Origin of the sequence: Streptomyces sp. NPDC093546, assembly GCF_044765045.1 — a bacterium.
In the GTDB taxonomy this organism is placed as follows: Bacteria; Actinomycetota; Actinomycetes; order Streptomycetales; family Streptomycetaceae; genus Streptomyces.
Genome location: NZ_JBIWJG010000016.1, coordinates 1 through 167,828 on the forward strand (window position 1 = coordinate 1; position 167,828 = coordinate 167,828).

Genomic DNA, 167,828 nt, shown 5'->3' on the forward strand with positions numbered 1-167,828 from the left:
ACGTGCAGGGCGTCCCGGTCCGGGTCGGCGTAGACGGCTACGCTCGCGATCCCGGCGTCCCGGCAGGCACGGGCGACACGGACAGCGATTTCGCCACGGTTGGCGATGAGCACCTTGCGCACGATGGCTCCCTCCTTGAAACAAGCTGAGTTTAGGGACTGCCGACACGGCCTTTCGACCCATCCCCACTAGTGAGCTTGCCCACACGGAGCGTGATCCGAGGCGTAGCCAGGGGGTGAAATCCCTTGTCGCACCACGTTACGCAGGGCGCCTTCACGGCACAGTAACCCTGGGGTGTGGTCAAGGTCTCTGTTCTGGCGTCCAGGGCGCTGTCCCGTTTCTTTGTGGACTCCCTACGAATGGGCGAATGATTCTTTGCGGTCGTGCCGGGACCCTTGTCCAAAGGTTTACCAGTCAGTAGCGTTCGCGTCGTCGTCCCTACCGGCCGTACTGCTGGTAACAGTCAGGGGGGTACTTGTGGTGACCCGCAGACCGATAGCCCTGGCGACCGGGGTCGCCCTGCTCGCCGAGGCGGCGGGCGTCCTGCTGGTCCACGTCGCGCTGACCGCGGTCCTCGGCAGCCAGCGGATGTCCCTCGCGGGCCTCGACCCGGACGCCATGATCGCCGGCACCTGGGCCATGGGCGGCGTCCTCGCCGCGTTCCTGGCCCTGTGCGGTGCCGTCCTTCTGATGCTGGCCCTCCGCGACCGCGCACCGGGCCGCGCGGCGCGCCTCCTGCTGATCTCCTGCGCGATCACGCACGGCGTGCTCGGCGCCGTGACGGCCGCCCTGGTGGGCTGGGGCGCGTTCGCCTTCATGATGGCGATGCTGGCGCTGGTGGTGGCGTCGCTGGTCCTCTACGGCCCCAAGGACGGCGCCCCCGAGGACAGCGCCCCGGAGGCCGCGGAGCCGGGCGCGGCCCCCGCCTGACCCCGGACGTGGTCGCGCTGATCAGCCTCGCCCGGATCAGCCGGCCGCTTCCCGCGCCCGCTCCCCGAACCGCGACGCGAGGTCCTTGACGAGGGCCGCGTCGAGGTCGCCCTCGCGGGCGCCGGTGGCCTCGACCCACAGCAGGGCCGTGCCCACCCGCACCTGGGCCACCGCGCCCGGTCCGCCCTCGTAGCCGTACGTGCCGAGAACGGCGTCGCCCCGGTCACCGGGGCCGCCGAGGTCCACCTTCCGCGCCGTGGGCCCGACCTTCGGGGCGTAGAGCCGCCAGAGCGTGTCGTACGCCGCTTCGGCGGCCTTCTCGCTCCCGTACGCGACCAGCCGGAAGTCGGCGCCGGCCTTCCCGTCCGCGCGGCGGAAGGTCGAGACGCCGTAGAAGCGCGCGTCGTCGCAGCCCTGGTTGCCGTTGGTGGGGCACGCCTCGCTCTTGTAGAGGTCGTTCATGGCGGTGGCGGTCGGCTCCAGGGTGGCCTTCCACCCCGGCATGGCCGCACCGTCCGGCAGCGCCGCCCGCGCCTGCTCCTCGGTGAGCGCGGGGGCCTGCTCCGGAGGCTTGCCGTCGCCGCCCCCGGACTTCGTCCCGCAGCCCGCGAGCAGCAGCACGGCCGCGCAGGCCGTCGCCCAGGCGCCGTACGCGCGCCTCACCGCCGCGGCTCCACCCACAGGTCCGTGATCTCGACGCCCAGCTGCCGCAGCAGCCTGCGCAGCAGCGGCAGGGACAGCCCGATGACGTTGCCCGGGTCGCCGTCGATGCCGTCGATGAACGGGGCCGAGCGGCCGTCGAGCGTGAAGGCGCCCGCCACATGGAGCGGTTCGCCGCTGGCGACGTACGCCGCGATCTCCTCGTCCGTCGGCTCGCCGAAGCGGACCAGCGTCGAGCCGGTCGCGGAGGCGTACCGCTTGGCCGCCGTGTCGTAGACGCAGTGGCCCGTCTGGAGCACGCCGACACGGCCGCGCATCGCCTTCCAGCGGGCGGTGGCCTCCTCGGCGTCGGCCGGCTTGCCGAGCGCCTGCTTGTCCAGCTCCAGGACCGAGTCGCAGCCGATGACGAGCGCGCCGCTCACCTCGGGGCGGGCGGCGACGTGGGCGGCCTTGGCCTCGGCGAGCGCGAGGGCGAGCTCGGCCGGGGTCGGGGCGGTGACCTTGTCCTCGTCGACGCCGCTGACGATCACCTCGGGGGCGAGTCCGGCCTGCCGCAGCAGGCCGAGGCGGGCGGGGGACGCGGACGCGAGGACCAGGCGGCGCTGAGCAGTCATGCCCGTCATCGTACGGAACGGATCAGTGGAGGGGCCGGTCAATGCAGGCCGGCGACGAACATGGCGACCACCATCGCCAGCGCCAGCAGGATCCCCGCGCGGCGCAGCATCGCCTGCATGTCGCGCATCTCTTTGGGGGGTTCGTTCTTCGGGTCGGACCAGAGCATGCCTTCGATCCTGAGGCCCACGGCCCGATGGCGCCTGAGTACGCGTACTCAAGCGCCACCGCCCTGACGAACTACGACCCGTAGGCAGGGTTACGTCGGCCAGTACGACCGCGCCCACGAGCGCGGCCCCGGCTGCGGCCGCCGCGTGCGGGCGATCCTGGCCGGGTCCGACCACTGCTCGGGGACGCGTGCCGCGCCGCCGGAGGCCGCCGAGGCCGTCGCGGCGGCGCGCGCCCGGACCACCGCCAGTGCGGCGGCCAGCTCCTCCGGCGTCGGGTTGCCCCGCAGCACCTTGATCATGGGGGCTCCTTACAGGGGGATGTTGCCGTGCTTCTTCGGAGGCAGGTTTTCCCGCTTCGTGCGCAGCTGACGCAGCCCGCGCACGATCTGCGCGCGCGTCTCGGACGGCATGACCACCGCGTCGATGTAGCCGCGCTCGGCCGCCGTGTATGGGTTGAGCAGGGCGTCCTCGTACTCCTGGATGAGCCGCGCCCGCGTCCCCTCCACGTCCTCCGCTTCGGCGATGGTGCGCCGGTGCAGGATGTTGACGGCGCCCTGCGCGCCCATCACCGCGATCTGCGCGGTCGGCCACGCCAGGTTCAGGTCGGCGCCCAGGTGCTTGGAGCCCATGACGTCGTACGCGCCGCCGAACGCCTTGCGCGTGATGACGGTGATCAGCGGCACGGTGGCCTCGGCGTACGCGTAGATCAGCTTGGCGCCGCGCCGGATGATGCCCTCGTGCTCCTGGCCGACACCCGGCAGGAAGCCCGGCACGTCGACGAAGGTCAGCACCGGGATGTTGAACGCGTCGCAGGTGCGGACGAACCGCGCCGCCTTCTCGCTCGCGTCGATGTCGAGGCACCCGGCGAACTGCATCGGCTGGTTGGCGACGATGCCGACCGGATAGCCCTCGACGCGCCCGAAGCCGGTGACGATGTTCGGCGCGAACAGCGCCTGCGTCTCCAGGAACTCGCCCTCGTCCAGGACGTGCTCGATCACCGTGTGGATGTCGTACGGCTGGTTGGCGCTGTCCGGGATGAGGGTGTCGAGCTCGCGGTCCTCGTCCGTCAGCTCCAGGTCCGCCTCCTCCGGGAAGGCGGGCGCCTCGGAGAGGTTGTTCGAAGGGAGGTAGGACAGGAGGGACTTGACGTACTCGATGGCGTCCTTCTCGTCCCCCGCCATGTGGTGCGCCACGCCCGAGGTGGCGTTGTGCGTCCGGGCGCCGCCCAGTTCCTCGAAGCCCACGTCCTCGCCCGTCACCGTCTTGATGACGTCCGGGCCGGTGATGAACATGTGCGAGGTCTGGTCCACCATCACCGTGAAGTCGGTGATCGCGGGGGAGTAGACGGCTCCGCCGGCGCAGGGGCCGACGACCAGGCTGATCTGCGGGATGACACCGGAGGCGTGGGTGTTGCGGCGGAAGATCTCGCCGTACATGCCGAGGGCCATGACGCCCTCCTGGATGCGGGCGCCGCCGGAGTCGTTGATGCCGATGACCGGGCAGCCGGTCTTCAGGGCGAAGTCCATCACCTTGATGATCTTCTGCCCGAAGACCTCGCCGAGGGCCCCGCCGAACACGGTGAAGTCCTGCGAGAAGACCGCCACCGGGCGCCCGTCGACCGTGCCGTACCCCGTGACGACGCCGTCGCCGTACGGACGGTTCTTCTCCAGGCCGAAGCTGGTGGAGCGGTGCCGGGCGAACTCGTCCAGCTCCACGAACGAGCCTTCGTCCAGCAGGAGGTCGATCCGCTCCCGGGCCGTCAGCTTGCCCTTCGCGTGCTGCTTCTCCACGGCGCGTTCGGAGCCCGCGTGCGTGGCCTCGTGAATACGGCGCTGGAGATCCGCGAGCTTGCCCGCGGTCGTATGAATGTCGATCTTCTCGGCCGGCTCGGACATCGGGATGCGGCTCCCTGACTGGTCACGGGTTCGTTGGCTACTGATCCGTAGCGTATCGGCGGCGATACCGTTCGGCAGTGCGGTGTTTGCCACACCTACGCTGGCTTGCATGACGTCCTCACAGTCCTCACATGGTCCCTCGCGAGGGCCCTCGAACCGCTGGTCGGACCTCGACCGGCCGCCCCTCAGCGCCCCCGCGCTGCGCCGCGCGCTGCTCCAGCCCGGCGGGCTGTGGACGTCCCTCGACGTCGTGGCCGCCACCGGCTCCACCAACTCCGACCTCGCGGCCCGCGCCGCGGAGCTGCCCGAGGGCGCCGTGCTCGTCGCCGAGGAGCAGACCTCCGGGCGCGGACGGCTCGACCGCGTCTGGTCCGCGCCCGCGCGCTCGGGCCTCTTCTTCTCCGTGCTGCTCAAGCCGCGGGTGCCGGTCGAGCGCCTCGCCTGGCTGCCGCTGCTGACCGGCGTGGCCGCCGCCACGGGCCTGGCCCGCGCGGCCGGCGTCGACATGTCGCTGAAGTGGCCCAACGACCTGCTGGTGAAGGTCCGGCGGGAGGACGGGGTGAAGGAGGAGCGCAAGACCGGCGGCATCCTCGCCGAGCGGGCCGGGGGGTCGGCGGACGACGGGATCGTCGTCGGGCTCGGCCTCAACGTCACGCTGCGCGCCGACGAGCTGCCCGTACCGACGGCCGGCTCCCTCGCCCTCGCGGACGCCGTCTCCACCGACCGCGACCCGCTGCTGCGCGCCGTCCTGCGCTCCCTGGAGCACTGGTACGGGCGGTGGACGGCGGCCGACGGCGACCCGGCCGCCTGCGGGCTCCAGGAGGCGTACGCGGCGGGCTGCGCGACCCTCGGGCGCACGGTCCGCGCGGAGCTGCCCGGCGACCGGGCGCTGACCGGCGAGGCGGTCGCGATCGACGGGGGCGGACGGCTCGTCGTGGAGCGCGCGGACGGTGGCGGCCGGGAGGCCGTGGGCGCGGGCGACATCGTCCATCTGCGCCCGGCGGACTGAACGCGCTCCCAAGACGCTCCCGCGAGGGGACGTGAGCCACGGCACACCTGCCGTATCGTTGAGGCGATCCAGCGACAGATCGGCAGGGCAGTGCGCAGGGAACGGGCAGGAGGCGGCCGGTGACCGTCGACGACGCGAATTCGCGCAGGTCCGGAGCCGGGTCGGGAGCCGGGTCGGAAACCGGGGCCGAGCCGGGCCCCGAGTCACGGTCCGAGCCGCGGTCCGAGTCACGGGCCGGGGCGGGGGCCGGCACCGGCGGAGCCGAGTACCCGACTCCCCACCACGTCGTCGACCACACGGCGGAGCCGACCGACGACCCGCTCGCCATCCGTCTGGAGCAGCTGATCCTCGGCGCCGAGCGCCGCTACACCCCCTTCCAGGCCGCCCGCACGGCGGGCGTCTCCATGGACCTGGCGTCCCGTTTCTGGCGGGCCATGGGCTTCGCCGACATCGGCCAGGCCAAGGCGCTGACCGAGGCGGACGTCCTGGCGCTGCGGCGGCTGGCCGGTCTCGTCGAGGCGGGGCTGCTGAGCGAGCCCATGGCGGTGCAGGTCGCCCGGTCCACCGGGCAGACCACGGCGCGGCTCGCCGAGTGGCAGATCGACTCCTTCCTGGAGGGCCTGACCGAGCCGCCCGAGCCCGGCATGACGCGTACGGAAGTGACGTATCCGCTGGTCGAGCTGTTGCTGCCGGAGCTCCAGGAGTTCCTGGTGTACGTGTGGCGGCGGCAGCTCGCGGCGGCGACCGGGCGCGTCGTGCAGGCCGCCGACGACGAGGAGATGGTCGACCGGCGCCTGGCGGTCGGCTTCGCGGACCTGGTCGGCTTCACGCGCCTGACGCGGCGGCTGGAGGAGGAGGAGCTCGGCGAGCTCGTCGAGGCCTTCGAGACGACCTGCGCCGACCTGGTGGCGGCGCACGGCGGGCGGCTGATCAAGACGCTCGGGGACGAGGTGCTCTACGCGGCGGACGACGCCGGTACGGCCGCCGAGATCGGGGTGCGGCTCATCGAGACCCTCGCGCACGACGAGACCATGCCGGCGCTGCGCGTGGGCATCGCCTTCGGCACGGTGACGACCCGGATGGGCGACGTCTTCGGTACGACGGTGAACCTCGCGAGCCGGCTCACCTCGATAGCTCCCAAGGACGCGGTGCTGGTCGACGGCGCACTGGCGGAGGAGCTGTCGCGCACGGGCGAGGCGCCGGTGTCGGAGGCGCAGGTCGCCGACGAGATCGCGCGCGCCGAGAAGGACGGCGAGACGCCCCCGTCGTACCGCTTCGCGCTGCAGCCCATGTGGCAGCGGCCGGTGCGCGGGCTCGGCGTGATCGAACCCTGGCTGCTGACGCGGCGGGAGCCTAAGATCCCCGGGTAGCGTCGCTAACGCTCGTTAACCGGGAGGGTGTCAGATATGTCCGAGGGTGTGTCCGAGGAGCGCTTCGGGGAGTTCGTCGCCGTACGCCGTCATGGGCAGGGTCATGTGGCCGAGCTCGTGCTCGACCGGCCCAAGGCCATGAACGCCGTCTCGTCGGAGATGGCGCGCTCCATCGGCGCGGCGTGCGACGCGCTGGCCGCCGACAGGTCGGTCCGCGTCACCGTGCTGACCTCCTCCAACGACAAGGCGTTCTGCGTCGGCGCCGACCTCAAGGAGCGCAACTCCTTCACGGACGCCGAGCTGGTGCGCCAGCGCCCCGTCGCGCGCGGCGCGTACACCGGCGTACTGGAACTGCCCATGCCGGCCATCGCCGCCGTGCACGGCTTCGCGCTGGGCGGCGGGTACGAGCTGGCGCTCGCCTGCGACGTCATCGTGGCCGACGGGACGGCGGTCGTCGGACTGCCCGAGGTGTCGGTGGGTGTGATCCCCGGCGGCGGCGGTACGCAGCTGCTGCCGCGCCGGGTCGGGGCCGCGCGGGCGGCCGAGCTGGTGTTCACGGCGCGGCGGCTGGAGGCGGAGGAGGCGGCTTCGCTGGGGCTCGTCGACCGCCTGGTGGAGGACGCGCGGACGGGCGCGCTGGAGCTGGCCGCGCGGATCGCCGCCAACTCGCCCGTCGGCCTGCGCGCCGCCAAGCGCGCCCTGCGGCTCGGGCAGGGGCTCGACCTGCGGGCGGGCCTCGAGGTCGAGGACGCGGCGTGGCGCTCGGTGGCCTTCTCGGGGGACCGCGCGGAGGGTGTCGCGGCCTTCAACGAGAAGCGCGCGCCGCAGTGGCCCGGCGAGTGACCGTCGGCCGCCCGTCGGTCGCCGGGGCCCGGGAGTGAAAAGTTCGGGGGCGTCCCTAAGCTTGAGGAATGGGTGAGGATGTCCGGCTACGGGCCGTAGTGGCGCTGGCGCAGTCGATGGCGGCGGCGCACACCCCGCGCGAATCGTGGCGGGCGGCGGCGCTGGGCGCGCGCGACGCGCTCGGTGGCACGTTCGCCGCGCTCTCGACGTGGGAACGGGACCTGGGCCGGCTGCGCGTGCTGGTGAACGCCGGGGACCGGGTCCAGGGCGAGGAGGAGTTCCCGGACTCCGAGACGTACCCGGTGTACCAGTTCTCCGAGATCACCGAGTTCCTGCACGAGCGCTGGGCCGGGGGCGGGGAGCCGAACGCCTGGGTCGAGACGGCCGAGGGCCCGGGCCCCGGGTCGCACGGCTACTGCGCGCAGAGAGTCGCGGCGCTGAGGCGGCGGGGGCGCGGCTGCTGCGTCGTCGCGCCGATCGTGCTGCACGGGCGCGCGTGGGGCGAGCTGTACGTGGCCCGGCCGGTCGGGGCGCCGGTCTTCGGATCGGAGGACGCCAAGTTCGCCACCGTACTGGCGTCGGTCGTGGCGGCCGGGATCGCGCAGACCGAGCGGCTGGAGGAGGTCCGCAAGCTGGCCTTCACCGACCCGCTGACCGGGCTGGCGAACCGGCGGGCGGTCGACATGAGGCTGGACGAGGCGGTGGAGCGCTCCCTGGCCGACGGGTCGGTGGTCTCGCTGGTGGTGTGCGACCTGAACGGCCTCAAGCGCGTCAACGACACGCACGGCCACGCGGTCGGCGACCGCCTGCTGGAGCGGTTCGGTTCGGTGCTGTCGTACTGCGGGGCGATGCTGCCGGGCGCGCTGGCCGCACGGCTGGGCGGCGACGAGTTCTGCCTGGTCTCGGTGGGCCCGGGGGCGGACGAGGTGGTCGCGGCCGCGGACGAGCTGTGCGTACGGGCCGGGGAGCTGGAGCTCGGCGAGGGCGTGGCGTGCGGGGTCGCGTCGACGGGCGATCCGATCGGCGAGGTGCGGTCGGCGCGGCGGCTGTTCCGGCTGGCGGACGCGGCGCAGTACCGCGCGAAGGCGGCGCGCTCCCTGAAGCCGGTGGTGGCGGGGCGCGACGGCGCGGTGATCGAGCTGGCGGACCACCCGCCGGCGGCGGCCCGGGACCGGCGCAGCTTCCGCGACGCGCCTCCGGCCGCCGGGGCGTAAGGAGCGCCGGGGAGGTGGGGTAGTGACACGTTGGGATTCAGTCCGTACGCTGCTGAATATGGATATGCACACAGTCGTGGTGGGGACGTCCGGAACCACCGCTCAGGACGTCATCGCCGTGGCCCGCGGCAACGCACGCGTCGAGCTGTCGCAGGAGGCCCTCGACGCACTGGCCGCGGCCCGCGAGATCGTCGACGCCCTCGCCGCCAAGCCCGAGCCCGTCTACGGCGTCTCGACCGGCTTCGGCGCCCTCGCGACCCGGCACATCAGCCCCGAGCTGCGCGCCCAGCTCCAGCGCAACATCGTGCGGTCGCACGCCGCCGGCATGGGCGCGCGCGTCGAGCGCGAGGTCGTGCGCGCGCTGATGTTCCTGCGGCTGAAGACCGTCGCCTCCGGGCACACCGGCGTCCGGCCCCAGGTCGCGCAGACCATGGCGGACGTGCTCAACGCCGGGATCACCCCGGTCGTGCACGAGTACGGCTCGCTCGGCTGCTCCGGCGACCTCGCCCCGCTCAGCCACTGCGCCCTCACCCTCATGGGCGAGGGCGACGCGGAGGGCCCCGACGGCGTGGTCCGCCCCGCCGGGGAGCTGCTCGCCGCGCACGGCATCGCGCCCGTCGAACTGCGCGAGAAGGAGGGCCTCGCCCTCCTCAACGGCACCGACGGCATGCTCGGCATGCTGGTCATGGCCCTCGCCGACCTGGACACGCTCTACAAGTCCGCCGACATCACCGCCGCGCTCTCGCTGGAGGCGCTGCTCGGCACAGAGAAGGTCCTCGCGCCCGAGCTGCACGCCATCCGCCCGCACCCGGGCCAGGGCGCCGCCGCCGCGAACATGCTCGCCGTCCTGAAGGGCTCCGGCCTCACGGGCCACTTCCAGCAGGACGAGGCCCCGCGCGTCCAGGACGCGTACTCCGTGCGCTGCGCGCCCCAGGTGGCCGGCGCGGGCCGCGACACCATGGCCCACGCCCGGCTCGTCGCCGAGCGCGAGCTCGCCTCGGCCGTCGACAACCCGGTCGTGCTGCCCGACGGCCGCGTGGAGTCCAACGGCAACTTCCACGGCGCGCCGGTCGCGTACGTCCTGGACTTCCTCGCCATCGCCGCCGCCGACCTCGGCTCCATCGCCGAGCGCCGCACGGACCGGCTGCTCGACAAGAACCGGTCGCACGGCCTGCCGCCGTTCCTCGCGGACGACGCGGGCGTCGACTCGGGCCTCATGATCGCGCAGTACACCCAGGCCGCCCTGGTCAGCGAGATGAAGCGGCTGGCCGTCCCGGCCTCGGCCGACTCCATCCCGTCCTCCGCCATGCAGGAGGACCACGTCTCCATGGGCTGGTCCGCCGCCCGCAAGCTGCGGACCGCCGTCGGCAACCTGAGCCGGATCATCGCGGTCGAGCTGTACGCCGCGACGCGCGCCATCGAGCTGCGCGAGGGGCTCACCCCGGCGCCCGCCTCCCGCGCCGCCATCGAGGCGCTGCGCGCGGCAGGCGTCCAGGGCCCCGGGCCGGATCGTTTCCTCGCCCCCGACCTGGAGGCCGCCGACGACTTCGTACGGGCGGGGCGGCTCGTCGAGGCCGTGGAGCGGGTCACGGGCCCGCTCGCCTGAGGTGTGTGTCCAGGGGCGCGCGCCGTCAGAGGGCGGTGTGCGCCCCTCGGCGTACCGCGAAGGCCACGAGCCCGGCGCCGAGGGTCAGGAACGCCGTGCCGCCGATCAGATACGGGGTGGTGTCCACGCTGCCGGTGTCGGCGAGTGCCAGCTCCTGCGGCTGCTGTTGCTGCTGCTCCTGCTGCTCCTGTTGCTGCTGATGCTGCGGCGGCGCGTCCTCAACGGTGGCGTTGGCCGAAGGGACGAACCACAGCGCGCAGAGCAGCGTCCCGGCGGCGGTGGCGGTCAGCAGCGGTCGACGTGCGACGGACACAGATTCAGATCCCCTTGCGGAACCGAGAATTGGTGGGTGCGCCGATGCTAATGAACACAGCGGGTCGCAGGAAAGTCGCGAGGGCGGGCAGCCTACGCTCCGTCATATGAACCCTTCTGAGACATCACGGTATGTGCGACTTCGGGTGGAACTGATGCTGGAGATCAGGGACACCCAGGAACTCACCGCTGCCGCCCTGGACCGCATCGACGCCGACGAATTCATGCCGGAAGACGAGCTGACGCACGCCCGCGCGGCCGTCCGCGAGGACGAAGCGGAAGCTCTCGCGTACCTCGTCGACCCCGACACGCTCCTTGGTGAGCTGCCCGGTGTCGAGCTCCTCCAGGCCTCCTGGACCAGCGAGCAGGTCGAGTACGACCCCGAGGTGGAGGAGTGGGACCTGGACGAGGAGGACGAGGACGACGACGAGGACGCCGACGAGGAGGAGCGGGCGTAGGGGCCGCCCCGCCGCCCGCCGGGGAGTGGCCGAATTCCGAGGCCCCGGATCACGCCTCCGGGGCCCGCACCTGCATCCTGGGAACCGGAACCGGTCCGCCGTGCGTCGGTCAGTGGTGTTCCCCACATACTTCGTGGATCCTTCGTGGATTTGGAACCGGACGGGTTGTTATGGGTGTTGTTGAAACAGTGGGCAGGGATTCGGCGACGATGGAGAAGCGTGTGATGACGGACAGCAAGCGGCGCAAGGGCCTCATGGCCGCGTCCGCCCTGCTCGGTGGCGTGCTGGTGCTCACGGGCTGCAACGACGGCGAGGCCAAGAGCAACGGCACCTCCGACGGCCCGTCGTCACAGGCCCAGGTCGACGAGGCGGCCGCCAAGGACGCCTCCAAGGCCCGAATAGTGATCTCCCCGAAGAACGGCGCGAACAACGCGGGCATCAACGACGACGCCAAGGTCACCGTCAGTGAGGGCACGCTCACCCAGGTCACCATGACCACGCAGGACGGCAAGAGCGTCAAGGGCGAGATGGCCGCCGACGGCACGAGCTGGAAGCCCACGGAGCAGCTGGAGCGGGCGACGACGTACAAGATCGCCGCCTCGGCGAAGGACTCCGAGGGCCGCGAGGCCCACGAGAACTCCTCCTTCACCACCGTCTCGCAGGCCAACAGCTTCATCGGCAACTTCACGCCCGAGAACGGCTCCACCGTCGGCGTCGGCATGCCGGTCTCGATCAACTTCAACAAGCCGATCACGGACAAGAAGGCCGTCCAGTCCGGCATCACCGTGTCGTCGAGCAGCGGCCAGGAGGTCGTCGGCCACTGGTTCAACTCCCAGCGCATCGACTTCCGGCCCGAGCAGTACTGGACCGCCGGCTCCACGGTCACGCTGAAGCTGAACCTCGACGGGGTCGAGGGCGCCGACGGCGTCTACGGCGTCCAGCAGAAGACGGTCACCTTCAAGGTCGGCCGCAGCCAGGTCTCGACCGTCGACGTCGCCGAGAAGACCATGAAGGTCGTCCGGGACGGCAAGACGATCAAGACGATCCCGATCTCCGCCGGCTCCCCGGAGAACCCGACCTACAACGGTCAGATGGTGATCTCCGAGAAGTTCAAGGAGACCCGGATGAACGGCGCCACCGTCGGTTTCACGGACGACGACGGCAAGGGCGAGTACGACATCAAGGACGTGCCGCACGCCATGCGGCTGTCCACGTCCGGCACCTTCATCCACGGCAACTACTGGGGTGCCGACTCGGTCTTCGGCAGCGTCAACACCAGCCACGGCTGCGTGGGCCTCAACGACGTCAAGGGCGCCGGCGACCCGGGCCAGCCCGGCGCGTGGTTCTTCGACAACTCGCTCGTCGGTGACGTCGTGATCGTCAAGAACTCCAAGGACAAGACGATCGCGCCGGACAACGGCCTCAACGGCTGGAACATGAGCTGGGCCGAGTGGAAGGCCGGCTCCGCCGTCTGACCCGTCCGTCCGGCCCTGAGCGACACGCACGACGAAGGCGGCGGCTCCCCTCACCGGGAGCCGCCGCCTTCGTCGTACCCGCCGCCAGGGCGGGTCTCAGCGTGCCGGCGCGACCTCGTCCACGCCCCAGTTCGCCAGCAGCCGCAGCGCGTCCGCCGACGCCGACCCCGGCTCCGCCGTGTACGTCACCAGGCTCAGGTCCTGGTCGCCCGGCAGTTTCAGCGTCTCGTACGACAGCGTCAGCTCGCCCACCAGCGGATGGTGCAGCCGCTTCACGCCGTGGCCCTTCTCCTGCACCGTGTGCGCGGCCCACAGCGCCCGGAACTCCCCGCTCTTCACCGACAGCTCGCCCACCAGCGCCGACAGCTTCGGATCGTCGGGGTAGCAGCCCGCGCACAGCCGCAGGACGCTGACCACCTCGGTGGCCTTCGACTCCCAGTCGACGTACAGGTCGCGCGCGTTCCGGTCGAGGAACACCAGCCGCGCCATGTTCCGCTCCTCGTCCGGCAGGGCGGCGAAGTCACCGAGGAGCGCGCGGGCCATCCGGTTCCAGCCGAGGATGTCGAGCCGCCGCCCCAGCAGGAACGCGGGCACGCCGTCCATCGCGTCCAGCAGGTGCCGCACCTCCGGCCGCACCCGCTGCGGGCGGGAGGCGGCCGTGCGCTTCTTCTTCGCCGTCGGCCCGGCCAGCCGCGTCAGATGCGCGTGCTCGGCGTCCGTCAGCCGCAGGGCGCGGGCGATGGCGTCCAGCACCTCCGTGGAGACGTTGGCGCCCTTCCCCTGCTCGATCGAGGTGTAGTACGCGACCGACACCCCAGCCAGCTGGGCCAGCTCCTCCCGGCGCAGGCCCGGCACCCGGCGCGCTCTGCCGAAGTCCGGCAGGCCGACGTCCTGTGGCTTCAGCCGGGCCCGTCGGGAGCGGAGGAACTCACTCAGTTCGGTGCGCTGGTCCATGACATCCCAGTATTCCCGTTCGTACGCGGGCGAGCCTGACCCCGCCAGTAGTAGGACCAGCGAACGTACGGAGAACAGGGGGCTGGGCCGATCGATCCCGGCCGGGCAAGATCATCTGCGTACCACCCCCATCAGGAGGAGAAACCGGCATGAACACCGTTGCCGCCTACGCAGCCCCCGCCGCCAACGCCCCGCTGGAGCGCACCACCGTGCCGCGCCGGCCGGTCGGCGAGCACGACGTGCTGATCGAGATCAAGTACGCGGGCATCTGCCACTCCGACATCCACCAGGCCCGCAACGGCTGGGGCGAGGGCATCTTCCCGATGGTTCCCGGCCACGAGATAGCCGGTGTCGTCACCGAGACCGGCTCGTCCGTGACGAAGTTCACGGTGGGGGACCGGGTCGGAGTGGGCTGCTTCGTCGACTCCTGCCGTACGTGCTCGTTCTGCGAGCAGGGCCTTGAGCAGTACTGCACGGGCGGCGGCTCCATCCCCACGTACAACGGCCTCGGCAGGGACGGCGAGCCGACCTACGGCGGCTACTCCACCCACATCGTCGTCGACGAGAACTACACCGTCCGCATCCCCGACAGCCTCCCGCTGGACGTCGCCGCGCCGCTGCTGTGCGCGGGCATCACCCTCTACTCGCCGCTCGTCCACTGGAAGGCCGGCCCCGGCAAGAAGGTGGCGATCGTGGGCCTCGGCGGCCTCGGCCACATGGGCGTGAAGATCGCGCACGCGCTGGGCGCCGAGGTGACCGTGCTCAGCCAGACGCTGCGCAAGCAGGAGGACGGCCTCAAGCTCGGCGCCGACCACTTCCACGCCACCAGCGACCCCGAGACCTTCCAGAAGCTGGCCGGCACCTTCGACCTGATCGTCTCCACGGTCTCGGCGCCGCTGGACTTCAGCGCCTACCTGAGCCTGCTCAAGACGGACGGCACCCTGGTGAACGTCGGCGCCCCGGAGGAGCCGGTGTCGCTCAACCTCTTCTCGCTGATCAACGCCCGCCGCACGCTGGCCGGTTCCATGATCGGCGGCATCGCCGAGACGCAGGAGATGCTGGACTTCTGCGCGGAGCACGGCCTCGGCTCGGAGATCGAGCTCATCCGCGCGGACCAGATCAACGAGGCGTACGAGCGTGTCCTGAAGAGCGACGTGCGCTACCGGTTCGTGATCGACGCCTCGACGATCTGAGGACAGCCCCTTTGAGGGGCCGATGACCTCCGGGGTAATCGACCCCGAGCGGACGCGGCGCGAGCATGGGGTCAGCCCGCTCACGAGGAGGACCCCATGGCCGCGTACGCCCTCGCCACCCTGAAGCCCCCCGCCGTGCTCCACGACGAGGTGCTGGACTACATGGAGCGCATCCAGTCCACCCTCGACCCCTTCGAGGGCCGCTTCCTGGTCCACGGGGCGCCCACCATGGAGGTGCGCGAGGGCCACTGGGACACCGCCCTGGTGATCGTCGGCTTCCCGTCCCTGGACCACGCGCGCCGCTGGTACGACTCGGACGCCTACCAGGCCCTCGTGCCGCTGCGCACCCGCCACATGGAGGGCGACATCATCCTGATCGACGGCGTCGCCCCCGGGTACGACCCGTCCGCGACCGCGGCGGCGATCCGCGCGGCTCAGTCGTCCGCGCCGGCCGCGGCCACGCCCACCGGGCAGGAGACGCCCGTGCCGCCGATGCCGCAGTAGCCGTTCGGGTTCTTGTCGAGGTACTGCTGGTGGTACGCCTCCGCCGGGTAGAAGGGGCGGTCGTCGGCGGGGAGGATCTCCGTGGTGATGGCGCCGTAGCCCGAGTCCTTCAGCACCTGCTGGTAGGCGTCCCGGGATGCGTCGGCCGCCGCCGCCTGGGCGGGGGAATGGGTGTAGAGCGCCGAGCGGTACTGGGTGCCCACGTCGTTGCCCTGGCGGAAGCCCTGGGTGGGGTCGTGGGACTCCCAGAAGAGCTTCAGCAGCGCGCTGTACGGGACGACGGACGGGTCGAAGACGACGCGGACCGCCTCCGTGTGGCCCGTCAGGCCCGAGCAGACCTCTTCGTACGACGGGTTCGGCGTGTAACCGCCCTGGTAGCCGACGAGGGTGGTCCACACGCCCTCCGTCTGCCAGAACTTCCGCTCGGCGCCCCAGAAGCAGCCCAGCCCGAAGTCCGCGACCTCCAGGCCGGCCGGGTAGGGGCCGAGGAGGGAGGTGCCGAGGACCGTGTGGCGGTCGGGGACGGTGAACTCCGGCTCCGGGCGGCCGGGCAGGGCCTGGTCCGGGGTCGGCAGGACGGGCGTGCGGCCGAAGAGCATGGTTCGGTCTCCTTGCGGGGCGGACGCGCCGGGCGCGCCGGACGCGGGTGACGGCACCGGAACAACGTTCCGGTGCCGTCGGGAATTCCGCGCGCCGCGCGGAACGCGGGTCAGCCGCTGGTCGCCGCCGCGGCGGCCACGCTCTCGTCGCGCAGGCGGCAGTACGCCGCCGCCGGGTCGTTCCGGTAGCGCCACGGCAGGGCGTCGACGTACCCGTCGACCAGCCGGAACTGCTCCACGGCGGCCTCGTCCCGGTCCTGGAGCGAGAGGTAGTACGCCAGCAGGTGACGGACCTCGGACAGGCGCGGGTGGCCGGGGTCGGCGGCGGCCGCGTCGGCGAGGGCGGCGTCAACCAGGGCGTGCATCTCCGGCGTACGGTCGCCCTCGGTCGTGTCCGACTCGTCGTGCTCGAAGTGCGCGATGAGCGGGAACGCCGTCATCAGGCTCCCCAACGGCGCCCCCGCGGCCGCCCGGGCCGCGAAGTCCCGCGCCAGCTCCTCCGAGCCCCGCCACTTGGCGCACCAGTACTGGAGCGCCGAGAAGTGGGCCTCGTAGTGGTGCGGCGCCCGCTCGCTGATCTCCCGCCACAGCCGGTCCATCTCGGCGTGCGGATAGCCGAGCCCGAGCGCGGTCCAGATCTCACCGACGTACGGCGCCGGGTCCCCCTCGGGCGCGAGGGCCGCCGCGCGGGCGTGCTCCTCGCGCGAGCGGGCCAGGATCCGGTGGAACCCCTCGAACTGCTCGGACGTGGTGTTCCGGGCCCGCTGGGAGCCGCGGACCCGCCAGGCCAGGAAGACCGTCGAGCGGGCCCGTACCAGTGCCGCGCCCGGGTCGTCGGGGTGCGCGGCCTCCCAGGCCAGCAGCCAGGCGTCGTCCTCGGCCGCCACATCGGCGAACTCCTCGCAGTACCGGGTGCGCCACTCCCAGTCCCGCGCCGCGGCCGTCCCGTCGAACAGGGCGGCGGCCGGCCTGAAGTCGCCGGCCTTCGCGGCGGCGAGCGCCGAGTCCAGCGGGGCCGGGCGCGGGGCGGAGAGCTCGGTGTTCTGCCGCTCGGGCGGCAGGAAGCCGAGCGCGGCGGCCTCGTCCGCCCGCTGCTCCTCGGAGCCGACGTAGCGCCAGCCCTCGCGCGCGCCCTGCACGACGGCCTTGAGGAAGTACCCGCCGATCGCCAGCACGCCGAGCGCGATCACGCCCAGGATGATCCAGATGACGGTCACCGCGCGGCCCCGTCCGTGAGGCCGTCCGTGAAGCCACCGGTGAGGCCGTACGAGAGCAGCGCGCGCAGCGGCGCGGTGTCGGGTACGTCGGCGACCGCCGCGTCGACGGCCGCGTCCAGGTCGGGCTCGGCCCCGTCGGGGCCCGGCGGCAGGTGGACGGTGGCGGGCTCGGTCCACGAGAACTCCCAGCGCAGCCGGGAGCGGGCGCTCAGCTCCGCCATCACCATGCTGGTGACCGACTTGTGGAGTGCGGGCCGGACGAACTCCCGGAAGACGCGCCCGTTCGCCGACGCCGCCTCCTCCGACAGCGGCAGCCGCTGGGCCAGCTGCCACAGCTGACCGTCGTCGATCACCTTCAGCAGCGCGGGCAGCGTCGGCGCTTCGCCGGTGTACGCGGCCAGCGCCCGGTGCAGCGGCGACTCGACCGAGCCCAGGCGGGCGCTCATGGCCCCGTCGAGCAGCTCCTCCCAGCTGCCGGCACGGCGGAACGCGCGCGCCTGCTCCGACAGCACCACGTCCTCCAGCGCGGTCAGCGTGCGGGCCGGGTCGGCGAGCAGGCCCGTCGCGGCGCCCTTGCCCTCGTCGATGCGGCCGTCCTGCGGGAGCGCCTCGATGGCGCGGACCCGGTCGGCGACCGATGGGTGCGAGTCGTACGGGGAGACCGGCTCGGTGGGCAGTTCGGCGCGCAGCCCGGCCAGTTCCAGCTCGCGGGCGGTCAGCAGGCGGCCGAAGCCGCCGAAGACCTCGCCGCGCGGCGGCAGCAGCCGCGCCGAGGTGCCCAGCGTGGCGTAGCACTCCATGTAGAAGGTGAACGCGGCGTCCAGCGAGGGCAGCTCGCGCAGCGCGGAGGCGGTCGCGTCGCGGCCGGCGATCCGGGCGGCCGCGGCGTCGGCGGCGTACTCCTGGAGGCGCGAGTCGTGCATCGTGGCGCGGAAGTACAGGTGCGCGTAGCCGGTGTAGATCCGGGCCATCGTGCGGTACGTGATGCCGGCGCTGCCCGTGTCGACCTCGCGGGTCTTGCGGCCCTTGGCCTCGGCCTTGGTGTTCCGCTTCTCCTGCCGGGCCCGCTCGCGGCCGGCGGTCTTCGCGGCGCGCTCCTCGAAGTGCGCGATGGTGCGGAACAGCTGGGTGCGGCCGCGCGCGGTGAGGGCGCCCAGCCGGGTGTCGTGGTTGACGTAGTGCCCCAGCTCATGGGCGAGGACCGCGCGCAACTGGGCTTCGCTGAGGCCCTGCATCAGCGGTACGCCCAGGTAGAGGTGGCGCGGCCCCGGCAGGAGGCCGAGGAACCGGGCGTTCTCGGTGACGGCGGCGTTGACGTCACCGGTGAGCAGGATCCGGGTGGGCGGCCGCGTGCCCACCTGGTCGGCGAGCTCGCGGACGGCGCGCCACAGCTCCGGTTCGTCGGACTCGGTGACGGCGAGGCCGCCCTGGCCGTCGTCCTTCGGCGTACGCAGCATGAACATGCCGCGTACGACCGGGATGGCCAGCAGCACGGACACCACGTACAGCTTGGTGGCGAGCCCGGAGGGCGCGTGCAGGTACAGCAGGTAGTCGATGACGGCGAGGACCGCCAGCAGAAGGACGCCGAGCAGAAAGAAGCCGGCGAGCAGAACGAGTGCGCGCAGCGCGCGCAGGGATGCGCCCATCGGGCAGAGCTCCCCCATTGAAAATGGACATGACGAAGAGGCGTGGGGGGAAGCGGAGTATCACCCGGCGGGGCCGCTGGGGGCAACCGAGATCCGTGGGGCTACTCTGACGCGATTCACTGCCACAGGGGGGCACACACCACATGCGCAACCTGCGTATTTCCCTGCGCGCGGCGGCCACCGCCGCGCTCACCGCGCTCGGCGTGCTGGCGACGGCCGTCCCGAGCGCGCACGCCGCGTCCGGGTACGACCGCTGCCCGCAGGGGAAGTTCTGCCTGTTCGACAAAGCCGACGGCACGGGCACGATGACCACGTACAGCGGCAGCGCGGCCACGCTCGGCACCTTCGACAACAAGGCGTCCGCGCTGCGCAACCGGACCGGGCTGTACGCCTGTATTTACAGCCAGCCGAGGTACGAGTACACCGACTCGGTCCACCACGTGGTGCTCTACGCGGGCAAGGGGAGCGAGGGCCACGAGCTCACCTACATCAGGGACGAGAACAGCTACCTCGACAACAACGTCAGCTCCTTCCGCCTCGCCCGTACCCAGCACGAGTGCGGCAGCGGCAAGGAGTACATGGAGTGGGCGGCGCCGACGGCCCCCGGTGGCGCGGCGAAGCCCGTCGGCGACTTCGACCGGGACGGCTCCACCGACCTCGTCTTCCGCTCGGTCGCCGGCAACCTGTGGTTGCTGCGCGGCTACACGGCCATGCGCATCGGCACCGGCTGGCAGTCCATGACCGCGCTCCTGCGCCACGGTGACCGCAACGGCGACGGCGCGGAGGACATCGTCGCCCGCGACACCGCCGGCGCGCTGTGGATGTACCCGGGCAACGGCACGTGCGGGCTCAAGCGGCGCGTCCAGATCGGCACCGGCTGGCAGTCGCTCAGGCACCTCACCGCCGTGGGCGACTTCAACGGTGACGGCAGCAAGGGCGACCTGATCTCCACGGACTCCACCGGCGTGCTGTGGCTGCACCCGGGCAAGGCGTCCGGCACCGTGGCCGCGCGCCAGAAGATCGGCTCCAGCGGCTGGCAGTCCATGACCGCGCTCGTCGGCGCCGGCGACATGGACGGCGACCGCCAAAACGACCTCGTCGCCCGCGACTCGACCGGCAACCTCTGGCTCTACCCGGGCCGCGGCACCGGCACCCTGGGCCCCCGCAAGCTGATCGGCACGGGCTGGAAGAAGTTCAGCCGCGTTTTCGCCGTCGGAGATGTCCAGGGGGACGGCACCAACGACCTCTACGCGCTGAACGATCCGCTGCTGGAGCTGTACGCCAACAACGGCACCGGCCGGCTGCGCAAGGACAGCGTCGACTACGACTGGGACGACCGCGAGACGGCTTTCTGACACCTTCCGCAGAAGCGGGGGTGGCCCGGCCGGGCCACCCCCGTTCCCATAACAACGGGCTCAGCGCGGCAGCGTCGCCGGGCTGCCGCCGTTCGCCTCGTAGCCCGCCACCGCCAGCGCCCGGAAGATCGCGTACTGCGCCGCCGGGTCCTCGCTCAGCGTCCACGGCAGGGCCCCCACGTGACCGTCCACGTGCACCAGCTGGTGCATCGCCTCCGACCAGCGCTCGGAACTCACCAGGAAGTGGATCAGCAGATGGCGCACGTGCGCCAGCATCGGGTCGTCCGGGCGGGCCGAGTGCACGGCGTACAAGGCGCCCTCCATGGCCTTGGAGACCACCTCGGTGCCGTAGAAGTCCCGCACCAGCGCCACCTCGGGGAGGTGCTCGAAGACCGCGAACAGCGGCAGCGCGGCCAGCAGCGAGCCGCGCGGGGCGCGGGCCGCCGCGGCGGTGGCGAACTGGTCCGCGTCCCGGCGGGAGCCGTGCCACTTCTCGCACCAGTAGTGCAGCGCCGCCAGGTGCGCCCCCATGTGGTGCGGCGCCCGGTCGATGATCTTCGCCCACACCTGGTCGAACTGCTCGTGGCTGTATCCGAGCCCGCGCGCGACGGCGAGCTCGATGATGTACGGCACCGGGTCGCCGGGCGCCAGCAGCGCCGCCTCGCCGCTCACCGTGCGCGCCTCTTCGAGGATGATCCGGAAGTCGTCCGTGCCGGCCGACGACGAACGCCACGCCTGCTGCACCAGGAACTCCGCGTGCACCGCCGCGCCGCCCGGGTCCTTCGGCTTCTCGGCCCGCCATGCCCGCAGCCACGCGCCCCCGGTGCCCGGCTGCTGCTGGAGCTCCAGCGCCGCCGCCCCCGCGAACGCCTGCACGCGCTGCCAGCGCACCTCGCCGTCCTTGTCCGTACCGGCCAGCAGCTGCGAGGCGGCCCGCCAGTCCTGCGTCCGCTGCACCACGTCCAGCACGTCGACCAGGTCCTGGTCGGGCCCCGGCATGCGTACGTCCAGCTCCTCCTGGCGCACGAAGCCGTACGCGCTCGGGTCGGCCGCGTCCGGCGCGCCCGGGTCGACCAGCCGGATGCCGCCGCGGCGGCGCGACAGGAACGACGCCAGGACCACGCCGATCAGACCGACCGCCAACAGGAACCAGAGAATCTCCATGCGCCCATTGTCGCGGACCCCACCGACAGTCCGGACCCGGCGGCGGCGTGGGCTCCGCTCCACCGCGGGCCCGACTACGCTCGGGGTGCATGAGCGACGAGCACACGCACCAGAGCTTCGAGACCCGCGCCATCCACGCGGGCAACACCGCTGACCCGCTGACCGGCGCGGTCGTCCCGCCCATCTACCAGGTCTCCACCTACAAGCAGGACGGTGTGGGCGGCCTGCGCGGCGGCTACGAGTACAGCCGCAGCGCCAACCCCACCCGTACCGCCCTGGAGGAGAACCTCGCGGCCCTGGAGGGCGGCCGCCGCGGCCTGGCCTTCGCCTCCGGTCTCGCGGCCGAGGACTGTCTGCTGCGCGCGCTCCTCGCTCCGGGCGACCACGTGGTCATCCCGAACGACGCGTACGGCGGCACCTTCCGCCTGTTCGCGAAGGTCGTGGCCCGGTGGGGCGTGGAGTGGTCCGTCGCCGACACCTCCGACCCGGCGGCGGTACGGGACGCGATCACCGACCGTACGAAGGCGATCTGGGTCGAGACGCCCTCGAACCCGCTGCTCGGCATCACCGACATCGCCGCCCTCGCGGACATCGCCCGCACGGCGGGCGTCAAGCTCGTCGTCGACAACACCTTCGCCAGCCCCTACCTCCAGCAGCCGCTCGCGCTCGGCGCGGACGTCGTCGTGCACTCGCTGACCAAGTACATGGGCGGCCACTCCGACGTCGTCGGCGGCGCCCTGGTGACCGCAGACGAGACGCTCGGCGAGGAGCTCGCGTACCACCAGAACGCCATGGGCGCGGTGGCCGGCCCCTTCGACTCGTGGATCGTGCTGCGCGGCATCAAGACCCTCGCCGTCCGGATGGACCGGCACAGCGCCAACGCCGCCCGCGTCGCCGAGATGCTGACCCGGCACCCGAAGGTGACGCAGGTGCTCTACCCCGGCCTGCCCGAGCACCCCGGCCACGAGGTCGCCGCCAAGCAGATGCGCGACTTCGGCGGCATGATCTCCTTCCGCGTTGCGGGCGGCGAGGAGGCGGCGGTCGAGGTCTGCAACCGTGCGAAGCTGTTCACGCTGGGCGAGTCCCTGGGCGGCGTCGAGTCGCTCATCGAGCACCCGGGCCGCATGACCCACGCGAGCGTGGCCGGTTCGCTGCTGGAGGTCCCGGGGGACCTGGTGCGGCTGTCGGTCGGCATCGAGAACGCCGACGACCTCCTGGCGGACCTGCGCCAGGCGCTCGGCTAGACCCGGAAGGCAGCGCCCTAGGGCTCCACGACCGACGCCCACACCGTGAACGCGGTCAGCGCGGCGCACAGCACCAGCCACGCCGTGCGCCGCAGCAGGCGGGCGCGGCGCAGCCTGCGGGTGCCGCGCTCGACCGCGCGGGCGGCGAGGTCGGCCGGGACCCGCGGGCGCGGCGGGGCCTGGAGCATCCGCCGGACCTCGGCCTCCTTCGCGGGGTCGATCACGGCGCCGTCACCGCCCGTCCGTCGCGGCGCCGCCGTCGCGGCGCCGTGCCCGTGCCCGCATCGCGCGGACCGCACGCGTACCAAGGGCCCGCACCCGCTCCACCGGCAGGCCCAGCAGGGCGGCCGTCCGCTCCTCGCCGATCCCCTCGTACAGGCACAGGACGAGGACGAGCCGCTCCCGAGGGGTCAGCGCGGACAGCAGGCCGTCCCGCGCGCGGGGGAAGCGCCATGCCGCGCGGGCGAACCGCTCCGTCAGCTCCTGGCGGGCGATGTCGTACGGGTCCTCGCCGCGCAGCCGGTCCCAGCGGGTGTACGTGGCGGCCAGCGCGGCGGTCAGGAGCTCCTGGGCGCGCGGGTTGCGGGCGGGCGGCTCGGCGGTCAGCAGCGTGGCGGCGTGCAGCAGCCGGCCGGCCGCGCCCGCCACGAACGCCTCGAACTCGCGGGCGCGGTGGGCCGGTGCTCGCCGTGCCGTCGCCCGCCGCCGCTGTCGCACGTCCTCATATGAGGCCGTGCGCACGGCCGGGTCAAGAGGCCGGGGAGGCTTCCGTCGCGCCCTCTTCCGGCGAGGCCGCCGCCGCGGGCGTCTCCGCGGGCGTCTCCACGGGCGGCAGTCCGGCCTGGCGGGCCGAGAGCGCCGAGTTGAACCGGGTGAGCAGCGTGCAGAACGACTCGCGCTCCTCCTCCGTCCAGCCCTCCGTCACCTGCGCCATCAGGTCGCGCCGCGAGGAGCGGACCTCCTCCAGCCGGGCCTGTCCGCGCGGCGACAGCTGGAGCACGACCGCCCGGCCGTCCTCCGGGTGCGAGGTGCGCTTGACCAGGCCGGTGTCCACCAGCGGCGCCACCTGGCGGGTGACGGTGGACGAGTCGATGCCCATCCCGGCCGCCAGCGCCTTCACGCCCATGGGGCCCTCCCGGTCGAGCCGGTTGAGCAGCAGGTACGCGGCCCGGTCCATCGAGTTGCGGAGCTGGCCGGTGCCGCCGAGGCGAGTCTGCTCCGCCCGCCGGGCGAAGACGGCCACCTCGTGCTGGAGGGCATCGAGGAGGCCTTGGTGAAGATCAGTCGTCATGTCCTGGGACGTGGGCATGGCTGCGGCTCTCTCGTGCGGTGGTGGTGGTTGGTGGGGGACAGAGTACGCGGACCCGCGCGAGTCCGTACCAGTGCTGCACAAACGTGATGAGCGGCGGCGCGGCGGGGCGTCAGCGCCCAGGTGAGCGGTGATGTGAGTGGTGGTGTGAGCTGCGAGACTGGCGGTCATGAGCTTCCGTACGCCACACCCCTCACACCCGCTCATCCTGGACGACATCCGCGGGGCGCAGAAGATGCTGTCGGGCGTGGCCCGGATGACCCCTCTGGAGGGCAGCCGGCACCTGTCGCAGCTGGTGGGGGCCCCGGTACACCTGAAGTGCGAGAACCTCCAGCGGACGGGCTCGTTCAAGCTGCGCGGCGCGTACGTGCGGATCGCCGGGCTGCGCCCGGAGGAGCGGGCGGCCGGGGTGGTCGCCGCGTCCGCCGGGAACCACGCGCAGGGCGTCGCCCTCGCCTCCTCCCTGCTGGGCGTGCGCTCCACGGTCTTCATGCCGGTCGGCGCTCCGCTGCCGAAGGTGGCGGCGACCCGGGAGTACGGCGCCGACGTCAGGCTGCACGGTCACGTGGTCGACGAGACGCTGGCCGCCGCGCAGGAGTACGCGCGGGCGACGGGCGCGGTGTTCATCCACCCCTTCGACCACCACGACATCATCGCCGGGCAGGGCACGGTCGGGCTGGAGATCCTGGAGCAGTGCCCGGAGGTGCGCACGATCCTCGTGGGCGTCGGCGGCGGCGGCCTGGTCGCGGGCATCGCGACGGCGGTCAAGGCGCTGCGCCCGGACGTGAAGGTGATCGGGGTGCAGGCGCAGGCCGCCGCCGCGTATCCGCCCTCGCTGCGGGCCGGCCGCCCGGTCGCCGTGGACACCGCGCCGACGATGGCCGACGGCATCAAGGTGGGCCGCCCCGGTGACGTGCCGTTCGCGATCGTGGACGAGCTCGTCGACGACGTCCGCACGGTCTCGGAGGACGCCCTGTCGTCGGCGCTGCTGCTGTGCCTGGAGCGGGCGAAGATGGTCGTGGAGCCGGCCGGGGCGAGCCCGGTGGCGGCGCTGCTGAGCGCGCCGGAGACCTTCCAGGGGCCGGTGGTCGCGGTGCTGTCGGGCGGGAACGTCGATCCGCTGGTGCTCCAGCGGATCCTGCGGCACGGCATGGCGGCGGCCGGTCGCTACCTGAGCCTGCGGCTGCGGCTGACGGACCGGCCGGGGGCGCTCGCGACGATGCTCGGGGTGCTGTCGGTGGTGGACGCCAACGTCCTCGACGTCGGGCACGTACGCACCGATCCCCGCCTCGGGCTCACGGAGGTGGAGGTGGAGCTGCACCTGGAGACCAAGGGGCCGGAGCACTGCGAGGAGGTGCGGGCGGCGCTGCGGGACGCGGGGTACGTGGTCATGGAGTGAGGGGCGGGGGCGCGCGGGCGCGCGAGGCGCCGTATATCGCGTGGGGTATCGCATATCGCGTTGGCTATCGCGAGTGCGGTCGGTGAAAAGGGTTGGGCAAACGCGATGTATCGCGTTAGGGTGAGCGGGTTGTCATGTTCGCCGAGCGCGACCACCTCGGCGTCCCTACGCTCGGGTAGTACGTGTTGATACGCCCGACCCACCACTCGCACCTGCCAACGGGAGAACCCACATGCCAGGCGCTATTCATGCCGAGGGTCTCGTGAAGACCTTCGGCGCCGTAAGGGCTCTGGACGGCGTGGACCTGGACGTCCCCGAGGGGACGGTCCTGGGGCTTCTCGGCCCCAACGGCGCCGGCAAGACCACCACCGTGCGCGTGCTCACCACGCTCCTGAGGCCCGACAGCGGCAGGGCGGTCGTCGCGGGCATCGACGTGCTCAAGCACCCCAACGAAGTCCGCCGCTCCATCGGCCTCTCCGGGCAGTTCGCGGCCGTCGACGAGTACCTCACCGGCCGCGAGAACCTCCAGATGGTCGGGCAGCTGTACCAGATGTCCGCCAAGGCGGCGAAGATACGCGCCGGTGAGCTGCTGGACCGGTTCAACCTCGCCGACGCCGCCGACCGCCCCGCGAAGACGTACTCCGGGGGCATGCGCCGCCGCCTCGACCTCGCCGCCGCCCTCGTCGTCTCCCCGCCCGTGATGTTCATGGACGAGCCGACGACCGGCCTCGACCCGCGCAACCGCCAGCAGCTGTGGGAGGTCATCAAGGAGCTCGTCGCCGGCGGCACGACGCTGCTGCTCACCACGCAGTACCTGGAGGAGGCCGACCACCTGGCCCACGACATCTGCGTCGTCGACCACGGCAAGGTCATCGCGCGCGGCACCTCCGACCAGCTCAAGGCGCGCACGGGCGGCGAGCGCGTCGAGGTCGTCGTCCACGGCCACGACGAGATCGCGCCGGCCCGCGAGGTGCTACGGGGCCTCGGCAAGGGCGAGGTCGCCGTCGAGGAGCACACCCGCAAGCTCACGGTGCCGGTCACCGGTGGCGCCAAGCTGCTCGCCGAGGTCATCCGCGAGCTGGACACGCACGGTGTCGAGATCGACGACATCGGCCTGCGCCGCCCCACCCTCGACGACGTGTTCATCTCGCTGACCGGCCACGCCGCCGAGCGCGGGGACGAGGACACCGAGGCCGCGAAGGAGGCCGTGAAGTGAGCACCCTCTCCGACGCCCCGAAGGTCCTGGTGCCCCGCCCGCGCGGGGGCATGGCTCAGTCGGTCGGCGACTCGCTGGTGGTCGCCAAGCGGAATTTGATCCGTATGTCCCGGATTCCCGAAATGGTTATTTTCGGGCTGATCCAGCCGATCATGTTCGTGGTGCTGTTCAGCTACGTCTTCGGCGGCTCCATGAACATCGGGAACACCACCTCGCCGGGCGTCTACCGCGAGTTCCTGATGGCCGGCATCTTCGCCCAGACCGTCACGTTCGCCACCGCGGGCGCCGGCGCGGGCATCGCCGACGACATGCACAAGGGCCTCATTGACCGGTTCCGGTCCCTGCCGATGGCCCGGGGGGCGGTGCTCACCGGCCGGACGCTCGCCGACCTCGTACAGACGGCGCTCACCGTCGTGGTCCTGGCGATCGTCGCGCTGCTCGTCGGCTGGCGGATCCACGAGGGCGTCGCCAAGGCGCTCGGCGCCTTCGCACTGCTGCTCTTCCTCGGGTACGCGTTCTCCTGGATCGGCGCCCTCATCGGCCTCTCCGTGCGGACGCCCGAGGCGGCCACCTCCGGCGGCCTGATCTGGCTCTTCCCCGTCACGTTCATCTCGAACGCGTTCGTGGACTCCAGCAAGATGACGCCCTGGCTGCGCCACATCGCGGAGTGGAACCCCTTCAGTGCCACCGTCCAGGCCTGCCGTGAGCTGTTCGGCAACCCGGGAGTCTCGGACTCCAGCGCCTGGCCCATGCAGCACCCGGTCTGGGCCTCGATCATCTGGTCGCTGATCATCATCGCCGTCTTCCGGACCCTGGCGGTGCGCAAGTACCGGTCGGCCGCCGCCTGAGGGCGCGGGCATACGAAAACAGGGCGTACGAAAAGGGGCCGGGCCGCGTCTCGCGCGGCCCGGCCCCTCGTGTCGATGAGCGCGGGCTCAGCCCTGGTACGGCTTGGCGTCGAGGATCTTGACGGACGCCTTCTTGCCGTTCGGGAGCTCGTACTGGGCGTCCTCGCCCACCTTCTTGCCGTTGACGCCCGTGCCGAGCGGCGACTGCGGGGAGTAGGTCTCGACGTCGGAGCTCGCGTACTCGCGGGAGGCGAGGAGGAAGGTCAGGGTGTCGTCCTCGTCGCCGTCGAACGCGATGGTGACCACCATGCCGGGCGCGACGACACCGCTCTCCGTGGGAGCCTCGCCGACCTTCGCGTGCTCCAGCAGCTGGGTCAGCTGGCGTACGCGCAGCTCCTGCTTGCCCTGCTCCTCCTTGGCCGCGTGGTACCCGCCGTTCTCGCGCAGGTCGCCCTCCTCGCGCGCAGCCGCGATCTTCGCGGCGATCTCGGTTCGCGCGGGACCAGACAGGTACTCCAGCTCGGCCTTGAGCTGGTTGTACGCCTCCTGGGTGAGCCAGGTGACGTTCTCGCTGGTCTGGGTCACAGGTGCTCCTCGTCGGTACTGGGATACAAAGCAACGCCCTACCCAGAAGCATTCTGCCTTCCTGGATGGGCGAAACCACGAGCCTAACAATTTCGTGGAGAAAGGGGGAGGACGAACGTCACTTATTTTGCGTCGTCGCAGGTCAGCGCAGAATCGGACAGGGCCGTTCCGGTTACTTCAGGCTACTCCGAGGTGCAGCCGAGCAACTGGGCGCTGGTCGCCTCCGCCGTCGTACGCACCGTGACGATCTCGTCGAGCCGCGTCGCGGCCCCGTCGAAGCGGACCTCCTTGCGGCCCACCTCGCCGCCGTCCTCGGCGAGCGCCCGCAGCGTGCAGTAGCCCCGGGCGTCCCGCTCCTTGCGGACCTCCAGATGGACCGCGACCCGGTCCTCCGAGGAGAGGTCGAACTTGATCACCTCGGCGCTGATCTTCTGGCCGGCGACGTAGTCGTACCCGAACCAGCCGACCACGGCGAGCAGCGCGGCACCCAGTACGGCGCCCAGGACCTTGAGCCCGCGGTCGGCGCGCTCGTCCGCCGAGCGGCCGTAACGGCCTTCGGGGAGCCCTTCCCGCACCGCGCTCATGATCGGTCCTCTCGTACGCCGGACGACGGAATTTTCCGTGCGCCGATTCCGTCACTATAGAAGCCGCCCCACGCCGACTATTCACCGAGGATCGAGTCTTGACCGAGCAGCTGCGACTGATGGCCGTTCACGCCCACCCCGACGACGAGTCGAGCAAGGGCGCGGCCACGATGGCCAAGTATGTGTCCGAGGGGGTGGACGTGCTGGTCGTCACGTGCACCGGTGGCGAGCGCGGCTCCATCCTCAACCCGAAGCTCCAGGGCGACACGTACATCGAGGAGAACATCCACGAGGTGCGCCGCAAGGAGATGGACGAGGCGCGCGAGATCCTCGGCGTCCGGCAGGAGTGGCTCGGCTTCGTCGACTCCGGCCTGCCCGAGGGCGACCCGCTGCCGCCGCTGCCGCAGGGCTGCTTCGCCCTGGAGGACGTCGACAAGGCGGCCGGCCGCCTGGTGAAGTCCATCCGCGCCTTCCGGCCGCAGGTCATCACGACGTACGACGAGAACGGCGGCTACCCGCACCCCGACCACATCATGACCCACAAGATCACGATGGTGGCCTTCGAGGGTGCGGCCGACGCCGAGAAGTACCCGGAGCAGGAGTTCGGCCCCGTCTGGCAGCCGCTGAAGGTCTACTACAACCAGGGCTTCAACCGGCCGCGCACGGTCGCGCTCCACGAGGCGCTCCTCGCCCGCGGCCTGGAGTCGCCGTACGGCGAGTGGCTGGAGCGCTGGAAGGAGTTCCAGCGCGCCGAGCGGACGCTGACCACGCACGTTCCGTGCGCCGACTTCTTCGAGACCCGCGACAAGGCGCTGATCGCCCACGCCACCCAGATCGACCCGGACGGCGGCTGGTTCCGCGTCCCGATGGAGATCCAGAAGGAGGTCTGGCCCACCGAGGACTACGAGCTCGCCAAGTCGCTCGTCGACACCTCCCTCCCCGAGGACGACCTCTTCGCGGGCATCCGGGACAATGCCTGACATGAGCGCACACCAGGCACTGACCCAGCTCGTCCCGATCGCCGCCCAGGAATTCGACAAGAACAAGGTCACCCCGGGCGTCCTCGGCTTCATCGTCTTCGCCGTCATGGCCGTGGCCGTGTGGATGCTGATGAAGTCGATGAACCGCCACATGGGCAAGGTCGACTTCGAGGAAGCCCCGGAGCCGGAGGCGGCGCCGAAGGGGAAGGCGCCCAAGGGCGCGGCGGCGGGGAACTAGCGGCGGGGCAACAGGGCCGTCGGCGCCCGCCGCTCAGCGCGCGTGCTCGGCGAGCGACAGCAGCAGGTGCGCGGACTCGGGGCGCAGGTGGTCGGAGTGGGCGCCCGCCGGGCCGTGGCCGTTCACGAACACGGACCCCGCGTCGACGCTGACGAACCAGTGGTCGAGGTCCCTCTTCGCGTACGGCTGGTCCGGCGGCAGCATCCGCACCTGGGACACCGGCTCCGGTGCGGTGCCGATGCCCTGGTTGCCGATGCCGCGCCGCTTCTCGGCGATCCGGTGCCACAGGCCGGTCGCCCAGTCGCGCTCCGCGTACGTCGCGACGACCGGGCCGCGCAGCGGCGCGGCGGCCAGCGCGGTGAAGGTGGTGGCGAAGGCGTCGCGGGGCGCGGCCATCTGGAACAACAGCATGCCGTCCACGGTGAACGGCCGGTCCGGCGGTCCGCTACGGGACCAGCCGAGGGTGGCGCCGGGCGCGCCCTCCGCGGCCCACTGCACCGCCTCGCAGAGGAACCGGCAGCCGAAGGAGTGGCCCACCAGGTGGAGGTACTGCCCGTCCCGGTTCGCCAGGACGGGGGCCGCCGCCGGGTCGGCGCGGTGCGCGTCCACGTATCCGAGCAGGTGCCCGATGACGCGGGCCGCGTGGGCGCCGTCCGCCGTGCTCATGGCATGGGCCCGGTCGCGCGTGGTGCGGTAGCCCGCCCGGGACGGCCAGCGGACCAGCACTGTCCAGGGGGCGAAGGCGGCTGCCAGCCGCGGGTAGGAGGCGGGGCGCTCCGCCAGCCGCTCCGCGACGAGGGCGCCCAGCCGCCGGGCGGCGTCGAGGGCCGACTCCGGTTTCGTACGCCAGCCGTGGACGTACACGAAGATGTCCGTGGCCCAGGCGGGCGGGGTGAGCTCGGCCGCGAAGTGGTCGTCGAGACGGTCGGCGGGTACGGGCCGGCCGCTGTCGAGCAGCCATCCGGTCTCGTCGAGATCGACGACCCGGAATGTGTTGTCGGGCGTCATACGGCGACCTCCTGGTCCTGACCCGCCGCGGAAATGTGGGCGCGCTCCAGACGCGCGTCCATGCCGCAGTGGAGCGCGTACGCGAAGCCGAGGGGGTTGCGGAACTCGTCGGCGAACCGGCGGGCGAGCGCGTGGACGATCTCGCCGGCCGTCTCGCCGCCACCGAGATAGCGGGGCAGGAAGGCGAGCGCGTACTCGGCGGCGAAGGGCTGCGGCATCGCGATCTGCGGCCCGAGTACGCCGCGTGCCCCGTGCTCGATCAGCGCCCGGCCGAGGAACGCCCGGTCGACGTCCCCCTCGGGCACCCCGGCATGGCAGGCGTTGAGCAGCACGAACGGCTGGAACGGGGTGCCGTCCCCGAAGCCCCTGCGCCGCTCCCGCACCAGCTGGGCGTCGATGGTGGAGGAGTCGCTGAGCCGGACGGCGAGGTAGGGCGCCTCGGCGCCGTTCGGCAGGAACGAGCCGTGGCACCAGAAGTACATCAGCTGGTCGGAGAGGTCCGGGTCCGACAGCGCGGCCACCAGCTCGCGGCGCGTCGTGCGCTCGACGAACGTCGTCCCGCAGGCGAGGAGCGACGCCACCTCCGCCGCCCGTGTGGCGGCCCTCCGGTCGATGCCGGTGTCGTGGTTGAGGCTCACCACCGGCAGGTGGGGAGGCTCGGGGCGGTGGCCGAGCCACGGATACGATCCACCGGTCTGCTCGATCTGGTGGCGGTAGCCGAGGAACCGGTCGAACAGCCCCGGTAAGCCGTCGCGCCGGTCCTCGTCGCGCCGGTCCTCCAGGTCGGACGGCAGCAGACTGAGCATCGGCCACGGAATGAACAGGTCCGAGTCGAAGCGGATCCGCAGCCTGTCGTCCGCCAGCGTGTGGACGAGGAACTCGCGGAAGAGCTCGACCTGGCGGCCGGTTCCGCCGAGCAGCGTGTGGTGCAGCAGGTCGCTTCCGGCGCAGGCCAGCTCCTCGACCGCCGCGTGGAGCTCGTCCTCCGGCTCCCCGCTCAGGTCCGTCAGCACGGCGTACGGCAGCTCGGGGCGGCCGGGCACCGGCCTCCCGTCGCCGGTGCCGGGCCGGAAGCCGACGAAGAGCTCCTGCCAGAGCCGCGCCAGCCGCGCGGCGGCCGCCCGTACCTCCCCGGGCTTCGCAGCCAGGTCGGCCTTGTGCTCGGTGCCCTTGAGCGCGGGCACACCCCGCCCGTAGAGCCGGGCCCTGATGCGGTCCTCGCCGCAGAGGTCGAAGCCGACGATGACGTCGGGGCCCTGGACCACCAGGTCCTGGACACGGGTGAAGTGGCGGCTCGGGTTCTGGACGATGCGGACGGGGAGCTCGGTGGCCACGCGCTCACAACCCCCGTACGTGTGCGGGGTCCGAGGCCGTCGCGGTAGGTCCGGACGCCGAGTCGGCGATGTCGATCTCGGTCTCCACCTGCTGGAGCACCGTCCCCGTGGACTCGTGCGCGATGGTGAAACGGATCCGGTGGATGCCCGGGCGGTGGGGGGTGAACCGGAACTCCGCCCCGTCGGACCCCTGGTGGGAAGGCCGCACCAGGCCCGTGGCCGGTTCGATGTCCCCACGGGTGAGGGGGGTGGCGACGGCGGTGAGCCAGGGCACGCGCCCGCGGCCGGCCGACGCCCACGGATGCAGGTCACCGGGGACGACCCGCAGCAGGATCGCCGTGCCGGTGGGGTTGTCGAGGAGCGTGAGGCGTACGTGGCAGTCGGTGGGGAGGCCGGATCCGGAGACCGTGCCGTCGCTCGGGGCGATCGTGTCGCGGGCCCGGCGGGGCAGGAGGTAGCGCGTACGGCTGGGCTCGTCGTGCCGGAGGCGCCAGTCGCCGATCAGGTTTTCGACGTCGTGGCGGGCCGGAATCCTCCGTGCCACGAGCTCTCGGAGGAACGCGAGTGGTTCTTCCCCGTCGCCCGAGGAGAGAGCGGTGCGTGCGTAGGCCGCCCAGAGCAGTCCGCTCTCGTCGCCCATGCTGAGAAACAGGTGCTCGGCGGTGGAGAACCGGGCCATGGCTTGTGTTTTCGCGCCGCCGCCCGCGTGGTCGAGGGCGTACAGCAGGCCCAACTCCAATGCGGTCCACGCGCTGCCGTGAGGACAGCCGATCTCCGTGAACAGTTGCTCAGCCTGGTGCAGGTGCACGCGGGCGGCGCCGTCCGGATCGGCCCAGCGAGCCAGCAGGCCGAGGTGGTGGAGCGTCCACGCCTCCCCCAACTTGTCCGGCAGCTTCTTGAAGAGGACGAGGGCCCGGAACAGTGCGGCCTGTGCCCTTGTGGTGAGCGGCATGTCCGCCAGGGCCAGGCCGATGTAGTGATGGGCCCACGCCTCACCACGGAGGTCCTCCACGGCCCTGTGGGCGGAGAGGGCGTCACGGAACGTCCTGTGGGCGTCGGCCGGCCGGCCGCTGAGCAGGAGGAGCCGCCCTTCCTGGGTGAGGAGCCGGCCCTGGCGATCGTCGTCGCGTTCCGTGGCCGTCGCCCGGGCGGATTCCAGTGCTGTCCGCGCGGCGTCGGCCCGGCCGAGCAGGAGCTGCAGTCGGGAAAGCTCGAGGAACCAGGAGTGCGAGGAGGTTGTGCTCCCGGACCGCGCCAGTGGGGTCAGCGCCTGGTGAGGGAATCCCTGGTCGATGAGGATGGATGCCCGAACGGTCAACAAGCGGCGCTCGTCGTCGCCGCTCGCGAGCCGGGCCCTGTCGACCGCCTCGAGTGCCCCGTACAAGTTCCCGGAGTGGTGTTCGAGCACAGCTTGCTCGCGGCTCGGCATGACATCGCGCAACAGCCGCCGGGCCACCGGGGTACAGCCGATCTCGAGGGCGGCGTCGGCACCGACCAGGAAGAGGCCTTTCCGTACCTCCGCAGGGAGCCGCCCGCCCCGCTCGGCGGTCCAGAGGAGCGCCACCAGCTGATCGTGGTCGGAGAGGCGGGCAGGAGGAGCGGTCGCCATCGAGGGGCGGGACACGACCCAGTCGAGGTACTCATCCACCAGTGCCTTCCGCCTGGGGGCGGGCGCGGCGGTGATCAGCCTCGACAGCTGGGACTCGTACGGTCGGATGACGGTGTTGGGCTGCGGCTTGTCCCGGCCCAACAGGTCGCTCACGCCTGTGGGGAGTGCGAAGGTGCCGGAGTGCGCCGGAGACAGGAGCCCGGCCCTCACCAGATGCTCCAGCAGTCGCAGCGTGGTCACCGGGGGTGCGGTCCCCTCCTTGCGGAGGAGCGCGGTCCAGGTCTCGGTGGAGAAGCGGGGCATGCCCGTTGATCCCACTCGGCCCAGGTCGCTCCGCACGACAGGGAGGAGCCGGGAGAGCGCCCAGCGCACGAGCGCCTCACCCGACTCGGGGAACGGCGGCCCCAGCCCCCCGGCGATCCGCACGTACAGCGGCAGCCCCCCGGTGCACCGCATCAACTCCGGCCCCACGTCGGCCGGCAGGCCCGCCAGGGACAGGCTGTCCGCCTGGCCGAGCGGCTCCACCTGGTGCGCGAGGATCCCGGGGGCCGCGTCCCAACCGCCTTCGCGGCACGTGAGGACGACGGAGACGGGCGTGCCCGTGAAAGCGGCGAGCAGCTCCCGGCCGGCGGCCGGTGTCGGCACGTCGTCCAGCACGACGAACGCCTGCCGCTCGGCGAAGTGCTCGGCGCACAGTCGCTGTACGGCGCCGAGCGCGGTCGCACCCGTCAGGTGCAGGATCTCCATGAACGCCCGCCGCGAGAGACCCAGCTGCCCCAGCAGCCGCACCAGCGTCACTTCCGGGTACCCGGACCAGGACTGGTGGTACACCGGCGCCCCCGTGGCGCGCGCAGCCTCCCTGGCGAGGTGGTACGCCAGCGCCGACTTGCCCACGTCCGGCTGCCCGTGCAGGACCACATGGTGTCCGGGCCGGGTCAGCACCTCGCGCAGCCGGGCCGCTTCCTCCGCGCGCCCGACGAAGGGCACCGGATCGTCCGGCAGGGGTAAGGGCCGCGGGTCCCTCACTCCGTCCCCCCTTCGCCAGAGCCGGGCACCGGATTCGAGCGTCCCAGTCGTGGTGGCCGCCGCGCAAGCGGTCAGCCCCGCGCGGTGTCCACCGGCACGCCCATCACCTCCCGCGCGTGCCGGTTCGGGGTGAGGCCCAGGGGCCACGGCTGCCAGGGGGACTCCAGGCGTATGCCCCGTTCCAGGACCAGCGACCAGGCCGTCAGGCAGTCCGACAGTTTGGGGTCGCGGGCCGGGTGCTTGGTGTCCAGCAGGTCGGACAGCTCCTGCTGGGCGACGACCGTGCCGACCTCCACGCCGCCGGGGGAGGCGTACGGCAGCAGCGTGCAGCGCAGGAAGCGGGCCCAGTCCGCGCCGCGGCGGTCGTCGTACGAGGCGAACAAGTCCGCCGCCTCGTCGCACAGGGCCAGCGCCTGCGGGGCGCGGCTGTTGCCCGCGTCGATGATGGCCAGTTCCAGGGAGGTCCACGCCTCGCCGTGGGGGACGCCGATGCGGCGGAAGTCCGCGCGGGCGTCCACCAGGAGCTGGCGGGCGAAGCCCGAGTTGCGGAGGTTGCCGGTCTGCGCGGCGCGCTGGTCGCGGGTGAGGCGGCCCGCGTGGTGGCGGGCGCAGGCCAGGCCGTACACGTCCCGCATCCGCGAGAACATCGCGCGCGCCCGCTCCAGATGCCGGACGGCCTCGTCGGTGTCGCCGTGCTCCTCCAGCGCCTGGCCCAGGTAGTAGAGGGTCCAGGCCTCGCCGCGTACGTCCTCGCTGTCACGGTGGCGTGCCAGCGCCGTGCGCAGCTGGTCCACCGCCGGGGCCGCGTCGCCGTCCACCAGCCGGGCCCGGCCCAGCTGGGTCAGCGCCCACGCCTCGCCCCGGTCGTCGTGCGTGCGGCCGTACAGGTCGAGGGCCGTGCGCAGGGCGGCTTCGGCGCGCTCCACGTCGCCCATCCGCAGGCGGACCTGGCCCAGTTGGAAGTCGGCCCACGCCTCACCGTGCAGCGACTCGTTCTCGCGGTGCAGCGCCAGGGAGGTGTCCAGCAGCCGCAGCGCCTCGGCGAGGTTCGCCCGGTCCCGCTCCACCGCCGCCAGCGCGTGCAAGGTCCACGCCCGGTCCGCCGCGAGCTCCGGCGCGGCCTGGAGCTCCAGCGCCTCGCGCAGCCGGGCCGCCGCCTCCGGGAGGTTGCCCTGGTGGTGCAGCGTGATGCCGAGCGAGCACAGCGCCAGCGCCGCGCCCGCGTCCTGCCGCGCCTCCTGGTACAGCGACACCACCGACGTCAGCGTCGTCCGCGCCGTGTCGAGCTCGCCGAGCTGGCGCGCCGCGATACCGGTGCGCCACCGCACCGACCGGACCAGCAGGCCCTGGTCGACCTCCTCCGTCAGCTGCTGGAGCTCGCCCAGCCGGTACAGGTCGCCGCGCAGCAGGCAGTAGTCGCACAGCGCGCCCAGCAGGTCCAGCACCGTCTGCCGGGAGACGCCCTCCGCCTGCCGCAGCGCCGCCGTGATGAACCCCGACTCGTCGTCCAGCCAGCGCAGCGCCGCGTCCAGCGACGCGAAGCCGTGCCCGTCGAAGCGGCCCCCGTGGCCGGCGCGCGTCGACATCTTGCCGTCCACCATGCGGATCACCGCGTCGGCCAGCTCCGCGTAGTGGCGGATCAGCCGCTCCTGCGCGGCCGCGATGTCCGCCGCGTCCTCCTCCTCGCGCAGCCGCGCAGCCGCGAACGCCCGCACCGCGTCGTGCAGCCGGAACCGGTCGCCCCGCACCTGGTCCAGCAGCCCCGCGTCCGCCAGCTCCCGGAGCCGCCCACGCGCCTCCGGCTCCTCCGCCTCCAGCAGCGCCGCGGCGGCCGCCGCCCCCAGGGAGGCGCGGCCCGCCAGCGCCAGGCGGCGCAGCAGCAGGCGCTGGTCGTGGGAGAGGTCGGTGGTGTAGCAGACCCTCAGGGCCCGCTCGACCGGGCCGCCCGGGCCGCCCGGGCCGCCCGGGTGCCGCTCCAGGAGCCGCGCCGCCTCCGCGGCCGGACGCGTGCCGAGCGCGGAACCCGCCACCCGCAGCGCCAGGGGGAGCCCGCCGCAGAGCTCCCGCAGCCGCTCCGTGGCCTCGGCGTCGTACGGGCCCGGCTCGGAGCCCTCGGCCGCCGCGCCCCGCAGCAACTCCTCGGTGCCCGCCTCGTCCAGGCCGCCCACCGGCAGGTGGCGCACCCACGCCGTTACGTCCTCGCCCAGGTCGAGGGGCTCACGCGCGGTCACCAGCACCAGGCCCTCGGACCGCTCCGGGATCAGCGTCCGCACCTGTGCGGGGTCGTGCGCGTCGTCCAGCACCACCGTGACCGGCAGCCCCGCCAGATGCTGGTGGTACAGCTCGGTCAGCCTGCGCACCTGCTGCTCCGCCGACGCCCGCTCGCGCGGCAGCAGCTGCTCGCGCGGCGCGCCCAGCCGGTTCAGCAGGTTCAGCAGCGCGTCCCGTGTCGCCAGCGGCGGCTCGTCGCCGCCCGCGCCGCGCAGGTCCACCAGGCACGCCCCGCGGAACAGGTCCCGCAGCCGGTGCGCCGCCCGTACGGCCAGCGCGGTGCGGCCCGCGCCCGGCTCGCCGTGCAGCACCACCACCGTCGGCCGGGTCTCCGTGGCCGCCCGCGCCGCGCGCACCCAGCGCTCGATCAGCTCCAGCTCGCCCCGCCGCCCCGCGAACGGCGCGTCCGGCTCCGGCAGCTGCCCGTACGACTGCTCCAGCGCGGCCCGCCGCCGGGCGATGGCGCTGCGGTCGAGCCCGCGCAGGGGCACCGCCTTCGGCTCCGGTTTCTCCAGCGCGGCCGCGGCCAGCATCCGCTGCTGGTCCAGGAACGGGCGGATGCCCCGGACCTCCAGCGCCGTCAGCCACTGCAGCCGCAGCTGCTCCGGGCCGCCCGGCTGCCCCAGCGCGCCCGCCCTGCGGTGCGCGGCCGGCCAGTGCCCCGCCGTCACCTTCAGCACCGTCGCCGCGGCCCCCGCCACCGCCACCACCGCGCCGGCGCCCAGCGCGGTGCCCGGCGCCGTGCCGAGCGCCAGGTCGGCCCCCACGGCCGCGGTCGCCGCCACCACCGTGACCAGCGCGGACGTGCTCACCGCCGGCCCCCGCAGCCGCGCCCCGAGAGTCAGCCGCCCCGCCTCCGCCTCCTCCAGGGCGTCCAGGGCCCGGACGTACGCCGCGTACTCCTCCGCCGCGCCCGCCGCCATCCCCTCCAGCGCGGCCCGCCCCCGCGCCAGCAGCACCGCGGCGTCGGCCCGCCCGCCCGAGCTCCGCACCTCCTCCTCCACGGCGCGCGCCAACAGCCGCTCCGCCTCGGCCCGATGGCCCTCCCGCAGCCCCGCCCCCTGCGCGTACGCGTCCCGCATGTACGTCCCCCTCCGCCGGCGTCCACGTCCCGTCAAGTGTCGGCCGTTCGGCTGATCGGCGCGAGGCCTGTGGACAACTTCGGGAGGGGACGGAGCTGTTGTTGGCTGCAGGTGATGACGATCGTGCCCATTGCAGGAGGTCTCAGGGCCGGACCCGCCCGTGGCCCTGGAGGAGCTGATCGGTCCGCTGCCCTTCCTGGAGCTCACGCTCATAGCCTCGCGCAGCACCGCTGCAGTCCAGGGGGAGGGGTTGTCGTGTGGAGGCTCACGGCCTTGCCGGATAGCTCGAACTCCGAAGCAGACGTCGACCATCTGTGCAGTGGGGAAGAGCGAAACTCGGGTGCCGAGCTGCCGCCGTCTGAGAGTATTGCCGCAGCCACGCCGACGGGCCGTTGGGGCGGCGTGCGCCGGACATGGTGTGAGCGAACGGAGCCCAGGTGTCGTTGGAGAGGTTCTCGCTGGAGAACTATCGCTGCTTCAAAGAGAAGCAGGAGGTGGAGCTCGGCAAGATCACCATCGTGCTGGGTCGTAACAATTCCGGCAAGAGCGCCGTCGTGCGAGCGCTCCCGCTGCTGTCCATCGGTATCCGCGGCGACTCCCCGTACCCTCTGGACCTGGATCTGATCCAGGGCTTCACCCCTTCGTTCACCGATCTGATCCACGGCTCGTCACCCCATGGGCATATTCGCCTGGGCGCATCGATCGGCATCGAGGGCGGCGAGGTAGTCAGTACCACCGCCGAGGTCCAGAACATCGCCAATCAGGGAACGCAGCTGGTTTCCTCGTTGGAGGTCTCCTGCGGGTCGGAGGTCGCGAACATCTCCTGGATCCGCGGCATAGACGCCTACTCTCCTGAGAAGCGCGCTTATCTTATCGACGGCCATGAGGGAAAAGTTGGTTTTCGCGGGCTGCTGCCGGATCCGGCCGACTGGCCGGACTCCGTCGGTGGTGTCAGCGGCGTCACTGGGCTCATTCGGGAAGGCTTCGACGAGATCCGGTATCTGGGTCCGTTCAGGAAGAGCCCGGAGCGTTTCTTCCGGTCTCCGGCCAAAACCCTGGGCAGCGTCGGCTATCGGGGCGAGAGGGCGCTCGGCATGCTCGCCGCGGACGAGGTGTACGGGCGCGGTCTGATCGGCCGTGAGGTGAACACCCTGCTGGAAAGCATCCTGCCCTGGTGGCGCCTCGAAGTCACCGACGTCGGCTCCGGGATGTACATCCCCAAGCTGCGTTCCCTGCGCGACCCCGATCTCGTCGTCCACATCGACGACGTCGGCACCGGTGTGGTCCAGTTCCTGCCGATAGTGATCCAGCGGGCCGCGGATCGCGCGGAACCGCCCGCCGGGCCGGTGATCGAGATCGTGGAGGAGCCCGAACTCCATCTCCACCCTTCGGCGCACGCCGCGATCGCCGATCTCTACGTCGACGCCGTGCAGGAGTCGCAGGTGCGCTTCCTGGTGGAGACGCACAGCGAGAACTTCCTCCTCAGGCTGCGCCGGCGGGTCGCGGAGCGGAAGCTGGCGCCGGAGGACGTGAAGATCTACTTCGTTGAGCAGGCCGAGGGGGCCGCCACCCTGCGGAAGATCGAGGTGGACGCTCTCGGCAACCTCGACTACTGGCCGCGGGGGGTCTTCGCGGAGGACTTCGAGGAGGCGCGCGCCCTCGCGGACGCGCAGGCGAATCGGATCGACGATGCGCGTTGAGATTCCTGTCGACCTGCTGAAGGGCCGTCAGGGCGACGAGAACGCGGAGCTCATATTGAAGCTGATCGCGTTCTTCAGGGAGGCGCGGCACGAGTGGGCTATCTCCCCGCGTGATGTGGACGCCGTCCATGCGTTCCTGGAGCGTCACCTCCCGGTCCTGGCGCAGAGCTACCTGCTGCTCGCGCAGAAGGCGAGCATGGCGCAGGTCTGGGCGCCGCACGAGGGGACCGCGGGCGTGGTCAGGGTGGCCAGCGAGACGCTCACGGCGGACATCCGTGACCTGGAGCGGCCGGCCGTGCTGGTCGTGGAGAACGCGATCTATGACTGGCAGATGATCGAGGCGCTCGCGCGACTGCTCGGCTGCGAGGACGTCATCGACGCTAAGGCGGGGAGTCGCCTCGGTGTGTACAACGGAGGTGGCAAGGACGGGGCGGCCCGGCACGCCGTCGACCAGGCCGCGCAGTTCTCCCGTACCAAGCGTGTGGTCCTCGTCATCGACAGCGACAGCTTCCACCCCAAGGACCGGACCGGCAATCACGAGAAGGCCGAAGCCGCGGCCCGCGAAGGCGTGAGTGCGCACGTCCTCAGCTTCCGGGAGATGGAGAACTACATTCCCAACCGGGTCCTGGCCCGGCAGCCGAATAGGACCGTCGGAATGTCCTCCATGGCAAAGCGCCTGGAGTCCCTCAAGGCCTTGTCGCCCGACCAGCGCGCCCATTTCGACATGAAGCATGGTTTCAAAGGGAAGCCGCAGAAGGGTGCCGACCAGAAGGGGCGCCACTCCAAGAAGGCGGGGACCACCTACGCCGTCCCGCCGCGCCACGGTGATCTGTACGACGAAGTAGCGGAGCATGATCTCATCACCCTCCAGGAGGGATTCGGAACGGACTTACCGAGTCTGTTCCTGCAAGAGGTAATGCGCGGCGGCATATCGGAGCGGGACCTGGACGGTCTGGGCCCTGGAGTGAAACAGGAATTGCGATCGATGTTCGAAACGATTCGGGGCGTGATCTGAGCATGGGAGATGCCGAGGCGGTCAAGGAAATCTCAGTGACGCCGGAGGTCCACTTCCTGGAACAGATCTTGGAGCGGATCGCGCAGGGTGAGCTGCGGGTGCCGAAGTTCCAGCGACCGTTCCTGTGGCGCCCCGAGCAGATGCTTCAGCTCTTCGACAGCATGGAGCGTGGCTACCCCATCGGAAGCCTGCTCATCTGGGAGACCACCATGCCGCTCGAAAGCCTCGACACCATCGGTGGGCGCCGCATTCCGCAGGCACCGGAGGGAGCGAAGGTCGCCTACGTCCTGGACGGTCATCAGCGGCTCTCGACGCTTTTCGGCGTCCTTCACCGCTCGGCCGACGCCCCGCGGTCCGAGCGCCAGGAGGACTGGATGTGGTGGGTCTACCGACCGCTCGTCCGAACGGAACACGACGGCGTGCGCTACCGCCACTGGAAGAGCGGCGAGGAGGTGCCCAGCGACTTCCTGCCCATGCGGTCCGTGCTGAGGACACTGGACTTCCTCGAATATGCGCGGAAGCTGTTCGATGTCTCCACTTCTAGGGAGGAGGCCGACCGCCTCACTAGGGAGAGTGAGCGCGTCGCGAAGCGGGTGAAGAACTACAAGGTCTCCGTGGTGCGCATGGAGGGCGGCACTCTCCAGCAGTCCATGGAGGTCTTCTCCAGGATCAACACCAGCGGTCAGAGGATGCGTTCAGACCAGATGGTCTCCGCACTGACCTACGGGACCATCGGCTCGGAGACGCTCAGCGACAAGATGGAGGAGATCAGGGGGCGGATCGCCGCTTCGGGCTTCGGCGAGATCCCGATCATGACGATCTTCCAGACCGTCCTCGCGCTGTCCGGCGAGGAGGACGTATATGGGGACACCTCCTGGGAGACGATGGCCCGCAAGGTCCAGGGTCAGCTCACGACCGCGGTGGAGGACACCGACCTGATCCTCCAGCAGGTGGTCGAGTTCCTGCGGGAGGAGGTCCGGGTCCCGCTGGCTCGCCTGGTTCCCTACAACATCCAGATCATGCTGCTCGCCGTCTTCTTCCACTTCTCCGACAAGGTCGAAGCGGAGCAGCGGGTCAAGCTCCGGCACTGGTTCTGGACCACGTCCCTGGCGGGCACCTTCGCCGGGTCCACCACCACCCAGGTCCGGAAATTCATCACGGAGATGAAGGCCTTCGCCCAGGGCAAGGGCGGGCTCAGCTACTCCGCTGAGCGGGCCCGCTCCTTCCCCGAACGCTTCGACCTGCGCAGCGCGCGCGTGCGCGCCTACCTCCTCTGGGATCTGCAGACGTTCCCGGACCGGAAGAACCTCGACGGCGGCACCGCCAACGTGCTGGAACAGCTGGCGACGGCGCACAGCGAGACCTATCGACACGTCATCACCCAGAGCGGGGTCCCCGGGGCTTCCAGTCCCGCCAACCGGATCGTCATGACGACGCCGCCGGGTGTGTCGATCCGGCAGGCGCTCATCAGGCTCGCGGAGGAGGGGCGGACTGACATCCTGGACTCGCACGGAGTCAGCCTCGCATCCATCGAGCACCTCAAGGCCGACGCGTTCACCGAGTTCATCCTCGCCCGGCAGCACGAACTGGCGGCGCGGGAGCGGCAGTTCATCGAGAGCCTGGGTATCAAGTCGGCCGACAAGGAGGTCGGCGAGGCCGACATCGACACCGAGTGAGGGGTAGCGAGTCCAGGCTTGTACAGCCTCGAAGGCGCAACGCGGCTTTCCTGCCCTGGAGCCAGCATGGCGTTCACCACATACTTGAGCCCTGCTTGAACCGACATGGCTGTGCGGGATGCCTCTCCATCGTCCCGCACGGCCAGGATCATCACACGACCTTCTACGCTCGACTCGTGAGAGTCGGCCCACCTTTCCGTGCCCTCCTGTATCGCCGTCGACGGTGACGTCAGCCCGTTAGCAGTGTTGATGAACTGCAACTGAATACCAGGACGTGGCTCGCTTTTTTGGGCGGCTGCCCTGTTGGCGCTACCGTCTGCCCACGTGTGCCCTTGAGTAGTTCTTGACCGGGTGCGGCTGAACGCTCGTGTGCGAGCTGGAGTCGCATCTGCACGTGGTGCATCTGGTCCGTAGCCGGAGAATGTCCTGATGAGTCTGCGAAAAAACACCCGTGAGGCGGGTGCGGATGGTCAAGCGTCGATAGCGGGCGGCTTCTCGGTGCCTTACAAGAGACCGAGATCGACCGTGATGGAGAAAGGTGCGGTGGCCTTCACCATGCCGGTGAACACCTCGCCGTCCCGGTAGGCCCTGGTAGCGGGATCCAGAACGTACGTGTAGACGATCGGGAGCCCGGTGGCGGCCTGCTCGACCCGCCAGTAGAAGGGAATGCCGGCCTTGGCGTACTGGTCCACCTTCACGATCCGGTCCGTGGTCTCCGAGCCGGGCGACACGACCTCGACGACCAGCAGTACGTGCTCGGGGCGGGTGGGTGTGAGGTCGATGGTCTCTGCCCGGTAGACGATGACGTCAGGGCGGCGGTTGGTGAGCGGAACGTCCTGCAGGCGGACGTCGAAGTCCGTGTCCGCGTTCCAGTCAGGGCCTGCAGCTGCGTCCAGGGCATTGGCCAGGATCCTCGCCAGCCGGTTGTGCCGTTTGGAGGCGCTCGGGCTCACGACGACCATCCCGTCCACGATCTCGATGCCGGCGCACTGCTCCTCGGACCAGGAGTCGTACTGCTCCGCGCTGATCTGCGAATGCATCCACGCGGGCGCCACCATCTCGGCGGTCATGGTGTACCTCCTTCGAGGAGCCTCGGCAGGTCCAGCGCTGCTGCGCCCAGCCTACTGTTCCGAGGTGCCAGGCCGCCCGCTCCGGAGGGAGGTGGAGTTGCCACCACGAGATGGACCAGGAGTGCAATTCGACCGAGCGAGGCGGGCGCGTGAGGGTCTCGCCGGTCGCGCCAGGCGCTGTGAGAGGCTGGATCGTATGAACCGGTTGGCTGGTATGACCTCGCCTTATCTGCTTCAGCACGCCGACAATCCGGTCGACTGGTGGCCGTGGGGACCCGAAGCGTTCGAGGAGGCGAAACGGCGCGATGTCCCCGTTCTGCTGTCGGTCGGATACTCTGCGTGTCATTGGTGTCACGTCATGGCGCACGAATCCTTCGAGGACGACGCCACCGCCGCGTACCTCAACGCGCACTTCGTGCCCGTCAAGGTCGACCGCGAGGAGCGGCCGGACGTCGACGCCGTGTACATGGAGGCCGTGCAGGCCGCCACCGGGCAGGGCGGCTGGCCCATGACGGTGTTCCTGACGCCCGACGCGGAGCCGTTCTACTTCGGTACGTACTTCCCGCCCGAGCCGCGGCACGGCATGCCGTCCTTCGTCCAGGTCCTCGAAGGCGTACGGGTCGCGTGGACGGACCGGCGCGAGGAGGTCGGGGAGGTCGCGGGGAACATCGTGCGCGAGCTGTCCGGGCGCTCGCTCGCGTTCGGCGGGGCCGGAGTGCCCGGTGAGCAGGAGCTGGCGCAGGCGCTGCTGGGGCTGACCCGGGACTACGACGCGCGGCACGGCGGGTTCGGCGGGGCGCCGAAGTTCCCGCCGTCCATGGTGGTCGAGTTCCTGCTGCGGCACCACGCGCGCACCGGGGCCGAGGGCGCGCTGGAGATGGCGGTCCACACGTGCGAGGCGATGGCGCGCGGCGGGATCTACGACCAGCTCGGCGGCGGCTTCGCCCGCTACTCGGTGGACCGCGAGTGGGTCGTGCCCCATTTCGAGAAGATGCTGTATGATAATGCACTTTTGTGCCGTGTGTACGCGCACCTGTGGCGGGCCACCGGCAGCGACCTGGCCCGCCGGGTGGCGCTGGAGACGGCCGACTTCATGGTGCGCGAACTGCGCACCACCGAGGGCGGCTTCGCCTCCGCGCTCGACGCCGACAGTGACGACGGCACCGGCAAGGTCGTCGAGGGCGCGTACTACGCGTGGACGCCCGAGCAGCTGCGTGAGGTGCTGGGCGAGGAGGACGCCGCCCACGCCGCGCGGTACTTCGGCGTCACCGAGGAGGGCACCTTCGAGCACGGCTCCTCCGTCCTGCAACTGCCGCAGGACGCGGGGCTCGACGACGCCGAGCGCGTCGCGCGCATCCGGCGGCGGCTGCTCGACGCGCGGGACCGGCGGTCCCGGCCCGGCCGGGACGACAAGATCGTCGCCGCCTGGAACGGCCTCGCGATCGCCGCGCTCGCCGAGACCGGCGCCTTCTTCGACCGGCCCGACCTCGTCGAGCGCGCCACGGAGGCCGCCGACCTGCTCGTACGGCTCCACATGGACAGCTCGGCGCGGCTCGCCCGCACCTCCAAGGACGGCCACGTGGGCGCCAACGCCGGCGTGCTGGAGGACTACGGCGACGTGGCGGAAGGATTCCTCGCCCTGGCCGCGGTCACCGGCGAGGGCGTGTGGCTGGAGTTCGCCGGGTTCCTGCTGGACATCGTGCTGGACCGCTTCACCGGCGAGGGCGGCGAGCTGTACGACACGGCCCACGACGCCGAGCGGCTCATCCGCCGCCCGCAGGACCCCACCGACAACGCCGCCCCGTCCGGCTGGACCGCCGCCGCCGGGGCCCTCCTCGCGTACGCCGCCCACACCGGTTCCGAGGCCCACCGGACCGCCGCCGAGCGGGCCCTCGGCGTGGTGAAGGCGCTCGGGCCGCGCGCGCCGCGCTTCATCGGCTGGGGGCTGGCCGTCGCCGAGGCGCTGCTCGACGGGCCGCGCGAGGTCGCGGTCGTCGGCGGGCCGGACGCGGAGGAGGCCCGTGCGCTGCACCGCGCGGCGCTGCTCGGGACCGCGCCGGGGGCCGTGGTGGCCTTCGGACGGCCGGGCGCCGGGGACGAGTTCCCGCTGCTCAGGGACCGGCCGCTGATCGACGGGCGGCCCGCCGCGTATGTGTGCCGGCACTTCGTCTGCGACGCGCCTACCACGGACGTGGCCGAACTCGAGCGGAAACTGTCCAACTGACCACGAAAATAATGTTTTTATCGGGATAGCCCCTGAGTGTCAGTCCCGGCCTCTATTCTCATGTGCACGAGGAGTTGAGGAGACTCCGCGCACGTTCTGGGGAGGGCGTGTGCGGATGTCGATCACGGGCGTCGACGGCCAGGGGGGTCCTGCCGCGATCCGCCCCGAAAAGCTGCTTTTCGATCCGGGGATCGACCACCGCCGCGGTGGCGCGCGCCGCTCCTGACCCGCGCGCCCGCGTCACCGCGGCAGGTCCGAGGGGGGACCTTCCGTGCTGCTATCGCTGTTCGTCGCTGCCGTTTCGCTGGCGCTGTTCTGGATGGCCGCGTTCACGCTCTGGTGGCAGATGCACGCCTGGCGTACGCCCGAGACGCTCGCCGCCACCCGATTCGCCCGACCGGACGGCCAACAGGGCCTGTCCTTCTCGCTGCTGCTGCCCGCCCGGCACGAACAGCTGGTCCTGGAGCACACCATCGACCGGCTCCGGGAGTCCAGCCACCGCGACTTCGAAATCATCGTGATAGTCGGCCACGACGATCCGCAGACCGCCGAGGTCGCCGAGCGGGCCGCCGCCCGCGACCCCGGGCGCGTACGCGTCGTGGTCGACACCCACGAGACCAAGAACAAACCCAAGGCGCTCAACACCGCCCTGCCGTACTGCCGGGGCGACGTCGTCGGCGTCTTCGACGCCGAGGACCAGGTCCACCCCGAGCTGCTCGCCCACGTGGACCACGCCTTCACCGCCACCGGCGCCGACGTCGTCCAGGGCGGCGTCCAGCTGATCAACTTCCACTCCAGCTGGTACTCCCTGCGCAACTGCCTGGAGTACTTCTTCTGGTTCCGCTCCCGCCTCCACCTCCACGCCGCCAAGGGCTTCATCCCGCTCGGCGGCAACACCGTCTTCGTCCGCACCGACGTGCTGCGCGAGGCGGGAGGCTGGGACCAGAACTGCCTCGCCGAGGACTGCGACCTGGGCGTACGCCTCTCCAGCACGGGCAAGAAGGTCGTCGTCGCGTACGACGCCGACATGGTCACCCGCGAGGAGACCCCCGGCACCCTCGTCAGCCTGCTCAAACAGCGCACCCGCTGGAACCAGGGCTTCCTCCAGGTCTACCGCAAGAAGGACTGGCGCGAACTGCCCACCCTCGGGCAGCGGATGCTCGCCCGCTACACCCTCATGACGCCGTTCATGCAGGCCTTCACCGGCGTCATCATCCCGCTCAACGCCGCGATCGCCCTCTTCCTCGACGTGCCCGTCGGGGTCGCCTTCATCACCTTCCTGCCGATGATCACCGCCCTGGTGACCTTCGTCTTCGAGATCGTCGGACTGCACGACTTCGGCCGCCAGTACGGCCTGCGCGTGCGGTTGGTCCACTACCTGAAGCTCATCGCCGGCGGCCCCTTCTACCAGCTGCTGCTGGCGGGCGCGGCCGTCCGCGCGGTCTGGCGCGAACAGCGCGGCCGCAACGAATGGGAGCTCACCAGCCACGTCGGCGCGCACCTCGTCCGGGAAGAGGCCACCCGATGACCGCGACCCTGCCCGCCGCGAGCCCCCCGGCCCCCGTGGCTCCCGAGGCCCCCGCGCCCCCGGCGCCGCGCCCCGACAAGAGACGGCTCGTCACCCGGCCCGTCGTCCGCTTCCGCAGCTCGCGCCCCGACCTGGTGCTGTGCGGTGTCCTGCTCGTCGCGATCCTGCTCGTCCAGGGCTGGAACATCCAGCAGTACCCCACCCTCAGCGACGACGAGGGCACCTACCTCGCCCAGGCCTGGGCCGTGCAGAACGGCCGCGGACTCGCCCACTACACCTACTGGTACGACCACCCGCCGCTCGGCTGGATGCAGATCGCCGCCCTCACCTGGATCCCGTCGCTCCTCGCCCCCGAGTCGATGACCGTCGCCTCCATGCGCTTCGCGATGCTGCTGGTCGCCGCCGCCTCCGCCGTGATGCTGTACGTGCTGGCGCGCCGCCTGTGGCTGCCGCGCTGGGCCGCCGGCCTCGCCATGGCGCTGTTCGGGCTGTCCCCGCTCTCCGTCGTCCTGCAGCGGGAGATCTTCCTCGACAACCTCGCCGTGATGTGGATGCTGCTGGCCTTCTGCCTCGCCGCCTCGCCCAGCCGCCACCTCTGGCACCACTTCGGGGCCGGGCTCGCCGCCGCCGTCGGCGTCCTCACCAAGGAGACGATGCTCGTCGTCCTGCCGGCGCTGCTGGTGACGATGTGGCGCCACAGCCACCGCGACACCCGCAAGTTCGCCGTCACCGGCGCCATCACGGCCTGCGTGCTGATCGGCCTCACCTACCCGCTCTTCGCGCTCCTCAAGGGCGAGCTGCTGCCCGGCGCCGGACACGTGTCGCTGTGGGAGGGCATCACGTACCAGATGAGCCGCCCCGGCTCCGGCTTCATCCTCACCGAGGGCACCGGCTCGCACGGCGTCCTGGAATCCTGGCTCTACTACGACCGGGTCCTGCCGCTCGGCGGCCTCGCCGGCGCCGCCCTGCTCCTGGCCACCATCCGCTGGTCGGTCACCGCGCGGGCGCTCGCCGGACCCGCGCTCGCGGTCGCCATCCTGGCGCTCGTCGCGATGCGCCCCTCCGGCTACCTGCCCGCCATGTACGTCATCCAGGCGCTGCCCTTCCTCGCCCTGGTGCTGGCCGGGGGAGCGGCGAGCATCGCCCACGCCGTCCTGCGCAAGGGCCGCCCGCTGCCGAAGCTGCTGCCCGTGCGCCGGACGGCCGCCGTCCTGCTCGCGGCCGCCGCCGCGGTGTACGTCGTCCCGCGCTGGTACGACGGCGACCGCACCGCCATGACCGCCGACGCCAACGCCCCCTACCGGGCGGCCGCCTCCTGGCTCGCCCGCGAGGTCCCCGACCCGGCGCGCACCCGCGTGCTGGTCGACGACGCGCTCTGGCTCGACCTGGTCCACACCGGGTACCAACCCGGGCTCGGTGCCATCTGGTTCTACAAGGCCGACCTCGACCCGGCGGTGACGAGGACCATGCCCGACGGCTGGCGGGACCTGGACTACGTCGTCGCCTCCCCGACCGTACGGCGCGACGCGCGTGACCTGCCCAACGTCAAGGCGGCGCTGGAGCATTCGACGCCGGTCGCCACCTTCGGCGAGGGCGAGGAACGGATCGAGATCCGGAAGATCGGCGACGACCGGAGCGCCGGGGCCCGGACCACCGAAGACCGGACCGAAGAGGCCCGGACCACCGGAGCGGAGGCCCCTTGACCATCCAGCCCACCGGCGCCGAGCGAGTCGCCCCGGTCACCGGGGACCTACCCCGGCCGGGAGCCCTCACCGGCGTCACCGTCGTCATCCCCACCTTCAACGAATCCGCCAACGTACGGGAGCTGCTGCGCCGCATCGCCGACGCCGTGCCCCACCGCGTCCCGTGCGAGGTCGTCTTCGTCGACGACTCCACCGACGACACCCCCGCCGTGATCGCCGACGCCGCGCGGGACTGCGCCTTCCCCGTCTCCGTCCTCCACCGCGACACCCCCGTGGGTGGCCTCGGCGGCGCCGTCGTCGAGGGCATCAAGGCCGCCACCGCCGAGTGGGTCGTCGTCATGGACGCCGACCTCCAGCACCCGCCCGCCCTCGTCCCCGAGCTCCTCGCCACCGGCGAGAAGGAGGACGCCGACCTGGTCGTCGCCAGCCGCTACCTGCCCGGCGGCAGCCGCGCCGGACTGGCCGGCGGCTACCGCGTCGCCGTCTCGCGCGGGGCCACCTGGCTCGCCAAGGGGCTGTTCCCGCGCGCCCTCGCCGGCATCAGCGACCCGATGAGCGGCTTCTTCGCCATCCGGCGCGGCGCGGTCACCGCGGACGCCCTCAAGCCCCTCGGCTACAAAATCCTGCTGGAGCTGGCCGTACGGTGCCGGCCGGCCGGCGTCGCCGAGGTGCCGTTCGTCTTCGAGGAGCGGTACGCCGGCGAGTCCAAGTCCACGGCGAAGGAAGGCCTGCGGTTCCTGCGCCACCTCGTCGAGCTGCGCACCGCCTCGCCGCTCGCGCGCATGGTCGCCTTCGGACTGATCGGCCTCACCGGCTTCGTACCGAACCTCGCCGCCCTGTACGTCCTGACCGGTGCCGCCGGGGTGCACTACCTCCCGGCCGAGATCCTCGCCAACCAGCTCGGCGTCGCCTGGAACTTCCTCCTCATCGAGGTGCTGCTCTTCCGCGACCGCCGCCACCACCGCCACTGGGCCGACCGCGTCGGCCGCTTCGCGCTCCTCGCCAACGCCGACCTCGTCCTGCGCATACCCCTGATCGCCCTGTTCGTCGGGCAGTTCCACCTGGCGGTGCTGCCCGCCACCGCCCTCGCGCTGCTGACCACCTTCGTCCTGCGGTTCGCGGGGACGGAGGCGCTGGTCTACCTTCCGCGCACCGCGCGCCGGGCCCGTACAGGAAGGAACGTCCGTTGACACCGACCCCTCGACGACGGCGCGGAGCGGCGCTGCTGGCCATCGGCGCCATGACCTCCGGCCTGCTCCTGGCCGCCCAGCCCCCGGCCGCCGCCGGGATCAACCTCATCAAGAACCCCGGCTTCGAGACCCCCGGCACCGGTCACGACGGCATGCCGTCCTGCTGGTCCAAGTCCGGCTGGGGGAACAACGACGTCACCTTCACCACGACCACGGACGCCCACACCGGCACCGGCGCCATGAAGGTGGAGCTGACCCGCCGCGTCGACGGCGACCACAAGGCCCTCATCACCGAGTCCGACGCCTGCGCCCCGCCCGTCGTCGCCGACCGGCAGTACGACCTGTCCCTCTGGTACAAGTCGACGACCCCCGACACGGCGATCACCCTCTTCCGGCATGACACGGACGCCGGCTGGCAGTACTGGACCGACCTCAAGACCCTTCCGATGGCGGGCGCGTACACCCGCGCCGAGGTGCGCACGCCCGCCGTGCCGCCGGGCACGGACCGCATCGCCTGGGGCGTCTCCGTCTTCGGCACCGGCAGCGTCACGACCGACGACTACGTGATGGAGGAGGTCGCGGCCCCCGCCCCCGACCCCGTCTGCACGGGCACCGCCGAGGAGTGCGCGAAGGGCAAGTGGGAGGTGCTGGGCGTCAAGAACCCGGTCCGCTCCATGCACTCGGTCGTGCTGCACAACAGCAAGGTGCTGCTGATCGCGGGCTCCGGCAACGACCCGGAGATGTTCAAGGCCGGCACCTTCACCTCCGCCGTCTACGACCCGGCCAACGGCTCCTTCAAGACCATCCCGACCCCCGTCGACATGTTCTGCGCCGGCCATGTGCAGCTGTCCGACGGCCGGGTGCTGGTCATGAGCGGCAACAAGGGCTATCCGTCCGCCGACGGAAAGATCGGCTACCAGGGCCTGAAGGACTCGTACGTCTTCGACCCGGCGACCGAGTCGTACATCAAGACGAACGACATGCACGACGGGCACTGGTACCCGTCGGCGACGATCCTGGGCAACGGCGACGTGATCTCCTTCGGCGGCCTGAAGGAGGACTCCACCGGCAATGTCACGGCGGAGAAGTTCTCCGCCGCGCAGAACAAGTGGCTGCCGGTCAACGAGGTCAAGCAGACCTGGTCGTACTGGGGCCTGTACCCGTCGATGATCCTCATGCAGGACGGCCGGTTGTTCTACTCCGGCAGCCACACCTTCGGCAACGGCACCCCCGGCACCGGCGCCTCCATCTACGACTACGACAAGAACACCATCACCGACGTGCCGGGCCTGCGGAACAAGGACGAGCGCGACGAGTCCGCCAGCGTGCTGCTGCCCCCGGCGCAGGACCAGCGGGTCCTGACCATCGGCGGCGGCAACAACGAGCGCAACCCCGCCGCCAACCGCCTCACCGACATCATCGACCTCAAGCAGCCCAACCCGGCCTACGTCGCCGGCCCGCCCATCCCGCAGGGCCTCGTCGACCAGGGCGCCGGCAAGCGCCCGCAGACCGGCGACGAGGGCAAGATGTACGTGTCGGCGGTGCTGCTGCCCGACGGCAAGGTCCTGGAGACCGGCGGCGCGCTGCACGACCGGGCCGACCCGGTGTACGAGGCGTCGCTTTTCGACCCGGCCACCGACACCTACCAGGCGGGCATGGCCGCCGACCCGGTCCCGCGCGGCTACCACTCCTCGGCGTTCCTGCTGCCCGACGGCCGGGTGATGGCGGTCGGCGACAACCCCGGCAACGGCTCGTACAACCACGACGTGTCGGTCTACACGCCGCCGTACCTGCTCAAGGGCCCGCGTCCGAAGATCACCTCGGTCATCGACAGCCGCTGGAACTACGGCGACACCCAGCGGATCACGGTCGACCGGCCGATCGCCAAGGCGGAGCTGATCCGCCCGGCCGCCGTCACCCACTCCTCCGACCCCAACCAGCGCTTCGTCGACCTGCCGCTGTCCGTCATCGACGACCGGACCGTCGACCTGAACGTCACCGGGAACCCGAACCTCGCCCCGCCCGGCTGGTACATGCTCTTCGCGGTCGACGCCAACGGCATCCCGTCCATCGCCCAGTGGGTGCACCTCGGCGGACCCGCGGCGATGGCGGCGGAGGCGGAGAAGTCGGCGCACGTCCACGACTTCGCCGGCGACCTCGCCGCCGCGCCGAAGGAGCCGCTGAAGAAGCGGGACGCCGCTCCGGTCAGCCCGCGGATCGCGGGGTGCGACCGGCACTACGGCTCGGCCGGGGTGTGCGTGCCGACGGCGTTCCCGGCGTCGGTGAAGGCGACGACGAAGGCCCGCTGCGACTGGCTGGCGGCGCACGACTACGGCCGCCTGAAGGTCAACGGCAAGGACGACCCGCTGCGGCTCGACCCGAACCGGGACGGCCTGGCCTGCGGAAAGGGGGACTCCGCTACAGCGAAGGGCCGCCGCTGAGCGTGTCGAACGCACGGTCGATGAGCGCGATCGGATCGTCCCGCTGATCGCGCTCCGCCCAGTGCAGCAGCACCTCGCGCAGAGCGCCCATGACGGCGGCGGTGAAGACCCGCACCTCGAGGTCGTCCGCCGCCCGCCCGGTGCGGTCGGCGAGAACACGGGACAGCAGCTGGGAGGTCTCGGCCATGGTCTCGGTCATCCGGGCGCGTACGGCCGGGACCTCCACCAGCAGCCGGGCGCGCTGCCGCACCTCGTCCGGCTCGTGCTCCAGGAGGTCGGCCGCGGCCCGCGTGATCACAGCACGGAGCGACCGCAGCGGCTCCTCGCCGGCGGGCCGGGCGCGCAGCGCCGCCTCGATGACCGGGTCGTACTCGTCCGTGAGGACGATGTCCTCCTTCGCCGGGAAGTACCGGACGACCGTGCTGGGCGAGACCTCCGCCGCCTGGGCGATCTGCTCGATGGTGGTCGCCTCGTACCCCCGCTCGGCGATCAGCCGGTAGGTGGCCCTTCTGATCGCGATGCGGGTCTTGAGCTTCTTGCGCTCCCGCAGGCCCAGGGGCTGGTGCGCGGCGAAGGGCGAGGTGCGGGCGGCCATGGAACTCATTGTTCCGGTCATTCTTCCGGCGTTACGCGTGCTGGTACGCCACCAGCGAGATCCCCACGTAGTGGGCGATGAACGCCGCCAGCGTGAGCGAGTGGAACACCTCGTGGAAGCCGAACCACCGCGGTGACGGGTTCGGCCGCTTGATGCCGTACACCACGCCGCCCGCGCTGTAGAGAAGGCCGCCGACGACCACCAGGACCAGCACGGCGACGCCGCCCTTGTGCAGGAAGTCCGGCAGGAAGAAGACGGCCGCCCAGCCCATCGCGATGTAGCACGGCGTGTACAGCCAGCGCGGGGCGCCGACCCAGAACACCCGGAACGCGATCCCCGCCACCGCAGCCGCCCAGATCGCCCACAGCAGCACCCGCCCGGTGGAGTCGGGGAGGAGGAGCAGCGTCAGCGGGGTATAGGTGCCCGCGATGATCAGGAAGATGTTGGCGTGGTCGAGCCGCCGCAGCACGGCGGTGGCGCGCGGACCCCAGTCGCCCCGGTGGTACAGCGCGCTCACACCGAACAGCGCGCACGCGGTCAGGGCGTACACGCCGCACGCGATCCGGCCGCGGGTGGAGTCCGCGAGCGCGGTCAGGACGATGCCCGCGATCAGGGCGGCGGGGAACATCCCGGCGTGCAGCCAGCCACGCAGCTTCGGCTTCAGCACGCTCTGTGTTATCTCGGTCACGTCGTCAGGCACCTCGGGCATGGCCGCTGCAGTCATGCCGGAATGCTACCGACGCCTCCGTAGGTGGGGTGTTGGAGACCGATGAGGGAGGTGTGGGGGTGCAATGAGTGGCAATGCTCACGTGAGAGGCCCTCTGGACATATGCGCACCGGACGCGGATGATCAGATGAGTGCGGTCGGCACCGGATGAGCGCCAGGAGATCAATGCCGTGAAGCATCCGGGTCGCAGCCCCCACGGGGCAGACAACCTCAAACCCCTCAACAAGGAGCAATCGTGGCGCGCGACAACGCGGCTCCCTCCACCGTCGTCCCCACCAACCACCGGGAACTGATCTCCTGGGTCGACGAGATCGCAGCAATCACGCAGCCGGACAACGTCGTCTGGTGCGACGGTTCCGAAGCCGAGTACGAGCGTCTGTGCGAAGAGCTCGTCGCCAAGGGCACCTTCCGCAAGCTGGACCCGACGCTGCGCCCGAACTCGTACTACGCCGCCTCCGACCCCTCCGACGTCGCCCGCGTCGAGGACCGCACCTTCATCTGCTCCGAGAAGGAGGAGGACGCGGGCCCCACGAACCACTGGAAGGCCCCCGCCGAGATGCGGGCCATCTTCACCGGGGACAAGGGAATCTTCCGCGGCTCCATGAAGGGCCGCACCATGTACGTGGTCCCCTTCTGCATGGGCCCGCTGGGGTCGCCGCTCTCCGCCATCGGCGTCGAGATCACCGACTCCGCGTACGTCGCCGTCTCCATGCGCACCATGACCCGCATGGGCCAGGCCGTCCTCGACGAGCTCGGCGACGACGGCTTCTTCGTCAAGGCCGTCCACACCCTCGGCGCCCCGCTCGCGGAGGGCGAGGAGGACGTGCCGTGGCCCTGCAACAGCACCAAGTACATCTCGCACTTCCCGGAGTCCCGCGAGATCTGGTCCTACGGCTCCGGCTACGGCGGCAACGCCCTGCTCGGCAAGAAGTGTTACGCCCTGCGCATCGCGTCCGTCATGGCCCGCGACGAGGGCTGGCTCGCCGAGCACATGCTGATCCTCAAACTCACGCCGCCGCAGGGCGAGGCGAAGTACGTCGCCGCGGCCTTCCCGTCCGCCTGCGGCAAGACCAACCTCGCGATGCTGGAGCCCACGATCTCCGGCTGGACCGTCGAGACGATCGGCGACGACATCGCGTGGATGCGGTTCGGCGAGGACGGCCAGCTGTACGCGATCAACCCCGAGGCGGGCTTCTTCGGTGTCGCGCCCGGCACCGGCGAGCACACCAACGCCAACGCGATGAAGACGCTGTGGGGCAACGCCGTCTTCACCAACGTCGCGCTCACCGACGACGGCGACGTGTGGTGGGAGGGCATGACCGAGGAGGCGCCCAAGCACCTCACGGACTGGAAGGGCAACGACTGGACGCCGGACTCCGACACCCCGGCCGCCCACCCCAACGCCCGCTTCACCGTGCCCGCCTCGCAGTGCCCGATCATCGCGCCCGAGTGGGAGGACCCGAAGGGCGTGCCGATCTCGGCGATCCTCTTCGGCGGCCGCCGCGCCACCGCGGTCCCGCTGGTGACCGAGTCCTTCGACTGGCAGCACGGTGTCTTCCTCGGTGCGAACGTCGCGAGCGAGAAGACCGCCGCCGCCGAGGGCAAGGTCGGCGAGCTGCGCCGCGACCCGTTCGCGATGCTGCCGTTCTGCGGCTACAACATGGGCGACTACATGGCCCACTGGATCAAGGTCGGCAAGAACGCGGACGCGTCCAAGCTGCCGAAGATCTACTACGTCAACTGGTTCCGCAAGAACGACGCGGGCAAGTTCGTCTGGCCCGGATTCGGCGAGAACAGCCGCGTGCTGAAGTGGATCGTGGAGCGCCTCGACGGCAAGGCCGAGGGCGTCGAGACCCCGATCGGCATCCTGCCGACGCGCGAGGCCCTCGACACCGACGGCCTGGAGCTGCCCGAGGAGGACCTCGACTTCCTGCTCAAGGTCGACACCGAGGTCTGGCGCGAGGAGGCCGCCCTCATCCCCGAGCACCTCAACACCTTCGGTGACCACACGCCGAAGGAGCTGTGGGACGAGTACCACTCGTTGGTCGCCCGCCTGGGCTGACCGCCGGAAAACCTCGTGGCGGGTCAGCCCGACATCCGCCCTGACCTGTGGGTTCACGAATGACCCGCCGCGACGCAATCGGCCCCCGGAGTCCCCTCAGGCTCCGGGGGCCGGGCGTTTTCCCGCCGAGGCAGGTTGGTACATGGGTGGCACCCGGCCCGCGCGCCTGAGACGGCCGCGGGCCGGGGCCGATCATGGGGCGCCGGTCAGAGGGCGGCGACCGGGCGGAGCTGCTCCAGCGCGGCGCTGTGCGCGTCCATGCGCTCGGCGGCGAGGATCGCGGCGGCCGTGTCGGCCCGGGAGGCGGCGACGACCAGGGCCCGGCCCGCGAGGGTGTGGGCGCGGCGGTGCAGGTCCGCCGGCTTCGCGCCGGTGAGGCCCGCGTGCCGGGCGGGCGGCGCGCCGCGCAGGCGTGCGACCTGCTGGGCGATGCGCTCGGCCGCCGCGTCCTCGCCGAGCTCGTCGGTGACGGCGAGCAGCGCGGCGAGGTGTCCGGCGAGCTGGATGTCCAGCTCCTCCTCGCGCGAGCGGTGCGGGATGCGGTCCTGGGTGTCGCCGGCCATCCGGTGGACCGACTTGGTGCGGATCGGTTCGTACATGGTGGACGGCCTCCTGCTCTTGGACAGGAGACCATCCTAGCTTGGATTCTGTCTAAAGTTGAGTTCGCCCTAAGTGCAGGGGTCAGGGCTGGCTGTAGCCGTCCAGGAAGTTCCCGATGCGCGTCACCGCGTCCGCCAGGTCCGTCGCGTTCGGCAGCGTCACGATCCGGAAGTGGTCCGGCTCGTGCCAGTTGAAGCCCGTCCCGTGCACCACCATGATCTTCTCGGCCCGCAGCAGGTCGAGCACCATCTGCCGGTCGTCCTTGATCGGGTAGACGTTCGGGTCCAGCCGCGGGAAGAGGTACAGCGCGCCCTTCGGCTTCACGCACGTCACGCCCGGGATCTGCATCAGCAGGTCGTACGCCACGTCCCGCTGCTCCAGCAGCCGGCCGCCCGGCTGCACCAGCGCCTCGATCGACTGCCGGCCCTGGAGCGCGGCGGCGATCGCGTGCTGCGCCGGCATGTTGGCGCACAGGCGCATGTTGGCGAGGATGGTGAGGCCCTCGATGTAGGAGGAGGCGTGCGCCTTCGGGCCGCACGCCGCCATCCAGCCGCTGCGGTAGCCGGCCACCCGGTAGTTCTTCGACATGCCGTTGAACGTCAGCACCAGCAGGTCGGGCGCGATCGCGGCGGTCGGGGTGTGCGTGGCGCCGTCGTAGAGGATCTTGTCGTAGATCTCGTCCGAGCAGACGACGAGGTTGTGGCGGCGGGCGATCTCGGTCAGGCCGCGCAGCATCTCGTCGTCGTACACCGCACCCGTGGGGTTGTTCGGGTTGATGACGACGAGCGCCTTGGTGCGGTCGGTGATCTTGCGCTCGATGTCGGCGAGGTCCGGCATCCAGTCGGACTGCTCGTCGCAGCGGTAGTGCACCGCCGTACCGCCGGCGAGGGAGACGGACGCCGTCCACAGCGGGTAGTCCGGCGCCGGTACGAGCACCTCGTCGCCGTCGTCGAGCAGCGCCTGCATCGACATCTGGATGAGCTCGGAGACGCCGTTGCCGATGTAGATGTCCTCGACCGAGAGGGGGATGCCCTTGGTCTCGTAGTGGCTCATCACGGCGCGCCGCGCGGAGAGGAGGCCCTTCGCGTCGCCGTAGCCGTGCGACTCGCCGAGGTTGCGGAGGATGTCCTCCAGGATCGCGGGCGGGCACTCGAACCCGAAGGCGGCGGGGTTGCCGGTGTTCAGCTTGAGGATCCGGTGACCTGCAGCCTCCAGCCGCATCGCCTCCTCGAGCACCGGACCGCGGATTTCGTAACAGACGTTGGCGAGCTTCGTGGACTGGATCACCTGCATAGCGCGAGCTTACGGCGGTGGCGGATGGGGCGCCTCGTGTTTTGTGCCACTCGGCGCCCGTCCCGGGCCGTCACTGCCGACGGATTCAGCGGATCCGGCGAGGTCGGCGGAGCGCCGATTCAGCGGACGAAGAGGCTCATGCCGTCGACGTCCTCCTCCCAGTCGTCCGCCTCGACGATCTCCTCGACCTCGCCCCTGCATCCGGGGAGCTCGTAGACGATCACGACGTCGTTCGTCAGGTTGTGCACGAGCGGCTCGATGGCCTCGAAGTCGTAGCAGCCGCTCGGGTTCGGCAGCGCGGTGCGGTCGACGTAGAGGGTGCCCTGGGCGCCGAAGGCGGCGGTGGCGCCGGAGACGGCGAGGGCCGCGGCGGCGGCCAGGGTGACACAGACGGTGGCGATGCGGCGCATGGCGCCTCCCTTGGGGTGAGGGGTGGACCACGTGGTTCACCACTCACGGTAGGTGCGCGGATGCGCTCCGCAACCGTGGCTGCTCCGAAGCGGGAGCCCTGCCGCCAGCACCTAGGCTGGCCGGTCATGTGGGACATGAGCGCGGTCGGGTACCGCCGACTGGGTGCGGCCGGGGCGGTCGCGGTGGCCGCGGGCGGCTGGGCGGCGGGATCGCTGCCCGCGCGCGACCCGTGGGGCCTGTGGGTGCCGCACGGCACCGCGACGACCGTGGCCGCCGCCGTCCTCGCGTACGCCGGACTCACCCTCCTGATCGCCGCCTGGTGGGGGTACGGGCGCGCCGCCCGCGAGGTGCCCGTACGCGAGACCCTGCGCACGCTGGGCTGGTGGGCCGGGCCGCTGCTGCTCGCACCGCCGCTCTACAGCGCCGACGTCTACAGCTACATCGCCCAGGGCGCGATGGTCCTCGAAGGGCACGACGTCTACGGCGCCGGGCCTTCGGTGCTCGACCCGGACGGCCTCGGCGGCGACGCGGCGGCGAGCGTCGGCGGGCACTGGACCGACACGCCGGCGCCGTACGGCCCGGTCTTCCTGGTGCTCGCCCAGGCGGTGGCCTGGGGGACCGGCGGGACGATCGTGCCGGCCGTCCTCGGCATGCGGCTGATCGCCGTCGGCGCGCTGGCGCTGACCGTGTGGGCGCTGCGGAGTCTCGCCCGCGACCGGGGCGGCAGCGAGAGCGCCGCCCTGTGGCTCGGGGCGCTCAACCCGCTCCTGCTGATCCACGTGGTGGGCGGCGTCCACAACGACGGCCTGATGATCGCCCTCATGCTGGCGGGCGTGGTGTGCGCCCTGCGCGGCCGCTGGATCCTCGGCAGCGCGCTCGTCGGCCTCGCCGCGATGGTCAAGTCACCGGCCGCCGTGGCCCTGCTCTTCATCGGCGTGATCGTCGCCCGCGCGGCGGCGGGCCCCCGCGCCCGGCGCCTCGCCGGCCTCGCCAAGGGCCTGCTGGCCCCCGGCCTGGTCGCCGCGGCCGTCGCCGCCGCCGCGACGCTGCTGACGGGCACCGGCTTCGGCTGGCTCCGCACCCAGGGCGTCGCCGGGACGATCCACACCGCCCTGTCCGCCACCAGCGACCTCGGGCTCGCCCTCGGCGAACTGCTGCACCTGCTCGTGGGCACCGACCCCGCCCCGGTCAAGGCCGCCGTCCAGCAGCTCGGCCTCGCCGCCGCGCTCGCGCTCATCGCGTACCTGGCGTGGCGGTCCCTGCGCGGCCTCCTCCACCCCGCCCACGCCCTGGGCCTGGCCCTCCTCGCCCTGGTCGCCCTCTCACCGATGGTGCAGCCCTGGTACCTGCTGTGGGGCATGGCCGCCCTCGCCGCCACCGCCGCGCCGGACAGCAGAGTCGTCGGCGTCCTCGCCGTCCTGTCGGCCGCCCTGCCGTACGAGACCCAGCCCTCGGGCCATACCCCGGCGTACGGGTTCGTCCTCGCCGGGCTCGTGTGCGTGGCCGGGACCTGGCTGGTACGCCGGGAGCGCCGCGCGCCGGTCAGCTCCTCGTACGCCGCACCGACCGCCCCGCCAGCACGTCCGTGCGGCGGCCGTCCGCGATGACGAAGCGGCCGTCGATCAGGACGTACGGGATGCCCGTCGGCCCGGTGCGCGGCGCGTCGAAGGTGGCGCCGGCCGCCACCGTGTCCGGGTCGAAGAGCACCAGGTCGGCGCGGTGGCCCTCGCGCACCAGGCCCCGGTCGGCCAGCCGCAGCCGGGCCGCCGGGCGGCCGGTCAGGTGGGCGACCGCCTCTTCCAGCGAGAGCACGCCCAGCTCGCGCGCGTACCGCCCGAGGTAGTGCGGGAACGTGCCGTACGCGCGGGGATGCGGCTTGGCGCCGCGCAGGATGCCGTCCGAGCCGCCCGTGTGGGTGCGGTGGCGCATGATCGTGCGCACGTTCTCCTCGTGGCCGACGTGCTGGAGGATCGTCGGGGCGAGCCGGTCCGCGAGCAGCAGGCGGCGGGCCGTCGTCCACGGCTCCTCGCCGCGCGCGTCCGCCGACCGCTGGACGCTCCTGCCGACGTACGCGGCGAGCGCCGGGTCGCCGACGCCCGAGATCTCGACGGTGTCCCACTCGACCGGCACCCCGTGGCAGCCGTCCGAGCCGAGCAGTTCGAGGTCGTGGCGGATCCGGGCGGCGGTCTCCTCGTCGCGCAGCCGCGCCAGCGTCGCCTCCGGCCCGCCCTCGCTCGCCCAGCTCGGTAGCAGCGCCACCAGCGTCGTACAGCCGGGCGTGTACGGATACGAGTCGAGGGTGATGTCCGCGCCCTCGGCCAGCGCCGCGTCCAGCAGCGCCAACAGCTCCGGCGCCCGGCCCTCGTTGACGCGGAAGTTGAGCGTGGCGTGCGCCAGGTGCAGCGCGCAGCCCGCCTCGCGCGCGACCGCGATCATCTCCTCGTACGCCCGCAGCGACCCGGCGCCGTAACTGCGGTGGTGGGGGCAGTAGTAGCCGCCGTACGCCGCGACCACCCGGCACAGCGCGGTCAGTTCGGCGTCGCGCGCGTACATCCCCGGTGTGTAGGTCAGCCCGGACGACAGGCCGACGGCGCCCTCCTCCAGGCCCCGCGCCACCAGTTCCCTCATCCGGGTGAGCTCGGCGTCCGTGGGCGGCCGGTCGTCCCAGCCCATGGCGTACGCCCGGACCGTCCCCTGCGGGATCAGATACGCGGCGTTGACCGCGATCCCCTGGCCGCCGAAGCCCCGGTCCAGGCGGTCGAGGTACTCACCGACGGTGCGCCAGTCGAGGTCGACGTCGGAACCGTCACCGTTCCAGCCCGCGATGGCCGTGCGGACCTGGTCGAGCGTGCGGTCGTCGACCGGCGCGTACGACAGGCCGTCCTGGCCCAGCACTTCGAGCGTGACGCCCTGCGCCGCCTTCGCGCTGTGGTCCGGGTCGCGGAGCAGGGCGAGGTCGCTGTGGGCGTGCATGTCGATGAAGCCGGGCGCGAGCGCCAGCCCGTGCGCGTCCAGCACCCGCCGCGCCGTCAGCGGTGGCTCACCGGCACGGCGTAAGGCCGCGATCCGGCCGCCGCCGACGCCGACGTCGGCGCGGTACGACGGTCCGCCCGTGCCGTCGACGACGCGTGCGCCGCGTATGACGAGGTCCATGGCCCGTCAGAAAAAGGTACGGATGTAGTCGACCACCGTGCCGTCCGCCTCCACCAGCGGGATCAGCTGCCACTTGTCGAAGGAGGTGCACGGGTGCGACAGCCCCATGCCGACCCAGTCGCCCACCTCCAGGTCCGCCGCCGCCTCCTCCGTCGTCTCCAGCCACGCGTGCTGGTCCGACAGGCGCGTCACCGTGATCCCGGTCGCCGGCCGCACCGACCCGTCGCGCGCCGAGCGCACCACCTGCGCCTCGGGGAGGTGGAGGTCGTACGCCGCGTCCCGCTTGCCCGCGTTCACGAACGCCTGCTCCGCCGTGGGCCGGGACACCACCTGCGCCCACAGGCGGAAGGCGGGCTGGAGGGCGCCCTCCTCGGGAACCCGGTTGAAGGGGGTGAGGTTGCGGTACTGGCCGTCGTCGTGCGACACGTACGCGCCCGACCGCAGCAGCTTCAGGACCGGGCGGGACAGCGGCGGCAGCTCGGCGAAGACCTCGGCCACCGTGTCGAACCAGGCGCTGCCGCCCGCGCTCACCACGATCTCGTCCAGACCGGCGGGGAAGCGCCCCGCCTTGTCGAAGTCGACGGCGAGCGCGGTGAGCCGGCGCAGCCAGGCCCGTACGGACTCGGGCGTGGCGTCCGGCACCTCGCCCTCGTAGCCCGCGACGCCGACCAGGCGCAGGTGCCGGGCCGCGGCGACGGCGTCGGCGACGGCGGCGCAGTCCGCCTCCGTACGCGCCCCGGTGCGCGCGCCGTCGCCCGCGCCGAGCTCGACCACGACGTCGACGGGGCGGGCGCTGCCCTCCAGGGCCTCGTCCATCAGCTCGACGCCGCGCACCGAGTCGACATAGCAGACGAAGTGGAAGTCCGCGTCCTCGGCGAGCTCCCGCGCCAGCCAGCGCAGGGCGGCGGCGTCGACCAGCTCGTTGGCGAGGAAGATCCGCCGGATCCCGAACGCCCGGTACACGCGCGCCTGGTGCGGTACCGCCGCCGTGATGCCCCAGGCGCCGTGCTCCAGTTGGCGCTCGAAGAGCCGCGGTGCCATGGAGGTCTTGCCGTGCGGGGCGAAGGCGAGGCCGTGGCGCTCGGAGTACGCCTCCAGGAGCGCGAGGTTGTGCTCGACGGACTCGGCGGAGAGGGCGAGGACGGGCGTGGTGAAGCCGCCGCTGAAGAGGTTGCGGCGCTGGGCCGCCAGCGCGCCGACGGTCAGGCCCTCGGCGTCGATCGGCAGTCCCTTGAAGCGGTGGTCGACGCGCTCGTCCCCGAGGTCGTCCGTCATGCGGCCCCTCCTCCTCCGTAGCGTTGCGTGGTGCGCAACGCTCGTTGCGTATGTCGCTTGACGCTGTCTAACATCCGGCTCAACGCCGGGTCAATGGATCCGGATCCGCGTGGCCCGTGAGGAGCCCCAGCGTGACCGATGTCGTCTGTCTCGGCGAGTCCCTGGTCACCTTCCTGCCCTCCCGGCCGGGCCGCCTCGCCGACGTGCCCTCCTTCACCCGGTCCATCGGCGGCGCCGAGTCCAACGTCGCCTGCGCGCTGGCCGCGGCCGGGCACCGCGTCCGCTGGGTGAGCCGCGTCGGCGCCGACGCCTTCGGCGACCACCTGGTCGCGGCCATCGCGGCGTACGGCGTTGACACCGGTGCCGTACGCCGCGACCCGCACCGCCCGACGGGCGTCTACTTCCGCACCGCGACCGACCGCGCGGACCAGGAGCACGAGGTCGTCTACTACCGCGCCGGATCCGCCGCCTCCGCGATGTCCCCGGAGACCGTGGCGTACGACGACCTCCTCTCGGCGCGCGTCCTCCACCTCTCCGGCATCACGGCCGCCCTCTCCGCCGGCTGCCTCGCGCTCCTGCGCGACCTCACCCGGCGACGGCCCGGCCGGCCGCTCGTCTCCTTCGACGTCAACCACCGCCCGGCGCTGTCCGCCGACCCGGACGTCCTCCTGGAGCTGGCCCGGGGCGCGGACCTCGTCTTCGTCGGCGAGGACGAGGCGGAGGCGGTGTGGGGGCTGCGGGGTGCGGCGGCGGTCCGGGAGGTGCTGCCGGAGCCGCGCGTGCTCGTCGTGAAGCGAGGCGGGGCAGGGACGGTGGCGTTCAGCCGCTGTGGGGAAGAAACCCACGCCCCCGCGCCCCGCGTCGACATCGTCGCCCCCACCGGCGCCGGTGACGCCTTCGCCGCCGGGTTTCTCTCCGCCACCCTCCGCGGCCTCGACATGCGGCGGCGGCTGCGCCACGGGCACCTCATGGCCGCCGCAGCGCTCACCGTGGCCGGGGACCTCGGCACCCCGCCGAGCACCGCGCACGCGGACCGGCTCGTGGAGCTCGACGACGCCGCCTGGGGGAGACTGCACCTCGGCCCGGGCTGGACGGGGACGGGAGCCGGAACCGGGAACGACCAGGAGGTACGCACGCCATGAGCCAGACCGTCGACCGCGCGCTCAGCATCCTGCCGCTGCTCGCGCGCGGCCCCGCCGACCTCGGGCAGGTCGCGGACGCCCTCGGCGTGCACAAGTCCACGGCCCTGCGCCTGCTGCGCACGCTCCACGAGCACGGCCTGGTCTACCGCCAGGAGGACCAGCGCTACCGCCTCGGCGCCCGGCTCTTCGCGCTCGCGCAGGAGGCCGTCGAGAGCCTCGACGTCCGCGAGATCGCCCACCCCCACCTCGTACGGCTCGGGGAGCAGACCGGGCACACCGTGCACCTCGCCGTGTACGAGGACGGCGAGGTGCTCTACCTCGACAAGGTGGAGAGCCGCTACCCGGTCCGGATGTACTCGCGGATCGGCAAGCCCGTCGCGATCACCGTCGCCGCCGTCGCCAAGCTGCTCCTCGCGGACCTCCCCGAGCCCGAGCGCCGCGCGCTCGCCGCGAAGCTGGACTACCCCATGTACACGGCCCGTTCGATCCCGAACGCCGCGGCCTTCCTCAAGGAGCTGGCGACCGTACGCGAACAGGGCTGGGCCACCGACCTCGGCGGCCACGAGGAGTCCATCAACTGCGTCGCGGCGCCCATCCGGGGCGCCGACGGCCGCGTCGCCGCCGCCATGTCCCTCTCCGCCCCGAACGTCGTCGTCACCGCCGACGAACTGCTCGCCCTGCTCCCGCTGGTGCGCCGCACCGCCGACGCGATCACGCGGGACTACTCCGGCACCACGACCCCGAAGGACGCCGCATGACCGAGAAGACCGCGATCACGCCCCCGACCCACACCGCGCCCCCGGCCGCCTTCTCCCACGGCGTCCGCAAGGGCAACATCCTCCAGGTCGCCGGCCAGGTGGGTTTCCTGCCGGCCGACCCGGCCGTCGAGGGGCAGGCGCCCACGGTCGTGGGTCCCACGCTGCGCGAGCAGACCCTCCAGACCCTGGCCAACGTCGAGGCCGTCCTCACGGAGGGCGGCGCGACCTGGGAGGACGTGGTGATGATCCGCGTCTACCTCACCGACACGGACCACTTCGCCGAGATGAACGAGATCTACAACGCGTACTTCAAGGACCTGAAGGCGCCCCCCGCGGCCCGCACCACGGTCTACGTCGGCCTCCCCGCCGGGCTCCTCATCGAGATCGACGCCCTGGCGGTCCTGGGCTGAGACGCACGCGACCGCCGTGGCACGGCAGGGAAGTCCGTGCCACAGCGGCCTTCAGGGCCCCTACGCGCAGTACTGCTGCTCCTTGCCGATCGACCGGTACATGCAGTCCGCGTTCTCGATGAGCTGCAGCACCGCGTCGCGGTTGCGGCTGGTCTCGCGCTCGATCACCTCGTCCGGCGGGTAGAAGCCGCCGCCGCTGGACCCGCGCGGGTACATCTCGAAGGTGTAGCCGAAGATCTTGTGCGCGCCCCACAGGTAGTCGTCGATCGACCCGTCCGTGACGTAGAGGTCGCTCGACTGCTGCGGCGTGTAGCCGTTGCTCGCGGCCATCTTGCGGCCGACCGCGGCGAAGGCGTCCCGGTCGTCCTGGGTGAGGCCGGGGGCGGTGTCGTTGTACGTGTAGCCGTACGGCCAGAGCACCAGCTCGCTGTACGTGTGGAAGTCGATGCCCGCCTTGATCTGCTGCGTGCCGCCGACGACCCGGGAGCGTACGAAGTCGGCGACGACCTTCACCTCGGGCGCGGACTCGGGGGCCGAGCCGCGGTAGGTCTCGGAGCCGTACGAGCCGGAGGAGCCGCCGCAGCAGCCCCACTTGAAGTTCCAGTTGCGGTTCATGTCCGTGCCGACGGACGTCGAGCCCGCGTTGGGCTGGCGGTTCTTGCGCCAGCTGCGGTAGGAGCCGGAGGCGATGTCGTACTCGCCGCCGTCCGGGTTGAGGTCGGGCACGATCCAGATCTCGCGGTTGTTGACGGCGTTGGTGATCCGCGTGTCGGAGCCGTAGCCCGCGCCGAGCTCGCGCAGCAGGTAGAGCGCCATCTCGACGGTGAGGTGCTCGCGCGCGTGCTGGTGGTGGGTGAAGAGGATCTCGGGCTCGTTCTCGTCCGTCGCGACGTTGTCGCTGATCTTGATGGCGACGATGTCGCGGCCCTGGTAGCTCTTGCCGATGACGCGGCGGCTCATGATGCTCGGGTACTGCTGGAGCCGCTGGCTTATCTCCGCGTTCATCTCGGCGTAGTTGTGGTAGCGGGAGTCGGCGGAGGGGAAGTCCAGGGCGCCGAGGGAGGTGCCGGAGGCCTTGCCGCCGGTCCGGTCGGGCGGCCCCGGCAGCGCCTCGAGCTTGTACCCGAGGGCGCGCAGGCGCCGCGCCTGTTCGGCGTTGGCGCTGACGACGACCGCGTGGGAGTCGGCCTCGTCGATCGAGACGCCGGTGGCGGCGAGGGCGGTGCGCTCGGCGGGGGTGGACGGGCCGTGGATCTCGTACTGGCGGATGACCTCCTCCGCGGTGGCGGCGGGGGCGGCCGCGGTGCCGGTGCCGGTGGTCGCGCCGGTGCCGGTCGCGGCGCCGAGGGGCACCACGACGGCGAGCGCCAGTAAGGCCGTGAGGGTGGCGGACCTTCTGCCGCGTGAGCCGCGTATGCGAAGTCGCATGCTGAGTCTCCTGGGTGGGGGGTACGGGGTGGCTCTCCCCGTGCGAGGCATCGTCGGGCCATGGCATGACCGCGTCAAGGGTCTGACTCCGGCCAAGGTCGCCCCAGGGCGTCCGGGGGCGGCCCGAGCCCCCGCACGGCCCCTTGCGCGATCACTCCGCACCCGGTTACGTGACCTGACGTCACATGAGCGCGAGGGGAAGGTGGCCGGACATGACCGATGCGGACACGACACGGACGGAGGGGGGCGGGGAGGGCGCTTACGGCGCATCCGCCACCCCGGGAGCACCCGGATCCCCGGGCACCGCACCCCGCAAGGCGACCTGGCGCTCCATCGGGCCCGGCATCGTCGTCGCCGCCACGGGCGTCGGCGCCGGTGACCTGATCGCCACCCTCATCGCGGGCAGCAAGTTCGGCTACACCCTGCTGTGGGCCGCCGTCATCGGCTGCCTCGTCAAGATCTCGCTCGCCGAGGCCGCCGGCCGCTGGCATCTGGCCACCGGCCGCACCCTGTTCGACGGCTGGCGCAGCCTCGGCGCCTGGACGACCGTCTACTTCGTCGGGTACGTGGCCATCTGGGGCTTCGTCTACGGCGCGGCCGCCATGTCCTCCAGCGCGCTGCCGCTGAGCGCGCTGTTCCCGGGCGTCATGGACCTCAAGTGGTGGGCCGTGCTGTGCGGCCTGGTCGGCCTCGTCTTCGTCTGGTTCAACCGGTACGCCGTCTTCGAGAAGGTCATGACGGTCCTGGTCGGCGTGATGTTCCTGGTCACCGTCTACCTCGCCGTCCGCGTCACCCCGAAGCTCGGCGACGCCGTCGCCGGCCTCGCGCCCGTCCTCCCGGAGGGCTCGCTGATCTACACCCTCGGCCTGATCGGCGGCGTCGGCGGCACCATCACGCTCGCCGCGTACGGCTACTGGGTGAACGCCAAGGGCTGGACCGACATCAGCTGGATCAAGGTCATGCGGTTCGACAACCGCGTCGCCTACCTCACCACCGGCGTCTTCGTCGTCGCCATGCTCTTCGTCGGCGCCGAGCTGCTGCACTCCTCCGGCGTCGCGCTCGCCAAGGGCGACAAGGGGCTGCTGGACCTGGGGAAGATCCTGGAGGACCGGTACGGCGCCGCCACCGCCAAGCTCTTCCTGATCGGCTTCTTCGCCACCTCCTTCACCTCCCTCATCGGCGTCTGGCACGGCGTGAGCCTGATGTTCGCCGACTTCGTCGCCCGCTTCCGCACCCGGCACGCGGCACAGGACGGCGAGGGCGGGGTCGGCGAGGGCGGCGCGGCCGCCGTCGTGAAGCGGGAGAAGTCGCTGCCGTTCCGGGCGTACCTGCTGTGGCTGACGTTCCCGCCGATCAGCCTGCTCTTCCTGGACCAGCCCTTCGGCCTGGTGATCGTGTACGGCCTGATCGGCGCGTTCTTCATGCCGTTCCTGGCGCTCACCCTCGTATGGCTGCTCAACTCCGACCGTACGCCGCGCGAGTGGCGCAACGGCTGGCTGAGCAACGGCGTGCTCGTCGCGGCGGGCCTGCTGTTCTTGGTGCTGTGCGTGCAGCAGGTGCGCGAGCTGCCCTGGTAAAGCCCCTGGTAGAACTGCGGCATGAGCATGCCGCCCCAGCCGCCCCCTCCGGGCTTCGGCCCCCCGATACCCGTACAGCAGCCCGTACAGCCGCACCACCCCACCGGCCCCGAGTTCGTCGCGCACGACAAGCACAACTCCGTCATCGTCGACAGCTCCGGGGTCGCCCTGGAGGTCAACGGCTACACCATGGACTTCCCGTGGGCGGCGGTCGCGACCGTGCACTTCGCGCCCGCCCCCCACGGCCACGTGCTGATGGTGGCCGTCCGCCACCCCGGCGGCATGCTCTACGAGTGCCGGATCGCCGCGCGCCGCAAGGCCCAGCTCCACCAGTGGCTGGCGGAGCTGGGCCCGGTCCTGCACTACTACCTCGCCGGACGGCGGTAGGAAGGCGGCGGTGGCTACGGCAGGTTGTGGACGTGCGGGCCCACCGCGTTGGACCAGGCGTTGCCGGCCGTCGCGTCCCAGTTCGTGGACCAGGTCATCGCCCCGCGCAGCGCCGGGTAGGTCTTCGACGGCTTGAAGGAGCCGCACCCGGTGCCGCGCGTCAGGCAGTCCAGCGCGTTCTTCACGACCGACGGGTCGACGTAGCCGCTGCCCGCGCCGCGCGGTGAGGCGGGGACGCCGAGGCCGACCTGGGAGGGGTCGAGGCCGCCCTCCAGCTGGATGCAGGCGAGCGCGGTGAGGAAGTCCACCGACCCCTGCGCGTACACCTTGCCGTCGCAGCCGAGCATCGAGCCGCTGTTGTAGTACTGCATGTTGACCACCGTGAGGATGTCCTTCACGGCGAGGGCCGTCTTGAAGTACTCCGTCCCCGTGTTCTGCATGTCGATGGTCTGCGGCGCCATCGTCAGCACCATGCCCGGACCGGCCTTCGCCGACAGCTGGCGCAGCGCCTTCGTCAGGTACGTGGAGTTGATGCCGTGCTCCAGGTCGATGTCGACCCCGCTGAAGCCGTACTCCTGCATCAGGGCGTACGCGCTGTTCGCGAAGGCCGTCACCGACGCGTCGCTGTTGATGGTGACGTTGCCCTTCTCACCGCCCACCGAGATGATCACCGATTTGCCGGCGGCCTTCTTCGCGGCGATGTCGGCCTTGAAGTCGGCGACCGAGGCGTAGCCGACGGCCGGGTCGAGGTTGAAGACGATCTGGCCGGGGGTGGCGGTCGAGTCGGCGAACGACACGGCGATGATGTCGTACTGCGCCTGCACGTCACGCAGCTTCTGCACGGTCGCGCCGTTGTCGAAGTTCTGCCAGTAGCCGGTCACCGCGTGGCGCGGCACGGCCGGGTTCGGGTTTGTCCCGCCTGCGGACGTCTTCCCCGTCACCGCCGCCGACTTCGCGGACTCGCCGGCGGCGTTGACCGCGCTGACCTGGAAGCTGTACGAGGTGTTCGCCGCGAGCCCGGTCACGGTCGCCGACGTGCCGGTGACGGTCTGCGCCCTGGTGCCGTCCCGGTAGACGTGGTAGCCGGTGGCGCCCGCGACCGGGTTCCAGCTGAGGGCGACGGACGACGCGGTCACCGCGCCGGTGGTGAGCCCGGCGGGCGTGGCGGGCACGACCGGGTCGGGGTCGCCGCCCCCGCCGCCGTCGGGGCCGAAGACGGAGACGTCGTCGGCGTAGTAGGCGGACTGCCCGTACCAGCCGTGCGTGTAGACGGTCACGGAGGTGGTGTTCGCGCCGGTGGTGAAGCGGGTGGTCAGCTGCTGCCAGCCGGTCGAGCCGGGCGTCCACGTCGAGACGTCGGTGGTGCCGGTGCCGCTCGCGCCGAGGTACGCGTACCCGCCCTGCACCCACGCGCTCAGCGTGTAGGTCGAGTTGGGCTTGACCGCCACGCTCTGGGCGCAGCGCGCGTTGTCCTGGCCGCCGGGCGTGGCCTTCAGGGCGGACACCCCGCCGTGCACGGGGGCGGAGACGGTGGCGCCGCTGCCCGCCGAACAGCTCCAGTGGGCGAGACCGGCCTCGAAGCCGGCGTTCCTGGCGACGTTGACGTCGGCGGCCTGCGCGGTGCCGGCGCCGCCGGTGAGCGCCAGCCCGGACCCGGCGGCGAGCGCGAGCGCGCCCCCGAGCCATCTGCGTGCGCGAATGCGGTCCACTTACTGCCTCCGGTGGGGGAGTCGGGGGGTACGGACGGAGAACGGTGGCCACCGCTGCCGTAAAGCTGGTCCAGACCAATCGCGTTGTCAAGGGTTCGGACAGGGCTCAAGTCCCGTCCCCCCGTCACCCGTTCGGCTGATTCGGATGACCGGAAGCGGAGGGTACGCAGCGCCCCCGCGGGAGACGTGGGCCCTGCGGGCCCGCTCACGTTCCGAAAAGTGTTCTCCGTCACGTAGGACGTGGATAAAGTGCTGCTGCAGGAGCAGCACGGAAGCACGACGTAGCAGTACGTAACTGCGGCTGCCGGAACCCCGGTGGCCGGAGCCGAACGGGGAACCAGCGTGCCGACCGCAATAGCCGTGACCAGCGCCGACCTGGTGCTGCCACCGACCGATCGCCAGACGCCCACCGCGGCGCTGCTGCCACCGCCCGAGACCCAGCCGCTGGACGCCGCGCTCGCCGACATGCAGGCGCTGGTCGAGCGGCACGGCTACGTCGTCGCCCTGTACCCGGCGTCCATCCCGGTCGCGCACCAGCGGCGGCTGCACACCGTCCGCTCCGTCCTGGAGAGCGACCGCATCGCGCTGCTCAAGCTCGACCTGCCGCCGCTGGGCGTCGCCGTCCTCGTCCGCCAGCTGCGCCAGCTGTCGGTCTGCGACTTCAGCCCGGGCGTCGTCGCCTCGGCGGCGCGGCTGCTCGCGCACTACATCTACGCGGGGGCGCTGCTCAATTCGGTCACCAAGCTGGACCGGGTGCCGGTGAGCCTGAAGACGCACGCCAAGTCGTGGGTACCCGGGTCGCAGTTCGCGGTGCTCGCCCACCCGAACCCGCAGCTGGTCAAAATCGGCGGCGGCGAGCTCGCCGGACCCGAATTCGGCACCCGGCTCATGGTCGCGAAAGGGCAGGTGCAGTCGGACTGGGTCACCGCGGTCCTCGCGCCCGCGTGGCGGGTCCAGGGAATTCAGGAATCCCCGCTGCCGGCCGATTCGCCGAGGTGGTGGGGCACCGCGAAGATGATCGAATTCGCGGCGTTCCTGCCCGACACCTCCGTGCTCTACCAGCTGGTCTCCTCGGTACGCCGGGAAACGTGCACCTGGTGCGGGATCGAACTCATCGGAGACCGCTGCGGATTCTGCTCCGCGCCATTGGCGCCGCCCGAGAACCGAAGCCTGCCCGCCGGTGTCCTGAACCATGGAACACCCATGCGCCACGGGTCGTGACGCGCGCACCACCGGCTCGGCTCGCCAGATCTCCCGTCCGGCCCGAACGTCCGGCCCAAATGTCCGGATCGAACTCCGAATCGCCCGTCCGAATCGCCCGCTCGTCAGCCCCCGTCTCCCACGAGGTTGTCCTGCCCATGAATTCACGGCAACGCCGCGGCGTCATTCTGCTCCTCCTCTCCGTGCTCTGCGCGATCGGCGCGTTCGCCGGAGTTCTCTCGGTGATCAGCGATGTGAATTCGAAGGTGGGGCCGGAGGTGACCGCGTACCGCGTCAAATCGGATGTGGCCGCCTACACGGCCCTCCAGCCGGGCCAGTTCGAGAAGATCAAGATGCCCAAGCGCTGGCTTTCCGACAATGCCGTGACCGACCTCGGCGTACTCGACGGCAAGATCGCCGTCACCCAGCTCCGCAAGGGCTCCCTGCTCCAGAACGACATGATCGTGAAACGCCCGGCGCTGGAGAACGGCCAGCAGGAGATCGCCATCATGATCGACGCGGCCACCGGCGTCGCCGGCAAGATCACCCCCGGCTCGCTCGTCAACATCTTCGCCACCTTCGACGACGAGGGGAAGGGCAAGGGCGCCCTCGCCGAGTCCCGCATCATCGTCACCAACGCCCGCGTCATCGACGTCGGCCGGCTCACCGCCCTGGAGCCGAGCCGTGACGACCGCGGCAGCCGCGCCACCGAGGCCGTGCCCATCACCTTCGCCCTCAACACCCTCGACGCCCAGCGGGTCGCCTTCGCCGAGTCCTTCGCCGTCCACGTGCGCCTCGCCCTCGTCGCGGACGGCAGCCCCACCACCCTGCGTCCCGGCGACGGCACGTACACCCTCGACGAAGACAAGAACAAGTGAGGGCCGGATGACCACACGCATCCTCCCGGCCGTCGGTGACGCCGACGCCGCCCGATCCGTCACCACGCTGCTCAGTCAGCTCCCCGACGCGGAGCCGGCCGGGCCGGTGGGGGACTCGACCTCCCTGCTCGACACCCTGGCCCGGCTCGCCGCCGAGTCGCTGGACGAGCTGCCCGAGGTCGTCCTGGTCCACGAACGGATCGGACCGGTCCCAGCCCTGGAGCTGATCCGGGAGGTCGCCCTCCGCTTTCCGGCGGTCGGGGTCGTCCTCGTCACCTCCGACGCGAGCCCCGGCCTGTACTCGGCCGCCATGGACTCCGGCGCCCGCGGCCTGGTCGCGCTGCCGATGTCGTACGAGGAGCTCGCCCAGCGCGTCCAGGCCGCCGCCTCCTGGTCGACCGGCGTACGCCGCCACCTCGGCCACGGCGGCGGGGCACTCACCGGCCCCGGCGGCACCGTCGTCACCGTCAGCGGCGCCAAGGGCGGCGTCGGTACGACGGTGCTCGCGGTCCAACTGGCGCTCGCCGCCCGCGCCTCGGGCAGGAACACCGCGCTCGCCGACCTCGACCTCCAGGCCGGCGACGTCGCCTCGTACCTGGACGTGCAGTTCAGGCGCTCCATCGTCGACCTCGCCGGCATCCAGGACGTCTCGCCGCGGGTGCTCCAGGACGCGCTCTTCACCCACCCCACGGGCATCGGCCTGCTCCTCGCGCCCGGCGAGGGCGAGCGCGGCGAGGAGGTCGACGAGCGCGCCGTACGCCAGATCGTCAGCGCCCTGCGCCACCGCTACGAGCTCGTCGTCGTCGACTGCGGCACCTCCATGACCGGCGCCAACGCCGCCGCCATCGAGATGGCCGACCTCACCCTGCTGGTCACCACCCCGGACGTGGTCGCGGTCCGGGCGGCCAAGCGGATGGTGCGGCTCTGGGACCGGCTCCAGATCCGCAAGGCGGAGGAGACGGTCACCGTGGTCAACCGCCACACCCGCAGCACCGAGATCCAGCCGCCGCTCGTCGAGCGCATCACGGGCACCCGCGTCGCCCGGACCGCCGTGCCCTCCGGCTTCAAGGAGCTCCAGCCGGCGGTCGACGCGGGGCGGATGCAGGACCTGGAGGCCAAGTCGGCGGTCAAACAGGCGATGTGGGCGCTGGCCGGGGAGCTCGGACTGGTCAGGGCACCCGAGGGCGTGGAGAAACAGGGAAAGCTCCGGGGCGACCGGGGTTCGATCGGCATGCTTCGTACCAGGAACAAGTGACGGGTGACGACGGCGACGCCGTCAGACGCCATCAGCGGACCGAGGGGGCACGTTGCGTCATGGCACTCCCACTGGCAAGGACACGTCTCGATGACCGGGGGCAGACGGTCGTCGAGTTCACCGGCACGCTGCCACTGATCCTGATCACGCTGGCGCTGCTCTGGCAGGCGGCGCTCGTCGGCTACACCTTCTCGCTGGCGGGCAACGCCGCGGACAAGGGCGCCCGGGCGGGCACGGTCGGCGGCCAGGACGCCTGCCGGGCCGCGGCGGCCGAGGACATGCCGGGCGCCTGGGCGGCCGCGTACGACTGCGGCGAGGCGGGCGACACGTACCGCGTGGAGGCGCGCGTCCGGGTGCCGCTGCTCTTCCCCGGCGGCTTCAACCTCCCGATCACCGTCCCCGGTGAAGCCGCCGTACCGGTCGAGAGCAGGTGGTGACCGTGCGCGCATCGCGGACAGCCGACAAGGAGCGGGGCCAGGCGGCCATCGAGTACGTCGGCATGCTCGGGCTGCTGCTCTTCGTCGCCATGGCCGTCGTCCAGCTCGGTCTCGCGGTGTACGCGGCCCAGCAGGCGGGCACGGCGTCGCGGGCGGCGGCGCGGGCCGTCTCGCTCGACCAGGGCAGCGCGCAGCAGGCGGGCAGGGCGGCGATGAGCGACTGGCTGGAGGCGTCCTTCGAGGAGGCCAGGACGGGGGACGGGGTGCGGGTCACCGCCGCGGTGCGGATCCCGTCCGTCGTGCCCGGCCTGTCCCTCGACCCCGTCCGCAAGAGCACCACCATGCCCATGGACCGATGAGGGAGTCGAGGGAGTTGAGGGAGTTGAGGACCACATGAGCCTGCGGGCGCGCATCACCAGCCCCGAGCCGGCGAAGGGCCACACCGAGACCGACCACCTCGTCGGGGTCTACCGCACCAAGCTGCTCGAGGAGATCGACCTCGCCGAGATGTCGGCCCTCGCGGCCGCCGAGCGCCGGGCCCGCCTGGAGCGGGTCCTCGGGCACATCATCAGCCGCGAGGGTCCGGTCCTCTCCACCGTCGAACGCTCCCAGCTCATTCGGCGCGTCGTCGACGAGGCCCTCGGGCTCGGCATCCTCGAACCGCTCCTGGAGGACGCCTCCATCAGCGAGATCATGGTCAACGGCCCCGACCAGGTCTTCGTGGAGCGCGGCGGCCGGCTCGAACAGCTGCCGCTCCGCTTCTCCTCCACCGAGCAGCTGATGCAGACCATCGAGCGCATCGTCTCCACCGTCAACCGCCGCGTGGACGAGGCCAATCCGATGGTCGACGCGCGCCTCCCCAGCGGCGAGCGCGTCAACGTCATCATCCCGCCGCTCTCGCTCAGCGGCCCGATCCTGACGATCCGGCGCTTCCCCCGGGCGTACACCCTCCAGGAGATGATCGCCCTCGGCTCGCTGGACGAGCACATGATGCTGCTGCTGGCCGGGCTGGTCCGGGCCCGTTTCAACGTGATCGTCTCCGGCGCCACCGGCACCGGCAAGACCACCCTCCTCAACGCCCTCTCCGGCCTCATCCCCGAGGGCGAGCGCATCGTCACGATCGAGGACTCCGCCGAGCTCCAGCTCCAGCAGTCCCACGTCATCACCCTGGAGTCCCGCCCCGCGAACGTCGAGGGCAAGGGCCATGTCTCCATCCGCGACCTCGTACGCAACTCCCTGCGCATGCGCCCCGACCGCATCATCGTCGGCGAAGTCCGCGGCGGCGAGACGCTCGACATGCTCCAGGCGATGTCGACCGGTCACGACGGTTCGCTCGCCACCGTCCACGCCAACAGCGCCGAGGACGCGCTGATGCGCCTCCAGACGCTCGGCTCGATGTCCGAGGTCGAGATCCCCTTCGTCGCGATCAAGGACCAGATCAACAGCGCCGTCGACGTCATCGTCCAGCTCACCCGCAACGCCGACGGCGCCCGCAAGATCACCGAGATCGCCGTGGTCGACTCGCACGGCCGCGAGGAGTACCGGATCGCGACCGTCTGCCGGTTCCACGCCCAGCCGATGACCGCCGACGGCCGGATCCACGGCCACTTCGAGTACTTCCCACTACCGCGCAGCACCGCCGAGCGGCTCTACATGAAGGGCGAGGCGATCCCGGCGGCCTTCGGCGTCGCCCAGTCCGAGGAACAGCTGGCCCTGCGCAGGGCGGTCGCCTGACCCTCGTCGGCGGCCTGACCCTCGTCTTACGCCTCACCGTCCCCCGTACGCCCTCACCGTCCCCCTCCGACATGGACACCCGACATGGACAATCTCCCCCTCCTGACGATCGGCGTGACTCTGCTGGCCTGCCTCAGCGCCGTCATCGGCGTACACGTCTACACCTCGGGCAAGGCCCACCAGCAGGCCCTCCTGGAGCGGATGTCCCAGACCGGCCAGATCGCGCTCCCGGGCCGCCGCCGACGCTTCGCGGCCGTGGACCGCCGACTGCGCCGCACCACCTTCGGCAAGCGCGTCGAACGCAAGATCACGACCACCGGCCTGGACCTGACGGTCGGCGAGTACGTCGTCTACGTCATCGCCGCGCTGCTCGCCCTGTACTTCGTCGTCGGGTCGGTCTTCGCCCCGTTCTTCGGGCTCATCGCGGCCGTCATCGGCCTGTGGGGCGCCAACGCCTTCCTCAACTGGCAGCTGCTCAAGCGCACCGAGGGCTTCATCAACCAGCTCCCCGAGCTCACCCGCGTCCTCGCCAACGCCACCCAGGCCGGCCTGGCCCTGCGTACCGCCATCGCCATGGCCGCCGAGGAGCTCGACGACCCGGCGGGCGAGGAGCTCAAACGGGTCGCCGACCAGCTGGCCGTCGGCCGCTCCCTCGACGACGCGCTCGGCGACCTCGTCGAACGGCTCCCCTCCCGCGAGCTGACCGTCCTCGTCACCACCCTCATCCTCTCCAACCGCGCCGGCGGCACCATCGTCTCCTCCCTCCGCAACCTCACCGAGACCCTGGAGGAGCGCAAGGAGACCCGGCGCGAGGTCTCCACCCTCCTCTCCCAGGTCAAGGTCACCGCCGTGATGGTCCCGGTCCTCGGCCTCGGCTTCCTGATGCTCATCAACTCCATGCGGGCGGGCGCCCTGGACGACATGACGGGAGCCTTCGCGGGCAAGGTCGCCGTCATCATCTCCGCCGGCCTGTACGCGCTCGGCTTCTTCCTCATCAACCGCCTCACCCGCGTACGCATCTAAGGGGATGGGTCATGGAACTGCTCCTCGCCGCCATCGCGGGACTCGCCGTGTACGGCGCCTTCCACGGCGTCCGCATGTACCGCGCCGACGCCAAACTCCCCGGCGACCTCGCCATCGCCCTGGAGGTCGGCGCCACCCGCACCACCGCCGCCGGCTCCGCCATCGACCGCATCGGCATGCGCCACGCCCCGCGCGTGCTGCGCATGATGGGCCCCAAGCGCGTCGACAAAGTGCGCCGCAAACTCGACATGGCCGGCAACCCCGGCGGCATGACCGTCGACCGGTACGCCGCCCGCCGCGCCGTCTACACCGGCCTCGGCACGATCTCCGCCCTCGCCATGCTGATGAACGGGCAGCTCGTCCTCGCCGTCCTGCTCTTCGTCTACGGCTGGTTCTGGACCGACGTCGTCATCCGGTCCGCGATCAGCCGCCGCAAGGACGACATCGAACGCACCCTCCCCGACTTCCTCGACGTCCTCGCCGTCGTCGTCTCCGCCGGCCTCGGCTTCCGTCAGGCCCTGGAGCGCGTCGCCGAGAAGTACGAAGGCCCCTGGGCCGACGAGCTGCGCATCACCCTGCGCCAGATGGACATGGGCGTCAGCCGCCGCGACGCCTTCGAACAGCTGCGCCGCCGCAACCAGTCCGAGCAGGTGTCGATGTTCGTCTCCGCCCTCCAGCAGGGCGAGGAGCTCGGCGCCCCGATCGTCGACACGCTCATCCAGATCGCCGACGACATGCGCCGCACGGACGCCCAGAACGCCCGCCGCAAGGCCGCCAAGGCCGTCCCCAAGGCGACGCTCATCGTCACCAGCTTCATGCTGCCCGGCACGATGATCCTCATCGCGGTCGGCTTCTACTACGCGTCCGGCGTCAACTTCGACGACATGTTCGGCGGCAGCTGATGGACGCCCCCTCCCTCGCGCTCCAGGTCAACGCCCTGCAGGCGATGTGCCGCCAGGTCTTCGGCTTCCGGATGGCGATGATCGCGCTCGCCGTCCCCTTCTCCCTGGGCGGCATCGGGGGCGGCGTGGGCATGTGGCTGATCGTCGCCGCCGTCACCGTCACCTTCATGGTCTCGTACGCCCTGCTGCGCGACTGGGAGCGGTTCGGCCCCGTCCTGCTGCGCCACCCCTCGCTCCTCGCCGTCGACATGCTCTTCGGCGCGCTGCTGCTGGTGACGGCGTCGCCGGAGTCGACCCTCGCGTACGTCACCATCTGTACGCCGCTCCTTGCGGGCCTCGTCTACGGCTGGCGCGGCGCCGCCTTCTTCGCGGTGTGCCAGTCGCTGGTCCTGGCCGGCGCGTACGGCGTCAGCGACCGTGTCGCGCTCAGCGCGGGGGCGCTGCTGCTGCCGGGCCTGTGCCTCATCACCGGCGCGGTCGGCAGTACGCTGCGGGGCCTCGTCCTCGGCTTCGGGGCCGCCAGCCAGGCGCTGACCGAGGCGCGGGCGCGGCTCGCCGTCAACGAGGCGATCGAGCGGGAGCGGGCCCGCCTCGCCCGCGAGATGCACGACTCCGTCGCCAAGACCCTGCACGGCATCGCGCTCCAGGCCGACGGGCTGGTCGCCCACGCAGACCGGATGGACCCGCCCGCCCTCAAGCGCCAGGCGGAGCAGGTCGCCCGCTCGGCCCGCCGCGCCGCCGCCGAGTCCCGCGAGCTCCTCTCCGACCTGCGCCGCGAGTCGGGCCTGGACGGCGGGGTCGACGTCGTCGCCGAACTCGCTTCCCGCACCGCCGACTTCGGCCGCCGCCACGAGGTGCGCGCCACCTTCCGCCGCCTCGGCACCGTGGCGCCGCCTCCGGTCCCGCAGGCCGTCGCGCGGCAGCTGATCACCATCGCCTCCGAGGCCATGGAGAACGCCCACCGCCACGCCCACCCCACGTACGTCGACGTCTCGGCGGGCGTGGTCGGCGAGGTCCTGCGGGTGAGCGTGTACGACGACGGGCGCGGCCTCCCGGCCGGCACGACGCTCGACGAACTGAAGCGGGCCGGTCACTTCGGGCTCGTCGGCATGGTCGAGCGCGCCGCGTCGATCGGTGCCCGCATCCGCATCGGCCGGGGCCGCGCGGCCCACGGCACCGAGGTGCGGCTGGACATCCCGGTACGGGCCCTGACGCCGGGCCCGTCGCCGCTCCCGTACATCCCGAAGCAACCCATCGCCACGTGAGAGAGGAGGCGCCCATGCCGACCGAAAGCACCGCGTTCCCCTCGCCCCCCACCCCGCCCGTACTCCGGGCGATAGTGGCGGACGACAACCCGGTGGTCCGGGCGGGCCTGACGGTCCTGCTGTCCGGCCGCGACGACATCGAGGTCGTCGCGGAGGCGGGCGACGGCCGCGAGGCCTACGCCGCGGCGGTCGAGCACCGCCCGGACGTCATCCTGCTGGACGTCCGCATGCCGGGCGTCGACGGCATCTCGGCGCTGCCGCACCTGGTCCGGCTGGCGCCGGTGCTGATGATGACGTACAGCCGCGAGAGCGCCATCGTCCACGAGGCGCTGCGCCTGGGCGCGGGCGGCTACCTGGTCCACGGCGAGTTCACGGCGGACCAACTGGTCGCGGCGGTCCGCGACACTCGCCAGGGCCGCCCCCACTTCACCCCGACGGCCGCCGGCGCCCTCCTGGCCAAGGTCCGCGACGGCACCCCGGCGGCCGAGTCCCCGGGACCGCTGCCGGACGGGCTGGGCGCGGCCTTCACGTCCACCCCTCAACGATCTGCACCCGCACATGCGGTTTCGCGTGCGTCGGCCCAGGATGCCGTCGTAGAACGGGACTTGGCTCATACGGGATATGCTCAAAACCCTTCGCTTCCGCAAGCGAATGTGGCACATTCGTCTCCAGGTGTCCTTACGGAGCTGAGCCAGAGGGAGGTGGAGGTGATGGACCTGATCGCCTCGGGCATGACGAACCAGCAGATCGCCGCCACGTGCTTCATCAGCCCGAAGACCGTCAAGAACCACATCAACCGCATCTTCGCCAAACTCAACGCCACGAGCCGCGGCGAGGCCATCGCCCTCTGGCACACCCTCCACCGAGGAGGCCCGGCATGACCCCCCGGACCCAAACTCCTGGTTGGGCCCGCGCTTGGGCCCGAAGGCCCATGTGCCCGGGCCCGTCACGGCCGTACGTTCTCGATGTCGCCAGCGAGACCGGCCAGGAGGAAGCCGGTACCGCACACGGCACCAGGACTCACGCCGGACCCGGAGGGGCACACCATGATGAAGGACGCCACGCTGAAGGCCGTCGCCACGACGCAGGTCTACATCGGGCACTGGGCGAACACGCGCGTCGAGAAGATGAAGGCGCGGAGGGACCGGGGGCAGGGCGCGATCGAGTACGTGGGGATCACGATTCTGGTGGTGGCGATCGTGGTGGCTGTGATGAACACGAAGATGGGCGAGACGATCGCTGGGAAATTCCGCGAGAAGATCAACGAGGTCCTCAACAACGGTGGATGACGATGGTGTCACGCCACGAGGCAGGGCAGGCCGCACCGCTGTACATCACAGCGGTTGCGGGCCTGCTTTTTCTTGCGTTGGCCTTCTTCGCCTTCGGCCAGGCGGATGTCACCCGCAACGGAGCGCAGTCGGCTGCGGACGCGGCAGCACTTGCTGCCGCCCGAGAGTCGCGCGACCAGTTCGAAGTCGGCTTTCTGGCGAACGTTCTCGATCCGGGCTACCTCGAAGACGTGTTCAACGGTGACGTGATCGGCACGGCAAACGGTTGCACTGCCGCCGCCTACTACGCAGGGCAGAACAAGGCGGACGTCCAAGGCTGCCATTGGGCAACCAGCGGTCGCTGGGGCTTCACCGTGGAGGTCAAGTCTCAGGAGTCCATGGGCACCAGTGTCATCGAGGGGACAGACAAGGAGCACGCGACGACCAAGGCTACGGCCCTGGTCGAACCCCGCTGCAGCTTCGAACGCAACACGCAGGACGACAAACCGGATGACGGGGGCGACGGGGGAGCCCCCCCAAAGCCGGTTTCCCCGGGCGAGCTCGTCTGCGACGGTGTGACGTGGGATATCGATCCGGAGAATCTCAAGCTGCTGCCCGATATTGCCGACCTCTTCACCGTCAGGCTGGCCGAGGACTGACCGCATATGACGAGCGCAAAGGAAGAGCAAGTATGACTATTGGGTACGCAGGAGCCGTGCGCCGTGCCGGCGTCGCAGTCCTACTAGCGACGACCCTGGTCTTCACCGCGGCAGCGTGTGGCGACGGTGGTGACGGGAGCGAGGCCCAGGGGGACAAGACTAAGGGCTCAACCGCTCCAGCAGGCAGCACGGGCTCTCCGGCTAGTGATGGCAAGACGGTGCCGGACACCACTACGGTGCTCGTGACGGCCAAGGGTGACAAGGGTGTGGACATGGTTATCCACACGGCGAAGCGGGACAGTGGCGGCTTTCTCACTGTGAGCGGTGAGTTCAAGAACGCGAGCGGCAACTTGTTCAGCGTCCCACCCCAGTGGAACGGTATGGAGAAGGACGTGGCTGCGTCGGGCAACTCTTTGGCGGCCATGACGTTGGTGGACTCCAAGGAGAAGAAGCGCTACTACGTGCTGCGCGACACCGACAACCGGCCGCTCACCACGACTGGTTACGACCCGGCCATCAAGGCGGGCGAGAGCTTGCCGTTCTTCGCCCAGTTCCCGGCCCCGCCGAACACGACCACCTCGGTCGACCTGCAGTTCGTCGGGTTCCCCAACACGCCGATCGAGATCTCCTGATGAGCGGCACCACCACCCAGAGAACCGCCGCCCGCCTCGCGGTGACCGCCCTCTCCGGGGCGCTCGCCCTCGGGCTGGGGCTCGCCCCCGAGGCGCTGGCCGAGGACAGCCCGTACCCGTCCGCGTCCGCCACGCCCCCGGTGCAGGTGGACGCGAACGACGCCGACCTCAAGCTGCCCGACGGCGCGACCCTCGCCCCGCCCAAGGTGCTCGACATCAAGTCGGTGGTCGAGGACCTCGCCGGCGAGGAGCGCCGCGAGGACACCAACGCGGACATCAAGTTCGCGCTCCAGGCGGAGGTGCTGTTCGGCAAGGACAGCGCCGCGCTGTCCGGCAGCGCGAACGCCCGCATCGCCGCGATCGCCGCCGAGATCAAGAAGCAGGACGCCAAGAGGGTCCGCGTCTTCGGCTTCACCGACAACCTCGGGTCGTCGGCCCACGGCGACGTGCTGTCCAAGCAGCGCGCCGAGGCGGTGCACAACGTCCTGTCGAAGGAACTGGCCGCCGACGGCATCACCTTCGAGATCCGGGGCTACGGCGAGCAGTACCCGATCGCCGACAACAGCACGGAGGAGGGCCGCAAGAAGAACCGCCGCGTGGAGGTCTCCTTCCAGCGGGGCGCCGCGGGCAACTAGCAAGGGCACCGGGCACCGGGCCGTGTCTGCCGATACGGCCCGCGCCTGTCGCCACCGGCGGCTACGGTGAACGGGTGACCGAGACCTGGAATGCCACCGACCCCGGCGTCCTGCGACTGCCCTCCGGGCGCTTGGTCCGAGGGCGCGCCCTCCGCAAGCCTCTCCCCGCAGGGACCACCCCGACGTACGCCGTGTACCTCCTGGGCAAGCAGCCACCCGACGTGCCGTGGGAAGCCCGGTGGCTGCGCTGGCCCGACTTCCGGCTGCCCGGCGACCGGGCACAGGCCGCGGCCGTCCTCCGCGAGGCGTGGAAGCGCGCCGCCGACGAGCGCGTCGAGATCGCCTGCGGCGGCGGTCGCGGCCGTACCGGTACCGCGCTGGCCTGCCTCGCGGTGCTCGACGGGGTCCCGGCCGGCGAGGCCGTGGAGTACGTACGCCGGAACTACGACCGCCGCGCCGTCGAGACGCCCTGGCAGAAGCGTTACGTCCGCCGCTTCGCCGACTGAGCGCGGCGCAGGTCCCGTACGAGCACGACCCCGGAGACGAGGACGATCGCGAGGCCGGCCGCGACGAACCCGGGCCCGGACGAACCGGCCTGGTACTCGCGCACCGCACCGGCGAGGAGCATGAGGCCGGTGAAGAAGCCGAGTGCGGAGATCAGCGTGTCGATGCGCGTGGTCACCCGGACATCATCGGCGCCAGCAGGCCCGCGTGCATAGGCCCATGGGCCGCCCGGTGCCGAAAGTGCCTGGCTGGAGGCGCCGAGCAGCCGGTAATGTCCGGGATCCTTGACCCCGACTCCAGAGAGCGAAGCCATGTCCCTCCAGCCCGAGACGACGACCCTGTGGCGCCCCACCGGCCCCAAGGAGCTCGCGCTCGTCGAGGAGCTGGAGTGGCGCGCCTGGCCGCCTCGGCTTCCGGAGCAGCCCATCTTCTACCCCGTCCTCAACGAGGACTACGCCATCCGCATCGCGCGCGACTGGAACGTCCAGCACGACGGGGCCGGCTTCGTCACCCGCTTCGACGTCGAGTCGGACTTCCTGACCCGCTACCCGGTCCAGCAGGCCGGCGGTCGCACCATCCTGGAGCTCTGGGTTCCGGCGGAGGAGCTCGACGACTTCAACGCGCACATCGTCGGCACGATCGAGGTCGTCCACGAGTTCCGCTGAGCCGCACGGCCTTCCGCCGACCGCCCGTGACCCCCCACGTGGCGTGCGGCGGCTACAGCAGGTGGTCCGCCTTGCCCGCCTTGATGTCGCGGATGAGGCTCCGCAGCGCCTCGCGGCTGTCGGTGAGGTAGTGGTCCTCCTCGCCGAGGACGGCGATGTAGGCGTTGCCGTCGTCGTCGGTGCCGAGGCGGAAGCAGTTGTTGCCCTCGGCGCAGAAAGGTTCTTCCCAGTGGATCTCGTCCATACGGCTCTCCTCAGAGGTGACGTGCGATCGCGTGGATGAAGTCCCGTGACTGCTTCGGCGGCAGAGAAGCCTCCTCCATCCAGTCCAGGTGTGCGCGGTACTTGGCTAGTTGTGCCTCCGCATGCATGAACTCCGGGCCGTGTGCGGAATCGAGCTGCACGGTGTCGAGCTGCGGCACAGCCCCCTCCGCGTAGAGCAGCGCCTGGCCCGCACCAGGGAAGACGCCGCGCTCGACCGGGACAACGCGCAGCTCGATGTGGTCGTGGTCGCTCATGGCGACAAGGTGGTGCAGCTGGGCGCGCGTGACGTTGCTGCCGCCGAACTGCATGCGGAGCGCCGCCTCGTGGACGTAACCGACGTACTGGAGGGGGACTTGTCGGTCGAAGACGCGCTGGCGCTGCAGGCGGTGGGCGACTCGGAGTTCGACCTCGAGAGGTGAAAGCGGGGGAAGGGCGGCGCTGAAGATGGCTCTTGCGTAGGCCTCGGTGCTCAGGAGCCCGGGAAGGTGAACGATCTGTGCCGTGCGTACGCGTACGGCGTGCCACTCCAGTTCGGCGACGTCCAGCAGGCCCTGGGGCAGCGAGCCCCGGTACTGGTCCCACCAGCCTCGCTTGCGCTCGATGGCCATGGCGGCCAGGGCGTCGACGTACGTCTGGTCCGTGCAGTCGTAGTTGCACGCCAGTGTGCGGATCCGGTCGGCGCTGATGGCGCGGGTGCCGGACTCCATGTTGGAGATCTTCGTACGGTCCAGGCCGAGGAGTCCGGCGGCGTACTCGGTCGTGGCCCCTGCGGCAACGCGCATCTTGCGCAGCTCCGCACCCAGTCGCTTCTGGCGTTCCGAAGGTGAAGGTCGGGTCACAGGATGCCTCTCCCGGCAGGTGGTCGGGGCCAGTTTGCCCGTGGACGGGTGTTCCGGTCCACCGTTGGGGGCAATTGCCACAGAAGTGTTGGCACAGGTGCCAAATGCTGCTCTACAGTCAGTAACGCACTGCTCACGCCGCCGAGATGAGTGCAAGAGCATCACGCGTGCCTGCCCGCAGCCTCCGGCCCTCGGAGGGGTGCGCGCGTCAGGGAGACAAGCCACCGCTCGAACGCCTCCACAGCCGTCAGCCGTCGCCAGTCAGGACAAAGGAGTCCGCCATGCCGCCGACCCTGCGCACCGCGCTCTGCCCCGTCACCGTCACCTTCCCGCGACCGCCTGCGCGGCCGCCCCGAAAAGAGGCGCTCGCTCTCAGCCTGACCCTGCCGGGAGAGCCGCACTGCGCCCGGGTGGCGCGGGAGTCCGTGCGGGCCGTGCTGCGGGCGCACCGGTTGGCGGAGTACGCCGATGACGGGGCGCTCGTCGCCAACGAGCTCCTGGTCATCGCGGGCAAGCTGACGCCTGGCAAGGACGTCTACCTGTCCCTGCGGTACCGCGCCGGCGCGCTGAGGTTCGTCGTATGGGACCAGCATCCGCGCCACCGCGATCCCGAGGCCCTGACTCTCTGCGAGGAGCGGCGGCGCCGACAGCTCTGGTTGCTGGACTTCCTCGTGCACGAGCGCGGCGGCGACTGGGGGGTGGGCGAAGCGCAGGCGCCGGGGCGAGGGACCAAGTCCTGGGTGAGCTTGCCGCTCGCGGAGGAGTAGGCCGGGCCCATGCGCCGCGCACCACCTGCTGCCCGACAACCACCTGAGACCCTGTCGGCATGAGCTATCTGGTGGCGTTCGAGAGTGACACGTGGAGTGTGGGCCAAGACGTGCTCGTGGCCTCCCTGGCGGCGGAGTGGCCCGACGCCACGGTGCGCCGCAGGGAGCTGCCCGACGGTGACGAGTTCGGCGACATCGAGTGGGAGCTGCGGCGCGGCGACGCCGAGCTGGAGGGCCGCACCCACGTCGACGGGCAGTGCGTCTATCTGGACGGCGACATCCGCCTGGTCGCCGACTTCGCCCTCTGGTACCGCAAGCTCGTCCCGGCCGGCACCGACCTCGTCTTCTGCGACCAGGGCTACCACTTCGACGTCACCATCGACGCGACCACGACGCAGGACGACCTGGTGGACGCGGCCGGTGAGTAGCGCCCCGGGCCGCGAATGAGACCGCCCCTGGGCCCCTGGGCCCAAGACTTCGGCGGGTCGCGCTCCTACCGTCGGCCGTATGTCGTGTCGTCGTCGGGTACTGGCGTGGCGGATGCCGCGCACCGAGACTCGCCTGCTGGGGCTGCGCCGGGCGCAGTCGGGGCAGTCGACGCTGGAGTACGTCGGGCTGGTCGCGGTCGTCGTGGCGATCGTCGGTGCGCTGCTGGCCACCGGGCTCGGGCCGACCATCGCCGCCGAGCTGCGGACGCAGGTGTGCCGCGTCACCGGTGGCGACAACTGCGGGGGGAATGCGGATACGGGGCAGCCGGAAGCGCAGGATCCACCCGGCGACGACGATCCCGGTGACGATCCCGGCGGCGGCGATCCCAGCGGACCGAAACCCGCCACGGACGACAACGGCAAGTCACCCGAGCAGCTCGCCTACGAGCAGGCGCTGAAGGAGCTTCAGGACGCCCAGGCCGCCGAGAAGGCGGACCGCGACAAGGCCGTCGCGGCGGCGAAGGAGCTCGCCAAGATTCTCGCCGAGGAGCTCGGCATCACCGACGCCCTGGACTGCATCACCAAGGGGGACATGGGCGCCTGCACCGAGACGCTCATCAACGTCCTGACCAGTCTCATCGGTGGCGCGGTCGGCAAGCTGGCCGCGAAGTACGGCGCGCCGTGGAAGTGGAAGCAGGCCGTCGAGCTCGTACGCAGACTCAAGAAGCACGGTGGCGACCTCTACGACGGCCTCACCGGCCTCGTCAAGAACCGCAAGAAGGTCGCCGACGCGCAGGACAAGCTCGACGACGCCAAGAAGAAGTGGGACCCCGACAAGCAGAAGGAACCGAAGAAGCCCATCACCTGTCCCGTCGGGCACAGCTTCCCGCCCGGCACCCGGGTGCTCGTCGGGGGCGGGCTCAGCGTGCCGATCGAGTCGGTACGCGTCGGGGAGCAGGTACTCGCCACCGACCCGGTCACCGGGCTGACGACCCTGCGCACGGTCACGCGCACCTTCACCACGTACGACGACAAGGACTTCACCCGGCTGACCACGGCCACCGGCACGGTCACCGCCACCGACACGCACCCCTTCTGGCTGGTGGGCCCCGGGCGCTGGGTGGACGCGGGCGACATCCGGCCCGGTGCGGCGCTGCGTACGCCGACCGGTGAGGTGCTGCCGGTCACCGCCGTCGAGCGCTACACGCAGCGGCGGACCACCCACGACCTGACGGTCGCCGGCAGCCACACGTACTACGTCGCCGTCGGTGCGCGGGGCGCGTCGCTCGTCCACAACAACGACTGTGTGGACCAGGCGCTGCTCGACGAGATGAAGGAGCAGGGCGTCAAGTTCGACCCGGAGAAGGTGCTCCGGGCGGAGCGGAACGCGGACGGGAAGATCGTCTTCCTGGAGGAGGGCAACTCCCGCGCCGGCCTCAAGCACATCCTGGAGGAGCACGCGGACGACTTCGAGCGGGCCGGTGTCGCCAAGGAGGACATCCCCGACCTGGTGATGGCGGCGGCGACCAAGGGCAAGAAGGTCGGGTACCAGGGCAAGGGCGAGGGCCGGCCCGTCTACGAGGTCGAGTTCAAGGGGCAGAAGCGGCGCGTGGCCGTGACTGTCGGGAACAATGGGTTCGTCGTCGGGGCGAACCCCAAGAGCGTCGGATGAGTCGGATGAGTCGGATGGTGGGTGGCGCGATGAGCAGCGGCAAGACGGTGCGGGTGGCGGCGGACTACGACTGCCATCCGGTGTGGCTCCGGTCCGACGAAGGCCTGGACAACATCGCCCCGGCCGACCTCCCGGTGAGCCGCGAGCTCCAGGAGGACCTGGAGCGGTGGGGCGACGCGTTCGATGCCACGCTGGACCGCGACGACCCGATGGCGTCGGGCTTCCGGTCGCCGCAGGAGGAGGAGGCCTTCGCCGCCCGGGGCGCGGAGCTCGCCCGCCGCCTTCGGCGGGAGCTCGGCACGGGGTGGCAGGTCACGTACTTCGACCTGCGCGACGGGCGCGACACCGACGTGGGGCCCTGATCCGCAGCTGAACCGCAGCTGACCCGACCGTGCTCTACAACTTCCTGACCGTGCACCGGCCGGCCCCCGCCGACATGGCGGCGGCGCTGGCCGGCGCGGTCGGCGTGCCGGTGACGGACGTGGACGTCGCTGCCGAGGACGCCGATCCGGAGGGCCGGAACTGGGACGCCCCCGTGCTCTGCGGCTACCACGCGGTCCGGGGCGACCTCGCGCTCTCCTGGGACGTGTACGTCTCCGACGCGGCCGTTCCCGACGCGCCCGGCGAGCCCACGGCGGCCCGCCGCGTCGCCGCCGCGACCGGGACGACCGTGCTGTATCCGGCGACGGACCTGCTGAACCCCTCGGCGTACTGGGCCGCCACGCCCGAGGGAACGGTCGCCCGGGCACGGCTGTACGAGTCGGACGACGACGAGCCCGTCCTCACCGTCGACGCCGTCGAAGCGCCGGTCCCGCAGCTGCCCGCCGCCCGCGTGGAGCCGCTGCCCGAGGCGCGCCGGTCGGCCCCGGGCACCTCGACATAATCGACCGCATGTCCGTGCACAGAGAGCAGACCAGCGGGGCCGCGCCCGCTTTGTGGGGGTACGCGGCGGTGCGGCTCGTCGGTATGGCGGTCCTCGCGGTCGCCGCCGCCCTCGCCGGTGAGGACGCCCTGCACCGGCTCAAGGGGCGCTGGGACTCCGTCTGGTACGTACGCATCGCCGAGCACGGCTACGGCCACGAGGTCCGCCTCCCCGACGGAAGCGTCCACTCCGACCTGGCCTTCTTCCCCCTGTTGCCCGCCCTCGAGCGGGGCCTCGCGGCCCTGTCGCCCCTCGGGGCAGCCGACGCCGGGCTCGTCGTGGCGTGGGCGGCCTCGCTCGCCGCCGCGTGGGGCATCTACGCCGTCGGCGCGCACCTCGCGGGGCCGCGCGCCGGGGTGGTGCTGGCGGTGCTGTGGGGGGTGTACCCGACGGCGTTCGTGCAGTCGATGGCGTACACCGAGACGCTCTTCACCGCGCTCGCCGCCTGGTCGCTGTACGCCGTGCTGCGCGGACACTGGATCCTGGCCGGCGCCCTGTGCGTGCCGGCCGGGCTCACCCGCCCCTCGGCCGCCGCGCTGATCGCCGCGCTCGGCGTCACGGCGGTGGTGGCGGTCGTACGCGAGCGGCGGCTCACGCTCCGGATGGCCGCCGGCGTGCTGCTCGCGCCGCTGGGCTGGCTCGGTTACGTCGTCTTCGTGGCCGTACGGAAGTCCAGCCCGACCGCGTACTTCGACGTCCAGGCCGCCTGGGGCAACAGCATCGACGGAGGTGTGGCCCTCGGCCGCTTCGTCTGGCGCAACCTCACCGGGCCGCAGCCGCTCGCGGGAGTCGGGCTGTGCGCCGCGCTCGCGATGCTCGGCTGGGTGGTGTGGCTGTGCGTCCGGCAGCGCCAGCCGCTGCCCGTGCTCGTCTACGGGCTGGCCGTCGTCGTCATCTCGCTCGTCGGCGCCGCGTACTTCGGCTCCCGCCCGCGCCTGATCATGCCCGCCTTCCCGCTGCTGCTCCCGGCGGCGGTCGCCCTCGCCCGCCTGCGCGACCGGAACCTGGTGCTCGTGCTGGCCGGGTTGGCGCTGGCGTCAGGGGCGTACGGGGCGTTCACGCTGCTGGGGGCCGGGCCGCCGTAGGCGCTTTGGGTCCGTGGACCCATGCGCCCGGCGGAACGGCGTTGCTAGCGTCCGCTCATGACCAGGCGTACGGAACGTACGGCACGAGCGGTGGCCGTCGCCGCCCTCGCGGCGGTGGTGCTGGCGGCGTGCGGGCCCGACGACCCGAAGAGGTCCACGGACGCCCGCCCGAGTACGAGCGCGACCGCGCCCGCCCCCGCCACTCCCGTCCCCGGAACCTCTGCCCCGGCTGCCGGGAACCCCGGCACCCAGAGGTCCCTCACCGCAGCCGAGCTCGACCGGGCGATCCTCGCCACCGCCGACGTACCGGGCTACACCGTCGGCCCCATGGACCCGCCGCCCGCGCAGGGCGAGACGCCCGCCGAGGAGGCGTGCGCGCCGCTCACCTCCCTGCTCAACGGCAAGCCCGAGCCGGCCGCGCAGGCGTCCGCGTACCGCCAGATCGCCGGCGCGAACCCCGAGAGCCGCCCCGCCGTCTCCGTGTTCCTCACCGCCCACGGGGACCAGGGCGCGGCCACCGTCCTCAACCGGCTGCGCGCCGCCGTGACGGCGTGCCGCGACGGGTTCACCACCACCGGGCCGACCGGCCCCTCCACGTATCGGAGCGTGCGCGCGCTGCCGCCGGTGAAGGCGGGCGACGACGGCTTGGCGTACCAGCTGACGGCGGACTTCGAGGGCGATCCGGTGCCGCTGGTCTTCCACGTCGTGCGCGCGGGCGCCACGGTGGCGACCTTCTACACCGCGAACCTCGAAGGGCCGAAGACGCCGGAGGTGCCGGTCGCCCTGATCACCGCTCAGGCGGCGAAACTGCGCTGATCACCAGCCGGACACCCGGCCGCACGCCCCACCGCTCCATGGCCCCCGCCTCCGCCTCCAGTGCGTGGCGGGCGCGCGGGCGCGGCAGGCCGAGGCGGCCGGGCGGCATGGTGGTGACGGCGAGGACGTTCAGCTCCCGGTCCAGGTACGCGACGTCGATGGCGAACCGCATCCGGAAGGTGTGGACGCTGTTGCACGGCGTCAGGAGCATGGCGCCGTCGATGCCGCCCCGGCCGAGCAGTCCGCGCCGGCGGGTGCCGTAGGAGGCGGCGACCTCGACCGGGACGGCCGCGTGGTCGCCCGCGACCGTCAACCGCGCCGTGCCGTTGCGCCATTTCGCCGTGGTCCTCGTGGTCCCCATGGGGGAGGACCGTAGCGGGGGCGGCGGCGTACGGGAATGGGCCCACGGGCCCATGACCGAGGCCCGGTGCCGCCCTAGGGTTCGCTGCGTGTACGCCACCCTGATCGCCGTCGCCGCCCTGTGGGGCGCCGCCACCGGGCTGCTCCTGCCGCGCGCCGCGTACCGGCTGTCGGTCGAGCCGGAGGAGGCGTGGCGCGACACCTGCCCGGCGGGGCACCCCTTCGCCGGGCCGGCGCGCGGCTGGGTCGGCCTCGCGCGCTGCGCGCCCTGCGCCGCGAGCGTGCCCGAGGCCGCGGTGCCCGAGGCCGCGAGGGTGCCCGAACCCGCGACTGTGCCCGAGGCCGCGCCCACCCTGCCCTCCGGCAACGCCCTCACCCTCGGTACCGCCCTCGCGTGCGCCGCGCTCGCCGCCGCGACCGGGCCGCGGCCCGAGCTCGCCGTGTGGCTGCTGCTCGCGCCGTTCGCCGTGCTGCTCGCCGCCGTGGACGCGCGCGTGCACCGGCTGCCGGACCGGCTGACGCTGCCGCTCGCCGGAGCGGCCGCCGGGCTCCTCGGGGCCGCCGCGCTGCTGCCCGGGCACGCCGGGTCGTGGCCCTCCGCGCTGCTCGGCGGACTCGCCCTCGGCGGCGCGTACTTCACGCTGTTCCTGATCCACCCGAACGGCATGGGCTTCGGCGACGTCAAGCTCGCGCTGTCGCTCGGGGTCGCCCTTGGGTGGTACGGCTGGGACGTCCTCTTCGCGGGCGCCTTCGCCGGGTTCCTCTTCGGCGCGGTGTACGGAACGGGGCTGGTGCTCCTGCGGCGGGCGAGCCGCAAGAGCGCGATCCCGTTCGGACCGTTCATGATCGGTGGGGCGCTGGTGGGGCTGCTGCTCGGCGCGTTCACCGCGTCCTCCGCGCCCTGGTGACTGCCAAAATGCCGGGTATGCGCACAGACCCGGTCAATGTCACCGAGGCCCTCGCCTCCTTCGACGACGTCTACAGCCCCCGCATCGTCGCCCGCATGAACGACTACGACGTACGCGTCGCCCATGCCGTCGGCGAGCACGTCTGGCACGTCCACGAGGAGACGGACGAGTTCTTCCTGGTCCTGGACGGGCGGTTCGAGATCGCCCTGCGCGGCGCCGCCGACGGCACCGAGCGGACGGTCGTCCTGCGGCGCGGTGACACCTTCGTCGTGCCGAAGGGAACCGAGCACAGGCCGTCGGCGCCGGAGGGCGCGGACATCCTGCTGTTCGAGCCGTCCGGGACGGTGTCCACCGGCGACCGCCACGAAGGAAAGCTGCCGGACCACGTGGACAGCACCACGGGCCACGCCCTCACCTGAGCCGCGACGCCCGCCGCCTAGCATCCGCCATATGCGGACATTCCCTACTCAAAAGGTCTCACCGCCGCCCGCCGCCCCCGCCATGGCGCACCCGGCCGCCACCCCCCGGCTCCTCGCCTGGGGGTGGGCCGCCGCGCTGTGCGCGCTGTACGCCACGGTCGCCGTACGCCGCCACCAGCTGCTGCGCACCACCGGCTACGACCTCGGCATCTTCGAGCAGGCCGTACGGGCGTACGCCGAACTCCGCGCCCCCGTCGTGCCGTTGCGCGGCGAGGGCTTCAACCTCCTCGGCGACCACTTCCACCCGCTGCTGGCCGTCCTCGCGCCGCTCTACCGCCTGTGGCCGTCCCCGCTGTGCCTGCTCGTCGCCCAGTCCGCGCTGCTCGCCCTCGCCGTCGTCCCGCTCGCCCACTGGGCCGCCCGCGCGCTCGGCCGCCGCGCGGCGCACGCCGTGGCCGCCGTGTACGGGCTCAGCTGGGGCATCGCGTCGGCGGCCGCCTTCGACTTCCACGAGGTCGCCCTCGCCGTACCGCTGCTCGCCTGCTCGCTCGAAGCGCTGGCCCGGCGGCGCTGGCGGGCGGCCGTCGCCTGGGCCGCGCCCCTGCTGCTGGTCAAGGAGGACCTGGGCCTCACGCTCGCCGCCATCGGCGCGTACATCGCGTGGCGCGGCGGTCCGCGGCGGCTGGGCATCGCCACCGCCGTGGCGGGACTCGCCGGGTCGGCCGTCGAGATCCTGGTCCTGCTGCCCGCCTTTCACCCCGGCGGCGCGTACGCCCACGGCGGGAACCTCGGCGGCTCCGGTGGTCCCGGCGAAGGCCACGGCTCCCTCCTCGCCGCTCTCGCGCACGCCCCCCTCGACGCGCTGCGCCCCGACATCAAGGCCATGACGCTGGTCCTGGTCTTCGCGCCGTCCGCGCTGCTCGCGCTCCGCTCCCCGCTCGCGCTGATCGCCGTACCGACGCTCGCCTGGCGCATGCTGTCGCAGAACGCCTTCCACTGGGGTACGGCCTTCCACTACAGCGCCGTGCTCATGCCCGTCGTCTGCGCCGGGCTGATCGACGCGCTCACCGTCTGGCGCCGCACCGCCCACCCGCTGGCCGCCCGCCATGTGCGCGCCTCGCTCGCCACCGCCCTCGCCGTGACCCTGGTCATGCTGCCGTCGTTCCCGCTCGCGCTGCTCGCCCAGCGCGCGACCTGGCGCACGCCCCCGCACGTCGAGGCGGCCCGCGCGCTGCTCGCGAGGATCCCCGACGGCGCGACCGTCGCCGCCTCCAACCGCCTCGTCCCGCAGCTGACCTCCCGCTGCACGGTCGTCGTCTTCCCGACCTTCCCGGTGGCGGGGAAGCTGTACGAGTACGACAGGAAGCGCCTGCCGCGGCCCACCGCCGAGTGGATCGTCTTCGACCGCCGGCCGCCCGAGGCGTGGCCGTACCGGACCGGGCACTGGCCCTACCCGATCAAGCAGCAGCTGGCCGAGCTGGCCGCGGCCGAGAAGCGGTACGGCTACCAGCGCGTCGCCCAGCGTGACGGCATCACGCTCCTCCGACGGGAGCAGCGGGAACAGCGGGGATAGACGAGGGCTGTCAGGGCCGTCAACGCGGCGCCTCCGGAGCCGGGTCCCCCTTGGGGAGTACAGCCGCGGCGCCCGCCCCCAGAGGCCTCCCGCCGTGTCCGCAGCGCGGTCCCGTGTTTTCGGAGCGTAGTGACGGCCTGTCGCGGCACGCAGCACGTCTCACGAAGGGTTATGGTGGAAACCCCCCCTCGGGCCGGTCCGTATCCCCCCCACGGACCGGCCCGTTTTCCGTTCAGCCGCGCGCCGCCCAGATGTTGGTGCCGGCGGTGTCGACCGCGTACGAGTCGATCTCCTTCAGCTCCTCCTGGCTGAGCGGCGCCCCGCCCAGCGCCGCGATGTTCTGCTCCAGCTGCGTCACGCTGGACGCGCCGATGAGCGCCGACGTCATCCGCTCGTCGCGCAGCACCCAGGTCAGCGCCAGCTGCGCGAGCGACTGGCCGCGGCGGCGCGCGATCTCGTCCAGGCCGCGGAGCCGGCGGACGACCTCGTCGGAGAGGAGGTTCGGGTCGAGGGACTTGCCCTGCGTGGCCCGCGAACCCTCGGGGATGCCCGTGAGGTACTTGTCGGTGAGCAGCCCCTGGGCGAGCGGCGCGAAGGCGATGCAACCCATGCCCGCCTCCTCCAGGGTGTCGAGGAGGCCGTCCTCCTCGGTCCAGCGGTTGATCATCGAGTACGACGGCTGGTGGATCAGCGCCGGAACACCCATCTCCCGCAGCAGCCGCGCCGCCTCGGCGGTCTGCTCGCTGCTGTACGAGGAGACGCCGACGTACAGCGCCTTGCCCTGCTGCACGGCGGAGGCCAGGGCGCCCATGGTCTCCTCGAGCGGGGTGTCCTTGTCGAAGCGGTGCGAGTAGAAGATGTCGACGTAGTCGAGGCCCATCCGCTGCAGCGACGCGTCGAGCGAGGACAGCAGGTACTTGCGGGAGCCCCACTCGCCGTACGGCCCGGGGTGCATCAGGTACCCGGCCTTGGTCGAGATGACGAGTTCGTCACGGTACGGCGCGAAGTCCTGGGCGAAGATCTTGCCGAAGTTCAGCTCGGCGGAGCCGGGCGGCGGCCCGTAGTTGTTCGCCAGGTCGAAGTGGGTCACGCCGAGGTCGAAGGCGCGGCGCAGGATCGCGCGCTGCGAGGCGAGCGTGCGGTCGTCGCCGAAGTTGTGCCACAGTCCCAGCGAAACGGCGGGCAGCTTCAGGCCGCTGCGGCCGGTGCGGCGGTACTCCATGGAGTCGTAGCGGTCAGCGGCGGGTCGGTATGCGGGGGTATCAGTCACGTCCCTCTCCTTATCACGGACCTGTGACGGGCCGGGTTGGGCCGCCGTGACCCCCGCGCAGTAATGTGGCGGCCTCGGGGACAGCGGCGGTGAGCCGGAATCGATCCCCCTGGGCCGACGCCGCTGCGGGCCCGCACGCAATCGAGAGGTGAGATCGGTGAACTTGCGCGACCTGGTGTACAGGCTCTACGCACGCCGGGTCGAGGGCCGCCTCGACCACGCCCAGGTGCCGAAGCACATCGGCGTCATCCTCGACGGGAACCGGCGGTGGGCGAAGGCGTCCGGCGGCACTCCGGAGCAGGGCCACAAGGCGGGCGCGAACAAGATCCAGGAGCTGCTCGGCTGGTGCGCCGAGACGGACGTCGAGGTCGTCACCCTGTGGATGCTGTCCACCGACAACCTCAACCGGCCCGAGAAGCAGCTGGTGCCGCTGCTCGGCATCATCGAGAACGCCGTGCGCGACCTCGCCGCCGACGGCCGCTGGCGCGTCCACCACGTCGGCACGCTGGACCTGCTGCCCGCGCGGACGCAGGCCGTCCTGAAGGAGGCCGAGGAGAAGACCCGCGACCACACGGGCATACTCGTGAACGTCGCCGTGGGCTACGGCGGCCGCCAGGAGATCGCGGACGCGGTCCGCTCGCTGCTGCTGGCGCACGCGGAGAAGGGCACGAGCTTCGAGGAGCTCGCCGAGATCGTCGACATCGACCTGATCTCGGAGCACCTCTACACCCGCGGCCAGCCCGACCCGGACCTGGTCATCCGCACCAGCGGCGAGCAGCGCCTGTCGGGCTTCATGCTCTGGCAGAGCGCCCACTCCGAGTACTACTTCTGCGAGGTCCACTGGCCGGCCTTCCGCAAGGTCGACTTCCTGCGCGCCCTGCGCGACTACGCCGCCCGCCACCGGCGCTACGGCACCTGACGACACCGCCGCACCACGGCACCGACATCCCGCCCCCAGGTGGTGTCCCCAGGACACCCGGCGTTCATCGACGCGTCGTCATATGCCATGGCATGGACCTGCGGTAGCGCGGGAATATCCCTCCCAGAGTGAGCGGCACTCAAGCCCGCTCGCCCGGGAGGCCCTTTGCACCAGGACGACCGTGCACCCCGTGTACGGACGACGCGGAGGGCCGGAGCTCGGCCCGCGCAAGGTGGCCGGAGCCCGGCTCCATCTCCCGCGACGCCGCCGCCGTCGCCGAAGCCGCCGTCGCCGCCGTCGCACCCCGACCTCATGCACCTCTATCAGAGGGGGTCCGTCCTACCGTGGTGACCAGCACAAAGCGCCGCCTCAACGACAGGCGCACCTACGTCCTCGACACCAGCGTCCTGCTGGCCGACCCCGGTGCCATGGCCCGTTTCGACGAGCACGAGGTCGTGCTCCCCGTCGTCGTGGTCACGGAGCTGGAGGCCAAGAGGCACCACCCGGAGCTCGGCTACTTCGCCCGGCAGGCGCTGCGCCTGCTGGACGACCTGCGGGTCCGGTACGGCCGCCTCGACGCCCCGCTGCCGATCGGCGAGCTCGGCGGGACCCTGCGTGTGGAGCTCAACCACTCGGACCCCGCCGTCCTCCCGGCCGGCTACCGCCTCGGCGACAACGACTCGCGGATCCTCGCCGTCGCGCGCAACCTCCAGGCCGAGGGGTACGACGTCACCGTCGTCTCCAAGGACCTGCCGCTGCGCATCAAGGCGTCGTCGGTCGGCCTGCTCGCCGAGGAGTACCGCGCCGAGCTCGCCATCACCGACTCCGGCTGGACCGGCATGGCGGAACTGCCCCTCTCGGCGGACCAGGTCGACCTCCTGTTCACCGAGGAGTCGCTGTACGTCCCCGAAGCGGTCGGACTGCCGGTGCACACCGGTCTCGTCCTGTCGTCGGAGCGCGGCAAGGCGCTCGGCCGCATCGCGCCCGACGGGAACGTGCGCCTGGTGCGCGGCGACCGCGAGGCGTTCGGCATCCGGGGCCGCAGCGCCGAGCAGCGCATCGCGCTCGACCTGCTCCTCGACCCGGACGTCGGCATCGTCTCGATGGGCGGCCGCGCCGGTACGGGCAAGTCGGCGCTCGCGCTGTGCGCGGGCCTGGAGGCCGTCCTGGAGCGGCGGCAGCACCAGAAGGTGATGGTCTTCCGGCCGCTGTACGCCGTCGGCGGGCAGGAGCTCGGCTATCTGCCGGGCACCGAGGCGGAGAAGATGGGCCCCTGGGCGCAGGCGGTGTTCGACACGCTGTCGGCGGTGGCGGGCAAGGAGGTCATCGAGGAGATCCTCAGTCGCGGGATGCTGGAGGTCCTGCCGCTCACCCACATCCGCGGGCGCTCCCTCCACGACGCGTTCGTCATCGTGGACGAGGCCCAGTCCCTCGAACGCAACGTACTGCTGACCGTGTTGTCCCGTATCGGGTCGAATTCCCGGGTCGTCCTGACCCACGACGTGGCCCAGCGCGACAACCTGCGGGTCGGCCGGTACGACGGAGTCGTCGCCGTCGTCGAGAAACTGAAGGGCCATCCGCTCTTCGCGCACGTGACCCTGACCCGCTCGGAGCGCTCGCAGATCGCGGCGCTCGTGACCGAAATGCTGGAGGACGGGGTAGTTTGATGCGCGAATGCCCGTAATGGGCTATGGCAGTTGGCGCCGCCCGGCAAAGCGCGAGAGCTTAGCCGGGCGGCGTCGTGTCGCGCGCCCCCTTCCGTAAAACCTTTGCCGGAAAGGGCGTGTGAGCTTTCCCACGCAACGAATAATTGCCTTGCGGTGTCGCGGTCGGGCAGAGTCTTGCTTCCGTCAGGCCCCGCATACGGCACACCTGTAACAACTCAAGACCTGTTCGCCGTATGCCGCCCGAGCACCACGCGGCACTCCCGCAAGGGAGTTGCCCACCGGGCCCGTGTCCCCCGTGACCCAGCAGTGGGGGGACCAGCGCCAGGGGCACGATTTCGCCCGCGAGGTCACCTAAGCGGGCGATGCTGGAAGGAAACCGTGTGAGCCGGATCTCGGTCCGGGGATTCGCAGTGGCGTCGGCCACCGCGGTCACCACTGTCGGCGCCGTCGTCGGTGTTGCCTCGGGCAACGCCCAGCAGCCGGAGAACAACTTCGAGGCCGCTGCCGCCGACGCGACGCTCCTTGCGGACATCCCCGTCGGCCAGCAGGCCCAGGTACAGGTCTCGTCGCTGACGCAGCAGGCCGAGGCCCAGGCCGCCGCCGCGGACTCCGCCGCCCAGAAGTCCGCCGAGGAGGCCGCCCGCCTCCAGGCCGCCAAGGACGCCCAGGCGAAGAAGGAAGCCGCCGAGGAGAAGGCCGAGAAGGAGCGCAAGGAGCGGGAGGAGCGCGAGGCCAAGGAGCGCGCCAGCCGCGACGAGGTGCGCTCGGCCTCCAGCTTCGCGACCCAGTCGTCGTACAGCGTCGCCGAGGTCCAGGCGATGGCCCGTCAGATGATCCCGGGCGACCAGTTCCAGTGCTTCAGCAACATCGTGGACCACGAGTCCGACTGGAACTACCGCGCGACGAACCCCTCCTCGGGCGCGTACGGCCTCGTCCAGGCGCTCCCGGGCCACAAGATGGCGTCCGCCGGTGCCGACTGGCAGACCAACCCGGCCACCCAGATCAAGTGGGGCCTGAACTACATGAACGACCGCTACGGCAGCCCGTGCGGCGCGTGGAGCTTCTGGCAGGCCAACCACTGGTACTAGGCCGTCTACCAGGTCGTCTCCGCAGGCCGCCGTCGAGGCCGCCCGCCCCGCGCGACTCCGCGAGCCCCTCACCGTCCTACGGTGAGGGGCTTCGTGCGTGTACCGTCGTGGAGCCCGTACTCCCGGGGGGAGCGGTGGGGGGAAGAGAGAAGATCATGTCGAAAGTGCCAGGGTGGCTGGGCCGGCTGGGCGCCGGTCTGACCCGGATGGGGCGGCTCCTGGAGGAGCGCCGCCGAGCCGAGACCGAGTCCGGCGAACCGGGTGAACCGGGTGGGCCGGGTGGCCCCGGCGTGCCCGCCGGTCCGGGCGGCCCCGGCTTCCCGGGCGCGGCCGCGGGTGCCGGTGGTTCCGGCGCGCCCGGTGGTTCCGGCGAGAGCAACGGTTCCGGTGAGAACGGCGCGCAGGTGCCGGGGAGCGTTCCGGCCCCGCCCGCGTACGCCCCCGCCGTCGCCGCCCGCCCCGATCCCGTCGACGCCATCCCCTGGGGCATCCGCGTCGCGGCCGAGGCCGGCTGGCGGCTGCTCGTCCTCGCGGGCGCGCTCTGGGTGCTGATGAAGGCCATCAGCAACGTCCAGCTGGTGGTGCTCGCGTTCGTCGCCGCGCTGCTGATCACCGCTCTGCTCCAGCCCACCGTGGCCCGGCTGACGCGCTGGGGCCTGCCACGCGGGCTCGCCACCGCCGTCACGGCCATCACGGGCTTCGTCATCATGGGCCTCGTCGGCTGGTTCGTCGTCTGGCAGGTGCTGGACAACCTCGGCGACATCTCCGACCGCCTCCGGGACGGCATCGACGAGCTGAAGCGCTGGCTGCTGAACAGCCCCTTCCACGTCACCGAGCAGCAGATCAACGACATCGCCAAGAACCTCAGCGACACCATCGGCACCAACACGGAGGAGATCACCTCCGCCGGCCTCCAGGGCGTGACCGTGCTGGTCGAGGTGATCACCGGCATCCTGCTGACGATGTTCTCGACGCTCTTCCTGCTGTACGACGGGAAGAAGGTCTGGGGCTGGGTGCTCAAGCTGGTGCCGACGCAGGCGCGTCCGGGCGTCGCGGGTGCCGGTCCGCGCGCCTGGCGCACCCTCACCGCGTACGTACGCGGCACGCTGATCGTGGCCCTCATCGACGCCGTCTTCATCGGCCTCGGCATCTACTTCCTCGATGTGCCGCTGGCCGTGCCGCTCGGCGTGCTCATCTTCCTCTTCGCCTTCATCCCCCTGGTGGGCGCGGTGATCTCCGGTGCCCTCGCGGTGATCGTCGGCCTGGTCACCCAGGGCGTCTTCACGGCGCTGATGGTGTTGGTCGTGGTGCTCGCCGTCCAGCAGATCGAGGGCCACGTCCTCCAGCCGTTCATCCTGGGCCGCGCGGTGCGGGTCCACCCGCTCGCGGTCGTCCTCACGGTCGCGGCGGGCGGTCTGATCGCCGGCATCGGCGGCGCGGTGGTCGCAGTCCCGCTGGTCGCGGTCACCAACACGGTCGTCGGCTATCTGCGGGCGTTCAGCTACGAGCAGGCTCTGCGGCACGCGCCGCCGGGGGAGCCGCGGGTGGCGCCGCCGGTGTAGCAGGGGTAGGGGTACGCGGACACGCCGAAGGGGCCCACCGACTCAAGGTCGGTGGGCCCCTTCGTACGCGTACGGCTGACTACTCCGCGAGGACGGCCTCGGCGTCGAGCGTCGCGCCGACCGCCTGGATCACCGAGGCGATCTTGAACGCCTCCTGGATCGTGTCGCGCTCCACGCCGGCCTTGCGCAGCACCTGCTCGTGGGAGTCGAGGCACATGCCGCAGCCGTTGATGGCGGAGACGGCGAGCGACCACAGCTCGAAGTCGACCTTCTCCACACCCGGGTTGCCGATGACGTTCATCCGCAGACCCGCGCGCATCGTGCCGTACTCCGGGTCGGAGAGCAGGTGGCGCGTGCGGTAGAAGACGTTGTTCATCGCCATGATCGCGGCGGCGGACTTGGCGGCCTGGTACGCCTCGGGCGAGAGGTTCGCCTTCGCCTCCGGCTCCAGTTCGCGCAGGACCTTCGGCGAGCGCGAGGCGATCGCGCAGGCGAGGACCGTGCCCCACAGCTGCTGCTGGGGGAGCTCGCTGTTGCCGATGACCGAGCCGAGGTTCAGCTTCAGGTCCTTGGCGTAGTCCGGTATGGCGGACTTCAGTTCGTCGAGAGCCATGTCAGAGGGTCGCTTTCGTCACTCGCCGGAGAGCAGCTTGACCGGGTCGAGAGTGTCCTCGCCCTTGGTCCAGTTGCAGGGGCACAGCTCGTCGGTCTGCAGGGCGTCCAGCACCCGCAGGACCTCCTTGGGGTTACGGCCGACGGAGCCGGCGGTCACCATGCAGAACTGGATCTCGTTGTTCGGGTCGACGATGAAGACGGCACGCTGCGCGAAGCCGTCCTCGCCCTCGACGCCGCAGTCGCGCATGAGCTCGTGCTTCGAGTCCGCGAGCATCGGGAAGGGCAGGTCACGCAGGTCGGCGTGGTCCTTGCGCCAGGCGTGGTGCACGAACTCGGAGTCGCCCGAGACGCCGAGGATCTGGGCGTCGCGGTCGGCGAACTCGTCGTTCAGCTTGCCGAAGGCGGCGATCTCGGTGGGGCAGACGAAGGTGAAGTCCTTCGGCCAGAAGAACACCACGCGCCACTTGCCCTCGTAGGCCTTGTGGTCGATCTGCGCGAACTCCTTGCCGCTCTCGAGCGACACGCAGGCGGTCAGGTCGTACGTGGGGAACTGGTCACCGACAGTGAGCACACGCTCTCCTTGCAGCGGGGAAGTCCCTTTTGAGGCCTTCCGTGGGGGTTGGACGGAGCCCCAGCATGGCACGGCGTGCATTGATCAGTGAAATAGCTAGACTGGGTCGTGTTGATCGAAGGTGGTTATCAGTGGTGTCCGTATATAAGGGTAAGCAGCCCAGTCTGGCCCAGCTCCGCGCGTTCGTGGCGGTGGCCGAGCATCTGCACTTCCGGGACGCGGCGGCGGCGATCGGGATGAGCCAGCCGGCGCTTTCGGGCGCGGTTTCGGCCCTCGAAGAGGCACTCGGTGTCCAGCTGCTGGAGCGTACGACACGCAAGGTGCTGCTGTCCCCGGCGGGTGAGCGGCTCGCGATACGGGCCAGGGCCGTGCTGGACACGGTGGGTGAGCTCATGGAGGAGGCGGAGGCGGCCCAGGCGCCCTTCACCGGGGTGCTGCGGCTCGGTGTGATCCCGACCGTCGCGCCGTACCTGCTGCCGACGGTGCTGCGCCTGGTGCACGAGCGCTATCCGGAGCTCGACCTCCAGGTCCACGAGGAGCAGACCTCCTCGCTCCTGGAGGGCCTGGCGGCGGGGCGGCTCGACCTGCTGCTGCTCGCGGTGCCGCTGGGGGTGCCGGGCGTCACGGAACTCCCCCTGTTCGACGAGGACTTCGTCCTCGTCACGCCCGAGGGGCACGAGCTGGGCGGCCGCGACGACATCCCGCGCGAGGCCCTGCGCGAGCTGCGGCTGCTGCTGCTGGACGAGGGGCACTGCCTGCGCGACCAGGCGCTGGACATCTGCCGCGAGGCCGGCCGCCAGGACGGCGCCGCCGTGACCACCACCGCGGCAGGCCTCTCCACGCTGGTGCAGCTGGTCGCGGGCGGCCTCGGCGTGACGCTGCTGCCGCGCACGGCCGTGACGGTCGAGACCGGCCGCAACGACCGGCTGCTGACCGGCCGGTTCGCCGATCCCGCGCCGTCGCGGCGGGTCGCGCTGGCGATGCGTACGGGCGCGGCGCGCCAGGCCGAGTTCGAGGAGCTGGCGGACGCGCTGCGCGGGGCGATGGCGGACCTGCCGGTACGGATACTCCCGGCGGAGAACGCCCCCTAGGGGCGTTCGGCGGCGGTTCAGGCCGTGCGGGCCGGCTGCTCGCCGGACGGCGCGGGCCGGGGCTGCGCGGCCTCGTCCTGCGCGGCGGTCAGGTCGCGGTGCCGGGTCTCCTGTGCGCAGGCCAGGGCGATCACCGTCAGCAGGGCCGCGGCCAGGACGTACAGGACGATCGGCACGGCGCTGCCGTAGCCGGCGAGGAGTGCCGTCGCGATCAGCGGGGCGGGGGCGCCGGCGGCCACGGAGGAGAACTGGGCGCCGATGGAGGCGCCGGAGTAGCGCACACGGGTGGAGAACATCTCCGAGAAGAACGCCGCCTGGGGGCCGTACATGGCGCCGTGGAAGAGCAGGCCGACCGTCACCGCGAGCAGGACGGCGGGGAAGGTGCCCCGGTCGACCAGGAGGAAGAACGGGTGGATCCAGGCACCGACGCCGATCGCCCCGATGAGGTAGACCGGGCGCCGGCCGAGCCGGTCGGAGAGAGCGCCCCACATCGGGATGGTCGCGAAGTGTACGGCCGAGGCGACCAGTACGGCGCTGAGCGCCGTCTGCCGGCCGGTGCCGGCGTGCTCCGTCGCGTACACGAGGATGAAGGCCGTGATGACGTAGTAGGAGATGTTCTCCACCATGCGCGCGCCCATGGCGACGAGGACGTCTCTCCAGTGGTGGCGCAGGACGGCGAGCGCCGGTGGCTGTTCCGCCGTGCCCTGCTCGGACCTGCGGCGCTCCGCTGCCGCGAGGGCGGCCTTGAAGACGGGCGACTCGTCCACGGACAGCCGGATCCACAGCCCGACGAGCACCAGCACGCCCGACAGCAGGAACGGCACCCGCCACCCCCAGGAGAGGAAGGCCGGCTCGGGCAGGGCGGCCGTCAGCCCGGCGAGCACGCCCGTGGCCAGCAACTGCCCGGCCGGCGCGCCGGTCTGCGGCCAGGACGACAGGAAGCCGCGCCGCCGCGCGTCCCCGTGCTCGGAGACCAGCAGGACCGCCCCACCCCACTCGCCGCCGAGGGCGAAGCCCTGGACGAGGCGGAGCGCGGTGAGCAGGACCGGGGCGGCCGAGCCGATGGTGGCGTGGGTGGGCAGCAGCCCGATCAGGAAGGTCGCCCCACCCATCATCAGCAGGCTGAGCACCAGGAGCTTCTTGCGCCCGAGGCGGTCCCCGAAGTGTCCGAAGACGAGCGCGCCCAGGGGCCGGGCCGCGAAGCCGACGGCGTACGTCAGGAAGGCCAGCAGCGTGCCGACCAGGGGGTCGGAGTCGGGGAAGAACAGCTGGTTGAACACGAGCGCGGCGGCGGAGCCGTACAGGAAGAAGTCGTACCACTCGATGGTGGTACCGATGAGGCTGGCGGCGACGATCTTCTTCAGGCCGGCCGGGGGGCGGGGCTGTGCTGCGGTGGGCGACGACATGTGCACCACTTCCATGGGGTGGCTGAGGTGTTGCGTTTCAGCGCACAAGGTAGGAAGCACCGGCCCCGGAGCCGTATGTGCGGGACGGACACCGTTCCTGCCGCGATGTCCTCGCCGCAGCCATATCCGTCGCGTCCTGCTAGGAGTCGCCGACCTTCAGCAGCCTGAGGGCGACCTGGATCTCCAGCAGCCGCTCCGGATCGCGCCAGCCCTCACCGAGGAGCCGGCTCACGCGGGCCAGACGCTGCGAGACGGTGTTGACGTGCAGGTGCAGCATGCGCGCGGTGTTCCGGGCGTGCTGACCGGACCGGCAGTACGCGTCGAGCGTGCGCACCAGGTCCGAGCGGTGGCCGTGGTCGTACGCGATCACCGGGCCGATGACGGACTCGATGAACGACGCGATCGACGGCCGCCCGCCGAACAGCGCGCCGACGAAGCCGAGACCGCGGGTGTCCGCGACCTCGCCGGTCCTGCCCAGGGCGATCAGCGCCCGCAGGCACGCCTCCGCCTCCTGGTACGCCGCCTCGGTGCCGGCGGTGTCCCCGGCCCGCGCCGTACCGGCGGTGACGGTGCGGCGCGCGGTGCGCGACAGCTCGCGCGCGGCGGTGCGCGCCACCTCCAGGGGGTCGTCCCCGGGCAGCAGCAGGATCACGGTGTCGCGCCGGAGCGTGGCCAGTCCGCGCGAGCGCCGGGCGAAGGCCGCGGTGGAGGCGTAGACCCGTTCGCGCGGCTCGCCGTCCAGGCGGGCCACCACCACGGTCCGGCAGGCGTCGAGGTCGACGTCGATCAGGGCGGCGCGACGCCGTAGGAGGTCACGGTCCTTGGAGTGCGCCGCCAGCAGGTCGTCCAGCAGCTCGCCGCGCACCCGCGCCTCCGCCTCCGCCATGCGCCTGCGGGTGACCAGGACGAGGGAGGCGACCAGCGCGGCCCGCTCCAGGATGCGGCGGTCGGTGGGGCCGATCTCCGGCGCCGTCCCGGCGAGGACGATGGCGCCCAGGGGCTCGGACTCGGTGATCAGCGGGACGGCGCACCGGGCGCCCCGGACGACGGTGCCTCCGGCCCGCCGGGCGGCCGCGCCGATGGCCCGCAGCTCTTCGACCGGGACGGAAACCGGGCCCCGGGACCGGGCCGCGATGTCACCGTCCTCGTCGAGGACGACCACCGTGCCGGAGAGCGAGGTCGCCGTCGCCTGGGCCACGTCGTCCACGCCCTTGCCCTGGATGACCAGCCGCGTCAGGCGTTCGTGCACCTCGGCGGTGCGCTCCAGGTCGGACATGTGCGCGCTGATCGTGTCGTTCGCGACGCGCAGCTCGGCGACGGCCGCCTGGGCGGCGCTCAGCAGCCGGGCGTTCTCGATGGCCACCGCCGCGTGCGCGGCGAGCATCATCAGCACGCTGATGTCACGGCTGCCGAACCCCCGCCGGCTCCGGTGTGCGGCGAGCAGGACCCCGATCACCTCCTGGTCGAGCTTCACCGGCACGCCCAGCAGGGACTCGATCCCCTCCGCCGCGACCGTCCGGTCGATCTCGGCGGTGTGGGCGAAGGAGTCGTCGGAGAGGTACGAGGTGACGGCGTAGGGTTCGCCGGTCCGCGCGACGATGCCCCCGACCCCGCTGCCGACCGGCAGCCGCAGCTCGCGCAGCCGACCGGAGATGTTGCCGGCCGCCGCCTTGATGTAGCTGTCGCCGCGGCCCCGGTCGCTGAGGCTGATGTAGGCGAGGTCGCACTCCAGCAGACGCCGTGCGCGATCGGAGATCGCCTGGAGGATGGAGTCGAGGTCCCGCAGCGACGCCAGGTCGTTGGCGGTGTCGTTGAGCAACTGGAGCTCCGCCTCGTTGCGGCGGTGCCGCAGGTGCCTCTCGCGCAGCCGCAGCGCGATCGCGCGCTCCTCCTCCAGTTCCGCGAGCCTGCCGGGCGGCTCCCCGGCGGCCCGGGCCGCCGCCAGCACGTCGTCGAAGGCGCCGATGTCGGCGTCCTTCAGCAGCAGTTCCAGGAAGACACCGCTGTACGTCCCTGCCATGGCCCCTCCGTCGGACCGGCCCGTCAGGCCCCTCGGTCGTGCGCGGGTGTGCCGGCCCGCTGGGAGTATCACCCCTCGTGCGCCCGCCCGACCCCGCCCGGAGCGGTCCGCGGCGACGCGAGGCGGGAGCGGATCCCGGCGTCCAGCCGCCGGGCGACCTCCTCGTCCCGCCCCTCCGGCCAGGGCAGCAGCCCCGCTCCGGAGGCGCGGCCCCGGTGGCCCGCCCGGAGGAGCGCGTCGAGGACGGTGAAGTCGCCGGTCGCCGCCGACAGATGGGGGCTGAGACTGTTCAGGATGTCCCGGGTCAGTTCCAGCCCGATGAAGTCCGCGTTCTCCATGGGCCCCACGGCCGGCCAGCGCAGGGCGAGGCTCGACCGCATGACGGTGTCGATGGTGACCGCGTCGCACACGCCCTGTTCCAGGAGGTGCAGCGCCTCGCGCACGAGCGCGAACTGCAACCGGTTGCCGATGAATCCGGGGACGTCCCGGTGGAGGCGTACCGTCGTCTTGCCCAGCCCGTCGAGGAGCTCACAGGCTTCCTCCACGAAGCGGTGGTCCGTTTCCGTCCCCGGCGCGACCTCCACGAGCGGGATGACGTAGGGCGGGTTCCACCAGTGGACGCCTACCAGCCGCTGCGGATGCCGCATCCCCTTGGCGACCTCGGTGAGCGACAGCACCGAGGTGTTGGACCAGATCGGCGTCACGGGGGAGACGAGGTCCTCCACCGCGGCCAGCACGTGGTGCTTGATGTCCAGGCGCTCGGGGACGGCTTCCACCACGATGTCCGCGCTCCGCGCGAGCTCCGCCGGCGACGAGGCCGTGGTGATCCGTTCCGCCACGGCCCGCAGCTCCTCCGGTGGCGTGCCACAGCGCTCGAGAGCCTGCCCGACCCGCTCACCCAGACCGGCCAGCGTCGCCGGATCCGCGTCGTGCACGACCACACCGAAGCCCGCCCGAGCCAGAGCGACGGCGATCCCGTGCCCCATCAACCCTCCACCGACGATGCCGAACCGGATCATTTCCCTGTCCTCCCCGCAGCCGGATATGTGTGCCGCACACTCGCAGCGCGCCTTCCGCGCCGTAATGGTCGGGGTGGACACATACGCGGCGGAACGATGTGCGCCGCTCCCATCAAGGCGCCACGTGGCGCGGTCCTACGGTGCTCTCCATCCACACCCCACATCCCCGTCGCCGACCGCCGGGCGCGAGCCGCCGCCCGCTTCCGGCGCACCGCACGACGGGCAAGGAGGCACCCATGTTGTTCCACTCCACCCGCCGGGCGCTGTCCGCCGCGCTCGCCGCCGTACTGACCGCCGGTCTGCTGGGGCTGGCGTCCCAGGCGTCCGCCGCGGCACCGCGTACCGAAGCCGCCGCGGCCGCCGGGCACGACCCGGTCATCATGATCCCCGGGATGACCGGCCAGCCGTCCGGCATGGACGCCATGAAGTCCAACCTGCAGGCCAACGGCTGGCCGGCGGGAAGGCTGTTCACCTGGACCGACAGCAGCCGGATGACGCAGGACCTGGCCAGGGCCGCCCAGGAGCTCTCGGTGAAGGTCGACCAGGTCCGCAGCCAGACCGGGGCGTCCAAGGTGGTTCTGGCCACCTGGTCCGCCTCCACCCTGGCGGCCCGGTACTACATCAAGAACCTCGGCGGCGCCGACAAGGTCTCCCAGTACATCGGCTTCGCCGGACCGCAGCACGGCACCACCAACAACGGCTGCCAGTGGTACGTCTCCTGCCAGCAGTTCGCCTCGCCCCACACGCCGTTCCTCAGGGCGCTCAACTCGCCCACCGAAGTGCCCTTCAACGACAAGGTCGCCTACCTGACGATCCGCTCGACCGCGGACTACAACGCCGTACCGACCGACACCGCCATACTCGCCGGCGCGGACGAGAACCACCTGATGAGCGGCCCGATGGCACCCAGCCACTTCACGATCATCTCCAACAGCACGGCCCTGGCGAAGATGCGCTCCTTCATCACCGCGCACGAAACCGCCTGATTCCCCTCGGCGCGTACGTCACCCGTCCACGCCACCGCGATGCCGAATGGGCCGCGGTGGCGTGCGCGGGCACGACCCACGAAAGGCTCCGTCTCGCATGGACAAAACGATGGCCTCGGCCGCCGAAGCGGTGGCCGACATCGAGGACGGCGCGTCACTGGCCGTCGGCGGCTTCGGACTGTGCGGCATACCCGAGACCCTCATCCGCGCCCTGTACGACAAGGGCAGCGGCCGCCTCCACATCGTCTCCAACAACTGCGGCGTCGACGGCCGCGGCCTCGGCATCCTGCTGGGCGCGGGCCGCGTCACCCGGGTGACCGGCTCCTACGTGGGAGAGAACAAGGAGTTCGCGCGCCAGTACCTCGGCGGCGAACTGGAAGTCGAGCTCACCCCGCAGGGCACCCTGGCCGAACGGCTCCGCGCCGGCGGCTGCGGCATCCCCGCCTTCTACACCCCGGCCGGCGTGGGCACCCAGGTCGCCGACGGCGGCCTGCCCTGGCGTCACCACCCCGACGGGACCGTCGCCGTGGCGTCACCCCCCAAGGAGGCCCGTGTGTTCGAGGGACGCACCTATGTGCTGGAGCGCGGCATCACCACCGACTTCGCCCTGGTGAGAGCCGCCGTCGGGGACCGGCACGGCAACCTCGTCCTCCACCGCACCGCCGCCAACTTCAACGCGCCCGCCGCGATGGCCGGCAGGGTCTCCATCGCCGAGGTGGAACGCCTCGCCGACCCCGGCGAGCTCGACCCCGACCACATCCACGTCCCCGGCGTCTTCGTCCAGCGCGTCGTCGTGCTCACCCGGGAGCAGGCGGCTGACAAGCCGGTCGAGAAGAGGACGGTACGCGTCTGATGGCCTGGAACCGCGACCAGATGGCCGCCCGCGCCGCGGCCGAACTCCACGACGGCACCTACGTCAACCTCGGCATCGGACTGCCGACCCTCGTCCCCGGCCACCTGCCGCCCGGTGTCCACGTGGTCCTCCACTCCGAGAACGGCATCCTCGGCACCGGCCCGTACCCGACGGAAGCCGAGGTGGACCCCGACCTGATCAACGCCGGGAAGGAGACCGTCACCGTCCTTCCGGGGGCGAGCTTCTTCGACTCCGCGCTCTCCTTCGGCATGATCCGCGGCGGTCACATCGACACGGCGGTGCTCGGCGCCATGCAGGTGTCCGCGGCGGGCGACCTCGCCAACTGGATGATCCCCGGCAAGATGGTCAAGGGCATGGGCGGTGCCATGGACCTCGTCCACGGCGCCCGCCGGGTCATCGCCCTGACCGAGCACACCGCCAAGGACGGCAGCCCCAAGATCGTGCGCGCGTGCACGCTGCCCCTGACCGGCGCGGCGTGCGTCCACCGCGTCATCACCGACCTCGCCGTCCTCGACGTCACCGACCGGGGCCTCGTGCTCGCCGAGACCGCCCCCGGCGTCACCGCCGAGGAGGTGCTCGCGGCCACCGGCGCTCCGGTGCACGTCCCCGCCGGCGACCGGCCGTGAGCTACTCGGGCTGAGGCCGCTCGGGCCGCTCCGGCCGCTCGGGCCTCGCCGCCTTCGGGGGCCGGCCCCGGCGGGGGAGCGGGCCGGGGGCGGTCGGCAGGCGGCCCGCGTCGGCGAGGGCCTTGCGGAGCAGGAACTCGATCTGGGCGTTGGCGCTGCGCAGCTCGTCCGCCGCCCAGCGCGCCAGCGCCTCGTGCACCGCCGGGTCCAGGCGGAGCAGTACCTGCTTGCGCGGCGAGCGCTCGGTCACTGGTAGAGCGTGCCCGTGTTCAGCACCGGCTGGGCCGCGCGGTCACCGCACAGCACCACCATCAGGTTCGACACCATCGCCGCCTTCCGTTCCGGGTCGAGCTCCACGATGTCCCGCTCCTCCAGGCGGTCCAGCGCCGCCTCCACCATCCCGACCGCGCCGTCCACGATCTGCCGGCGCGCCGCCACGACGGCGCCCGCCTGCTGGCGCTGGAGCATCGCGGAGGCGATCTCCGGAGCGTACGCCAGATGGGTGAAGCGCGACTCGATGATGTGCACGCCCGCCGCCTGCACCCGCGCCTGCAGCTCGGCGGCGAGCTTCTCGGTGATCTCCTCCGCGTTGCCGCGCAGCGACAGGCCGTCGTCGTCGTGGGCGTCGTACGGGTACTCGATCGCGATGTGCCGTACCGCCGCCTCGGTCTGCGTGGAGACGAACTCCAGGAAGTCGTCCACCTCGAAGGTCGCCTGCGCCGTGTCCTCGACCTTCCACACCACCACGGCGGCGAGCTCGATCGGGTTGCCGTACGCGTCGTTGACCTTCAGGACCGCGGTCTCGTGGTTGCGCACCCGGGTGGAGACCTTCTGGCGCGAGGTGAACGGGTTGACCCAGCGCAGCCCGTCGTCGCGGATCGTGCCCCGGTAGCGGCCGAAGAGCTGCACCACCCGGGCCTCGCCGGGCGCCACCATGTTGAGCCCGCACATGGCGAGGAAGGCCGCGATCCCGACCGCGACGCCGGTGATGATCAGCGCCACCTTCGCGCCGGTCGCGCCGGTCGCCGCGCCCGCGACCACCAGGCAGACGCCCGCCGCCAGGCCCACCAGGCCGAGCAGCAGCGCGAGGCCCCCGCCGATGCTGTGCGCGGCGAACTCCCGGACGTGCGGCTCGGGCATCTCGGGTGCGTCGGGCGCCGCTGCGGTGCCGGGCGCCGGTGTGGTGTCGGACATGGGTGTCCCCCGTTCGTACGGTCTGGCGGTCTAGCAAAGTGATATCACTTTAACCGTTCTCGCAACCGTTCGGCAGCCTGAGGAGTCGGTTCCATTGACACGGGTGCTGATTCTCACGTCCTGAAAAGGCGTGATCCGTTGACGTTTGCCGGTTCTCCCGGTGTTAGTTTGCTGAGCTGCTGATCTGGTCGACGAAGAGCGGAGCGACGAAGCGATGGGCCAAGCGAAAGCCCGCGGGACGAAGAGCGAGGGCGGGGGTATACGCCGCTTCTTCACCTGGAAGAAGCTGCTGGGCACCTTCTTCGGCTTGTGCCTGCTCGTGATGGGCGCCTTCTACGTCCTCTACCTGCTGGTGCCCGTCCCCGACGCCAACGCCATGGCGACCAAGCAGAGCAACGTCTACAAGTTCAGCAACGGCAAGATCTTCGCCCGCACCGGCGAGGTCAACCGCGAGATCGTCGGCCTCGACAAGATCCCCAAGGACGTCCAGTACGCCTTCGTCGCCGCGGAGAACAAGACCTTCTTCGAGGACTCCGGCGTCGACATCAAGGGCACCGCGCGCGGCGTCTTCAACACCCTCACGGGCAAGGGCAAGCAGGGCGGCTCGACGATCACCCAGCAGTACGTCAAGAACTACTACCTCACCCAGGACCCGACGGTCAGCCGCAAGCTCCAGGAGCTGGTGATCTCCCTCAAGGTCGACCAGCGGCTCGACAAGAACGCGATCCTGGCCGGGTACATGAACACCAGCTACTACGGCCGGGGCGCGTACGGCATCCAGGCCGCCGCCCAGGCGTACTACGGCGTCGACGCGAGCGAGCTGAACGTCGCCCAGGGCGCGTACCTCGCCGCCGTCCTCCAGGCGCCCAGCCAGTACGACTGGACCTCGGCGAACGCCACCGGCCGCAAGCTCGTCACCGACCGCTGGAACTACGTCCTGGACAACATGGTCGAGGAGGGCTGGCTCTCCACGTCCGAGCGGACGAAGCAGAGCTTCCCCGAGCCGCGCAAGCCGAAGGCCGCCCCCGGCGCGGAGGGCACCAACGGCTACCTCGTCGAGGCCGCCAACCAGGAGCTCATGCGCCAGGGCATCCCCGAGGCGCAGCTCAAGGCCGGCGGCTGGAGCATCACGCTCAACATCGACGAGAAGCGCCAGAAGGAGCTCGTCGCCGCGGTCGACCACCAGCTGGAGGAGAAGCTCGACCGCAAGGCCGACAAGGCCGACGCCACCGTCCAGGCGGGCGCCACCTCCGTCGACCCGAAGACCGGCCAGGTCGTGGCCCTCTACGGCGGCATCGGCGCCACCGAGCACTGGCTGTCGAACGCCACCCGCCGCGACTACCAGCCCGCCTCGACCTTCAAGCCGGTCGTCCTCGCCTCCGCCCTGGACAACGGGGCGACGACCCAGGACGGCCGGAAGATAGGCCTCGGCACCGTCTACGACGGCACCAGCAAGCGGCCCGTGGAGGGCGGCGACACCCCCTTCGCGCCCGAGAACCTCAACAACCAGAGCTACGGGCCCGTCACCGTGCAGAAGGCCACCAACAGCTCGATCAACTCCGTCTACGCCCAGATGATCGTGGACGTGGGCCCCAAGAAGGTGAAGAAGACCGCGCTGGACCTCGGCATGAAGGACGGCGACGCGTTCATGGAGCAGCCGGCGATGTCGCTGGGCACCATGGGCGCCTCCCCCTGGGACATGGCGGGCGTGTACGCCACCTTCGCCCACCACGGCGAGAAGGTCACCCCGACGATCGTGAAGTCCGCCGAGCACAAGGACCGCAAGGTGGAGCCCGTCGACGCGATCGGCGAGCGGGTGCTGAGCCGCGAGGCCGCCGACACCGTCACCAAGGCCCTGACCGGCGTGGTCTCCAGCGGCTCCGGCGCGAACGCGGCCGGGAACTACCAGGCGGCCGGCAAGACCGGTACGTCGGAGAACAACCGCTCGGCGTGGTTCGTCGGCTACACGCCCGAACTGGTGACGGCCGTCGCCCTCTTCGGCGAGAAGCCCGACGGCACGGGGCAGGTCACGCTGACCGACACCATCAACCCGGGCCGCGCCAACGGCGGCGGCGTTCCCGCCAAGATCTGGCGCGCGTACACCACCGGCGCCCTCGGCGGCGGCTCCGACGCCCGCTTCGACCTGGAGGCCGCCGACACCGTCGTGTCCGAGCCGCAGCCGACGGGCACGCCGACGCCGAGCCCCACGCCGTCCGACGAGCCCAGCGACGACGCGTCCGAGCCCGCCGAGGAGCCGAGCGCGACCGCCACCCCGACCGAGGAGCCCACCGAACCGGCGGGCGACCCGACGCCGACGCGCACGCCGACGACGCCCGGCGTGCCGACCGGCGAGCCGACCGACGGCGCGTCCGGCGGCGACACCGGCGACCCGGGCGGGGACGTCGACGAACCGGCGAAGCCGGGCGACCTGAAGCCGCCCAAGCCGTGACGTGCCGAAGGCCGGGTCCCGTGATCGGGACCCGGCCTTCGCCGTGGCCGTACGCGCGTCAGACCCGCGTCACGCGCGTCAGATCCGCGTCGGCAGCTCGAACCACACCACCTTGCCCGTCGACAGCCGCGTCGCGCCCCACCGCCGGGCCAGCCGGTTCACCAGGAACAGGCCGCGCCCGCCCTCGTCGGTGTCGCGGGCCCGCCGCTGGCGCGGCAGCTGCGGCGAGTCGTCACCGACCTCGCAGCGCAGTACGTCCGTCCGCAGCAGCCGCAGCGTCACCGGCCGCTCCGCGTACCGCACCGCGTTGGTGACCACCTCGCTGACCAGCAGCTCCACGCTGTCCGACAGCTCCCCCAGATTCCAGCGGGCCAGCGCCCGCCGCGCCAGGCGCCGCGCCCGCCCCGGCGCCGCGTCCTCCGGCTCCAGGAACCAGTAGGCGACGTCGCTCGGCGCGATCCCGTCGAAGCGGGCCGCGAGCAGCGCGATGTCGTCGTCCCGGTCGCCGGGCCCGAGCATGTCGAGCACGTCGTCGCAGAGCGCCTCCAGCGGCGGCGGGTGGTCCGGGCCGGTCAGCTGGGCGGTGGCGGCGAGCCGCTCGCGCAGCTGCTCTATCCCCGTCCACACGTCACGCAGCCGCGACTCGACCAGGCCGTCGGTGTACAGCAGCAGCGTCGCCCCGGCGGGGGCGTCCAGCTCCACCGCCTCGAAGTCCACGCCGCCGACGCCGATGGGCGCGCCCGGCGGGACCCGCAGCACCTCGGCCCGCCCGCCGAGGTGGAGCAGGACCGGCGGCGGGTGGCCGGCGTTGGCGATGGTGATGCGGTGCGCTACCGGGTCGTACACCGCGTACAGGCAGGTCGCCATGCGGTTCTCGCCGAGCCGCTGGGCCTGCTCGTCGAGGTGGTGCAGCACCTCCTGCGGCGGCAGGTCCAGCCCGGCGAGGGTCTGCGCGGTGGTGCGCAGCTGGCCCATGATCGCCGCGGACGTCATGGAGTGGCCCATCACGTCGCCGACGACCAGGGCGACCCGGCTGCCGGGCAGCGGGATCGCGTCGTACCAGTCGCCGCCCACCCGGGCCGTCTCGGCGGCCGGCAGGTAGCGGGAGGCGAGCTTCACGCCCGTCGGCTGCGGCAGGTTCTCCGGCAGCATGGTGCGCTGGAGCTCGTCCGCGATGTACGCCTCGCGCCCGTACAGCACCGCCTTGTCGATGCCGAGCGCGGTGTGCGTGGCCAGCTGGGCCGCCACGAGCAGGTCGTTCGGCTCGAAGGCGTGCCGGTCCGGGCGGCGCAGGAAGACCGCCGCGCCGATGACCCGGCGCCGCCCGCGCAGGGGCGCGAGGATCGCGCGGTGGCCCGACGGCACCGAGCGGCCGTCGCCGAGCAGCTCGGGCAGCGCGGCGCGCGCGGCGGCGGAGTCCCCGAAGACGGGCCGCACGCCGCGCAGGACCTCGGCGAGCGCGCCGCCGGGGCGCACCTCGCACAGCTCGGCGGCCGGCCCCAGGTCGAGGTCGGTGTCCGGGGCGATCGACAGCGCGAATTCGGAGTCGTCGTCCGTTAAACGCAGCCGGTCGGTGCGGCGCAGCCGCAGCACGAACGGGTCGACGGGCCGCTCGTCCCCGACGGGCAGCGGGTCGCGGAGGTAGACGAGGATCGCGTCCGAGAACGTGGGCACGGTCGCCCGGCAGAGGCCCAGCACGATCTCGTCGAGGTCTATGCCGCGCGCGATGCGCCGCGTGGCGGCCCCCACGAACCGCAGCCGGTCGCCCTCGCGCCGCGCGGTCCCGACGGGCTCGTGCGCCACCGGCTCGTGGGCGACGGGCTCGCGCACACCCCCGGTCTGTTCGCGGCCGGCGACCGGCTCGCGCCCCGCCGCTTCCCGACCGGCCGGTCCTCGCCCCGTCTGCGCGGGTACGCTCCCGAACCCACCGAGCCCTCCTGCCGCCGCGACCACGCCGCCGCCTCCGTCCCCACGCCCGTCGGCGGGCGCAGCGCCCGCCCGTCGGCCGTTCCCGCCGCTGTCACCGCCGTCGCGCCCCGGCCCGGACGGGGCCGCGGACGCCGCTCTCGCCGCCTGTACGTCGTCGGAGCCGTGCCCGCACCGGCACCCGGGCACCGCGGCGCCGGGGGCCCCGGTCACCGGCGCGTGCTCGCGCCGCGCACCGGCGTCCGGACCGGCATCCGCACCGGCGCCCGCGCCTGCGGAGGGCGCGGCGGGCGCCGCGGGGGGCGCCTCCTGCCGCGTCCGGGTGCGCTCCTGCGGGCGGGCAGCGAGCGGCTGCCTGCCGTCATGGGACGTGGGATGCTCCGTCACGCGTGGGATTCCGTCCATCCGGGCCGGTTGGGCGATGCAATCGCTCTGTCAGGCGCTATACCCGCTCTGAGGGCGGCGTTGACAAGGGGCGGGGTATCCGTGCGCAGATCAGGCACGGCTCCACCCCCTCATGGATGACTTACGGTCAGGTCGTGCTCGGTGCTCAGTCGTTACGGACACGCGGCCTTGCGGAGGACGATCCTACGTTTGACCCCCAGGGGCGCATCAAGGGTCTCACGGAGCCGTCTGCGCCGGGCTGCGGTCCCAGTCCGCCGGCAGCTCCGGAACCGGCCAGCGCGGATCGGGCCGCCACTCCTCCCAGCCGTCCGCGAACGGCGTGCCCCAGGCCCGGATCACCTCGACCGCCGCCCGGCCCGCCTCCCGCACCCGCCGCGCCTGCGCGGGGCCCATCAGGCCGCTCCGCTGCGCCTGCGCGAACTCGTCCTCGTCGCGCCACAGCCACGTACGGTCCGGGTAGACGGAGATGTCCAGGAAGTGGTCCTCGGAGTCGACGCCGCCGGACCACCGCAGGCGCGGCTCCTCCAAGTTGACGTACCAGCTGCGGAACTGCCAGCCGCGCTCCCAGAACAGCCACACCGACCACGGCTCCTCCGGCCGCGCCAGCTTGAGCACGCCGCTGCCCTCCCACCGGGTGCGCGTGGTGGTGCGCGGCGCCGTGTACCGGGTGGCGAGCGGCTCCTCGTGCACCGGAGTGCCGTCGGCGAGGACGGGTTTGACGCACTCGGTGCCGGGCGCCATCCAGACGGCGAGCAGGTCGTCGGTGTCCTGGACGACGGTCACGGGCCGGCAGATGTGGACGCCGTCGCCGCCGTTGTCCCGGTACCGCCACAAGATCCGTGTACCGGGCGCCCAGCGCCCGTCCGCACCCGCTCCCGCCCCGCGTCGTCCCGTCGTCTCGGCTGTCATGTGCAGATATTAGGACCCGGCCCCCGGGCCGCGCTGCGGTGCGGATCACCGCAAGCGGGCCCGGCGGCGTACGAACCAGCAGGTCAGGGCCGGGTCATGCGCAGTACGTCGAGGGCTTCGTCGAGCTGCTGGAGCGTCAGGTCCCCGCGCTCCACGTACCCCGCCTCGAGGACGACCTCGCGGATGGTCTTCCGCTCGGCCAGCGACCTCTTGGCGACCTTCGCGGCCTCCTCGTACCCGATGTACTTGTTGAGCGGGGTGACCACGGACGGCGAGGACTCGGCGTACTCGCGCGCCCGCTCGCGGTTGGCGGTGATGCCGTCGACCGTGCGGTCGGCGAGGAGGCGGGAGGCGTTGGCGAGCAGCCGGACGGACTCCAGGAGGTTCTTGGCGATGACCGGGAGCATGACGTTCAGCTCGAAGTTCCCGGCGGCGCCGGCCACCGCCACGGTCGCGTCGTTCCCCGTCACCTGGGCGGCGACCATCAGGACGGCCTCGGGGATGACCGGGTTGACCTTGCCCGGCATGATCGACGAGCCGGGCTGGAGGTCCGGGAGGTTGATCTCGGCCAGGCCCGTGCGCGGCCCGGACGCCATCCACCGCAGGTCGTTGGCGATCTTCGTGAGGGAGACGGCGATGGTACGGAGCTGACCGGACGTCTCCACCAGCCCGTCGCGCGCGCCCTGCGCTTCGAAGTGGTCGCGGGCCTCGGTCAGCGGCAGCCCGGTGGCGCGGGCGACCTCGGCGATGACGGCGGCGGAGAAGCCGGGCGGGGTGTTGATGCCGGTGCCGACCGCCGTACCGCCCAGCGGCAGCTCGGCGAGGCGGGGGAGCGAGGCGCGCAGCCGCTCCACGCCGTACCGCACCTGGGCCGCGTAGCCGCCGAACTCCTGACCGAGCGTCACCGGCGTCGCGTCCATCAGGTGCGTACGACCGGACTTGACGACGTCGGCGAATTCGGCCGATTTCCGCTCCAGGGCGGCGGCCAGGTGCTCCAGGGCCGGGACGAGGTCGCGGGTGACGGCGGCGGTGGCCGCGATGTGGATGGAAGAGGGGAAGACGTCGTTGGACGACTGGGAGGCGTTGACGTGGTCGTTGGGGTGGACGGCGTCCGGGCGGCCGAGTCGCTCGCCGAGCCGCTCCCCGGCCAGGGTGGCGAGCACTTCGTTCATGTTCATGTTCGAGGAGGTCCCGGAGCCGGTCTGGAAGACGTCGACCGGGAAGTGCTCGTCCCAGCGGCCCTCGGCGACCTCGGCGGCCGCCTCCTGGACGGCGTCCGCGATCTCCTTGTCCAGCACCCCGAGCTCGGCGTTGACCTTGGCGGCGGCGGCCTTGATCCGGGCCAGGGCCTCGATGTGGGCGCGCTCCAGGCGCTGGCCGGAGACGGGGAAGTTCTCCACCGCCCGCTGGGTCTGGGCCCGCCACTTGGCGTGGGCGGGGACCCGCACCTCTCCCATGGAGTCGTGCTCGATCCGGTAGTCCGACATTCCATCACCCTCCTGAAAAAGTTGAGCACTTGTCTGGTTACGCGTATTCCCAACGTGCGTACCGGCCAGTAAAAACCGTGGGTAACCCCACTTCCAGGAGGCGCAATGACGCGCACCAGTCACCGGGTGCGAGGGCCCGTCGCGGCCGTGGCCGCGCTCGCCGCCGCACTCGCCGGGATGACGGCTGTTACGTCACCCGCCAACGCGGCGGCGAAAGCCCCACGTACCACCGCATCCGTACCCCTTCCGCCCGAACTGGAACGGATCCGCGCGGCCGAGGCCACCGCACTGTACGGAAGCCCCGAGGAACGCCCGCTCGCCGAGCGCAAGACCGGCCTGATCTCGCTCGGCGACAGCGAGATATCCGGCGAGGGCGTCGGTACGTACGAACCGCCCACCAACGGCCCCGACAACTGGTGCCACCGCTCGCCCGAGGCGGCCATCCACCGCACCGGCATCCCCGCCGACGTCACGTACAACGTCTCGTGCTCCGGCGCGTCCACCGCCAACATCCGCATCGGCGGCAGCAAGCAGTACGCCGACGAGCTCGTCCAGAGCGACAGCCTCGCCATCAAGGCCCGCAACACCCGCATCAAGATGGTGCTGCTGGTGGCCGGCGCCAACGACGACCTCCAGTTCGGCCCCGTGATGACCGACTGCGTCGTCCGCTACCTCACCCTCCAGGGCCCCTGCGAGCCCAAGTACGCGCCCGGCTGGCAGGCCCGCGTGGACGGCCTGGTCCCCAAGGTCGAGCAGACCCTCCGCGACCTGCGCACCGTGATGCGCGACGCCGGGTACGCCGACGGCGACTACCAGCTCGTGGCGATGGGCTACCCGAGTCCGATCGGCCCCGACTTCTACGACAACCCGAACTTCAGCACCAAGATCGCCTGCGGCGGCCTCGGCTACGACTCCGACACCGTCTGGGGCCGCAACACCGCCGTCCCCGCCTTCGAACGCGGCATGCGGCGCGCCGCGGCGAACACCGGAGCCGTCTACCTCGACAACTCGCGGCTCTTCCACGGCCACGAGGTCTGCATGGACAGCGCCTGGGCGCGCGGGCTCTACATCGACCTCTCCAAGCCCGGCCTGCCGGACGAGAACTCCGTCCGCCAGTCCTTCCACCCCAACGCCGCCGGCCACGCCGCCTTCGCCTCCTGCCTGACGCAGCTCTACCAGGCGGGCGCGGGCGTACGGGAGGCGAGCTGCGCGGACCCGGCCTCCACGGGCAAGCCGGAGCTGGTGCCGGGCGCCTGGGACGACAAGTTCGCGCCACTGCGGGGTGAGGCGACCGGCACCTGTGTGGACGTCAGCGCCTCCGTCACCCGCAACGGCACCGCGGTCGGCGGCTGGGACTGCCACGGCGGCCGCAACCAGAACTGGTGGTACGACGCCACGCACAAGTCGCTGCGTACGGAGCTGACGCACGACCGCTGCCTGGACGTCCCCGGCGCCGCGTACACCGCCGGCAAGGCCCTGATCCTGTGGAACTGCTCCGGCGCGGCCAACCAGCGCTTCGTCCGCCAGTCCGGGACCCTGCGCCCGGAGGCGGCGCCGTCCCTGTGCGTGACGCTGGGCGCGGCGAAGGACCCGCTGAAGCTCCAGCCGTGCGACGGCTCGGCGAAGCAGCGGTTCGCGTAACCGCTACGGACGCGGACGGGCCCGGCCACCGCGAAGGTGGCCGGGCCCTGCGTACGGGGTCCGCGTGCTACGCGAGGCCCGGGCCGCGCACCGGGATCGACGTGAACGTCGGCGCGGGCGCCGGGTCCTGGAAGAAGTCGTTGCCCTTGTCGTCCACCACGATGAACGCCGGGAAGTCCTCGACCTCGATCTTCCAGACCGCCTCCATGCCGAGCTCCTCGTACTCGACGACCTCGACCTTCTTGATGCAATCCTGCGCGAGGCGCGCCGCCGGGCCGCCGATGGAGCCCAGGTAGAAGCCGCCGTGCGCGTGGCAGGCGTCCGTGACCTGCTTCGAGCGGTTGCCCTTGGCCAGCATGACCTTGGAGCCGCCCGCCGCCTGGAACTGCTCCACGTAGGAGTCCATGCGGCCGGCCGTGGTCGGGCCGAAGGAACCGGAGGCGTACCCCTCGGGCGTCTTCGCCGGACCGGCGTAGTACACCGGGTGGTCCTTCAGGTACTGCGGCATCTCCTCGCCCGCGTCCAGCCGCTCCTTGATCTTGGCGTGCGCGATGTCGCGCGCCACGACCAGCGGGCCGGTCAGCGAGAGCCGGGTCTTGACCGGGTACTTGGTCAGCTCGGCGAGGATGTCGTCCATCGGCTGGTTGAGGTCGATCTTGACGACGTCGCCGTCCTCGGCGAGCTGCTCGTCCGTCGTGTCCGGCAGGAAGCGCGCCGGGTCGGTCTCCAGCTGCTCCAGGAAGACGCCCTCCGCCGTGATCTTGGCGACGGCCTGGCGGTCGGCCGAGCAGGAGACGGCGATGGCGACCGGGCAGGACGCGCCGTGCCGGGGCAGGCGGACCACGCGCACGTCGTGGCAGAAGTACTTGCCGCCGAACTGCGCGCCGATGCCGATCTTCTGCGTCAGCTCGAAGACCTTCTCCTCCAGCTCCTTGTCACGGAAGCCGTGCCCGAGGACCGAGCCCTCCTCCGGCAGCTCGTCGAGGTAGTGCGCGGAGGCGTACTTCGCGGTCTTCAGGGCGTACTCGGCGGAGGTGCCGCCGACGACGATCGCGAGGTGGTACGGCGGGCACGCGGCGGTGCCCAGGGAGCGGATCTTCTCCTCCAGGAACTTCATCATGGAGGCCTCGTTGAGGACCGCCTTCGTCTCCTGGTAGAGGAACGACTTGTTGGCCGAGCCGCCGCCCTTCGCCATGAACAGGAACTTGTACGCGCCGCCGTCCGTCGCGTACAGCTCGATCTGGGCGGGGAGGTTGGAGCCGGTGTTCTTCTCCTCCCACATGGTGAGCGGAGCCATCTGCGAGTAGCGCAGGTTCAGGTTCTTGTACGCGTCGTAGATGCCGCGCGACAGGGCCTTCTCGTCCTCACCTTCGGTGAGGACGTTCTGCCCGCGCTTGCCCATGACGATCGCCGTGCCCGTGTCCTGGCACATGGGCAGGACGCCGGCGGCCGCGATGTTGGCGTTCTTGAGGAGGTCGAGCGCGACGAACTTGTCGTTGCTCGACGCCTCCGGGTCGTCGATGATCTTGCGCAGCTGCGCGAGGTGCGCGGGGCGCAGGTAGTGCTGGATGTCGTGGATCGCCTCTTCGGCGAGCTTGCGCAGCGCCTCCGGCTCCACCTTGAGGAACGTACGGCCGTCGGCCTCGAAGGTGGAGACACCCTCGGAGGTCACCAGGCGGTACGGCGTGGTGTCCTCTCCCAGGGGGAGCAGATCGGAGTACGCAAACTCTGGCATGACGGAGGCCATTCCTCACTCGGCGGACAGCGGCGCCGCCCCCATTGGCAGCGCGCCCACAAGCGTAGAACGCCCCGAGCCGCCCGAACCTGTGAGGTAAGGCTCAGTTGCCGGAGTCGATTGCGCCGGTTCGGCACGTCGACCCCCTAGTCGCGATGTATCGCGACTGGCTAGGCTGGTCCCGTGGACCCCGAGAAACAGGACGCGTACGCCCACGCCCACGGCCCCGAGGCCGATGCCGAGCCTGCCGAGAAGCTGGTCGCGGTCTTCACCGGCTCCAACCGCACGGGCTGCCGGCGCGTGGGGCGCCGGACCCACGCCTTCTCGCTGTTCGGCACCCTCGAGATCGACCTCACCGAGGCGCTCTTCACCCAGCGGCTCACCACCCTCGACGTCACCGCCGTCTTCGGCGCCGTCGAGATCCGCGTCCCCGAGAACATCACCCTGCGCGGCAGCGGCACGGGCGTCTTCGGCACCTTCGACGTGACCGCCCTGGAAGCCATCGACCCCGAGGCCCCGGTCGTCGTCGTCAACGGCTCCGCGGTCTTCGGCACCGTCGAGGCCCGCCCCCGGCGCGGCAAGCGGATCGCCGACCTGCGCGACCGGACGCGCCGGCACTCCGGCACCTGACGGCCCGGCGGCCCGCTCCAACCCGCCTTGGGGCGGCTTTCGGCCGACCGGAATCCCACCTGCCGGACCGGAGCGCCACGCACGGCATAGGCGCGCGTACAACGGGTAAGCCTTGCTGCATCGTCTCTCGCTCGCGAAGCCGTCGTCAGGAGTAGACCGTGCTGCAACTGCCGCATCAGCCCCTCCAGGTCGCCGCCGTCCCTGCCCCGCGCCTTCCCGCGCGAGAGGACCAGGCCGGGCCGTGGCACACCGAGGCGGTGTGCCGCCGGGACGAAGCAGGACTGTTCTTCGCCCCGTCCAAAGAGCCCACGGCCGCCCGGCTGGCCCGTGAGGAGGCCGCAAAGCGGGTCTGCGCGCGCTGCCCGGTGATGGTCGAATGCCGGGAGCACGCGCTGCTCCAGCCCGAGCCGTACGGCGTGTGGGGCGGCCTGACCGCGGCCGAGCGCCGCGTCGTCCTGGCCCGGCGCAGGCGCCGAGAGGTCGAACTCAAGAAGGCGGCGGCCTCGACGGGCCGGCAGATCGCCGCCGCGGGCTGACGGCCACTGTCCCGGCAGCCGCTCTCCTGGCAGCCACCGTCCTGACGGCCACCGCCCGGCCCGTACGGGAAGGGGCGCTCCCACCGCACATGGGGGCGCCCCTTTTCGTGCCTTCGGGTCCTACTTGGCCCGGTCGAAGTCGATCTGGCTGTACGCGCGCAGCTTGGACAGCCGGTGCGTCGAGTCGATCTGGCGGATCGTGCCCGACTTCGAGCGCATGACCAGCGACGAGGTCGTCGCCGTCTCGGCGCGGTAGCGCACGCCGCGCAGCAGCTCGCCGTCGGTGATGCCGGTGGCGACGAAGAAGACGTTGTCGCCGCTGACCAGGTCGTTGGTGGACAGGACGCGGTCCAGGTCGTGGCCGGCGTCGAGCGCGCGCTGCCGCTCCTCGTCGTCCTTCGGCCACAGCTTGCCCTGGATCACACCGCCGAGGCACTTGATCGCGCAGGCGCTGATGATGCCCTCGGGGGTGCCGCCGATGCCCATGAGCATGTCGACGCCGGTGCCTTCGCGTACGGCCATGATCGAGCCGGCCACGTCGCCGTCCGAGATGAACTTGATGCGCGCGCCCGTCTCGCGGATCTCCTTGATGATGCCCTCGTGGCGGGGGCGGTCCAGGATGACGACCGTGACGTCCTCGGGGGAGGAGTGCTTGGCCTTGGCGACGCGGCGGATGTTCACGGACACCGGGGCGTTGATGTCGACGTAGTCGGCCGCCTCCGGGCCGGTGACGAGCTTGTCCATGTAGAAGACCGCGGACGGGTCGAACATGGTGCCGCGGTCGGCGGCCGCCAGGACGGCGATGGCGTTGGGCATGCCCTTCGCGGTGAGCGTGGTCCCGTCGATCGGGTCCACGGCGATGTCGCACTCGGCGCCGGTCCCGTCGCCGATGCGCTCGCCGTTGAACAGCATCGGGGCTTCGTCCTTCTCGCCCTCGCCGATGACGACCACGCCGTTCATCGACACGGTGGAGACGAGGGTGCGCATGGCCCGCACCGCCGCGCCGTCGGCGCCGTTCTTGTCCCCGCGGCCGACCCAGCGACCGGCGGCCATCGCGGCGGCCTCGGTGACCCGGACCAGCTCCAGGGCGAGGTTGCGGTCGGGAGCCTCGGGAGAGACCTCGAGCTCGGACGGCAGATGATTGTCGGTCATCGGTACGCACCTTTCTGTACGGCGACGGCCGCAAGTGGTGAAGAGGGTGCTGCGACTCTATCGGTAGGTCGACATATTGAGCAGAGGGGCCCACGTATGAGCAGGCCACGCTGATGCGACCATAGGGGGCGTGGCAGGTATGCGAGGCAACCGGACAGTACGCGGAATGTTCCAGTCGATGGCGGTCATCTGTGCCGCCGCCGGCGTGATCTATTTCTTCATCCCGCACGACGAGAACGCGGACCCGATCAAGCCGGTGGACTACCGCGTCGAGCTGGTGACGGCCCAGCGTGCCGCCCCGTACACCGTGCTGGCGCCGCAGGGCCTCGCCAAGGGGTGGACGCCGACCTCGGTCTCGTACGAGCGCGCGGACGGCGACGCCTGGCACCTCGGTTTCCTGTCGCCGGACCGGCAGTACGTGGCGGTGGAGCAGTCGACGGCGCGGCCGGAGAAGTACATCGCCGAGGTGAGCCACGACGCGCGGGACACGGGCCGTACGCAGCAGGTCGCCGGGCAGGCGTGGCAGCGCTGGGAAGGGCCGAAGTACGACGCCCTGGTGCGGCGCGACAAGGGTGTCACGACGGTGGTGACGGGCACGGCGTCGTACGAGCGGCTGGCGGAGATGGCGGCGGCGCTGACCGCGCCGAAGAAGGCGTGAACGCCTGTGGGCCCCGAGCGCACCGCGCTCGGGGCCCACAGGCCGGACCGGATCAGACGGTCTTGACGACCTCGTCGTAGGCGAGGCGCGGGCTGCGCGGGAACCACGCGTCGTCGCCCGGCTTGCCGATGTTGACCACCATCAGCGGGGTGTGGTCGTCGTCCAGGAACTCCTTCTGGACGCCCGCGAAGTCGAAGCCCGTCATCGGGCCGGCGGCCAGCCCCGCGGCGCGGACGCCGACGATGAAGTACGCGGCCTGGAGGGCGGCGTTCAGGGCGGCGGACTGCTCGCGGACCGGGCGCTCCGCGAAGAACATGTCCTTGGCCTGCGGGAAGTGCGGCAGCAGCTGCGGGAGCTCCTCGTGGAACTCGTTGTCGGCGGCGAGGATCGCGACCAGCGGGGCGGCGGCGGTCTTGGCCTGGTTACCCTCGGCCATGTGCTTCACCAGGCGCTCGCGGGCCTCGGCGGAGCGGACCAGGACGACGCGCAGGGGGGTCTGGTTGAAGGCGGTGGGGCCGTACTTCACCAGGTCGTAGATCGCCTGCACCTGCTCCTCGGTCACCGGCTCGTCGGTGAAGGTGTTGGCCGTCCGGGCCTCGCGGAAGAGGAGGTCCTGGGCGGCGGCGTCGAGAACGAGGGACATGCTGGTGCCTTTCGTCATACGGGTATCAGGCGATGTCACGACAGTACGCCGGAGATGTATTAACTTTCAACTAAATCCGGCTCCGAGTGATCCATGTCACCGGGGTCGGCTGCCCAACCCGTCCTCTGCGGTCGGTCCTCAGCGGTCGTCGCGCTCCGGGCGCTGCTGCTCCGCCAGCGCGGCGTCCAGGCGGGCTCGGGCGCCCTCCAGCCAGTGGCGGCACACCTTGGCCAGCTCCTCGCCCCGCTCCCACAGCGCCAGCGACTCCTCGAGCGTCGTGCCGCCCGCCTCCAGGCGGCGTACGACCTCGATCAGCTCGTCGCGCGCCTGCTCGTAACCGATCGCCGCCTCGGTCGCGCCCGCGCCGGGGTCTGTGCCGGGGGCCGTGCCGGTGTCCGTGTCCGTCGTGTTGGCTGCCATGCGCACCACCCTAAGCGCCGGGTACGACACCGTCGGCGGTCACGCGCACGGCGAACTCGCCCTCCGCCACCCGCGCCCGGAGCTCCTCCTCCGGCGCGACCTCCTCCGGCGAGCGCACCACCCCGCCGTCCGCGCGCTGGAGCACGGCGTACCCCCGCTCCAGGGTCGCCGCCGGCGAGAGCGCCACCACGCGCGCGCGGGTGTGCGACAGCTCCGAGTCGGCCCGGTCCAGCAGGTGCCCCAGCACCCGGCGGCTGCGCGCGACCAGGGCGTCGACCTCCGCCTCCCGCTCGTCCACCATCCGCTGGGGGTGCTCCATCACCGGCCGGTGCAGCGCGTGCGCCAGGCCCCGCTCCTCGCGGTCGATGAGGCCCCGCACGGTCCGCAGGGCGCGGTCCCGCAGCGCGCGCACGCGCTCCAGCTCCTCGCCGACGTCCGGCACGACTTTCTTGGCGGCGTCCGTCGGCGTGGACGCCCGCAGGTCCGCGACCAGGTCCAGCAGGGGCGAGTCCGGCTCGTGCCCGATCGCCGACACCACCGGCGTACGGCACGCGGCGACCGCCCGTACGAGCTGCTCGTCCGAGAACGGCAGCAGGTCCTCCACACTGCCGCCGCCGCGCGCGACGACGATCACGTCGACGTCCGTCAGCTCGTCCAGCTCCTTGACCGCCTGCACAACCTGCGGCACCGCGTGCACGCCCTGCACGGCGACGTTCCGCACCTCGAAGCGGACCGCCGGCCACCGCCGCCGCGCGACCTCCAGCACGTCCCGCTCGGCCGCCGAGGCCCGGCCGCAGACCAGCCCGATCAGCTGCGGCAGGAACGGCAGCGGCTTCTTCCGCTCCGCCGCGAACAGCCCCTCCGCCCCCAGGGACCGCTTCAGCATCTCCAGCCGCGCGAGCAGCTCCCCGATCCCGACGGGCCTTATCTCCGCCGCCCGTAGCGACAGCTGCCCCCGCGGCGCGTACCACTCCGGCTTCGCGTGCACGACGACGCGCGCGCCCTCGGCGACGACGTCCGCGACCGCGTCGAACACCTGCCGGTAGCAGGTCACGCTCACGGAGATGTCGTACGACGGGTCGCGCAGGGTCATGAACACGACCCCGGCGCCCGGTCGCCGCGACAACTGCGTGATCTGCCCCTCGACCCACACGGCGCCGAGCCGGTCGATCCACCCCCCGATGAGCCGCGACACCTCACCGACGGGCAGCGGAGCTTCGGCAGACGTATTCAGAGCCATGCGAGCGAGCGTACGCGCCCGCACCGACACCGCCGCGGCCCCGCAGTCACCCGCTGTGGCCCCGCCGCCCCCACTGCACCGCCAGCACCACCAACCCCACCGCCAGCCACAGGGACCCCACCACCAGCGCCGACGTCGCCGCCTCCGCGATCACCGCCATCAGGATCGCCCCGCCGACCACTGGCAGGACCACGTGTTTCAGCCAATGCGGCGGCTGCCCCGCACCGCCCCTCCGCACCGCGAACCACCCCACCACGCTCGCGTGCAGCAGCACGAACGCCGTCAGCGCCCCGATGTTCACCACCGACACCAGGTGGTCCATCCCGTCGTCCCGCCGCGCCGCCCACACCGCCGCCACCAGCGTGACCACGGCCGCCACCCCCAGCGCCACCCGCGGCACCCCGCCGTCCGTACGCGCCAGCACCCGTGACAGGCGCCGGTCGCGGGCCATCGCGAAGAGCAGCCGGCCCGCCGCCGCCTGCCCCGCGAGCGCCGCGAAGGCCGCGCCGATCGCCTTGCTCGTCGCCACCAGGTCGTGCAGCCAGCCGCCCACCGACGCCTGCACGGCGTCGTAGAACGCCGACCCCTGCCGCCCGGGCTCCGCCGCCAGCCGCGCCGACGGCACCGGTTCCAGCAGCGCCACCAGGTACGTCTGCGCCACGAACAGCACACCCGCCAGCGCCAGGCAGAACAGCAGCGCACGCGCCACCCTCGCCGAGCCCCCGACCGCCTCCTCCGCGAACGACGCGATCGCGTCGAAGCCCAGGTACGACAGCACCGCCACGGACACCGCCCCCAGCACCGCCGCCATCGAGAACCCCGCGTCACCCGTCAGCGGCGACAGCCAGCCGCGCCGCGCCCCGTCCCGTACGAGCACCACTACCGCCGACACCACGAACACACCCAGCACCGCGATCTCCATCGCCAGCACGGCGAGGCCGACGCGCGCGGCCGCCCGTACCCCCCACAGGTTGAGCAGCGTCGTGATCACCACGGCGAGCGCCGTCCACACCCACCGGTTCACGGATGGCACCAGCGCCTCCATCGCGATGCCCGCGAAGAGGTACGCGACCGCCGGGATCAGCACGTAGTCCAGCGTCGCCATCCACCCGGCGACGAACCCCGGCCCTTCCCCCAGTCCCTTGCGCGCGTACGCGAAGACCGACCCCGCCTGCGGCGCGACCCGCACCATCTGGGCGTAACTGAAGGCGGTGAACGCCATCGCGACCGTCGCCACGACGTAGACCAGCGCGACCGCCCCGTGCGACTTCGCGTCCAGGGTGCCGAACACGCCGACCGGCGCCATGGGCGCGATGAACAGCAGCCCGTAGACCACGAGGTCCCGGAATCCGAGCGTCCGCCGCAGCCCGTCCCCGCCGTGCCGCGGCTCCGCCTCCTGCGCACTGGTGCCGACCATGCCACCCAGTCTCCGTACGCGGCCGATCATGCGCCTGTCCGACGCGCCCTTACGATGGGACGCATGACTGCTGCTACGCCTGCCGCCCGCCGCGTCCTCCTCGCCGCCCCCCGCGGCTACTGCGCGGGCGTGGACCGCGCCGTGATCGCCGTCGAGAAGGCCCTGGAGCAGTACGGAGCGCCGATCTACGTACGGCACGAGATCGTGCACAACAAGTACGTGGTCCAGACCCTGGAGAAGAAGGGCGCCATCTTCGTCGAGAAGACGGAGGAGGTCCCGCCCGGCTCGATCGTGATGTTCTCGGCGCACGGCGTGGCCCCCGTCGTCCACGACGAGGCGGCCGCCGGCAAGCTCGCCACCATCGACGCGACCTGCCCGCTGGTCACCAAGGTCCACAAGGAGGCCATCCGGTACGCGCAGGAGGACTTCGACATCCTCCTCATCGGCCACGAGGGCCACGAGGAGGTCATCGGCACGTCCGGCGAGGCGCCCGACCACATCACGCTGGTCGACGGCCCGGGCGACGTCGAGAAGGTCGAGGTCCGCGACCCGTCGAAGGTCGTCTGGCTCTCCCAGACCACCCTCTCCGTCGACGAGACGATGGAGACGGTGGACGCCCTGAAGGAGAAGTTCCCGCTGCTCGTCTCCCCGCCGAGTGACGACATCTGCTACGCGACGCAGAACCGCCAGCTCGCCGTCAAGCAGATGGGTGCCGAGGCGGACCTCGTCATCGTCGTCGGCTCCAAGAACTCCTCGAACTCCGTCCGCCTCGTCGAGGTCGCCCTCGGCGCGGGCGCGAAGGACGCCCACCTCGTGGACTTCGCCGACGAGATCGACGAGGCCTGGCTGGAGGGCGTCGCGACGGTCGGCGTCACCTCGGGCGCGTCCGTCCCGGACGTCCTGGTCGAGGGCGTCCTGGAGTGGCTGGCGCAGCGCGGCTTCGAGGACGTCGAGATCGTGAAGGCCGCCGAGGAGTCGATCACCTTCTCGCTGCCGAAGGAGCTGCGGCGCGACCTGCGCGCCGAGGCCGCGGCGCTGGTGGCGCAGGCGGAGGCGCGCGCCGAAAAGCAGTGATTTGGTGACGTGTCGGTGCCGCCCCGTAACGTTGAGTCCATGAACGTCTTCGGAGTGGACATCGGCGGGTCCGGGATCAAGGGCGCTCCCGTGGACCTGGAGCGCGGCGATCTGACAGAGGCCCGCCACAAAGTACTGACCCCGCAGCCCGCGACACCCGACGATGTCGCGGGCTGCGTCGCGGAGGTCGTCGCCCACTTCGGGTGGTCGGGCCCGGTCGGCGTCACCTTTCCCGGCGTCGTCACCGGCTCGACGATCCGTACGGCGGCGAACGTCGACAAGGGCTGGATCGACGTCGACGCCGCGGCGCTCATCCGCGACCGGCTGGACGGCTCCCCGCCCGTCACGGTGCTCAACGACGCCGACGCCGCCGGTGTCGCCGAGATGACCTTCGGGGCCGGGCGCGGCCGCAAGGGCACGGTGATCGTGCTGACCCTCGGCACGGGCATCGGCAGCGCGGTCTTCACGGACGGACACCTGGTGCCCAACACCGAACTGGGCCACCTGGAGCTGGACGGCCACGAGGCGGAGAAGCGCGCCTCCACGAAGGTGAAGGACGACAAGGACCTGAGCTGGGAGGAATGGGCGCACCGGGTGCAGAAGTACCTGGCGCACGTGGAGATGCTGTTCTCGCCCGAGCTCTTCATCCTGGGCGGCGGCGTCAGCCGCAAGGCGGAGAAGTTCCTGCCGCTGATCAAGCACGTCCGGGCGGAAGTGGTACCGGCCCAGCTGCAGAACAACGCGGGCATCGTCGGCGCGGCGATGGCGGCGGCACGGCACTGAGGCGCTCGTGGCGCGCGGCGCGGGCGGGAGGGGCCCGCGCCGGCGCTATGGCGTCGTACGGCGCTGCGCCATGCGCGCGGCGGCGGCGCGCTGGCGCCGGCCCATCTCGCGCACCTTGCGTACGCAGGTGATGAGGCCCGCGACCAGCGTGCCGCCGTACAGCCAGCCGGCGTGGACGGCGAGTGCGGTGACCACGGCCATGGTCCGGCCGCCGACGCCCCCGACGCCGCCCGCGATCGGTACGACCCCGACGGCGAAGGCGATCGGCACGCTGATCGGCGCCGTGACCAGGTCCGCTTCCCGTACCCACAGCGCGGTGAGCGCGCTGACGGGCAGGAAGAGGAGCCCGTACACCACTGGCGACCCGTCGAACAGCAGCCAGTCGAGGCAGCCGACGACGAACATGGCGCCGGCGGCGAAGAGCCCCGCGCCGAGCCCGGTCAGCCGCGGCCGGGGCAGCCGCCGCAGCGCGAGGACGAGGGGCGGCACCGGCCGGCGCCCGGTCCGGCGCACCGGCCCGCCGCGCGGCCGCTCCGGCCGGGCACCGGGGCCGGGCCGTGGGCCCCGCCGTACCACCGTGCGGGGCGGGCCCTCGACGAGGGCGCCCTGGGGCGGCGGGGCGACCGGGGGGCGCTGGCGCGGCCGCTGCCGGCGCCGAGGGGGACTGTTCCGTTGCTGCTCCACCTGGACAACGTAGGTCGCGAGCGGGCAGGAATCAGGCATCGGACACGCCGTTTATACGACCTTGGCCGAGAGTTCGCCCGGGAGACGCCCCCGGCGGCCGTCGTCGGCCGCCCCGCCACGCCCGTAAACTGGGGGGTCGGCCCACCATCCACACTTCTAGGGAAGTCGCCAACGTGTCGCTCACGATCGGAATCGTCGGCCTGCCGAATGTCGGCAAGTCGACCCTGTTCAACGCCCTGACCAAGAACGACGTGCTGGCGGCCAACTACCCGTTCGCCACCATCGAGCCCAACGTCGGCGTCGTCGGCGTCCCGGACGCCCGCCTCACCAAGCTCGCCGAGATCTTCAACTCGCAGCGCGTCCTCCCGGCCACGGTCGACTTCGTCGACATCGCGGGCATCGTGCGCGGCGCGAGCGAGGGCGAGGGCCTGGGCAACAAGTTCCTGGCGAACATCCGCGAGTCCGACGCGATCTGCCAGGTCATCCGCGCCTTCAAGGACGAGAACGTCGTCCACGTCGACGGCAAGGTCTCGCCGAAGGACGACATCGAGACGATCAACACCGAGCTGATCCTCGCCGACCTCCAGACGATCGAGAAGGTCCTGCCGCGCCTCCAGAAGGAGTCCCGGATCAAGAAGGACGTCGCCCCCAAGGTGGCGGCGGTCGAGGCGGCCCAGGAGATCCTGGAGAAGGGCGACACGCTCTTCTCCCACGGCATCGTCCAGGGCTCCGAGAAGGCCGAGCTCCTCCACGACCTGCACCTCCTGACCACCAAGCCGTTCCTGTACGTCTTCAACGTCGACGAGGACGAGCTGGTCGACGAGACGTTCAAGGACGAGCAGCGCGCCCTGGTCGCCCCGGCCGAGGCGATCTTCCTCAATGCCAAGCTGGAGGCGGACCTCGCCGAGCTCGACGAGGAGGACGCCATGGAGCTCCTCCAGTCGGTCGGCGCCGAGGAGCCCGGCCTGGCGACCCTCGCCCGCGTCGGCTTCGACACCCTGGGCCTCCAGACCTACCTCACGGCGGGCCCGAAGGAGTCCCGCGCCTGGACCATCAAGAAGGGCGCGACGGCCCCCGAGGCGGCCGGTGTGATCCACACCGACTTCCAGAAGGGCTTCATCAAGGCCGAGGTCATCTCCTTCGACGACCTGGTCGCCACCGGCTCGGTCGCCGAGGCCCGCGCGGCGGGCAAGGCCCGCATGGAGGGCAAGGAGTACGTGATGCAGGACGGGGACGTGGTGGAGTTCCGCTTCAACGTGTAATCGGCCTTTTACTGCACGCTAGGCGATTCGTCAAGCGGGCAGGTCAGAAGGGGTCGACTCCTCCGGGAGTCGACCCCTTCGTCGTCACGGTGCTGGATGGGTGCTGGATATTCTGACGTCTTATCAGCCGGCTCAGGTGTCGTAAACGGTGGAGCGATGCCCGACGTGCACGACCCAGACCACGAGCTCCCCGTTGTCGATCGTGTAGACGACCCGGTAGTCGCCGACGCGCAGTCGGCGGCGTTCCGGCTGCGACACGAGCGCGGTGGTGTTGAAGCCGAGGGGGTCGCTCTCCAGCTCGGTCAGCTTGGCGAGGATGCGCAGCGCCATGTCGCGGGGGATCTTCCGGAGCTCGGCCTGCGCCTCGGGACGGAAGACGGTTCGGTACTCACTCACCGCGCGCCAGCGTCTCCCTCATGATGTCCTCGATCGGGATGCCTGGGGCCGGGTTGGCCATGCGCTCGTCGATGATCCGGTTGATCTCGCGCTCTTCCCACTCCTGGTACTTGCGTAGCACCTCAATGGAGACGACGGCGGCGACTTCCTTGCCTCGACGTGTGATCACCGTGGGCACGTCGTCGCGGTCCGCGCGCTCCACCACCTCCGCCAGGTGGGCGCGCACGTCGCGGATGGACTCTATGGGTAGCGGCTGCGTCATGCGCTCAAGTGTACCGAGTGTGCCATGTGTACACAATCGGGGATGGGTCGTGCGGCCGTGCGCTCGGCCCGGAGGCGCAGCGGGATCCTCGGGTCACCGCGTCGGAGTCTGATGTCGGTGACAGAATCTGCCTGATGACTGACGAGGACATGCCCGACGCGGACCTGACCCCCGGTTCACGCTGCCTTGGGGTGCATGGTTTATGCGGCTGCAACGGTCGAGATGGCCGTCGAGATAGCCGGGGCGCTGTTGGCCGCCGATGAGGGCGAGGCGGCCAAGTTCAAGGGAAAGACGATCGCCCTACCCGGTGTGAACTGTGCGGTTGGGCGTCGCCGAAGACCCGACGGGGACCGGCCGGCGCGGTTGGTCAGCGACCGCTGGTGCTGGATGTGCTGGATGAACTCCTACCGTGCTGGATCGGTGCTGGATCCGATCTTTCGGAAGGATGTTTTCGCAGGTCAGAGCTCTGCACCTGACGTTCCGCTTCAACGTGTAATCGAGTCGTTGCCGTGTGCTGGATGATTCGTCAAGCACGCAGGTCAGAAGGGGTCGACCTCCAAGGAGGTCGACCCCTTCGTCGTCACCGTGCTGGATGGGTGCTGTGTGTTCCGACGTTGAGTCAGCTGCCGTCAGGTGTCGTAAACGGTTGAGTGATGTCCGACGTGAACGACCCAGATCACCAGTTCTCCATTGTCGACCGCGTAGACGATGCGGTAGTCGCCGACTCGCAGCCGACGACGCTCAGGCTGGGACACCAAAGCGGTGGTGTTGAAACCGAGGGGGTCGCTCTCCAGCTCCGTCAGCTTGGCCAGGATGCGGAGTGCCAGGGTAGGGGCTGTGCCGCTACCGAGGGCCGCCCCCGAAAAGGAGTTCGTACGGCAGATGGTCGTCGTCCGGAACGCACGGCACGTAGTTCGGCATCGTGCGTGCGGCGACGGCCAAGAGCCGGGAGGCAGCTTCTTCTTCGGAGACAGGGGCGAGTCCGAGGGCCTGCAGGAGGCGGTCGCGCTCGGTGTTGAAGTCGGGGCGGTCGGCGCGGAGGTCCGCCCCCAGCTCGCTGATCGTGAAGCCCTTCGCCAGGTCGCGCCAGAAGGGCAGCACCACGATGAGCGTGATGGCCTCGACGAGGTCGGCGCCGATCAACGTGGCCTGGCCCTCCGAGTCGGCGTACAAGACGGGCCTCTCCACGGCCCCGGCCTTCCCGCACAGGTAGTACGTGCCGCCAGCGCCGCAACCGGCTATCGGGTGGAGGGGGATCCGGGTAGGGAGGGCAAGTTCCTCGAGGGGGTCCCGGCGCTCGACGTCGAAATCGCCAGGCCAGGCGAGCGCGGTGGCAAGGGAAGGCTCCTGCTCGATCCGGCGGAGTAGATCGTCTGATGCGGTCATGGGGCGGAACGTAACAGCGCCCTCGGGTGGCCGCAGCAGCCGAGCCGGCGGGTCATAGCGAACGAGCCTCGTCGATGCCGCGAGATCGGCAGCGTACGTGACCCCCTTCCGACCGAGGGCGGGGGCAGTCCGGCACGACCTTCCCGTGCGCAGGCAGGGTGACCGGCCTGCCCGAGGAGTTGCCCGGCTTTGCTTGCCCCCCGACCCCTTGGCGACCGGGGCGGTCGTTGCGTCCAGCACGCCAGCCGCAGCAGGCGGCTGTGGCTACGGCCGGGTCCAGCCGTTGGCGAAGTCGCATTGGAGGTCCGTCCAGCGGCGAAGCTCGGCGGAGGTGTGGCTGGGGTAACCGAGGCGTCCTACGCCTTTGACCCACTGGCCCCAGAGGCCGTCGGGTTCTGTGAAGCGGTCGGCGTGGTGGGTGCCCAGGTGGGCATCGAGGCGGAGGAGGGCGCCGAGAGCGACGGGCTGGTCGTAGTGGAGGTCGGTGCGGGGGAGGTAGCGGTCGAGGTAAGCGGTGAGGATCTCGGCGTCCGCGTGCGTGCCGAAGCGGGCAAGAGCGAAGCAGTAGGCACCGCCGGAGTAGCAGACCTCGCTGGCGAGGAGCAGGTCGCCGATGCGTGCCCGGAATCGGTCGCGGCGGTCGACGCCGATCAACCAGCCGGCGGTGAGGCGCGAGCGCCATTCATACCCGAGGAGTGCTTCCAGTTCCTCGTCGGTGATCGCGGCGGCGTCATTGAGCAGGTGTCGGGTGAAGCGGGTGGTGTGCCACCACCGGGGGCTCAGGAAGCGCCCGCCATTCAGTACGAGGTAGCGCGGGAGGCCCGCGTACATCCTCGTCACGTAGCTCTCGACCACATGGCCGTAACCGATCTCCTCGGGGCGCTGGAACGGCATCGGTCACCTCTCCGGGTACAGGTCGGTACGGTCGATCCAGCTGGGGGCGACGAAAATGTCGTCGCCGGCGGGGGCTTCGGAGGCTTCCAGCAGCGACCAGGTGCGGGACTCTTCGACCAGGTGGTCCCAGGGCGCGGCCCAGTCGAGTTCCCAGTCCAGGCCGGTGCCGGAGACGCCGTACGTGCTGTCGGCGTCCACCCGCCAGAACTGGGAGTAGAGGATCACCTGGGTGTGGTCGGCCAGGTCGTTGACGATCTCGGTGAAGCGGACCGAGGGCCAGCCCGGGGCGTCGTCCGCAGTGGTGGCTCGTAGGCGCGCGGTGAGCGGCGGGACGACAGGTTTACGGACGCCGAGTTCAGTTAGCGCCCAGCGGATGCCGTCGGGCTCGGTCCAGTCGGGTGGGGTCGCCCGTTCCAGGCAGGCGCGGTAGGCGCGGCGCAGGGGCTCGATGGCGCCGTCGATCTCCAGGCTCGCCAGGGCCATGGCCGCCCATTCGCGGACGGTCGGGTTGTCGCTGTCCAGTAGGCCGATGAGAGCGGGGCCGCAGCGGGGATCGCCCACCTCCTCGAAGACCTCGATGGCGGTCAGCTGGCCGAAGCCGCCGAGGGTGGGCAGGTCGTTGATGATGGCGGGTATGGCGTCGGCGCCGATCCAGATCAGCTCCGCGCGGGCGTCGTAAGACTCGTCGGCCTTGCCGTCGAGCTGCTGGACGAGTGTCTCGATGTGGGAGGTCATGACGCGGAGTGGTCCCGACGCCAGAAAGTGGGGAGCCACCAGCAGAGCACCGAGCAGTCGTCGGGCCAAGGGGCGCGGTCCTCGGCTGACCAGTCCTCGAAGGAGTCGCGTGTCAGGTCGATGGGGTGCCAGGCGGGGTCGAGCGGCTCGTCCTCCGCCGGAGGGCGGACGTACCGGCGGCCGTGCTCGTCGCAGGCGCCGAAATCCTGGTAGTTGCGCTGGGCCTCGATCAGGGAGACCTTGTTCGCCCCGCCGGCCATGGTCGGCCAGCGGAACTGGACCCCGTCGTCCTCCCAGAAGCAGATGGGGCAGATCTCGTACGAGCCGGGCATCTCGCCCAGCACGCGGTGCCCGCAGCACGGGCAGGGGTAGGAGTCGCTCACCTGCGCAGTCTCGTTGCAGGTCCCGCCCGTGTGCCATGGATTTCTCTGCCTCGGGATCCCCGGCCAGTCCGCAGCCAGTGCGCAGGACACCCGTAAATGGCCGTTGGGAGCCAACGCATGCCAACCAGGAAACCCAGGGTCAGAGCCATGGATGGGGCTCCGCCGCAGGTCAGGATCAGCCCGCAGGCATTCCGCTTCGTGTAGTTGAGTTCCAGGATCTCCCTCTGGCTTGCGTATGTGCAGGTCAGAGGGAGATTTCCGCATTCCGGGCCTGCTGTGGTCATACGTTGCGTCGTCACGTTCGAGGCGCGGGCAAGGCGGGGAACATGCAGGTCAAGCGGTGGCTGGTCGATTCCGTTCAGGCTTGTCGGGATTCCCGTGCTGGATCGGTGCTGGATTTCACGACGGGTCGTCAGCCCGGGAAGTTGTTCCTGGAAGGTCAGGTCGTCGCTCCTGCCGGGGTTCGCACGGTCGGTAAGGCGCTCTGCTCGGCGTCTGTGCGGGGGTGTCCCACCGGCTGGTGGGGCCAGCCCCCTTCGACCAGTTCGGTCCGCTGTCCATCTGCCCCTGCCACGGCTGCCGCCGCATCGGTGGCGACCGGGGTGGGTGTGGTCCGCGCCCGTGAGGGAGCCGACCACACCCTGGCCACATTCAAGAGCATCCGCGTAGCCCGACCCGACGACTCCCTCGTATACGTGACCGCCGGCAACTGGGTAACGCAGTGGTCACGTGTCTTCCGGTCACGCCTCCGGGACGCGCTGCAGGCCCAGGTGGGGGGATGTGACCAGTTGGAGGCCGTCGATGGGGTCCTCGACCTGGGCCAGCCGGGGCTGGGCGAGGAAGAGAGGGCGGTTCGGGTCGGATCCCTGGTCCTGGTGGATGCGGCGGGCCTCGTCCTCCAGCTGGGAGGAGACGACCCGGGTCGAGGCGTCGGTGACTTCCCGTATGTCCGTGAGGCCGCCGATGACCTCGCCGAAAGCCTCCTCCTGGCCGGTCGGCGCCTTGCCGACCAGGCGGTCGGCGGTCCAGAAGAAGTCGTCCTTGCCGCGATATCCCTGGTACATGTTGCTGACCAGGGTCAGCGTGCGGTTGTACGCCCGCTTGTAGGAGTACTCGAAGAAGCGCAGCCCTTCGGCCTCGGTGATCTCGCCCCGCCTGGCCGAGGCCAGGGCGGCGGCGCCCACCATCCCGCCGTACATGGCGAAGTGGATTCCGCTGGAAAGGAGGGGATCGAGGAAGCAGGCCGCGTCCCCGACCATGAGGTAGCCGGGGCCGGAGAACTCGTCGGCGATGTAGGAGTAGTCCGTCTCCACCCGGGCCGGCGCGGTGTAGGTGGCGTCCGCAAGGAGCCCCATGACCTCCGCGGATTCCTGGAGGTAGGCATGGTAGAGCGATTCGGTGTCCGCGTGCTGCCGCTTGTCCTGGGCGAACAGGTCCTTGTGCGTGACCAGCCCCACGCTGGTGCGGCCGTCGCCCAGCGGGATGACCCAGTACCAGCCCTTGGGGGAGGAGATCACATTGATGCCGCCCTCGGGGCAGTCGGGCAGTGCGCCCGCGTTGTCCCAGTAGCCCCAGATCGCCACGTTGCGGAAGAGCTCGTGCGGCCGGCGGTTGCGCAACTGCTTGCTCAGCAGACCGGACCGCCCGGAGGCGTCGACCAGGAAGTCGAAGTCGTCGATGGTGAAGGCGGTTCCGTCCTCCGACCTGCACTCGACCGCGGACGGGCGGCCGTCGGGACCGAACGTCACCGACCGGGCCGTGACACCGTGCTCGGCCTTGACCCCCTTCTCACGGGCGTTGTCGAGAAGGAAGGTGTCGAACCGGCCCCGGTCGACCTGCCAGGTGTGTATGTCCTTGCCGAAGATCTTGCTCCAGTCGATCACCCAGGTGTCCTCGCCCCAGGCGAAGACGGCACCGCGCTTGCGCTGGAAGTTCAGCTCGTCGAGCCGGTCCGCCACGCCGAGGACCTCCAGGACATGGCGGCTGGCTGGCGTCAGGGACTCCCCGATGTGGTACCGGGGGAAGTGGTCCCGCTCGATCAGCCGGACCGAGAAGCCCTCCTGCGCCAGGAAGGTCGCGGCGACCGAGCCGGCCGGGCCTCCGCCCACTACCAGGACATTGTTCGACAAAGTCTTTTCCTCGTCTCGTCGTTCGCTCGGATGACGTCATGAACGCGGAAGGCGTCATGACGTCATGACGTCGGTGTGTGGTGCGATTCCGTACGGTCCGGGCGCTGTACGGAAAGAAAGCCGTACGGGTCAGACCGGTACCGCTCCGCGTGTTCCGTACCGGGTGAGCAGCGGTCCGGTTACCGCGGTGGTCAGGAGGGCCATCACGACCATGGCCGAGTAGAGCTCCTGGCCGATGAGGCCGAGTTCCATGCCGGTGGTGAGCACGATCAACTCGGTGAGCCCCCGGGTGTTCATCAGCAGGGCCAGCAGCATGGACGGTTCACGGGGCAGGCGGCACATCCGGGCGGCGGCGTAGGTGCCCACCACCTTGCCGGTCACAGCGACAAGCACGATGACGGCGAGTAGCCCCAGCGCCCCGCCGGTCGGGTCCAGGTCCACTTGGAGCCCCGCGACCACGAAGTACACGGGCAGGAAGAACCGGCTGACCATGGACGCCTGCTCCGCCACCTGCGCGGTGGCCGGGACGCGTGGGCTGACCAGCCCGAACAGGAAGGCACCGAAGATGAAGTGCAGTCCGATCAGTTCGGTGACCGCACCGCTCGCGAGAGCGCCACTGAACAGACAGGCGGCCGACGTGGCCGGCGAGCCCACGGAGGTCAGCCACCGCAGCAGCGGCGGCACGACCCCTCCTAGAACCAGGGCGAACGGCACCACAAGAGCCACCAGCCACGGTGAACCGCTGTGGTCCCCGGCCAGCGCGACGACCACGGCGAGCCCGGACCAGGCGAGCACATCGGCCACCGCGGCGACGGCCATCGCCAACGTGCCTGTCTCGGTGGCGGTCATGCCCTGGTCGATGAGAATCCGGGACAGGACCGGGAACGCGGTCACCGACATGGCGATGCCCATGAAGAGCACGGAGCCTGTCGGGTCCGGCTGCCGCCAGTAGCCGGTCAGCACCAGGCACCCGCCGAGCAGGGAGCCGAGTACGAAGGGCAGCAGCAGCGAGCCCAACGCGATACCGGCCGACCGTCGCCCGCCACCGCGCAGTGAGCCCCGCCGGAACTCCAGGCCGAGACCGAACATGAACAGGGCGACGCCGAGATCGCCGACCCCGGCGAGGAGCGGCCGGACGGTGTCCGGGACCACCAGGTGCGACCATGCCCCGAGCAGGGTCGGGCCGAGCAGGATGCCACCGAGGAGTTCGCCGATCACGGCGGGCTGCCCGAGGCGGGTGGCAAGTGCGCCGAGCAGGGCGCACCCGGTGAGGACGAGTGCGAGATCGAGCAGGAAGACGACGATCTGCTGGCTGGTCACGGGACTACCAGCCGCCTCGCGGGGCCAGCTTGCGGATCTCCGGGAGCGCCGCGTCGAGAACCGTGGCGAACCAGGCGGAGAACGTCTCGCGCCCCTGGAGTTCCGCGAGTTCCCGCGCGGTCACGTACGTGGTCTCCGCGATCTCCCCGGCGTCGGGCCGCGGTCGCTGGGACACCAGACCCGTGAAGAGGTGGTTGTACTCCTGCTCCACCAGGCCGGACGCCGGATCGGGGTGGTTGTAGCGCACCGTCCCCGCCTCCTGGAGCAGCTCCGGCGCCAGGCCCAGCTCCTCCCCGGTGCGGCGGGTCGCCGCCACGAAGGGGAGCTCCCCCGGATACGGATGCCCGCAGCAGGTGTTCGACCACACGCCGGGGGAGTGGTACTTGCCCAGAGCCCTGCGCTGCAGCAGCATCCGGCCTTCGGAGTCGAAGAGGAACACCGAGAAAGCCCGGTGGAGCCGCCCCGGCGCCTGGTGCGCCGACAGCTTCTCCGCGGTGCCGATCGTGGTGCCCTCCTCGTCCACCAGCTCCAGCATCACGGCGGGAGGCGGGTCGGCAAGGGGCGTGGACGGACTGAGGGACATGGGCTTCCTTCTCATGGCTGGTCTGCGACGGACGTGCGGAGGCGTCGTGACGTCAGAGGTCACCGGGCGGGCCGCTGCTCCGGGGCGCCGTCCAGGTGCATGGCGTTCACCAGCTCCGGCTTCCAGTGGAAGAAGGGCTCCAGCTTGTAGTACGTGCCGCGCGCCGACAGCGTCGTCGCGTAGATGCACTTGCGGTCCACACCGGCGAACGGGACCCCGTTCGCAAGGCGGGTGATGGTCGGGCCCAGGGTGGTGGGCACCTGACCGGGGTCGGGGACGAGCACGGGGAAGCACGCCCGGTCGATCTCCGAGGAGTCCCAGGAGAAGGTGAAGTAGACCGCGAACGCCTTGGCGCACAGGTCCAGTTCGGCCTCGGTGGGCTCGGGAATGCCGAGTTCGGCGGTGAGTGCGCGGACCCTGTCCGGTGCGAAGGTGCCGGCCGGGAGGCCGTCGAAGTAGATGTTGAGGGTGTGGGAGGTGTAGTCGACCGCGAAGAGGCTCGCCGAGGTCAGCCCGTACCGCGCCAGGAGTCCGAGGTTGTCCCCGACCGCGCGAGGCATCGACTCCAGCGCGGCGAACTCGTCGAGCGGCTGCTGCCGGCCGCTGGGGAAGAAGCACCAGATCTTCTGGAAACCGGCGCCCATCTCGAAGTCGCCGCCGGTGCCCTCGACGGGGAGGCGCTCCTTGACCTCGTGGAAGAGCCGCGCGGCGGGGTGGTCGCTGGGCTCCACCATTCCCGCGGCGATCGCGGTCTCCAGCGGGTCGAGATCGCCGCGGTACTTGATGTACCGGTAGCCGAACAGCTGCTCGCGGCGCGTCCCGGTGGCTATCCGGAAGGCCACCGTGGAGTCGGTGAAGGCGTCCTCGAAGGCGATCAGGGCGGACTTCACCTTCGCCGGTTCCATCGGCAGACCGAGCAGCTGGGCGGATTCCTCGATGGCGGCGTAGATCTCGTCGATCCCTACGGCTGTGGTCATGTCCTACTTCTCCTCGGCTCGGGGTGCGGGGGCGTCCGGCTGCGGGCGCTCGAAACGAAGGGGGGTGATCTGGCTGACGTCGTACCGCTTGCGCATGTCCTCCACGGCCGCGGCGTCCACCGTGGCGCCGCGGGACCAGATCTCCGCGATCTCCTCGAAGTACTGCTCGTGATCGGGTGAGGGGAAGCTCTGGAAGAGCATCTTCACCGGCTTGTCGGTGGCGTTGCGGAACGCGTGCGGGGTGCCCGGAGGTACGAACATGCAGCTCCCCTCCTCCGCTCGGACGACGCGGTCGCCCTTGGGGGAGGTCCAGTGGTGCCAGGTGTCCGGGGTGCGTTCGACCGGCTCGAAGCAGAGCACGTCCAGCTCGCCCTGGAGGACGTAGAAGAACTCCTGGGACCGGGTGTGCACATGCGCGCCGACATCGAATCCGGGCGGGACGACCACCTCGAAGACGGATACGGCCGAACCCATCTCCCGGGTCGCCTTGAAGGTGACTTCCTGGGCCGGGGTGACCAGCTTGCGTCCGGCGCCCGGCGGAACGACGAGATCAGTCATGTGCGTACTGCCCACCCCGGCCGCCGCCCTCGGTTCGGACGGCGTCGCTGCTCCATCGTCCGAGCGCCATCTCCGCGGTGATGCCGGGGCCGAAGCCGGCGATCAGGCCGGTCGCGCCGGGCTGTGGGGCGGCCTCGTCGAAGAGCCGCCGGGCCGCGTCGAGGACGACCGCGCTGGCGATGTTCCCGTACTCGGTCAGCGTCGCCCAGCTGTGCCGGAAGACCGTACGGTCGACGCCGAGGTAGGTGGCGAGGTCGTCCAGGATCCGGGGGCCGCCGGCGTGGACGAGGTAGAAGTCGAGGTCGCCGGCGTCCCAGCCGTGGCCTGCGGCGAGCTCGCGCAGCACCGGTGCGAGCGGTTCCATGGTGCCCGGGACGCGGCGGTCGAGCTGGAAGTGGAACCCGGTGTCGCGGACGGCGTAGGAGATCCAGTCTTCGGTGTTCGGGATGATGTAGGAGGCGTTGCGCTCCAGCGCGATGCCGGTTCCGCCCTCGCCCCGCACGACGGCGGCCGCGACAGCGTCTCCGAACAGGCCGTCGGAGAGCAGCGAACCGACGTCGTCCGCGTCGGGCTGGTAGCACAGCGAGCACAGTTCGCAGGAGACGATGAGGACGTTGCTGCCGGGGTGGGCCGCGCAGAAGTCGTGGGCCCGGTTGATCGCCGCGCCGCCGGCCGCGCAGCCCAGCTGGGCGATGGGGATCTGCCGGGTGTCGTAGCGGAACCCCATGGTGTTGATCAGCCAGGCGGTCATCGACGGCATCATGAATCCGGTGCACGACACGTAGATGATGGCGTCGATGTCACGGGCCCGCAGCTGCGCGTTGGCCAGGGCTTCCTCGACCACGTCCGGGCAGCGCTTCTTGGACTCCGTCTCGAATATGCGGTTGCGCTCCTCGAAGCCGGGGTGGCTCAGAGTCTCCTCGATGGGCTGGACCAGATGCCGTTTCCGTACCCCGGTGTTCTGTATGAGCCGGAGCGCCAGGGCCAGTTGCGGCTTTCCCGCATGGGCCTCGGCGGCGAACTCCAGGGTCTGCTCCATGGTGATGACGTGCTCGGGCACGGCGACGGCGGGACGGCAGAGGACGGTCAATTCATTCTCCTTGGATCAACTCCTGGCCGGCGCCCGAGGGGTGCCGGGCGCGGCCGTTCGCCGTGACGGGAAACGGGAGGTGGGGGGCTGGCCCGGATAGGGCGTCGAGTGCGCGCGCTCCTGGCGCCGATGCGTACGGCAACGGACATACCGGTTCAGGGCGAGAGGGGAGAGGGCGTCTTTCGGAGTCGGCCGACCCTCGGGGAAGGCCTGTTCCCCTCGGCGCGGTGGTGATCGTTCATCACGGCGGAGGCCGTTGTCAATCGTAAACGATCTTTAAAGTCGCGGACTTATCGCCCGGATTCCGGCATTGCGGGCGGCGTGGTCGGGGTGTACACGACCACATGGAGGTCGGGGTGGTCCGCTGGAGAGAGGCGGTGGTGCTCGAAGTGGCGAGGCCCCGCAGTGGGGTGGTCGAAGGTGCGCAGGCGGGAGGCGAAACCCTCGACACAGTGGTCCTGCCAGGCGGCCCGGAACTCCGGGCTCACCTCCAGGAGGCGCTGCACGGCCGACGAGTTGGAGAGGTCGCCCAGTCTCGGCCCGGCTTCGGCGCGGAACTCGGCCAGGAACCGACGGCTCGTCACATCCCAGTCGGGGAGCAGGCCGCGGACGTAGGGGTCGGTGAAGACCAGCCAGAGGAGGTTGCGCTCGCTCGGCGGGACGGTGGCGACATTCGGATAGAGGTCGAGGTAGGCGGCGTTCCAGCCGGTGATCGTCCAGTCGGGCGCGATGGCGTACGCGGGGAATCCGACGAGCGCGTCGAGGAGCCGCTGGACGTGGGCGGGCGCGGTGTGGGTGGCCGGACCTGCGGTTTCGGTGCGGGGGGCGTAGCCGGCCAGCGAGAGCACATAGCCGTGTTCGGCGGGGGTCAGGCGCAAGGTGCGCGCGAGTGCGTCCAGGACGTCGCGGGAGGGCTGGATGTCCCGGCCCTGTTCCAGCCAGGTGTACCAGGTGGCGCTGACCTGGGAGAGCGTGGCGACCTCCTCGCGGCGCAGGCCGCCACGGCGGCGCGGGCCGGCCGGGGGAAGGCCGACCTCGGTCGGCTCCAGACGGGAGCGGCTGGCGCGCAGGAAGCCGCCCAGTTCCTTACGCCGTTCCGCCGCTGATTCCATGCACGCAGGATAAGTGCTGGTAGTGGGAGTGATAGCAGCGAGGGCGTCTTCCCGTCCGGGCGGAACTTCCCCGAGTATGCGGAACATGCCGCAGTTGAGATCCCGCACCGTCACCCATGGCCGGAACATGGCCGGAGCTCGCGCCCTGATGCGCGCCTCCGGCGTCCCCAGCGCGGACATAGGCGTCAAGCCGGTGGTCGCGGTGGCCAACAGCTTCGCCGAGTTCGTCCCCGGCCACACGCATCTGCAGCCGGTGGGGCGGATCGTGAGCGAGGCGGTACGTGAAGCGGGCGGCATCGCCCGGGAGTTCAACACCATCGCGGTCGACGACGGCATCGCCATGGGGCACTCCGGGATGCTGTACTCGCTGCCCTCCCGCGAGCTGATCGCGGACTCCATTGAGTACATGGTCCAGGCGCACTGTGCGGACGCGCTGGTGTGCATCTCCAACTGCGACAAGATCACCCCGGGGATGCTGATGGCCGCGCTGCGGCTCGACATCCCCACCGTGTTCGTCTCCGGCGGCCCCATGGAGGGCGGCCGGGCGGTCATGACGGACGGCACCGTGCGGACCGGACTGACCCTGGTCAACACCATCACCGAGGCGGTCAACCCCGCGGTCTCCGACGCGGACATGGAGTCCATCGAGGAATCGGCCTGCCCCACCTGCGGGTCGTGCGCCGGGATGTTCACCGCCAACTCTATGAACTGCCTGGTCGAGGCGCTCGGACTGGCGCTGCCCGGAAACGGCACCACGCTGGCCACCCACACCGCCCGCAAGACGCTGTACGAGCAGGCCGGACGTACCGTCGTGGAACTGGCCGACCGGTACTACGGTAAGGACGACGCCACCGTCCTGCCGCGGGCGATCGCCTCCCGGGCGGCCTTCGACAACGCGATGGCGCTGGACCTGGCCATGGGCGGCTCGACCAACACCGTGCTGCATCTGCTGGCCGCCGCACACGAGGCCGGGCTCGACTACCGGCTGGCCGACATCGAGGCGCGCTCGCGCGAGGTGCCGTGCCTGTGCAAGGTGGCGCCCAGCAGTGCGTACCTGATGGAGGACGTGCACCGGGCGGGCGGGATTCCGGCGCTCCTCGGCGAGCTGCACCGCGCCGGGCTGCTGCGCACGGATGTGCACGCCGTGCACGCCGGCTCGCTCAGCGAGTGGCTCGCCGAGTGGGACGTGCGCGGCGCTTCCCCCGCTGCCGAGGCGGTCGAGCTCTTCCATGCCGCGCCCGGCGGCGCACGCTCGGCTTCCGCCTTCTCCCAGTCCGCCCGCTGGGACTCCCTCGACCTGGACGCGGCCGGCGGTTGCATCCGCGACCGTGCGCACGCCTTCTCGGAGGACGGCGGCCTCGCCGTACTGCGCGGCAACCTCGCGCCGGACGGGGCGGTGGTCAAGTCCGCGGGCGTCGCCGACGGCATGGACGTCTTCACCGGGCAGGCGGTGGTCACCGACTCCCAGGAGGAGGCGTCTGAAGCGATCCTCTCCGGACGGGTCAAGCCCGGCAGCGTCCTGGTCATCCGCTACGAGGGTCCGCGCGGTGGCCCCGGTATGCAGGAGATGCTGTACCCCACGGCCTACCTCAAGGGCCGCGGCCTGGCCGAGTCGGTGGCGGTCGTCACCGACGGGCGCTTCTCCGGGGGGAGTTCGGGCCTGTCCGTCGGCCATGTCTCGCCGGAGTCGGCGGCCGGCGGCCCGCTCGCCCTGGTGGCCGAAGGCGACCTGATCACGGTCGACATCCCCGGGCGCAGCCTACGTCTCCAGGTCCCCGAGCCGGAGCTCGCCGCGCGCCGCGCCGAGCGGGCGGCCACGGGCTACCGTCCGAACCGCGCCGACCGGCCCGTCACCACCGCACTGCGCGCGTACGCGGCCTGGGCCCAGTCCGCCGACACCGGCGCGGTGCGCGCCGTGCCCGCGGACTGACATCCGGGCCGAACGGTGTCCGGGCCGACTGACGACCCGGCCGACCGACGTCCCGGCCGGCACCGGCGGACATCCCGGAAGGTCGGTAGCCCGGCCGGTCACAGCCGCCCCCGGCCCTCCCGGCTCGGCCCCGCCCGAGCCGGGAACGACCATCACCAGGAACGGACACCCACCGCCCGCCGCCCTATGCGGCGGGCCCCACGGCGGACACCGCAACAGGAGACACACAGACCATGGACGACCTTCACGCTCCGGTCGCGTCCGGGCCGCGGGCCGAAGAGACCACCGGAGCCGACCGCACGGCCCGTCTCGCCGTCACCGTCTTCCCGCTGCTCGTGCTCGCGGCCGGTGGTCTTGGTCTCGCCGCACCGTCGGCGTTCGACGGAGGCAAACCGGCCATCCCCTATCTGCTCGGCCTGATCATGTTCTGCATGGGGCTGACGATGACGTCACAGGACTTCCGGATCGTCGCCGGAAGACCCTGGGCGGTCGGCCTCGGCCTGGTCGCCCACTACGTCATCATGCCGGGCCTCGGCTGGCTCATCGTCCAACTCCTCGACCTACCAGCCGAGTTGGCCGTAGGTGTGATCCTCGTCGGCTGCGCTCCGAGCGGGACGGCGTCCAACGTCGTCACGTTCCTGGCCCGCGGAGACGTTGCGCTGTCGATGTCCGTGGCGACCGTCTCCACCCTCGTCGCCCCGGTTGTCATGCCCTACCTCGTCCTGCTCCTCGCCGGGCACCTCCTCGACGTCGAGGCCGGCGCCATGGTCCTGGACATCCTGAAGACCGTCCTCGCCCCGGTCGTCGCCGGCCTGCTCGTACGGCGCCTGGCCGCCGGAGCGATACGCCGCTGTCTGCCCGTACTGCCCTGGCTGTCCGCGGTCACCGTCGGTGTGATCGTCCTGATCGTGGTGGCCGCGAGCGCCTCCGCGCTCAAGGAGGCGGCGTTCGCCGTGCTGCTCGCCGTGGTCCTCCACAACGGCCTCGGCCTCGCACTCGGTTATGCGGCGGGCCGGGCCGCCCGGCTGGAACCGGCGGCCAGCCGGGCGATGGCCTTCGAGGTGGGCATGCAGAACTCCGGGCTCGCCGCCTCGCTCGCCGCGACGTACTTCTCCCCGCTCTCCGCGCTGCCCGCCGCGGTCTTCTCGGTCTGGCACAACCTGTCCGGTGCGCTGGTCGCGGCGTGGATGAACCGGCGCTCCGGACAGCACCCCGAATCCCCCCGCCCCTGAAAGTCACGGACACGATGAAAGCCCAGCTCCTCACCGCATTCGGCAGCGCCGAGAACTTCGAGCTGTCCACGGTGCCCACCCCCGTCCCGGCCCGTGGCCAGGTTCTCGTACGCATCTCGGTGGTCGGGATCAACAGTCTGGAGCGGATGATCCGGAGCGGCCGGCTGGAGGGCATGTTCCCGACGCCGCTGCCGGCCGTGCTCGGCAAGGAGGTCGCGGGTACGGTCGAGGCCCTGGGGCCGGGGACGGCCGGGCTGACGGTGGGGGACCGGGTGGCCGGCTTCGCTGACTCCGGCGCCTACGCGGAATACTGCGTGGCCAGGACCGAGGCGCTCGCGGTCCTGCCCGACGGGGTGTCCTTCGAGACCGCGGCCACCCTGCCGGTCGCCGTGGAGACCGCGACGCGGGGGATCAGCGCGCTCGGGGTACGGCCGGGCTGGACCGTGGTGGTCAACGGGGCGTCCGGCGCGGTGGGCGGCGCGGCCGTGCAGCTGCTCGCCGCACGAGGCGCCATGGTCATCGGCACGGCGTCCGAGGAGAATCACCCGTACGTCACCTCCCTCGGCGCCGTCCCCGTCCGGTACGGCGACGGCGTCGAGGCGAGAATCCGTGGCCTCGCCCCGCGCGGTGTCGATGCGGTCTACGACGCCGCTGGCCACGGTTTCGCCGCCACTGCCGTCCGGCTGACCGGCGATCCGCAGCGCGTCCTGACCGTCGCCGGGTTCGAGGCCGCCTCGCTCGGCGTCCGTACTTCCACCGGGAGCCGTACCCCGAACGCCGAACCGGTCGCCTCCGTGCTCCCCCTGGTGGCGGCAGGCGTCTTCCGTACCCGGATCGACAGTTCCTTCCCCCTCGCCGACCTCGCCTCCGCGCACACCCACGGCGAACAGGGACGTCCCAGAGGGAAGATTCTCGTGGCCGTCCCCTCGTGACGTGGAGTCCGTGAACACAGGGAAAGCCGATGACAGCGTCCCCCTCCCGGGGGTCTCCCGCCGACTCGCCCACCGCCGACGTCCACGGCCGGCTTGTCCCCGCAGCCTGGGACCGCTGCCGCGACATCATGAACGGCGCGCTCCGGCCCTATGGACCTGACGTCACTGGGAACGGCAGTCACGGGAGGGCTGCCGGTATACCGGCGACCGTGCTGGATACGTGCTGGACGGCAGGCGGTGAACGGCAACGGTCGGCCCGGATATGGGCAGGCGGGGATGACCGAGCCCACGGGAGCGGCGGGGGCGCCCAGTCCGCGGCCAGTCCGCAGGACACCAGGTCAGAAGGGCTCCGCCTCTCCGGGGTGGGCCCCTGGGTTTTTTGCCGTCAAGCGCTGTGCCCGGCCTGCTTTTCAGCGGGTCGGGCATGAGCTTCGGTCTGTGGGGAGACCTCGGCCCGTGACGAGGGGCGGCGGCAGGTCCGCTCAGCGTGGCAGTGACACCGCCTCAGACCTTGATGACCTCCACGGAAGGGCCGCACAGGAGCGTCAGATCCTCGGGGTCGGACGTGAGGACGGTGACCGGCCGGGGTGCGTCGCGGGCGATGACGGCGAAGACGGCATCGATGGCGTACTTGTGGCCGTGAAGGTGCTGGGCGCGCAGAAGCGCGGCGGCCTGGTCAGTGATCTCCCTGGTGACGTCGTGAACGTCGACGCGGGAGAGGACCCACTTGATGCGGGCCGGGTGGATACGCTCGAAGTCGGCCTCAAGAGTGGTCATGGCGCTGGTGGCGACGCGGATGCCCTCTTCCGACGCCGCTTGGACCAGAGCCACGACGGTACGGTCCTTGCGGTAGAGCTTCGAGAGGCCTTCGCTGTCGAGCAGGAGGGTGCCGGGCATCAGGCGGCAGCCCCGCCGGCCTGCCGGTGATCGTGGCGCAGCAGCGCCCGGGCGGCCTCGACCTCCTCGCGGGTGAGAGCTTCGTTGTCGGTCTCGAAGTCGGCGACGATCTCCCGGAGCTTGTCCATGGCGACCCGTTGTTCGAGGGCCTCGGCGACGTAGGCGGAGAAGCCGCCCGGGCCGACGTGGGCGCGTACAGCCTCGGCGAGGTCCTCGGGCAGACTGATGGAGTACTTCCTGCTACCGCTCATGCCGCTGATCCTACCGGTGGTCGTAAAGCTGGGCGATGAAGAGTTCCTGCGGTTCCGACTGATTCGCGCCGGCTCGTCCGCATCCTTACGCCCGCCGCAGCGCCGTGGCCGAAGCCACCCGGAGAGCGGTCCTTGAGGCATTCCGCACGTCAACGTGTAGCGGCTGACGCGCCACCGCGTCACTGATCGTGCAAGATCGCAGGCCAGCAGGGATCCGACCCCTCCCGGGTCGGGCCCCTGGCCCTTCCCGTGCCGGGGCGGTGCTGGTGCCGAGATGCCCGGGCCTACAGGTCCAGGACCAGCCGGCTGCTCTCGGCCCGGCCCACGCAGATCATCATCGTGTTGCCGGCCTCCCGCTCCTCGTCGGTGAGCAGGACGTCGTGGTGCTCCGGGGTGCCGGCGAGCACCTTGGTCTCGCAGGTGCCGCACATGCCCTGCTCGCAGGAGTACGGCACTCCCGGAACCGCTTCGCGGACCACGTCCAGCAGGCTCCGGTCGGCCGGCACCCGCAGGGTGAGGCCGGTGCGGCGCAGTTCCACCTCGAAGGCGCCGTCGGACGCGGGCGGGGTGGCCGGAGCCGCCGGCTGGAAGCGTTCCAGGTGCAGCGCGCCCGGTGGCAGGAGGCGTTCGGTGCGGGTGCGTACCGCTTCGAGCAGGCCGTCGGGGCCGCAGCAGTAGACCACCGTGTCCGGCGGCAGGCCGGTCAGCGTGCGGTCGAGGTCGGGCAGGCCGTGGCTGTCCTGCGGCCACAGGGTGACCTCTCCACCGCGCAGGGCGGTCACCTCCGCATGGAAGGCCATGGTGTCCAGGGAGCGGCCGCCGTACAGCAGTGACCAGGACGGGGCGCCCGGGCGCGCGGCCAGCTCGCGGAGCATGGGCAGGAGGGGCGTGATGCCGATGCCGCCCGCGATGAACACGTACCGGGGGGCCGGGACGAGCGGGAAGCGGTTGCGCGGGCCGCGCACCGTCAGCCTGCTGCCGACCAGGGGCGTCGTATGGAGCTCCTCCGACCCGCCCCGGCCGTCCGGGACGCGCAGGACCGCGATGCGGTAGGCGTCGCGGTCCTCCGGCCGGCCGCACAGCGAGTACGAGCGGACCGTCCCCGACGGCAGTACGACATCGATGTGCGCCCCGGGCTCCCAGTCCGGAAGCGGCCCGCCGCCCGGATCCGCCAGCGTGATCCCCAGGACCCCTGCTGCCTCCGGCTCCGCGCGGACGACCGTGAGCTCGCGCACCGGTTCTGCCGTGTTCATCGACGTACTGCCTCTCCTCGGCGTTCGTGGGGGACGGGCACCCATCCTGGGCACCCATCCTCCGTCGCCGCACCGGGCCGCGCCACGCTTCTTCCCCGGCACGAAAGTGCAACGCACGAAACTGCCGCAACACCCGTGCCGACAAGGTCTTTTCCCGATTCCGGGGGGCGGCGGTGGCACACCCGTGCCATGCATTTTCGTGGCACCCGAGAAGCGGTGACAGACGGCCCGGCCCCGGTGAAGCTGAGTTCGCCGCAGTACACCGAGCCGCTCGAAAGCACCTGGTCGAGCGCCGTACACCGAGAGGAACACCGTGCCGACACAGCTGCATCCGGAGACCCAGGCGATCCATGTAGGGATCCCAGATCTGGGTGGGGCCCGGCCGCTGAACACGCCGCTCTACCAGACCGCCAACTTCGGCTACGACAACCCCGAAGAGCTGGCCGAAGCCATCAACAGCCCCGGATCGTTCGCCTATCTGCGCAACTCCAACCCCACGGTGCGCGCCCTGGAGAACGCCGTCTCCTCGCTGGAGGGCGCGGCCGCCAGCCTCGCCACCTCGAGCGGCATGGGCGCGATCCACACGGTGCTGCACACCCTGCTCGGCAGCGGCGACCACATCATCGTCCAGAAGCACCTGTACGGCGGGACGTTCGCCCTCCTGCGGGACCTCGCCGCACGCTACGGCGTCGAGGTCACGTACATCGACGGCCGGGACGCGGCGGAGGTCACCGAGGCCCTGCGGCCGACCACCAAGGTCCTGTACCTGGAGACCCTCTCCAACCCCACCGCCCAGGTCACCGACCTGCCCGCCTTCTTCGCCGCCGGCAAGGCCGCCGGCCTGACCTGCGTCGTCGACAACACCTTCGCCTCGCCGATCGGCTGCCGGCCGATCTCGCTGGGGGCCGACGTGGTGGTGCACTCCTCCACCAAGTTCCTCTCCGGCCACTGCGACGTCCTCGGCGGCATCGCGTCCTTCGCCGACGCGGCCCTCCACCGCGAGGTGTGGTCGCGCTCGCTGGAGACCGGCACCATCGCCGATCCGTTCGCCGCCTGGCTGACCCTGCGCGGCCTGGCCACGCTGGGCCTGCGCATGCGCCGCCACCACGAGAACGCCGACGGCCTCGCGCTGTTCCTGTCCGGCCACCCCAAGGTGGCCAAGGTCCACTGGCCCGGACTCCCCGACCACCCGGGCCACGAGCTGGCGCGGCGCCTGCTGCCCGACGGGTACGGCGGGGTGCTGGCCATCGACGTCGCGGGCGGGCGCAAGGAGACCCTCGAGTTCACCCGGCGGCTGCGGCTCGTCGACCGCGCCGTCTCCCTCGGCGGTTTCAAGACCCTCGTGCAGCAGCCCTCGGCCACCTCCCACCGCTCGATGGACGCCGAGGGGCTGCGCGCCATCGGCATCACGGAGGGCACGGTCCGCATCGCCGTCGGCCTCGAGCACCTCGACGACCTGAAGGCCGACTTCGCTCAGGCGCTGGACTGAGCCCGCTCACCCCGGGCCTCCCCGGCTGCACTTCCCCCTCACCCGTTGCCCGCACCGCACCACCGCAAAGGAGCACCCGTCCATGTCCGCACGCGCGACCCTCACCCCGCAGATGCTGCAGTACGCCGAGAAGTTCGACGACCGCGGCGACGTCCGCTGGATGCCGTACCTCATGTACTTCCACGCCGCCGACCACCGTTCCGAGGTCGTCAACACCGACCGGCTCGGCTTCCGCCTCTCCCACGGACCGGACGGCCAGACCGCCTCGGTCGGCGGCCCGCTCCCCGAGGGGCCGGTCCGGCTGTTCGCCGGCAGCTCCACGTCGTTCGGCATCGGCGCCAGCGCCGACCGCCACACCCTGCCCTCCCGGCTGTGGAGCAAGCACGCCCCGTCCGTGCCGTGGCTCAACTTCGCCGGCCGCAGCCACAACTCCACGCAGGAACTGCTGCTGTTCACCCTCTACCGGCACCTGCTCCCGCAGGTCGACGAGATCGTGCTGTTCTCCGGCTTCAACGACCTCGGCCTGAGCCGGCTCCCCTCCTCCATCCGCGGTGACAGCGGCGCCTTCTTCAACTGCAACGACTTCTACGGCCAGATGGAGGAGCTGCGCGCCCGGTCCCGCAAGGCGTCCGCGGGACGCGGTCTGTTCGGCGGCCGCCGCCAGCAGGCGCCCGAGCCCGTCGACACCCGGGTCCCCGACCTGGCGGAGCAGATCGACATCGGCTCCGAGCTGACGCTGCGCCACCTGGACAGCTGGCGGCTGCTGGCCGAGGGCATGGGCGCGAAGCTGACCTTCGTGCTGCAGCCGCTGGCCACCTGGGTCCGCGAGGAGCCCGCCCCGCAGGAGAAGCTGATCTTCGAGGAGCTCGACAGCATCTCGAACTTCGGCGCGGTGTACGGCGACATCTCGTCGATGGACGCCCGCGAGACGTACTCCAAGGCCCTCCAGGCCGGCTGCGAGCAGATGGGTGTGCGCTACCTCGACAGCAACCCGGTCATCGCCGACGCGATCGGCAAGGACGACTGGCTCTTCGTCGACCGCATCCACTTCACCGACGAGGGCCACGACCTCGTCGCGGGCCTCCTCGCCGACAAGCTCGGCCTCAACTAGCTCTCCACCATCACCTCAAAGGACACAGCCATGACCTTCCTGCGCAACCTCATCAACAAGCTGCTCGGCCGCAAGCCGAAGCCGAAGAACGACGCCTCCATCTACCCGATGTTCTGACACCGCGCCTGATCACCCCCAGCGCCACAGCACCCCAGCCCCCGAACCCCCGAATCCCCCAGCACCCGAGAGAGAGGAACGACGTGGCAGCGCCCACCGTGGCCGCGGCACCGCCCCGCCCCAGCGGCCCGGACACCACCATCGCCGAATCCGCCAGGACCGTCTACGGCCGAGCCGTGGACCCCGAGGCGGCCCTGCCCGCGGGCCGTCTGCCGGCCGAGATCCGTGGAGAGCTCGCCGGCACCCAGGACCCCGACGGCACGCTGGACGAGCTGCGGCAGCGGGCGGCCGACTGGTCGGCGACGGAGACCCTGCGGTTCCAGGAGCTGCTCGGCCCGCTCGACCCCGGCACCCGAGCCGTGCTCGTCCGGCGGACCGCGCTGGCCTGCGCACCGCTCGCGCTGATGTCCGGCGCCTGGCTGCAGTGGCTGAGCTCACCGGGCAACGGCGACGACCCCGCCGTCCTGAGCGTGCTCGCGCTGTACGCGTCCGACCTGGGCGTCGGCGACCCGCGCGCCTCGCGCGGCGACGCCTACCTGCCGGTGCTGCGGCACCTGGGCGTATCGGAGAACGCCGTGCCCGCCGGCCGGCTCGCGGCGGACCAGCGCCTGGACGACGGCCACTTCCGGCTGCCGGCCCTGCTGCTCGCCATGAGCCGGCGCCCGGACGACTTCCTGCCGGAGATCCTCGGCGCCGACCTGTGCCTGCGGTCGGTCGGTCTGCTGCCGGCGCTGACGCTGGTACGGGCCGAGCAGCCGACGGTCACCCGCTGGGAGCTCGTCGACCCCGCCGCCCCGCGCGGTACGGGGCCCAGCGGCGCGGAGCTGGCGCTGACCGCCGTACAGCGGGTGGTGGCGCGGGACGGCGACGACGCCCGCACCCGCGTCGGCACCGGCTTCCGCTGGGCGCTGGCGGCCCTGCGGGAGTGGACGCAGCGGCTGCACGACGAACTGGTCGCGGCCTGCGACCCGGCGTTCGAGATGGCCGAACTGATGCGGCAGCGGGCCCGCGAGGGCGCGGTGTACCACCACTCCTTCCCCCTGGAGGGGCGGCCGCTCGCCGACTGGCTGAAGGACTGCCAGACCGACCCGCGGCCCATGCTGGGGGCGCTGTCCCGCAGCCGCCTGGTGCGGCCGGGCAACCCCGGGCAGAGCCTGCTGGTGAACGGCCTGGTGGGGGAGAACGGTCAGATGTTCCGGGTGTTCTCGCCCGAGGACCTGGACGTGGTACGCCGGTGGATCGGCTCCCTGCCCGGGCCCGCGGACGGCACCCCCGAGGGCGGCGCCGCCCTCGCCCCGTCCCGCCCGCTGGGGCTGGGCGCGTGGCGGGCCGAGTCCGACGGGCGGCCCCCGGCGGACCTGCGGGAGGCGTACCACCTGCTGCTGAACCGCACCGACACGCCTGCCGTACGCGCCTGGGCCCGCGAGTACGCGCACGGCTGGCTGGGCCGGTCGCGGCACGGCATGGACGACGCGGAGATGCCGCTGCCGCAGCGGTGGACGCCGCGAGGGCTGCGGCCGTGGCTGGTCGACATGCACGACCGGCACAGCGAGGCGTTCGAACAGGGCACCGAGGAGGAGCTGCCCAGCCGCGAGGCGCTCGTCGACTCCACCGTGCAGCTCGCCCCGCTGACCCTGATCGACGGAGCCTGGATCATGGGCTTCACCGACTACGAGCACGCCTCGTCGGAGATCGGGCACTCCCTCTTCGACACGTACTGGGACGAGCTGGGCAACGGCGAGGCCGACCTGAACCACCCGCTCATCTACCGCGAGGTCCTCACCGAGATGGGCTTCGACCTGCCGCCCACCAGCGCCCGCGCGTTCGCGGAGTGGGAAGGCTTCCGGGACTCCTCCTTCGAACTGCCGGTGTACTGGCTGAGCATCGGGCGATTCCCGCAGACCTTCATGCCGGAGGTGCTCGGGCTGAACCTGGCGATGGAGCTCTCCGGCGTCGGCGGCACCTACCGGCGGGCCCGGCTGGCGCTGAAGAAGTACGGGTTCAGCACCCGCTTCGTCGACATCCACAACACGGTGGACAACGTGGCGACGGGCCACTCGGCGTGGGCCGCCGACGCCATCGACACCTACCTCTCGTCCATCACGGCCTCCCAGGGCGCGGGCGCGCTGGACGCCGCCTGGGCGCGCGTACGCACCGGTTACCGCTCGCTCAACCCGCCGACGGGCTTCCGCGCCCGCCAGGCCGGACGCCGCGCCATGCGCTCCGCGGGCAAGGCCCGCTGACTCGGCTTGCGCCTGCCTGCGCTGACCTGCCGGTCTCCCTGCGGGCCTCCCGCACCCACCGACGCACCTCCCCACCCCCTCCCCTAGGAGTTCTCCCATGCCCGATCTGATCCTGGGCATAGCCGCCTACTACCACGACAGTGCGGCTGCCCTGATCGTCGACGGCGTCCCCGTGGCCGCCGCCCAGGAGGAGCGGTTCAGCCGCATCCGGCACGACTCCGCCTTCCCCGCCAAAGCCATCCGGTACTGCCTGGACGAGGCGGGCGTCACGCTCGACGACGTCTCCGCCGTCGCCTACTACGAGGACCCGGAGCTGAAGTGGCGCCGCGTCCTCACCACCTTCGCCGGCGCCGCGCCGAACGGCTTCCCCTCCTTCCGGGAGACCCTCCCCGCCTGGCTGAAGTGGAAGCGCCGCACCGCGGACGTGGTCCGCGACGAGCTGGCCGCCCTGGGCCTGGGCCGGGTCCCCGAGCTCCACGTCCGGCGGCACCACGAGTCGCACGCCGCCTCGGCGTTCTACCCGAGCCCGTACGAATCCGCCGCCGTGCTGTGCATCGACGGGGTCGGCGAATGGGCCACCACCACGCTGTGGCACGGCCGTGGCACGCAGTTGGACGCGGTCTCCGAGATCCGCTTCCCGCACTCCCTCGGGCTGCTGTACTCGGCGTTCACGTACTTCTGCGGCTTCAAGGTCGACTCGGGCGAGTACAAGCTGATGGGCCTCGCCCCCTACGGCAAGCCCCGCTACGCCCAGCTGATCCGCGAGAAGCTGATCGACATCAAGCCGGACGGCTCCTTCCGGCTCGACATGGACTACTTCGAGTACCTGCGCGGCCAGGTGATGACGGGCCGCGGCTTCGAGCAGCTCTTCGGCGGCCCCCGCCGACGCCCGGAAGGCCCGCTCACAGAGCGCGAGTTCGACCTCGCCGCCTCGGTGCAGCAGGTCACCGAAGAGGTCGTCCTGCTGCTGGCGAAGCACGCCCGCGAGGTCACGGGTGAGCGCAACCTCGTCATGGCCGGCGGTGTGGCGCTCAACTGCGTCTCCAACGGAAAGGTCATCAACGCCGGCATCTTCGACGAGGTGTGGGTCCAGCCCGCGGCCGGCGACGCCGGTGGCGCGCTCGGCGCGGCCCTCGCCGTCGCCTCCGACCGCGGCGCCCCGCGCAGCCACCTGGGCAACGGCACGGACGGTATGTCCGGCTCGCTGCTCGGCCCCGAGTTCGACGACGAGGCGATCGCCGCCTACCTGGACGGCGAGAACATCCCGTACACCCGACTCACCCCCGAGGAGCTGGCCCGCCAGACCGCGGCGGAGCTGGCGCAGGGGAAGATCGTCGGTTGGTTCCAGGGCCGGATGGAGTTCGGGCCCCGGGCGCTGGGCGCCCGCTCGATCATCGGCGACCCGCGCGACCCGGTGATGCAGTCCGCCATGAACCTCAAGATCAAGTTCCGGGAGTCGTTCCGGCCCTTCGCCCCCTCGGTGCTCGCCGAGGACGCCAAGGACTACTTCGAGCTCCACCAGGAGAGCCCGTACATGCTGGTGGTCACCGGCGTCTCTCCCGCCCAGCGGATCGAGACCGGCGGGGGCGACGCCGACATCAGCGGACTCGACCTGCTCAAGGTGCAGCGCTCCACCATCCCGGCCGTCACCCACGTCGACCACTCGGCCCGGGTGCAGACCGTCACCCCCGAGCGGAACGCCCCGTACCACCGCCTGCTGACCGAGTTCAAGGACCAGACCGGCTGCCCCGTACTGGTCAACACCTCCTTCAACGTGCGCGGCGAACCGATCGTCGCCAGCCCCGCCGAGGCGTACGCCTGCTTCATGCGGACCAACATCGACCGCCTCGCCGTCGGCAACTTCCTGCTGCGCAAGGAGGACCAGCCGGTCTGGCAGGAGGAGACGGACTGGCGCGACGAGATCCCCCTCGACTGACCGACCGCCGAGAACCGACAGCTGCAACCGCAACCGGCAAACGACAGAAAGGACGTGCGAGCCGTGCGTACCGTACTACTGGCCATCGTCTACTACCTGGTGATCACCCCGATCGGCCTGATCACGAAGGCAGTCCGCGACCCGCTCGCCCGCAGCGTGGACCCGAAGGCCGCCAGTTACTGGACCGCCCCCACCCCGTCAGCGGTCTGAGCCCCGCCGGCTGCCGGGGGGAGAGGGCCCACACCGAACCCTCTCCCCCCGGCTGCCCGGGCCCCCACGAACACGAACTCGCAGGAGAGATCATGCGCGCATCGCCGCCCCCGACAGAACGGACAGACCAGCAGCAGCCCAAGGGAGGCACCGGAGAGGCCGTCCGCCTCACCGTGCCGGTCGCCATGGCGTACATACCCCTGGGGGTGGCATTCGGCGTCCTGCTGACCGCGAGCGGTATCAACTGGTACTGGGCACCGCTCTCCACCCTGCTGATCTACGCCGGGTCCATCGAATTCCTCGCAGTCGGCTTCATGGTGGCCGGACTGCCGCTCTACCAGGTCGCTTTCACGTCGCTGATCGTGAACTTCCGGCACATCTTCTACGGCCTGTCCTTCCCGATCGACCGGCTGCGCGGACGCGTTCAGAAGACGTACGGCGTCTTCGCCCTGACCGACGAGACCTACGGCATCACCTCGGCCGGCCCCGGATCCCACCTGACCGGCCGGCAGATCACCATCCTGCAGGTGGTCAGCCACGTGTGGTGGTTCCTCGGCGCGCTGCTCGGCGCACTGCTCGGCCAGGTGATCCCGGAGAGCGTCAAGGGCTTCGAGTTCGCCCTCACCGCCATGTTCCTGACCCTCGCGGTCAACGCGGTGCGTACGAGCAGGAGCGCGACGCTCGTCCTGCTCGCCCTGGGCGCCGGAGCGATCGGCTACTTCGTGGACCGCTATGTGATCGAGGAGTCCTTCCTCATCGTGAGCCTGCTGCTCTACGTGGTCGTCATCAGCGCTATGTACAAGAAGGAAAAGGAGCAGGCGAAGTGAACACCCTCTCCGATATGCACGCCTTCGCCGTCGTCGGCGTGATCGCCCTGGTGACCGTGGCGCTCCGGGCGGCTCCTTTCGTCGTCCTCGGGAAGCTGGCCGCGAACGGTTACCTGCGCTACCTCGGCGAGAAGATGCCGACCGGCGTGATGGTGCTGCTGGTGGCGTACACCATCAAGGACCTCGACGTGACCGCCTATCCGTACGGACTGCCGAAGCTGGTCTCACTCTCTTTGGCGGCGGTCATGTACTGGAAGACGGACAACGCGCTGCTGTCCATTGGTGGGGGCGTCGCGCTCTACATGATTCTTGTCAATGGAGTGATCTGACGTGGTGGCATGGGAGGGAGCCGGATCCGGTACGTCCACGGCCGCGGTGCTTGTTCTGGAGGACGGGCGGAGTTTCCGGGGGCGGGCTTACGGCGCGGTGGGGGAGACGTTTGGTGAGGCGGTTTTCAACACCGGTATGACCGGTTATCAGGAGACGCTGACCGATCCGTCGTATCACCGGCAGGTGGTGGTGATGACGGCGCCGCACGTCGGTAACACGGGTGTGAATGACGAGGACCCGGAGTCGAAGAGGATCTGGGTGTCGGGTTATGTGGTGCGGGATCCTGCCCGTGTCACGTCGAGCTGGCGGGCGAAGCGGACGCTGGACGAGGAGCTCGCGGCTCAGGGTGTGGTGGGTATCAGCGGCATCGACACCCGTGCTCTGACCCGGCATCTGCGGGAGCGCGGCGCCATGCGGGTGGGCATTTTCTCCGGTGACGCGATCGTCGGGGACGCCGACATGCTGGCCAGGGTGCTGGCGCAGCCGCAGATGAAGGGCGCGAACCTGTCGGCCGAGGTGGCGACGAGTGAGCCGTATGTCGTGCCGGCGATCGGTGAGAAGAGGTTCACTGTCGCCGCGATCGATCTCGGTATCAAGGGGATGACCCCGCATCGGATGGCCGAGCGTGGCATCGAGGTGCATGTGCTGCCCGCCACCGCGACCGCGGAGGATGTGTACGCGGTCAGTCCGGATGGTGTGTTCTTCTCCAACGGCCCCGGTGACCCTGCTACCGCCGACCATCCGGTGGCTTTGATGCGGGCGGTGTTGGAGCGGAAGACGCCGTTGTTCGGTATCTGCTTCGGTAACCAGATTCTGGGCCGGGCGCTGGGGTTTGGCACTTACAAGTTGAAGTACGGGCACCGCGGGGTCAATCAGCCGGTGCAGGACCGTACGACGGGGAAGGTCGAGGTGACCGCGCACAACCACGGCTTCGCCGTGGACGCGCCGCTGGACAAGCCGTCCGACACTCCCTTCGGCCGGGCTGAGGTTTCCCACGTGTGTTTGAACGACAACGTGGTGGAGGGCCTGCAGCTGCTGGACCAGCCGGCTTTCAGTGTGCAGTACCACCCGGAGGCGGCTGCCGGACCGCACGACGCCGCGTATCTGTTCGACCGTTTTGTATCCCTGATGGAGGCCGAGCGTGCCTAAGCGCACCGATATCCAGTCCGTCCTGGTCATCGGCTCCGGCCCGATCGTGATCGGCCAGGCCGCCGAGTTCGACTATTCCGGCACCCAGGCGTGCCGCGTGCTGAAGGCGGAGGGCCTGCGGGTCATCCTGGTCAACTCCAACCCCGCGACGATCATGACCGACCCGGAGATCGCCGACGCCACCTACGTCGAACCGATCACCCCCGAGTTCGTCGAGAAGATCATCGCCAAGGAACGCCCCGACGCCCTCCTGCCCACCCTCGGTGGTCAGACCGCGCTCAACACCGCCATCTCCATGCACGAGCAGGGTGTGCTGGAGAAGTACGGCGTCGAGCTGATCGGCGCCAACGTGGAGGCCATCCACAAGGGCGAGGACCGCGACCTGTTCAAGGGCGTCGTGGAAGAGGTCCGGAAGAAGATCGGGCACGGTGAGTCGGCCCGCTCGGTGATCTGCCACTCCATGGACGACGTCCTCAAGGGCGTCGACACCCTCGGCGGCTACCCCGTCGTTGTCCGCCCCTCCTTCACCATGGGCGGCGCCGGCTCCGGCTTCGCCCACAACGAAGAAGAACTGCGCCGCATCGCCGGGCAGGGCCTGACCCTCTCGCCGACCACCGAGGTGCTCCTGGAGGAGTCCATCCTCGGCTGGAAGGAGTACGAGCTGGAGCTGATGCGCGACAAGCACGACAACGTCGTGGTCGTGTGCTCGATTGAGAACTTCGACCCGATGGGCGTGCACACGGGTGACTCGATCACCGTCGCCCCGGCGATGACCCTGACCGACCGCGAGTACCAGATCTTGCGTGATGTCGGTATCGCGATCATCCGCGAGGTCGGTGTCGACACCGGTGGCTGCAACATCCAGTTCGCCGTCAACCCGGTCGATGGCCGGGTCATCGTCATCGAGATGAACCCGCGCGTCTCGCGCTCCTCCGCGCTGGCGTCGAAGGCGACTGGTTTCCCGATCGCGAAGATCGCGGCCCGTCTCGCCGTCGGCTACACCCTGGACGAGATCCCGAACGACATCACGGAGAAGACCCCGGCGTCCTTCGAGCCGACGCTCGACTACGTCGTCGTCAAGGCGCCGCGGTTCGCGTTCGAGAAGTTCCCGTCGGCTGACTCGACGCTGACGACCACGATGAAGTCGGTCGGCGAGGCGATGGCGATTGGCCGGAACTTCACCGAGGCGCTGCAGAAGGCGCTGCGGTCGCTGGAGAAGAAGGGCAGCCAGTTCACGTTCGTGGGGGAGCCGGGAGAGTGTGCCGCCCTTCTTCAGGAGGCCCAGCGGCCTACTGACGGCCGGATCAACACGGTCATGCAGGCGATCCGTGCGGGTGCCACCCCGGAGGAGGTCTTTGACGCGACGAAGATCGACCCGTGGTTTGTGGACCAGTTGTTCCTGATCAAGGAGATCGCTGACGAGATCGCCAAGGCCCCGGAGCTCACCCCGTCCCTGCTTGCGTACGCGAAGCGCCACGGCTTCTCCGACGCCCAGATCGCCGAGATCCGCGGCCTGCGCGAAGACGTCGTCCGCGAGGTCCGCCACGCGCTTGGCGTCCGCCCGGTCTACAAGACGGTCGACACCTGCGCCGCCGAGTTCGCGGCGAAGACGCCGTACTTCTACTCCTCCTACGACGAGGAGAGCGAGGTCGCGCCGCGCGAGAAGCCCGCCGTGATCATCCTGGGCTCGGGCCCGAACCGCATCGGGCAGGGCATTGAGTTCGACTACTCCTGCGTCCACGCCTCCTTCGCCCTGTCGGAGGCGGGCTACGAGACGGTCATGGTCAACTGCAACCCCGAGACCGTCTCGACCGACTACGACACCTCCGACCGCCTGTACTTCGAGCCGCTGACGCTCGAGGACGTGCTGGAGATCGTCCACGCCGAGTCCCTCGCCGGCCCCATCGCCGGTGTCGTGGTCCAGCTCGGCGGCCAGACCCCCCTCGGTCTGGCCCAGGCGCTGAAGGACAACGGCGTACCCGTCGTCGGCACCTCCCCGGAAGCCATCCACGCCGCCGAGGACCGCGGCGCGTTCGGCCGCGTCCTGGACGAGGCCGGGCTGCCCGCGCCCCAGTACGGCACCGCGTTCTCCTTCGAGGACGCCGCGCGGATCGCCGCCGGTATCGGCTACCCGGTGATGGTCCGTCCGTCGTACGTGCTCGGCGGGCGCGGCATGCAGATCGTCTACGACGAGCCGTCGCTGGCCACCTACCTGGAGCAGCACGCCGGGCTCATCGACGACCACCCGGTCCTGGTCGACCGCTTCCTGGACGATGCGATCGAGATCGATGTCGACGCGCTGTACGACGGCACCGAGCTCTACCTCGGCGGCGTGATGGAGCACATCGAGGAAGCCGGTATCCACTCCGGTGACTCCGCCTGCGCCCTGCCCCCCATCACCCTGGGCGGGCATGACATCAAGCGCCTGCGCGCCTCCACCGAAGCCATCGCGCGCGGCGTCGGCGTACGCGGGCTGATCAACATCCAGTTCGCGATGGCCGGCGACATCCTCTACGTCCTGGAAGCCAACCCCCGCGCCTCGCGCACGGTGCCCTTCACCTCCAAGGCGACCGCGGTGCCGTTGGCGAAGGCCGCCGCCCGCATCTCCCTCGGAGCGACGATCGCCGAGCTGCGCGCCGAGGGACTGCTGCCGAAGACCGGCGACGGTGGCACCCTGCCGCTGGACGCGCCGATCTCCGTCAAGGAGGCCGTGATGCCGTGGTCGCGCTTCCGCGACGTCCAGGGCCAGGGTGTGGACACCGTCCTGGGTCCGGAGATGCGCTCGACCGGTGAGGTCATGGGCATCGACGCCGTCTTCGGCACCGCTTACGCGAAGTCGCAGGCCGGCGCGTATGGTCCGCTGCCGACCAAGGGGCGGGCGTTCATCTCGGTGGCCAACCGGGACAAGCGGTCGATGATCTTCCCGGCGCGTGAGCTGGTCGCGCACGGTTTCGAGCTGCTGGCCACCTCCGGCACCGCCGAGGTCCTCAAGCGCAACGGCATCAACGCCACCGTCGTGCGCAAGCAGTCCGAGGGCGAAGGGCCGGGCGGGGAGAAGACCATCGTGCGCCTCATCCACGACGGTGAGGTCGACCTGATCGTCAACACCCCCTACGGCACCGGCGGCCGTCTCGACGGCTACGAGATCCGCACCGCCGCCGTCGCCCGCGGCGTCCCGTGCCTGACCACGGTCCAGGCACTCGCCGCCGCCGTCCAAGGCATAGCGGCGTTCCGGAGCCTCCCTGGAGAGGTCCGGTCGCTGCAGGAGCACCATCGCGTCGTCCGCCGGGACCAGGTCCCCGACGCCGCGCGGTACGCGCGCCTCCAGGTACTGCCGCCGCAGGCGGAGGAGGACAGCACCCTGGCCGAGCTGGAGACGGCTCTGGACCTCGTCTCGCTGCCGCAGCTGCGCGAAGAGGCAGCGCTCGGCGCGCGATGAGTCGCCGCCTCAGCGCTCCTACCGCCCCCCGTCTGCCGCGTCTCCCCGGGAATCGCCTGCCATGAACACGTACGTCGTCACCAGTGCTCCGCCGAGCCCCGACGCCGACCCGCACCTCGGCCTGCTCGCAGGCTCCTTCCTCGGCGCCGATGTGCTCAGCCGCCATCTGCGCCAGCGGGGCCACCACGTGCGGTACGTCGGCTACTGCGACGAGCACTCCACCCGGGTGGCGTCCCGCGCCGCCGAGTCCGGCGTCACGCCGCACGCCCTCGCCAGGGTCGTCGGCGACCGGATGGGGGACACCCTCGCTCTGGGCGCGATGCGCCCCGACTGGTTCACCCGACCGCTCACCGACACCGCGCACGCCCACGCGGTACGCCGCTTCTTCCTCGGACTGTGGGAGGCGGGCGTACTGGAGGTGCGGGAGCTTCCGGTCTTCCGCTGCGGTCCCTGCGGCGGCCGGTATCTGCACGAGGCGGATGTGCGCGGCAGGTGCGGGCACTGCGCGGCACCCGCCGACGGCGGGTACTGCGGGTCCTGCGGGCTCCCGCAGGACCCGGTGCGGCTCGCCGACCCGCGGTGCGCCGTCTGCGGGGCGGTGCCCGACACCGTCCCCCAGCGCCGGATCGCCTTCCCGCTGGAGCGCTACCGCGAGCAGCTCGCGGCGTACCACGACAAGGCACGGGGCGAGGCCGAGTGGCGGCCCCGGGCCCGCACCTTCGTGGACCGGCTGCTCGCCGACGAGCTGCCCGCCGTCCCGGTCAGCCGGAAGGCGGGCCACGGCATCCCGGTGCCGCTGCCCGGCTGGGAGGAGCACGTCCTCGACACGGGGTTCAGCGGCATCTGGGGGCTCGTCGCGGCCACCGAGCGGCTGGCGGAGGCGTACGGCGAGCGGATCGCGGAGGCGTACGACGGCGACCAGGCCGGCGGGGCGCCGCAGCTGTGGTCCGACCCGGAGGCCCGGATCGTCGCCTTCACCGGTGTCGACCAGCTCTTCCTCCACACCGTGCTGTGGCCCGCGCTGCTTCTCGCCGAGGGCACGCTCGGCCTGCCCGGCCAGGTGGTGGTCAGCGAGGCCGTCCAGCCGAGGGGCATGGAGTCGGGTGCCGTGTGGGGCGGCGCGTTCCTGCGCCGGACGAACGCCGACGCCCTGCGCTTCCACCTCTGCCTCACCGCCGCCGAGCGGGCGGAGGGCGACTTCTCCCTGGGCGAGTACGCCGACACCGTCGCCACCGTGCTGGCCGGCGGGCTGGAGACGTGGACCGACACCGTACTGGACCTGCTCGCCGAGGACTTCGGCAGCGCCGTCCCCGGTGCCGCGCCGGCCGGCCCGATGGCCGTCGAGAGGCGTGACCTGACCCTGCGGATCGCGGACGCGCTCGGAGCCGAGGCGTACTCGCCGCTGCGCGCCGCGGAGGCCCTGGCGACCGCCGTGGAGAGGGCGGTGGTCGACGTACACCGGCTGCGGATGCTCCGTGACGCCGGGCCCGGGCAGGAGTACGCGCCGGGGCTGGCCGCCCACGTCGAGCTGCTCGCCGCGTTCACGGTGGCGGCGGCGCCGCTGATGCCCGGCTGGTCCGCGTTACTCGCCGGGGAGTTGGGCATCGCCGTGGACCAGGAGTCCCGGCTGCCGGTCTGGGCCGAGGAGGACGAGCGCCTCGTCCCGGCCGGGACGGTCCTGCCGGACGCGGTGCCGGTGTACTTCCACGAGCAGTGACGAGGACAGGCCGCGTGGTGGACCGCGACGGCCCAAGGCCACCGCACCCGGCAGGGGGTGCGGTGGCCTTGGGCCGTCGCGGCGAAGTCCGGGGGAGTCAGCCCCAGATGGGCTCGTTGGTCGTCGTGGTGGTCGTGCCGCCCGTGGCCGAGGCGGTGGTCGCGAGGACGGGGCCGTTCTGCTGGGCCGCGGCGGCGGTCGCGCCACCCAGGGCGACGAGGGTGAGGGCGACGGCGGTGAAGGTGGCGGTGACGGCGGCGCGGAACATGCGGAATCCCCTATTCGCAGTGTGACGGCTCGTGACTGCCGGTGTTCCCCGGCGGCACTGATACTGCCGTCGCACAGCGCGCGCCGACAGGGAGATCGCCTGGCACGAACCGCCCCGGCACAACCGTGTCACCCCTGGCCGGTACGTCCGCCGGTTGGACAACGCGTTGCATTACCGTGGTTCGTGGCCGACACTGCCTTCCGGCGCGGATGGACAACAGCGACGGGGCCGCGCCGGAGGACAACGGGGTCCGTACAACTCAGGGCAGCGACCGTGACACAGGTTCGTACCGCCCGCTCAGCGCTGTGTCTTGTGTGGGGGAGCTGTCCACGTGCTGACTCCGTTCGGTCTCACGGAAGGGGCCGACCGGCTCTACCGGTTCGTCCTGGCCCAGCCGGGGTGCGACGCGGCGGAGGCCGCAGAGGAATTCGGAGGCTCGGCACAGGCGTTGGACGAGGCGCTTCAGGAGCTGACGCGCCTCGAACTGCTCACGTCGGACGGGCCGGACAACGGCCGGCTGTACGTCGTGAACCCCAAGGCCGCGCTCGACACGCTGCTCGCGTTCCAGCAGGCCGAGATAGCCGAGCGGAACCGCACCCTGGCCCGCAGCCAGGCCGCCGCCGAGATGCTGCTCGCCCAGTACGCCGCGCGGCACGGCGGCGACGAGGAGCCGGAGGTCGAGCAACTCCGCGGCATCGAGGCGGTGCAGGCCCGGATGGCCGACCTGGTGCCCACCATGCACAAGGAGTCCCTGGCCTTCGTGCCCGGCGGTGCGCAGACCCCGGCGGTCCTGGCGGCGAGCAAGGGGACCAGCGCGGAGCCGCTGGCACGCGGCGTGCGGATGCGCTCGGTGTACCTGGACTCCATCCGCAACGCCCCGGGCACCCTGGAGCACGCCCAGTGGCTCACCGAACACGGCGCGGAGGTCCGCACCGTGCCGGCGCTGCCCATGCGGCTGTGGATCAAGGACCGGGAGCTGGCGATGGTGCCGATCGACCCGGCCGACAGCACGGCGGGCGCGGTGCTCCTGCGCCAGCCCGGCGCGGTGGCGGCGTTCCTCGCACTGTTCGAATCGGTGTGGGCCTCGGCCGTCCCCTTCGGCGAGGCCCCCCGGCGCAGCCTGGAAGACCCCGGCTCACAGCCCCGCGAACTGCTCCGCCTGCTGGCGCGGGGCTACACGGACGAGGCCGCGGCCCGCCGCCTGGGCATCTCCCTGCGCAGCGAGCGGCGCCTGATCTCGGAGCTGATGGAGAAACTCGACGCCCAGAGCCGCTTCCAACTGGGCCAGCGGGCAGTTGAGAACGGCTACATCTGAGCAGACGGTCACCGGAACCGGTGCGATGGTCGCGCCGCCGGCCACTCAACCCGCCCTCAGGGCCGCGAGGAAGTCCAGCCTGGTCTCGAGCCGGGCCAGGTCCCGGCCGGTGAGGTGCTCGATGCGGGCGATGCGGTGGCGCAGCGAGTTGACGTGGAGGCGGAGCCGGGCGGCGCACCGGGTCCAGGAGGCGTCGCAGTCGAGGAACGCCTCCAGCGTGGGCAGCAGGTCGGTCCGGTGGCGGCTGTCGTGGTCGCGCAGGGGGCCGAGGAGCCGGGTGGCGAAGGCGTGCCGGGTCTCGGCCGGAATGAGGGGCAGCAGCGCCAGGATGTGTGAGGTGAGGTCGTCGGGGCCGCGTACGGTCACGCGGTCGGGGCCGTCGGCGGCGACCCGCAGCGCGGTACGGGCCTGGTCGAGCGCGCGGCGCGCGTTCCCGGGCGCGGGCACCGGGGAGCTGACGCCGATCGAGACGCTGCCCGTGGGGCCGAGCCAGCGGGTGAGCACCGCGGTGAGTCTTCGTTGGAGGGCGGGGCAGTCGAGGACCGGTTCGCGGGGTGCGTCCGGGCGCTCGGGCAGCCGTACGAGGAGGACGGCCTGCTCGGCGTCGACGGTGCCGGCGACGTCCTCCGGCGGTACTGGGACCGGGCCGTCCTCCTGGATGAGGGCCTCCTCCAGCAGGACGCGCAGGGCCGCGGCGGGGATGGGGCGGGTCGCGTCCCACTCTCCCTCGGCCACCACGAACTGGCAGCGCTGCCAGCGGTCGCGCCGGGTGACGACGCAGTGCGCGGTGCTGCGCAGCCGGACGGGCCACTCGTCGGGTGGGACGTGGCTGTACAGCAGATCCAGGATCCGGCGGGCGAGGTCGCTGAGCACCGCCTTCTCCTGGTGGTGCGCGGACCGCGCGTCGGCGACCAACTCGACGATCCGGTCGAGGAGATCCCCGTCCCCCGCGGGCCACGCCGACGTGTCGGCGTCCACCACGAGCAGCCAGTCACCCAGCTCGGTGGCATGCTCGCCCGCGGTCGACGCCGCCCCCGCCCCCGCCGCCGACGGCGGCGCGGCGTCGCGTACGGGCACGAGCGAGTAGAGCCGGTCGCCGAGCGCGACCCGGTGGGGAGCCGCCTCGCCCGCGCGGCGCGCGGCGAGGTACCTCGCGGCCAGCGCCACCGCCGTCTTGGCACGCAACGGAGGCTGTGCGCCGGCGATCTGACGTCCCGTCGCCGAGAGGACCCGCACGTCGAGGCCGAGGCTGCTGCGCAGCAGCTCCAGTACGGAATCCGGGGCGCCCTGGTCGGTGAGGAGCCGCCGGTGGCGTTCGACCACGGCGGCGAGGTCGCCGACGGGCCGGCGCTGCAGACGGCGCAGGACGTGCTCGGTGATCGCGGTGAACGACGTCTCGGGCCGTACGGCGATGAGGGGCAGGCCGTGGCGCCGGCAGGCGCGTACGACGTCGTCCGGGACGTACCCGTGCTCGACCTCGCCGGCGGCGAGGGCCGTGACGCCCGCGCGGTCGAGGATGCGCACGAAGGGATCGGCGTCTCCGTCCCGCTGCCACCAGGCGAGCCCGGTGAGGACGAGTTCACCGCCGGTGAGGAATCGGCCGGGGTCGGCCAGGTCGATGGTCGGGACGGCGCGTATGGCTCGGTCGAGGACGCCGTCGTCGGCGTCCGGGCCCACGAGGAGAAGCAGTCCCAGCTCCTCGACGCCCAGGAGTTCGCGTAGCCGCATGATCGTCACTCTCTCACGCAGCGGCGCATGTGGGGCCGGAATGACCGCAGTTCACCGGGACGGGGTGGTGGGAAAGCACGGTCGTCCACAGGCGACGGGGAAGCCGCTTCTGAGCGTTCGGTGACTGTCTCGCCCCAGTCGCCGCGCTGTCTACTTCTGCGGGTGCGGCCGAGAGCGACTTCGGGCCCTTCCCTCGAAGCGACGCAACGGCGCAACGGCGCAACGACGCCCGGACGAACGACTCACCCGAACAACTCCGAGAAGACCACCGAGGAGAGCCGCTCATGGAATTTCTTCGCCCCGCCGACTGGGCGGAGGCGCTCGCCGCGAAGGCAGAGCACCCCACCGCGGTACCGATCGCGGGTGGCACCGATGTCATGGTCGAGATCAACTTCGACCACCGCCGCCCCCAGTACCTCCTGGACCTGGGCCGTATCGCCGAGCTCCAGGAGTGGCACGTAGGCCAGGACACCGTCCGTCTGGGCGCCTCCGTGCCGTACACGCGGATCATGGAGAACCTCCGTGACGAGCTGCCGGGCCTGGCCCTGGCGTCCCACACGGTCGCGT

158 protein-coding genes and 3 pseudogenes are annotated in these 167,828 nt (G+C 71.4%); 89 read left to right on the forward strand and 72 right to left on the reverse strand.

Going from position 1 to position 167,828, the window contains the following annotated elements; translation table 11 throughout:
* The coding region (locus ACIRNI_RS27245) for a biotin carboxylase N-terminal domain-containing protein (protein ID WP_146166841.1) at positions 1-122 on the reverse strand (122 nt) is incomplete at its 3' end.
* Positions 123-480: 358 nt separating this feature from the next.
* On the opposite strand from ACIRNI_RS27245, the gene ACIRNI_RS27250 reads away from it, so the two are divergent.
* A complete protein-coding gene (locus tag ACIRNI_RS27250; protein ID WP_403555284.1) occupies positions 481-930 on the forward strand; it encodes a hypothetical protein in 450 nt (149 codons plus the stop codon).
* A 36-nt stretch (positions 931-966) separates the two neighbouring features.
* Here ACIRNI_RS27250 and ACIRNI_RS27255 read toward each other — a convergent pair whose 3' ends face one another.
* The 5 genes from ACIRNI_RS27255 to ACIRNI_RS27275 form a co-directional block, all read right to left on the reverse strand.
* On the reverse strand, positions 967-1,593 hold the full coding sequence (locus ACIRNI_RS27255; RefSeq protein WP_403555286.1) for a hypothetical protein: 627 nt from the start codon (positions 1,591-1,593) through the stop codon (positions 967-969).
* Entirely contained in the window at positions 1,590-2,204 is a 615-nt protein-coding gene (locus tag ACIRNI_RS27260; RefSeq protein WP_355358894.1) for a nucleoside triphosphate pyrophosphatase, read from the reverse strand. Before ACIRNI_RS27260 ends, ACIRNI_RS27255 begins: the two co-directional genes overlap by 4 nt.
* 38 nt (positions 2,205-2,242) lie before the next feature.
* On the reverse strand, positions 2,243-2,371 hold the full coding sequence (gene mmpB, locus ACIRNI_RS27265) for a morphogenic membrane protein MmpB (RefSeq protein WP_403555288.1): 129 nt from the start codon (positions 2,369-2,371) through the stop codon (positions 2,243-2,245).
* 90 nt (positions 2,372-2,461) lie between these two features.
* The gene (locus ACIRNI_RS27270; RefSeq protein WP_403555290.1) at positions 2,462-2,671 is read right to left on the reverse strand and encodes an acyl-CoA carboxylase epsilon subunit; all 210 of its coding nucleotides are present in this window, start codon (positions 2,669-2,671) and stop codon (positions 2,462-2,464) included.
* A gap of 9 nt (positions 2,672-2,680) precedes the next feature.
* Complete coding sequence (locus tag ACIRNI_RS27275) at positions 2,681-4,267, reverse strand: acyl-CoA carboxylase subunit beta (protein WP_403555292.1); 1,587 nt, start codon at positions 4,265-4,267, stop codon at positions 2,681-2,683.
* A 109-nt stretch (positions 4,268-4,376) separates the two neighbouring features.
* Here ACIRNI_RS27275 and ACIRNI_RS27280 point away from each other — a divergent pair, with 109 nt between their 5' ends.
* From ACIRNI_RS27280 to hutH, 5 genes are all read left to right on the forward strand, one after another.
* Positions 4,377-5,276 (forward strand): biotin--[acetyl-CoA-carboxylase] ligase, encoded by a 900-nt coding sequence (locus ACIRNI_RS27280; protein WP_403555294.1) that lies wholly within the window; start codon positions 4,377-4,379, stop codon positions 5,274-5,276.
* Positions 5,277-5,395: 119 nt separating this feature from the next.
* Complete coding sequence (locus ACIRNI_RS27285; RefSeq protein ID WP_403555296.1) at positions 5,396-6,646, forward strand: adenylate/guanylate cyclase domain-containing protein; 1,251 nt, start codon at positions 5,396-5,398, stop codon at positions 6,644-6,646.
* Between the two features lie 36 nt (positions 6,647-6,682).
* A complete protein-coding gene (locus ACIRNI_RS27290) occupies positions 6,683-7,489 on the forward strand; it encodes an enoyl-CoA hydratase/isomerase family protein (protein ID WP_403555298.1) in 807 nt (268 codons plus the stop codon).
* 68 nt (positions 7,490-7,557) lie between these two features.
* Positions 7,558-8,703 (forward strand): diguanylate cyclase domain-containing protein, encoded by a 1,146-nt coding sequence (locus tag ACIRNI_RS27295; protein ID WP_403555300.1) that lies wholly within the window; start codon positions 7,558-7,560, stop codon positions 8,701-8,703.
* Between the two features lie 64 nt (positions 8,704-8,767).
* A complete protein-coding gene (gene hutH / locus ACIRNI_RS27300; RefSeq protein ID WP_403555543.1) occupies positions 8,768-10,309 on the forward strand; it encodes a histidine ammonia-lyase in 1,542 nt (513 codons plus the stop codon).
* A 25-nt stretch (positions 10,310-10,334) separates the two neighbouring features.
* Here the strand turns inward: hutH and ACIRNI_RS27305 are convergent, their stop codons facing one another.
* On the reverse strand, positions 10,335-10,622 hold the full coding sequence (locus ACIRNI_RS27305; protein WP_403555302.1) for a hypothetical protein: 288 nt from the start codon (positions 10,620-10,622) through the stop codon (positions 10,335-10,337).
* Positions 10,623-10,776: 154 nt separating this feature from the next.
* Between ACIRNI_RS27305 and ACIRNI_RS27310 the strand changes: the two genes are divergently transcribed.
* Together ACIRNI_RS27310 and ACIRNI_RS27315 are read left to right on the forward strand one after the other, a co-directional pair.
* On the forward strand, positions 10,777-11,079 hold the full coding sequence (locus ACIRNI_RS27310; RefSeq protein ID WP_403555305.1) for a hypothetical protein: 303 nt from the start codon (positions 10,777-10,779) through the stop codon (positions 11,077-11,079).
* Between the two features lie 209 nt (positions 11,080-11,288).
* Positions 11,289-12,554, forward strand: coding sequence for an Ig-like domain-containing protein (locus tag ACIRNI_RS27315; RefSeq protein WP_403555306.1), 1,266 nt, complete (start codon positions 11,289-11,291; stop codon positions 12,552-12,554).
* A 96-nt stretch (positions 12,555-12,650) separates the two neighbouring features.
* Here the strand turns inward: ACIRNI_RS27315 and ACIRNI_RS27320 are convergent, their stop codons facing one another.
* Positions 12,651-13,508 (reverse strand): helix-turn-helix domain-containing protein, encoded by an 858-nt coding sequence (locus ACIRNI_RS27320; protein WP_403555308.1) that lies wholly within the window; start codon positions 13,506-13,508, stop codon positions 12,651-12,653.
* Between the two features lie 149 nt (positions 13,509-13,657).
* Between ACIRNI_RS27320 and ACIRNI_RS27325 the strand changes: the two genes are divergently transcribed.
* Both ACIRNI_RS27325 and ACIRNI_RS27330 read left to right on the forward strand, forming a co-directional pair.
* Entirely contained in the window at positions 13,658-14,701 is a 1,044-nt protein-coding gene (locus tag ACIRNI_RS27325; RefSeq protein ID WP_403555310.1) for an NAD(P)-dependent alcohol dehydrogenase, read from the forward strand.
* Between the two features lie 96 nt (positions 14,702-14,797).
* A complete protein-coding gene (locus ACIRNI_RS27330; protein WP_403555312.1) occupies positions 14,798-15,205 on the forward strand; it encodes a DUF1330 domain-containing protein in 408 nt (135 codons plus the stop codon).
* On the opposite strand, the gene msrA is transcribed toward ACIRNI_RS27330, so the two are convergent.
* The 3 genes from msrA to ACIRNI_RS27345 all read right to left on the reverse strand — a co-directional run bounded on the left by msrA (position 15,136) and on the right by ACIRNI_RS27345 (position 18,667).
* Positions 15,136-15,804 carry a peptide-methionine (S)-S-oxide reductase MsrA gene (msrA, locus tag ACIRNI_RS27335; RefSeq protein ID WP_403555314.1) on the reverse strand — a complete coding sequence of 223 codons (669 nt, stop codon included), beginning with the start codon at positions 15,802-15,804 and terminating at the stop codon, positions 15,136-15,138. The genes ACIRNI_RS27330 and msrA overlap by 70 nt on opposite strands.
* Positions 15,805-15,914: 110 nt before the next feature.
* The gene (locus tag ACIRNI_RS27340) at positions 15,915-17,021 is read right to left on the reverse strand and encodes a hypothetical protein (protein ID WP_403555315.1); all 1,107 of its coding nucleotides are present in this window, start codon (positions 17,019-17,021) and stop codon (positions 15,915-15,917) included.
* Complete coding sequence (locus ACIRNI_RS27345) at positions 17,018-18,667, reverse strand: M48 family metallopeptidase (protein ID WP_403555317.1); 1,650 nt, start codon at positions 18,665-18,667, stop codon at positions 17,018-17,020. Before ACIRNI_RS27345 ends, ACIRNI_RS27340 begins: the two co-directional genes overlap by 4 nt.
* Positions 18,668-18,810: 143 nt before the next feature.
* Between ACIRNI_RS27345 and ACIRNI_RS27350 the strand changes: the two genes are divergently transcribed.
* A complete protein-coding gene (locus tag ACIRNI_RS27350; protein WP_403555319.1) occupies positions 18,811-20,022 on the forward strand; it encodes an FG-GAP-like repeat-containing protein in 1,212 nt (403 codons plus the stop codon).
* A 60-nt stretch (positions 20,023-20,082) separates the two neighbouring features.
* Here ACIRNI_RS27350 and ACIRNI_RS27355 read toward each other — a convergent pair whose 3' ends face one another.
* Positions 20,083-21,186, reverse strand: coding sequence for a hypothetical protein (locus tag ACIRNI_RS27355; protein ID WP_403555321.1), 1,104 nt, complete (start codon positions 21,184-21,186; stop codon positions 20,083-20,085).
* An 89-nt stretch (positions 21,187-21,275) separates the two neighbouring features.
* Between ACIRNI_RS27355 and ACIRNI_RS27360 the strand changes: the two genes are divergently transcribed.
* Positions 21,276-22,430 carry a cystathionine gamma-synthase gene (locus tag ACIRNI_RS27360; RefSeq protein WP_403555323.1) on the forward strand — a complete coding sequence of 385 codons (1,155 nt, stop codon included), beginning with the start codon at positions 21,276-21,278 and terminating at the stop codon, positions 22,428-22,430.
* A 17-nt stretch (positions 22,431-22,447) separates the two neighbouring features.
* Here ACIRNI_RS27360 and ACIRNI_RS27365 read toward each other — a convergent pair whose 3' ends face one another.
* Genes ACIRNI_RS27365 through ACIRNI_RS27375 form a run of 3 tightly spaced genes read right to left on the reverse strand, consistent with a single transcriptional unit; the run spans position 22,448 to position 23,739 of the window.
* On the reverse strand, positions 22,448-22,654 hold the full coding sequence (locus ACIRNI_RS27365; protein WP_403555325.1) for a hypothetical protein: 207 nt from the start codon (positions 22,652-22,654) through the stop codon (positions 22,448-22,450).
* Between the two features lie 7 nt (positions 22,655-22,661).
* A complete protein-coding gene (locus ACIRNI_RS27370) occupies positions 22,662-23,147 on the reverse strand; it encodes a sigma factor-like helix-turn-helix DNA-binding protein (RefSeq protein WP_403555327.1) in 486 nt (161 codons plus the stop codon).
* A 31-nt stretch (positions 23,148-23,178) separates the two neighbouring features.
* Positions 23,179-23,739, reverse strand: a complete 561-nt coding sequence (locus tag ACIRNI_RS27375; protein ID WP_403555329.1) for a MarR family winged helix-turn-helix transcriptional regulator — start codon at positions 23,737-23,739, stop codon at positions 23,179-23,181.
* 169 nt (positions 23,740-23,908) lie between these two features.
* Here ACIRNI_RS27375 and ilvA point away from each other — a divergent pair, with 169 nt between their 5' ends.
* The 3 genes from ilvA to ACIRNI_RS27390 all read left to right on the forward strand — a co-directional run bounded on the left by ilvA (position 23,909) and on the right by ACIRNI_RS27390 (position 27,202).
* Positions 23,909-25,138, forward strand: coding sequence for a threonine ammonia-lyase (gene ilvA, locus ACIRNI_RS27380; protein ID WP_403555331.1), 1,230 nt, complete (start codon positions 23,909-23,911; stop codon positions 25,136-25,138).
* A gap of 232 nt (positions 25,139-25,370) precedes the next feature.
* A complete protein-coding gene (locus ACIRNI_RS27385) occupies positions 25,371-26,354 on the forward strand; it encodes an ATP-binding cassette domain-containing protein (protein ID WP_403555333.1) in 984 nt (327 codons plus the stop codon).
* A 50-nt stretch (positions 26,355-26,404) separates the two neighbouring features.
* Complete coding sequence (locus ACIRNI_RS27390) at positions 26,405-27,202, forward strand: ABC transporter permease (RefSeq protein ID WP_403555545.1); 798 nt, start codon at positions 26,405-26,407, stop codon at positions 27,200-27,202.
* A gap of 87 nt (positions 27,203-27,289) precedes the next feature.
* On the opposite strand, the gene greA is transcribed toward ACIRNI_RS27390, so the two are convergent.
* Positions 27,290-27,787, reverse strand: a complete 498-nt coding sequence (gene greA / locus ACIRNI_RS27395) for a transcription elongation factor GreA (protein WP_355358966.1) — start codon at positions 27,785-27,787, stop codon at positions 27,290-27,292.
* 182 nt (positions 27,788-27,969) lie between these two features.
* Positions 27,970-28,371 (reverse strand): DUF4307 domain-containing protein, encoded by a 402-nt coding sequence (locus ACIRNI_RS27400; RefSeq protein ID WP_403555335.1) that lies wholly within the window; start codon positions 28,369-28,371, stop codon positions 27,970-27,972.
* 98 nt (positions 28,372-28,469) lie between these two features.
* Between ACIRNI_RS27400 and mca the strand changes: the two genes are divergently transcribed.
* Both mca and ACIRNI_RS27410 read left to right on the forward strand, forming a co-directional pair.
* A complete protein-coding gene (gene mca, locus ACIRNI_RS27405) occupies positions 28,470-29,351 on the forward strand; it encodes a mycothiol conjugate amidase Mca (protein WP_356642648.1) in 882 nt (293 codons plus the stop codon).
* Position 29,352: 1 nt separating this feature from the next.
* Positions 29,353-29,589, forward strand: a complete 237-nt coding sequence (locus ACIRNI_RS27410; protein WP_403555337.1) for a hypothetical protein — start codon at positions 29,353-29,355, stop codon at positions 29,587-29,589.
* A gap of 33 nt (positions 29,590-29,622) precedes the next feature.
* Here ACIRNI_RS27410 and ACIRNI_RS27415 read toward each other — a convergent pair whose 3' ends face one another.
* The 4 genes from ACIRNI_RS27415 to ACIRNI_RS27430 form a co-directional block, all read right to left on the reverse strand.
* The gene (locus tag ACIRNI_RS27415) at positions 29,623-30,597 is read right to left on the reverse strand and encodes a hypothetical protein (RefSeq protein ID WP_403555339.1); all 975 of its coding nucleotides are present in this window, start codon (positions 30,595-30,597) and stop codon (positions 29,623-29,625) included.
* Positions 30,594-31,931, reverse strand: a complete 1,338-nt coding sequence (locus ACIRNI_RS27420) for a CHAT domain-containing protein (protein ID WP_403555341.1) — start codon at positions 31,929-31,931, stop codon at positions 30,594-30,596. Before ACIRNI_RS27420 ends, ACIRNI_RS27415 begins: the two co-directional genes overlap by 4 nt.
* 4 nt (positions 31,932-31,935) lie before the next feature.
* A complete protein-coding gene (locus ACIRNI_RS27425; RefSeq protein ID WP_403555343.1) occupies positions 31,936-34,566 on the reverse strand; it encodes a hypothetical protein in 2,631 nt (876 codons plus the stop codon).
* Positions 34,567-34,637: 71 nt separating this feature from the next.
* Positions 34,638-37,919 carry a tetratricopeptide repeat protein gene (locus tag ACIRNI_RS27430; protein ID WP_403555345.1) on the reverse strand — a complete coding sequence of 1,094 codons (3,282 nt, stop codon included), beginning with the start codon at positions 37,917-37,919 and terminating at the stop codon, positions 34,638-34,640.
* 437 nt (positions 37,920-38,356) lie between these two features.
* Here ACIRNI_RS27430 and ACIRNI_RS27435 point away from each other — a divergent pair, with 437 nt between their 5' ends.
* Genes ACIRNI_RS27435 through ACIRNI_RS27445 form a run of 3 tightly spaced genes read left to right on the forward strand, consistent with a single transcriptional unit; the run spans position 38,357 to position 42,310 of the window.
* A complete protein-coding gene (locus ACIRNI_RS27435; RefSeq protein WP_403555347.1) occupies positions 38,357-39,619 on the forward strand; it encodes a DUF3696 domain-containing protein in 1,263 nt (420 codons plus the stop codon).
* Positions 39,609-40,634 carry a hypothetical protein gene (locus ACIRNI_RS27440; protein ID WP_403555349.1) on the forward strand — a complete coding sequence of 342 codons (1,026 nt, stop codon included), beginning with the start codon at positions 39,609-39,611 and terminating at the stop codon, positions 40,632-40,634. The genes ACIRNI_RS27435 and ACIRNI_RS27440 overlap by 11 nt, the downstream gene beginning before the upstream one ends.
* 35 nt (positions 40,635-40,669) lie before the next feature.
* On the forward strand, positions 40,670-42,310 hold the full coding sequence (locus ACIRNI_RS27445; RefSeq protein ID WP_403555351.1) for a DUF262 domain-containing protein: 1,641 nt from the start codon (positions 40,670-40,672) through the stop codon (positions 42,308-42,310).
* Between the two features lie 503 nt (positions 42,311-42,813).
* On the opposite strand, the gene ACIRNI_RS27450 is transcribed toward ACIRNI_RS27445, so the two are convergent.
* Positions 42,814-43,380 carry a Uma2 family endonuclease gene (locus tag ACIRNI_RS27450; RefSeq protein WP_403555353.1) on the reverse strand — a complete coding sequence of 189 codons (567 nt, stop codon included), beginning with the start codon at positions 43,378-43,380 and terminating at the stop codon, positions 42,814-42,816.
* A 196-nt stretch (positions 43,381-43,576) separates the two neighbouring features.
* Between ACIRNI_RS27450 and ACIRNI_RS27455 the strand changes: the two genes are divergently transcribed.
* From ACIRNI_RS27455 to ACIRNI_RS27475, 5 genes are all read left to right on the forward strand, one after another.
* Positions 43,577-45,604: a thioredoxin domain-containing protein gene (locus ACIRNI_RS27455; protein ID WP_403555355.1), complete on the forward strand. Its 2,028-nt coding sequence runs from the start codon at positions 43,577-43,579 to the stop codon at positions 45,602-45,604.
* A gap of 271 nt (positions 45,605-45,875) precedes the next feature.
* Positions 45,876-47,132, forward strand: a complete 1,257-nt coding sequence (locus ACIRNI_RS27460; RefSeq protein WP_403555357.1) for a glycosyltransferase — start codon at positions 45,876-45,878, stop codon at positions 47,130-47,132.
* Positions 47,129-48,835 carry an ArnT family glycosyltransferase gene (locus ACIRNI_RS27465; RefSeq protein ID WP_403555359.1) on the forward strand — a complete coding sequence of 569 codons (1,707 nt, stop codon included), beginning with the start codon at positions 47,129-47,131 and terminating at the stop codon, positions 48,833-48,835. The genes ACIRNI_RS27460 and ACIRNI_RS27465 overlap by 4 nt, the downstream gene beginning before the upstream one ends.
* On the forward strand, positions 48,832-50,025 hold the full coding sequence (locus ACIRNI_RS27470; RefSeq protein WP_403555361.1) for a glycosyltransferase: 1,194 nt from the start codon (positions 48,832-48,834) through the stop codon (positions 50,023-50,025). Before ACIRNI_RS27465 ends, ACIRNI_RS27470 begins: the two co-directional genes overlap by 4 nt.
* A 50-nt stretch (positions 50,026-50,075) precedes the next feature.
* Positions 50,076-52,466, forward strand: coding sequence for a galactose oxidase-like domain-containing protein (locus ACIRNI_RS27475; RefSeq protein WP_403555547.1), 2,391 nt, complete (start codon positions 50,076-50,078; stop codon positions 52,464-52,466).
* Here ACIRNI_RS27475 and ACIRNI_RS27480 read toward each other — a convergent pair.
* Together ACIRNI_RS27480 and ACIRNI_RS27485 are read right to left on the reverse strand one after the other, a co-directional pair.
* Positions 52,444-53,061 (reverse strand): TetR/AcrR family transcriptional regulator, encoded by a 618-nt coding sequence (locus ACIRNI_RS27480; RefSeq protein WP_403555363.1) that lies wholly within the window; start codon positions 53,059-53,061, stop codon positions 52,444-52,446. The genes ACIRNI_RS27475 and ACIRNI_RS27480 overlap by 23 nt on opposite strands.
* A 31-nt stretch (positions 53,062-53,092) precedes the next feature.
* The gene (locus ACIRNI_RS27485) at positions 53,093-53,770 is read right to left on the reverse strand and encodes a hemolysin III family protein (RefSeq protein ID WP_403555548.1); all 678 of its coding nucleotides are present in this window, start codon (positions 53,768-53,770) and stop codon (positions 53,093-53,095) included.
* 253 nt (positions 53,771-54,023) lie between these two features.
* On the opposite strand from ACIRNI_RS27485, the gene ACIRNI_RS27490 reads away from it, so the two are divergent.
* Entirely contained in the window at positions 54,024-55,850 is a 1,827-nt protein-coding gene (locus tag ACIRNI_RS27490; protein WP_403555364.1) for a phosphoenolpyruvate carboxykinase (GTP), read from the forward strand.
* Positions 55,851-56,056: 206 nt separating this feature from the next.
* Here ACIRNI_RS27490 and ACIRNI_RS27495 read toward each other — a convergent pair whose 3' ends face one another.
* The 3 genes from ACIRNI_RS27495 to ACIRNI_RS27505 form a co-directional block, all read right to left on the reverse strand.
* Positions 56,057-56,449 (reverse strand): hypothetical protein, encoded by a 393-nt coding sequence (locus ACIRNI_RS27495; protein ID WP_403555365.1) that lies wholly within the window; start codon positions 56,447-56,449, stop codon positions 56,057-56,059.
* A gap of 82 nt (positions 56,450-56,531) precedes the next feature.
* Positions 56,532-57,743, reverse strand: a complete 1,212-nt coding sequence (locus ACIRNI_RS27500; protein WP_403555367.1) for a pyridoxal phosphate-dependent aminotransferase — start codon at positions 57,741-57,743, stop codon at positions 56,532-56,534.
* Between the two features lie 119 nt (positions 57,744-57,862).
* Positions 57,863-58,153, reverse strand: a complete 291-nt coding sequence (locus ACIRNI_RS27505) for a hypothetical protein (protein WP_403555369.1) — start codon at positions 58,151-58,153, stop codon at positions 57,863-57,865.
* Between the two features lie 126 nt (positions 58,154-58,279).
* On the opposite strand from ACIRNI_RS27505, the gene mptB reads away from it, so the two are divergent.
* Positions 58,280-59,761 carry a polyprenol phosphomannose-dependent alpha 1,6 mannosyltransferase MptB gene (gene mptB / locus ACIRNI_RS27510; protein ID WP_403555371.1) on the forward strand — a complete coding sequence of 494 codons (1,482 nt, stop codon included), beginning with the start codon at positions 58,280-58,282 and terminating at the stop codon, positions 59,759-59,761.
* On the opposite strand, the gene ACIRNI_RS27515 is transcribed toward mptB, so the two are convergent.
* A complete protein-coding gene (locus ACIRNI_RS27515; protein ID WP_403555373.1) occupies positions 59,697-61,307 on the reverse strand; it encodes an amidohydrolase family protein in 1,611 nt (536 codons plus the stop codon). The two genes, mptB and ACIRNI_RS27515, sit on opposite strands and share 65 nt — an antisense overlap.
* A gap of 6 nt (positions 61,308-61,313) precedes the next feature.
* A complete protein-coding gene (locus ACIRNI_RS27520; RefSeq protein WP_403555375.1) occupies positions 61,314-62,582 on the reverse strand; it encodes an alanine racemase in 1,269 nt (422 codons plus the stop codon).
* A gap of 116 nt (positions 62,583-62,698) precedes the next feature.
* On the opposite strand from ACIRNI_RS27520, the gene ACIRNI_RS27525 reads away from it, so the two are divergent.
* From ACIRNI_RS27525 to ACIRNI_RS27535, 3 genes are read left to right on the forward strand one after another with little or no spacing between them, the layout of a single operon-like run.
* The gene (locus ACIRNI_RS27525; protein WP_403555377.1) at positions 62,699-63,724 is read left to right on the forward strand and encodes a sugar kinase; all 1,026 of its coding nucleotides are present in this window, start codon (positions 62,699-62,701) and stop codon (positions 63,722-63,724) included.
* On the forward strand, positions 63,721-64,482 hold the full coding sequence (locus ACIRNI_RS27530; RefSeq protein WP_355359068.1) for an IclR family transcriptional regulator: 762 nt from the start codon (positions 63,721-63,723) through the stop codon (positions 64,480-64,482). The genes ACIRNI_RS27525 and ACIRNI_RS27530 overlap by 4 nt, the downstream gene beginning before the upstream one ends.
* Positions 64,479-64,892, forward strand: a complete 414-nt coding sequence (locus ACIRNI_RS27535) for a RidA family protein (RefSeq protein ID WP_403555379.1) — start codon at positions 64,479-64,481, stop codon at positions 64,890-64,892. Before ACIRNI_RS27530 ends, ACIRNI_RS27535 begins: the two co-directional genes overlap by 4 nt.
* Positions 64,893-64,952: 60 nt before the next feature.
* Here ACIRNI_RS27535 and ACIRNI_RS27540 read toward each other — a convergent pair whose 3' ends face one another.
* The gene (locus ACIRNI_RS27540) at positions 64,953-66,320 is read right to left on the reverse strand and encodes a M14 family metallopeptidase (protein ID WP_403555381.1); all 1,368 of its coding nucleotides are present in this window, start codon (positions 66,318-66,320) and stop codon (positions 64,953-64,955) included.
* A 212-nt stretch (positions 66,321-66,532) separates the two neighbouring features.
* On the opposite strand from ACIRNI_RS27540, the gene ACIRNI_RS27545 reads away from it, so the two are divergent.
* Both ACIRNI_RS27545 and ACIRNI_RS27550 read left to right on the forward strand, forming a co-directional pair.
* Positions 66,533-67,897, forward strand: coding sequence for an Nramp family divalent metal transporter (locus ACIRNI_RS27545; RefSeq protein ID WP_403555383.1), 1,365 nt, complete (start codon positions 66,533-66,535; stop codon positions 67,895-67,897).
* Between the two features lie 21 nt (positions 67,898-67,918).
* Positions 67,919-68,284, forward strand: coding sequence for a hypothetical protein (locus ACIRNI_RS27550; protein ID WP_403555385.1), 366 nt, complete (start codon positions 67,919-67,921; stop codon positions 68,282-68,284).
* Positions 68,285-68,298: 14 nt separating this feature from the next.
* On the opposite strand, the gene ACIRNI_RS27555 is transcribed toward ACIRNI_RS27550, so the two are convergent.
* A complete protein-coding gene (locus ACIRNI_RS27555; protein WP_403555387.1) occupies positions 68,299-69,993 on the reverse strand; it encodes a chitinase in 1,695 nt (564 codons plus the stop codon).
* A 360-nt stretch (positions 69,994-70,353) separates the two neighbouring features.
* On the opposite strand from ACIRNI_RS27555, the gene ACIRNI_RS27560 reads away from it, so the two are divergent.
* The 15 genes from ACIRNI_RS27560 to ACIRNI_RS27630 all read left to right on the forward strand — a co-directional run bounded on the left by ACIRNI_RS27560 (position 70,354) and on the right by ACIRNI_RS27630 (position 82,387).
* Entirely contained in the window at positions 70,354-71,214 is an 861-nt protein-coding gene (locus tag ACIRNI_RS27560; protein ID WP_403555550.1) for a hypothetical protein, read from the forward strand.
* A 137-nt stretch (positions 71,215-71,351) separates the two neighbouring features.
* Positions 71,352-72,071 carry a Flp pilus assembly protein CpaB gene (gene cpaB / locus ACIRNI_RS27565; RefSeq protein WP_355359086.1) on the forward strand — a complete coding sequence of 240 codons (720 nt, stop codon included), beginning with the start codon at positions 71,352-71,354 and terminating at the stop codon, positions 72,069-72,071.
* Between the two features lie 7 nt (positions 72,072-72,078).
* Complete coding sequence (locus ACIRNI_RS27570) at positions 72,079-73,326, forward strand: CpaE family protein (RefSeq protein ID WP_403555389.1); 1,248 nt, start codon at positions 72,079-72,081, stop codon at positions 73,324-73,326.
* A gap of 59 nt (positions 73,327-73,385) precedes the next feature.
* Complete coding sequence (locus ACIRNI_RS27575; RefSeq protein WP_403555391.1) at positions 73,386-73,763, forward strand: TadE/TadG family type IV pilus assembly protein; 378 nt, start codon at positions 73,386-73,388, stop codon at positions 73,761-73,763.
* A gap of 2 nt (positions 73,764-73,765) precedes the next feature.
* Positions 73,766-74,122 (forward strand): TadE family protein, encoded by a 357-nt coding sequence (locus tag ACIRNI_RS27580; protein WP_403555393.1) that lies wholly within the window; start codon positions 73,766-73,768, stop codon positions 74,120-74,122.
* A 34-nt stretch (positions 74,123-74,156) separates the two neighbouring features.
* A complete protein-coding gene (locus ACIRNI_RS27585; RefSeq protein WP_403555395.1) occupies positions 74,157-75,497 on the forward strand; it encodes a CpaF family protein in 1,341 nt (446 codons plus the stop codon).
* An 84-nt stretch (positions 75,498-75,581) separates the two neighbouring features.
* Entirely contained in the window at positions 75,582-76,520 is a 939-nt protein-coding gene (locus ACIRNI_RS27590) for a type II secretion system F family protein (RefSeq protein WP_403555397.1), read from the forward strand.
* Positions 76,521-76,531: 11 nt separating this feature from the next.
* Positions 76,532-77,422, forward strand: coding sequence for a DUF5936 domain-containing protein (locus ACIRNI_RS27595; protein ID WP_403555399.1), 891 nt, complete (start codon positions 76,532-76,534; stop codon positions 77,420-77,422).
* A complete protein-coding gene (locus ACIRNI_RS27600) occupies positions 77,422-78,687 on the forward strand; it encodes a sensor histidine kinase (protein ID WP_403555401.1) in 1,266 nt (421 codons plus the stop codon). The genes ACIRNI_RS27595 and ACIRNI_RS27600 overlap by 1 nt, the downstream gene beginning before the upstream one ends.
* A 14-nt stretch (positions 78,688-78,701) precedes the next feature.
* A complete protein-coding gene (locus tag ACIRNI_RS27605; RefSeq protein ID WP_403555403.1) occupies positions 78,702-79,568 on the forward strand; it encodes a response regulator in 867 nt (288 codons plus the stop codon).
* A 165-nt stretch (positions 79,569-79,733) separates the two neighbouring features.
* Positions 79,734-79,976, forward strand: coding sequence for a hypothetical protein (locus ACIRNI_RS27610; protein ID WP_403555405.1), 243 nt, complete (start codon positions 79,734-79,736; stop codon positions 79,974-79,976).
* Positions 79,973-80,614 (forward strand): pilus assembly protein TadG-related protein, encoded by a 642-nt coding sequence (locus ACIRNI_RS27615; RefSeq protein ID WP_403555406.1) that lies wholly within the window; start codon positions 79,973-79,975, stop codon positions 80,612-80,614. The genes ACIRNI_RS27610 and ACIRNI_RS27615 overlap by 4 nt, the downstream gene beginning before the upstream one ends.
* 218 nt (positions 80,615-80,832) lie before the next feature.
* Positions 80,833-81,246 carry a hypothetical protein gene (locus ACIRNI_RS27620; protein ID WP_403555408.1) on the forward strand — a complete coding sequence of 138 codons (414 nt, stop codon included), beginning with the start codon at positions 80,833-80,835 and terminating at the stop codon, positions 81,244-81,246.
* The gene (locus ACIRNI_RS27625; RefSeq protein WP_403555410.1) at positions 81,246-81,881 is read left to right on the forward strand and encodes an OmpA family protein; all 636 of its coding nucleotides are present in this window, start codon (positions 81,246-81,248) and stop codon (positions 81,879-81,881) included. The genes ACIRNI_RS27620 and ACIRNI_RS27625 overlap by 1 nt, the downstream gene beginning before the upstream one ends.
* A gap of 74 nt (positions 81,882-81,955) precedes the next feature.
* Positions 81,956-82,387 carry a protein-tyrosine phosphatase family protein gene (locus ACIRNI_RS27630; RefSeq protein ID WP_403555412.1) on the forward strand — a complete coding sequence of 144 codons (432 nt, stop codon included), beginning with the start codon at positions 81,956-81,958 and terminating at the stop codon, positions 82,385-82,387.
* Here ACIRNI_RS27630 and ACIRNI_RS27635 read toward each other — a convergent pair.
* Positions 82,363-82,563 carry a hypothetical protein gene (locus ACIRNI_RS27635; protein ID WP_403555414.1) on the reverse strand — a complete coding sequence of 67 codons (201 nt, stop codon included), beginning with the start codon at positions 82,561-82,563 and terminating at the stop codon, positions 82,363-82,365. The genes ACIRNI_RS27630 and ACIRNI_RS27635 overlap by 25 nt on opposite strands.
* Before the next feature lie 133 nt (positions 82,564-82,696).
* On the opposite strand from ACIRNI_RS27635, the gene ACIRNI_RS27640 reads away from it, so the two are divergent.
* Positions 82,697-83,050 carry a hypothetical protein gene (locus ACIRNI_RS27640; RefSeq protein WP_355359131.1) on the forward strand — a complete coding sequence of 118 codons (354 nt, stop codon included), beginning with the start codon at positions 82,697-82,699 and terminating at the stop codon, positions 83,048-83,050.
* A 52-nt stretch (positions 83,051-83,102) separates the two neighbouring features.
* Here ACIRNI_RS27640 and ACIRNI_RS27645 read toward each other — a convergent pair whose 3' ends face one another.
* Together ACIRNI_RS27645 and ACIRNI_RS27650 are read right to left on the reverse strand one after the other, a co-directional pair.
* The gene (locus ACIRNI_RS27645; protein WP_355359134.1) at positions 83,103-83,294 is read right to left on the reverse strand and encodes a hypothetical protein; all 192 of its coding nucleotides are present in this window, start codon (positions 83,292-83,294) and stop codon (positions 83,103-83,105) included.
* A gap of 10 nt (positions 83,295-83,304) precedes the next feature.
* Positions 83,305-84,096, reverse strand: coding sequence for a helix-turn-helix domain-containing protein (locus tag ACIRNI_RS27650; protein ID WP_403555417.1), 792 nt, complete (start codon positions 84,094-84,096; stop codon positions 83,305-83,307).
* A gap of 338 nt (positions 84,097-84,434) precedes the next feature.
* Between ACIRNI_RS27650 and ACIRNI_RS27655 the strand changes: the two genes are divergently transcribed.
* From ACIRNI_RS27655 to ACIRNI_RS27685, 7 genes are all read left to right on the forward strand, one after another.
* Positions 84,435-84,920, forward strand: coding sequence for an ATP-binding protein (locus ACIRNI_RS27655; protein ID WP_403555419.1), 486 nt, complete (start codon positions 84,435-84,437; stop codon positions 84,918-84,920).
* A gap of 59 nt (positions 84,921-84,979) precedes the next feature.
* The gene (locus ACIRNI_RS27660) at positions 84,980-85,348 is read left to right on the forward strand and encodes a hypothetical protein (RefSeq protein WP_403555421.1); all 369 of its coding nucleotides are present in this window, start codon (positions 84,980-84,982) and stop codon (positions 85,346-85,348) included.
* A 79-nt stretch (positions 85,349-85,427) separates the two neighbouring features.
* Positions 85,428-87,020 carry a polymorphic toxin-type HINT domain-containing protein gene (locus ACIRNI_RS27665; protein WP_403555423.1) on the forward strand — a complete coding sequence of 531 codons (1,593 nt, stop codon included), beginning with the start codon at positions 85,428-85,430 and terminating at the stop codon, positions 87,018-87,020.
* A gap of 29 nt (positions 87,021-87,049) precedes the next feature.
* Positions 87,050-87,382 (forward strand): hypothetical protein, encoded by a 333-nt coding sequence (locus ACIRNI_RS27670; RefSeq protein ID WP_403555424.1) that lies wholly within the window; start codon positions 87,050-87,052, stop codon positions 87,380-87,382.
* Positions 87,383-87,411: 29 nt separating this feature from the next.
* The gene (locus ACIRNI_RS27675) at positions 87,412-87,903 is read left to right on the forward strand and encodes a hypothetical protein (RefSeq protein WP_403555426.1); all 492 of its coding nucleotides are present in this window, start codon (positions 87,412-87,414) and stop codon (positions 87,901-87,903) included.
* 8 nt (positions 87,904-87,911) lie between these two features.
* Positions 87,912-89,027 (forward strand): hypothetical protein, encoded by a 1,116-nt coding sequence (locus ACIRNI_RS27680; protein ID WP_403555428.1) that lies wholly within the window; start codon positions 87,912-87,914, stop codon positions 89,025-89,027.
* A 57-nt stretch (positions 89,028-89,084) separates the two neighbouring features.
* On the forward strand, positions 89,085-89,843 hold the full coding sequence (locus tag ACIRNI_RS27685) for a hypothetical protein (protein WP_403555430.1): 759 nt from the start codon (positions 89,085-89,087) through the stop codon (positions 89,841-89,843).
* Here the strand turns inward: ACIRNI_RS27685 and ACIRNI_RS27690 are convergent.
* Positions 89,815-90,204 carry a DUF192 domain-containing protein gene (locus tag ACIRNI_RS27690; RefSeq protein WP_403555432.1) on the reverse strand — a complete coding sequence of 130 codons (390 nt, stop codon included), beginning with the start codon at positions 90,202-90,204 and terminating at the stop codon, positions 89,815-89,817. The genes ACIRNI_RS27685 and ACIRNI_RS27690 overlap by 29 nt on opposite strands.
* A gap of 88 nt (positions 90,205-90,292) precedes the next feature.
* Between ACIRNI_RS27690 and ACIRNI_RS27695 the strand changes: the two genes are divergently transcribed.
* The 3 genes from ACIRNI_RS27695 to ACIRNI_RS27705 are packed head-to-tail and all read left to right on the forward strand — an operon-like array spanning position 90,293 to position 93,103.
* On the forward strand, positions 90,293-91,111 hold the full coding sequence (locus ACIRNI_RS27695) for a prepilin peptidase (RefSeq protein WP_403555434.1): 819 nt from the start codon (positions 90,293-90,295) through the stop codon (positions 91,109-91,111).
* Positions 91,112-91,128: 17 nt separating this feature from the next.
* Positions 91,129-91,530, forward strand: coding sequence for a cupin domain-containing protein (locus ACIRNI_RS27700; protein ID WP_403555436.1), 402 nt, complete (start codon positions 91,129-91,131; stop codon positions 91,528-91,530).
* Between the two features lie 31 nt (positions 91,531-91,561).
* The gene (locus ACIRNI_RS27705; protein ID WP_403555438.1) at positions 91,562-93,103 is read left to right on the forward strand and encodes a DUF2079 domain-containing protein; all 1,542 of its coding nucleotides are present in this window, start codon (positions 91,562-91,564) and stop codon (positions 93,101-93,103) included.
* A 232-nt stretch (positions 93,104-93,335) separates the two neighbouring features.
* On the opposite strand, the gene mgrA is transcribed toward ACIRNI_RS27705, so the two are convergent.
* Positions 93,336-94,373, reverse strand: a complete 1,038-nt coding sequence (gene mgrA / locus ACIRNI_RS27710; protein WP_403555440.1) for an L-glyceraldehyde 3-phosphate reductase — start codon at positions 94,371-94,373, stop codon at positions 93,336-93,338.
* Positions 94,374-94,530: 157 nt separating this feature from the next.
* On the opposite strand from mgrA, the gene ACIRNI_RS27715 reads away from it, so the two are divergent.
* The 4 genes from ACIRNI_RS27715 to ACIRNI_RS27730 all read left to right on the forward strand — a co-directional run bounded on the left by ACIRNI_RS27715 (position 94,531) and on the right by ACIRNI_RS27730 (position 99,609).
* Positions 94,531-95,292 (forward strand): isoprenyl transferase, encoded by a 762-nt coding sequence (locus ACIRNI_RS27715; protein WP_403555442.1) that lies wholly within the window; start codon positions 94,531-94,533, stop codon positions 95,290-95,292.
* 344 nt (positions 95,293-95,636) lie between these two features.
* Complete coding sequence (locus ACIRNI_RS27720; RefSeq protein WP_356645799.1) at positions 95,637-96,959, forward strand: PhoH family protein; 1,323 nt, start codon at positions 95,637-95,639, stop codon at positions 96,957-96,959.
* A gap of 380 nt (positions 96,960-97,339) precedes the next feature.
* Positions 97,340-98,047 (forward strand): transglycosylase SLT domain-containing protein, encoded by a 708-nt coding sequence (locus ACIRNI_RS27725; RefSeq protein WP_403555444.1) that lies wholly within the window; start codon positions 97,340-97,342, stop codon positions 98,045-98,047.
* A gap of 155 nt (positions 98,048-98,202) precedes the next feature.
* A complete protein-coding gene (locus ACIRNI_RS27730; protein WP_403555446.1) occupies positions 98,203-99,609 on the forward strand; it encodes an AI-2E family transporter in 1,407 nt (468 codons plus the stop codon).
* A 79-nt stretch (positions 99,610-99,688) separates the two neighbouring features.
* On the opposite strand, the gene ACIRNI_RS27735 is transcribed toward ACIRNI_RS27730, so the two are convergent.
* Together ACIRNI_RS27735 and ACIRNI_RS27740 are read right to left on the reverse strand one after the other, a co-directional pair.
* Entirely contained in the window at positions 99,689-100,222 is a 534-nt protein-coding gene (locus ACIRNI_RS27735; protein ID WP_355359188.1) for an alkyl hydroperoxide reductase, read from the reverse strand.
* Between the two features lie 18 nt (positions 100,223-100,240).
* The gene (locus ACIRNI_RS27740) at positions 100,241-100,795 is read right to left on the reverse strand and encodes a peroxiredoxin (RefSeq protein ID WP_355359191.1); all 555 of its coding nucleotides are present in this window, start codon (positions 100,793-100,795) and stop codon (positions 100,241-100,243) included.
* Between the two features lie 134 nt (positions 100,796-100,929).
* Here ACIRNI_RS27740 and ACIRNI_RS27745 point away from each other — a divergent pair, with 134 nt between their 5' ends.
* Positions 100,930-101,886, forward strand: a complete 957-nt coding sequence (locus ACIRNI_RS27745; RefSeq protein WP_403555448.1) for a LysR substrate-binding domain-containing protein — start codon at positions 100,930-100,932, stop codon at positions 101,884-101,886.
* A gap of 17 nt (positions 101,887-101,903) precedes the next feature.
* Here the strand turns inward: ACIRNI_RS27745 and ACIRNI_RS27750 are convergent, their stop codons facing one another.
* From ACIRNI_RS27750 to ACIRNI_RS27760, 3 genes are all read right to left on the reverse strand, one after another.
* Positions 101,904-103,292 (reverse strand): MFS transporter, encoded by a 1,389-nt coding sequence (locus tag ACIRNI_RS27750; protein ID WP_403555450.1) that lies wholly within the window; start codon positions 103,290-103,292, stop codon positions 101,904-101,906.
* A gap of 139 nt (positions 103,293-103,431) precedes the next feature.
* Entirely contained in the window at positions 103,432-105,312 is a 1,881-nt protein-coding gene (locus ACIRNI_RS27755; protein ID WP_403555452.1) for a helix-turn-helix domain-containing protein, read from the reverse strand.
* A gap of 68 nt (positions 105,313-105,380) precedes the next feature.
* Positions 105,381-106,331, reverse strand: a complete 951-nt coding sequence (locus tag ACIRNI_RS27760; RefSeq protein ID WP_403555454.1) for a 3-hydroxyacyl-CoA dehydrogenase family protein — start codon at positions 106,329-106,331, stop codon at positions 105,381-105,383.
* A gap of 236 nt (positions 106,332-106,567) precedes the next feature.
* Here ACIRNI_RS27760 and ACIRNI_RS27765 point away from each other — a divergent pair, with 236 nt between their 5' ends.
* From ACIRNI_RS27765 to ACIRNI_RS27775, 3 genes are all read left to right on the forward strand, one after another.
* On the forward strand, positions 106,568-107,317 hold the full coding sequence (locus ACIRNI_RS27765; RefSeq protein WP_403555456.1) for an esterase/lipase family protein: 750 nt from the start codon (positions 106,568-106,570) through the stop codon (positions 107,315-107,317).
* A gap of 97 nt (positions 107,318-107,414) precedes the next feature.
* Positions 107,415-108,170: a CoA transferase subunit A gene (locus tag ACIRNI_RS27770; RefSeq protein WP_403555458.1), complete on the forward strand. Its 756-nt coding sequence runs from the start codon at positions 107,415-107,417 to the stop codon at positions 108,168-108,170.
* Entirely contained in the window at positions 108,170-108,817 is a 648-nt protein-coding gene (locus tag ACIRNI_RS27775) for a CoA transferase subunit B (RefSeq protein WP_403555460.1), read from the forward strand. The genes ACIRNI_RS27770 and ACIRNI_RS27775 overlap by 1 nt, the downstream gene beginning before the upstream one ends.
* Before the next feature lies 1 nt (position 108,818).
* Here the strand turns inward: ACIRNI_RS27775 and ACIRNI_RS27780 are convergent, their stop codons facing one another.
* Positions 108,819-109,067, reverse strand: a complete 249-nt coding sequence (locus ACIRNI_RS27780; RefSeq protein WP_403555462.1) for a hypothetical protein — start codon at positions 109,065-109,067, stop codon at positions 108,819-108,821.
* Positions 109,064-110,011: an SPFH domain-containing protein gene (locus tag ACIRNI_RS27785; protein WP_403555464.1), complete on the reverse strand. Its 948-nt coding sequence runs from the start codon at positions 110,009-110,011 to the stop codon at positions 109,064-109,066. Before ACIRNI_RS27785 ends, ACIRNI_RS27780 begins: the two co-directional genes overlap by 4 nt.
* A 214-nt stretch (positions 110,012-110,225) precedes the next feature.
* On the opposite strand from ACIRNI_RS27785, the gene ACIRNI_RS27790 reads away from it, so the two are divergent.
* The gene (locus tag ACIRNI_RS27790; protein WP_403555466.1) at positions 110,226-112,460 is read left to right on the forward strand and encodes a transglycosylase domain-containing protein; all 2,235 of its coding nucleotides are present in this window, start codon (positions 110,226-110,228) and stop codon (positions 112,458-112,460) included.
* A 78-nt stretch (positions 112,461-112,538) separates the two neighbouring features.
* Here the strand turns inward: ACIRNI_RS27790 and ACIRNI_RS27795 are convergent, their stop codons facing one another.
* The 3 genes from ACIRNI_RS27795 to ACIRNI_RS27805 form a co-directional block, all read right to left on the reverse strand.
* Positions 112,539-114,791 carry a SpoIIE family protein phosphatase gene (locus ACIRNI_RS27795; protein ID WP_403555468.1) on the reverse strand — a complete coding sequence of 751 codons (2,253 nt, stop codon included), beginning with the start codon at positions 114,789-114,791 and terminating at the stop codon, positions 112,539-112,541.
* Between the two features lie 216 nt (positions 114,792-115,007).
* Entirely contained in the window at positions 115,008-115,700 is a 693-nt protein-coding gene (locus ACIRNI_RS27800) for a DUF402 domain-containing protein (RefSeq protein ID WP_403555470.1), read from the reverse strand.
* An 83-nt stretch (positions 115,701-115,783) separates the two neighbouring features.
* Positions 115,784-117,187, reverse strand: a complete 1,404-nt coding sequence (locus ACIRNI_RS27805; RefSeq protein ID WP_403555472.1) for a class II fumarate hydratase — start codon at positions 117,185-117,187, stop codon at positions 115,784-115,786.
* Between the two features lie 105 nt (positions 117,188-117,292).
* Between ACIRNI_RS27805 and ACIRNI_RS27810 the strand changes: the two genes are divergently transcribed.
* Positions 117,293-118,828: a ricin-type beta-trefoil lectin domain protein gene (locus tag ACIRNI_RS27810; RefSeq protein ID WP_403555474.1), complete on the forward strand. Its 1,536-nt coding sequence runs from the start codon at positions 117,293-117,295 to the stop codon at positions 118,826-118,828.
* Between the two features lie 67 nt (positions 118,829-118,895).
* On the opposite strand, the gene ACIRNI_RS27815 is transcribed toward ACIRNI_RS27810, so the two are convergent.
* Positions 118,896-120,563: a fumarate hydratase gene (locus tag ACIRNI_RS27815; protein WP_403555476.1), complete on the reverse strand. Its 1,668-nt coding sequence runs from the start codon at positions 120,561-120,563 to the stop codon at positions 118,896-118,898.
* Between the two features lie 216 nt (positions 120,564-120,779).
* Here ACIRNI_RS27815 and ACIRNI_RS27820 point away from each other — a divergent pair.
* Positions 120,780-121,193, forward strand: a pseudogene (locus tag ACIRNI_RS27820) (LiaF domain-containing protein); the annotation flags it as partial.
* Positions 121,194-121,351: 158 nt separating this feature from the next.
* The gene (locus ACIRNI_RS27825; protein ID WP_355359266.1) at positions 121,352-121,729 is read left to right on the forward strand and encodes a WhiB family transcriptional regulator; all 378 of its coding nucleotides are present in this window, start codon (positions 121,352-121,354) and stop codon (positions 121,727-121,729) included.
* A gap of 120 nt (positions 121,730-121,849) precedes the next feature.
* Here ACIRNI_RS27825 and glpX read toward each other — a convergent pair whose 3' ends face one another.
* Complete coding sequence (gene glpX, locus ACIRNI_RS27830) at positions 121,850-122,881, reverse strand: class II fructose-bisphosphatase (RefSeq protein ID WP_355359269.1); 1,032 nt, start codon at positions 122,879-122,881, stop codon at positions 121,850-121,852.
* 139 nt (positions 122,882-123,020) lie between these two features.
* On the opposite strand from glpX, the gene ACIRNI_RS27835 reads away from it, so the two are divergent.
* Positions 123,021-123,539 carry a DUF4245 domain-containing protein gene (locus ACIRNI_RS27835; RefSeq protein WP_403555551.1) on the forward strand — a complete coding sequence of 173 codons (519 nt, stop codon included), beginning with the start codon at positions 123,021-123,023 and terminating at the stop codon, positions 123,537-123,539.
* 52 nt (positions 123,540-123,591) lie between these two features.
* On the opposite strand, the gene ACIRNI_RS27840 is transcribed toward ACIRNI_RS27835, so the two are convergent.
* The 4 genes from ACIRNI_RS27840 to ACIRNI_RS27855 form a co-directional block, all read right to left on the reverse strand.
* On the reverse strand, positions 123,592-124,182 hold the full coding sequence (locus ACIRNI_RS27840) for a malonic semialdehyde reductase (protein ID WP_403555479.1): 591 nt from the start codon (positions 124,180-124,182) through the stop codon (positions 123,592-123,594).
* Positions 124,183-124,320: 138 nt separating this feature from the next.
* Positions 124,321-124,602, reverse strand: a complete 282-nt coding sequence (locus ACIRNI_RS27845) for an exodeoxyribonuclease VII small subunit (protein WP_403555481.1) — start codon at positions 124,600-124,602, stop codon at positions 124,321-124,323.
* Positions 124,603-124,612: 10 nt separating this feature from the next.
* Positions 124,613-125,842, reverse strand: coding sequence for an exodeoxyribonuclease VII large subunit (gene xseA, locus ACIRNI_RS27850; RefSeq protein WP_403555483.1), 1,230 nt, complete (start codon positions 125,840-125,842; stop codon positions 124,613-124,615).
* A gap of 46 nt (positions 125,843-125,888) precedes the next feature.
* The gene (locus ACIRNI_RS27855) at positions 125,889-127,259 is read right to left on the reverse strand and encodes an APC family permease (RefSeq protein WP_403555485.1); all 1,371 of its coding nucleotides are present in this window, start codon (positions 127,257-127,259) and stop codon (positions 125,889-125,891) included.
* Positions 127,260-127,313: 54 nt separating this feature from the next.
* Here ACIRNI_RS27855 and ACIRNI_RS27860 point away from each other — a divergent pair, with 54 nt between their 5' ends.
* Both ACIRNI_RS27860 and ppgK read left to right on the forward strand, forming a co-directional pair.
* The gene (locus ACIRNI_RS27860) at positions 127,314-128,333 is read left to right on the forward strand and encodes a 4-hydroxy-3-methylbut-2-enyl diphosphate reductase (protein WP_403555487.1); all 1,020 of its coding nucleotides are present in this window, start codon (positions 127,314-127,316) and stop codon (positions 128,331-128,333) included.
* A gap of 39 nt (positions 128,334-128,372) precedes the next feature.
* The gene (gene ppgK / locus ACIRNI_RS27865; RefSeq protein WP_355367737.1) at positions 128,373-129,116 is read left to right on the forward strand and encodes a polyphosphate--glucose phosphotransferase; all 744 of its coding nucleotides are present in this window, start codon (positions 128,373-128,375) and stop codon (positions 129,114-129,116) included.
* Between the two features lie 45 nt (positions 129,117-129,161).
* Here the strand turns inward: ppgK and ACIRNI_RS27870 are convergent, their stop codons facing one another.
* Positions 129,162-129,800 (reverse strand): DUF6542 domain-containing protein, encoded by a 639-nt coding sequence (locus ACIRNI_RS27870; RefSeq protein WP_403555489.1) that lies wholly within the window; start codon positions 129,798-129,800, stop codon positions 129,162-129,164.
* Between the two features lie 173 nt (positions 129,801-129,973).
* Between ACIRNI_RS27870 and ychF the strand changes: the two genes are divergently transcribed.
* A complete protein-coding gene (ychF, locus tag ACIRNI_RS27875; protein ID WP_403555491.1) occupies positions 129,974-131,062 on the forward strand; it encodes a redox-regulated ATPase YchF in 1,089 nt (362 codons plus the stop codon).
* Positions 131,063-131,194: 132 nt separating this feature from the next.
* On the opposite strand, the gene ACIRNI_RS27880 is transcribed toward ychF, so the two are convergent.
* From ACIRNI_RS27880 to ACIRNI_RS27945, 14 genes and pseudogenes are all read right to left on the reverse strand, one after another.
* Positions 131,195-131,458, reverse strand: a complete 264-nt coding sequence (locus ACIRNI_RS27880) for a type II toxin-antitoxin system RelE/ParE family toxin (RefSeq protein WP_093677539.1) — start codon at positions 131,456-131,458, stop codon at positions 131,195-131,197.
* Positions 131,451-131,720 (reverse strand): type II toxin-antitoxin system Phd/YefM family antitoxin, encoded by a 270-nt coding sequence (locus ACIRNI_RS27885; protein ID WP_019434848.1) that lies wholly within the window; start codon positions 131,718-131,720, stop codon positions 131,451-131,453. Before ACIRNI_RS27885 ends, ACIRNI_RS27880 begins: the two co-directional genes overlap by 8 nt.
* A gap of 629 nt (positions 131,721-132,349) precedes the next feature.
* Positions 132,350-132,547, reverse strand: a pseudogene (locus ACIRNI_RS27890) (type II toxin-antitoxin system RelE/ParE family toxin); the annotation flags it as partial.
* Positions 132,548-132,563: 16 nt separating this feature from the next.
* Positions 132,564-133,106, reverse strand: a complete 543-nt coding sequence (locus tag ACIRNI_RS27895; RefSeq protein ID WP_403555494.1) for a hypothetical protein — start codon at positions 133,104-133,106, stop codon at positions 132,564-132,566.
* 264 nt (positions 133,107-133,370) lie between these two features.
* Positions 133,371-134,000 (reverse strand): DUF6000 family protein, encoded by a 630-nt coding sequence (locus ACIRNI_RS27900; protein WP_403555496.1) that lies wholly within the window; start codon positions 133,998-134,000, stop codon positions 133,371-133,373.
* Positions 134,001-134,003: 3 nt separating this feature from the next.
* Complete coding sequence (locus tag ACIRNI_RS27905; RefSeq protein WP_403555498.1) at positions 134,004-134,735, reverse strand: HEAT repeat domain-containing protein; 732 nt, start codon at positions 134,733-134,735, stop codon at positions 134,004-134,006.
* A complete protein-coding gene (locus ACIRNI_RS27910) occupies positions 134,732-135,118 on the reverse strand; it encodes a CPCC family cysteine-rich protein (RefSeq protein ID WP_403555500.1) in 387 nt (128 codons plus the stop codon). Before ACIRNI_RS27910 ends, ACIRNI_RS27905 begins: the two co-directional genes overlap by 4 nt.
* 740 nt (positions 135,119-135,858) lie before the next feature.
* On the reverse strand, positions 135,859-137,247 hold the full coding sequence (locus ACIRNI_RS27915) for an NAD(P)/FAD-dependent oxidoreductase (RefSeq protein WP_403555501.1): 1,389 nt from the start codon (positions 137,245-137,247) through the stop codon (positions 135,859-135,861).
* A 129-nt stretch (positions 137,248-137,376) separates the two neighbouring features.
* Positions 137,377-138,567, reverse strand: coding sequence for a cation:proton antiporter (locus tag ACIRNI_RS27920; RefSeq protein WP_403555503.1), 1,191 nt, complete (start codon positions 138,565-138,567; stop codon positions 137,377-137,379).
* 4 nt (positions 138,568-138,571) lie between these two features.
* Entirely contained in the window at positions 138,572-139,150 is a 579-nt protein-coding gene (idi, locus tag ACIRNI_RS27925) for an isopentenyl-diphosphate Delta-isomerase (RefSeq protein ID WP_403555505.1), read from the reverse strand.
* 59 nt (positions 139,151-139,209) lie between these two features.
* Positions 139,210-140,127, reverse strand: a complete 918-nt coding sequence (locus tag ACIRNI_RS27930; RefSeq protein ID WP_403555507.1) for an aromatic prenyltransferase — start codon at positions 140,125-140,127, stop codon at positions 139,210-139,212.
* A gap of 3 nt (positions 140,128-140,130) precedes the next feature.
* The gene (locus ACIRNI_RS27935; RefSeq protein ID WP_403555509.1) at positions 140,131-140,685 is read right to left on the reverse strand and encodes a cupin domain-containing protein; all 555 of its coding nucleotides are present in this window, start codon (positions 140,683-140,685) and stop codon (positions 140,131-140,133) included.
* Entirely contained in the window at positions 140,678-141,724 is a 1,047-nt protein-coding gene (locus ACIRNI_RS27940; protein WP_403555553.1) for a type III polyketide synthase, read from the reverse strand. Before ACIRNI_RS27940 ends, ACIRNI_RS27935 begins: the two co-directional genes overlap by 8 nt.
* Positions 141,725-142,065: 341 nt before the next feature.
* Complete coding sequence (locus tag ACIRNI_RS27945; protein WP_403555511.1) at positions 142,066-142,887, reverse strand: helix-turn-helix transcriptional regulator; 822 nt, start codon at positions 142,885-142,887, stop codon at positions 142,066-142,068.
* Positions 142,888-142,972: 85 nt separating this feature from the next.
* Here ACIRNI_RS27945 and ilvD point away from each other — a divergent pair, with 85 nt between their 5' ends.
* From ilvD to ACIRNI_RS27960, 3 genes are all read left to right on the forward strand, one after another.
* The gene (gene ilvD / locus ACIRNI_RS27950) at positions 142,973-144,817 is read left to right on the forward strand and encodes a dihydroxy-acid dehydratase (RefSeq protein WP_403555513.1); all 1,845 of its coding nucleotides are present in this window, start codon (positions 142,973-142,975) and stop codon (positions 144,815-144,817) included.
* 233 nt (positions 144,818-145,050) lie between these two features.
* Complete coding sequence (locus ACIRNI_RS27955; protein ID WP_403555515.1) at positions 145,051-146,049, forward strand: bile acid:sodium symporter family protein; 999 nt, start codon at positions 145,051-145,053, stop codon at positions 146,047-146,049.
* A gap of 14 nt (positions 146,050-146,063) precedes the next feature.
* Complete coding sequence (locus ACIRNI_RS27960; protein ID WP_403555517.1) at positions 146,064-146,981, forward strand: NADP-dependent oxidoreductase; 918 nt, start codon at positions 146,064-146,066, stop codon at positions 146,979-146,981.
* A 504-nt stretch (positions 146,982-147,485) separates the two neighbouring features.
* Here ACIRNI_RS27960 and ACIRNI_RS27965 read toward each other — a convergent pair.
* The 3 genes from ACIRNI_RS27965 to ACIRNI_RS27975 all read right to left on the reverse strand — a co-directional run bounded on the left by ACIRNI_RS27965 (position 147,486) and on the right by ACIRNI_RS27975 (position 149,382).
* Positions 147,486-147,878 (reverse strand): DNA-binding protein, encoded by a 393-nt coding sequence (locus ACIRNI_RS27965; RefSeq protein WP_403555519.1) that lies wholly within the window; start codon positions 147,876-147,878, stop codon positions 147,486-147,488.
* A complete protein-coding gene (locus tag ACIRNI_RS27970) occupies positions 147,878-148,129 on the reverse strand; it encodes a hypothetical protein (protein ID WP_018845686.1) in 252 nt (83 codons plus the stop codon). Before ACIRNI_RS27970 ends, ACIRNI_RS27965 begins: the two co-directional genes overlap by 1 nt.
* A gap of 284 nt (positions 148,130-148,413) precedes the next feature.
* Positions 148,414-149,382: a PDR/VanB family oxidoreductase gene (locus ACIRNI_RS27975; protein ID WP_403555521.1), complete on the reverse strand. Its 969-nt coding sequence runs from the start codon at positions 149,380-149,382 to the stop codon at positions 148,414-148,416.
* Positions 149,383-149,695: 313 nt separating this feature from the next.
* Here ACIRNI_RS27975 and ACIRNI_RS27980 point away from each other — a divergent pair, with 313 nt between their 5' ends.
* The 10 genes and pseudogenes from ACIRNI_RS27980 to ACIRNI_RS28025 all read left to right on the forward strand — a co-directional run bounded on the left by ACIRNI_RS27980 (position 149,696) and on the right by ACIRNI_RS28025 (position 163,950).
* Complete coding sequence (locus ACIRNI_RS27980) at positions 149,696-150,871, forward strand: trans-sulfuration enzyme family protein (protein ID WP_403555523.1); 1,176 nt, start codon at positions 149,696-149,698, stop codon at positions 150,869-150,871.
* A gap of 82 nt (positions 150,872-150,953) precedes the next feature.
* A complete protein-coding gene (locus tag ACIRNI_RS27985) occupies positions 150,954-151,982 on the forward strand; it encodes an SGNH/GDSL hydrolase family protein (RefSeq protein WP_403555525.1) in 1,029 nt (342 codons plus the stop codon).
* Between the two features lie 200 nt (positions 151,983-152,182).
* Positions 152,183-154,342, forward strand: a complete 2,160-nt coding sequence (locus ACIRNI_RS27990; RefSeq protein WP_403555527.1) for an iron-containing redox enzyme family protein — start codon at positions 152,183-152,185, stop codon at positions 154,340-154,342.
* A gap of 97 nt (positions 154,343-154,439) precedes the next feature.
* Entirely contained in the window at positions 154,440-156,278 is a 1,839-nt protein-coding gene (locus tag ACIRNI_RS27995; RefSeq protein WP_403555529.1) for a carbamoyltransferase, read from the forward strand.
* Positions 156,279-156,341: 63 nt separating this feature from the next.
* Positions 156,342-156,488, forward strand: coding sequence for a hypothetical protein (locus ACIRNI_RS28000; protein WP_403555531.1), 147 nt, complete (start codon positions 156,342-156,344; stop codon positions 156,486-156,488).
* Positions 156,489-156,580: 92 nt separating this feature from the next.
* A complete protein-coding gene (locus ACIRNI_RS28005; protein WP_355367683.1) occupies positions 156,581-157,315 on the forward strand; it encodes an AzlC family ABC transporter permease in 735 nt (244 codons plus the stop codon).
* Positions 157,312-157,644, forward strand: a complete 333-nt coding sequence (locus ACIRNI_RS28010) for an AzlD domain-containing protein (RefSeq protein WP_355367680.1) — start codon at positions 157,312-157,314, stop codon at positions 157,642-157,644. Before ACIRNI_RS28005 ends, ACIRNI_RS28010 begins: the two co-directional genes overlap by 4 nt.
* A 4-nt stretch (positions 157,645-157,648) precedes the next feature.
* Positions 157,649-158,794 (forward strand): glutamine-hydrolyzing carbamoyl-phosphate synthase small subunit, encoded by a 1,146-nt coding sequence (gene carA, locus ACIRNI_RS28015; protein ID WP_403555555.1) that lies wholly within the window; start codon positions 157,649-157,651, stop codon positions 158,792-158,794.
* Positions 158,787-162,086 (forward strand): annotated as a pseudogene (gene carB / locus ACIRNI_RS28020) (carbamoyl-phosphate synthase large subunit); the annotation flags it as partial. The gene carA and the pseudogene carB, both read left to right, overlap by 8 nt.
* A gap of 208 nt (positions 162,087-162,294) precedes the next feature.
* Positions 162,295-163,950: a class I tRNA ligase family protein gene (locus ACIRNI_RS28025; protein ID WP_403555534.1), complete on the forward strand. Its 1,656-nt coding sequence runs from the start codon at positions 162,295-162,297 to the stop codon at positions 163,948-163,950.
* Between the two features lie 97 nt (positions 163,951-164,047).
* Here ACIRNI_RS28025 and ACIRNI_RS28030 read toward each other — a convergent pair whose 3' ends face one another.
* The gene (locus ACIRNI_RS28030; protein WP_403555535.1) at positions 164,048-164,218 is read right to left on the reverse strand and encodes a hypothetical protein; all 171 of its coding nucleotides are present in this window, start codon (positions 164,216-164,218) and stop codon (positions 164,048-164,050) included.
* Positions 164,219-164,549: 331 nt separating this feature from the next.
* Between ACIRNI_RS28030 and ACIRNI_RS28035 the strand changes: the two genes are divergently transcribed.
* A complete protein-coding gene (locus ACIRNI_RS28035; protein ID WP_403555537.1) occupies positions 164,550-165,533 on the forward strand; it encodes a DUF6879 family protein in 984 nt (327 codons plus the stop codon).
* 45 nt (positions 165,534-165,578) lie between these two features.
* Here ACIRNI_RS28035 and ACIRNI_RS28040 read toward each other — a convergent pair whose 3' ends face one another.
* Complete coding sequence (locus ACIRNI_RS28040; RefSeq protein ID WP_403555539.1) at positions 165,579-167,261, reverse strand: PucR family transcriptional regulator; 1,683 nt, start codon at positions 167,259-167,261, stop codon at positions 165,579-165,581.
* Between the two features lie 284 nt (positions 167,262-167,545).
* Here ACIRNI_RS28040 and ACIRNI_RS28045 point away from each other — a divergent pair.
* A partial coding sequence (locus ACIRNI_RS28045) for an FAD binding domain-containing protein (protein WP_403555541.1) occupies positions 167,546-167,828 on the forward strand: 283 nt, incomplete at its 3' end.

What these genes read in the sequence shown, in the direction of transcription:
- ACIRNI_RS27260 (WP_355358894.1), bottom strand. Translation starts at nt 2,204, where the DNA reads ATGACTGCTCAGCGCCGCCTGGTCCTCGCGTCCGCGTCCCCCGCCCGC.
- mmpB (WP_403555288.1), bottom strand. Translation starts at nt 2,371, where the DNA reads ATGCTCTGGTCCGACCCGAAGAACGAACCCCCCAAAGAGATGCGCGAC.
- ACIRNI_RS27270 (WP_403555290.1), bottom strand. Translation starts at nt 2,671, where the DNA reads ATGATCAAGGTGCTGCGGGGCAACCCGACGCCGGAGGAGCTGGCCGCC.
- ACIRNI_RS27275 (WP_403555292.1), bottom strand. Translation starts at nt 4,267, where the DNA reads ATGTCCGAGCCGGCCGAGAAGATCGACATTCATACGACCGCGGGCAAG.
- ACIRNI_RS27280 (WP_403555294.1), top strand. Translation starts at nt 4,377, where the DNA reads ATGACGTCCTCACAGTCCTCACATGGTCCCTCGCGAGGGCCCTCGAAC.
- ACIRNI_RS27290 (WP_403555298.1), top strand. Translation starts at nt 6,683, where the DNA reads ATGTCCGAGGGTGTGTCCGAGGAGCGCTTCGGGGAGTTCGTCGCCGTA.
- ACIRNI_RS27295 (WP_403555300.1), top strand. Translation starts at nt 7,558, where the DNA reads ATGGGTGAGGATGTCCGGCTACGGGCCGTAGTGGCGCTGGCGCAGTCG.
- hutH (WP_403555543.1), top strand. Translation starts at nt 8,768, where the DNA reads ATGCACACAGTCGTGGTGGGGACGTCCGGAACCACCGCTCAGGACGTC.
- ACIRNI_RS27310 (WP_403555305.1), top strand. Translation starts at nt 10,777, where the DNA reads ATGCTGGAGATCAGGGACACCCAGGAACTCACCGCTGCCGCCCTGGAC.
- ACIRNI_RS27315 (WP_403555306.1), top strand. Translation starts at nt 11,289, where the DNA reads ATGGAGAAGCGTGTGATGACGGACAGCAAGCGGCGCAAGGGCCTCATG.
- ACIRNI_RS27320 (WP_403555308.1), bottom strand. Translation starts at nt 13,508, where the DNA reads ATGGACCAGCGCACCGAACTGAGTGAGTTCCTCCGCTCCCGACGGGCC.
- ACIRNI_RS27325 (WP_403555310.1), top strand. Translation starts at nt 13,658, where the DNA reads ATGAACACCGTTGCCGCCTACGCAGCCCCCGCCGCCAACGCCCCGCTG.
- ACIRNI_RS27330 (WP_403555312.1), top strand. Translation starts at nt 14,798, where the DNA reads ATGGCCGCGTACGCCCTCGCCACCCTGAAGCCCCCCGCCGTGCTCCAC.
- msrA (WP_403555314.1), bottom strand. Translation starts at nt 15,804, where the DNA reads ATGCTCTTCGGCCGCACGCCCGTCCTGCCGACCCCGGACCAGGCCCTG.
- ACIRNI_RS27345 (WP_403555317.1), bottom strand. Translation starts at nt 18,667, where the DNA reads ATGGGCGCATCCCTGCGCGCGCTGCGCGCACTCGTTCTGCTCGCCGGC.
- ACIRNI_RS27350 (WP_403555319.1), top strand. Translation starts at nt 18,811, where the DNA reads ATGCGCAACCTGCGTATTTCCCTGCGCGCGGCGGCCACCGCCGCGCTC.
- ACIRNI_RS27355 (WP_403555321.1), bottom strand. Translation starts at nt 21,186, where the DNA reads ATGGAGATTCTCTGGTTCCTGTTGGCGGTCGGTCTGATCGGCGTGGTC.
- ACIRNI_RS27360 (WP_403555323.1), top strand. Translation starts at nt 21,276, where the DNA reads ATGAGCGACGAGCACACGCACCAGAGCTTCGAGACCCGCGCCATCCAC.
- ACIRNI_RS27375 (WP_403555329.1), bottom strand. Translation starts at nt 23,739, where the DNA reads ATGCCCACGTCCCAGGACATGACGACTGATCTTCACCAAGGCCTCCTC.
- ilvA (WP_403555331.1), top strand. Translation starts at nt 23,909, where the DNA reads ATGAGCTTCCGTACGCCACACCCCTCACACCCGCTCATCCTGGACGAC.
- ACIRNI_RS27385 (WP_403555333.1), top strand. Translation starts at nt 25,371, where the DNA reads ATGCCAGGCGCTATTCATGCCGAGGGTCTCGTGAAGACCTTCGGCGCC.
- ACIRNI_RS27390 (WP_403555545.1), top strand. Translation starts at nt 26,405, where the DNA reads ATGGCTCAGTCGGTCGGCGACTCGCTGGTGGTCGCCAAGCGGAATTTG.
- ACIRNI_RS27400 (WP_403555335.1), bottom strand. Translation starts at nt 28,371, where the DNA reads ATGAGCGCGGTGCGGGAAGGGCTCCCCGAAGGCCGTTACGGCCGCTCG.
- ACIRNI_RS27410 (WP_403555337.1), top strand. Translation starts at nt 29,353, where the DNA reads ATGAGCGCACACCAGGCACTGACCCAGCTCGTCCCGATCGCCGCCCAG.
- ACIRNI_RS27415 (WP_403555339.1), bottom strand. Translation starts at nt 30,597, where the DNA reads ATGACGCCCGACAACACATTCCGGGTCGTCGATCTCGACGAGACCGGA.
- ACIRNI_RS27430 (WP_403555345.1), bottom strand. Translation starts at nt 37,919, where the DNA reads ATGCGGGACGCGTACGCGCAGGGGGCGGGGCTGCGGGAGGGCCATCGG.
- ACIRNI_RS27440 (WP_403555349.1), top strand. Translation starts at nt 39,609, where the DNA reads ATGCGCGTTGAGATTCCTGTCGACCTGCTGAAGGGCCGTCAGGGCGAC.
- ACIRNI_RS27450 (WP_403555353.1), bottom strand. Translation starts at nt 43,380, where the DNA reads ATGACCGCCGAGATGGTGGCGCCCGCGTGGATGCATTCGCAGATCAGC.
- ACIRNI_RS27455 (WP_403555355.1), top strand. Translation starts at nt 43,577, where the DNA reads ATGAACCGGTTGGCTGGTATGACCTCGCCTTATCTGCTTCAGCACGCC.
- ACIRNI_RS27465 (WP_403555359.1), top strand. Translation starts at nt 47,129, where the DNA reads ATGACCGCGACCCTGCCCGCCGCGAGCCCCCCGGCCCCCGTGGCTCCC.
- ACIRNI_RS27475 (WP_403555547.1), top strand. Translation starts at nt 50,076, where the DNA reads ATGACCTCCGGCCTGCTCCTGGCCGCCCAGCCCCCGGCCGCCGCCGGG.
- ACIRNI_RS27480 (WP_403555363.1), bottom strand. Translation starts at nt 53,061, where the DNA reads ATGGCCGCCCGCACCTCGCCCTTCGCCGCGCACCAGCCCCTGGGCCTG.
- ACIRNI_RS27485 (WP_403555548.1), bottom strand. Translation starts at nt 53,770, where the DNA reads ATGCCCGAGGTGCCTGACGACGTGACCGAGATAACACAGAGCGTGCTG.
- ACIRNI_RS27495 (WP_403555365.1), bottom strand. Translation starts at nt 56,449, where the DNA reads ATGTACGAACCGATCCGCACCAAGTCGGTCCACCGGATGGCCGGCGAC.
- ACIRNI_RS27500 (WP_403555367.1), bottom strand. Translation starts at nt 57,743, where the DNA reads ATGCAGGTGATCCAGTCCACGAAGCTCGCCAACGTCTGTTACGAAATC.
- ACIRNI_RS27505 (WP_403555369.1), bottom strand. Translation starts at nt 58,153, where the DNA reads ATGCGCCGCATCGCCACCGTCTGTGTCACCCTGGCCGCCGCCGCGGCC.
- mptB (WP_403555371.1), top strand. Translation starts at nt 58,280, where the DNA reads ATGTGGGACATGAGCGCGGTCGGGTACCGCCGACTGGGTGCGGCCGGG.
- ACIRNI_RS27515 (WP_403555373.1), bottom strand. Translation starts at nt 61,307, where the DNA reads ATGGACCTCGTCATACGCGGCGCACGCGTCGTCGACGGCACGGGCGGA.
- ACIRNI_RS27520 (WP_403555375.1), bottom strand. Translation starts at nt 62,582, where the DNA reads ATGACGGACGACCTCGGGGACGAGCGCGTCGACCACCGCTTCAAGGGA.
- ACIRNI_RS27530 (WP_355359068.1), top strand. Translation starts at nt 63,721, where the DNA reads ATGAGCCAGACCGTCGACCGCGCGCTCAGCATCCTGCCGCTGCTCGCG.
- ACIRNI_RS27535 (WP_403555379.1), top strand. Translation starts at nt 64,479, where the DNA reads ATGACCGAGAAGACCGCGATCACGCCCCCGACCCACACCGCGCCCCCG.
- ACIRNI_RS27540 (WP_403555381.1), bottom strand. Translation starts at nt 66,320, where the DNA reads ATGCGACTTCGCATACGCGGCTCACGCGGCAGAAGGTCCGCCACCCTC.
- ACIRNI_RS27545 (WP_403555383.1), top strand. Translation starts at nt 66,533, where the DNA reads ATGACCGATGCGGACACGACACGGACGGAGGGGGGCGGGGAGGGCGCT.
- ACIRNI_RS27550 (WP_403555385.1), top strand. Translation starts at nt 67,919, where the DNA reads ATGAGCATGCCGCCCCAGCCGCCCCCTCCGGGCTTCGGCCCCCCGATA.
- cpaB (WP_355359086.1), top strand. Translation starts at nt 71,352, where the DNA reads ATGAATTCACGGCAACGCCGCGGCGTCATTCTGCTCCTCCTCTCCGTG.
- ACIRNI_RS27570 (WP_403555389.1), top strand. Translation starts at nt 72,079, where the DNA reads ATGACCACACGCATCCTCCCGGCCGTCGGTGACGCCGACGCCGCCCGA.
- ACIRNI_RS27575 (WP_403555391.1), top strand. Translation starts at nt 73,386, where the DNA reads ATGGCACTCCCACTGGCAAGGACACGTCTCGATGACCGGGGGCAGACG.
- ACIRNI_RS27585 (WP_403555395.1), top strand. Translation starts at nt 74,157, where the DNA reads ATGAGCCTGCGGGCGCGCATCACCAGCCCCGAGCCGGCGAAGGGCCAC.
- ACIRNI_RS27590 (WP_403555397.1), top strand. Translation starts at nt 75,582, where the DNA reads ATGGACAATCTCCCCCTCCTGACGATCGGCGTGACTCTGCTGGCCTGC.
- ACIRNI_RS27595 (WP_403555399.1), top strand. Translation starts at nt 76,532, where the DNA reads ATGGAACTGCTCCTCGCCGCCATCGCGGGACTCGCCGTGTACGGCGCC.
- ACIRNI_RS27600 (WP_403555401.1), top strand. Translation starts at nt 77,422, where the DNA reads ATGGACGCCCCCTCCCTCGCGCTCCAGGTCAACGCCCTGCAGGCGATG.
- ACIRNI_RS27605 (WP_403555403.1), top strand. Translation starts at nt 78,702, where the DNA reads ATGCCGACCGAAAGCACCGCGTTCCCCTCGCCCCCCACCCCGCCCGTA.
- ACIRNI_RS27610 (WP_403555405.1), top strand. Translation starts at nt 79,734, where the DNA reads ATGATGAAGGACGCCACGCTGAAGGCCGTCGCCACGACGCAGGTCTAC.
- ACIRNI_RS27615 (WP_403555406.1), top strand. Translation starts at nt 79,973, where the DNA reads ATGACGATGGTGTCACGCCACGAGGCAGGGCAGGCCGCACCGCTGTAC.
- ACIRNI_RS27625 (WP_403555410.1), top strand. Translation starts at nt 81,246, where the DNA reads ATGAGCGGCACCACCACCCAGAGAACCGCCGCCCGCCTCGCGGTGACC.
- ACIRNI_RS27640 (WP_355359131.1), top strand. Translation starts at nt 82,697, where the DNA reads ATGTCCCTCCAGCCCGAGACGACGACCCTGTGGCGCCCCACCGGCCCC.
- ACIRNI_RS27645 (WP_355359134.1), bottom strand. Translation starts at nt 83,294, where the DNA reads ATGGACGAGATCCACTGGGAAGAACCTTTCTGCGCCGAGGGCAACAAC.
- ACIRNI_RS27650 (WP_403555417.1), bottom strand. Translation starts at nt 84,096, where the DNA reads ATGCGCGTTGCCGCAGGGGCCACGACCGAGTACGCCGCCGGACTCCTC.
- ACIRNI_RS27655 (WP_403555419.1), top strand. Translation starts at nt 84,435, where the DNA reads ATGCCGCCGACCCTGCGCACCGCGCTCTGCCCCGTCACCGTCACCTTC.
- ACIRNI_RS27660 (WP_403555421.1), top strand. Translation starts at nt 84,980, where the DNA reads ATGAGCTATCTGGTGGCGTTCGAGAGTGACACGTGGAGTGTGGGCCAA.
- ACIRNI_RS27665 (WP_403555423.1), top strand. Translation starts at nt 85,428, where the DNA reads ATGTCGTGTCGTCGTCGGGTACTGGCGTGGCGGATGCCGCGCACCGAG.
- ACIRNI_RS27670 (WP_403555424.1), top strand. Translation starts at nt 87,050, where the DNA reads ATGAGCAGCGGCAAGACGGTGCGGGTGGCGGCGGACTACGACTGCCAT.
- ACIRNI_RS27680 (WP_403555428.1), top strand. Translation starts at nt 87,912, where the DNA reads ATGTCCGTGCACAGAGAGCAGACCAGCGGGGCCGCGCCCGCTTTGTGG.
- ACIRNI_RS27685 (WP_403555430.1), top strand. Translation starts at nt 89,085, where the DNA reads ATGACCAGGCGTACGGAACGTACGGCACGAGCGGTGGCCGTCGCCGCC.
- ACIRNI_RS27690 (WP_403555432.1), bottom strand. Translation starts at nt 90,204, where the DNA reads ATGGGGACCACGAGGACCACGGCGAAATGGCGCAACGGCACGGCGCGG.
- ACIRNI_RS27700 (WP_403555436.1), top strand. Translation starts at nt 91,129, where the DNA reads ATGCGCACAGACCCGGTCAATGTCACCGAGGCCCTCGCCTCCTTCGAC.
- ACIRNI_RS27705 (WP_403555438.1), top strand. Translation starts at nt 91,562, where the DNA reads ATGCGGACATTCCCTACTCAAAAGGTCTCACCGCCGCCCGCCGCCCCC.
- ACIRNI_RS27730 (WP_403555446.1), top strand. Translation starts at nt 98,203, where the DNA reads ATGTCGAAAGTGCCAGGGTGGCTGGGCCGGCTGGGCGCCGGTCTGACC.
- ACIRNI_RS27735 (WP_355359188.1), bottom strand. Translation starts at nt 100,222, where the DNA reads ATGGCTCTCGACGAACTGAAGTCCGCCATACCGGACTACGCCAAGGAC.
- ACIRNI_RS27750 (WP_403555450.1), bottom strand. Translation starts at nt 103,292, where the DNA reads ATGTCGTCGCCCACCGCAGCACAGCCCCGCCCCCCGGCCGGCCTGAAG.
- ACIRNI_RS27755 (WP_403555452.1), bottom strand. Translation starts at nt 105,312, where the DNA reads ATGGCAGGGACGTACAGCGGTGTCTTCCTGGAACTGCTGCTGAAGGAC.
- ACIRNI_RS27760 (WP_403555454.1), bottom strand. Translation starts at nt 106,331, where the DNA reads ATGATCCGGTTCGGCATCGTCGGTGGAGGGTTGATGGGGCACGGGATC.
- ACIRNI_RS27765 (WP_403555456.1), top strand. Translation starts at nt 106,568, where the DNA reads ATGTTGTTCCACTCCACCCGCCGGGCGCTGTCCGCCGCGCTCGCCGCC.
- ACIRNI_RS27770 (WP_403555458.1), top strand. Translation starts at nt 107,415, where the DNA reads ATGGACAAAACGATGGCCTCGGCCGCCGAAGCGGTGGCCGACATCGAG.
- ACIRNI_RS27775 (WP_403555460.1), top strand. Translation starts at nt 108,170, where the DNA reads ATGGCCTGGAACCGCGACCAGATGGCCGCCCGCGCCGCGGCCGAACTC.
- ACIRNI_RS27785 (WP_403555464.1), bottom strand. Translation starts at nt 110,011, where the DNA reads ATGTCCGACACCACACCGGCGCCCGGCACCGCAGCGGCGCCCGACGCA.
- ACIRNI_RS27790 (WP_403555466.1), top strand. Translation starts at nt 110,226, where the DNA reads ATGGGCCAAGCGAAAGCCCGCGGGACGAAGAGCGAGGGCGGGGGTATA.
- ACIRNI_RS27795 (WP_403555468.1), bottom strand. Translation starts at nt 114,791, where the DNA reads ATGGACGGAATCCCACGCGTGACGGAGCATCCCACGTCCCATGACGGC.
- ACIRNI_RS27800 (WP_403555470.1), bottom strand. Translation starts at nt 115,700, where the DNA reads ATGACAGCCGAGACGACGGGACGACGCGGGGCGGGAGCGGGTGCGGAC.
- ACIRNI_RS27805 (WP_403555472.1), bottom strand. Translation starts at nt 117,187, where the DNA reads ATGTCGGACTACCGGATCGAGCACGACTCCATGGGAGAGGTGCGGGTC.
- ACIRNI_RS27810 (WP_403555474.1), top strand. Translation starts at nt 117,293, where the DNA reads ATGACGCGCACCAGTCACCGGGTGCGAGGGCCCGTCGCGGCCGTGGCC.
- ACIRNI_RS27815 (WP_403555476.1), bottom strand. Translation starts at nt 120,563, where the DNA reads ATGCCAGAGTTTGCGTACTCCGATCTGCTCCCCCTGGGAGAGGACACC.
- glpX (WP_355359269.1), bottom strand. Translation starts at nt 122,881, where the DNA reads ATGACCGACAATCATCTGCCGTCCGAGCTCGAGGTCTCTCCCGAGGCT.
- ACIRNI_RS27835 (WP_403555551.1), top strand. Translation starts at nt 123,021, where the DNA reads ATGCGAGGCAACCGGACAGTACGCGGAATGTTCCAGTCGATGGCGGTC.
- ACIRNI_RS27840 (WP_403555479.1), bottom strand. Translation starts at nt 124,182, where the DNA reads ATGTCCCTCGTTCTCGACGCCGCCGCCCAGGACCTCCTCTTCCGCGAG.
- ACIRNI_RS27845 (WP_403555481.1), bottom strand. Translation starts at nt 124,602, where the DNA reads ATGGCAGCCAACACGACGGACACGGACACCGGCACGGCCCCCGGCACA.
- xseA (WP_403555483.1), bottom strand. Translation starts at nt 125,842, where the DNA reads ATGGCTCTGAATACGTCTGCCGAAGCTCCGCTGCCCGTCGGTGAGGTG.
- ACIRNI_RS27855 (WP_403555485.1), bottom strand. Translation starts at nt 127,259, where the DNA reads ATGGTCGGCACCAGTGCGCAGGAGGCGGAGCCGCGGCACGGCGGGGAC.
- ACIRNI_RS27860 (WP_403555487.1), top strand. Translation starts at nt 127,314, where the DNA reads ATGGGACGCATGACTGCTGCTACGCCTGCCGCCCGCCGCGTCCTCCTC.
- ppgK (WP_355367737.1), top strand. Translation starts at nt 128,373, where the DNA reads ATGAACGTCTTCGGAGTGGACATCGGCGGGTCCGGGATCAAGGGCGCT.
- ACIRNI_RS27885 (WP_019434848.1), bottom strand. Translation starts at nt 131,720, where the DNA reads ATGACGCAGCCGCTACCCATAGAGTCCATCCGCGACGTGCGCGCCCAC.
- ACIRNI_RS27895 (WP_403555494.1), bottom strand. Translation starts at nt 133,106, where the DNA reads ATGACCGCATCAGACGATCTACTCCGCCGGATCGAGCAGGAGCCTTCC.
- ACIRNI_RS27900 (WP_403555496.1), bottom strand. Translation starts at nt 134,000, where the DNA reads ATGCCGTTCCAGCGCCCCGAGGAGATCGGTTACGGCCATGTGGTCGAG.
- ACIRNI_RS27905 (WP_403555498.1), bottom strand. Translation starts at nt 134,735, where the DNA reads ATGACCTCCCACATCGAGACACTCGTCCAGCAGCTCGACGGCAAGGCC.
- idi (WP_403555505.1), bottom strand. Translation starts at nt 139,150, where the DNA reads ATGTCCCTCAGTCCGTCCACGCCCCTTGCCGACCCGCCTCCCGCCGTG.
- ACIRNI_RS27930 (WP_403555507.1), bottom strand. Translation starts at nt 140,127, where the DNA reads ATGACCACAGCCGTAGGGATCGACGAGATCTACGCCGCCATCGAGGAA.
- ACIRNI_RS27935 (WP_403555509.1), bottom strand. Translation starts at nt 140,685, where the DNA reads ATGACTGATCTCGTCGTTCCGCCGGGCGCCGGACGCAAGCTGGTCACC.
- ACIRNI_RS27940 (WP_403555553.1), bottom strand. Translation starts at nt 141,724, where the DNA reads ATGGAGCAGACCCTGGAGTTCGCCGCCGAGGCCCATGCGGGAAAGCCG.
- ACIRNI_RS27945 (WP_403555511.1), bottom strand. Translation starts at nt 142,887, where the DNA reads ATGGAATCAGCGGCGGAACGGCGTAAGGAACTGGGCGGCTTCCTGCGC.
- ilvD (WP_403555513.1), top strand. Translation starts at nt 142,973, where the DNA reads ATGCCGCAGTTGAGATCCCGCACCGTCACCCATGGCCGGAACATGGCC.
- ACIRNI_RS27955 (WP_403555515.1), top strand. Translation starts at nt 145,051, where the DNA reads ATGGACGACCTTCACGCTCCGGTCGCGTCCGGGCCGCGGGCCGAAGAG.
- ACIRNI_RS27960 (WP_403555517.1), top strand. Translation starts at nt 146,064, where the DNA reads ATGAAAGCCCAGCTCCTCACCGCATTCGGCAGCGCCGAGAACTTCGAG.
- ACIRNI_RS27965 (WP_403555519.1), bottom strand. Translation starts at nt 147,878, where the DNA reads ATGCCCGGCACCCTCCTGCTCGACAGCGAAGGCCTCTCGAAGCTCTAC.
- ACIRNI_RS27970 (WP_018845686.1), bottom strand. Translation starts at nt 148,129, where the DNA reads ATGAGCGGTAGCAGGAAGTACTCCATCAGTCTGCCCGAGGACCTCGCC.
- ACIRNI_RS27975 (WP_403555521.1), bottom strand. Translation starts at nt 149,382, where the DNA reads ATGAACACGGCAGAACCGGTGCGCGAGCTCACGGTCGTCCGCGCGGAG.
- ACIRNI_RS27985 (WP_403555525.1), top strand. Translation starts at nt 150,954, where the DNA reads ATGTCCGCACGCGCGACCCTCACCCCGCAGATGCTGCAGTACGCCGAG.
- ACIRNI_RS27995 (WP_403555529.1), top strand. Translation starts at nt 154,440, where the DNA reads ATGCCCGATCTGATCCTGGGCATAGCCGCCTACTACCACGACAGTGCG.
- ACIRNI_RS28005 (WP_355367683.1), top strand. Translation starts at nt 156,581, where the DNA reads ATGCGCGCATCGCCGCCCCCGACAGAACGGACAGACCAGCAGCAGCCC.
- ACIRNI_RS28025 (WP_403555534.1), top strand. Translation starts at nt 162,295, where the DNA reads ATGAACACGTACGTCGTCACCAGTGCTCCGCCGAGCCCCGACGCCGAC.
- ACIRNI_RS28030 (WP_403555535.1), bottom strand. Translation starts at nt 164,218, where the DNA reads ATGTTCCGCGCCGCCGTCACCGCCACCTTCACCGCCGTCGCCCTCACC.
- ACIRNI_RS28040 (WP_403555539.1), bottom strand. Translation starts at nt 167,261, where the DNA reads ATGCGGCTACGCGAACTCCTGGGCGTCGAGGAGCTGGGACTGCTTCTC.